Source organism: Myxococcus sp. CA040A (assembly GCF_013336725.1).
Classification (GTDB): domain Bacteria; phylum Myxococcota; class Myxococcia; order Myxococcales; family Myxococcaceae; genus Myxococcus; species Myxococcus llanfairpwllgwyngyllgogerychwyrndrobwllllantysiliogogogochensis.
In genome coordinates this window covers 352747-583432 of sequence record NZ_JABUMR010000004.1, presented here as the reverse complement: position 1 = coordinate 583432, position 230686 = coordinate 352747, and the positions used below count along the sequence as shown (strand labels likewise).

The window sequence follows — 230686 nt, the reverse complement described above, 5'->3', positions numbered from 1 at the left end:
CGGCCCACCGCGCATGCCGAAGCGCAAGCGGATCTCCGAGTGCTCCGAGCCATCCGGACCCGGCAGCGGCCAGATGGCGTTGTGCTCGGCGTCGAACGTGGCGGAATCCAGGATGCGGAAGCAGTTCCACGACGAGCGCGACAACTCCGTGGAGCGATACCGCTTGCCCTCGCGCCCCGGCACCCGCAGCTCGACACCCACCGACGCCGACCGGGGCTCCCACCACGCCAGCGCGAAGTCCTGCCACGCGGGCGTCTGGTTGAAGCCGAAGGCCGCCGCCGCGCCGCACTTCAGGAAGGACATGGTGACGAAGCCGTTCTCGCCCGACGGCGGCAGCGGCAGCGGACGCACCTGGAGCATCAGCGGCTGGGGCTTGCCCTCGTCATTCCAGAGCAGCTTCGCCAGCTTCGAAAGCCGCCCGAGCATCGCCAGCATTCGCGGCGGGACGGACAGCTGCTGACGCAGCGCCCGGCGCAGCATCCACTCCGTGCCGCGCTCCTCCACCACCGGCGACAGCACCTGGTTGACGAACTGCCAGAAGGCGCCGTCCTTGCGCTTGAGCACCTCCAGCTCCGTGGGGTCCAACTCCTGGCTCGCCTCCACGGCGAACGGATAGCGGCGCAAGAGGGGCGTGAGCAGGGTCCGGAAGCGCCACTCCCACTGCTCCTCCAGCACGCGCTCCAGCTCGGCCCGGCCCAGCTCTCGCGTCATCAGGAAGGGCTCGCGGAACGGCCGGCGCAGCTCCCCGAGGATGCCCTGCTTGTCCAGCCACGCATCCACGCGGCGCAGGTAGGAGCCTTCATCGTCCAGCAGCATTGACAGGCCCACGCGGCCCAGCGGCGAGAGCAGGTCCGTGAGCTGCCGGCCGCCTTCCTCCGTCGACGCGGGCACTTCCTCGCCCCCGGCGCGCAGCGACGCGGGAACGACCACGCGCTCCCCCAGCACCGGCGCCGCGTTGAAGCCCGACACCTCCGTGTGCAGCTGCGACACCAGCAAGAGATAGGCGGCGAGCTGCGCCGTCTGGCCGTCCTTGTCCGGCGTCATGAGCTGCACGATGGGCCGGAACGCGGACAGCTCCTGCCGGAGCGGCTCGTAGTACGGGCCCTCCATGGGGCCGATGCCCGCCCCCGTGGCGACCTCGCGCAGCATCGACACCAGCTCCGACGTCGGCTGCGTCACCGCCGACAGCTCCGAGGCCAGCGACGTCGTCAACGCGGTGAAGCGGTAGTCGCGGTACTTCACCAGGAGGTCCTGGCGGTAGCGCTGTCCGAAGTTGGAGACCTTCTTCAGCACATAGCCCTGGCGCTGCGCGGCCTCCGCGCGAGACAGCTTCGAGTCCGTCATGCGGATGGTGAACTCGTCCACCAGCGGCCGGATGTCCGTCTCGAAGGTCAGCCACTCCGAGCCATGGCGCGAGGGCAGGGTGTCCACCCGGCCCATGTCCATCGCGTCCTCCATGGACATGCCCATCCCCATCTCCGACGCGGACGCCACCGCGCCCGCCGGCAGGCGCACCGTCTGCCTTTGGAACGGCCGCTGGCCCTGCTCCATCTGCCGCAGCAGCTTGTCCAGCAGCACGCGGGACAGCTCCTTCGGGCGGAACTCGAACGACTGCTGCAGCACCCGCACCTCCAGGCGCGCATCCCCGTTGGTGGGCACGAAGAGGCCCCCGGTGCGCGTCAGCAGCTCCGCGGTGGACATCTCCGCGGCCGCCTTCAGGCCCGCGTCGATCTCCTCCTCCATGCGCAGCACCGCGGCCAGCATCGGCTCGTGCTCGCGGTGCCAGTCAATCGAGTCGAGCGTGCTCTCCACGCCCTTGAGCGTCGCCTGGCTCTCCGGCGCACCCGAGGCGTCCAGCAGCGCGAGCATCTTGCGCGCGGACGTGTACGCGACGCTCTGGGCCAGGGTTATCTGGAGTCGCTTGCGCTCACTGGTCAGCACCCGCCACTGCTCCAGGTCCAGCTCGCTGGCGCCCATCACCAGTTGGAGCCGCTGCAGGTGGTCTCGCCACGGGCCCAGGTAGCTCTCCTCCGTCAGCCACTCGTAGGGCCAGCGCATCCACGGCAACTGCCCCTGCGCCTGCATCCCCGCTCGCCACGCCTGGTCGCTGGAGATGATGTAGTCGCCCACCACCTCCTCGCGCAGCTTGGTGGCCTGCATCCAGTTGGATTCCTTCGCGGCGGCGTGCGTCCCGATGAAGCCCAGGGAGTCCGCGGCCCAGTTCCAGCGCTTGCGGTACTGCACGTCCAGTCCGGACAGGATGAAGCGGCCCATGTCGTCGCCGCGAGAGGCGCGCGTCACCGCCATGACGTGCAGCATCTGCTCCGGGCGGCACAGCGTCTCGCGCTCGCAGCGCTCGTCCGAGTGCGTCGGCGCCCAGCGCGAGCGGTTGCCCACCAGCTCCGCCGGCGCGCAGCCGGGGATGAGCGTGCCGCAGCGCTGGCACTGCTCCTGGCAGCTCTCCAACAGCGGCTTGAGGTACGACAGCCGGACGGTGTTGGCGAGCTGATCTCTCAGCACCTCCTGCTCGTCGAGGAAGCTGTGGCTCAAGAGCGGGAAGTAGCGCGCCGCGGCCAGCAGCGTGTCCATGGACTGCATCGCGCCCTGACCCTTGTCCACCACGACTTCGCCCGAGGCCGTCAGGTGCTGCTGCCCCAGCCGCTGCACCGTCGCCTCGAAGTCCTCCATGTGCCGCTGGGCTTCCTCCAGCTTCTTGTAGAAGTTCCCGTAGGCCCCGAGCACCGGCAGACAGCCCACCGCGAGCAGCAGCGCGCAGCGGCTCAGGTGCTTGCCCCGGTAGCGCGCGCGCAGCTCGATGTTTCGCTTCTCCGGGGCGATGGCGAACACGCCCGTGGAGCGCGCCTCCGGCATGGGCGACGACAGGTACACCCGCGACAGCTCCGGGCGATACGACAGCGTGCCGCCTTCCCACAGCCCGGTGACGAAGCGCGAGAGCGCCGCGAAGGACTCGCCACCGCGCGCGTAGAACTCCTCCAGCCGGCTGAAGGCCTCCACCGACAGCGATACGAGCCCGAGCGCGAAGTACTGCTCCATCGGCTGGAGCCCCGCGGCCAGCTTCGCCTCCTCACCCGGCGGCGGCACGTCCCAGTGCAGGGGAATGCCATGGCTGCGCAAGAGCTGGGCGAAGTCTGGGAAGCCCACCATCGCATCCATGTGCGTCAGGCACAGCCGTGTCTCCACGGCGCCTTTGCACACCTCGGAGAGCAGGTTGATCTTCCCGCGCACCAACTGGATGACCCGGCGCACTTCATCCGGCGGAGTCTCCGCCAGCCAGCGTGCGTCCAGCGCGATGGCGACCCGGCCCTTCTGCCGTCGGAAGCTCGCCTCCCACAGGCGGCGCAGCGCGCGGCGCGCCTCCTGGGTGTCATCCTCCAGCAGGGACGCGGAGACCTCCTGCACGATTTTGTCGGGCCCGAGGAAGATTTGGAGCAGCGGGTCCGAGGTGAAGCTGGGCATGAACTGGCGCTCCTGCCGCCGCCAGTCCACCTCCAGGTCGATGAGCGTCGTCTTGCCGGCGCCCGCGGGGCCGAACACCACCACCGTGGGGAAGTCCATCACCGCCACGCGGTAGCGCCACGGCAGCGCGCTCAGGAACTGCTTGCGGATGCGCACCAGCGCGTTCGCGTCCAGCTTCCTGCGCGGCTCCACCTGCGGCGCGGCGCGGCGCCGCTTGCGCCACCACCACACCAGCCCCACGACGAGGGCCACGGCGAGCAGCACCGCCAGACCTATCAACACCCAGGTCAGATAGGGCTTCGCTGCTTCCACCGTCGCAGGACTCGCGTTCGCCGCAGCGCTCGCGGCCGCGGCGATAGGGGTCTTCTCGCCCGCCATGACTCAATCCCTCTTCCCGCCCGCTTTCGCGCGGGCCGCGAGCTGGAGTCCTTCAAGGACGTCCTCCAGTCGCTCCAATGTCGCCTCCAGTTGCACGCCCCATGCCTCCCGCTCCTTCGGGGAGAGCCGGGCGCCGCCAGGGCCGGGTTCCAGGGCACGGGCCCCCTCACGAAGCACGTCCAGCAGGGGGCGGGTGCCCTCCGCGAGGCTTCCCAGGGACGAAGTGACGACCTGCTCCAGCCGCTCCACCAGCTCGGCCATGGCCTTCCGGGACGCGCTCGCGTCCATTCGTGACGCGGGGGGCGGCGGATTCATGGGGTGGCTCTCAGTTGGACAGGTGCCAGAGCAGCACGGGGACCGCGACGATGATGGACATCGTCACGGCGTAGTAGCGCCAGGGGAAGTCGTAGAGGGTGGGCGGGGGGCCCATGTCCTCGGTGGTGACCTCCGGCGCGACGGCGTGCGGCTGGGGGATGCGGGCCACCAGCTGCTCGCGGTAGTCGCGAAGCCGGGCGGGGTGGCCCACGTGCCGGCCCACGAAGCCCGCGGTGAGGCAGAAGTGCAGCATCTCGAAGAGCAAGGGCGGCGTGTCCTGCTTGCGCAGGCCCGCGTCGGCCAGGTCGAAGAAGAGGTCGCCGCCGGAGTCCACGCCGAAGGCCTTGAGCTGTAAGAGCGGCCAGTGCTGCGCGTCGTCATTCGCCAGCCGGCCGAGCACCTTCTCGTCCACGAGGAACGCGAAGGGCTGGAGCACCTGCTCCACGTCGTCGGAGCGCAGCCCTTCGCCCAGGTGGATGCGCAACTGCTCCAGCTCGAAGACCAGGCCGCGCGACATGGCCTCCATGGCGCCCGGGGAGAGCCGCTCGCGCAGCTCGGAGTCCAGGCTCGGTGAGCCCAGCTCCCGCTCGAGCAGCTCTTCCACGCGTCGATAGGCCAGGAGGATGGCTTTCCAGTGAGACATCTTCATGTCAGGAGGCTCCCGGAAGGACGAGGGGACCCGCGCCGGCGATGGTCGCTCGCAGCTCCACCGTCGCTTCGTTGTTCCACACGTCCAGCAATTCCCGTACCCGCGTCAGGAAGCACACCACGAGGGGTTCGAAACCTTCCTCGAAGGGCTCCAGCACCACCTCGTACACGTGGCGCAGGCCCGAGCCGCGCCGGGCGCTGTCCGGCACGCGCTGCACGCTCAACTCCCGCAGGAGCGGAAGGACGCGGCGGAAGGGGCCCTCGCCGGGGGTGCCCAGGTGCTCCAGCACGGCGCGCAGCTCCTCCAGTCCCAGCGTGGGCTGTGCCTTCCAGGCCAGCAACTGGGTGAGGGCCGTCAGGTCATCGCGCAGGGGGCTCTCGCGGTCCGGCTGGAGCTGGCCCACCAGCCGCCAGTCCAGGCCCTCGATGTGGCGCCCCGGCACGCCCACGGTGAGCCGGCCCAGGGCCTCCGAGGCGAAGCGCGGCTGGTGCCACAGCGCCTCCACCAGCAGCTTCCGGGGCGCGGAGAAGGCCTCCGGCATGCGCAGCACCAGGTGGGGGGAAGGGCCGTGCTGGGTGGGGACCTCCTCCACCTCGTAGCCGGGGCCCTTGCCGGGCAGGTGGGCGGGCCGCAGCGGGGACAGGCCCGCCTTCGTCATCTCGTACACGCCCGTCACCGAGTGCAGCGCCAACTCGCGCCCCGCGCTCATGTTGCGGATGGGGTGTTCGGAGCGCGTGCCGTCCGTGGTGATGACCTGGGCGGGCTCCGCGCGCAGGTTCTCCACCGGGACGGCGAAGGGGACCAGGAAGTCCGGCCGCAGGGAGCGGCCCACGGTCCACTCCTGCGCCAGGTCGAAGCAGAGGCTGAAGCGCCGCCACTCGCCGCGCGTGGGCGGCACCGCGACGTGGAGGAACAGCTCCGTCTCCGGGAAGAGGAAGAACGAACGCAGCCGCTGCAGGGGGTGCGCGAAGCTCGCCGAGTCATCCGGCGCGGGCGGCTCCCGGTCGAACGACACCTCGCACTTCGCGCCCGTGGAGTGCTCGTCCGCCAGCTCGCCGTACACCACGCTGACGTCGCGCAGGTGCTGGCGCAGCGAGTGGAACACGGCCAGCGACGGCAGGTACTCGTCCAGGTGGCGCACGTGCAGGCTCATCGTCTCCACCGCGTCCGCGCGCTCGTGGCGCGACTCGAAGTGGAGGATGAGCCGGTGGCCGCCGCGCACCAGGGGGCGCACCTGCGTGGACTCCAGGGTGACGGGCAGCACGCGCAAGTCGCGCTGGAGCCGGAAGATGCCGGGCTCGCCCTCCGTGGGCGTCAGCCGCAGCTCCGTGCCGCGCGGCAGCAGCACCGGCTCGCCCATCTTCCCCGCGGGCATCGCCTGGACGACGGCGCGCGTGGGCAGCGGCTCCAGCAGGAAGTCGAAGAAGCCCGCGAACAGGCGCCGCCAGGTGGAGCGCAGGTTGTGCAGCGTCGCCTGCCGAGTCTGCACGGAGAAGAACGCCATCGCCTCGATGAGGCGGCGCACGTCCGGGTCCTCGCGCTCCAGGGGGGCGGCGGGGTAGCGCTCGTGGAAGCGCTGACGGAAGCGCTCCAACGAGGCCATCTCCTCGAGGAAGTCCTGGTGCAGCTTGTCCTTGGTGCCGCTCATCGGGTGTGCTCCCTCAACCCAGCTTCACCAGCGCGCCGGACACGCTGGTGACTCCGGAGGCCTTGAGGTTGGCCATGCCCTGCGCTTCCAGGTCAAGCGCGGCCTGGCCCGACACCTTGACGTTCAGCCCGCTCATGGAGGCCTCCGTCGTCCCCGACAGCTTCAGCGTGAGGCCGTCTACCTTGGCCTCGCCGCCGGTGGCCTGCATCGACGCCGTCATGCCCTTCATCGCCAGCGCCTGGGTGGCCTCCACGTTGATTTTCGCCGAAGAGGAGAGGCTGGCGTCCTGCATGGCGCTCTGCGTGAGCTTCGCCTGCGAGGTGAAGGTCATGTCCTTGGTGCTCTCCACCGTCAGCGTGTCCTGGCTCTTCCAGTCGGACGTCTTGGAGGAGAGGAGGGTGATGGTCTCCGCGTCCACCTTGAAGTCCTTGACGGTGACGACGATGCTGTCCGCCTTCTGCACCACGGTGCTGGTGTCCGTCTGGCCCGCCACCTTGAGGGTGATGCTGGTGCCGTCCATCGTCACCGTCTGGAGAATCTGCCCGTCGGCGTTGTCCACCGTGACGGTGATGCCCTTCTGCTTGTCCAGCTCGATGGTGCAGACCAGCGTTCCCATGGTTCCTTCACGCCTCCAAAGCGCGCCTACGCGGGCTCTTCCTTCACCCGGATGGTCAGCGTCCCCTCCTTGATTTCGATGCGGGCCGTGTCCTTGGCGTTGGTCCTTTGCAAGAGGAAGACCGGCTTGCCCTCCGCATAGGAGTGCCGCATGGAGGTGCCGTTTTCGGGCGTCTTGCCCACCAGCAGATGGGTGCCCTGGCCGTCCGCGGGCATGCGCGCCGTGTCACGCCAGTCCAGGAAGCGCTTGAGCCAGGCCTTCTGGAAGTCCAGCCCCACCAGCACCCGCTCCCCCTTGTAGGCCGGGAAGTAGAAGTGCCCGGGCAGGAGGTTCGGGTTGAACGGGAGGGTGACAATCTGGTTCTGCCAGAGGGGAACCTTCACCTTGTAGCCGTCCTGCGACGTGGCCGAGTCGGTGTAGGCCTGCCACGTCTCGTGCGGCTGCTCGCCCATCTCGCTGACGATGAGTCCCTCCACGTAGCGGGGCCAGGTGGGCGGGGTGTAGGCGGGCAGCTCCACCCAGGTCTCCGCCTGGGGCTCCAGCACGGTGTGCATGGCGAAGTCGAAGCCGGTGCTCTTGGCCAGGTGGTCCGCGTCCGGTGAGGACGCGAGCGCGTCCCCCCGCAACGCGATGGAGCGCACCCGGAACGTCTGCCCGGCGCCCAGCCCCGCCGCGGCCCAGGCCTGCGTCGTGGGCAGCTTCACCAGCATGCCCGGCGTCAGCGCGGTGGCGGGGAAGCGCCTCCACGTCAGGTCGACCTCCATGCCGCGAAGCTTGAGCCGCCCGGTCTCCAGCGTCACCCGCGCGTCCACCTCCGTGGTGATGGGGGTGCGCACGAGCACGTCCTGGCGGATGCCGGTGACGGCGCGCGCTTGGGTGATGGGCCGGGTGGCGGGGCCCTCGGCCACCGCGTTGAGCACATTCACGTCGTGGCGCGCCACCTCGGGGAAGCGCAGCGCCACCTGGTCCATCTCCGGACCCACCAGTTGCACGGGCGTGCCCGTCGCGGCCTTGGCCGTGGACAGCGCGTACTTGCCCGCCGCGTAGTCGTACGCCAGCACGCCGTTGCGCGTGTCCACGTACCAGAGGAGGAAGTCGTAGAAGCTGGCGCCTTCCTCCGGCGTGAGGCCCAGGAACAACTGCGGGCAGGTGCTGTCCAGGCCCGCGCTCCAGTCGTAGTTGAAGGCGATGTGCGAGCCCTTGTGGGCGTCCAGCACGTCCTTCATCGACTTCTGCGTGTAGAGGATGCAGGGGAAGTGCTGGCTCCACAGCAGCTGGGCCGCGTCCTGGAACGTCACCCCGTAGCGGCGGTGCAGCAGGGGCGCGCCAGGGGCGGTCGTCGCGGGCATCTCCACCAGGGTGCGCTCGGAGACCAGGCCCTTGATCTTGAGGGACGTGAGCGCCGGCTGCTTCGCGGTGTCGGTGAACGTGCTCTTGAGCTCGAGCTGGACCTCCATCAAGTCCTGCTGGAGGAAGGCGGCCTTGAGCGCGTCCGTCTCCATGCCTCCCGCGGACGTGTTGTCCGCGAGGTCGAACTCCACGCGGCCCTCGAAGCCCCAGGGGCGCAGCTCCAGCGCGAAGGACTTCACGTCGCCCGCGGGGATGGCGTGCGCGGTGCCGCCCGCCGTCAGGGTGACGGACACCACCAACTTGTCGTCGAAGCCGCCGGTCGTCATGGCTCCTCCTCCACGCGCACGTGGGCACTGAGGGTGTCGAAGCGCAGGCGCAGCTTGTGGCGCTCGCCGCCCACGGTGCCCGTGAGGCCGAAGTGCAGCCACAGCCCCGCGTCGCGCCCGCGCAGCGTCAACTCCACGTCCGACAGGCGCGGCTCGTGGTGGGCAATCTCGTCGCGCAGCTCGCGGGTGAGCGTCTCCACCAGCTCGCGCGTGCCGTACTTCTCGGTGTACTCGCCCAGGCCGAAGTCGCGGCGGAAGAAGCCGTACCCCGCCTTGGTGTTCAGCACGGCCTCCAGGTTGCGCAGCACGTGCTCCAGCTCATTCGAGCCCTTGCGGCCGGTGCCCCGGCTGTCGCCACGGACCGCGAACTTGTCCAGGAAGGAGGCGCGGGCCATGTCAGGACCTGCGCCAGAAGAGGGACACCTGGGCGCCCTGGAGCGCCGGGGTGGCATAGAAGGCCAGGCCGTCCTCGCGCAGCGCGAACTGCCACTCCTCGCCCTGGGACAGCTTGAACCAATCAATCTCCGGGCCCAGCGCGTGCGGGAAGGACGGGTGCGGCACGTGTTCGAAGGCGATGCCCTTGAGGGCCATGCGGCGCACCGTGGCCAGGCGCGAGGGCCCCGCCAGCTTCACGCCGTCCACCGGCAGCGGCTCTCCGGCCAGCCGGCGCTGGACCAGGAGGTACAATTCGCCGCTCTCCCGGACCTCGGGCGGCAGCGGGGAGAAGATGAACTGGCCGTCGCGCGCCGTGAAGGCCCGGTGCGTGGCGCGGGTGGCCTCCGGCTGGAGCGCGCGCGTGAGCAATTCCACCCAGCGGCTCAGCCCCTTGCCCGGGGCCTCGTGCTGGTAGGTGGGCAGCGACTTGTCGGGCATCAGCTCCAGGTAGCAGCACGCCTCGAAGTACAGGCGGCGCAGGGAATCGAAGAAGACATACGGGTGCGGGGAGACATGGCGGTGCATGTCCTCCAGCAGGGCTTGCAGCCGCTGCACCTCGCACAGCGCGCGGCGGGCATTGCTGAGCCGGTCCGTGCGCAGGTAGCTGTCGGAGAGCCGGGCGATGAGCTGCAGCCGCGACTGCTCCAGGAGCGCCTCCAGCCGCTCCAGCAGGGCCCCGAGGAACGGGTGGGGGCCCACGAGCAGCAGCGGAGGAACCAGGTCCTCCGCCAGCCGCCACACGCCCTCGGTATCCCTTCGGAAGACGGCCAGGGGGAGCGTGTCCTTCGCTCCGTCCAGGACCGGCTCCGCGGACAGGCGCAGCCGCCGCATCACCCGCTCGACCACTGGCGGGTCTTCGGCGTACAGCCGCACGCTCTGCGCGTTCGTCGTGTCCCCCATCACATGCAGGTAGATGGTGGCCTCCGCGCGGCCCGTGCCCTCCAACGAGAAGGGCGGCAGCACCGCGTTGCCGGGCACATCCACCACGAAGCCAGCCGGGGTGACCGCCGTCAACGTCGAGACGGACAGGCTTCCACCGGCCAGCAACGGCTCGCTCCAGGCCATCGCCGCCACGCCGTAACCCGGCGTGCCAGACAGCGAGGCGTGGAGGCGGACCTGGGCCTCCAGCGACTCTTCCTGGGCCTCGAAATGCTCCGGAAGCAGCGTCTGGCCGACGTGCCACCGGACCCGTGCGAGCTTGAAGGGGGGCATGTTGTTTTCGTGGCGGAGGGGCTTACGCCGTCTCCGTGACGCCCCACTTCTTGACGATGTTCTTCGAGGACGCCGCCGCGACGTTGATGGACTGCTCCAGCGTCTTGGGCTTCACGCCAATCTGGAACGTGAAGTTCTTGGGCGACTGCACCTCGCGCGACTCGTTGTCCGCCACGTTGATGTTCAGCCGGTCGCCGTTCTTCTCCAGCAGGCCGTTGAGGTCCGCGTCCACGAAGTTGGACTTGAAGTACTTCTTCGCGAGCGGGTCGTACTCGTAGATGACGTACTTCATCACCACTTCGATGTTGGAGAACGTGCCCAGCAGCATCTCGGCGATCTTCTGCTTGTTCGCCGTGGAGATCTGCGCGGAGAGGTACAGCGCGTCGGTGACGCCCGTCTCCCACAGGTAGCTGTTGAGGACGCCGACACACTTGGTGGCCAGCGCCTTGTCCGGCTGCTCCGGGTCGGCGATCGTCTCCTGGTCCGCCACGAGGACGATGCCGCCCACGGTGATGGAGGTGATGAAGCCCACGGGGGTCTGCTTGTCCTTCTTGAAGTTGAAGCCCTGATAGACGTCCAAGTCACGTGCGAATTGAGGCATGACTCACTCCTGGATGGTTGGGGGTTGGGTGAAGAGAAGCGGGGCCTACCCGAGCCGGGACTCGAGCATCAGCTCCACGTTGAGGCCTTCGAACTGGATGTGCGGCAGGACGGCGACCTTGCAGTCGTACCAGCCGATTTCACCCGTGCGCTGCTCCACCACCACGCTGGTGGCCTTGAACGGGAAGCGGCGGACCGTGAGGTCATCGGGGCTTGCCACCGTCGTGACGTAGCCCGCCAGCCACGCGTCGAGCTGACGCTGGATGTAGGGCGCATCGGCGGTGCTGCCGATGTTGTCGCGCATGATGCACTTCACGTAGTGCGCCAGGCGGGTGATGGAGAACGTGTACGCCAGGTTCGTGACGAGCTGCGAGTTCTCCGAGTCCTTCGGGTCCTTGAAGCGCTTGGCGACCTTGGCGGACTGGGTGCTGAAGAACGTCGCCTCGCTGGAGCCCTTCTTGTACACGAGCGGCATGAAGCCGCACCGGGCGAACTCGAACTCGCGGTAGTCCGGGATGGCGATCTCCACCGGGGCCTTGAGCTCCTCCTGGCCGCGCATGAAGAACGTGTCCACCGGAAGGCCGGTGAGCAGACCGCCGCCCTTGGGGCCGCGGATGGACTGGCACCAGCCGGAGTTCTCGAACGCCTTCACCATGTTGCGGGCGAAGAGGATGGACGAGTTGCCCCAGAGGTACTTGTTGGAGTCACCCTGCGAATCCTCCGTGAAGTGGAGGTCGTCGCACGGGTTCTTGTCCGGATGCCAGGGCAGGCGCAGCACGTAGCGGGGGAACGTCAGCCCCAGGTACGCGGCCTCCTCGCTGTTGCGCAGCTCGTTCCACTTGCCGTAGCGCGGGTGGGCGAGCGCGCCCTCCAGGTCCTTGATGGCCTCCATCTCCTCGACCTTGTCGCAGCCGAAGAACTTGGGGCTGACGGCGGCGATGAACGGGCAGTGCGCCGCGTTGGCCACCTTGCCCATCTGCGTCAGCCACTTGATGTCGCCCGGCGTGGAGGAGAACTCGTACAGGCCCACCAGGGCGCCGAAGGGCTGGCCGCCGTACTGGTCGTACTCCTGGATGTAGACCTTGTTGAACAACGAGCCGGCGAACACGTCCGCGGAGTTGTTCTCGAAGTCCTGACCCAGCTCGTCCTGCGCGGCGTCCAGCAGGTCGATGGCGATGTTCGCCTTGAAGTTGGTGTGGGAGACCAGGTCCTCCAGGCCCCGCCACGCCGACTCCATCTTCTGGAAGCGCTCGTGGTGGAGGATTTCGTTCATCTGGTCGTTGATCATCGCGTCGATGCGGTCGACGACGTCGAGCACCTGGCCCTTGTCGAAGCGCACCGCGTCGCCCGCATCCGTCGTCGCCGGGGACACGTTCTGGACGAGCGCGGCGAGCGAGGACATGAAGCGCGCCTCGATGGTGACTTCCTTCTCATCGAGTGCGGGGACGAACTTCTCGGAGATCATCGGCTTGGCGTCCACGGGACGCTCCAGCCGCACGCTCTTGAACAACCCAGGCAGATATGAGGTTTCAGCCATGACGGTTACCTTCGTGGAAATAGAGTGGACGTGAGCGGCGGCTTACGAGTTCACGGTGGCGGGGACGGTGGCCGGCGCGGTCGCGGGGGCCGTGGCGGCGGGCGTGGTGGCCCCAGCGCCGTTGGCGGCGGGCGTGGCGTTCGCGGGAATCGCCTTGGGCAGCTTCAGCGACTCGTAGTCCTTCAGCTCGGCGAGGACGGCCTTGAGCGCCTCCTTGTTGGAGAACAGCTCGTAGACCATGTTCCGCAGCGCCTTCTGGTTGTCGATGCTGGACTGCATCTCCAACAGCAGCTTCTTGAGCAGCCGCAGCGCCTTGAGCTTGGGGACGTGGTTGACGATTTCGTCCGGGTGGAAGGACTTCATCTTGGTGATGGGCAGCTCGACGTTCAGGTCGGCTTCCACGTCCGGGTTGATGCGGTTGGGCACCTGGAAGTTCACGGACATCTTCATGTCCGCCATCAGCTCGTTCAGGTTGCGCCCGTTGACCGAGCGCAGCTTGCGCGCATCGAGGTCCACCTTCCGGTCCTCGGAGGAGCCGAGCGAGAAGTCTCCCAGCATCAGCATGCGCAGCGGCAGGTCGACCGCCTCCTGCTCGCCATTGATGGTGGTCCGGTACGTGAGCGTGATGCGCGACTTGGGCAGTTGTTCCTGGATTGACATGGCTACGTTACTCCCCTCGGGTGGAAGGCCTTTCTGCGACCCGGCGGGACGCGCCGGGGTCCTGCGTCACTGCGGAGGCGGTGAAGTCGGCGTGGTGTCACCGGAGAACAGGACCACCTGCCGCGACTGCTCGGGTCCGCCGATGATGGGCTCGTAGCCCAGGTGACTGGAGTCCTCGACGCGGGCGTGTCCGTGCTGGTCCCTGATGACCAGCACCACGGTGAGGAACACCGGTGTATCGATGAGGTGAGGCAACACGCGCGAGCGCAGCCGGCGTCGCGCTTCAATGGCCCATGCAGTGCCGGTGCCACAGAAGGCCTCGTTCATGTGCAGCCAGGCTTCGAGGCCGCCGGTGGGCACGGTGGCGAAGCCGCCCATGGAGGTGCCGTCGCCCAGCGCCGCGCCGCCCAGTTGGATGCCGCGCGTGTCGATGCGCTGGCGGCGGGTTGCGCGCCGCACGCGGACCTCCGCCTCCGGGTACGCGTGGGAGAACAGCCAGTGCAGCGTGGAGGGACATGCGGGGCGCAAGAGGCGCAGGCGGTGCGCGGCGGAGCCCTCCCAGCCCGGCAAGAGCGAGCCGTCGCGCTCCGGGAAGAGGCCGGCGAAGCGCGCGCGCAGGAGCAGGTGGTCGAAGTAGCCCAGGAAGCTCTCCATCGCGTCGTGCTGCAGCGACTCCATCGCCTTGAGGAAGAAGGAGGGCAGGGGCGACTGGACGCTGAGCAGTCCCAGGTTGACGGTGATGATGGCGCGGCGCGGGTTGCGCGCGAACTCGATGGAGTGGACGAGCTGGGGGGCGTGCACGGTGCCCCGGTGGCTGCGCAGCTCCAGGTCATCCGGGCCGTAGCCCTCCTTGAAGAGCAGCTCCACCAGCGCGGGGATGTCGAACTCGTGGGCGCGCTCGATGATGCGCGCTTCGATGGAGGGCTCACCGGCGGCCGGGGTGGAGGAGGTGGGCGTGGCGTCGAGCATGGCGTCAGTCCTCCTCTCTGGAGGTCAGCGAGGGCTGGGCGAGGAAGGCTTCCAGGTCCACCCGGTAGAGCTGCTCCAGCGCGCGCATGGGCAGCGAGTCGGCCTCTTGCAGGAATGGCTCCAGGTCGCGCGCGTGGCCGCTCAGGCCGGAGTAGAAGCGGGTGAAGAGCGAGGGCAGGTACACGCGCGGGTCGAACCGCTCCACGGTGGCCAGCACGTCCGCGGCAATCACGCCCGCCTTCGTCATCTCTCCGCGATCGACCAGCGTGTTGAACGCGTCCAGCTTGCGAAGCAGCAGCGCGAGCGGCGCGGAGATGGGCACGCCACCCACGGTGGGCGCGGCCGGCTCGGCGCGGGGCGCGGGCGCGGACTTCTCCGGGGGGGCGTTGTCGCGAGAGGGCGCGGTCTCCGGGAGCGGCTGGGGTGCGAGCGCGAGCGCAGGCGGCGGCGCGGGTGGGGGCAGGGCCTCCAGGTGACGCCTCAGCCAGTGGCTGAGGTTGCGCATGGGCTCCTCGCAGCCATTCTTGGGAAGGGCGGAGGGCATCGCGGCGAGGATGGGCTCGGAGAGCTTGAGGGCTTCTTCGATGGGCGCGCGGTTGTCGGCCTCGCACCAGCGCCGCCACGAGGCGTCCTGCTTCTTCTCGTTGTGCGCCAGGTGCTTGTTCACCGAGCGCAACAGCCAGCGCAGTCCGCTCTCCAGGAAGATGTCGCGCTTGGCCTCCGGGCCGAACGCGGCGCGGCTGGTGGTAAGCACCAGGAGGAGCGAGCGGAAGAGGCCCGGCATCGCGAGCAGGCCCTGCTCCTGGAAGGCACCGAAGAGGTAGGCGCCGACGAGCCGCGTGTCGCGCTGACCCTCGCGCAGCAGGGCCTCCGCGCTGCGGGCCGCGTTGGCGTAGTCGCCGCTGGCGACGGCCTCCGTGACGGCCTCCACGCGGGGGTCGGGCTCTTCGCCCGGTGCCAGGCGGGGAGGCTCGCCCTCCAGGGGCTGCTCCAGGAAGGTGCCGTCGAAGGGCGGCAGGCTTTGGGCCAGGTCAGCCATCGATGACCTTCACCTGTCCGGGGGAGACGACCTGGATGACGCCGCCGTACGAGCACATCAGCTTGGAGTTGCTTTCCAGCGCGGGCGCGTTGCCGAGCATCAGCTTGGGACAGCCGGGCACCCAGGGCGCCGCGGTGGCGGGGATGCAGGGCATGGGCGTGAGGACGCCGAGCGCGGCCGCCGTCGCCGCCGCCACCGTGGGGTTGGCCAGCGACTGGCACATCCCGAAGGGAGGGATGTTCACCAGGGGCTTGTTGTCGAGGACGTTCGCCGCGGGCGTCGGGCTGACCACCTTGTTGGTGGGCAGCACCACCAGCGACGAGGGGGCGAGGCCGAAACTGCACTGCAGCATCGCTCCCATGACGACCTGGGCTCCCATGCGAGCACCTCGTGGGCGTCGTGAGTTCCGGGATGGAACGTCAGACGCTGAGCCACGCCATTGCGTGGCGCGTGCCAGCGTTCAGATCCGGCCGTTTCCCTCTGGGGCCTCGAAGGGGGAGGGGGCCGGGTCGGCCAGGACGCGTCGCCAGGGAACGCGGGCGCGTCCGCCGCGTACGCGCGCTAGCGGGAGCGCTCGTCGTCGCCGGGGCCCCGGACGCTCTCGCGAGCGCGGCCCCTCAGCGCGGTGAGGGCCTGGAACACGGGGTCCGACGACTTCTGGTGGAGCGCGCCCGTGAGGTACTGGGAGCGGCACCACTCCGCGTTGACCTGTCCGTCCTTCGTCCTGTGCGGGAGGAGGGGGAACAGCTCGATGCGGTCCGGGAGGTGCTCGGCGCCCAGCCGCAGCTCCAGCCGGCGGCGAATCTCCAGGCGTCGGTTGCCCGCCTCCTGCGTGAAGCGCTCCGCGTCCTCGGTTCCAGTGAAGACGAGCAGGACGTGAGGTGTGTGCTGCGCGGTGCCTCCCGACGCGGCGATGCTGACGCAGGCCCCCTGGCAGAACGGCAGGTCGGCGAGCGCCTCCACGACTTCCGTTGATGGGTAGATGCGGCCGTCGCGGCGGACGTCGCGCGTTCCGGCGTAGAGGAATTGCTCGCGTTGGCGGGTGAGGATGACGTGGCCGGGGGGGCGGTCCTTGTCCGGCAGCGGCGTGAAGACGCCCACGTCGCCCGCGGCCTCCTGGCCACTCAGGTTGAGGTCCTTCAACGTCCAGGGGCGCCCGGGTGCGGGGGCGATGGCCGCGTTCAGCTCGCCGATGCGGCGGGGCGACGCGAGCACCACGCCGCCCTCCGACGCGTCGATGAGCACCAGCGCGTGGGGCACCCTGGTCAGCTCCGACTGTCGCACCCACTCCCGCCAGGCCTCCCAGTCATGGAGGGCATCGACGGAGCGGAACCAGTGCCCCACGCCCTTGAGGGGCCCGGAGCGGGCGCGCGTCAGCGTGTCTCGGAGGGCCGGAGAGACGCCGAGCGCTCGCGGCGGGTGCTCGAGCAGCAGGCCGGGGGTGCGCTCCAGGTCCGCGGGCTCCAGGTGGAGGAAGGTCGCGCCCCTCAGCAGCGAGGCGAAGAGCAGGGCGGGCTGGTGCTGGAGGAAGTGGAGGCCGGGCGCTGCGAGCACGTCGCCCGCGCCCAGGCCGAAGGTGAGCAGCCCGTCGCACAGCGCGCCGGTCCACGCGCGCTCGGCGCTGAGGGGCACGGGGGTGTCCGGCGGGTCGACGCGCGGCGAGAACAGCAGGGCCACCGTGTCGGCGGGGCGGTACGTGTGGGAGGCGAACGAGGGCGCCGCGTCCCCTCGGGAGCGCAGCAGGAGGTTCTCGAAGCCCTTGATGAGCGGCGCCTGGTGGGCCTCCGCGGAGATGTGCTGGGGCTCCAGGAGCGCGAGCCTCCGCGACAGGAACAGGGGCCCGGTGGGCGGCAGGACGCTGATGCACGCGCCCAGCTTCAGCGCGGCCATGAGCGAGACGAGCAGCTCCTGTCCCAGCGGATGGACGAGCGCGACCTTCACGCCCGGCTTGACGCCCTGGGCGGCCCACTCCGTGGCGCGGCGGGACGCACGCTCGCCCAGCTCCCGGTAGCCCAGGGCCTGCCAGCCTCGCGCGGAGTCCCAGGCGCGAAAGGCCGCGGCGCCGGAGTCCGCGTGGCGGACGACCAGGTCATGGAAGAAGTCGTGGTGCTGGCCCGGGCGGCTCTTCGGCGCGGGGCCACCCCGGCCCGCGTGGTGGGTGGCGAGCGCGGCGATGAAGCCCTCCGAGTCACTCCAGCTCTCCTTCAGCCAGGTGGGGAGCCCTCCATCGGAGGAGGCGGCTTCGGACTGGCGAAGGATTTCCCGGAGGTCGAAGGGCATGGTGGCTTTCTCCCGGCGAGTCTATCCGACGGGGGGACGGGTGCGTCGGCCCCCGACAGCAAGAGTCGGGCCGGTGTGGGCCTCGGATTCGGGTGGAACCGTCCGGGTGGGGGGATGTCGGGGCTCGGGGGAACCCCTTACGCTCGCGACAACGCCTTGCACGGTGAACACTCGTGACGCGGCCGTGCTTGACACGGATTGCAATGGCTTTCGTTGGCTGGGATTGAATTGGGCGGAGGGGATGGGCCTATGCTCGCCCGCATGATCATCGCCATCCCCCGTGAAACGGTGCCGGGTGAAAGGCGGATCGCGCTCGTGGCGGAGAGCGTGAAACGCCTCGTCGGCAAGAAGCATGAAGTGGTGGTCGAAAGCGGTGCGGGCCTGGGCGCGGAGTGTTCCGACGACGAGCTGCGGGCCGCGGGTGCCCGGGTCGAGTCGAGCGTCGACGCCCTCTACGCCGCCGCCGACCTGCTGCTCAAGATTCAGCCGCCGGACGAGACGGAGCTGGGCCGGCTCAAGGCGGACTCGGTGCTGGTGAGCCTGGCGTACCCACTGGCGAATCCGGCGCTGGCGCGAGAGGTGGCGAAGCGGCGGGTGACGTTGCTGGCCGTGGACATGATTCCGCGCACGACGTTGGCGCAGATGATGGATGTGCTCAGCTCGCAGGCGACCATCGCGGGCTACCGCGCGGTGTTGCTGGCGGCGGAGGCGCTGCCCCGGCTGTTCCCCATGTTGATGACGGCGGCGGGCACCATTCCTCCCGCGAAGGTGCTGGTGCTGGGCGCGGGCGTGGCGGGACTGCAGGCCATCGCCACGGCGCGGCGGCTGGGCGCGGTGGTGGAGGCGTACGACGTGCGCAAGGTGGTGAAGGAGCAGGTGGAGAGCCTGGGGGCGCGCTTCGTCAACATCGACATCGCGGACGCGGCGGGCTCCGGCGGGTACGCGAAGGAGCTGGGCGAGGAGGCGAAGCGCAAGCAGGCGGAGGTGTTGGCGACGCACGTGGCGAAGTCGGACGTCGTCATCACCACGGCGCTGGTGCCGGGGCGGCGCGCGCCGGTGCTCCTGCCCGCGGAGATGGTGCGGCGGATGAAGAGTGGCTCGGTGGTGGTGGACATCGCGGCGGAGCAGGGTGGCAACTGCGAGCTGACGCGCGCCGGGGAGCGCTACCGCACCGAGACAGGCGTCACCGTCATCGGCGAGCGCAACCTGCCCAGCCAGATTTCGGTGCATGCCAGTGCGATGTACTCGCGCAACATGGAGAAGCTGCTCGCGCACGTCACCGACAAGGATGGCGTGCTCAAGCTGGATGTCGCGGATGAAATCGTGAAGGGAATGCTCATCACCCGGGGCGGGGACGTGGTCCACCCGGCCGTCGCGGACATGGCCATGGCGGACCTGGCCAGGAGAGAGGGCTGACATGTCGCTGACGCTGATCTTCGGCCTCTACGTCTTCTTCCTGGCGGCCTTCACGGGCTACCAGGTCATCTCCAAGGTGCCGCACCTCCTGCACACGCCGCTGATGGCCTTCACCAACGCCATCTCCGGAATCTCACTGGTGGGCTCGCTGCTCGCGGCGGGTGGGCACTACGGGACGGTGTCCACGATGCTCGGCGCGGTGGCGGTGCTGGCCGCCACCATCAACGTCGTGGGTGGCTTCCTCATCACCGACCGCATGCTGCGGATGTTCAAGAAGAAGGGCGGCGCGCGATGACCCTCTCCCTGACGGAGACGTTCGTCCAACTGCTGTACCTGGGCGCCTCCATCCTCTTCGTGCTGGGCCTGAAGGATTTGGGCGACGCGCAGACGGCCCGGCGGGGCGTGCTGCTCGCGGAGATTGGCATGGTGGCCGCCGTCGCGGGCACGCTGCTGTACGGCGTGGGCGTGACGCAGGTCATCGTGCGCTGGGAGTGGATTGTCGTGGCGCTGCTCATCGGCTCCGCGGTGGGCACGGGCATGGGCCTATGGATTCCCATGACGAAGATGCCCGAGCGCATCGCGCTCTCGCATGCCTTCGGTGGCCTGGCGGTGGGGCTCGTGGGCGTCGTCGAGTACCTCCAGCACGGAGGTCCCCACATGAGCACGCTGCAGATCACCGCCACGGGCCTGGAGGTGGCGCTCGGCGCGCTGACGTTCACCGGAAGCATCATGGCCTTCGGGAAGCTGCAGGGCTTCATCACCGGCCGGCCCGTCACCTACCCGGGACAGAACATCTCCAACATGCTGATGATTGTCGGCACGTTGGGGCTGATTGGCTTTCTCGTCTATTCGCCCGACGCGTCGTGGGCCTTCTATTCCGTCGCGACGCTGGGCGTGCTGCTGGGCGTGTTGCTGGTGCTGCCCATTGGTGGCGCGGACATGCCAGTGGTCATCTGTCTGCTCAACTCGTATGCGGGCCTGGCGGCGGCGGCGACGGGCTTCGCGCTGGGCAACAACGTCCTCATCATCTGCGGCGCGCTGGACGGCTTCTCCGGCTTCCTGCTGGGCATGATGATGTCCAAGGCGATGAACCGCTCGTTCGCGAACGTGCTCTTCGGCGCGTTCGGCGCGGCACCGGAGGCAAAGGCCGTCACGGAGGGCGCATCTGCCTCGGGTCCGGCGCCCAACGTGGGCAGCGTGGAGGAGGCCGCGGAGGTGCTGCGCGCGGCCCGCTCCGTCATCGTCGTGCCGGGCTACGGCATGGCCGTGTCGCAGGCTCAGCACGCGGTGAGGGATTTGGCCAACGTCCTTCAGGCCAATGGCTGCGACGTGCGCTACGCCATCCATCCGGTGGCCGGACGGATGCCGGGGCACATGAACGTGCTGCTGGCCGAGGCCAACGTTCCGTATGACCACCTGTTCGACCTGGACGTCATCAACGACGACTTCACGGCGACGGACGTGGCGCTGGTGGTGGGAGCGAATGACGTGGTCAATCCGGCGGCGCGCTCCAACCAGAGCAGCCCCATCTACGGCATGCCCATCCTCTCCGCCGACATGGCGAAGACGTGTGTCGTGCTCAAGCGCTCGCTCAACCCGGGCTTCGCCGGAATCGAGAACGAGCTCTTCGTGCGCCCCAACACGATGATGGTGCTGGGGGACGCGAAGAAGACGCTGATGCAGTTCACTTCCGCACTGAAGGAGTAGCTCCAAGCGGAGGCGTGGGGCGACTGCGGGCAAGCCCCGGCGCCCCCTCTTTCTGATCCGAGAGAAGCGTCTCTGACCCAGGAGTGATTGAAGGCATGGCACCGCATCCGTATGTGAATGTGAGGAGGTGTGCCGAGTTATCCGGAATGACGGTGGAGAATTCCATTCCGCATCCTCATTGAGTGTGGACCCTGGCTACCTTCGCGCAGAGACTCTCCGTTGACGAAATCGCGCATCGGCATTCCATTGAGGGATTCGGATGGAGCTGGGGCGGGGCGGAATCAAGGAGTTGGCGAATGGTCGGCGACTCACGGGAAGGAAAGGCCTTGCCGGAGGAGGTTTCGGCGGGCACGACGGAGCCTGAAGGCGGAGGCACCCCCGTGTTCGGTGGCGTCTCCGAGGCGGAGCTCGACGTCTTCGTCAGCAAGCTGCGCACGGACAAGAACCCGCGCGTGCCGGCGGCGACGTCGCGCGCTCGCGGTGACGTGCATGGTGAGCGGCTGCACAAGGGTGTGCGTCGTTCGCTCGTGTCGTCCGTGGTGGAGGAGGAGCCCGCGCCGACGCCGGTTCCCACCGAGAAGCACGCGTGGTTCATCGCGCTGGGCGCCAGGCCCGCGGGGCCCTTCGAAGCGGAGGCCCTGAAGGGGGCGTGGGAGCGCGGCGAGCTGGGGCCTGACTCGCTGTGCTGGCGCGCGGGCTTCGCGGCATGGCTGCCCTTGGGGCAGGTTCCGGAGCTGCTCCAAACGCTGGCCCCTCTCCCCCTGGAGCTGGAGCTCAGCGCCGCCGTGGACGCGGCCCTGTCGGCCGCTTTCTCCGAGGGGCCGGAGCTGCCCGCGGCCACCGTGGCGGAGGCCTCGGGCATTCCCGCATGGGCCGTCGAGGCGTCCCCTCGGGCGACGTCCAGCTCACCGGTTGAAACCGTGGGAACGCACGCGGTGCTCGCCGAAGTCACCGAGGTCTCCGAGCAGGTGGAGGCCCGCTCGCGAGTGGGCGGCTGGTGGTTCACCCTGGCCGGTGGCGTCGCGGGGGGGGTGACGGTCGCGCTCGTCATGGGCCTGTTCGGTCGCTGGGATGGCGCCTCGGCGCTGCTCGCCCGCATGAATGTCGCGGAGCTCTTCAATCCCGCGCCCTCCCAGGTGGTGGCTCCGCCCGTCGTGGCCGTGGCCCCGCCCGTGGTCGCGAGCGTGCCTGTCTCCGAGGCCGTGGCAACGCCTCCCATGTCCGTGACGGGTGAGCCCCTGGCGGGGGCCGCGCAGGGTGTCTCCGCGCCGACCGGTGGGGGTATCGCGATGGATGTCGTGGCCGCCCCCATCGCTCCCACGTTGCCGCCAGTCGCGGCGGTCCGTCCTTCCCTCGCGGGTGTCGCGGCCGTGGAGCGGGGTGGCGCGGTGCCGGTGCTGGCCGTGTCCGGTGGGGGACTCGCGAAGTCCGTGGGAGCCGCCGCGCCTTCGTCCAGCATGGACCGGGACGTGGAGGCCGCGCCGGCGGTTGCGGCGGTGTCGCCGAGGATTTCCGAGGTCAAGCTGGGTTCTGGAGAGCGGCCCGTGTCGCCGCCGCCCACGCCCGTCGAGGCACCCGTGCGCGCGAGCCCGCCGCAGCCCGGCTCGGATGACGACCTGGGGCCGGATGAGGACTTCGCGCGGGAGCTGGCGGGGCCTTCTCCCGGCTCGGGTGGGCCGGAAGATGCCCCTTCCGTCTACATCCCGCCGGTGGCGCCCATCCAGAATCCGCGCGTGTCGCTGGCGCAGTCGGATGTCTTCGAGGTGGTGCTCGCCAACAAGAGCGAAGTCACCGCGTGCGCGGACGTCAAGCCGCGTCCGGTGGACGAGGGCGCGCGCGTGGTGGTGCGCTGGTCCATCCTTCCGAGTGGAGAAGTGTCCGAGGTCGTCACCGAGACGGCCTCGCTGCGCGGCACGCCGTTCGCGCGTTGCATCGAGGCCAAGGTTGGCGCCTGGGTCTTCCCCAAGCACCATGAGCAGGGGGGGCCGGTGCGGTTCCCATTCGTGTTCTGATCCCACATCAGGAGCGCCCATGCCTGCCTACGTCGTCGTCGAAATCTCGGTGCATGACGTGCAGACCTACGAGCGCTACAAGCAGCTCGCGCCTCCCTCCATCGCCCACTATGGCGGCCGTTATCTCGTCAGGGGTGGGGCGACGGAGGCGCTCGAGGGGACGTGGCAGCCGCCTCGCTTCGCCCTGCTGGAGTTCCCCACCATCGAGCAGGCCCGCGCCTGGTGGTCCTCTCCCGAGTACGCCGCCGCGAAGGCGCTGCGCCATGCGAGCGCCCACACGATGATGCTGTTGATGGACGGGTTGCCGCAGGATGACCGGCACGCGGTGGCTCTGGCGGGCGCCAGTGCCGAGTCCTCGGCTCCCTGAGCGGGTTTCGCCCGCGGTGCCAGCGAAGCGAGGGGGCGCGCGAATCGGAGTAGCCTCCGCGTTACGCGCCGGACTCCCGTGCTCGCATCTCGCAGGCGGTGGTGCCCGGCCGGAACTGGAGCGCCATGTCTTTCGCCGAGCCCCTCTTGCGTCGCGGGCGTTTCGCATCCGTCCTGCTGCTGTGTCTGCTGTCGGCCTGTGACAACGGGGGAGAGCCGCCGACGGAAGAGGACGTCCTCGTGCAACTGGCCCGCATCCCTGGCCTCACGGTGCGCGAGGAGCCCGCGGGCCCGCAGCTGCCGAACCACCGCTTCTTCGTCATGGAGTTCGAGCAGCCGGTGGACCATGCCCATCCGGACGGCCAGCGCTTCCGTCAGCGTTTGACGCTGCTGCACATCTCGCGCTCCAGTCCCATGGTGCTCTACTCGGGGGGCTACTTCGTCTCCACCGAGCCGTCGCGACGCGAGCCCACGCAACTGCTCGACGCCAATCAGCTCTCCGTGGAGCATCGCTACTTCGGGCCGAGCCGCCCCACGCCAACGGACTGGAGCCAGCTCACCATCCGGCAGTCCGCGGACGACTTCCATCGCATCGTCGAGGCGTTCAAGCCGGTGTATCCGCTGCGGTGGGTTTCGACGGGCGCGAGCAAGGGGGGCGAGACGATGGTGTTCTTCCGCCGCTTCCACCCCCAGGACGTGGACGCGACGGTGGCCTACGTGGCGCCCATCGCCCGCTTCGACGATGACCGCTTCATCACCTTCCAGGAGTCCGTGGGCGAGGCGGCGTGTCGGGAGCGGCTGAAGTCCTTCCAGCGCGCGGCCCTGGACCGGCGCACGGCCCTGCTACCGCTGATGGACGCGAGGGCCCAGCAGCGCGGCCTCACCTTCCAGCACCTGGGCCGGGAGCGCGCCTTCGAGCACGCCATCATCGAGCACTACTTCTACTTCTGGCAGTACGACAGCCTCGCGCGCTGCAACACCGTGCCGAACGACTCCGCGAGCGACTCCGCGCTCATGGACGAGCTGGACGGGCGCGTGGGGCTCGACTTCTTCTCGGACGCGGACGTGGAGGCCTATGGCCCGTATTTCTACCAGGCCGCCGTGGAGCTGGGGCACCCGAGGCCCTTCGAGGTCCACCTGGCCAGCCAGCTCCAGCATCCGGGCACCGACGTGCCCGCGGTGTACGTCCCGCCCGGCCTGAGCCCCGTGTTCCGTCCGGAGGCGATGCCGGACATCCAGGACTGGGTCTCCACCCAGGGCGAGCGGCTGATGTTCATCTACGGCGGCCATGACCCGTGGAGCGCGGCGGCGTACGAGCTGGGGGGGGCTCGCGAGGCCGTGCTCTACACGGTGGCGGGAGGCAATCACGGCGCGCGCATCTCGCAGCTGCCGGAGGCCGAACGCAACGAGGCCCGGGAACTCTTGCGCCAGTGGGCTGGCGTGAGTCCCCAGGCCTCGGGGCTGCAATCACTGTCGTGGCGGCTGGAGCCAGAGGGCGAGGAGTTCGGTCCCCGCCCTCCGCGCTCACGTCAGCGTTAGTTCACGCCGACGGCGGTCCAGCTCTCCTTGACCTTCGCCACCTCGGCCGAGTCCGCGCCGTACAGGTCCGTGGCCGCGGTGATGGTCGCGGCGCGGGCCTGGGCGAACGTGGTGTTCGGCGTCATGTAGTGGGCCAGGGCGCGGTAGTAGATCTTCAGGCCCTTGTCCATGCCGATGCCGTCCTTGACCTCGAGCTTGGACGTGCTGTTCGTGCCGCCGTTCGCCAGGAGGTAGAAGGCGTTGTTCGCGATACCGCTCGACCCGTGGACTTCCGTCTGCTTCGGGTAGTCCTTGTAGTTGTCGATGGAGTACCCGTCCTTCTTCGGGTCGTTCATGTAGCGCAGGCCGTCCTCGTTGGAGCCGTTCGTCGGCGTCCAGGCGGTCTCGCCCACCGTCCAGTTGAACTTCACCTCGGGGTTCTTCGTGGACGCGTACCACTCCACGCCCGCGCCCATGATGTCGCTGAACGCCTCGTTCAGACCACCGGACTCGTTGCGGTAGATGAGGCCGGCGGTGCGCTCCGTCAGGCCGTGGGTGATCTCGTGGCCGGCGATGTCCAGCGCGGTGAGCGGGCCGGACGTCTTGCCGTCTCCGTCGCCGTAGCTCATCTTCGTGCCGTCCCAGAACGCGTTGACGTAGTTGGTGCGCACGTGGACGAAGGAGTTGAGCGCCTCGCCCGCGCCGTCGATGGAGTCACGGCCCAGGATTTCCTTGTAGAAATCGTAGGTCATCTCCGCGCCGTAGTGCGCGTCCACGGCCGCCTTGGTGCGCGGACCGTCGGAGGCCTCGCCCCAGACGTTGTTGTCGTCGGTGATCTGCGTCTTGCCCGACGCGGTCGTCTTGTTCATCGCGTCGTAGGTGTTCACGCCCTTGCCGCGCGTGCCGTCCTCGAGCGTGTACTTGCCGTCCGCGCCCTTCGTGGTCTCCAGCGCGACCTTGCCGCTGTACAGCGAGGTGTCGTCCACCGTCTTGTTGGTGGGCTCCTCGACAGGGGGCGTGGTCTCCGTCGGGGTGATGCTCACGCCCCAGCCGTTCAGCGTGCCCTTGTCCAGCCGGGCCTTGTCCTCGACGGTCAGCGTCCACTCGCCCTTGGCGCTCTCACCGGCGAACGCGCTCAGGTCGAACGAGCCCTTCACGTCGTCCGTGCTGCCGCCCTTGCGGTCGTGCACCACGGCGCTCGTGCCGGAGGGGCTGGTCAGCGTGACCTTCAGGTCGCCCTTGAACGTGTGGGCGATGTCCAGGTCCAGCTTCAGCTTGTCGATGGTCACGTCCTTGTCGAACGCGAGCTTCGACGTGACGGTGCCCTGGTCGACGATCTCCGCCTTCGTGGTGGACGTCGCGGTGATGGGCTCGGGAGCCGCCGCGCCCTTGGGGGCCGCGCGGTTCGAACCGTAGAACCCGCCAATCTCGTTGAAGGACTCGAAGACCTTCCCGGTGTTCGCATCCACCAGGTAGTTCATCTTCTGGGGGCGGTCCTGGCCCTCGATCGCCTGCATCTGGACGCGGTACGCGGAGTGATACTCGCCGGCCTTGTCCTGGTAGATGACCCGCTCGGCGTTCGGCTGCTTGTCCGGCTTCAGGCCGAACTCCTTGCGCGCGATGTCGATGGCGGACTGCGTGTTCAGCTTGGGCAGCTCGCGGCCCAGGCCCGCCGGCACCGTGGACTGCTCGCCGGTGACGCCGGTGACCTTCCCGTCCTTGTCCAGGTGGGAGATGATCTGCTCACCGAAGACCTTCACGCCCTCGTGAACGCGGTCCAGGCGGACGTGCGTCATGCCGAGCGCGTCGCGCTCGACGTTGGCGGGAACGAACGTGGTGGGCTGGGGCAGCAGCGTCTGCGCGCCCTTCAACGGGTTGATGTGGTTCAGCGAGGCCTGCACGGCCTGCTGCGCCTCGGGGCTGGTCAGCGCGATCCGGCCAGGACCAGCGGGGGCCTGGGTCAGCGTCTTCTCCGCACGCGCCAGCTCCGTGGGACGCGCCGAGGGGCCGAAGCCGTCCTTGGTGGTCAGCGGGGTGGCGGCCTTCGCCGTGTTCTTCGGCTGGGCCTCGGTGGTTGCGGGACGGACGCTGACGGGCTTGGTGTCGACTCGACGGATGGTCATTCGAAGCTCATTGACAGCGGGGGATGCCAGGATTGTCGCGCTGACGTCACACGGAGTTTCGGATCTCAGTGCTGCGACGCGCCATCCCCGCTTTCTCCGCTTATTTTTGCCAGTGTTTCAGTGATTTCAGCCCTCTTGTGAGACTGGAGGTGTGTCTCGTTCTTCCGGGGGTGGAATCGGAGGGGGCTGTGGGTGGAGTCCGAGCCGACTCGTGGGCGGGGCTCCCGGGAATTAACGGTGAATTATCCCGGCATTTTTCCACCCCCAAAGGGGGAGAAATGAGGGTTTCCGGGGAGCTGGGGTGGATCAGCCCCGGTAGGACGGGGTTCCGGCGCGCTCGTGCTCGGGGACCTGGATGACCTGGGTGTCCGCCAGGTAGTCGTGGATGCAGCGCCGGTCCTCCCGGAAGATGCAGATCGCGTCGGCAAGGCCAAACACGCACAGCACCTGATTCAGGATGCCGGGGAGCAGGTTGCGCAAGAGGAGGATTCGCGCGATTGAAACATGGCTCCCGTCCATCCTCACCACGCGGATGTGGCGCCAGCGCTTGCCCAGGCTCTGTCCGTTCGTCGCGGCGTAGTAGATCTGCAAGCCGCACAGCAGGAGGGAGCCAAGGATTCCGCCCAGCAGGAGGGGAAGCGAGAGGACCTCCTGCCCCGTCAGCTCGTCGGTGATCGCCATCGCGACGAGTCCCACGATGAACGGGACGAAGACGACGAAGGAGTCCACCAGGTTGGCGAGGAAGCGGTCTTCTCGGGAGGCTTGAGGTGGAAGGGCCCTCGCCGCGCAGGCGCCGCAGTAGCGCCGCCCGTCACGTGCCCACTGCAGGCAGTGGTGGCACACGAAGGTGCCACAGCGCTGGCAGGCGGCGGTGGCTGTGGTCTCCGGGTGGAAGGCACAGCAGGCGTCGAGCGACGGGCTCGCGATGGGGTCCATATGTGACATGACGGCTCCAGGCGGGGCTCAGGGCCCGCCGAAGAACGAGACCTCGAGCACTCGCACGAAGAGGTTGCAGGCCGCGTGAAACAGCGCGGCGCCCACGACGGTGCCGGTGCGCTCGCGCATCCATCCGAACAGCAGCGCGGGGAAGAAGACGGACAGGCGCCACGCCTGGAAGATGGCCAGGTGCCCCAGGGCGAACAGCACCGCGGTCACCCAGAACGCGGGCCCCAGCCGCACGCCCAGGAACTTGCGCCCCTGGGGCCATGCGTCGCGCAGGCGCGTCTGCAGATAGCCACGGTAGAAGAACTCCTCGGGCAGCGCCACGACGAAGAGTTGATCCACCACCCACTCCCCGAAGCGTGGAGGCAGCCGGAGGCGGAAGTGGGCCTCTCCGCCCAGCGGCGTGAGGTGGCGCGCGAGTGTCTCGGGCAGGTGCGGCAACAGCTCCGCGAAGCCGGCGAACGCCAGGAAGAAGAGCGGGCCCACCACCGCGGAGAACAACAGGAACAGGCGCACGTCCTCGCGCCACGCGCGCAGGGACAGGCCGTAGTCGCGGTAGTCCTCGTCCCGCCAGCGCATGGGGATGAGGGGCAGGTAGAGGAAGCCCACCGTCGCCACCAGCTTGGGGATGCTGGTGCCGCCGAAGATGAGGAACGCGGCGATGATGCCCGCGAAGCCCAGGGCCCACAGGCCCACGGCTTCCTGCACGGCGTTGGGACGCCAGGGGGTCGCCACCGTTTGACTCATGGCTCGTTCGCGGAGGCGAGGGTGAGCTTCACCTCGCCCAAGGGGAGCACCCTGCAGCCGCTCCGGGTGCGTTGCACCACCACCGCCACCAGTCGCCCGTCCGCGTCGAACAGGGGACTGCCGGGGGGCAGGGCCAGGGGGACATCATAGAAGGGCGCCGGTGCGCGCGCGGCCTGGGCCGCTTCGGGCTTCGCGGGGCGATTCCGGGCGCCAGGGATGACGCCCACCACCCAGCGACCCGCCAGGCTGTCGCCCTCCTTGAGGAGGCGCACGGGCACGGCGGGGTAGGCGCCATCTGGCGCGGCGACGACGGCGACCTTCAGCGCCACGTTGGCGAGCAACACCCGCGCGGGCAGGGCCTGCCCCCCATGCTCCACCGTGGCGACGTTCAGGCCCACGTATTCCAGACCCACGGGGTCCATGGAGGTGAGCACCTGTCCCGCGGTGCCCACGAAGATGCCCGGGCCGGCGCGTCGGGGACCGCTCACCTTCACCACGGAGCGGCTGTGCTGCTCCATCACCCGCTGGAGGTCGGCGCGCGAGGGCCGTCCCGGGTCCGCCGAGGCGGCGGGCAGGGTGACGAGACACAGTGCGAGGGCGAGCGGAGACAGGCGGGACATCGGCGCGCGCCGCAGCCTATCACCGCCCGGCGCGCAGCGCGGTGAGGAAGCGTTCCGCCGGCAGCGTGTTCAACACGTCCTGCTTTCGGGCCCAGCCGCGCCGCGCGGTGGCCACGGCATAGCCCAGGTTGCCGAGGTCCTCCCTGCGGTGGGCGTCGCAGCTGACCACCAGCTTCACGCCGAGCTGGGTGGCCTTCCGGACATACTCGGCCTTGATGTCCAGCCGTGCGGGCTTGCCGTTGATCTCCACCGACACCCCGCGCTTCGCGGCGTGCTCCAGGATGTCCTCCATCCGGAGCGGGTAGGGCTCGCGGCTCTGGATGAGGCGGCCGGTGGGGTGTCCGAGGATGTGCAGGTGCGGGTTGTCCATCGCGGTGAGCACCCTGCGCGTCATCTGTTCTTCGTCCATGCCGTGGCGCACGTGGATGGAGGCGATGACGACCTCGAGCTGCTCCAGCACCTTGTCGTCATAGTCGAGCGCGCCGGACTCCAGGATATCCACCTCGATGCCCTTGAGCAGCCGCATGCCGGGCACCGCTTCGTTGACGCGGTCGATCTCCTCCCACTGGCGCTTGAGCGCCTCCACCTTGAGGCCGCCCGCGTAGATGGCCGCCTCGCTGTGCTCGGTGATGGTGAGGTACTTCAGGCCCAGCGCCTTCGCGGCGAGCGCCATCTCCTCCAGCGAGTTGCGTCCGTCCGACCAGGTGCTGTGCGCGTGGACCGCGCCCTGGACGTCGTCCATCGTGACCAGGTCGGTGGGGAGCTTCCCCGCGCGCGCGGCCTCCACCTCGCCATTGTCCTCGCGCAGCTCCGGGGGGACGAATTGCATGTCGAGCAGCGCGTAGAGCGCCGCTTCGTCGTTCACCTGAAGCTTGGTGCCGTCGTCGCGGTGAACGCCCCACTCGGAGATCTTCATGCCCCGCTCGTGGCCCAGGTTGCGCAAGCGGATGTGGTGGGCCTTGGAGCCGGTGAAGTGATGCAAGGCGGTGGCGAAGTCCTCGTCCGGCAGGACGCGCAGGTCCACCTGGAGGTCTCCCGCCTCCATGCGCACGGAGCACTTGCTGTCGCCCTTGCCGAGCACGGTGGCGACACCGGGCGAGGTGGCCAGGGCGTCCAGCACGGGCCCGGCGACCGCGGCCGAGGCGATGATGTCCACGTCCGACACCGTCTCCGCGCGGCGGCGCACGCTGCCACCCAGGCTCGCGCGCACCACGCCGGGCGAGGCGCGCACGCGCTCCAGCAGGGCCTCGGCGATGGGGAGCACGTCTCCCAGGAGCTTGCGCTCGCCGCGAGCGCGCCGGAACAGGGCGATGCCCTCCAGAATCTTCGCCTCGCTCTTCGCTCCGAAGCCCTTGAGCTCGCGCACGCGGCCCTCGCGGCAGGCCGCTTCGAGCTCCTCGACGGAGCCGATGCCCAGCTCCTTCCAGAGCGCGGCGACCTTGCGCGGGCCGATGTCCGGCAGCTTCATCAGCTCCAGCAGGCCTGGGGGGAACTTCGCCCGCAGGTCCTCGAAGTAGGTCATCCGTCCGGTGGTCACCAGCTCGGAGATCTTCTCGGCGAGCGCGGGGCCGATGCCCGGGAGGCTCTCCAGGCGTCCTTCCGAGACGATGGCGCCCAGGTCCTGGGTAAGGCCGAGGATGCGGTCGGCCCCCATGTCGTAGGCGCGAGAGCGGAAGCCATTCTCGCCCTGGAGCTGGAGCAGCAGGGAGATGTCCCGGAGGACCTGGGCAACGGTGGCTTTGTCGACGATGGGAGCGGTCACGGCTGGAGTCACGCGGAGGAAGGTAATGCCCGGGGAACGAGGATGCAGGCCGCTCCTCGTTATGGGAAAAGGACGGCGATGACGAAGATCAAGCTCGGACCGGCGGACTTCGCCGAGAAGGAAATGCGCGGCTACGAAGTGGGCAAGCGCAACGTCTGCATCGCGAAGATTCACGGCCGATACAAGGGCCTTGATGATTGGTGCAACCACGCGGGCTGCCTGCTGTCCGGAGGTCGCCTCGAGGACAACCTCGTTGTCTGCCCGTGTCATGAGGTCGGCTTCGACATGGATACGGGCCGGAACGAGACCTCCCCGGGGGTCTGTGACGACCAGCCGACAGTGACGGTCGAGGTCCAGGACGGCGCCCTCGTCGTCGACCTCCCCGACAATTCCTGAAGCACCAGACGCAACGGAGTCCTCTTCATGGCACACGACGGACACGACCATGACCCCCGTCATGGCGACGGACACGGGCATGACCACGGCCACGCGCACGGGAATGACCCTGTGCACACTCATGCACACAAGCATGAGCACGGGCACAGCCACCCCCATGAGCACGGCGACGGGCAGTCCCACGCGCACGAGCACACCCACGCGCATGAGCACCCGCACGAGCACGGGGGCCATGACCACGGCCACGAGGGCGATGCCCACGACCATGCTCACGGGGGCCACGAGCACGGGCATGACCACGGCCACGGGCACGAGGGCCATGCCCACAAGCACGAGGCCCACGGGCATGACCACTCCCATGCCCACGGGCACAGGGGCCACGAGCACGGCCACTCGCACGAGCATGGGGGCCATGACCGCGGTCATGACCACTCGCACGACCACGGGCACGCGGGTCATGACCACGGCCACGAGGGGCATGGCCACTCACATTCACACGACCACGGCCACACCCATGATGCCGCGGAAGGGAACGTGCCGCGGGAGCACAAGTCGCGTGCGCCGGTCCACGTCAGCGCCTTCATCGTGACGTGCTCGGACAGCCGTGACGCCGCGCGTGACGCGAGCGGCAAGGTCCTGCGTGAAGGGCTGGAGGCCGCGGGCCACGGCATCGCGGGATACGTCGTCGTGAAGGACGAGCCGGAGGCCATCCGGGCCGCGGTGGCGGAGGCCCAGGCCTCGGGCGCTCGGGCCATCCTCTTCACGGGTGGCACCGGGATTGGCCGGCGCGACACCACCGTGGAGACGCTGCGGGCTTTGTTTGAGAAGGAGCTGCCCGGCTTCGGCGAGCTGTTCCGCATGCTGTCGTACCGACAGATTGGCAGCCCCGCGATGATGTCCCGCGCGACCGCAGGCACGTATCAAGGAATGATAATTTTCGCGCTTCCGGGCTCGCCCCAGGCCGCGCGACTGGCCCTGGACGCGCTCATCCTCCCGGAACTGGGCCACGCGGTGCGGGAACTCACTCGATAATCAACATCCGGGAATTCTGGCGTTTGGCCGTTGATACGGTTTTTCTGTATTGGGGCTGGTTTGAGGATTGACCCGCAGGCAACGTTTACGCAGAGTAGTCAACATTCGCTGCTCTGTCGCGAATAGGTTTGCAGGTCGTCCCCCACAAAGCAGACCTCCCGAAAGAGGAGGAGCCCCATGCACATGAAGCGATTGGCTTCGTTGGTGTTGATGCTCGGTTGTGTCTCGGCGTTCGCGAAGGCGTCGGAGCGAGAGGTGTGGATCACTCTCGGCTCGGACGCGCTGTCGGAGGTGAACGCCGCGTTCATCGTCGCGGGGGCGAAGGTTCCCTCACTTGCAGGGCAGAAGGGCGACGTCGTCGCGCTGAAGCTGCCCGAGTCGGAAATCAACCGGGTCTCCCGGGTGATGCACGACAAGCTCAACCGCTGTGGTGGTTTCGTCTACCACGACACGGAGGCGGAGGCCCTCGCGGCCATCGCGAGTGTCGGCCAGACGCAGCTCAGCCCTCTGGCGGTCACGTACACGCTGGACAACGGCCCGGTCGTCAACACGCTGCTCGGGAGCATGACCGAGGCGAACATCCTGGCGAACATCACCCACCTCTCCAGCTACGCCACGCGCTACTACACGTCCGCGACGGGCGTGCAGGCGGCGAACTGGCTCAAGGGCCTGTGGGAAGGTTACGCGGGAGCGCGTGCGCAGACGGGTGGTGACGTCACCGTCCAGTTGTTCACCCACGCGGCGTGGGCGCAGCCGTCCGTCATCCTCACCATCACCGGCACGGAGACGCCGTCGGAGATCGTCGTCGTGGGCGGTCACCTGGACTCCACCAGCTCCTCCGGCAATGCCCCCGGCGCGGATGATGACGCGTCCGGCATCGCCACCCTCACCGAGGTCATCCGCGTGGCCATGGCCAACGGCTACCACCCGGCCAAGACGGTGAAGTTCATGGCCTACGCCGCCGAGGAAGTGGGCCTGCGTGGCTCCAAGGAAATCGCCGACCAGCACAAGAACCAGGGAGCCAACGTCATTGGCGCGCTGCAGCTCGACATGACGAACTTCAAGGGCTCCACCATCGACGTCGCGCTGATGACGGACTTCACGAACGCGGCGCAGAACACCTTCATCACCAGCCTCATCTCCGCCTATGTCCCGGGCGTGCAGGCGGCGAACTCCACGTGCGGTTACGCGTGCTCGGACCACGCCTCGTGGACGAACGCGGGCTTCGCCGCGTCGATTCCGTTCGAGGCGCTGATGGGCCAGCACAACAGCCTCATCCACACCTCCGGCGACACGCTGGCGAAGAGCAACAACACCGCGACGCACGCGCTCAAGTTCGCGAAGGTCGCGGGCGCGTACGTGGCGGAGCTCGCCAAGGGCACCGCGAACCTCGCCGACAGCGAGCCGCCCACCGTGAGCCTCACGGCCCCCTCCGATGGCGCCACCGTGTCCGGCAGCGTCACGCTCTCCGCCACCGCCGCGGACAACACCGGCATCGGCCGCGTGGAGTTCCTGGTGGACGGCAACGTCGTGGGCACCGCCACCGCGTCTCCGTACTCGGCCTCGTGGAACTCCGCCGCCGTCGCGAACGGCAGCCACACCGTGGTGGCGAAGGCCTACGACCTCATCGGCAACACCGCCAACAGCACCTCCATCTCCGTCACCAGCAGCAACGCCTCCAGCAACGCCATCTACGACACGGTGCTGCGCGTGCCGCGCTGCTCCAACGTGGGCAACGTGTGTGACTCCACCACGCTGCTCAACGGCCGCGCCGGCCTGGGGCCCGAGCTTCACGCTCCCAACACCATCAACAACTCCTGCGCGGACGGCCTCTCCGGCGCGTACCACGCCGACGAGTCGAACGACCGCATCCGGGTGTCCACCGTCAGCGGCGCGCCCTTCGCGGCGGGCCAGACGGTGCGCGTGGAGGCCACCGTGTGGGTCTTCGCCGTCCGGCCGGACAAGCTGGACCTGTACTACACGGCGAACGCCAACAGCCCGGTGTGGACGAAGATCGCCACCGTCGCCCCGGTGGCGACCGGCCAGCAGACGCTGACCGCCACGTACACGCTGCCCGCCGGCACGCTGCAGGCCGTGCGCGCCCGCTTCCGCTACAACGGCAGCGCGGCGCCCTGCGGGACCACCTCGTACGACGACCACGACGACATCGTGTTCGCCGTGAGCCCGTAGCCACATAGGATGCCCCCCGCGCCCCCTTCCCGGTTCGGAAGGGGGCGTGGACTCCCGGGACGCCAGGTCTCGGGAAGCGTGGGCGGCGGGCCGCCGTTCCAGGAGCATTTGGGAGCCCCGACGTGACACGCCGCTCGAAGTTGAATCCCGGCCTGAGCCCCCGGGCGGCCGAGCACCTGCGCCCCCGGCTCGACGCCTTCCTGGCCTCCACGGATGCCCGGGCCCGCATCGGGTTCGACCCGGTGGAGTTCCCCCACCGCTACAAGGACGCTCGCGACATCGAGGTGAGCGCGTTGCTCGCCTGCGCGCTGGCCTATGGCCGCGCGGACCTGTTCCGTCCCAAGGTGGACTCGCTGCTCCAGCGCATGGGGCCATCCCCCGCGGCGTTCGTGCGTGCGCTCGACATTCCGGGAGCGAAGGCGCTGCTGGACGGCTTCGTCTATCGCTTCAACGTGGGCACCGACGTCGCGGTGTTGCTGTTGGGCATGGGACGCGCGCTGCGGGAGCATGGAGATTTGGAGTCCCTCTTCGTCCAGGGGCTCGTCGCCGAAGGGAGTCTGCATGGCGCGCTGGGCGCCTTCACCACCGCGCTGCGGCGCGTGCCGCTCGAACCCTTGCGCGCGGCGATGGGACCCGAGCGAGGGCTCCACCACCTGCTGCCTTCCCCGCTGGGGCCGGGCGCCGCCAAGCGGCTGAACCTGTTCCTGCGGTGGATGGTCCGGGGCCCGGACGCGGTCGACTTCGGCATCTGGAAGCGGGTCGCACCCTCGGTCCTGATGATTCCGTTGGACACGCACATCGGCCGTATCGCCGGGCACCTGGGCCTGACACGTCGCAAGGATTTGACCTGGCGCACGGCGGAGGAGGTGACGGCGTCGCTGCGGGCCCTGGATGCGGAAGACCCCGTCCGGTACGACTTCGCGCTCTGCCACTATGGGATGAGTGGGGCGTGCCCGGCGCAGCCGGTGCCGGAGAACTGCGAGCGCTGTCCGCTCCTGGGCGCCTGCCTCGTGGGGCCGCGCGTGGTGGCGGCGGCGACCCGTCGGGTCCCTGGTGCCTCGCGACCGCGGGGTTCCTCGGTGTCGCGCAGGGAACGTCGTTGACCGTGGGGCGCTGGAGCGCTGCAATCCGGTCGGGTGTCTCCGTGTCTTCTTGATGGGGACATCGAGGCCTCCCCGGGCCGAGGAGCGTGAAGCGGTGCTCGCAACACTGGTGGCGGTGCCTCCGGCGGTGGCGGAAGCAGTGGAGCGCGGCGTTCGCGCATCGGGAGCGGGACAGCACTGCCACGTGTTGTGCGTGACGGGCACCGATGTGATTGCCTCTCCGGTGGAGGAGGGGCTCCTGGTGACGTGGGATTCAGGGGGCCCGCTGGAGGACGTGCTCGCGGACGTGAATCGACTCCACGCGCTCCGGGTTTCGGCTCGTACGCACCTGGTGGTCCTCACGACGCGCGCGGACGCGGAGACGCAGGCGATGGCGGAGGCCGGAGCCGACGAGTGCGTGGCCTCCCCGGCGACGGGCTGGGGCGCGCGACTGGCGGCCTTGCGTCGGCGCATGGAGACGGAGACGGGCGAGCGGGATTTGCAGGCCCTTCGCCGCACCTGTGAGTTCCTCCGCAGCGCGCTGGATGCGGTCCCTGAGCCGCTCTTCGTGAAGGACCGGCAGCACCGCTGGGTGGCGCTCAACAGCGCCTTCTGCCGCTTCATGGGGCACCCCGCGGAGGCCTTGCTGGGCCGCTCCGACCACGAGTTCGTGCCCGCGCACGAGGCGGACAGCTTCTGGCGCAATGACGAGCAGGTGTTCCGCTCGGGTATCCCCGACGAGACGGAGGAGACCCTCACGGACCGGACGGGACTGGCCCGGGTGCTGGTGACGAAGAAGGCCACGTTCAGCGGCGCTGGAGAGACGTTCCTCGTGGCCATCATCCGCGACATCACCGACCGAAAGCGCCTGGAGTCGCAGCTCCTGCTCGCCGAGCGGATGGCGTCGGTGGGCACGCTGGCGGCCGGAGTCGCGCACGAAATCAACAACCCGCTGGCCTATGTCACCTCCAACCTCGCGTTCGTGAGGGACCTGCTGGCGCAGCAGGAGCTGTCCTCGGAGCAAATGCCCGAGCTGCGAGAGGTCGTGTCGGACGCCCTCGACGGAGCCGGACGGGTCTGCGCCATCGTCCGGGACCTGCGCACCTTCGCTCGCGGGGACGAGGAGCATCACGGTCCGGTGGACGTGCTGCGCGCGGTGGAGGGCGCGCTGCGGTTGGTGCGCAACGAGCTGACGCACCGGGCGCGCGTGGTGTGCACGCTGGAGCGCGTGCCGCCCATTCACGGCAACGAGGTGCGGCTGGGGCAGGTGGTGCTGAACCTGTTGGTGAACGCCCTCCAGGCGCTTCCTCCGCGTCCCGTCGAGGAGAACCGGGTCCGTGTCAGCCTGCGCACCGGACGCGTGGGGCAGGTGGAGCTGGAGGTCACCGACAACGGGATGGGCATGGCGCCGGAAGTCCAGCGGCGCATCTTCGACCCCTTCTTCACCACGCGCTCGGTGGGGGAGGGGACGGGGCTGGGCCTGTCCATTTGTCTCACGCTGGTACAGGCCATGGGGGGCCGCATCGAGGTGAGCAGCGCGCAGGATTGGGGAAGCACCTTCCGCGTGGTGTTGCCGGCGCTCTCGGTCGGAACGGTCGCCGCGCCCGAATCGCCGGTGCTCGGCGCGGTGGTGCCGTCGTTGGTCCGCCGCAGGCTCCTGCTCATCGATGACGAGCCGTCCGTGGGCAACTCGGTGAGCCGGCTGGTGCGCGACGTGTATGAGGTCCACGCGGTGCAGGACGCACGCGAGGCGTTGCGACGGCTGTCCACGGGCGAGCGATTCGATGCCATCCTGTGTGACTTGATGATGCCGGGCATGAGCGGAATGGACTTCGTGGTGGAGCTGGAGCGACTGGCGCCCGAGCTGGTGCTGCGCACGGGATTGATGACGGGTGGGGCCTTCACCGCGCAGGCGCGCGAGTTCGTGGGCCGCCATTCGAGAGGGCTGTTGGAGAAGCCCTTCGAGCGCGAGCGCCTGTGCACCTTCGTGGAGCACCTCTTTCCATGAAGAGGGCGACGCGGCGGAACCTGGGCCTTGGCCTGGTCGTGGTGCTGGTGGGCGTGGTGCTGGTGGGCATGGACTGGCTGCGCGGCCTGTCGTTCGTCGTTCGCGCCGCGGGGATGGAGGGCTCGGTTCCAGAGGTCGTGGCCCGATGGCGCACCGGGCCCTTCGAGGTCAGCGAGCTGACTGTCCCCACGCGCCACGGGGACGTGCGTGCGCGGCTGTATCGGCCACGGGAGGTCCGAGGGCGCACGGTGGTGTTGACCTCGGGCGTCCATGCCGACGGCATCGACGAGCCCCGGCTGGTGAAGCTGGCCAAAGACCTGGCCACGGGCGGGCAGACGGTCCTCACCCCCGAGCCGCCGGACCTCCTGCGCTACGAAATCACCGCGCGCCTTCCCGACATCATCGAGGACGCGGCCCTGTGGACCGCCGCCCGCGAGGACCTGGCGCCTGGCGGGAAGGTGGACCTGTTCGGCATCAGCTTCGCGGGAGGGCTCTCCGTGGTGGCGGCGGGGCGGCCCGCGTTGCGAGACAAGGTCGCCTCCACGCTCTCTTTCGGAGGACATGGAGACCTGCCCCGTGTGCTGGCCTTCCTGTGCAGCGGGGTGTTGCCGGACGGTTCCCATCTGGCGCCGCATGACTATGGCGTGGTCATCATCCTGCTCAACGTCGCGGACCGACTGGTGCCACCGGAGCAGGTGGAGCCCCTGCGCGAGGGCATCCGGACCTTCCTGCGCGCTTCACACCAGACGCAGAAGGACCAGAAGCTGGCGGAAGTGACCTTCGCCCACGCGCGGGTGCTGGAGACCCGCATGCCCGAGCCGGCGTCGAAGCTGATGGGGTACGTGAATACGCGGAACGTGGCGGCGCTGGGGCCCCTGCTGCTGCCGCTCGTCCGGGACTTCGCCGCGGACCCGTCGATGTCGCCGGGCAGGTCTCCCGCGCCTGCCTCGCCCGTGTATCTGCTCCATGGCGCGGGGGACACGGTGATTCCAGCCATGGAGTCCGTGCTGCTGGCGGACTCATTGCGCCCCTACACGGAGGTGCACCAGCTCTCCACGCCGCTCATCAGCCATGCGGAGGTGGACCGGAAGGCGGGGGCGGCGGACGTGGTCCGGATGGTGGGCTTCTGGTCGAGCCTGCTGGACGAGTGAGGCAGTCCCCGCTCCCGACCGACCGCCGGGCGAGCACCCAGGCGTCATCCAGCGGACAGCGCGGTGCGGGCATGGCTTCCGGAATGAAACGCCGGATACATTGTCTCGCGCCATGAGCGTCAGTCTCCGTGACGTCCTCACAGGTGAGGACGTGTTCGGCTACATCCATCGGGTTCAAGGTTCATTCGACTCGCGTCTCTTCCAGCGGATTCTCGGCGCAGCCAATGCGTTCAAGGAGGGTGACGAGGCCCTCGGCATCGCCGCCGCCGACGAGGACTCCCGGGCGAATGCCCGTGCGCTGCTGGCTCGTACGCGGCTGGGCGACCTGCATTCGCACCCTCCCTTCGAGGACCGGCTCCACGCCTTCATGATGGAGGCCCTGGATGTCGAGGAGCTCCAGCGGTTGGAGGACTGGACGCTGGGGCAGCTCAAGGCGTACCTGCTCTCGGCCGACGAGGCGGATGTCCAAGGCATCCTGGGCGGCCTGGGCAGCGACGTCATCGCGTGTGTCGTGAAGCTGATGAGCGACGCGGAGCTCAAGGCGGTGGGCTCGCGCATCTTCCATCCGTTGCCGGGCAGCAACCTGGGCGCGAAGGGATATCTGGGTGCGCGGCTCCAGCCGAACTCGCCCACGGACCACCCGGACGACATCCGCTGGCAGGTGTTCAACGGCTGGTCCTTCGCGGTGGGCGATGTGGTGCTCGGGACGAATCCCGTGTCTTCCGCGCCGGAGTCCGTGGCGGCGGTGGAGGCGGCGCTGCACGACCTCCTCGTCACCTTCGGACTGACGGAGGTGATGCCTCACTGCGTGCTCTCGCACATCGACGTGCAGGCGAAGGTGGAGGCGCTGCGGCCTGGCACCACGGGCATCTGGTTCCAGAGCCTTGCGGGCAACGAGGCGGCGAATCGGACCTTCGACGTCACGCTGGAGAAGATGGCGGAGCATGCGGCGAGCCGGACGGGGCGATACGGGCTCTACTTCGAGACGGGGCAGGGCGCGGACGCGACGAACGGGCACCACTTCGGTTGCGACATGCTGGTGCATGAGTCACGCAAGTACGGCTTTGCCCGGGCGCTGAAGGCGCGGGTGTCGCTGGCGCAGCTCGGAGCGGGACGGACGCCCGCGCCGTGGGTTCACGTGAATGACGTGGCGGGGTTCATCGGTCCGGAGGTGTTCCGCACCCGGGAGCAGCTCGTGCGCTGCTGCCTGGAGGACATCGTCATGGGCAAGCTGCACGGGCTGATGATTGGCCTGGATGTGTGCTCGACGTTGCACATGGACGTGTCGCTGGACGACCTGACCTGGTGTCTGGACCAGGTGGTGGAGGCCGCGCCCGGCTATCTGATGGCGTTGCCCACGCGCAATGACCCGATGCTCAGCTACCTGACGACGAGCTTCCAGGACCACGTGCGGCTGCGCGAGAAGCGGGGCCTCAAGGTCGACGACCGGATGTGGGCCTTCTTCCAGTCGCTCGGGGTCATCGATGCAGCGGGGCGGCCCACCGAGCACTTCGGAGACCCGGCCTGGGTCTATCTCCAGTATCGCCGCCGCAAGGGGGATGAGCGCTCGGACGCGAGCATCCTGGAGGAGGCGCGCTCCGGGATGGCGGCGGTGCGTGAGCGGGGCGTTCCGCTGGCAGTGGGACATGGCGAGACGCCGTGGGAGCTGGAGCCGTCGCTGGAGCGAGAGCTGCGTGCCCTGTACGAGGACGCGAAGGTGGGGCTCTGGTCGGAGCTGACGGACTCGGTGGTGGCGGGGATTCCCGAGGCGGTGATGTTGCGCACGTGCGCGGAGGGCCGTCGCGACTACATCCTGCATCCGCCCTCGGGAGAGCGGCTGGACTCGGCCTCCGAGCTGGCGGTCCGGATGCTGCGGCTGAGGCACGAGGGCCGCTGGGATGCGCAGATACTCATCTCGGACGGACTGGATGCACGCTCGCTGATGGACGAGGGGCACCTGCACCCGTTCCTGACGGAGCTGAGGCGTGAGCTGGACGCGGCGGGGTGGAAGGTGGCACCGGAGCACCTGGTGCTGAAGCATGGGCGCGTGCGAGCCGGGTATCAGGTGGGCGAGTTGTTGTTCGGTGACGCGGAAGAACGCGCGCCGCGAGCACTCATCCACGTCATCGGCGAGCGGCCGGGCTCAGGGCACCATGCCTTCTCCGCGTACCTGACGGCGCCCTCCGCGACCACCTGGGGGCGACAGGGCAGGGCGGACCACGACATCACCCGGCTCATCGCGGGCATCTCCGATACCAGCGTGCGCCCGGAGGCCGCGGCACGCGAGGCGGTGAGCCTCCTCGCGGAGCTGACCGCCACGACGCGGATGAAGCCCCTCGCCGAGGGCGGAGTGACGGAGCTGCGAGCGGTGCCTCACCTGAGAGCGGAGCCTGAGCTGGCTCATCGCTGAGTCAGGCGAGTCCCCGATACGCGCGTGCTTTGGGGCCCGGGAGCCCTGTGTCAGCGATACATGAGCGCCATCGAGTCCATGCGCGCCGACTGGCCCGGGGTGAACTCGGACATGCACGCGTCATCGACGTAGCCCATGTAGTTTCGGACCGGGTCGAGCCCCATGTCGGTCGGACACGAGTCGCCACCCACCACGCACGTGTACGTCGGCTTGGATCGAGACGTGTCGCTCACGCCGTCGTCCGTCGTGCAGCCCGCCATGGTGTGCAGCAGGCCCAGCCAGTGACCCACCTCGTGCACGGCCGTATCTCCGAGGGCGTACGGCGACGCGGTGCCCCCGGGCAGCACCGCATTCAACAACACGACGCCGTCACTGAGCGGCGTACCGGCGACACCCCACGGAAACGTGGCCCACGCGAGGAGGCCGCCCCCTGGATTCGCCAGGTACAGGTTCAGGGACTCCTTACCACCCTGGTGCAGCGCGTTCTTCGCAGCCGCTTCCGCCGCGCTGCCGGGTGCCATCACGTACCAGGTGGCGTTCGTCGTCCGCGTCACCGACATCAGGTCGAACCAGAAGGGCGTGGCGCCATAGGCCGCACGCAGGACTTCGAGCTGCGCGAGAATCGTCGCCAGCGGGACGTCCCCATTGGCGACGCCCGTGCCCCGGCGAATGACGTGTACATAGGTCGGCACCCGCACCGAGCCCGGCAGCCGCATCGCGCTCACGCCGCCTCGGTTCGACTCCTGGGCCACCCGTGTCAGCGTCTCCTCCGAGGGCTCCTCCGTCCCGCATCGCGAAGCGGTGACGTCGGCCTCCAGCGGCTCGGGTCCACCGCCGCATCCCCAGGCCACCAGGCTCACCAGGACGATTGCCTTCGCGATGCTTCGCTCCATGACCTGCCTCCCCGCTTCGTGAATGCAACGGATGCGTCACCGCCGTGGCTCGAAATCAGGCGCTCTCCGACATCATTGTAAAGCGAGTTGGCCTGCGCCAGGGGCGGCGGCACCCCAGGGGAGAAGGCGCTCAATCGTTCACGAGTGGGCAAGCGGGGCACGAGGGCGGCATAGACTGGGGGCGACCGCTCACCGAAAGGGCCTCCCGTGCGCCGCCCCCTCGTCGTCCTCTGCTTCGTGCTCGTGGCCGGCTGCGCTTCGACGCAAAAACCCGCGCTCACCTCGGGGACGGACGCGGAGGTGAAGGCGCCGGACAAGCCTCCATTCCTCAATCCCGCGGAGATCGTGAAGCGGATGGAGGCGTCCCCGGTGTCGTACAACATCGAGGGAAAGGACTCGCCTCCCGGGGGCTGGGCGGATCAGCTCTGGCCGCAGCGGGTGCCCTCGCGCGAGGCCCCTCGCGTGGTGACGGAGCAGGGCGAGTTCGTCATCCTCGACTGGCCCGAGCACCCGGAGGCGCGGGCGTTGCTCGACGAGGCGGAGCCTCACTTCCAGGCGAAGCGCTACGCGGAGGCGGCGAAGCTGTACGAGCAGGCCACGCGCGTGTGCCCGGACTGCTATCTCGCGTGGAACTTCCGGGGAGACGCGGCGTACTTCGCGGGCGACGCGGCCACCGCGCTGGAGCACTACCAGAAGGCGACCCGCATCAACCCGAATGACCACCGCTCGTGGTTCTTCCTGGGCAACGCGTTCGCGCGGCTGGGGCGCTTCGATGAGGCCCTGGACTCCTGGGCGTGGTGCCTGGTCCTCAACCCGCGCTACCCCATCATCCGGCAGTTCTTCCGCGCCAACGCCGGACTGGGGCTCGTCGTCCGCGAGGATGCCATCGTCCCCCGAGGCTACGCCGAGCGGGCCGGCCAGGGCGTCACCGTCCAGTTCGATCCGGACCACGACCCGTCCTGGCTCGCCTTCGCCAACTGCAAGGCGCTGTGGCTGGGCGAGCCCGCGCACCGTCAGGAGATGACCGGCACCGAGAAGGAGCACTACACGACGGTGGAGGAGATGGAATGCCTGGGCTCGGCGCTCATCGTCCACGCGGGTCAGAAGCAGAAGGGCGAGACGGAGCGCTCCGACCCCACGCTGGACCGCCTGGCCTCCATCACCGATGACGGCATGTTGATGCAGGCGGTGCTCTTCGAGGTGGGGGCTCGAATCCACCCCCAGGTCGTCCTCACCTTGGACGAGGACGTCCGGCAGCGCCTCAAGGCGTATGTGCTCAAACACGTCCTGGTGCCGGCGTCCGCCGTGGGAGGCTACGACTTGTGACGGACGCGCGGCGAGCCCAGGTCAGCGAGGCAGCTTGAAGCGGAGGGTGAAGACGTAGGAGACACTCTGCGGGCGCCCCTGGAAGGTCACCGGGCTGTAGCGCCGGTGGTGCAGTGCATCCAGCACCTCCTCGTCCATGTGCGCCAGGCCCTTGATGATGCGGCAGTCGCGCACGTCTCCCTCGCGGGTCACGACGCACTTGGCGATGACGGTCCCCTCCACGCGGGCCATGCGGGCCTGCTCGGTGTACTCGAGCGGAGGGCCTCCCATGAGCACGGGCTGCGTCATGCCCTGTCCGAACGGGAGCACCTCTTCGCCCGTGCCGTCGCCGACGCCATTCGGCAGGCCAGGGATGAATGCCACGCCGGTGATGTTGCTGGTCGGATCTCCGTCCGGGTGGCCCCCCGGCACGCCATCACCCGGAGGCACCACCTCGTCGGTATCCGAGGGGTTCGCCGCCGGCTCCGGCTCGACCGGCTGAGGGTCCGCCGGAAGCGGGTTGATCTGCGTGGGCATCGTGGTGCGCTTGGGCCTGCGCGGCTTCGGCGGGGTGGCCTGCTTCGGCTGGGCCGGGGCCGTGTACCCCTTGGCCACCTGCTGCTGACCCCGCTGCAGGGTGAGGACGATGTCCGGCTCGGGCTCCGGGGGAAGCTCCGCGGGACGGGCGGAGATGACGAGTACCGCGCCGAACAACCCCGCGTGGACGGCCACGGACCACCACAACCCCAGGCCCAACCGCCCTGCTCGCTGCCGCTCGATGACCGACTTGAACACGGAAGCCTCCTCCCACCGACGGGCGCTCCCGGAGTCCACCGCACCACACGGTGGTTCTCCGGCGTGGGCAGTTGGCTTGGAGCGCCCCGTCCACGCAGGACTCAACCTACGGAGTCCACGACGTGGGATGGCCGGAGGCAGGCCATCTCTTCGTCACGGTTCGGTCATGAGGCGGAGACCTCCATCCGGTAGCCCACCCCGCGAAGGGTGTGGATGGTGAAGCCCGACGCGCTCGTCCAGCCGAGCTTCTTCTTCAGGCTGGAGACGAAGTTGTCCACCGTGCGCGGGTCCACCACCACGTCGCGGCCCCACACCGCGTCCAGGATTTCTCCTCGGGGCAACGCGCGCTCGCGGTGGCGCAGCAGATAGGCGAGCAGGTCGAACTCCGTGCGCGTCAGCTCCACGCCCACGCCGTCCGGCTTCGTCACGGTGCGGCGGCCCAGGTCCAGCGTGTAGCCGCCGAACGTCGACACCTGGGTCGGCGCGACGCCCGCACGGCGCACCAGCGCGCCCACGCGCGCGAGCAGCTCCCTCAACCGGTAGGGCTTGGTGAGGTAGTCCTGCGCCCCCGCGTCGAAGCCCCGGACGATGTCGTCCTCGAGCGAACGCGCGGTGAGCATCATCACCAGGCTCTTGACGCCTTGCGCGCGCAGGCGGCGACAGAAGCTGTAACCGTCCTCGCCCGGGAGCATCACGTCCAGGATGAGCAGGTCGAACTCGCGCTGACGCAAGAGCGGCTCCGCGTCGCGGGTACTCGGGGCCTCGGAGACGTCGTAGCCCTCGTCCAGCAGGTTGTCCCGGAGCCCTACGCGCAGGTGCGCATCATCCTCGACGATGAGGATGGTGGGACGGGTGGAGGAGGGTGGGGTGGAGGTGGTCATCGACGCGGCTCGTGGAAGGTCAGCGCGAACGTGGTCCCCTCGGGCGTGGAGGAGGCCACCTGGATATCGCCATGGTGCAGCTTCATGATTTTCCGGCACAGCGCCAAGCCTAGCCCGCTGCCGTGGACCTCCTGCCCGGGAGGCATCAAACGATAGAAGTCCTGGAAGACGTTCTCCCATTCGGACTCGGGGATGCCCACGCCGTTGTCGCGGAAGAGCATCGTGCAGCCGTGGCCTTCGAACACGCGGGCACTGACGGAGATGCGCACGGGGCTGCGCTGGTTGTAGGCGCACGCGTTGCGGCCCAGGTTGGAGAACAGCAGGCGCAAGAGCGACGGGTCCGCCTCCAGCTCCGCGTCGTCCATGTCGGTGGTCAGCTCCACCGGCACGGAGGTGGCCGACGCCAGGTCGTCCCGCAGCGGGTTGACCAGCTCCTCCAGGCGCACGCGTGAGGCGCGCAGCGTCCAGCGGCCCTTGTCGATGCGGTTGAACGACAGGATGTTCTCCACCAGGAAGTGGAGGCCGTCGGCGGCCTGGACGATGCGGGCCGGGTAGTCGCGCATCTCGGGCGCATGGGTCAGCTTGCGCTCCAGCGTCTCGCCGAGCAGTCGGATGGAGGCCAGCGGCGTGCGCAGCTCGTGCGAGACGGTGGCCACGAAGTCGCTCTTGAGCTCCAGGAAGCGGTACTTGCGCTGCTGCGCCACCAGCGCCAGCGCGACGATGGCCGCCGCCAGCGCGCCGCACACGGCCACCAGCAACGTCTTCAGGCCATAACGCGCCTCGATGTTGGCCTCCACGCGCGCCCACTCGGGCAGCTCCACGAGCAGCATGAGCTCCCGTGCCGGCATCGCCGAGCGTCCCCCCACCAGCCGCATCTGTCCGTCCGACTCGAAGAGCCCGCGCGTGCGCATGTCCTGGGCGATGGGGACCAGCAGCGCCGCGATGTCCACGGAGATGCCGTACAGCACCTCTCCGCGAGGCTCCACGTACCACTGCTCTCCCAGCAGGGTCGGCTCCACCAGCTCCGGGGGCATCACCAGCATGCCGGCGCCTGCCTCGCGCGAGCGCTCCAGGAAGTCGCGCGTGGGCTCTCCCAGCGCGCGGCTCAGCCGGAGGATGCGGGACTGGAGGAAGTCGAAGTCGGCCTGCGAGAAGTGGGAGCGCTCGCGCAGCAAGTCGCGTTGCAGCCCCGCCCCCCGGCTGATGCCGCCGAACTCCTCCGGAAGTCCCTCGCGCAGCAGGGCCCGGATGAGCGGCGTGGTGGCGGGGCCGCGCTGCAGGTGCTCCACCGCGAGCAACAGGAAGGGCAGCTCCTGCTCGACGGGCAGCGTCTGGCGGGTGTGGTGCCGCAGGAACTCCTCCACCAGCGCCGTGGCGCGCGACGTCTGGCCCGCGAGGAGGGCGGCCTCGGCCGCGCGCAGTCGCGTGAGCCGGGGCTCCCAGGTGCCTCCCAGGGCGGCGCCACCCCGGACGTGGTCCGAGAGCATCTCGTAGAGGGCGCGCGCGGGCATGTCCTGGCCCGGCAGGGGGTGGATGAGGCGCGGCAGGAACTGGTGGCCGCGGAACTGGAGGTAGAAGCCCTCGCCCGGAGCCAGCGGGTTGTCCACGGCGGCGTGGATGGCGGCGATCTGCTCCTCGAGCTGGCGGGCCAGGATTTGTCGCAGGGTCTCCGTGGCGGCGTGCGCCAGGGCGTCGCGGCGGGAGCGGACCTGCTCGTGCGCGTCCTCGCGCTCGCGCGTGAAGATGCGTTGAAGGCTCACCAGCCCCCAACCGAGGGCGAGGAGCCCACAACCCAGGGCCACGAGCGTGGGAAGGAGCCTGCGCAACATGCGATTCGCTGATTGTGACTATCGCACAGGAGGGTGCCCCAGGAGACCTTTCGCATCGCCCCCGGGGGCTGACGAGTGTCCCAGGTCAGCGGACGGGCAGCCTCGCGGTCCACGGGAAGACAGCGGGAGAAGGGGGGGACTGGCCGCCAGGGCAAGAGGGTGCCGAGGTTCAGCCGTGGGCCCGGGTGTCCACGCGGGCCTCAACTGAGGGAGGTCCGCCCATGCACTTTCCCCTGTCACGGCTGTCCCCCGCTGGGCCGGTGGTGCTGTGGGGAGGAGAGCTTCCCTCCGGGGGGCTCAAGTACCTGACGTTTTCGCGCTACCTGGAGTCGATGCCCGAGGGAGCCTGCGGGCTGGTGGAGTTGTCGGGTTCCTCGTCCTCGCTCGCGCTGGACGCGCTGGGCAAGGAGCGCGGGCTGCCGGTGCTCGCGCTCACGGATACGGCGGGCGCCGCCTACCTGCGAGGGCAGGGGTTCGGTGGCGAGGTGCGCACCGTGCGGCGGCTCTCCGAGGCCTGGGAGGTGGCCCTGGGCTACGAGCGACAGGGCTGGTGCTGGCCGCGCCAGCTCTCCAATGGCGCGCTCGTGGGCTGCGTGGAGGGCTGGGCCTCGGAGCTGCGCGACTTCGTGCGCGAGGCGTATCCCTCCGTGCGGCTGGTGGTGAGCGGCTTCGGCACGGGCGCCACGGTGGTGGGGCTGCACCGGGCCTTCACGCCGGAGGGCTACGACGTGGTGGGGCTGCAGCCCTCACTGGGCGCCCCGCTGCCGGGCTGGCGGCGGTGGATGGAGCAGAACCTGGGCGAGGCCGACCTCTTCCACCCCCACCGGGAGGAAGTGGTGCTGGAGACGGCCGGGCCCAAGCACTCGGATGGCCTCGCCGCGCTCCTCACGTACGCGCGCGCCGAGGCCCGGCCGGACGAGGTCCTCGTCATCTCCCACAACGCCCGCCCTCCGTTCGGCTGAGGCACGCCTTTCCCCCTCGCGCAACTGCCTCCCGCAAGCACGCCTTCTCCGTATTTTCAGCAAGCAAAGAAGTTTATTCTTGATTTGCTGGCGGGAACGGCGGGTGAGTTAAGGGGGGGCTATTGTGTTGATAACAAAATAATCCTTAACCTCTGGACGCCCTGGCCGAGCAGGCGTCCGACGGCGTGGGGCCCTCAACACCACCCGAAAGAGGTCGTCGTTCATGAAGCGTCTTTGGATGGGCACGGTGAGCGCCGTGCTCGCCGTGCTGATGTGGTCCCCGCAGGCTCATGCGAGGCAGGCCGCGGTTGATGCCTTCCTCCTCACGCCGGCGGATCGCTCCCTGCCTCAGTCCGCCGCGTCGGCGTCCCAGCGCGGACTGCGCATCAACAGCGTGGAAGGTCGTCTCGGCGTACCGACCTTCGTTTTCAGTGAGCGCTCCCTGAGCGCGGGTCCCCAGGCGAAGGCCTCGCGTCCGCTGACGCAGGCCAGCGCGAACACCGCGGCGCGTGAGCACCTGCGGAGCGTGGCGGACCTGTACCGCCTGAACGCCTCCGAGGTGAACAGCGCGGAGCTGCGCCAGGTGCACATGCCCAAGGGGGGCGAGGGCGCGGTGGTCGCGACCTACGGCCGCCGGGTCAATGGCATCGAGGTGTTCCGCAACGAGGTCAAGGTCGTCATGGACGCCAGCCAGCAGCTGGTGGCCATCTCCGGCTACCTGCAGCCGCGTCAGCAGGACGACGAGAGAAACGCCCAGGCGTCGGCCTTCCGCGTCTCGGCGCCGCAGGCCATCTCCCGCGCGTTCCAGGATTTGACGGGCGCGCCACTCGACGCCCGGGCGCTGGTGCCCGCGGGCGCGAAGGGTGACTACAGCCACTACACGGTGGACTCCCGTCAGTTGTCGACGCACGGCTTTGGTGAGGCGCCGCGCTCGAAGAAGGTCCTCTTCCCGATGCCCGACGGCCTGGTGCCGGCGTACTACGTGGAAGTCAACGCGGGCCCGGAGAGCAACCCGGACGCCTCCTACACCGCCTACGTCATCGACGCGCGCGACGGTTCGCTGCTGCTCAAGCACAACCTGACCGTGTCGGAGCAGTTCTCGTACCGCGTGTGGGCGGACCCGGCGAGCAAGCTGCCCTACGACGGTCCCCAGGGCACCGAGGCCACGCCGCACCCCACGGGCACCCCGGATGGTTATCAGGCGCCCCTGAACATCCCGGCCAACCTGGTGACGCTGCAGAACTTCCCGTTCAGCCGCAATGACCCGTGGCTGCCGGCGAACGCGACGGTGACGACGGGTAACAACGTCGATGCGTACGCGGACCTCGGTGGTGGCGACGGCTTCCAGCCGGGCTTCGACCTGCGTGCGCCGCTGAGCGACGTGGCAGGGCGCGGGTTCGACTACACGTTCGATCTGACGAAGTCGCCCGCCGCGAACCAGACGCAGCGTCTGGCCGCCGTGGTGAACCTGTTCTACATCACCAACTTCCTGCACGACTGGTTCTACGACGCGGGCTTCGACGAGGCCTCCGGCAACGCCCAGTTGAGCAACTTCGGGCGGGGTGGCCTGGAGAACGACAGCCTTCGCGTGGAGGCGCAGGACTCCGGCGGCCGTAACAACGCCAACATGGCGACTCCGGCCGACGGCGCCCGTCCTCGCATGCAGCAGTACGTCTTCGACGGCGTGGCGGAACTCACGGTGAGCGAGCCGGCGCCCCTGGCGCGCGGCTACCTCTCGTACACCGCGTCCTTCGGGCCGACGGTCTTCAACCTCGAGGGCTCGTTCGCGCTGCCTCCCACCGGCCCGGACGCGGAAACGACCCTGGACTACCGGCTGGGGTGCGCGGATGGTAACGGCGCCGACCCGTACGGCGGCGAGAAGCCTTTCGCCGGGAAGATCGCGCTCATCGAGCGAGGAGAGTGCTCGTTCGCCTACAAGGTCTTCAACGCGCAGAACGCGGGGGCCGTTGGCGTCATCATCACCAACAGCGCCGCGGGCGCTCTGGGGGCGATGGGCGTGAGTGGCAATACGGCTGTCGACCGCGCCATCACCATCCCGTCGCTGATGGTGGCCAAGGCGGATGGTGACGCATGGCGCACGGCGCTCGCCACGGCTCCCATCCTGAGCCGGATGCGCAGGAATGCCGACCTCGACCGCGATGGCACGCTCGACAACGAGATCGTCGCGCACGAGTGGGGGCACTACATCTCCAACCGCCTCGTCGGTAACGGCTCGGGTCTGACGAACAACCAGGGCGGCTCCATGGGCGAGGGCTGGGGTGACTTCCACGCCATGCTGTTGTCGGTGCGCGCCGAGGACGTGAACCGGACCGGCAACAACCAGTGGCAGGGCACCTACGGCATGGCCGGCTACACCCAGAGCGGTGGTCGCAACCAGGGCTACTACTTCGGCATCCGCCGCGTTCCGTACAGCACGAACATGGCCAAGAACGGCCTGACGCTCCGCCACATGGCGGACGGCACGGCCATTCCGACCACCCACCCGACCAACGGGGGCGGGAACAACGCGGAGGTCCACAACTCGGGCGAGGTCTGGGCCTCGATGCTGTGGGAGTGCTACGCGAGCCTGCTGAACGCCCATCCGTTCCAGGAGGCGCAGGACCGGATGAAGCGTTATCTGGTCGCCGCCTACAAGGCCACGCCGGTCAGCCCCACCTTCCTGGAGGGGCGTGACGCGCTGTTGTCTGTCGCCGCCGCCAGCGATCCCGCCGACTACCAGCGCTTCGTCAGCGCCTTCGCCAAGCGGGGTGCCGGCTTCGGTGCGCGCGTCGCGGACCGCAACAGCGCGGACCACATCGGTGTCGTGGAGAGCTACCAGACGGGCGATGCCCTCGAGGTGGTGAGCATCACCCTGGATGACTCGAGCGTCGGCTGCGACAAGGACGGCGTGCTGGACGCCGGCGAGACGGGCCTGCTCAAGGTGACGGTGCGCAACGCGGGCGCTGGGAACCTGAGCGCGGTGACGGCCACCGCGGCGTTCAACGGCTCGAGCCCGGGCGTCGTGGGCGCCTTCTCGAGCGGCAGCTCGCTCTCGTTTGGCAACATCGCTCGCGGTGCGACGGCGACGGCGAGCGTGGCTGTCGCCCTGACGGCGGCTCCCGCGCAGGCTTCGGGTGCGCTTGCGCTCCTGGGCGTGGACGTGACGTTCCCGCACAACCTGCTGAACGGCACGACCCTTCGTGCGTTCCGCAGCCAGGTCAACTACGACGAGAAGCCCAATACGTCGGACACGGATTACGTCGAGGCGCAGAACACCCCGTGGGTGGCCTCGACGTTCAACTACCGTCCGATGTGGGACAACGGTTACGCCACGACCGGGTTCTGGCACGCCTCCAATGAGGCGACCGCACTGGACAAGCGGCTGACGTCGCCGCTGTTCAATGTCGCGGCGAATGCGAACTTCACCTTGTCCTTCTTCCACCGCTTCAGCTTCGAGTCGGCGTTCGTCAGCGGGGCGTGGGTCCACTTCGATGGTGGCGCCATCGAGCTGTCAGTCGACGAGGGGCCCTGGCAGAACTGGTACCCCTTCATTCCTCCCATCTCCCCCACGAACCCGATGCCCAATGTGGCGGTGATCGATGAGGGGAATGCGTACCTGGGCGGCTTGCGTGGATTCACGCAGTTGAGCGTGGGCTATCCCTCGTTCACCGCGTACACGGCCAACTTCGGGACGCGTTTCGCGGGCCGTCAGGTGCGCGTGCGATTCCGTCATGCGTCCGACGGTGGCGTGGGCGCGTATGGCTGGGATATCGCCAACATCCGCCTCGGGGGCATCACGAACACGACGCCGTTCTACTCGCTCGTCGCGGAGACCTTCACCGGCACGGGCACGGCTCCGACCTGCAACGTGGCGCCGGTGGCCGAGGCGGGCCTGTCCCAGACGGTGACGGAGGTCGTCGTGGGCGCTGGTGGTGTGGTGACCCCCCGGGTCATCACCCTCAATGGCACGGGGAGCGTCGATCCTGATGCCTCCGCGCAGAGCACGCTGACGTACGCGTGGACCCAGATTGGCGGTCCGCCCGTGACGCTCAACGGCGCGAACACGGCCACGCCGACCTTCAGCACGCTGGTTCCGGCGAACACCATCTTCACGTTCCAGCTCGTGGTGAGCGATGGCACGGACTCCAGCCAGCCCAAGGTGGTCCAGGTCCTCGTGGCCAACGTGAACAACCCCCCTGTCGCCGTGGCTCGCGTGAAGGATGGCGGCCCCACGACGGTGGATGAGCGTTCTGGCAGCGTCACGCTCGATGCGTCCGGTTCGACGGATGCGGACGGCGAGGAGCTGAGCTTCTCGTGGACCCAGACCGCGGGTCCGGCGGTGGCGTTGGATGACGAGACCAGCGCCACTCCGACGTTCGCTGTACCGGAGGTGACGGCGGACACCGCCTTCACGTTCAGCCTGATCGCAACGGACGGCATCGCCGATAGCGAGGCGGAGATCACCATCACCGTTCGCCAGCTGGACCGTGCTCCGGTGGCGGACGCCGGTGGGGACCGGCAGGTTGGCTCGGGTTCCACGGTGACGCTGTTGGGCGGCGCAGTGGATGAGGACGGCGAGGACATCACCTTCGCCTGGACCCAGACCGAGGGTCCGACGGTGGAACTCACGGGGGCGGACACCGGCTCCCCGCGCTTCACCGCTCCGGAAGTGACGGGGGCGTCCATCGTCCTGCGCTTCAGCCTCGTGGCGACGGCCAATGGACAGGCCAGCGCGGCGAGCATCGTGACCATCACCGTCACGCGCGACAACCACGCGCCGGTGGTTACCACGATGAGCAGCTACACGGTGCACGAAGGCTCGGGCGTGAAGATGCGCGCCACGGCCGAGGACGCCGATGGCAATGACATCACGTGGCAGTGGACGCAGGTCGCGGGTCCGTCCGTGCAGCTCGAGAAGTCGGATACCGCGGAGGCGTTCTTCGTCGCCCCCGAGGTGTCGGAGACCACGGTGCTGCTCTTCCGCGTCCGGGCGAAGGATGACCTGAGCTCGAGCGAGCCCGCCGAAGTGGCGGTGACGGTGCGGAACCTGGCGGACGAGGGTGGTTGCAGCGCGGCGGGTGGCAGTGCCACCAGTGCGCTGATGCCGGCCCTGGCCATGCTGGCGCTCGCGCTGCGCCGTCGTCGCAGGAGCTAGTGCTTCGTCCGGCCTCGGCATGAGGTCGGAATGGAAAATGTGAGGGGCGGTCCCGGGAGGTTTCCGGGGCCGCCCCTTGTTTTTAAGGGGGCCACCGCGTCATGGCGGAGAGGCCGAAGACACACGGAGGACGTCAATGTTCGTGAAGTCGAATCAGTGGTCGCGGTGGATGGTGGCCGGGGTGTTGCTGGTCGGGCTGGGATGCAGGGGGCCCGGGGACGAGCTGAAGCGCGATGCGTCCGCCCCGCCAACTCCAGACGCGTCGAGTGAGGCGAACGTCTCCTCCGAGCCGCCACGGGTGGAGGAGGATGCTGGGACCCCCGTGTGCCCGCCGCGTCAGTACCAGTGCTGCGATGGGAGCTGCTCGGAGAACAAGCGGTGCCCGGGCATTGCCTGCGACCCGAGGCCAGTGCCGCCCACGTTCAAGGAGTAACGGATGTTTGGCGCGTGCCACTGGGAGTAGCCCAGTTCCGTGGCTCTCCCGCACTTCGTGTGGTTCCCCTCTGGGGAGTAGGCAGACGCGGCAAGCCGCCAGCGGGGCGAATACACCCTGGGAATGGAAACGCTGTACCCACTTCCTGGGTGTCGGGTAGACCGGGTGGCTCACGGTAGCGCGGCGGGTGTTGTCCTCGGGGCTCGCATGGAGGGCACGGGAGCAAGATGTCCCTCCTGCCAGACCCCCAGTACCGCGGTGCATGGCAGCTACGTCCGACGCCCGGCGGACCTGCCCGCCGCAGGACGCGCCGTGCAACTCGATCTGCGTGTGCGGCGCTTCTGCTGCCGAAACCCGGACTGCGCCCGCCGCACGTTCGCGGAGCGGCCGGTGCGCCTCTTGGCCGCTCAGGCTCGGCGGACACGGCGGCTGGCCACCGTGCAGTGCGCCGTTTCAATCACAGCCGGGGCAGAGGCTGGGGCCAGGCTGCTCAAACCCCTGGCCATGCCCACCAGTCCCGATACCCTCCTGCGGCTGATTCGCCGCGCCCCGCTGCCTCCGCCCAGCCCTGCTCGCGTCCTGGGCCTCGACGACTGGGCGCTGCGCAAGGGGCGCACCTACGGCTCCATCATTGTCGACCTGGAAGCGCACTGCGTGCGGGACGTGTTGCCAGACCGCTCGACTCCCACGGTGAGCGCTTGGCTGCACCAGCACCCCGGCGTGGAAGTCATCGCCAGAGACCGGTCGACTGAGTACGCACGAGCAGCGGCACTGGGCGCTCCAGAGGCCCAGCAGGTAGCGGACCGCTGGCACTTGCTGCTGAATGGACGGCAAATGATGGAACGCTGGATGACCAGCGCTCACCCCCGCCTTCGAGCGCTACCAGATGTGTCGAGCGGAGATACTCCTCCTGCACGCCGTCACACCAGCTTCTCGCGAACTCATGCCGAAGCCCAAGCCCGAGAGGAGAGCCGCTCCCGGCGTGTTGCCGCATACGAGGCCGTACGGCGGCGTCGCCTGGCCGGGGAACCCCTGCTGAGAATCAGTCACGCACTGGGACTTGCGCGAGGGACGGTGCGCAAATACGCCGCCGCCGAAGTCTTCCCCGAGCGCGCGGCGCGCGTGCCCAGACCGAGCATCCTCGACCCTTATCTGGAGTACCTGACGTGGCGACAAGTCGCGGGGTGTGAGAACGGCCGCGAACTCTGGCGGGAGATTCGCGCTCAAGGCTTTCGTGGCACCTCGCGGCAGGTCCACCGTTGGCTCCAGGTGCGACGGACCGTTCGGCCTCGCTCAGGAGCGCGCAGCTACCCCGGTGGCAACTGGTGGTTGAAGGGAACGCGCCCTGACGCGCTCTGCTCGCCGAAGCAACTGGCATGGCTGTGCGTGAAGCGGCCCTCGGAGTTGACCTCCGCGGAGACCGCGACGTTGGCGCGCATCGAGCAGGACGAGGAAGCGTCGCGTGTCGTCGCATTGACCCGTCGGTTCTGCGAACTCGTGCGCTCGCGGGGCGTTTCACAAACAGCAAGGCCAACGAGGTCCTGCAGGCCCTTCGAAGCGTGGTTGGGCGAGGCTCGTGCGTGCGGGGTACGCGCGGTGGAAACCTTTGCGGAGGGCCTTGAACAGGACGGCGATGCCGTCCGGGCCGCCCTGACCTCTCCCTGGAGCAACGCCCAGGCCGAGGGCCAAATCACAAAGCTCAAGCTCCTCAAGCGCCAGATGTATGGCCGCGCCAACTTCGACCTACTGCGTCGTCGAGTGCTGCTCACCATCTGAACCTACGGTCCACACGAAGTGCGGGAGAGCCAGTTCCGTAGACATTCGAGATGTGATGGAAGGAGAACGGGATGTCCGCGAACGAGGAGAAGCAGAAGATGAGCGTCACCCGCTTCGGTGGACAGGTTGACTACGCTTCCTGCCTCTGCGCTTCAGCCGTTCGCTCGTACTCGGCGGGACTGACGTAGCCGGGTGAGGAGTGACGGCGCTTCCGGTTGTAGAACACCTCGATGTATTCGAACAGCGCGAGCGTTGCCTCGTCGTGCGTCCGGAATCTGCGCGTGTGGACCAGCTCCATCTTCAAGCTGCTGAAGAAGCTCTCCACCACTGCGTTGTCCCAGCAGTTGCCTTTGCGGCTCATCGAGCAGGTGATGCCGTGCTCAGCCAGTCGCTCTCGGTAGTCCTCGCTGGCGTACTGGCTGCCCCTGTCGGAGTGGTACAGGTCTGGGGCCGCCCGTCCCGCGAGCGCCATGTCGAGTGCGGCGAGGACCAGTTGCCGGTCGATGCGCTCACTCATGCTCCAGCCCACGACGCGGCGGCTGAAGAGGTCAAGCACGACGGCCAGGTAGAGCCAGCCCTCGGAGGTCCACACGTAGGTGATGTCGCCTGCCCAGGTGCGGTTGGGCTCTGGAGGCAGAAAGTCACGGGCCACCACGTTGGGAGCGACCGGATGGGAATGCTGGCTGTCGGTCGTCCGCACGAAGGGGCGTCTTGTGCGTGCCGCCAGGCCCTCTTGCCGCATGATGCGGGCGACGCGCTTTTCAGAAACGCTTCGGCCCCGTGCGCGCAGCTCCGCATGGACGCGAGGGCTGCCGTAGGTGCCGCGGCTCTCCTGATGGATGGCCGCAACCTCCACGCAGAGCTCGCGGTCGCTCCTCTGTCGCTGAGACTCAGGCCGCTTCGCCCAGGCGTAGTAGCCAGAGCGGGAGACGCCCAGTTGGCGACACATGAATGCCACCGACGTGGAGGCCTTCTCCGCGTGGATGAAGCGGAACTTCACTTCATCTCCTTCGCGAAGAAGGCCGCTGCATTTATTAATAGCTCTCGCTCCATCTCGAGCTGGCGCACTCGCTTGCGGAGCTGAGAGAGTTCCGCACGCTCCTCGCTGGTGAGAGCGCCCGGCTTGCCCTGGCCTCTGTCAGTCTTCGCTTGCTCCACCCACTTGCGGAAGGCCGTCTCGGTCAGGTCCAGGTCCTTCGCCACCTCCGCGACGGACTTGCCCTCCACCAGCACCAGCTTCACGGCCCCGGCCTTGAACTCCGGGCTGAAGCTACGTCGCTGCCGCCTCTGCTTCTTCTCGCTCTCCGACATCGAACACCCTTCCATCACATCAGGGGTGTCCACGGAAGCGGGTGACGCTCAGGGGCACGCCCACCCAGCACGTGCCCCGGCGGACGTTCCCGGACCTGGGCGCTGGAGCACAACCCTAACCCCATTCAGGCAGCCTGAGCCCCGAGGGAGAAGGTGGGTGGGGCCAACGTTGAGGTTGTGCTCATCGGCTGGGGCCTGACGGTACAGCCGTCACGACCGCGAGCATCCGCTTCAGGTTCTCCTGAGTGAGGGCATCAGTGGTGTTCATCGCCTCACGTGCCAGCGCGATCATCCGCTTCGCCTCAGGAAGATCCTTTGAGGAAACAGCGGCAGCCCACTTCCAGTACTCGGCCGCTACGAACGTGTAGCGGTTCACGCCCAGCGGATGCTTCAACAAGCTCCGGAGAGCGTTCTGGACGATCCTCCGGTTCCTCTTCCAGTGGGTCGCGCAGAAGAACGCATCTTCCGCGAGCGAGCGCCGGAGAGAGGCATTCGGCACGCGCCCGTTGTACTCCCGCTCCAGGTGCCGGAGACCTTGCCGGTAGCGCACCCAGTTCTTCCCTGCCAATGCGCTGTTCGCCTCTTGGGAAAGGTTGAAGGACCGCCAGTTCGAATCATGGAGGGTTGGATCCTGCGGACCCTCAACTATCCGGGGCATGGCATTCTTCTCCCGTTCCAAGAGTAGACCGCCGCCGGCCAGAAGCCGTTCGATGTGCAGTAATTGAGGCAAGATCCGCATCGAGATTCGCCATCCACGCGGCCACCCATAACCCCGCCGCCTTTTGCTTGGCACCTTGTGTAGTGTTCAGCGCAGCGGTTCTTGTCCTCGCAATCCTTCGCTGCTGCGGCAGCAGCAGCAGCAGCAGTAGCGGCAGCGGCCGCCTCAGCTGCCCCACCTGCTGCTCCCGCACCTCCAGAAGGAAGGACCTCCGGTCCAGCACACCGACCTCCACTACACGTTCCTTGAAGGCCAGTCGGGTCGATGAACGCCATCGGATTGTTGAACGCGTAGGCATAGGCAGGCATCGTGCGTCCTTCCTTGGCCTCGACGATGCTGAAGTTCGGATCCTGAAGGAGCGGCTCCGGCTGGAGGTACCTTCCGAGATTCGGGTCGTAGAATCGGTTCCAGTTTTCGAACAGGTCGGACTCGACGTCGAAGTACTGGCCAGGGTAGCGAAGCGGCGTCCAGGCCGGAGTCGCCCCAGTCTGGAACCGACGGTACTCGTAGGCGGAGATGGTCGCGCCGATGCGCCTTTTCTGCGTGGCGGTGGTGTTGCAGCCACAGACAGGGATGCACTGGATGCCGCTGCAGTCGAAGCCCTCCTCGCAATAGGCAATGCCTGAGTTGTTGAGGTGAACTTTGACTCCATTGGCGCCCGGAGCAAACCAAGGGGTCCACTGGTGGCCATGGTTCTTGCCTCCACCTGAGTCCACGGAGGTCACGGTGACAAGCGGGGTGTTGGTGGTTGCGTCCTGGATATCGATGCTGTCGTCGGTCGTTGACAGCAGTGCATTCGAGTTGCGGCCCTGCACTCCGCCGGAAGGACAGTCATGCTGCTGGTTGAAGAGGCCGAGGTTGTCGAAGAGGACGCGCTGTTGGAGTGAAGTGCCCGAGACGGCGGGCTGCTTCATGACCGAGCCGAAGGCAGCGGTGGTGGTGGTGTAGGGGTGAGGCGTTTCGATGTCGACACTGACGCGGTTGACGTGGCCGGAGGGGGCGTACTCACCTGTGCCGGTGACTCGTCCCTGGGAGTCAATCATGAGGACGGGCTTGCCGAGGTAGTCCGTCACGAGGTGGTAGACGCCGCAGGGAGAGAAATCGCCCAGGCGGGTGCAGTCAGCGGTTCCCTCGTGGAACCAGGAGGCATCGAGCTTGCTGCGGATGAGTGCGATGGGGCGCTCATCGAGCCAGACGTATTCGTCGACAGGGTGACTGGAGGAGGGAAGAGCGGAGGGGTTGCCCTGGTCGAGGAGCATCCTCTTGTCGCGGTCGTAGAAGTACTCGTCGTGGATGCCCGTCGGATAGACCTTGATGCGACGCTTGCTCTCCGCGTCGTAGAAGTACTCGAAGACGAGACTGCGGAGGGTGAGGGACTTGAAGACGGAGTCGGTGGCACCACTGGCGGAGGGGCCGGAGCCGAAGTCCATCCAGAAAGGAGGGTCCCCGGGGATGACAAAGCCGCCGTACTCCTGGCGCCAGTCCTTGCGAAAGACGCGTCCGTCGGCGTCGTACTGGTAGGAGTGGCCGAGGGAGGAGCCGCTCTGAGTGGAGTTGCGGGAGAGGACGCGGTCCGGGAGGGTGGAGCTGTACTGGAAGGCCCAGCCGTTCGCCTCGCTGGACTCGGCGGTGCGGTTGTCGCGGGCATCCAGGCCGAAGGTGCGCGTCGAGAAGGCGCCTCCGGTGGTGGAGAGGGTTCCAGTCGCTCCTGTCAGACGCAGTTGGGCGTCATATCCATAGGTTTCGATGCGCGGCGAGGAGGCGCCGAGGAGGCAGGAGTCGGCGCGCACGAGCTGGTCGGCCTGCCAGGTATAGAGTTGCTTGAAGACAGCGCCATTGCCGGAGCCTGGAGAGAAGTTGGCGCCGGAGGCGAGGGAGGAGACCCAGAGGGCGCGAATACGTCCCGTCGAGTCTCCCGGGAGGGAAGGAAGGGAGGAGGGGCAGGCGGAGGGCGCGGCGGAGGCGTTGTCGCCCAGGGCGTACTCGACGCTGCCCAGGGTGCCTGCGTAGTGGGTGCGGTACCCGCGCAGGCCACCGTAGGGCTCCCATGCCACCTGGGAGACGACAGGAGTGACGGTGGAGGCACCGCCTGGGGCGTAGGTGAGGATGTTGACGCCGGAGACTCTGTCCGCGAGCGCGTCTGCGCCGTAGGCGTAGGTGATGATGCGCCCATAGGGATAGGTAATCTGGGTGAGATTGCCGTTGGCGTTGTAGGCGTAGAGTGTATGGGGATTGGAGTAGGGCGTGGAGGGTGAGCAGGTTGAAGTGCCCACGCGCAGGCGCACCTCTTGGGTGACGCGTCCCCAGGCGTCATAGCTGTACCAAGTGCGTCCGAAGGAGTCGTCCTGGTAGAGGAGCCGGCCGAGGGTGTGAGTCAAAAGGCCGCAGGAGGAGGGCGGTGTCGCGGAGTTGTCGTAGCCCTTGGTATGGAGACCCTCCGCGCCACCCGGGACGAGCGGGGAGAAGTGCGTGGCGGAGAGCATGCGCCCCAGGGTGTCATGAGAATAGCCGAGGTAGTCACGCGCGTGCGCCGCGGCCATGGCGGGCGTCTGCCGCACCAGCAGGTTGCCCATGGCGTCATGGGCGTAACGAGTGGGGCTGCTGACGATGGCGCCTATCGTGGACTCGACGAGGTTGCCGAAGTCATCGAACTGGTAGCGCAAGGCCTTGGAGGAATGAGTGGCGGTGGCGCAGTCGGTGGTGGCGGGCACGCCGACGTCAACGCTGGTGAGGTTGCCGTGGGCGTCGTGCCTGAAGCACGTCCGGTTGGTGGAGGAGGAGGTGGGGTGCTCGTCCAGGCGGAGCAGCCGGTTTGCGCCATCGTATTGTTGGGTGGTGCAGGCCGCGGACGTGGGCAGGCCATTGGCGTCCACGGCGCACCAGGCCGGAGGTGAGTTGAAAGCTCGCCCTTCTCCAGAGGCGTTGTTGGTTGCGTCGTAACCCTTCGTCGCGACGAAGCTACCGGTGCCGGTGCCGGTTTTCGCCCAGGAGGGGCGCCTGTGAGCGTCGGCGGCGTAGGAGAGGATGCGGCGCGTGGCCCCCGAGGCATCGAGGTAGCGCTCCTCGTTGCGGGTGCCGTCGAGCCAGTAGGTGTACGTCACCTTCTCGGACCAGGTGGCGGCCGTCGAAGTGGAGGACTTGGCCTTCCACTGCAGTTTGTTGGTGAGGGTGCCGCCGACGCAGCCGGCCGTCGTGCCCTGGCGATAGCAATACACCTCGTAGTTGCCTTGGGGGTGGAGGACGTACGTCAGTTGGCCTGCGGCATCATGGCCATAGGCGGTGACGACGTCGGGCTGGCCGCTGACGCGGACGGTTTGAGACACCAGGAGGTCACCCAGGTAGGAGGAGAGCGTCGTGACGCCATTGGCGTCGACAGACTCGGTGACCTTACCGCTGGCGTCGTAGGCGTTGTAGGACGTCTCGAGAGGGGAACTGGAAGGGCCGGCGGGGTAGACGGCGAGCTTGCGCAGTTGGTTGCGACGGGGAGAGGTTTCGGTGTCGGGCCAGTAGTAGGTGCGTGTCAGCGGGAAGGGAGTGCCGGAGGGGCAGGCGGTGGCGGCTTCGCTGGAGACGAAGCATGGGCCCTGCTGCTCGAGGGTGCGGCCGAGGCTGTCGGGCGTGGACTCGCCGCTGCGGGTGGTGAGAAAGAAGGTGCCAACCCAGCGCTGCTGGTTGCTCCAGGTGCCGGTGGAGGTGTCGAAGGCGCGCGTCCAGCCGGACTGAATGGTGGCTTCCAGCCTTCCGGTGGAGTCATAGCGGTGGAAGGTGCGAGCCTTCTGGCCGGAAGCGCCCAGGAGGCTGGGCTTCTCGGAGAAGGCGAGAAGCTGCTCTCCGTGAGGGCCATAGGAGTAGCCGAAGGACTCCTCCTCGAGGGAGCCGGTGCCTGTCATGTCCGTGGCGCCACGCTTGAGACCCGTCTTCTCTAGGAGGGACGCTGGCATTCCAGTGCTGCTCGAGGGAGAGGCGTAGGTGTAGACCTCCCAGAAGTTGCGCTTGTTCTTGCGGGCCTTCTCGTAGGCGGGTAGGCCGCTGGCCGCGCAAGCCCACTCGTAACGGTCGGTGCCCGGGCTGCAGGCGCCGGCAACGCTGCAGGCGTCGGAGGTCTGGTAGAGGCGCGGAGACGTCGTCTGGTCTGCGTTGGAAAGCGTTTCGTGGGTGCGCACGAAGCCGGAGGCGCCCGTCAACCCATCACCCCGTCCCGCGTAGGCGTCCGTGGCGGTGCGAGCCTGGGGCTGCACGCCGCAGCAGTTGCTCCCGGGCTGGCAGGTGGACGACGTCAAGGCTCCCAATGTCAGGGACTCGCCGGGGGAAGTGGCCGTGGCGACGGAAGTGGTGCCGGAGGTGTAGTCATGGCGGGTGAGGGCGACGCCGCCCACGCCCACCGAGACGGTGAGGGCGGAGCTGGAGTATCCGTACATCAACGACTTGGTAGCGAAGGCGGCCCGGGCCAGCAGTCCTGGCATCTCGTTGCTGGTGGAGTTCTCCAGATAGTAATAGATGACAGCGGGCGTGGACTCCCCCCGTCGCTTCAGGCTACGGATGACGCACTCGCTTCCGGGAGCCGAGCTGAGTTGGGTGTACTGGAAGTCCAATCCACCAGAGGGCGTTTGGACGGAGGCGAGGTAGGGCACGCCGGCGGCGCTGCCAGTGCCTCCTGCCGGACAGGAGAGGTCTGGGGGGGCTGCATAGGTGAGGACGGCTTCTTGCGCGCCGTTCTGGGCGATGAGCTTGCTCAGGAAGTAGCGCTCGCGGGTGCTGCCCGCTTCGACGTGCTTTGCCTCGAAGTAGCGCTTGCGCCCCTCGGAGTCCGTGAGGATGAAGCCCGAGGAAGTCCGCTGGAGGCGCTCCTTCTTGCTGAGGGAGCCGCCTGAAGGCGTCGCGGTGCAAGGAATGCCGGTGCAGGGCGTGAAGCGCGTCACCGCGCCCGTCTCCTTGACGACGGCCCAGCGCGAGGAGGAGACGTAGACGAAGCTGTAGTAGTCGTGCCACCAGTTGAGGGTGGAGGCGTTGGAAGGACTGCTGCCGAAGGGCTTGGGGAGGGAGTGGACCAGTCCCTCGTTGAGCCACGTCAGCGGCGAGGACGTGTAGCGGCGGGTGAATGTGGTGGGTGCCAGGCTTCCGCCGAGGGTCAGGTCCGTCTCGACGAGAATGCTTTCACCCGTGACGGCGTGCACCGGGTCTCCAATGACGGGAAGCGTCTCGCCGTTGGGGCCGCAGCTGCAGTTCTTGCCGTCCTCGCAGTCCGGGGGCGGGTTGAAGCAGGCGTCGTCGCAGCCGGACTCCGAGGGGGGGAGATCGCTGCACTCGAATGGCGGGAAGAGGCCACGGCTCCAGCATACGGCTGACCACGACTGGGTCTCAGGGTGGTACACGCCATCAATGGGATTGATGAGGTCCGCGTTTCCGGATCCTGGTTTGCCATCGCAATGGCAGCGGGCATATGCCGTGCTGCCCAGACAGAATCTCGCGCCGAATCCACTGCCATTGCACGTGGCCGCTGCACGGCTGGGACTGGGCAGCAAGAGAGCGGCAAGGAAGAGCAGAAGAAGGCCGATGCGGAATGGCAGGGGCATGGTGCGAAGTCCAATGGGCAGAGCGGGAAGCGGCTCTTTCGAGAAGCGGAGATTCAAGGGTCTGGCGCGACGTTGGAAGAGGCGGCCAGAAGTGGAGAAACGGCAAGGCGGTGCGCCCGAGGGCGTGGATTACTCGCGCTCAGGGACGCAGACCCGCTCGTGTCCTGAAGGGATGATGGACTGACATCGCCATTGGGCCGGACAGTCCGAAGACTGCTGGCAGGTGCTGCTGCAGACGTAGCCGTGTTGCGGTGGCGCACTGTTCTGGATGGCCACCTTCAGACACAGTCCGGAAGTGCAGTCCGAGTGAGAGCCACTGGCGCAGTCCTCCCCCACGGCCTTGCTGCCATTGCCTGGCTTTGCGGTGCGATGTTCCGTCAGGACTCGCGGCGCGGCTGGCGACTGGGGTTCACTGACAGGCATGTCGTCCGTGCAGGCTGTGAAGCCAATCAGAGCAGACAATCCCACCATTCGACACAAATTGCCGCCCACGCGCATGCCCTCTCCCGGATTGTTGGAACAGTAGGGCGCTTAGACTCGAAACGTACGATTTCTGTCAACTGTTTCCAGGGGGCGTAGCGTCAGAGTTAGTTGTGAGCTTCGTGGACGCATATCTTGCGCGGGCGGGGAGCGACTGCCAGTGGAATGCTGCCGCACCGTCACCTCGATATAGATTTTGTTCTGGCTACCGTTGTGTATCCGTCCGACGGACGACGTGCTGCGGGGCGTTGCCGGGATGAGCGTGGCAGGTCATCCCTCGATGGATGCGGAAGAGAGCTGAGAAGCCGGAGTGGGTGCGCGTCGCAGAGGAGTTCGAAGCAAGCGGGCTGACGCAGCGGGAGTTTGCCGGACGCCGGGGGTTGCGGCTGAGCACCGGGGCAATCGTGGGTCTACCGCCGGCGGCGTCAGGTGCGCCCCAAGGCCGAGCCGGCCGTTCGCATGCTCCCGGTGCAGGTGAGCAGCGAGCCAGCGTTCGAGGCGGCGATGCTGGAAGTCATTGGCGCCGCTGGAGCGCGCGTGCGTTTCGCCCCCGGCACGGACGTGGACTATGTGGACCGACTTCCGGTGTCACGCCGGCCGCTGCCCCAGCCTCCTCACTCGAAATGCCTCGGGCGATGGCCGCCCAGAAGCGCTGTCGATGCTTACGCCGGCCCACCGATAGACGGCCGGACGACGACATCCGTGCGCGCCCGGCCCGCTCCGCACGTCGACGTCCTCTTGCACCCATCGCGACATCTCCTTCTTGGAGTGTTGCGACGACCGATTGAATTCGCCACATACGCCAGTGAGGACTACCAGCACGCTCTGGCGAGGCACGGCATCGTCTGTAGCATGAGCCGCCGCGGCAACTGCTACGACAACGCGGCCATGGAGAGCTGGTTCAGCACGCTGAAGAACGAGCTGGGAGAAGTCTTCGAGAGCGCCAACGACGCGAAGATGAAGCTGTTCGACTACATCGAGGTCTTCTAAAATCAGCAGCGCTTGTACTCGGCAATCGGCTACGCCGCGCCGGCCGAGTTCGAAAGAGCAGCGGCGTAGTCAACCTGTCCATCGAACCGGATCGCGCCCATTCCCGATGCATCACCTTGGGAAGGGACCTCTGGCGTATCGAAGATGCCTATCAGTAGGTTCCACAGCGTGCGGGCTGCGCGGACAGGAGGTCATCGATGAGCCCCTGGGTCTCCCTGATCTTCTTCAGGTCGGGGTCGTTCTTGAGCTCCTGGGGGTCTTGCAGCCCCGCATGCCAGGCCTGACGCACCAGGGGCAGCGGCTTCAGCGAGTTCGCCTTGCTGCACGCGAATGACCGCCAGATTGTAGAGCGCGCCCGAGAGCAGTGGCGAGCGCTTGAGGACCGCTCGGAGCATCTTCTCCGCGTCCGAGAACCGCTTCGCCTGGATGCGCAGCCCCGCTCGCGCGCTCTCGACGAGGTCACGGTCCGCGCCTGCCTTCGCCGCGCGGTCGAGTGACTGTTCCGCCGCTCCAAGCTTCTCGGCGGCGCTCTGCGCCAGGGCGAGCGCCAGGTACCGGTCTGCTTCCTCCTCGCGGCTGCTCGAGGTCTCCAGGGCTTGGAGAATCCCAATCGCCTCCTCGCCCTTCCGGAGCTGAATGAGCAGTCGTGCCTTGAGCATCTTCCCCTGGCGAGACTCCTGCTCGGCGGTCGGCGACTTCGCGAGGATGTCCAGCGCCACCTGATACATGCAGTGGTCCGCGGCTGTCTCCGCCAGGGGAAGCGACGCCCGAGGGACGTCGTTGGCGGAGAGCAACGTTGCGACGACAAGGAAGAGCGCCATGGGCATGGGCGCATATTGCCGGCACATGCCCTGCCAGGACAGCTCCTCTCAATCCCAGACTACGGGTCCTGAGACCGACCCTCACGATTGCCACGGGGCCGGGAGTTCATCTGCTCCTCGCGCCGCATCACGTCGTACTTGGCTCGCTGGCCCTCATCGAGCAGGGCCGTCATCGCCTGGTCCGTCTCTTCCCGCTGCGTCCGCAGCGCCTGGCGAATCTCACGCGGATTCTTCGTGCCGGTGCGCACCTCCTCGAACAGGGTGTTGCGCGTGGTCTCCTCGGCCTCCAACCGGCGCGTCAGCTCCTGCTCCTGGGAGTAGTTCAGCTTCGCCTCGGACACGAGCCGCTTGATTCGCTCCGTGCGCTGAGCCGTCGAGCGGACCTGCGCCTGCATCCACTCCTCCTGCCGCGAGCGGAACTGCTCGGTGCGCATCTCCTCCTGCACCGAACGCATCGCGTCCTTCAGCGCCTCGCGGCCACCCTCCGTGCTCAGGGTCTCCCCAGTCATCAGCCCCCGCACCTCCGCGCGGAGCTGATCCAGCTCGGCCGTCAGCGCGGGCGCCGCGACGCCACCTCCGTCCGTCCCGGCCACCGCCGGCCGCCGCTCCAGCTCCATCAGGCGCCGGGACAGGCTCAGCGTGGTGTCCTCCAGCGCCTGGATGCGCCGCTCCAGGCCTTCCTGGCTGGCGGGCAGGGCGGCGACAGGCTCGGGCCGCTCGGAGGCGGAGGGAGCCTCGGTACGCCCCGGGGCCCAGAGGGCCACCGCGAGCGCGGCCGAGGCGAGGACGAAGGACACAGGGCCAAGGAGCTTGTTCATGACTTCTCCGACGGGGGCGGGGACGCCGTATTCCATACCCCGCCTGCTGCCCGTGCTCCACCCCGTCGTGGGCTCCTGGCCACCCTCCGATACGGGCCCTCGCGCGGCTCCTCGCCCCGCGCGAGGGCGCGTCTCAGCCCTGCTGTGCGGCCCCGGCGGGCTCGTCCATGTCGATGGGGCCCTGGTCGGGTCCCATCGTCAGGGCGCATGCGTCACACATCCAGAAGCGGACGATCATCCCGTTCTCGCCCGTGGAAATGTAGTTGGAGCCAATCACCTCGCCCCCTTCGGTCTTCTTGCAGGAGAGACAGGTGTGCGTCGGTTTGCTCTGCGTCATCGCGGGACCTCGGGGTGTGGAAACGCAACGGACCGACACCCAGGGAGTGCCGGTCCGCGCAAGCCTACTTCACTCCATCCGCATCAGCCGATGGCCATCTGGTAGCCGCCGTTGGGGTTGGAGCTCAGGAAGTGCTTCATCTGCTCCGGCGTAATCGTCTTCACGTTCGCATCGGCCGGGTCCCGGACGATGAAGTTGCCCTTGGAATCCATGCCCGCCACCGTGACGTAGTGGCCGGACGTGCGGCCCTCGTTCTGGTGCGGCGGCATGGCGTGGTAGTCGCCGTTGGCCACCACCAGCTTGCCGGCCTTGAGCTGCTCGGTGATCCACTCCACATTGGCGCCGGGGCCCTTCATCACCGACTCCTTGCCCATCGCCTTCGCCATCGCGGAGATGCCGTTGACGCCTGTGCCGTTGGACGAAGTGCCGCCAATCTTGCCCAGGTGGTTGATGAGCTGCGCGTCCGTCATGTCCTTGCCGTAGCCGTTGGCGCGGGCGATCTGCGCCATCGACGTGGGGCCGCAGTTCGCCGGGCCGTTCGTGTACGAGCCGTTCTTGCCCGCCGGGTTGTACTGGCTGATCTGCGGAACCTTGCTCGGGTCCACGCGGCCGTCACCCGTGACAGGGGCGGCGCCGTCCGTGGCCTGCGGGCCCGTGGGCTTCGGGTTGAGGTCCACCGGCCCCGGCTTGTTCGTGCCCGGCGTGAAGGTGCTCTGGTCCTTGCCCGCGACCCCGGGCAGCTTGAGCGAGTCACCCGCGAGGATGAGGTTCGGGTCGGTGATCTTCGGGTTCATCTCGCGAATCTGGTTGATGACATCCCAGTGCGAGCCCTCCATGCCCTGGCCCTTGAGCTTCGAGGCGATGCCCCAGAGCGTGTCACCCTTCTTGATTTGATAGTCCGACTCACCCACCGGCTTGCGCGGGTCCGCCTGGTTCGCCGCCACACCCGGCTTGGCGCCCGGCGTGTTGTTGTTGGTGTTGCCACCCGTCACCGTGCTGTCGGGCACGTTGGCCGTCGTTCCGCTCGGCGTCTTGCCGCCGGGGAACAGGGTGTTCATGTGGTTCTGGATCTTGTTCTGGTAGTCCTGGCCCCGGGCGTCGTTCATGTTGCCAGCGCCCCGGTGCCACTCGCGCGCGGCGGCCAGGCTGCTGCCGTGCTTCTTGGTCAGATCGCCAATCGTCTTCGCGAGGAACTCCATCTGCTTCTCGGGCGGAATCGTCTGCGCGTTCGCCCCGCGGCCCACCTGCATGCCGGACCACTTCTCGAACGAGGGCAGCAGGCCGTTGTCGTCCAGGCCGATGAGCCCGTGGCCCGTGCCGTCCTGGTGCACGCCGTGGTTCTTGAACGACGACTCCTGCGCGACGATGCCCGCGAGGACTTTCGGGTCCGCGCCGTACTTCTGCGCGTACTTCTCGATGTACGGCCAGAGCTGCTGCAGGTTCAACTGCGCGTCACGGCCCTGCGGCAGGCCCGAGGCCTGCGTCGAAGTGGGCGAGTACGTCTGCTGACGACCTTCAATGCGGGGGGACATGGGCGCTCCGCGATTGGAAACGATGGGGGTGTGGGAACAACAGATGTCAGGATTGTCGAGCGCTGAGAATTAGAGTTGCCTCGACCCCCCACGGAATTGACTGACTTCCTGGGTGCGCCAGAGCTAGGACAGGCGCCATTCCCCGCGGAACTCGAACAAGGAGTCGCGAATGAATGCACTGCGTTATGGGCTCGTGGCAGGCGCGTCATTGTGTCTGTGGGCCACTCTTGCCGCCGCGCAGCAACAGTCCCTCACCGGCGTCTATGCCAGAGAGGGCGGCACCCTCGCGGTGCTCGAGGGCGACAACCAGACGCTCGTCCAATACACATCAACTTTTCCACAAGGGCAGGGCATGGGTGAATGTGACTGCACCCTGTCCGTGCGGAAGAAGTCCGCGAAGGATTGGACACTGTCTACTTTTCAACCTGGAGGCACTTGGACGCTGAGTCTGGAATCCGAGCGACTGGTGTTGAAGGGGCCGGGGACGGGGTGCTGCGGGGCGGGGTGGTCCGGCCAGGACGGCTTCGCGCGCTCATCCTCGACGGCCCTGGCGACGTGCAAGGTGAAGGCGGCGCAGGCGGCGCTGAAGACGGTGGATGGGGCGAATCGCGGCGTGGCGCTGGCCTCGGGTGACTCGGTGCAGGTGTTCGCGGAGTCACCGCCGCCGGACGTGGTGCCCGTGCGCGTCGTCCAGGGGAAGCAGGTGCGGGTGGGGCAGCTGGCGTACTCGGAGCTGGACTGTCCCGTGCGCGCGGGTGGCGAGGCCTCCGCGGCGTCGGGCGCCATGGATGTGAAGGCGCTCGTGGGCCGGTGGGTGCAGGTGCATCGCAAGGGGAAGGGCTATGTCATCGACCAGCCCTGTGGCTCGGCCATCCCCGCGGTGACGGTGAAGTCGGACGGCGCTTTGGAGGTCGACTTCGGGCAGGACAGCCTCGCAGGCAAGCTGACGGCCGTGAAGGCGGGAACCGCTGGTGCGTCCACGCTGGAGGTGGCGTACGCGGGAGGTTCGCGCGAGACGCTGCAGTGGTCGGTGGCGGACGCGAAGCGCAACGTGGTGCGTCTGCAGGGCGGCCAGGACTTCTTCCGCAAGGGCGAGCTGTACGTCCGCGACGACGCGCGAAAGGGCATTCCTGTCCGCGCCGAGGCTTGCGACGAGTTCGAGTGAGCCGCGCGCCGGGCGGGAGGCGGTGGAGTGCCTCCCGCCACTCGGGCGGGCTCAGGGCTCAGCCGAGCTTGTACGGCTCCAGCTCCGGCACCTTCTCCAGCAGCAGCGGCGGCGAGTGGAGGTAGGCCGTGCTGCGGCGCTTCTGGTCGATGTCGTCGTAGACGCGCTGCACCTGCGTGGGCGTCAGGCCCATCACCTGCGCGGCTTCTTCCGTGGACACCGCGTGGTTCTTGGCCCACATCAGCAAGTCCAGCTGCGAGTAGTGCACGGAGAAGTAGAAGTCCTCCTGCGACTGGGGAAGGCTGAACGTGTCCGTGGTCGGCTCGCCGCTGGTGATTTCGTCGATGACGCCCAGGTGTTTGGCCAGCTTGTATGTCTGGGTTTTGTAGAGGCCGGCGATAGGCTTTACATCCGCTGCGCCGTCGCCCAGCTTCACGAAGAAGCCCTGGTCATACTCCAGCCGGTTGGGCGTGCCCGCCACCGCGAAGTTCAGCCGGTCCGCGTGGAAGTAATCCATCATCTTCCGCGTGCGCTGCTTGAAGTTCGTCGCGGCGACAATCTGCGTATACGCCTGGGGCGGCAGCCGGAAGCGGCGCTCCTCGCCATTCACTTGCACCACGACGTAGAAGAAGTTCACCGCGTCCGTGTTCAGCCGGTCGCCGTGCATGACAATCTTCCACTTCATGTCGGGCGTGAACTCCGGGAAGACGGACTGCACCGCCTCGTCGCGCTGCCGGTAGCAGCCGGCGGCCTCGAGGATGGGGGCGATGTCGTGGAGCTGGTACTTGATTCCCAGCTTCTCGCAGAGCTTGCGGCCCAGCTGAGAGCTCCATCCGCTGGAGTCCTTCTCTGGCAGGAGGATGCCGAAGACGCGCTCGGGCCCCAGCGCGCGCACGGCCAGCGCCGCGACACATGCGGAGTCGATGCCGCCGGAGATGGCCACCACGAGGCCGCGCTTGCGCAGCTTCTTCAGCACCGTCTCGCGCAGCCCTTCGGACAGCTCGGTGGCTTTCGCCTCCCAATCCAGTTCCAGCACCTGCTTGGAGAAACTCATTGTGTGGACCCCTCTCAATCCCTTCACGAAGAACCGACCGACGAATATTGGGTGCGCAGCTCCGCCTTGAGCACCTTCCCGCTGGGCCCGCGCGGCAGCGCCTCCACGAACACCACGTGCCGGGGCACCTTGTGCGCCGGCAGCGACTCCCTGCAGAACCGCCGCAGGTCGTCCTCCTTCACCTCGACGCCCTCCTGGAGCACCACCACGGCGCAGGCCGCCTCACCCCCCAGCGCGTCGGGCACGCCGACGACGGCGACCTCGCGCACCGAGGGATGCCGCGCGAGCTGATGCTCCATCTCCGCGGGGCTCACCCGGTGGCCGCCCACCTTGAGGATCTCCTTGGCGCGGCCGACGAGGAAGATGAAGCCGTCCGCGTCCCGCCACGCCAGGTCGCCCGTCCAGAGCCAGCCATCCTTGAGGATGGCCGCCGTCTCCTCGGGAGCGCCCAGGTAGCCCGGCGTCACATTGGCGCCGCGCGCCACCAGGTGGCCCGTCTCGCCCGTGGGCAGTGCCTTGCCGTCCTCGCCTACCACGCGCAGCTCGACGCCGGGAATCGCCACGCCGATGGAGCCGGCCTTCTCCGTGGCGCGGGTCGGTGGCAGGTAGCTCAGTCGCGCGGTGGCCTCGGTCTGCCCATACATGACGTACAGCTCGGCGGGGTAGAGCGCGTCACGCGTCCACTGAATCGTCTCGGGCGACATGCCGCCGCCGGCTTGTGTCGCGTAGCGCAGCCTCAGCTTCGACAGGGCCTCCGCGCCGGCTTGCCTGCGCAGGAGTTCGAAGGTGATCGGCACGCCGGCGAAGCCCGTGCACTTCTCCGCCGCCATCGCCTCCAGCACGACCTGCGGGTACATGAAGCGCGGGTCCAGGAACACCGAGCCGCCCACGAGCAGGTGAGTCTGGAGGACGCTCTTGCCGTAGCAGTAGTGCAGGGGGAGGACCAGGTGCGCCCTGTCACGGGAGGACAGGCCCAGGTACTCGACGATGGAGCGCGTGTTCGCGGCGATGTTGCCGAAGGTCTGGATGACGCCTCGGGGCGTGCCCGTGCTGCCAGACGTGTAGACGATGGACGCGTGGGCGTGGGCCGGCGTCGCGGGCAGCGCGTCCAGCGGCGTCACCTGGGTGTCTGCATCCAGTGCCCCGTCTTCCTGCACCCAGGTGCACGTCGCGGGTGACAGCGCCTGGAGCATCCGCTCGGGTGGGCGCGCGGAGTGCACCACGTACAGGTGTCCCAGTCCTGGCTTGCCCGCCCACTTGCGTGTGTCCTGCCCGAAGATGAAGGCGTGGCGTGCGCCGGTCTGCGTGAGGATGGCGTCGACGGACGTCGCTCCCGTCTCCCGGTCCAGCTCCACCGCGCATGCGCCCAGGGACTGCACCGCGAGCGCGGCCACCGCGCCCGCCGAGCCCAGGGGCAGGGCGATGAGCACCTTGTCTCCCGGCACCACGCCCGCTGCTTGCAGGTGTCCCGCGAGGGCCCGCATCCGTTCCGCGAGCTGTCGATACGTGAGCCGCGTCCACGGTGAGTCCACCGCCGACGCGTCCGGCGTTCGCTCCGCATGGCCAAGCACCCACGCGGGTGCGGAGTCCGTCGCGCTCATGAGCCCTCTCGTCCCCAGGCAGGGGCGGCTGTCTGGCGCTCAGGATGGCCAGTCACCCACGCGGGTGCGGAGTCCGTCGCGCTCATGCGGCCTCCAGCACCACGGCGTCCACGTCGGCCTGTGGCAACGGACGCGGGGTGAGGAAGTGCTGCGCGAGCAGCTGCGTGGACGCGATGGCGAACAGGGCCATGGTGTCGGCCTCGCTCTCCGCCGCGTTGGGCGCGCGCAGCTTGGCCACCAGTCGCTCCGCCTTGCGTGCGTCGAAGACGCCCACCTTCGCGATGGCCTCTGGCGCCAGCAGCTCCCTGGCCCAAGCGGGCGCCTCCGGCCCCACCAGTGCTCCGGCGATGGGGGCGCGGTACGGGAACTTGCTGCGCTCCAGGATGGACGCGGGGACACGGCCCTGGGCGAACCGCTTGAGGACATGCTTCTCGTCCAGCCCCTTCAGTCGCACGCGCTCGGGGATTCGCGCGGCCAGCTCCATCACCGACGTGTCCAGGAAGGGGAAGCGTCCCTCCACCGCGTTGCCCAACAGCATGCGGTCGCCCTGAGCGGACAGCAGATATCCGGACAGCAGCGTCTTCGCCTCCAGGTACTGCGCGCGCGCCAGGGGCCGCCACGAGGCCACGTGTTTCGGCACCGTCGCCAGCACCGAGGCCATCGGGTCCTCGTCCACCACGCTCGCCGCGAAATCCGGCGCGAGGAACCGAAGGATTCGACCGCTGTTGGACCAGCGCACCAGATGCGAGAAGCCCAGGCTCCCCGGGTCCTCCAATCCCATGCCGAAGAACTCGCGCAGCAGCTCCACGTTCTGCTGGCTCACCGACAGGGTGGGGTAGAGCTTTCGCAACAGCAGGGGCCGCCACTTCGACGTCGGCTGCCGTGCCCAGAACTGCCGGACCTTGGTCTCCTTGAAGAGGTCATAGCCGAGGAACATCTCGTCCGAGCCCTCTCCCGTGAGCACCACCCGGATGCCGTTCTCCCGCACCCACTCGCTCAGCCTCAGGAAGGGCGCGGGCGCCGAGCGCATCATCGCCTGCTCCGCGTGGAAGATGACGCCGGGCACCAGCGTGCCGATGTCTCCGTCCCTCATCTCCACCACGCGGTGCTGCGTGCGCAGTTGCTCCGCCACCGTGGCCTGATGCTGACGCTCGTCGAAGCGCGCGTGAGCGAAGCCCACGGAGAACGTCCGCAGCGTCCCGCCCAACTGCTCCTGCGCCAGCGAGCACAGGAGGCTGGAGTCCAGTCCACCCGACAGGTACGCCGCCACCGGCACGTCCGCGCGCAGTCGCAGCCGCACGGCGCGCTCCAGCGCCTCGCCCAGTTCCTCCTGGATGCGCTCCGCGCTCGCCGTGCTCGGCTCCACGCCGAAGTCCAGGTCCCAGTAGCGGAACGTCTCCAACGTCCCCGCGCGGAACCGCGCCGAGTGCGCGGGCGGCAACAACCGGACGCCCTCGAACGAGGTGCGCGGCGCCACGGGCGACCACAGCTGGAAGGTCTGCTTGAGCCCGCGCGCGTCCAGGGACGGCGTCACCAGCCCGCTGGCGAACAGGGCCTTGGCCTCCGAGCCGAACGCCAGGTGTCCCCCGGGCAGCTCCGCGTAGAACAGCGGGCAGATGCCCACCCTGTCTCGCGACATCCACAGCGTGGCGTCACGCGGGTCCCACAGCGCGAAGGCCCACTGGCCCTCGAAGCGGCGCACGCAGTCGATGCCCCACGCCAGGAACGCCGCGAGGATGACCTCCGTGTCCGAGCGCGTGCGGAAGGCGTACTGCCCCGCCAGCTGCTCGCGCAGCTCCACGTGGTTGAAGATCTCCCCGTTGAAGACGACGGTGAGCCCCGTCGCCGCGTCCCGCATGGGCTGGTGTCCGCCCTCCAGGTCGACGATGGACAGCCGCGTGTGGCCCAGGGCCACGCCGTCCAGCAACAGGGCCCGCTGCGCGTCCGGGCCCCGGTGGCGGATGCTGGCCGTCATCCGGCGCAGCCGCTCGGCGGATTCCGTCCGCGCGGCCCCGGCGCCCCCTCCCGCCGGGTAGGTGAAGCCCGCGATGCCACACATGGCGCCCTCGCTCTCAGCCGACCTGCGGCAGGCGCTGCTGCTTGCGCTCGACGAAGGCGACGACGCGCGTGAGCGAGTCCAGGTTCTCCGGCACCAGCTCCTTGTCCTCCAGCTTGATGCCGAAGTCCTGCTCCAGGAACGCCACCAGCTCCATCATCCCCGTGGAGTCGATGAGGCCCTTGCGCAGGAAGGAGTCGTCATCGCCGAACTCGTCCACGAAGAACGTGTCGACGATGAAGGTACGAATGCGTTCACGAATGCTCACGGTAGGAAGTCCTGTCTGGAAATACGGTGGAAGGGTGCGGAAGCAATCCGGGCGTGAAGAAGACGCACCCGGGAAAAAGGCTTGAGGCGCTCAGCTGCCTGTGTCGCGAGCAACCAGCTCCAGGCTCATGTTGCGTGCGGGATTGCCCATGGCCAGCGTGTCGGGCGGCACGTCCTGGGTGACGATGCTGCCGGCGGCGACCACCGAGCGAGCCCCCACGCGCACCCCGGGCATGATGATGGCGCCATGGGCCACCCAGACGTCGTCCTCGATGACGATGGGCGCGGTGTGGTGTCCATCCCGGTCTCCCACCCGGATGAACGACGCGAACATGCACCGGGCTCCCACGCTCACCGACTTCCACGCCTCCAGAGAGACACCGTAGTTGAACTGGGTCTCCTCGCCGATGCTGAGGCGCGCGCCCGGATGGCACACGAGCGAGCTGGGCAGCATTCCGCCCACGAAGGTGAGCCGGTCTCCCAGCACCATCTCCCCCGCGTTGTGCACGGAGATGGGCCCGTAGGCGGCCACGTTGTGCCCCACCGACTGGACGGCGCGGAACAGCCAGCGGGCGCGCACCATCGCCACCGCGCGCTGGGCCCGAGGCTCCACGGACTTGCGCAGCGCTTCCAACTGGGCCACCACGGCAGGCACCCGGACGAATGGCATTCGCGACGTCATCCCGTCACCTCCCTGCGCAACACCCGGGCGGGCGCACCGCCCACCGTCACGCCCGCGGGAATCTTGCGGGAGATGACGGTGCCGGGCGCCACGGTGCAGCCCTTCTGGAGCTGCGCTCCTGGCAGGAGGATGGCGCGGCTGCCCACCGTCACCCCCTCCGCGATGACCATCGGCACCGACGGAGGCCGCTCGTGGCGGTTGCCCCTCAGCGGGTGGTGCTGGTTGTCCATCGCCTTGATGAATGCCCCCAGCCTCGCGCCCGGGCCCACGGTGATGGAGCTCAGGGCCTCCAAGGAGGCGCCGCCTTCGATGGCGACGTCGTCCCCCAGGATGATGAGGCTGTCGCTGGACATGGCGTGAAGCTCGATGGGAGCCAGCCGTCCATCCAGCACCACGCGGGAGCCCACGTGCACGCGGCCCGCGCCGTGAATCCACACGCGGCCCAGCACCGTGGGCGAGTCCCCCACCTCCTGACATCGCCTCAACTTCAGGCGGGACAGGAGGCCCCCGAGCTCGCGCGACAGTGATTGATGGAACGGCATCATGTCACGGCGTGGCTTGGACAGCGGGGATGGGAGGCTGCACGACGGGCGCGGGCAGGCCCGCCAGGAAGTTGAGCAGCTCCTTCGCCAGCCGCGCCTGCGCCGTCGCATTGAGGTGGCCGCCGTCGTCCGAGTAGCCCGGCACCATCGCCGGCCACGTCTGCCCGTTCAGCTCGTAGGTCTCCCGTGTCCCGTCGGGCGCCGTGGACTCCAGGCGCGCCAGGTCGAAGAGGGGTTCCTTGCCGCCATACGCCTTGCGCATCAGCTCGTTGAACGTCTCGCGCTGCACGTTCTCGGCGATGCCCCACACCGGTCGGCCGAGCAGCTCCTTCAGCCACGCCTTGGCGCCTCGCTGCACCGTGGTGAGCGGCGCGGTGACGTGGACGAACGTGGTGCCCGGGTGACGCGCCTTCAGGCCCTCCATCGCGACGCGGTACTTCTCGAACAGCGCGCGCGTGTCCGTGGCCCCGTTGAAGTCGATGTAGCAGAACTTGAAGAACGCCACGTCCGTCGACTTCGCGAGCCCCGCGTCCATCATCCGCTCGAAGTCGGCGATCTTCGACTCGGGCTTCTCGTTCTGTCCCACCATCGCGTGGGCCAGGGTGCCGGGCGCCAGCGACTCGGTGGGGCTCTGGACCTCCACCACGCGCGGCACCAGCCCCTGCGGGGAGGCGGGAAGCTGCTTCACTCCGTCGAGGATGTTGCCGCCCACCGACTGGTGTCCGAAGAAGATGCGGCGGCTCGCCAGCTTCTCCATCGGGGCGCTCGTCTCCGCGGCGTTCGCCGCCGCGCCATGCAGAACCATGAGCAGCATGGCGGGCAACACCAGCGCGCTCACGCGAACCAGAAAGGTCCAGTCGAAGTGCATGCGGACTCTTAAACCCTTCCATCGCCAAGCGTCAAAGGGCCCACTGTCCGGGACGTCCGCTGGTGCGCTCCTCGTCACCCAAGCAAGGGGATGGGGTGAACTCAACCCACGTGTTCGTCAGCCCAAGGAGCGACGGAGGCCGGGGGCTTGACGCTGATGGGGAAGGGCGTTCCGCACCGCCCCTCCCCACACGGCGAGTCGTGGCGGTGCTACTCCGCCCGCAGCGAGATGGACGGCGACACGCGGCTGGCGCGCAGCGCGGGGAACCACGTGGCCATGAGCGACACGCTCGCGAGCACCGCGGCGACACCGACGTAGACGCCAGGTTCGTTGGCCTGCACGCCGTACAACAGCGTCGTCAGGAGCCGCATGCAGCCGAACGCGGCCAGCAGCCCCACGCCCACGCCCACCAGCGTGAGCTGGAGGCCCTGGCGCATCACCAGCCCGAGCACCTGTCTGGGATGCGCGCCCAACGCCAGGCGGATGCCCAGCTCCCGCGTGCGCTGACCCACCGCGTAGGCCATGACGCCGTAGACACCCACGCCGGCCAGGATGACGGCGAGCAGCGCGAAGGCCGCGAGCAGTCTCGCCGTGGCCAGGGGCCGCGAGAGCTGGCGGTCCATCCGGTCCGCGAACGGCGCCAGGTCATAGATGGGCTGCTCGGCGTCCACGGCCTTGAGCTCCTGGCGCACCGACGACACCACCATCGACGGCTCGCGCCGCGTCCGCATCAGCACCGACATGGTCTTCACCGGATACTGCTCATAAGGCAGGTACGCCTCCGGCGTGGCGGGCTCCGTCAGACGGAAGTGGCGCACGTCCTCCACCACGCCGACGATTTCGCGGAAGGAGCCGGAGTCGCTCCAGTCCAGTCGCACCCTGCGCCCCAGGGCGTTGCCGCCCTCCAGGAACGTGCGTACGAAAGCCTCGTTGACGATGATGGTGGGAGCGCCCTTCGCGGAGTCCTGGGCGCCGAACTCCCGCCCCTGGCGCACGGCGATGCGCATCGCTCGGAAGTAGTCAGGGGAAGCCACGCGGAACTCGGTGAGGTAGCGGTCGGTGTTCTGGTCCATCGCGCCCTCGAGGGTGAAGTTTCCGTTGGCGTTGGTTCCTCCCAGGGGCGCGTCGTTGACCAGACCCACCGCTTCCGTGTCGGGCAGCGCGCGCAGGCGCTCCAGCAACTCGCCGTAGAAGCCGCGCAGCCGGTCGGGTGTGCCGTACTTCACCTCGGGCAGTGACAGCCGCGCTGTCAGCACGCCTTCCGCGTCGAACCCCGGGTCCACCGCCTGCACATTGCGCAGCGTCTGCACCATCAGCACCGTGCCCACCAGCAGCACCAGCGCCAGCGCCAGTTGCACCGCCACCAGAGCGTTGCGCAGGGGGTGGTTGGCGCGGGCGCCCACCGCGCTCCCGGACTGCTTCAAGAGCGGCAGCACATCCATGCCGGCGGTGTGCAGCGCGGGCGCGAGGCCGAAGAGGAGCCCGGCGCCCACGGAGAGGGCGAGGCTGAACAGCAGCGCCGGGACACTCAGCTCCACGGGCGCCATGCGCAACATCGACTGGGGCAACAGCGCGCGCACCAGCTCCATGCCCCACAGCACCAACAGCAGACCCAGGGCGCCACCGAAGAGGCCCAGGAGCACGCTCTCCGCCAGCGCCTGCTGCATCCGGCGGCCCCGACTGGCGCCGAGCGCGGCGCGGATGGCCCCGTCCCGCTGCCGCGCCAGGGCGCGTACCAGGAGCAGGTTGGCCACGTTCGCGCAGGCGATGAGGAGCACGAAGCCCACCGCTGCCCAAAGCGTCCACAGCACCGGGCGGCTGCTGGACGTGAGGTATTGCTGCCACAGCGCCGACGTCACCTTGTGTGGCTTCTCACCCGGTTCGGTCCGGGCGATGGCCAGGGCCACCCGCAACAGGTCCTCCGTCGCCGCTTCCAGCGTGACGCCCGGCGCCATCCGCCCCACCACCTGCATGTAGTGGTTGCCGTGGGCTTCCGGGTCCAGCCAGTGGGGCTGCCAGAGGTCCGCGTCCTCGTTGAACTCCGGGAAGGTGAAGCCCTCCGGCAGGATACCCACCACCGTGTGGGTGCGCCCGTCCAACTGCAACGACGAGCCCACCGCGTCCGCCGCGCCACCGAGCGACTTTCGCCAGAAGCGATGGCTCACCACCACCACGCTCGAGCTGTTGCCAGGTTGCGCGTCCTCGTCCAGGAAGTCTCGCCCCTGGGCGGGGGCGACCCCCAGCAGCTTGAAGAAGTTGGTGGTGACGCGGCCCGCGCGGACCCGCTCGGGAGTGTCGCCCCCCGTGCGGCTCAAGTCCTGCCGGGTGAAGCCCGCGAGCCCCGTGAAGCCGCGGCCGTGCTCCCGCCAACCGAGCAGCTCCGGGGGCGAGAGGGAGGCGGTGCTGATGACCTCCTGCTTGCACCACAGGCGAACCAGTTGCTCCGGCATCTGGAACGGAAGCGGCCGCAGCAGCATGGCGTGGATGGCGCTGAAGAGGACGGTGTTCGCGCCGATGGCCAGCGCGAGCGTCAATACGGCGGCCAGCGTGAAACCCGGGGAGTGTCTCAGCGTGCGCAGCGCGTAGCGGAAATCCTGGCGGAGCGAGTCCATGGCGGCCTCTCAAAGCGAAGGCCGTGCCAGTCTCTCACGCCAGGAAATCCCCTGGCTTCCCAGGGAGGTCCCCCGCGTATCCGCGAAGCGCCTTCGCGGATACGGGAAGTCGCGTCCCGGAAATGAACACCGGCCCCGTGTCGGCCTGGGTCGGACGGGGCCGGCGAGCCTTCAGTTCCGGTTCCAGCAGCCGGCGATTTCCTCGCACGCGAGGAGGACGTCGTTCAGCCGGCGCTGCTGGGACTTGGGCGCCACGAAGAGCCGGCCGGCGAACACGTCGAACACGCCGACCAACCGAGGGTCCACGGGGCCCCGCTGCTCCAGCCGCTCCTCGGCGAAGCGGTGGAGCACGGTGGCGATGTACTGGCCGGCGCGCTCATCCAGCGGCGCGTGCTTGGAGAAGTAGAGCTTCAGCACGCCCGAGCGCATCTGCCCGCGCGCATCCACGCCGCGCAGCAGCACTTCCGGCCGGACCTTGACGGAGACACCGGCGACTTCCAGGGGCGCCGGGTCCAGGTCCGCCGGACTGGCGACGGCGCAGGAGACGAGGTCGTCCGCGGCGGCGAGGCAGCGCTGGAGGGCCTCGGCGCACAAGGCCAGCCGGTGCGCGTCGAAGTCGGAGTCGGGCTGGGCATTGAGCAGCCGGCGCTGGTGGTAGCGGAGGATGACCTCGTCACGGCCTTCGCAGAGGTACTCGGTGATGGCCTGGGCGGCCGCGGGGTAGCGCAGGTACTGGGGGTCCACGGGGTTGCGCTGCCCGTGGATGATGCGCTTGCGGAGGGACGGCGTTCCGGTGAGGTACTGGCCCAGCTGGTTGACGGAAACGCACGGGGTCTCACGAAGGGTGGTCATGTCGACTTCCTTTCCGGTAGCGAGAATGAGGACATACTACCGGAGGGGTCTGACATTCCCTCTGACGGGGACGGCGCCGGAGACACGGCCCGATGGACTCCCTGGCGGGTAGGGCGAGCAGGCCCAACCGGGGCGCGAAGGGCCCCCGGGGACGAGGGTCTCCAGGGCCTACTCGTGCGACGCGTGCAGCCCGAAAATCTGGCGCAGCCGGCCCAGAATCCGGCCCACTTCAGCGGGGATGGGGTCCGTGCCGGCGCCGCTGGCCTGGGCCACGGCACGCAGCTGGGTGCGCCGCTGGGCCAGGATGGCGGAGAGCTGCCGGGCCAGTCCGGGGTGTTCGGCGAACAGCCGCGCGAAGGTGGGGCGGTCCACCTCGAGCAGCAGCGAGTCCTCCAGGGCCACCACGGTGGCCGCGCGCTTCTCTCCGGTGAGCAGCGACATCTCCCCGAAGTAGCCTCCCTGGCCCAGGCGAGTGACTTCCGCCTGGGACTTGCCCGCGCGCACGCTGACCTCTCCGGAGGCGAGCACGTAGAAGGTGCGGCCGTCGTCGCCCTCCTGGATGACGTGCTCGTCGCGGCCGAAGCGGCGCACGTGGACCTCCTGCCCCAGCCGCTCCAGGTCCGCGTCCGCCAGGGGTTCGAACAGGTCCACCGCGCGCAGCAGCCGCAGCACGGTGTGCGCGGGCAGCTCCGGCCTGAGGGCATCCTCGCGCATGCGCACCACGCGATGGGGCACGGGCGGCTCCACGCCGTCGCGCCGCAGCCGGTACCACAGCCGCGTGTAGACCTCCGCCGTGACGGCGTCCGCGAGCGAGAAGTCATTCACGAAGAAGCGGACCATGTAGCGCACGCACTGCTCGTCGAACGCGAGCGTGCGAGCAATCGGCGCGGGGTCCACCAGGACTTGGGGAATCTCCCGCACCACGTCCAGCAGCGCCGCCTTCATCACGTTGGGAGGGGTGTCGTAGGTGGCCCGCACCTGCGCGTCCACGCCCACCGGCTCCCGGTCCTGGGAGAAGGTCTTGAGCTGCTCCTTGGCCACCATCGAGTTGGGCAACGTCACCAGCTCGCGGCGGAACGTCATGATGCGGATGGAGCGCCAGTTGACCTGGGCCACGCGTCCGGTGTGCTCGCCGATGCGGATGAAGTCGCCCACCTCGAAGGGCTTGTCGAGCTGCAGCGACAGGCCCGCGAAGAGGTTGCCCAGCGTCTCCTGGAGCGCCAGACCGATGACCACCGACAGCACCGCCGACGTGGCCACCAGTCCCGTGAGGTCCAGGTTGAGCTGCGTCTGGAGGATGGGGACCGCGGCCAGCGTGTAGAGCAGGAAGTCGATGACGTTGCGAAGAATCTTCGGCGTCGCCACGCCCGAGGAGCGCAGCCGCATCAGCTTCAGCCCGAAGCCCACGCTTGCCCGGATGACGCCGAAGGCGAACGTCAGCATCCAGGCGACCTGCAGCGCCTTCATGGGCCCGGGGGGCGTCGTGTGCGGCAGGGCCCAGGCGGCCACTCGCACCACGAGGAACATCACCAGCAGTCGGAGGGCCCCGGTGAGGTCCCGCTTCAGGTCCGCGTCGCCGCTGGAGGCTCGCGCGCCCAGCAGGAGGAGGACCAGGACCGCTCCCACGGCCAGCGACAGATTGCTCTGGAGGAAAGGCAGCAAAGCCCCCCGACTCTGGCCCGCGCTCGCATGAGGGTCAAGGCAGCGGTTGACGCGTGGCGCGCAAGCAGGGATACACGCGCCATGACGCTCGCATCGGTGCTGGGACAGCCCCGCGCGATTGATTCACTTCAGGCGGCACTTCGCGGTGGTGCGGTGCACCATGCGTATCTCTTCGCTGGGCCGGAGGGGGTGGGCAAGGAGCTCGCGGCCGTGGGGCTCGCCCAGGCACTGACCTGCCCCGAGCAGCCGAACGTGGGCTGTGGCGCCTGCGCGAGCTGCGTGCGGGTGGCGCGCGGACTCCATCCCGACGTCACGTGGGTGATGCCGGACGATGAGCGCGTGTCGCGCGGGCTGGCGGGGCGCTCGGACTTCACGGGCACGCCGAGTCGTGAACTTCGCGTGGAGCAGATTCGTGGGCTCCAGGAGCGGCTGGCCCTGCGCGGCCTGGAGTCTCGTCGCAAGGTGGCCATCGTCATCTCCGCGCAGGCGATGAACGTGCAGGCGCAGAACGCGTTCCTCAAGACGCTGGAGGAGCCTCCGTCGGAGACCACGCTGGTGCTGGTGGCCAACGCCATGGACAAGCTCCTGCCCACCATCCGCAGCCGGTGCAGCAAGGTGCACTTCGGTCCGCTCTCCGTGGAGCTCGTCGCCGAGCGCGTGCGCACCGAGCGCAAGCTGGACGCTGACACCGCGCAGCTCGCGGCCATCATGGCCGGTGGCAGCCTGGGCCGCGCGCTGGCGCTGGACGTGGAAGCGCTGGCGCGACGCAAGGACGTCGTCACCGCCTTCGAGTCCCTGCGCGGCGAGAACGCGGTGGGCCTCTTGCGCTTCGCGGACGAGCACGGCGGCTCGCGCGAGGACGCGGAGGCGACCTTGGAGTTGCTGGTGTTGTGGACGCGCGACGTGGCGCTGGTGAGGGCCGGTCGCGAGGACTCGCTGGCGAACCGGGACCTGCGCTCGCTGGCGGTGGAGGTGGCCTCGCGTATTTCCGATGCGGGGCTGCACCGTCGTCACGCGCTGCTGGAGGCGGCGCGCGCGGCGGTGGCTCGCAACGGCGCGCCCCGGCTGCAGTTGGAGCGGATGCTCATCGACCTGTTCACGGAGACCGCACGATGAGCTCGGACCTGGACGACGTGCTCGCGGGCGTGAAGGCCGGCAAGGTCTCTCCGCTGTACCTGCTGTGGGGCGAGGAGTACCTGGTCCGCAAGGGCGCGGACGAGCTGGTGAAGGTGCTCGTCCCCGACGCGGCGGTGGGGCTCAACCTGGTGACGCTGGACGCGGGCAGCCCGCGCGAGGTGGCGCAGGAGCTGGCCACCATGCCGCTGTTCCCTGGCCGCAAGGTCGTCGTCGTGAGGGACCCGGAGTTCCTCGCGCCGAAGAAGGGGCGGGGAGATCCGCTGGCCAAGGCTCGCGAGGCGTGGAAGGCGGGCAAGCGCAAGGAAGGCGCGCGGAGACTGCTGGCGCTGGCCGCGCGCGCGGGGTGGGGCGTGGACCGGTTGGACCCGTCCGCGTCTGGCGCTCCGTCGGTGGAGCAGTGGAAGGAAGAGCTGAACGTCGACCTCGCCGAAGCGGACGTGGCCTTCCTCAAGGAGGCCGCCGCCTTCTGCAAGGAGGAGCGCATCACCGCGCCGGAGGGCGACGCCACGGTGCTGATGGACCTCATCCAGAAGGGCGTCCCCGCGGGGCACTCGTTGGTGATGGCGGCCACGGAGGTGGACGCGAAGAATCCGCTGGTGAAGCTGGTGCAGGACAAGGGCCACGTCGTCGAGCGCAAGGTGGCCGCTCGCCACAAGGACCTGGACCTCTCCGACATCGCCAAGGAGTTCCTGGCGCCCTTCAAGAAGAAGCTGGGGCCCGGCGCGCTGGAGGAACTCAAGGAGCGCGTCGGCGGCAACATCCGCCTGCTCCAGTCGGAGCTGGAGAAGCTGGCCACCTACTCGGACGGGCCGGCCATCGAGCGCTCCGATGTCGTCTCGCTGGTACACCACGCTCGCGAGGAGGAGTTCTTCGAGCTGTCCGAGGCGCTCCAGAAGCGGGACTTCCGCGGCGCGCTGTCGTACGCCGAGGACGCGATGGGGCAGGGGACCCATGCGCTCCAGTTGCTGGGCGCGGTGGCCTCCATCGTTCGCGGCCTGCTGGAAGCCCACGAGTGGATGTTCCGCTACGCCGGGGGCACCCCCCCACGCACCGCGAAGGACGTGGAGGCCCGGGTGTTTCCCAAGCTGGAGGCGGAGTTGAAGGGCACGCGGCGCAAGATGCCCAACGCCTGGGCGCTCACGTTCAGCATGAAGGCCGCCGCCGGCTACGAGCGCAAGGAGCTGCTGGGCTCGCTGGTGGCGTGCGCGGAGGCGGACCTGTCGCTCAAGTCTTCCGGCAATGGGCGGCTCGTCATCGAGCGACTCCTGGCCACGGTGTGCCTCGGCGCCTGAGGAGCGGGCGGGCGGCGGGGGACGTGCACTTGGCGTCCGGCTCGGGTAGAGGAGGCCGGGTATGGCGGACAAGCGTCGCTTCGACCTCTTCGCGGACTTCATCGTGTCGCGCTTCGTGGCCCCTCGCGTCTTCGACGTGGCGGGAGGCCAGGGGCGTCTCAACGAGGCGCTGACCCGGCGCGGCCGGGCCGTCACCACCTTCGACCTGCGGCACAAGCACCTGCCGGTGACGTACGCCCAGCGCCCCTTCACGCTGGAGGAGCCGTGCGACGCGGAGCTGGTGGTGGGCATGCACCCCGATGGCGCCACTCGCATCATCATCGAGTACGCGGCCCGGCACGGCCTTCCCTTCGCCGTGGTGCCCTGCTGCTCCGACAACGGCATGCCCTACAACCCGTGGATGCGGCACCTGGCCGAGCTGGCTCGCACGGCGGGCTTCGCCACGGTGGAAGAGGTGCAGCTCTCCATGGACGGCCGTGCACGCGTCCTGGTGGGCGAGCCCGCGCCTGTCGCGCCGGGCTGAAGGGGACTGCCCGGCAGCGGACAGCAACCCGGGGCCTCGCGGCCAGCTGTGAGGGCATGTCGTCGCGTCTAGCTTTCCTGACACCCGTGCATGACGGGGCGGGAGCAGGCCATGGCGACGGAATGGGACGGCTATGCGACGGCGCAGGTCTGGCGCCCGGTGTCGTATCCAGGGCTGGTGCTGTATCGGGTGAGTGGCCGAGCGAACTCCCAGGCGCTGCATGTCCACGACGAACTCCAGCTCACGCTGGATGCCGGACATGTCCAGCAGGTGTCATGTGGAGGCGCTCGTCTGACAGCCCTGCCTGGGAGTCTGGTCGTCATTCCCCCGGGAGAGGTCCACGCGCTGCGCGGTGAAGGCGGGCGGCCGGGAGTGTTGTGCGGAATGCTCGTGCCGGCCGCGTTCCTGGGCGGTTCTTCTCCCTCGGGGCCGGAATCGGAGGATGAGCCTCCCGGAGAAGAGCTGCTGCTCGGAGGCTGCGCGGTGCTCGACGACCCGGAGGTGGCGCGGGACTTCGTCGCGTTGCACCGGGCGCTGAGGGCACCGGGACTCGAGAGGGAGCCCCGGCTGTGGGTCCTGCTGGCGGGCCTGCTGTCGCGACTGGGGCCGGGACGGGCGGGGCTCACGCTGGGGGGAGGGGCGCATCAAGCATCGCCGTGACGTCCTGCCAGGGCCCCTCGCAGGGGCGCGCCTCTGTCGTCAGGTAGTGCCCGACGCGTCCGGGAGCGAGGGCGACGATGGCCGAGGAGCGCGTGCCATAGGCCGGCGTGTGGATGCACAGCGCCTGGAGCTGCTGGCGGAAGTCCTGGGGAAACGACTCGCCGGAGAGCTGCGCGGGCAGGGCCTCCAGGGGAGGCAGCAGGTCGTCCGCCAGCAGGGCCTTCAGGCCTCCCTCGAACCGGGACCAGGGCTCGTGCACCAGCCCCTCGGCGAGCTTCCTGGCCCGCTGGACCTTGGGCAGCTCCGTCGAGTCGAGCACGTCGTTGGGCAGGACATGGATGCCCGGCGGGACATCCTCGCGTCGGAGTCGGGACTGTCCGGGCCGGGCATAGGCCACCCGGAGTGTCCGGGCGTCGCCATAGAGGAGGTTGAAGGGGAGGAAGTCCTCGCCGGAGAGCGTGTCCAGGTAGCGCTCGATGCCCTCGACCGTGCCCGCACCGAGGGCCTGGAGGACGACTTCGCCCCTCGAACGGGGGGCCGGGCCCCTCGCCTGCCCGCCGCGCTGGTTCGTCAGGCCCACGAAGAGGCCCTCGTTAGTAACGCCCATCCACGTCCCGCCGCGCTCCACGTCCCGTCCCCCCACGGCGCGGGGAGACTCCAGCAGGACTTGTGGGCCTGTCGCGGGACGCGCGAGGAGTTCGTCCCGGTTGGCCGCGAGCACCAGCGGCCACTCAGGATGGACCTGGCGAAGGATGATGATGGTGCACATGCGTTTCCGGTCGATAACATCCCCGGCCCCGCGGTGCATTCGTGCTCGCGGGCTCCACGCCGTCGATGACCTCGGCCCACCGAGCGGCTAATGTCCGCCGCCCCCAGGAGAGTCCATGGCGGAGAGAATCCTCGTCACCAGTGCGCTTCCGTACGCGAACGGCCCGCTCCACATCGGCCATGCCGTCGAGTACATCCAGACCGATATCTACGTCCGTTTCCTCCGCTCCAGCGGCAAGGACGTCGTCTACTTCTGTGCTGACGACACGCACGGCACACCCATCGAACTCAACGCGGCGAAGCAGGGCCTCAAGCCCGAGGACTTCATCGCCCGTTTCCAGGACGAGCATCAGAAGGACTTCCAGGACCTGGATGTCCGGTTCGACTACTTCCACTCCACCAACTCGCCGGAGAACCGCCAGTACGCGGAGCTCATCTACGGGCGGTTGAAGGAGAAGGGCGACATCGAGCGCAAGGACGTCGAACAGGCGTACTGCGAGAAGGACCGTCGCTTCCTGCCCGACCGCTTCATCAAGGGCACCTGTCCCAACTGCAAGGCCGTGGACCAGTACGGCGACGCCTGTGAGAAGTGCGGCAAGGCGTACAGCCCCACGGACCTCATCGACCCTCGCTGTTCCCTGTGTTCGACGCCGCCGGTGCGCAAAACGTCCGAGCACCTGTTCTTCAAGCTGTCTCGCCACGCCGACTTCCTGCAGGAGCTGCTGCGCAAGCCTGGCTTCATTCATCCCGGGCTCGCCGCGCAGCTCCAGGGCTTCTTCGAGAAGGGGTTGGCGGACTGGGACATCAGCCGCGACGGCCCCTACTTCGGCTTCGCGATTCCGGGCGAGACGGACAAGTACTTCTACGTCTGGCTGGACGCGCCCATCGGCTACATCGCCACGACGGAGAAGTGGGCGAAGGAGACGGGCAAGGCGAAGAGCGCGCTGGACTACTGGGCCAAGGACAGCGGCGCGCGCATCGTCCACTTCATCGGCAAGGACATCGTCTACTTCCACGCGCTCTTCTGGCCCGCGGTGCTGGACGTGGCGGGCCTGCACATCCCGAGTGAGATCAAGGTCCACGGCCACCTCACGGTGAACGGGGAGAAGATGTCGAAGAGCCGCGGCACCATGGTTCCGGTGCGCGACTACCTCAACCAGCTGGACCCCAGCTACCTGCGCTACTTCTACGCGGCCAACCTGGGCGCGGGCGTGGAGGACCTGGACCTCAACCTCAAGGACTTCCGTCTGCGGGTGAACGGGGAGCTGGTGAACAACGTGGGCAACCTGGCCAACCGCGCGCTGTCGCTGTTGGCCGGGCCGCTGGGCGGGACGCTCGCGCCAGGTCGGTCCGAGGGACCGGGCCGGGCGCTGGTGGAGTCCGTGCTCGCTCGCGTTCCCGAGGTTCGCGAGGCCTTCGAGAAGCTGGAGTACCGCAACGCCATCCGCGTCATCACGGACATCGCCTCCGCGGCGAATGCCTTCGTGCAGACGGCGGCGCCGTGGGCACTGCTGAAGAAGGACGCGGAGGCCGCGCGCGCGGACCTGTCCGACGCCGCCGACGTGGTGTACCTGCTGGGTGCGCTGCTGGCGCCGGTGACGCCTCGGTTGTCGGAGAAGCTGTTCGCACAACTGGGCGCCACGCCGCTCACGTTCCAGGCGCTGGAGGGGGCGAAGTATCCGTTGCTGGATCGCAGCCGTCCCATCGGCACTCCGGAGCCGCTGTTGCCGCGACTGGAAGAGGACCGCGTCAACGCCATCATCGTGACGCCGCCGGGGGAGCCCGCCGCAACGCCGGCGCCCGAGGCGAAGAAGGCCGAAGGCGGCGGCAAGGAGAAGAAGGCCGAGAAGAAGCCGGCCGAGCCCGCGCCTGTCACTCAGGCGTCCTCGGGGGCAGGGGCCGCGGAGGCCGCTGGCTCGGGGGAGATTGAGTACGGGGACTTCGTCAAGGTGGTGCTCAAGTCGGGCAAGGTGCTGGCGGCGGAGAAGGTCGCCAAGGCGGACAAGCTGCTCAAGCTCACCGTCGACGTGGGTGAACCGAGCGGTCCGCGCACCATCGTCTCCGGCATCGCGGAGGCGTTTGCTCCCGAGACGCTCGTCGGGCGCAACGTGGTGGTGGTCGCGAACCTGAAGCCGCGCAGCCTGAAGGGCATCGAGTCGAAGGGGATGCTCCTGACCGCGGGCCCTGGCGGCAAGGACCTGTCCTTGTTGGATCCGGGCAACGTCCCGCCGGGCAGCGACGTGAAGTGACGTGGCGGTGGGCGGAGCGAACCTGCTCCGCTCGCCGGCCCGGTGCGGGCGCGTGGAGGGTGTCTCTCGCACGAGCCCGGGCCGACACGTCGTGAATGCGCGGAGCGGGCGAGTGCCGCTTCGCGTGGCTCCTGGGCTTTGGCTGCCGGGCGATACGTTGTTGATGAGCGGGGCGGTCGAATGCCGCCTCGCGTGGCTCCGGGGCTTTGTCTTTCCGGGCCGAAACGTTGTGGATTGGCGGGGCGGTCGAATGCCGCTTCGCGTGGCTCCGGGGCTGTGTCTTTTCCGGAGCGAGTCGCAGGTGAAGCGCTGGTAGAGCGGTTGTCAGCCGCTCGTCGCTCCGGGGCCGTGGCTGTCCAGGGCGAGTCGTGACGGATGGGCGTGAGGTTGGGGCCATTCCCCACTCATGGGGCTCGGGGCCGCGAGGCAGTCGGGCAGCGAGGTGACTGGACGTGACGGATTGGCGTGCGGAGCGGGACCGGGCCTTGTTGACCCTCGAGAGCGAGAAGCGTCCGGCGTTCCGAGCGGAGGCGGCGCAACAGCTCCATCACCTCGCGTTGGAAGCTCCGTCGCCCGCGGCGGACTTCGCGGAAGTGGTGCCCCGGCTGCTGGCGGATGCCCAGCCGGAAGTGAAGCGCTCGGGTATCGCGCTGGCGACGGTGGCCCTTCCTCCCGAGGAGCTGCCCGCGCTGCTTATCTCCTACCTGCGGGACGCGGAGTCGCTGGTGCGCCTGGAGGCCACCGGTCGACTGGCGGACCTGTACCGGCCGGAGCTGCGCGGGGCACTGGCGGGCATGCTGGAGGACTCCGTCCCCGAGGTTCGCTTCGAGGCCGCCCGGGGTATCGCCGCCCTCAAGCATCCGGCGGGACTCGATGTGCTCATCGACGCGCTCGACGCGGACCTGCTGCGCTTTCGCGCCCTCGGTGCCCTGGCCGAGCTGGAGGACGCGCGCGCCTTGCCCGCCGTGAAGCGCTTGTTCGGACGCTGGCTCCTTCCCGCCTTCGACAGGACCCAGGCCGCGGGTGTGCTCGCGAAGCTGGGTGACGCCGCGGGCTCGGCGCACCTGCTCCAGCGCTCGCGCAAGAAGTGGAGTCAGGACCGCGCCCTCGCCGTGGAGCTGCTGGGCGAGGTGAAGGCCCCCGGCGCGCTGGAGCGGTTGAAGGTCATCCTCGACGACGTGAAGGACTCCTGCCGTGGCGCCGCCGCGCGAGGCCTGGGGCGGCTGGGTGACCCTCGGGCGCTGCCCTGGCTGCTCGCGCTGCTCCAGGACGTGACCGCGGACGAAGAGGACCGGTTGGATGCGGCCGATGGGGTGTGGCGTCTGGGGGACGAGGCGGGCCGCGAGCGTGTGCGCGCCTCGGTGAGCACCTTCACCTCACCCGAGGCCCGGCAGGAACTGGACGACTTGTTTCAGGAGGAGCCATGAGACTGGTGGATGCGCACTGCCACCTGGAAGTGAAGGACTTCGCGGACGTGGCTCCCGTGCTGGAGCGAGCGCGCGCCGCGGGCATCGTCCACGCCATCGTCGTCGGGCAGTTCCATGGCCCCGGCGAGTGGGGCAATGCGCTGGAGCTGGCCGCCGCGCATCCTGAGTTCCTGTCGCCCACGCTTGGCATCCATCCGCACGAAGCCGCGCGGGCCACGGAAGACGACCTGGCCACGTTGGAGCGCATCTGCGCCCGCCCGGAGGTGCGCGCCGTGGGCGAGGCCGGGCTCGACTACTACTACGACCACTCACCCCGTGAGGTGCAGGCCCGCGTCTTCCGGCACCAGTGCGCCCTCGCGGTGAAGCTGGCAAAGCCGCTGGTGGTCCACGTGCGTGACGCGCACGAGGACTGCGACGCGATTCTCGGTGAGGTGGGCGTCTCCCGAGGCGTCATCCACTGCTTCACCGGAGACACGGACGCCGCGCGGCGCTACCTGGACCGGGGCTTCTTCCTCTCGCTGTCCGGCGTCATCACCTACAAGAAGACGGAGGCGCTCCAGGACGCCGTGCGCTTCGCGCCGCTGGACAGGCTGATGGTGGAGACGGACAGCCCGTTCCTCGCGCCCGTGCCGCACCGGGGGCGGAAGAACGAGCCCTCGCACGTGGTGGAGACGGCGCGGAAGCTGGCGGAGCTGAAGGGCGTGGCGCTGGAGACGGTGACAGAGGTCACCACCGCCAACGCCGCCGCCCTCTTCAACCTCACCCTGAGGTGACGCCGCCGGCCAGGGCCTGGAGGTCCTGGTCCATCTGCGGCACGTCGAGCAGCAGCGCGTCCGGGTCGTACTGGAAGTCGGCCTGCTTGAGCTTCAGCAGGGCCTGCAGCGCGGGCTCTCCGGTGTGGCCGCCGAAGGAGGCGAAGACGACGCGGCCTCCCTCCAGGTGGAGTGAGCCCTCCAGCGTGTGCTGACGCAGCTGGAGCTTGCCGCTCTTCTTTCCGCCACCCAGCGTGCGCAGCAGCTCCCGAGGAGGCAGCTCGTCGAAGCTGCCTCGCACCACGCGGCCCGGGCCGTTGTGCAGCACCCGGTCCTCGAGCATCGCGCGCACCGCCTTGGCCACCAGGGACTTGTCACCGGGAGGCAGCAGCTCCGTGGCGCCGCCCATCATCAGCCGCTCGCGCGTGGACGCGTCCGGCTCGCCCACCACGGCGATGGGCAGGCCCGCCGTCTCCGGCGTGGAGCGCGCCTGCTGGAGCAGGTCGAGCACCTCTTGCTGCCCCAGTCGCAGGCTCACCACCAGCACGTCGCAGTCCTGCCGCGCCAGCCCGTCCTGCGCGCCTTCCTGCGTGGACAGCGCGTGGGCCACCAGACCCTGCTTGAGCACCGCCTCCAGCAGCTCGCCCCGGGCCGTCTCGTCCGGCTCCACGACGAGCACCTGTCGGCCCTCGCTCTCCAGCCGGTGGCGCAAGAGTTCGCCGCTCTGGAGCTGGATGACGATGTCCGCCACCACGGGGTCATAGAGCACGCCCGAGTTCGTCTTCAGGTGCTCCAGCGCCTGCTCCTTCGTCAGCGCCTTGCCCAGCGCGTTGCCGGGGTTCTTCGTCAGCTCCAGGAAGCTGTCCACCGCGGCGAGGATGCGCGCGCCCAGGGTGATTTCCTCGCCCTTGGCGCCCTGCGGGGTGCCTGAGCCGTCCCAGGCTTCGTAGAGCTGCGCGAGGATGGTGTTGACCTGCGTGGGCAGGTGCACCGTCTCGAACAGCTTGGTGGGCGCGCGACAGGCCGCGCGGGCCTGGGCCTTCCACTCCGAGTTGACGGCATTGCTCGCGAGCGAGAAGTGCCGCTCGGAGGGTTTGCCCAGGTCATGCAGGTACGCGGAGATGGACAGCGCGGCCAGCTCCTTGTGGGGCATGCCCATGCGCTGGCCGACGATGCCCGCCTGGCGCGCGAGCTGCGCGGAGTGTCCCCGGTGGCGCTGGCGGTCCTGCTCCAGCAGCCCCACGAGGATGCCCAGCGTCTCCACGTAGTCGATGTCGCTGACCAGCCCGCGAGGTCCGCCCGGCTCACGCCGCTGCGTGGACGAGGGGCGCCCCGCCACCTGCGTGCCGCTGGCGCGCTGCAGCCGCATGCGCGCGTCCGTCTCCATCCGGAAGGACAGGCTGGTGCGGTTGCTGGTGGAGGTGCGGTTGTGCTCCGCGGCCCCCGTGCGCGACGTCGACTCGGTCGGGTTCGAGTGCGCGCTCGCCGACTCCAGCAGCGCGGCGAACGCGGTGGGGTCGCCGTAGTAGTGCTTGCGGATGGCCGCGGCGATGGCGCCGCGCAGGCCCACGTACGCGTAGACCTCCGACATGCCCGTGACGAGGGCAATCTCGTCCATCAGCGCCTTGTTCTGCGGCTCCGCGGCGACCACGGACAACAGCTTCCTGTCCGGGTCCACCGCGAGCGGCAGCACGTTCTGCGCCTCGGCCAGACGCACCGGGAGCCTGTCGAGCACCTCGGTGGGAATCTTCGCCTTGGCCAGCTTGTCCGCGCTCACGAAGCGCGTCTGGAACTCCGCGGCCAGGAAGCGCAGCAACGCCGCTTCCTGGAGGAGCCCCAACTCCACCAGACAGTCCCCCAGCTTGTGGCCGGTGATCTTCTGGTGCTCCAGGGCCTGCTCCACGGCCCCGGCGTTGACGAGTCCTGCCTCGATGAGGCGCTCACCCAGCTTCTTCGCCATGACGACTCAGCTTTCCGAGGAGCCCTCTCCATTCTTGGATGTGGACTCGGAGGCGGGGGGCAGGGACGTGAGCGCGCTGAAGGGCTTGAAGGTCAGCTCCTTGGGCAGGCCGCTCGGGTCGCGAGCCGGACGGTCCTCACGGGGAGGGCGGGGCGCACGCTCCTCGCGAGGCGGACGATCCTCACGAGGCGGGCGGTCCTCACGAGGCGGACGCTGCTCGTCCCGGGCACGCTCCTCGCGGGGCGGGCGCTCCTTGCGCGGCGGACGATCCTCACGAGGGGGACGCGGAGACTCCTCGCGCGCGACGGGGGCGGTGCCCTCGGCGGGCGGCGTGCCCTGGCTCGGGGACTTCTCGCCCCGGGCCTTGCGCTTCTCCTCGCGAGACTTGCGACGGCCTCCGCCAGCGCCGCCACCCTCCACCGGAGCGCGGCCCCGGCTGGTGGGCGCGGGGCCCTTCCAGAGCTGACGGTCGTAGTGGCGCAGCACGTCCGTCCACTTGTCGTTGGGGTCGCGCTGCATGGCCTCCAGCCACGAGGCAATGCGCGAGTCCAGCGAGTCCAGCGCGTGGACGATGTGCGCCTCCAGCGTCATCGGCACCTTGGGGCTGCCGTACTCGAGCTGGCCGTGGTGGGAGATGACCAGGTGCGTGAGGTGCTGCTCCAGCAGCGGCGGGAAGCCGGGGATGGCCAGCGTCTTCTCGCGAATCTTCTGGGCCGTCATCACCAGGTGACCCACGAGCTTGCCTTCGTCCGTGTAGTCGAAGCCCTTGTCCGGCGAGATCTCCGCCACCTTCATCACGTCGTGCAGCAGCGCGCCCGCCAGCAGCAGGTCACGGTCCGCCATGGGGTAGTGGTCCGCCACCCGCAGCGTCAGCCGCATCACCGACAGCAGGTGCTCGGCCAGACCGCCGCGCCACGCGTGGTGCATGCCCTTGGCCGCCGGCGCCACCGGCAGCCCCGAGGCCACCTGCGGATCCTCCAGGAAGGCAATCAGGAGCTGCTTCACGTGCGGATCACTGACCCGCTCGTTGACGATTTCGCGGATGAGGCCCACTGCGCGAGCGCCACCGCCACCCTCGTGACGGCCCTCGCCCTTGTCCGTCTTCTCTACCTTCTCGACCTTGTCCGCCTTCTCGGCGCGCGGCTCGGGAGCGGGCTTCGCCTCGGCGGCGGGCTTCGCCTCCGGGGGCGGGGCGGGGGGCGGCTCGAACTCCTTGGGGTCCAGGGGCTCGGGGTCCAGACGCTCCACGGCCTCCACGACAATCTGGGTGCGGCCGTGGAACTGGATGACGTTGCCCTGGACGAGCACGAAGTCGCCCGACTGGAAGGCGGGCTCGAGCGCGTCCACCTTGTCGAAGACGCGCGCGTCGACCTCGCCGCTCTTGTCGACGAGCGTCATGGCCAGGAACACCTTGCCACTTCGGGCCGTCACCTTCTCCTTCTTGGTGACGCGGAAGACAGTGTTGACGCGGTCCTTCTCACGCAGGTCGACCGCGTACACCTTGCGGACGGTCTCGACGGAACCTGCCGGGGTGGGGGTCGCGGTATCGGGGACGTTTTCGTTGGTCATCGCGGGCGCGGACACTAGCACCCCGGAAGGCGGCGCGGGGGACTCGCGTCAGGTGACCTCGAGCGCCACCGCGTCGAGGTACTCCGCGCCAGGGGAGCCCACCAGTGTGGGGTGGTCCGGGGGCAGTCCAGGACGAGACAGCCGGGTGGCGATGCGCGCCTCCGCCTCGCAGGCGGTGGCCACCAGCTCGTCGAAGCCGCCCAGGGCCAGTGGTGGGTGGTAGCCGACCACGAGCAAGCGGCCCCCATGGCGGGTGCGCCGCAGGGCGTACCGGATCTGCTCCACGAACTCCTCCTCGGAGCCCACCCGGGGCGTGTCCAGCAACACCAGGTCGAAGGTCTCTCGCACCGCGCGCAGGGCCTGGAGGGCGGTGCCCTTCTCCACCATCACCCGGCCGAACAGCCCGTTGGCCTCCGCGTTCTCCCGGGCCAGGTCTCCGGCGTCCGCGTCCGCGTCGAAGGCGAGGATGTGTCGGGCCCCATGCAGTCCCGCGTGGACGAAGAGGCCGCCCACGTTGCAGCTGGCGTCCAGCACGCGGCCGTCCCAGGCCATGCGCCCGACGACGCGCCGCAGCTCGCGCTGGTCATACGCGTAGCCCGTGCCCTGGCCGTAGGTGAGGTCCACGGTGAACCGGGCGCCCAGCTCCAAGAGCCGGCACCAGCGGGGCGGGGTGCCGTAGAGGACGTGGGGCCGCTGCGTGGGCAGGCCCAGGACCTGACGGCGCCCGGAGTCATTGCGCAGGAGCACCGAGCTCGCGCCCGTCACCTCCACCAGCGCGCGGGTGATTTCCTGGTGCCGCGCGTCCATGGAGCGGGTGAGGGTCTGCACGACGAAGTGCGTGTCGTACCGGTCCACGATGAGGCCGGGCAGGCCGTCCCCGTCATCGTTGACCACCCGGCAGAAGCGCGGGTCATCCACCAGCCGGCCCCGGCGCTCGAAGGCGTGGCGGAGGTGGCGGGGAATCAGGCCCTCCACGGCCTCGTCCGGCATGCCCAGTCGGCGCACGGCGCGCGAGGCCTCCAGGTCCACGTCACCCAGGCCCAGCACCGCGCCGTCCTCGTCCCGGAGCTGCACGGGCTCCCCGGGTTGGGGCGTTCCCTCCATGGAGACGATGTCCTCCCGGCGCAGCCAGGGGGCGCCGTGTTTCAGGCGGCGGGCGGCATCCCGGGACAGATAGGTGCTGAGCAAGGTGCGTCCTCCCTCTCGCGTGGTGCCACGGGACCGGACGCCCGTGGACTGCTTCCAGCGGACAACATGGGCCGTGCGCTTGCCGATGTCGGCGGACGCCTGGCCCCCGCGCTGGAGGGCAGGGGAGGAGGCGAGCCGCGAAGCCGGGGGGATGCCGTCTGGAGCGCCTCGGCCGAGGGGGCCGGGCTTCTGATGCTCACGGCTGGGGTGGAGGTCGCTTGAACGCCTTGAACGTCACCCGGGTGAGCATGGAGCTGACGACGAGCGCCAGGATGATGCCCAGGATTCGCAGGTGCCAGGAGTCGCGCAGCACCAGCGCCAGGGCCAGCGCGCCCACGAGCACCGCGCCCGCCACGGGCAGCCACTGTCCCCGAGCAGCCAGCCCCGAAGACGGCCGGCGTGCCTGGGCGAGCACGGGCAGACTGCCCGCCTTGCGCCACAGGCTGGAGCTCTCCTCCCGCACCTCGTCGTCCGGGTCCACCAGGCCCTGGGTGTAGGCGCGCTCCACGTCACCCAGGCTGGGATAGGTCAGCTCTCCGTCCGGAGTGCGCACGATGTAACGCATGGCAGCTCTCCTTCCGTGAGGCACGACCTCGCCTCACGCCAGCTCGGTGGCAATCTGCTCCGCGATGCGCAGACCATCAATGGCCGACGAGACGATGCCGCCCGCGTAACCGCAGCCCTCGCCCGCCGGATACAGGCCCTTCATGGACACCGACTGAAGAAGTTCGTTCCGGGTGACTCGCACCGGCGACGAGGTGCGGCTCTCGATTCCAATCAGCTTGCCCTCCTCGCTGATGAAGCCGCGCATCTTCCGGTCGAACGTCTTCAGCGCCTGCTTGAGCGAGGTGGTGAGCCGCTCCGGGAACAGGCGGTTGAGGTCCACGTGGGCCAGCCCCGGACGGTAGCTGGTGCCTCCCGGGTCCTTCTTCACGCGGCCGGCCAGGTAGTCCGGAATCGTCTGCGCCGGCGCGAAGAAGCGTCCGCCACCCAACTCATAGGCCTTCTCTTCCCAGTGCCGTTGGAACTCCAGGCCCGCCAGCGGGCCACGGAAGCCCTCGCGCTCGAAGTCCGCCACGGAGACGGAGACGACGATGCCGGCGTTGGCGTAGCGCGCGTTGCGGCGCGAGTTGCTCATGCCATTGGTGCACTGGAGCCCGTCCTGGGTGGGCGTGGGCACCACGATTCCACCCGGGCACATGCAGAACGAATAGACGCCCCGCACCTCGCCATCCACGTCCAGGTTCTCCGCCAGCTTGTAGTCGGCGGGGGGCAGCTTCGGATTCTTCGCGGCGCTGCCGTACTGGATGCCGTTGATGAGCGCCTGCGGATGCTCGGCGCGGAAGCCCAGCGCGAAGGGCTTGGCCTCCACGAGGACGCGGCCGTCGGCGGCGAAGCGCTCGTACAATTCCCGCGCGGAGTTGCCGGGCGCGAGGATGACGCGATTGCTTTCCAGCGTGCGCCCGTCGGCCAGCTTCACGCCGGCCACGTGCCCGTCGCGGTAGAGGAGGTCGTCCACGCGCTGCTCGAAGTGCACCTGGCAGCCGCCGGCGATGAGCTCCTCGCGCAGCTTCGCCACCGCGCCGGGCAGGAGGTCCGAGCCGATGTGCGGCTTGCCCTCGATGAGGATGTGGTCCGGCGCGCCGTAGCGGGCGAAGGCCTCGATGACCTTGCGCACCATGGGGTGGTTGATGCGCGTGGACAGCTTGCCGTCCGTGTACGCGCCCGCGCCGCCTTCCCCGAAGTTCATGTTGCTCTCGGGGTCCAACGTGCCGTCGCGCATCAGCTTCGCCACGTCCTTGCGGCGCGCGACGACTTCACGGCCGCGCTCCAGCAGGATGCTGCGCACGCCGCGCTCCAAGAGACCCAGGGCGCAGAACAGCCCGGCGGGGCCGGTGCCGATGATGATGGGCCACTGCTCGGGCGCCTTCACCGGGGGAAGGACTTCTGGCGGCGGAGGCGCTTCGCCCACGTCCGGCGGAATGTGCGCCGGCTTGCGGCCGGGGGCCATCTCCACTTCCAGGGTGTAGATGTAGCGGGGGCTGCCCTTCTTGCGAGCGTCCAGCACTGAACGCACCACCCGCACGGAGGCCAGATCGGAGCGGGTGACGCCCAGCTTCTCCGCGGCCCGCTGACCGAGCAGCTCCTCCGGCTCGTCCAGCCACAGCCCGATGTTGTTCACCCGATACGCCATTGCCGTTCGCTCCTGGTGGGGGCGCGTATCTGCTTCACCCCGGTGAAAGATTGCAAGCACTTGAAACCACGGGGGGCCCGAGCCCTTATCCGGGTGCGTATCCCGTGATGCACCCCGCCATCCACTTCCCTCGGGGGTTCCCCAGGGTGCGTAGGCTCCTTCGCACCCCTGGCGGGGCCATGCCGGGCCATATTTTCATCCAAGCCATTGGAATTATTATGGAATCGTTCCGGAAGAGAACGACTGGCACGGGGGTTGAAGAACAGGGCTCGCGTGATTACACGGCGGCCCCCCTCATTTCGCCGCCCCATTTGGAGGCATTCACTGTGAGCACCGATCAAAAGGGCACCCGGATCCTGGCGCGCACCTTCTTCAACCAGCTGCGCGCGAGCGGGTACACCCCGCACCAGGTCATCGGCATCGCCACGGAGCTGCTTGATCTGGTGACGTCGGACCTGAAGGAAGGCGACAAGGAAGTCGCGGTGCCGGCCCAGGAGCAGGGCTCCGAGTGGCGCCAGCGCGCCTGATGGTGCGAGACTTCACCGAATAGACCCTCGGCGGGTGAGCGGGCTCCGGACTGGTTTTCGGGGCTCCCGCCCACGAGGTGGCAGGTGGACCGGCGTCAGCCGGTTTTTTTATGTCCGCGGATGGGCGAATCGCCCGGTGGCTGCCCCGTGGAGCGCGCTTCGCGTCGGCGGGTGTAGGCCGCTGAGCCGGCGACGAAGAGCAGCCCCGCCGTCATCGCGCTGAAGACCATGCTGGCCGAGCGTGTCGCCAGGATGCCCAGCAGCACACCGCCGCCGAGGAAGGCGAGCAGATCCACCCAGAGCGGGCGGCGCTGGGGGAGCACGAGCACGAGGACACAGGCCGTCAGGGGGATGCCGAACGCCACCTGTCGGATGATGGCGTCCGTGCTGGTGCGCACCGTCTCCCAGTTGTGCACGAGGATGGCGGCGAAGATGACCACCGTGCCCAGCGCGAGCACGAGCACGCCCGCGGCGGCGGCGTCCTTGGTGAGCCGGGCCTTCTCGTCGAACTGCTGCACGGCCAGGTCGACCAGGTGCTCCAGCGCGCTGTTGAGGATCTCCGCGAAGAAGATGAGCAGCACGCAGAAGATGAGCGTCACCTTCTCCGCGAGCCCCAGGGCGATGCCGCTGCCCACCAGTCCCACCAGCATGGCGGAGGTGAGGTGCACGCGCATGTTGCGCTGGTGGACGACGGTGTGGATGAGGCCCGCCCATGCGTGGCCGAATGAGGCGAAGAGCCCCGAGCCGCGACGAGGAGGGAAGTGGGGAGGTGGCCGGGCAGGTACGGTCATCGGAACCTGAAGGGGCGGGCAGGCTAGCACTCACGGGTTCGATTGCCGTGGAGATGTGAATAGGTAAGGTCACTCGCCATGAGCACCAACTTCTTCCGGGCGCGTCCAGGTGGCGTGCTGCTGGCCTTCCTGTTGACGTCGTCACTCGCGGGGGCCCAGGCCCCTGCCCCTGTTCAAGAGGAAGAAGCGAACGCCTGTGGGCTGGAGCCTCCCGGTGTGGTGTACCTCCCGGCGCCCTCGCCCCGCGCGCATGAGACGCGCAAGCTGAGCGCCACCGAGGCGCCCGTCGTGCGGCGGGAGGCTCGCGACGGGACGGTGCGTGCGTCGCTCGCGGGGGTACCGCAGACCCGGACGCGGGCCGGAGCGCTGTCCGGGAAGGTCATCTATCTGAGCCCGGGCCATGGCTTCTACCGGGCCGCGCCCCTGGGTCGATGGGCCACGCAGCGCCCGAATACGTGGGCGGTGGTGGAGGACTTCATCTCCGCCGAGGTCGTGAACCAGTACCTGCTGCCCATGTTGATGGGGGTGGGCGCCACGGTGGTGCCGGTGCGCGAGTCGGACCTCAACCCGCGCATGGTCATCGTCGACGAGGGGGGCGCGGGCTACTCGCAGGAAGGGGACGAGGGCCTGTTCCAGACCACCGCGCAAAAGGGCTGGGGTACGCCCCCGACGCCCATGGGCAACGCGGTGGAGCCGTTCACGCTGGGGGCCACGCGCGTGCTCACCACCGCGACCACTCCCACTGCCTCTGCCACCTGGGCGCCGGTGGTGCCGGCGGATGGCCACTACAACGTCTATGTCTCCTATGGGGCGGACCCCGCTCGGACGACGAACGCGCACTATGTGGTGCGCCACTCGGGAGGGGAGAGCCACTTCCGCGTCAACCAGCGCCGCCATGGCGGGACGTGGGTGCTGCTGGGCCGCTTCTTCTTCAAGTCGGGCGCGGGGCCGGAGGCGGCCTCGGTGGTGCTGATGAACGACGCGGAGGAGGGGAGCACGGTGTCGCTGGACGCCGTGCGCTTCGGCGGCGGCAGTGGCGTCATCGGCGATGCGCAGATGGCCGCGCTGCCGCGCCCCCGCTACGAGGAGGCCGCGCGCTACCACGTGCAGTTCAGTGGTGCCCCGGCATCCGTGTACGCGCCCACCGGGGCCAACGCCCTGGCCAACGAGCGCAACGCGGACGTGACGGCGCGCGCGCGCTTCGCGGCGTGGCTGCACGAGGAGGGTGAGGATGCGGTCTACGTGGCCTGGCACACCAACGCTTCGACGACGGGAAACGTCGTCGGTACCGAGGCCTACGTGTACGGGCCGAACCCGGTGGACGGCACGCTGAACTTCACGGGCGTGCCTGGCAGCGACGTGCTGGCGCGGGCGCTGCTGGACGAACTGGGCCGGGACGTCCGTCGAGAGGTGGATGCCAACTGGCGCGTGCGCAACCTGCGCTCCGCGAACCTGGGCGAGGTGAACCCCACGCACAATTCGGAGATGCCGTCCGTGCTGCTGGAGATCGCCTACCACGACGCCGTCGCCGACTCGAACCGCCTCAAGGAGCCGGCCTTCCGACGTGTCGCCGCGCGCGCCATCCTCCAGGGGCTCATCAAGTACTTCGCCACCCGCGACGGCGTGGCCATCCAGCTTCCTCCGGAGGCGCCGGGTGCGGTGGTGGCGCGCAACGCCTCGGCGGGCACGGTGGAGGTCCGCTGGGCCATACCCGCGGCGAACCCGGACGAGGAGGGCCATGACGCGCCCACCGCGTACCGCATCTATCAGAGCGCGGATGGTCAGGGCTGGGACGAGGGGACCGAGGTGACGCAGACGACCTTCAGCCTGCCCCTCGCGGCGGGCACCGTGCGTTATTTCCGAGTCGCGGCGGTGAGCGCGGGCGGCGAGGGCTTCCCCTCCGCCATCGTCGGGGTTCGCGCGGGCGAGGCGCCGCCAGCGCTGGTCGTCAACGCGTTCGAGCGGCTGGACTCGGCGCTGGCCTGTGGCGAGGCGCTGGATGTCTATGACCTCCAGGCTCCGCTGCGGGTGCTGCTGGAGGCGATGAACGACGGCACGTACGTGCGTCGCCATGGCGATGCGATGAGCCAGTCCGGGCTCGCCTTCGACAGCGCGACGAGCGGAGCGGTGGCGGCGGGGCTGGTGTCCGTGGGAGCGGGGTACCGCGTGGTGGATTGGTTCACCGGCCGGGGTGGCGAGGCGGGGGCCCGTCCGACGCGCGCCGAGCAGGACGCGCTGCGCGCCTTCGTGACGGGGGGCGGTCACCTGTTGTTGTCCGGTGGTCAGTTGACCTCCGCGCTGTCGGTGGGAGACGCGGACGACAAGGCGTTCCTCGCGGACATCCTCCGGGCCTCGCCTGGCACGGGCACTCCGCCCTTGAGCGTGGAGGGCGTGCCGGGGGACTTCCTCTCCGAGCTGACCGGGCTGACGCTGGACGACGGCACCCGGGGGGCCTACCCGGTGGGAGTGACGGACGTGCTCACCCCGGCGTCGGGGGGCTCGGCGGTGTTGCGGTACGCGGGGACGAACCTGTCGGCTGGCGTGTTCTCCATGCCGGGGGGACAGGTGCTCCTGCTGGGTGTTCCCTTCGAGTCGGTGGTGGACCGGGCGGCCCGGGCGCGGCTCTTGTCCGCGTTCCTGGTGCGCGCGGGCTTCCCCGCGCCGGCCACTCCGCCCGTCGGGGACTCTGGCGATTCGGGCCCAGGCCTCCTGAGCGGATGCGTGGCGCCGCGCGGGGTGGACCCGCATCCTCCGGAGCCGCCCGAGCCTCCGGCCCCCATCGTCCTGGACGCGCTGCCGCAGTTCTATCCGCTCGGTGACTCCGGCTGCGGCTGTGGGGCGGGCGCGGGAACGGGCACCGGACTCTGGCTGTTGCTCGGGGTGATTGTTCAGCTTCGGCGCGCGCGTCGTCGCGCGAGCGACGTGAAGCGTTGACTCGGCGGGGCCGCGTGCCTACGGTCGGCGGCCCTTATTTTCTGACGTGATGACCCGTGGGCGCCCCATCCGCGCCCACCTCTCCCAAGGAGACACGAACATGGCCACCCGCATCGCCATCAACGGCTTCGGTCGCATCGGTCGCTGCATCCTGCGCGCCGCCCTCAGCCGCAAGGAAGACCTCGAGATCGTCGCCATCAATGACCTCGACAAGCCCGCCGCGCTCGCGCACCTGTTCAAGTACGACTCCGTGCACCGCACCTGGCCGGGCGAGGTGAAGTCGACGGACAAGGGCATCGTGGTGGACGGCAAGGAGATCACCGTCACCGCGGAGAAGGACCCCACGGTGCTGCCGTGGAAGAGCATGAACGTGGACGTGGTGCTGGAGTGCACCGGCCGCTTCACCAGCCGCGAGGGCGCCGAGAAGCACCTGAAGGCGGGCGCCAAGAAGGTCCTCATCTCCGCGCCGGCCAAGGGCCCGGACCTGACCATCGCCTACGGCATCAACCACGGCGAGTACGACGCGGCCAAGCACCACATCGTCTCGAACGCGTCGTGCACCACCAACTGCCTGGCGCCCGTCGCCAAGGTGCTGTTGGACGGCTTTGGCATCGAGAAGGGCTTGATGACGACCATCCACAGCTACACCAACGACCAGCGCATCCTGGACCTCACCCACGATGACATGCGTCGCGCCCGCGCCGCCGCGCTGTCCATGATTCCCTCGAGCACCGGCGCCGCGAAGGCCATTGGCGAGGTGCTGCCGCAGCTCAAGGGCAAGATGCACGGCATGTCGGTGCGCGTGCCCACCCCGAACGTGTCGCTGGTGGACCTGACGGTGAACACCACCAAGAACGTGACGGCCGAGGCCATCATCGAGGCGTTCCGCAAGGCCGCCGCTGGCCCCCTCAAGGGCATCCTGGAGTTCAGCGACGCGCTGACGGTGTCGGTGGACTACAACGGCAACCCGCACTCGGCCATCTTCGACTCCACGAACTGCTTCGTGATGGGCGACAACATGGTCAAGGTCATGGCCTGGTACGACAACGAGTGGGGTTTCTCCAACCGCATGGTGGACACGGCGAAGTTCCTCGTGTCCAAGGGCGTCTAGTCCCCGTCAGGGGCCCAGGGGAGACCAGATGATCCGCTACATCGACGAGCTGCAGCTCACCGGCAAGCGCACCTTCATTCGCGTGGACTTCAACGTCCCGCTGGAGGGGCGGCGCGTGACGGACGACACCCGCATCCGAGAGGCGCTGCCCACCATCCGGCGAGCGCTGGAGCTCGGCGGGAAGGTCATGCTGGCCTCCCACCTGGGCCGTCCCAAGGGCCCGGACCCCAAGCTGTCGCTCGAGCCGGTCGCCGCGCGACTGGCCGAGCTGCTCGGCCCCAAGCACGAGGTCATCCTCACGGATGACTGCATCGGGGACGGCGTGAAGAAGCAGGTGAAGGACCTGAAGGAAGGCCAGGTCGTCGTCCTGGAGAACCTCCGCTTCCACAAGGAAGAGGAGGCCAACGATGAGACCTTCGCCCGCGAGCTGGCGGCGCTGGCCGACGTCTACATCAACGACGCCTTCGGCACCGCGCACCGCGCCCATGCCTCCACGGCGGGCATGGTGCCCTTCGTGAAGGAGAAGGCCGCGGGCCTCCTGATGAAGAAGGAGATCGAGTACCTGGGCCGCGTGCTGAAGAACCCGGAGAAGCCCTTCGTGGCCATCCTCGGGGGCTCCAAGGTCAGCGATAAGATCAAGGTCATCGAGAACCTGCTGCCCAAGGTGGACGCGCTGCTCATCGGCGGCGCAATGGCCTATACCTTCCTCAAGGCGCAGGGCGTGGAGGTCGGCAAGTCCCGCGTCGAGGGGGACAAGCTGTCGCTGGCCACGCGCCTCCTGGAAGCGGCGCACCGGCTCAAGACGCCCATCGTCCTGCCGGTGGACCACATCGTCGGCACGGAGCTGACGGACAAGAGCATCGCGCTCGAGACGCCGGACAACGTGGTGCCCCAGGACATGATGGGCCTGGATATCGGCCCCAAGACGCGCGCCATCTTCACCCAGCACATCCGCGACGCGCGCACCGTCATCTGGAACGGCCCCATGGGCCTGTTCGAGGTGGCGAAGTTCGCCGAGGGCACCCGCTCGGTCGCCACGGCCATGGCGAACAACAAGCAGGCCGTCACCGTCATTGGCGGCGGCGACAGCGCGGCGGCCGTGGAGCAGATGGGCGTGGCGAAGGAGCTCAGCCATGTGTCCACTGGCGGAGGCGCATCACTGGAGTTCCTGGAAGGTCAGGAGCTGCCGGGCATCAAGGCGCTGGAAACGCGTTAATCTTCCGCGCCGCCAAGCAACACCACCACACCTCTGGGGGAGCGATTCATGGCCGTCTCGGCTCGTCGTCGGAAGATCGTCGCCGGCAACTGGAAGATGAACAAGACGGTGCCGGAGGCGCTGGCACTGGTGCGCGAGCTGCGGGGGACCGTGGCCGCCGTCGGAGATGTGGTGGAGGTGGTGGTGGCGCCGACGTTCCTGGCGCTGCAGCCGCTGCACGTCGCGCTGGAAGGGGCGCCGCTGCAACTGGCCGCGCAGAACTGTCACTGGGAGTCGTCCGGTGCCTTCACCGGCGAGGTGTCCGCGCCGATGCTGGCGGAGCTGGGGTGCGCCTACGTCATCGTGGGGCACTCGGAGCGCCGGCAGCTGTTCGGCGAGACGGACGAGTCGGTGAACAAGAAGGCCCGTGCTGTCGTGGCCGCTGGCATGAAGCCCATCCTCTGCGTGGGCGAGACGCTGGCCGAGCGCGAGGCGAACCAGACGCTGGACGTCGTGGAGCGTCAGGTCCGGGGCGGGCTGGCGGGCATCGAGGCGAAGGACGTGGCGACCTTCGTGCTGGCGTACGAGCCAGTGTGGGCCATCGGGACCGGGCGCAACGCGACGTCGGCGCAGGCGCAGGAGGTCCACGCGGCGATCCGAGGGCTCCTTGGTCGGCTGTACGACGGGGAGACGGCCGGGCGGGTGCGGATCCAGTACGGCGGCAGTGTGAAGCCCGACAACGCCGCGGAATTGCTGGGGCAGCCGGACATCGACGGGGCGCTCGTCGGCGGGGCGAGCCTCAAGGCGGGCGATTTCGCGGCCATCATCAAGGCGGCCACCTAGAGTAGGTTCACTGGCGGGCGGAAGAAGTTGTCACCCATTCGGCAGTTTGTGTAGGGTGCGCCTCCTTTTCACGGAACGTTCGAAAGATCTCTCATGCTGACCTTCGTCACGATCGTGCACGTCCTCGTTTGCGTGTTCATGATCTTCGTCATCCTGCTGCAGCCGGGTAAGGACGCTGGCATGGGCTCGGCCCTCGGCGGCGGCGCGGCCACGAGCGCCTTTGGTGGTCGTGGTGCCGTGACGTTCCTGAGCAAGCTCACGGGCGTCTGTGCCGCGATGTTCTTCTTCACTTCGCTCGGCCTCTCCTTCGTGGGGCTTCGCTCCTCGGTGGCGGCGGGTGGTTCGGTGGCTTCGCCTCCTCCGGCGGCTTCGGCTCCGGCGACCCCGGGCGCGGCGGCTCCGGCGGGCGAGCAGTCGGCGCCTGGCGCGGTCGAGCAGCCTCGTGGTGAGGCTCCGGCGGCTCCGGCGGAGGGCCAGTCGGCTCCTGCTCAGCCGGCGGCGCCGACTCCGGCTCCGTAAGAGCCGTCGAATAAATCTGGAGCACGCAGCGGTTAGAAACTCGTTGCGTGATCCGGTGCGGTCCTGTAGATGGTCCGCGCAGAAACGCCCAGGTGGTGGAACTGGTAGACACACCATCTTGAGGGGGTGGCGCCGAAAGGTGTGCGGGTTCGAATCCCGCCCTGGGCACTCCGATAGAAGCCTCCGAGTCGAAAGACTCGGGGGCTTTTGTCGTTTCTGGGAAGAGCGGCCTTCCTGTCACTCTGCCGTTGGTGTGCGCATGTTAAGGGCTCAAACCGCATCCGCATCACCACGTCCGAGTGGCGCATCGCCATCTCGATGGTGGTGTGCCTGATCAACTCTTGGATGGCCTTGAATGGCACTCCGCGCACTGCGAGGTGGCTCGCGAAAGATGTCGCGCAGCGTGCGCCACTAGGTCGGTCGGATGCCTGCCGGCTCTGCGTTGCGGAGGATGGCCTCCACGCAGGCGTGCTGGGGATTGCGGATGAAGCTGCCGTCCCGCTGCGAGAACACCCATGGCGAGTTGAGTCGTCGCGGGTACTCGCGCAGGGCCTTCAGCGCCCGGTCATTGAGAGGTATCTCTCGCTCTCGGCCACCTTTGGGAGTGCCCAGATGCCCTCGGTAGACGTTCCGCTTCACCACGAGGCGTCCGTTGGCCATGTCCACGCAGTCCCAGGACAGCGCGGCCAGCTCACCGATGCGCAGCCCCGAGTTGAGGGCGAGGATGATCATCGCCTTCCACCGGCCGGGTTCCGCGTGGCTCTCCATCTGCTCGGCTTCCTCGAAAGAGAGGAAGTCGATCTCGGGCTTGGGGGCCTTGAGCCACACCACCTTGGGCGCGGTGCTGAGTTCCCCGAACTCCTGGGCGAGGGCCAGGAGCTTGCGCAGCACGGTCAGCAGGTTGTTGACGCTCTTCTTGGCGAGCCCTTCCTTCGACTGAGCGTCACCTGTTTCGGTGGCTCTCCCGCACTTCGTGTGGACTGTAGGTTCAGACCGTGAGCAGCACGCGACGACGCAGCCGGTCGAAGCTGGCGCGGCCATAGCTCTGACGCTTGAGAAGCTTGAGCTTCGTGATTTGGCCCTCGGCCTGAGCGTTACTCCAGGGAGAGGTCAGTGCAGCCCGGACGGCATCGACGTCCTGTTCGAGGCCCTCCGCAAAGGTCTCCACCGCGCGCACACCGCACGCGCGAGCCTCGCCCAGCCACACTTCGAAGGGCTTACAGGACCTTGTTGGCCTTGCTCCTTGGGAAACGCCGAGCGAGCACACGACCTCGCAGACGCGCCGAGTCAATGCAACGACACGCGCGGCTTCCTCATCCTGCTCGATGCGCGCCAACGTCGCAGCCTCCGTGGAGGTCAGCTCGGAGGGCCTCTTCACGCACAGCCAGGCCAGTTGCTTCGGCGAGGCGAGCGCGTCGGGGCACGTGCCCTTCGACCACCAGTCGCCGCCGGGGTAGCTGCGCACCCCTGCGCGAGGTGGAACGGTCCGCCACACCTGGAGCCAACGGTGGACCTGGCCTTTGGTGCCACGAAAGCCCTGGGCGCGAATCCCCCGCCAGAGGGCAGAAGCGTTCTCACACCCCGCAGCCTGTCGCTGCGTCAGGTACTCCAGATAAGGGTCGAGGATGCTCGGTCCGGGCACACGCGTCGCGCGCTCGGGAAAGGCTCCGGCGGCGGCATATTTGCGCACGGTTCCTCGCGCCAGCCCCCAGCGTGCGACTGATTCTCACTAGGGGCTCCCCGGCCAAGCGACGAGGCCGTACGGCTTCGTATGCAGCGACTCACTGAGAGCGGCTCTCCTCTCGGGAGCGAGCTTCGGCGTGAGTTCGAGAGAAGCTGGTGTGTTGGTGGGCTGGCGGAGCGCCCCCACTCGACACGGCTGGCAGTGCTCGAAGTCGGGGGTGAGCGCCGGTCATCCAACGTTCTATCAGCTGCCGTCCATTCAGCAGCAAGTGCCAGCAGTCCGCCACCTGCTGGGCCTGCGGAGCACCCAGCACCGCCGCTCGTGCGTACTCTGTCGACCGGCCTCTGGCGATGACTTCCACGCCGAGTGATGACGCAGCCAGGCGCTCACCGTGGGAGTCGAGCGGTCTGGCAACACGTCGCGGACGCAGTGCGCTTCCAGGTCGACGAGGATGGAGCCGTAGGTACGCCTCTTGCGCAGTGCCCAGTCGTCGAGGCCCAGGACGTGGGCGGGGCTGGGAGGAGGCCGCGGAGCGCGGCGAATCAGCCGTAGGAGGGTGTCGGGACTGGTGGGCATCGCCAAGGGCTTGAGCAGCCTGGTCCCAGCCTCAGCTCCTGCTGTGACGGCGACGGCGCACTGCGCGGTGGCGAGCCGTCGTGTTCGCCGAGCCCGAGAAGGCAGTCGTCGCACCGGCCGCTCCGCGAATGTGCGGCGGGAGCATTCCGGGTTTCGGCAGCAGAAGCGCCGCACGCGGAGTTCGAGTTGCACGGCGTGCCCAGCGGCGGGCAGGTCCGCCGGGCGACGAACATAGCTGCCATGCACCAAGGTACTGGGCGTCTGGCAGGAGGGACGCCGGGCACCAATGCCCTCCCTGCGCACCCCGAGGACGACACCCGCCGCGCTACTGTGGGCCACCCGGTCCACCCGACACCCAGGAAGTAGGTACAGCGTTTCCATTCCCAGGGTGTATTCGCCCCGCTGGCAGCTTGCCGCGTCTGCCTACTCCCCAGAGGGGAACCACACGAAGTGCGGGAGAGCCACGGAAGCGGGGGACTCTCAATCGAGGCCTCGTCGCCGACCGGGCGGCCGTGGCGAGCAAGCTGGGGCTCACACACGCCCGGGTGACCCAGCCGCTCGATCTGCTCCTCCTCGCCCCGACCTGCAGGCACGAGTGCTCAAGCTCAAGGCCGTCGACGGTGCCGAGCCGATGGCCGAGCAGACCCTCTAGGCCGTGGTCCACGCGGGGACGTGGACTGAGCAGCGGGAGGCGTGGGCGGAGACCTTTCGCGTACGTGCGGACTCACATTTGTTTTGACAGGGGCTGGCGTAGGTGGAATTATGCTGGTTGTGAGGCCACACGTATCAGCTAGTTTCGTTGCGCCGACCCTTCTGGGAGCCGCTCCCGGCTGGCTGCCGTCGTACTTCGCCGGCGCGACCGCAATCGCGCTGCGAGCGGGAGTCGCCGGCCAGACAATCGATGAGTTGGGGGGACAAGTCCTCGAGGGCTGGCGGGTGAGCGAGACGCCGACGGCGCTCGACTACGCTCCCCGCGCGGCCTCCACCCCGGTTTATCGACAGGCCAACATCAAGCCGCTGCGGCTGCAGCTCGGCGCCCAGCACTGGGCCCCGCCCCAGATCGAGGGGCGCTGGTGCGTGCGGCCCGGCGATGTGGTGCTGAACAAACTCGCGCCGGTGCGCGCAGCCTTTGTCTCGCCGGCAGCCAAGCGCCACCCGGTCGACGGCAACACGCTCATCGTCCGCGACCTGTCGCGCGCGGAGGCGGCGTGGGTCGCGCTGTGCCTCAACTATGAGGGCTACGAACGGCTTCTGTTCCTCGACTCGGGGGGGCTCGATCGCGTGGGGCTCAAGGCTCTCGCCGCGCTGCGCGTGCCGCCGGTCCCGCCGGAGATGGACGGCCTCTCGGCCCGCCTGCGCGACGCGCTTGACGAGCAGACGCTGACGAGCGAGGCGATGCACCATGTCCGCACCGAGGCCAACGAGCTGACGAGCGCTGCCCCGACGACGACGCGCCCGCTGCGCAGCGGCGCGTTCTTCGCGCGCGACGCCGTGACCCACGAGAGCTGGTTGCCCTCGGCCACCGCGCTGCGCGCCGAGCAGACCAGCCTCGCCGAAGAGCTGGGGTGGGTCGCGATCGCTGAGCTGGCATCCTGGGCCGACCGCGCCCGCCTCACGCACGCTCCCGAGGGCGCGCGGGCGCTGCGTCTCCGCGATGTCGGCGAGGACCTCTTCGTCGCCCCGACCGACGACGCGAGGGAGAATTTCGTCCCCAGCCGCACGCTGGCGAGGCCCCTCGTCCCAGGCGAGGTGCTGCTCTCGACGCTCGGTACCAGCTTCCGCACCGCATACGTCGACGACGACGTCCTGCGGAACACCTTACCGACCGACGGCTGGGTGCGCGTGCGCTTCCGCGAGACGCCGGCCGCGTGGGCGCTCTTGCTCTCGACCGACGCGCTCCGCTCGCAGGCCGCGCGGCTCGTGGTGGGATCGGTGCAGCAGTTCGTGCCGCCCGAGGCGCTGCGCTCGTTGCGGGTGCCGGTGCCGCCGCGCGAGGTGCGTGACCGCTGGCAGCGCGCCCTCGAGCGTCATCACGCACAGCGCCGCACGCAGGACCGCCAGTGGGCCGCGCTCGTGAGCGAGATGATCGCCCTGTTCGAGGCCGCTCACCGGCCTTTCGCCCAGACGCACCCGCGTGCGAAGGAGTAGGTCCAATGACGCTGCGGCAGGCCGAAGATCTGCTCTCTCACCTGAAACTTAAGGCGCTCGGCCTCGACGAGCTGCACGAGCGCGTGCGCCTTTCGGGCAGCGCGTGGACTCGCGACCAGCTCGAGCTCTTCCTGCTCTGCGCGCGCGGCGTCACGCGCGACGGCACGGGAGGGTTCCACGCCATCGCGGCCAGCGCCGAGGACGACCTTGGAGCCGCCATCGTCGAGGCCGTGCGCTCGTTCGCGGGTAGACCCGTACCGGCCGCGCAGGTGCGCGCGCGCCTGCCTCAACACTTCGTAACGACCGACGAGCAGGTGCTCGCCGTCGCCCGACGCACCGCTGGGCTTGAGGTGTTCGGCCCGAAGCTCATCCGCATCGCCCGGTAAGCGCTCAGGAGAAACGCATGGCCGCCAAGAAGAAGCGAGAGAACGCAGAGCACGCGACGACGGTCGCCTCCGAGGAGAGCAACCTCCTCAAGTCGATGGTCCACCGGCTCTCGGGCGCGGGCTTCGATCAGTCGCTCGACCTCAAGGCCAGCGAGCCCGGCATGTCGGCCGCTGTCGTCTGGGGCCGGCATGAGGGCGTCGAGACGCCGCGCATCTTGGCGCTCGTGCTGCCCGCTGGCGCGTGGGGCCGCGCCAACGCCGACGAGGTGCAGGTGCTCTCGTACTCCCTGCCGCCGCCCGAGACGCAGGCCGACCAGTACCCGCAGTTCGCCGTCGTGAAGGATGCCGAGGGCAAGCTCGAAGCCTTCTTCGACCTCGCGTACCCGCCGCACCAGATCGACAAGCTGCCGAGCCTCTCGGAGATCAACGACTACAAGCGGATCAAGGCCGACCCGACCTACCGGTGGTCGATGCGCATGTACGACCGGCTGATGAAGGGCTTCAACGCCCTGCACGAGCGCATCTACCAGACACACAAGGACCGGGTGAACGGCAAGAACGACATTATCGAGGAGGTGGCGAAGCTCCTCTTCCTCGAGTCGTTTCGCCTGCACCACGATCACGGAGGGGGCGCGCTCATCTTCGAGCACGAGGGCAAGAAGCTGAGCCTGAAGGACGTCTTCACCGCCGCCCCCGTGAAGGCGAACGGCGCCAAGGCGGTCGCCGAGATCCAGTCGGCGTTCGAGCACTTCAAGATGCACCCTGACTACGTCGTCACCGACGACGCCGGCGAGAAGCACGCCATCTTCGACAGGAACGCCCACCTGCGTCTGGCGCAGCCGGGCAACTACGAGGCGGTGCTCTCGCTCATCCAGGACCTCGGCCCGGTCACCGACAACCAGGGCAACGTGGTGAAGAAGCAGGGCACGCTCGCCGACATCGCCGCCGACGTGCTTGGCCGCGCCTTCGACGTCTTCCTGCGCGCGAACTTCGAGTCGAAGGGCGGCCTCGGCATCTACCTCACGCCAGCCCCCGTGAAGCAGGCGATGCTGGCGCTCGCCTTCCACGACATCAAGGAGAGCACCGAGGACGCCGCGCGCCTCGTGGCTCGCGACGGAAAGGGGCGCCCCGCCTTCCGCTTCTGCGACCCAGCGTGTGGTAGCGGCGGCTTCCTCTCGGTGGCGCTGAGCCACCTCCGGCGGACGCTCGACGAGCTCGGTGGCAAGGCCACGGCGACCGACGAGGCGAAGAAGAAGCTCTTCGCCGAGATGTGTGAGCACAGCTTCGTGGGCGCGGATTCCTCGCCCCAGATGGTGATGCTCGCCCGCGTGAACATGGCGCTGCTCGGCGCGCCGAAGGCCCGTATCTTCTACACTCAGAACTCGCTCATCAGCCCGCAGCTCGAGCCTGGCACCTTCGACCTCATCTGCACCAACCCGCCCTTCGGAACGCCGAAATTCAACAAGGGGCAGGAAGAGGCGAAGAAGGCGCACGAGGAGGCGATGCAAAAAATTCTCGCGACCTTCCGCTCGGACCTCACGGAGCGGAACGGGCGCGGCGGCGGCTTCGACTACTCGCCGACGGTCACAGGCCTGGCGATGGGCGGGTCGCCGAACAGCAAGGGCGTCTGGAAGGAGGCGTCGACCAACACCGATCCGGCGGTGCTCTTCATTGACCGCTGCCTGCAACTGCTCAAACCGGGCGGGCGCCTGCTGATCGTGTTGCCCGACGGCGTACTCTGCAACTCCGGCGACCGCTACGTGCGCGAATACATCATGGGCACGAAGGACGAGGCCACCGGCGAGTTCCACGGCGGCAAGGCGATCGTGAAGGGCGTCATCAGCCTGCCCGCCGACGCCTTCAAGCTCTCGGGCACGGGCGCCAAGACCAGCGTGCTCTACGTGCAGAAACGTCACGCGCGCAAGGACGGCCCCGAGAAGTTCCAGGACGAGCCGCAGACCGACGTGTTCATGGCTGTGGCCGAGACCCTTGGGTACGTGGTGAAGAACAACGTCGAGGACTACAGCGCGGGTGTCGCCAACGACCTGGCCGCCATCGTCGGCGCGTACGTGCGGGGGGAGTGATGGCGCAGCCTGAGCGACATGTCCGCGTTCGTGCGGCCGAGTTCAGCCCCGAGCGACTCGATACGGGCTTCTACGCCCGTGCCTACTTCGACACTCGCGAGGCCATTCGCGGAAGTGGACTCAAGACCGAGTCGATCGGCAGCGTGTGTGAGCCGTGGCAATTTGGTGCCTACGCGTTGTGCAACCACATCGAATGGAGCGACGCCGCGAGCGGTGTTCCGTACATCAAGGCTGAGGCGCTCGGCAGCCCGCTCCTGAACGAGTCTGGTCTTGCGTATGTGACGCCAGCCACTCATCGACTGCTCGAGAAATCTCAGCTCAAGCCGGGGGACATCGTTGTCTCGACGTCTGGAACGATTGGCTTGTGCGCCGTGCTCCACGAGCGCCTCGGCGAGGCGAATTCGAACCAGGACACGATCAAGTTCAACCCTTCGTCTGCGGGATACGATTGCTATTTCGTCGCCGCGTGGATCGCGAGCGCGCCCGGTCAGGTCTTCCTTCATCGCGAAGCTGGTGGCGCAGTCCAGCAGCACGTCTACCTCTACAACTTCAAGCGCTTGCCCCTGTTGAAGATCGCGGCAGAGGCCCAGCGTTACATCGGCGACAAGGTTCGGCAGGCCGAGCGGCTGCGCGAGCGCGCGCGACGGCTTGAAGCCGAGTCGAGGGCGTTCTTCCAGTTGCAGGAGTGGACCGAACCACGGGCTGGGACTCGACGCGCCTACACTGCCCGTCGCGGGGCCCTGCGCTCCGAGCGGCTGGACGCGCCGTTCTACGATCCGGGACATGAGGACCTCGATGCGCTGCTTCGGCGTCGTGGCGATACCGAGCTGAGCGAGGTTGCATCCCTCGTCGAAGCGCGATGGACGCGTGGGGGCGACAGATTCAGCTACTTCGAGATCGGTGAACTCGATATCGGGTCGGGAATTCTCACGCCGACAACCACCGAGGTCGCCGCCGCCCCTTCACGCGCGCAGATCCTTGTCGAGCCGTGGGACGTGCTCGTGTCCACGGTGCGTCCGAACAGGAAGAACGTCGGCTTGGTGTTGCCGTCCGATGACAGCCTCGCGTTGGTGGCATCGACCGGCTTCGCTGTGCTTCGCTTCGAGAACGCCGCGAGCGCGGCTTTCTACCATTCGTTTCTTCGCTCTGACGCAGCGACGCAGCAGCTCATGCGCTGGAACTCGGGCGCGACCTATCCCGCCATCGAGAGCGACGTGCCCCTGCGTGTTCGTGCTCCACTCTTCGACGGCGAGGTCGTGCAGCGCGAGGGGCGTCGCTGGCTGGAGAAGTTCATCGCGCTCAGCGCATCGCGTGGACTGATCCTCGTCGCGACGACCTTGGTCGAGCGTCTCATAGACGGCCGCATCACCGAGGCTGACCTTGTCGCCACCCAGAAGGCGCTCGAGTCCGGCGACTGCAGCGCGGACCGCGAGATCCTGAAGGCGCTTCGGCAGAGCGACGTGCCTGACGCCAAGTCGCTCATCGCCGACGTCGACGCGCTCTACGCGCTCCTCGATGCGTCGGAGGGGCAGAACGCATGACGCTCTCGGCGCTCCAGGGGCGGACGCTCGCGCGTCTCGTCGAAGACGTGCGCACGCTGCTTGCGCAGGGCGAGGCGCCGTCTTCGTCCTTGCGCGCCCTGGAGGCAGTGCGAGCGACAGGCTTGTGGAGCGAGCGTGGTGAGGTCGCCGTCGCGAGCCCCACCATCGTCGGCCTCATCGACCGGCTGCCGAACGCAGGCGAGGCGCTGCCCGCCGTGCTGTCGCTCGTAGCCGAGGTGCGCGAGGCGTGGCTGCGCGTCGTGCGCGCGCGCCTCGCCGAGATGGGCGGGCGCGGCGACGTCGCGGCGCTAACCGAGGCTATCACCAATGCTGGCGCGCTGGCGAGCGAGCTTGTGAGCGTGCAGGGGCGGTCGCTGGCGGCGACCGCGTTCGGCGAACTGGAACGCGTGGTGCTGGCGACGCCCGCGCACGAGGCCGCCGCGTTCCCGGTGCTGCTCCGCGCGCTGGCCGCGACCGCCGCTCTCCCGACCATCCCCACCACGGCGGCGCTGCCGACTGGGCTGCCCGAGGTGGCGTTCGACGATCCACAGGCAACGTGGCGACCCGGTCGCCTCTTGCGTCTGCCCGCGCCGACCGAGGCCGCGACGACGATGGTGGTCTTGAGCGGCGCGCTCGACGGCAAGAGCGGCGACGCCGACGCCATGCACTGGGCGCTGCACCACCCGTGGGCGTTCTTGCTGGCCCAGATGACCTTCACGAAGGAGGCGTGGGAGGCGGAGCGCGTGTCGGGCGGTATCGCCTTCGAGCTGGAGCCCGCGCACGCCTCGCTGTTTCAGAGCCCGCCGCGCGTCGAGGTGGTGGTGACCTTGCCGAGCGGCGAGGAGATCCGTTGCGGCTCGCTCGGCGAACTCTGCCAGCGCACCCTCGCCCAGCTCAGCGTGACGGTGCTCGGCCACCGCGTCACCGTGAGCACCCTCGATGACAAGCTCGCCCTCGTCATCGAGGCCGTGCAGCGCCGTGATGTGTGGCGCTTCGAGCATGGCTCGGGCGCGCGACGTCCGGCCTACAGCATTCACCCGTCGTTCTCCGACGCCTGCTATCGGGCGCTCGGCAGCCGCGCGTTCTACCGGCTCGGCTCGCCGGTGACGGCCGCCATTCGCCGTGCCTCCGAGGGCTGGGCCAGGGAGCGCATCGCGCGCGCGGGAGGCAACGCATGACGCGCACACTCCACCTCGAGCGCCCGGCGTTCTGGACCGAGACCAGCGATCCGGAGGCGTGGTTCCGCGCGCTCGACGTGCTCGCATCGAAACCGCCCCAGGTGGGGTCGCCCCGCGCCGTGGCCGACCGCGCGCTCGTGGGCGTCATCTCGCGGCGGGCCGCCATGGGCCTCTTCGGCCTCCTCGAAGAGCTTCTGCCCGGCGTCGGGCTCGTCACGCGCGACACCGAGGGGCGGTGGACCGTGAGCGACGACGCGCAGGTGCTGCTACGCCGCTGGAAGCAAGCCCCGGCGCGCGGGACCGAGCTGCTCGCCGCGTACCTCGTGCGCGAGAGCGTGTGGCTGCGCCTCTTGCTCCTGCGGCTTGAGCGTCGCGACTGGGAGCTTCACGGCTGGTCCGAGGTGCGCAGCAGCCGCGCGGGCCTCAAGGCGGGCACGTCGCTCCTGCTCCACCAGCACGCCGAGCCCGCGCGGTGGTTCGAGCGGCTCGAACGGCAGGCGGCGGCGCGTTGGCTCGCGCGCGGGCACTGCGACGCGCTCGCCTATGCGCCCGACGTGCTTTCGCGCAAGCCCAGCAAGGACAACCTCTCGCTCACGCCGCTAACGGCGCCACTGTTGTTGCTCGAGTCGGCGGGCTGGCTGTCGCGCACCGGCGCGCTGACGCTACCCAACGAGCTCCTGGCCGACCTCACCGGCACCGCGACTCCAGCGCAGGCGCTCACCGACCTCACCAGCGGCCACGCCGACGTCCGCGGCTTCGTCGCCGCCGAGCCGGTGCTGCGTGAGCTGCTCGCTACGTTTGGCGTGAGCCCCAGCGACGAGGCTTTCTCGCGCTGGATGGACGCGCTCGTCGACGAGGCCTCCAGGCGCGGAGCGCTCGAGTTGCTCGCCGTCGAGCCTGGGCAGGCCCGACACGGGCGCGGCCTCTTCGCCGACCCGACAAAGAAGCTCGTTCGGTGGGTGGTGCACAGCGAGTTCAACGAAACCTTCCAGAACGCCTGGCGCGCGCTCGAGACACGACGGGAGCTGACACGATGACGACGACCAACAAAGCGAAGCACCAGTGGGCGGCGACCGGCGTCTCTTCGTACCCGCTCACGCACCCCATCGTGGGCCAGGGCCGCTTCTTCGAGACGTTCAAGCACTTCATCCACCTCGTCGACGACGAGGCCGAGAAGTTCGCGCACGTGTTCGCGGTGATCGCGCAGTGGGGCGTCGGTAAGTCGCGCCTCGGCTACGAGCTGGTGGCGCAGATCAACGACACCTCGCGCGGCTGGTGGGTGCGCGGCGACGACGGCAGCCTCGGCAAGGCGAGGCTCTTTCACGACGACAAGGACCGCGACCAGTATCTTGGTCTCTATATCCGCTACAGCCAGGTCGCGAACGACTACAACAACGTCGACAACTGGTTCGCCTACGGCCTCTACAAGGCGCTCCTGCCGCTGGCGCGCGGCACCTTCGACGGCTCGATCCAGGGGCAGATCGCCAAGGAGGCGAGCGACCGGCTGACGGTCGCGGGCTTCGACCCGAAGAAGCTCGCCGAGGCGCTGGAGGCGTCGAAGAACCACTCCGACGAAACGCTCTACGAAGACCCCGAGCTGGCGACGCGCCTGTGCCAGGCGGCCTACGCGTACTTCCATTCGTTCGGCATCAAGTACGTGCTGGTGGTGCTCGACGAACTCGAGACCGCCGCCGAGGCGGCGACCTACGGCCTCGACGCGACGGACATCAAGCACCTCGACGGTCGCGCCATCAAGCTGATGGGCAAGGCCATCAAGGAGGAAGACCCGCGCCGCAAGCTCCCGTGGCTGCGTTACGTCGCGCTCTGCTCGCCGGCCATCGGCGACGAGCTACGCGAGATCCAGTCGACCGCGCGCCGTTTCGAGCTGGCCGAGCTCTCGTCGAACGCGTTCTCAGACGTGAGCGACTTCGTGCAGACGCTGTCGACCGACGGGCGGCTCGCGGAGTCCTACCCCCAGGGTCTGGTCGAGGCGGCGTACGCCATGAGCGCGGGCAACTTCGGCTGGTTCAACGTTGTCATGGCCAGCATCGACGAGCGGCTGCGCGACAAGCGCGCACGCGGCGAGAAGGACGCGCCGACAGTGGGCGCGCTCTTCGACGAGCTGGTGCGCGTGTCGGGCCGCGTGCAGCAGCACGTGCTCGACCATCACGCGCTCGAGATGTTGAAGATCGACAAGGCGCAGCTCCCGGCGGCGCGGGACTTGCTGTACGGCCAGCTCCCGGTCGCGCTCGACATCTACGCGCCCGAGACCCGCGCCGCGGTACTCTCGGCGAAGAACGAGTACGACGAGCCCATCGCAGCGCTGTTCCGCCGCGTCGAGTGGGACGAGCTGGAGGCGGCCGAGGCGCTGCGCGCGTCGAAGTTCACGCGCGACAAAGGCGTGTGGCGGCTGGGCGGCGTCGATCAACCGCTCGATCTGCGCCAGCTCCTGTCGAACCTCGGCACCTACGCCATCCACGAGATCAAGGGCCAGCGCCGCACCGACGGCAAGCGCACGCTCGTGGTGCCGCTGCGCCAGAGCGATTTCGTCCACCTCGTGTCGCTCCTCTATCCGCACGCCGCCGCCGAGGATGCCGCCCGCGCGCTGTGGCGTCGCTTCCTGGGCGCCGATGACCTGACGGCCGACACCGCGACCCATGTGGGCCCCAGCGTCGAGATGATCGCGCGCCTCGACCTGCGCCACAGAAAGCAAGGCCAGACCTCGCTCATCTTCCGCGACCCGGACCAGAACAGCGCGCACGAGAAGGCGCTCTCGGCCCTGCGCACGCAGGCCGAGCGGCAGCGTGCCGAGCAGGTGCTGGTCGGCGCGATGCGCGTCATCGACCAACACTGGGCCTACGACGCGGCCCCCTCGGGCATCCGCGACGACTCGCTGACCGTCATCGCCACATCGCCGGTCGCCAAGGGCAAGCAGCCAGGGGGGCTCGTGACCTTCGACGGCCTCAAGCTGCACCCCAAGGGTCGCGTGCTCTTCGCGTGGGTGAAGAACGACGAGGAGCTGGAGCGCCTGTGCAAGGCGGCGAGCGCGCAGTTCGGCGAGGAGGGCCGCACGCCCGTCATCGCGTTCACGTCGTCGCGCGCGCTCGTCGACCGCATGGCGAACCCGTCGAGCGACACGCTCAAGGGCGCCAAGAGCTACCTCTTGCTCTACCAGCTCACCTCGACCGAGGAGCACATCCTCCATCAGATCGGGGTGCCGACGCAGGCGAGCGTGGGCTTCCGGCTCGACGGCCACGGCTTCACCACGGCCTTCAACAACCGGCTGCAAAGCCTCGTTCGCCCGTTCTCCGAGGAGATCGGGCGCTTCCGGCAGCAGCTCAACGAGCTGGGTCGCATCGCTTGGCCGCTCCGGTCGTCGGGAAAGCTGAAGGAGACCGAGCAGGAGCTGCTCATTCGGGCATGGCGCATCCTCGCCATCGACAAGCCCGCGCCGGCGACGCTCGCGAACCTCGACGACAAGTCGGGCGTCGACGTGGAGGCGCTCAAGACGCTGCTCGCCAAGCTCGGAGTCACGCCGAAGGCTCGCGCGGCGGGATACGTCGACAGCGAGCGCGCAGGTCTGTTCTCGCGGCTCGATGACGGGGCCGAGGCGCAGTTCCCGCCCTTCCTCGTGGAGGCCATCTCGCGCTTGCTGAGTGGCGACTGGACGTTCGCCCGCGCCGAGCGCGAGTGGTTCTGGGGCTACATGTGGGAGGGCATCAAGCCGAAGGACACCTACTTCGAGTGGATGTCGATCTTGCGCGAGCTGGGCGTCGCCAAGCCGCAGCCGGGCGCCAAGAGCGCCGACGTGTACACCGTGATCACGCGCGCCGAGCTGCGCGGGGCCGTTCAGGAGGCCGACAACTGGCTCAAGAAGGACTACGCGGCGCTGGTGGCGGAGATGGAGGCGGTGTTCGGCGTCGGCCGTGTCAAGGAACTGTTCGCGCCCGAAGCGGGCGCGCCGGGAACCAAGACGCTCACGGCACGCAAGAATCTCACCGACTGCACCACCGACCTCGATGCGCTCGACAAGTCCGAGACGCAGGCGGCGAACGCCGCGAGCTTCCGTGCAGCCGCGCAGCGCCGACGACGCGTCATCGCGAATATCGACTGGGTCTACCGCCGCGAAGAATTCAACTCGATCCAGCAGGACCAGAACGTCAAGACGCTCGACTTCGAGTCCGACGCCGTGCCGCTCTGGCAACGCATCCGCCGCGCGTCGCTGTTTGTGGACTTCGTGCGCAAGGCAGAGCGCCGCATCCGCGCTCGCTCCGTCTCGCTCGCGGAGGAGATGCGCCTTGATGTGGTCTCGCTGCACGGTTTCCCGATCGCGCTCTTCACCCTCTCGCTCGAGAAGATCGCCCACATCCTCGATGGCGCGCTCGCGCCCACCGCGACACCAGGCCAGACCGAGGTGGTCCAAGCGAACGAACCGGGCACGCTGCGGCAAAACCTGCGCGACCTGAAGGTCGCCGACGCCACCGTGCAGCTCGAGAACCTTGCACGCGAGGTCGGCATCGACCTGGCGACGTGGATCGAGCAGTCGCTCGCACCGTGCGAGGGCCAGATCGTCAGCGCGTTCCGCGAGCTCAAGTCGGTGTACGAGAAGCTGCGGAGCGACCTGCTTGGTGCGGCCGGGCGCATCGCGACGCTTCAGACGGTGCTGAAGGCAGCGCCCGCCGACTTCCACTACCCCAAGAACGCCCTCGTGCTCGACAAGCTCCCGGGGCGGCCCGCGCTCATTGAGAGCACGTTGGAGGACGCTCGCGGCGAGGAAGTTGACCGGCTCCGCTCGGAGTTCGATGGCCCGGCCCGGCTCGGCAATTTCCAACCCTTGATGTTGCGCGCGCGAGGCCTGATCGACGAGCCGCGCGGTGCGCTCACGCATCTGCTCGGCCACGTCATCTCCGTGGAGAACGCGATTGCCGAATACCGAAAGAAGCTCATTGAGAACGCGGAGTTGCAGAAGGCGCATCGTGGTCTCGATGCGTTGGCCCGAGCGACGGGAGCATCGGCCCCACCGGCCCTCGCGCCCAAGGAGGTCGAAGACGTCGGGGCGCTCTCTGATGCGCAGAAGCTGGTCAGTGCTCGTGTGCAGGAGCACACCATGGCGGGCCGCAAGTTGCTCGCCGAAACCGGCATCACCTTCGACCGGTGGTGCGTCATCGTGGCCGCGCTCGACGCAGGGCGCGACCCGGCGCTCGAGCCTCAGGAGGCCGATGCGCTCGTGAAGCGGAACCTCGTGCAGCGCACGTACCGCCTCGGGGTGAAGTCGTGACCGTCCCGGTGTTTCTTCACGGCGCGCTCGCCGCGCACCGGCGCGGGAGGATCCTGTGCGAGGCGCTTTCCGCCGAGGCGACGACGACACTGCCCGCGAGCGGCGCCCTGATTATGTCCTCCGCCGATGCGTTTCAAGGAGCCGACGAAGGCGAGCAGGCGCGTCTCGTCGAGTGGACGCGCGCAGCCGGGCACGTGCTCTTGCTCGTGCCGCCGTTCGCGGCGGGGGCTTGTGCGCGCCCGGTGTCGTGGCGAGCCGAGCGCATGGAGGGCGGAGCGCGAGGTGGCGAGGGGCTCGCCAAGATGCTCGCCGGTGAGGTCACGCACCGCCTCGCGGGCAAGCTGCAGACCCCTCCGCTGCCGGGCGCGACATGGAGCGACCTCAGCGTGTGCGTGGGAACGTACCGCCTGCACCCCGCCGCCGGGCTATTCGCCGTCACGTGCCTGCCGCTCTGGTCGCTGGCGGTGCTTGATGCTCCCGAGGAGACGCAGCGCTGGCTCGTGAGCCTCGTTGCGCTCGCCGGTGAAGCCAAGCCAGTCGCCGCGCCCGCGCAGACGCCGCTCTCGCCCGACCACTATGGGCTCCTGGTGTTTCTGCTCAGCAGGAGCTTCGAAGATGACGAGCAGGCAATCGCGGCGCTGCGCGCATCGTCGATCTTCCGCATCGCCCCCGAGCGTGCGCGAGCGCTCTTGAACGAGCTGCGCGCTCGAAGCCTGGTCATGGGAGGCGTGCCAACGACCGAAGCCACCGAGCTCGTGATGCAGAGCCCCTACGCGCCGTACGTGAGCGCGCTCCGCGAGGTGACCACACCATGACCACCAATCGAACCCTGGCCCAGACGCTCGCGGTGCAGTCACAGGTCCACCTACCGGGCACCGTCGGTCGGCTACTCAAGCAGATCCGAGACCTCGAGCGCGTCGCGCCGCTCTTCGTGAAGGCGGGACTCGTGCGCGCGGTCGAGCGCCCAAACCCGATCGACACGCGGGCCTCGGGCATCGCCACGCACTCCTCGACGACGAAGACCATCGGCGGCTTCCTCTACGGCGCGGCGGCGGCGCGCTGCGACCTGCTCGTCGAGCACAACGCCGTCTCGACGGCAGGCCAGGACAGCGCCTGCGAGATAGACGACATCAACTACGAGAACCAGTCGATGCGCCTTGCGCTCGCCGCGATCAGGCAGGCGTACGAGCTGGCCGATCGTGCCGTCGTCGAAGAGCGCTCGCGGCTCATCTTCCTCGACACGGCGCTGGTGATGGACCGGAGCATGGTGCCACCTGCCAGCCGCCCTGGAGAACCGGGCTATCCAGCCGCCTACGCCGCCACGCGCGAGACCATCGAGTCGTTCTGGACGCGCCACCGAGAGCGGCTCTTCCCGTGGAACCCGAGCGGGCCGGTCATCGTCGGCCTCGCTTCGCAGCGCTTCGGCGCGATCATCCAGTCGGCGCAGCAAGACCTGCGCCTTCAGGGCGGGCGCAGCCAGATTTTGCCGACGGAGACAGTCAACCGCGAGGCGCTCGCAGCCCTCGACGGCGTGCGCGAGGCAATCCTCGGCGTCGGCGAGCGGCGCTTCGTGCATGGCATTCTCGGCAGCTTCACGAGGACCGCCGCCTTCCGCATGAACGTCCACGCGCCCCGCATGGAGCCAGGCAACGTCGTCGAGCTCGGCGTCATCGGCCTGCACTTCCGCGCCGGCCAGACAACAGAGCCTCGCCTGATGCAGCTCGTGGGCGACGCGCCGGCGTGGACCACCGAGGCCATCGACGAGATCGTCGGGCTGACGATGGCCCTGACGGCCGTGGGGGGGGCCGCGGCGACTCCGCTGCCAGTGCAGCTCGCCGAGCGCGAGCTGACCGCGCTCGGACCGTTTCTCGAAAACTACAGCCGAAGCGTCGCCGGTGAGCTGAAGCGGCGCGAGATCGAGAGCATCTGGCTCTCGGACTTTGACCTCGCGACGTAAAGGAGAAAGATCGATGCCGCATCATGTCCTTGGCCGACTCGTCGGAAACACCGGCGACCCGACGAACCTCTCGATGGTTCTCAACTCATCGTTCGCTGGCAGGCGCGGCGAGTTCGTGCGCGTACGGCACCGCGAGCAAGAGGGCGCAGCGCAGACCGACGTGCTTGCGCGCATCGTCAGCATCAGCCGCAGCAACGTCCTCTACAACTCTGGCCTGGGGCAGGCGGTGACGGAGCTTGAGCTGCTGCCCGGTGCGCACGTTACCGGCGAGCAGATCCTTGGCAAGCTCGAGGCCATTGGATATCGCGACCCCGAAGGTGGCGGCATCAAGATGCCGCGCCGGGCGCTCGATCCGGGCTCGCCGGTTGAGCCGGTCGACTTCCAGTTCCTGAGCGCGTTCTATGAATTTCAGGAGCACTCGAGCCTGCACATAGGCAACCTCGTTGGCTACGAGCGTGGCGCGTCGGCCGTTCCGGTGTACGTGGACGTGAACCGCCTCGTGACCGAGCACCTCGCGGTCCTCGCGATGACTGGCTCAGGCAAGTCGTATACGGTCGGCCGCATCATCGAGCGGCTCGTCGCCATTAACAACGGCACCGTCGTCGTTTTCGACCCGCATGGCGAGTACGGGCGCGCGCTGTCGGGTGGGCAGATGCGCTTCAACGATCGGCCCGACGACCTGGACGACCAGCGCGATCGCGCGGCCCTCCCGGCCATCCGAGACGCTTTCACGAGGCTCCGCGAGGCGGGCGCTGGCATCGCCGTGTACTGCCCGCAGAACCCGTCGTTCCGGCAGAAGTACGCCGGCGCGAACCAGGAGCTGGCGTTGCAGTTTGACCACTTCGAGATGGACGACCTGAGCGAGATCCTCCCTGGCCTCACCGAGCCGCAACAGCGAGTGCTCGACGTCGCCATTCGCTACTGGATCGCCCACGAGCACACGACGCCGCGAGACATCAACCGGCTGCGCCACTACCTTGGCGACGGCATCGACGACGTGCGGCAGTGGGACGAGCTGAGCCAGGCCGAGGCGACGGCACTGAACGGTAGAAGCGCGGCGGTCGCGTCGATGAAACTCTCTCGCGTGCTTCAGGAGGCGCAGAGCTTCTATCACTCGGGCCTGCCTGCAGCGACCGACGTCTACGAGATGATCGGTAGGCCGACCGATCGCCGTGGCCGTCTCGTCATTGTCGACCTGCAGGGCCTCAGCGACACCGCGAAGCAAGTCATCACCGCGCTCATCTCGAGCGAGATCCTCCGCGCGGCATCGAGCAAGACCGACCGTATCCGCCCGTGCTTCCTCGTCTACGAGGAGGCGCACAACTTCGCCCCCGCGGGCGAGCCCGCCGTGAGCCACCGCATCATCAAGAAGATCGCAGGTGAGGGCCGCAAGTTCGGCGTGGGCTTCGCGGTCGTGAGCCAGCGTCCGTCGAAGCTCGACCCCGACGTGACCTCGCAGTGCAACACGCTGATCGCGATGCGCCTCAAGAACCCGGACGACCAGCGCTTCATCGCGAAGACCTCCGACATGGTGAGCGCGGCCGACCTCGACCAGCTGCCCGGGCTCTCGACCGGCGAGGCGCTCATCTGCGGGCGGTCGATCCCTGCGCCTCTCTTGGTGCGCGTCGGCACGAAGGCGCTGGTCCACGGCGGCGAGTCGCCCGAGGTGCTCAACGTCTGGGGGAGGTTCGGTGGCTGAGCGTATGGACATCGGGAGCCGACTCACGCTCGAAGTCGCGTCGTCCCATCTGCCGATGTGGACCGAGTGGGGCGTGCGCGACGTCGGCCACCTGGTCCACAGTCTCGGCTGCACGCTCTTGACGGCTACCGGGCGTGACCTCGGTTTCGCGACCGTGTCCGAGGTGCCCGCGCCACGCCAAGGCGTCCTGGGGAACGTCGACCAGGATGTACGGTCTGACTCGGTGTGGTTCGATCGCTCGGCGCGCCACGTGGCCCTCCTCGCCGAGTTCGAGCGTTACTCGGGCAAGCAGAAGGACCTCAGCCCGAAGGTCGAGACGCTGCTCCTCGCGCAGCAGCGCTGGGAGTGCCCGAGCGCGACGCTGCTCTTGGCCTACTGGAGCGTGGGGCTGGTCACGCTGCCGGATCACGACGGGCTACGCAGCATCGTGCGAGGGGGCTTTCAGGCGACGGGCGGCGTGCGCGTCCCCGGCAATCCGAGCGCGCGGCTCCTCTTCTACCAATTCGTTGTGCGTGCTGGGCAGGATGGCCTGCTCCGGCTCGAGAACATCCTTCGGCGAGGGGAATCATGACGACCAAGTTTTTCGTGCCACGAGCAGACCGGCGTCTCGGCGAGCGCTACGAACTGGTCGAGTGCCTCGGCGACGGCTCGTACGGTTGGGTGTGGCGCGCGCAACGCCTCTCCGACGGCGCCATCGTCGCTGTGAAGATTCCTAAGGCCCAGAGCAAGCGCAACGAGGAACTCGCCGAGGGCTCGCCGCTGGTTGGGCAGACGCCGCACCCATGCGTGATCGACGTCTACTGGATGGGCCGCGTCCCGCCGGAACGCGAATGGTACGCGATCGAGATGGAGTACTTCCCCTCCATCACGTTAGCCCAGCTGCTCGACAAGGGTGAAGAGGGCTTCGTCGCCAGCTACGACAAGCTGCTCGGCGTCTTCGAGCAGGTGCTCGAAGGCTGCGCGCACCTGCACCGGGTGGGCATGTCGCACGGTGACATCAAGCCGCAGAACATCCTCGTCTCCGCCGACCTCGTGAAGTTGACCGACTTCGGCTCGAGCGTGCTGCCTGAGGACATGTACGCGCGAACCCGGGAGAACGGCGGCACCATCCTCTACTCCGCACCCGAGATCGTCGGGGCGACGATGTCGACGCGCGACAACAATGACCGCTTCCTGAGCGACATCTACAGCCTCGGCGTGCTGCTCTACCACCTCGTGACGGCGCGGCTTCCGCACGACACCTTGAGCCAGGTCGCCCGGCATGTGCCGTTCCCCCGCGCCCGCGAGGCCAACTCGTCGGTCTCGCAGCCGCTCGACGAATTCATCGACCGCTGCCTGAAGCTCGCGCCGGAAGAGCGATGGCCGAGCGTCGAGGCCATGCTCGACGCGTTTCGCGCCGTGCGACGCGCCCAGCTCCAGTTCACGCCCACCCGCACGTTTGCGGTGCCGCGCACGCCACACGAGGACTGGTCGTCGCAGGCGGTGCGCCTCGTCGAGGCGGGCGACTACCGCGACGCGGAGCTGGTCGCACGCGCCGAGTTCGAGTCGACCCGCGACGCGCAGGCGTTCCTCCTCATGGTGCAAGCGTCGTATCGAGAAGGGCGCTACTTTGACTGCATCCGCGACCTCGAGGCCCGGCCGGATGTCGTTGACGCACCGACGCCTACCGGCGCCGAGCTTCGACGCCTCGCACTCTCGGCCTACCTCGACGTACGCCAGGTGGATCGCGCCCGCACGTTCGTGGAGCGGTGCTTGGCCGAGACACCCGACGCGCCCGATCTCCTCCTGAAGCACGCGTCGATCCTCGCGCTCGACGCCAAGTACGAGGCCGCTGCTGAGCAGTTGATGGCGCTCAACCGAAGACTGCCTGGAAAGCCGGCGATCCTCCGACGTCTCGTCGCCGTGTTCGAGCAGATGCGCGACGCCGGCAAGGCGGCGGCCTTCTTGCGCGCGTACCAGAAAGCGATGCCCGACGACCCGTGGGCGTCCTCGAAGGCCGAGCAGTTTCGGGCGCTTGGACTGGCGTGAGCCAGCCGCCAGTTAGATGTCAGTGGCTCCGTCCCGCCCGAGAGCCCTCCGGTTTCAGCGCTCTCGGTTTGCACGAGAGCTCTCCACGCGCGCGTACGCTCGGACTTGGCGCGACCAGCGCGCCACGCGTCAATGTCGGCGCCCGTTCCGCGCTCGCGCGGGACAGCGCCCTGAGAGTCGCCCGGTTCCGTGGCTCTCCCGCACTTCGTGTGGTTCCCCTCTGGGGAGTAGGCAGACGGGGCAAGCTGCCAGCGGGGCGAATACACCCTGGGAATGGAAACGCTGTACCCACTTCCTGGGGGACCGGGTGGCCCACGGTAACGCGGCGGGTGTCGTCCTCGGGGTGCGCATGGAGGGCACGGGAGCACGATGTCCCCCCTGCCAGACGCCCAGTACCGCAGTGCATGGTAGCTACGTCCGACGCCCGGCGGACCTGCCCGCTGCGGGGCGCGTCGTGCAACTCGAGCTGCGCGTGCGGCGCTTCTGCTGCCGAAACCCGGAATGCTCCCGCCGCACGTTCGCGGAGCGGCCGGTGCGTCTGCTGGCCGACCATTCTCGGCGGACACGGCGGCTGGCCACCGCGCAGTGCGCCGTTGCAATCACAGCCGAGCAGAGGATGGGGCCAGGCTGCTCAAGCCCCTGGCCATGCCCACCAGTACCGATACCCTCCTGCGGCAGATTCGCCGCGCTCCGCTGCCTGCTCCCAGCCCCGCTCGCGGCCTCGGCCTCGACGACTGGGCGCTGCGCAAGGGACGCACCTACGGTTCCATCCTTGTCGACCTGGAAGCGCACTGCGTGCGGGACGTGTTGCCAGACCGCGCGACTCCCACGGTGAGCGCATGGCTGCGCCAGCACCCCGGCGTGGAAGTCATCGCCAGAGACCGGTCGACTGAGTCCGCACGAGCGGCGGTAGTGGGAGCTCCAGAGGCCCAGCAGGTGGCGGACCGCTGGCACTTGCTGCTGAATGGACGGCAAAAGATGGAACGCTGGATGACCAGCGCTCACCCCCGCCTTCGAGCGCTACCAGCCGTTTCGAGCGGAGACACGCCTCCCGCGCGTCGTCACACCAGCTTCTCGCGAGCTCACGCCCGAGCGGAGAGCCGCTCCCGGCATGTCGCTGCATACGAAGCCGTACGGCGGCGTCACCTGGACGGGGAGCCTCTGCTGAGAATCAGTCACACACTGCCTCAATGGTCACGTGAAAACCGGCCAATAAAGGTCCCCTGAAAACCGGCCAATGGAAGAGGACTGAGACAGGAGGACTCCTACCCTGCGGACTCGGAGATCCGCAACTCTATGGCGCCCTTGGTGCGCCAGCTGCGGGGGCCGAACTGGACGACGTGGGCATGGCGCAGCAGGCGGTCCAGCATTGCTGCCACGGCCGCGTTGTCACCCAGGAGCCTCCCCCAGTCCTCCACCGGCCGGTTGGAGGTGATGAGGGTCGAGGCCCTCTCGTAGTGACGCATGATGAGTTCGAGCAGGTCCTCGGCGGCGGTGGCCGGCAGCTTGCGCATGCCGAGGTCGTCGATGATGAGCAGCGGGGCGCTGGTGAGCGCATCGAGTTGCTGGCGTCGGGTGCCCTCAAGGCTGGACTCGGCCAATTCCTCGAGCAGATGGTGGGCCTCGCGGTAGAGGGCGCGGTGCCCCTGAGACTGGATGACGGCGCGACCCAGGGCCTGGGCGATGTGACTCTTGCCGGTGCCTGGAGGGCCGAGGAAGAGCGCGTCCTCGCGCCGCTCCACGAAGCCTCCGGTGGCCAGCTCGAAGACGAGGCGGCGGTTCATCTTCTTGTTGAAGTCGAAGTCGAATCCATCGAGCGTTTTGCCCGCGTCGCGGAAGGCACCTTGCTTGAGCCTGCGTTGGATGAAGCCGTCGCTGCGGCGTGTCAGCTCGTCGTTGACGAGGGCGGAGAGGAAGTCGAGAGGAGCGAGCTTCTCTGCTTGGGCTTGGAGGATGCGGGCCTCCACGGCCTGGGCCATGCCGGACAGCCGCAAGGTGGTGAGGGCGCGGGTGATTTCGACGAGATTCATGTCTCGGTATCTCCTGGGTGAGGGGTGGGTTGGGTGAGACGGGCGATGACGTCGCGGTAGTGGGTGAGCTCGCGGATGAGCGGGTCTACCTGGCGAAGGGTGACGGGGGTGGGAGTGCGCCTGTCGAGGTAGCGGCGCACGAAGCGGTAGGTGGGGACGCCCACCTCGAGGGCCACCTCGCAGGCGTCGTCCAGGGCGGCGGTGCAGTACCTCTTCGCGAGAGACAGCACGCCGAGGATGCGGCGGGTGCCCGTCTCGCCTTCCCGGCGGTGCACCTCGGCGCAGAGGGCCGCGATGGCACGTCCAGCCCGGGTGGCACGCTCGAGCAGTTGCACTGTGGTGCGCGGTGCATGCGAGGGCCTGTCCTCCTCACGCGTGCGGTGATGGCCCCGAGGCGCCCGAGTGTGCTCTCGCAGCAGCTGCCCGGTGGCGGGCCGCAGCAGACGGACATGGAGACTGTCCCACTGCACGTGCAGCTTGCGGCCGATGTGGCCTGGAGGCACTGAGTAGTACGCACCGTCCACCTCGACGTGTCCGTCCAGGTGCACCACGCGCTCGCCATAGGCGTAGTAGCGGAAGGGCTCGACGGGCAGGGGCTGCAGGTGTGGACGCTCCTCGCCGAACATGGCCGCCACCTGTCGTTTGGTGGTGCCGTGGATTCGGGTGTCCGCCCACCGTGACTCCCACGCGTCGAGGTAGGCCTGCGCGGCCTCCAGCGATTCGAAGCGAAGGCCCTTCAGCGGCGTACGCTGCGCGTGGCCTACCGCCGACTCCACCTTGCCCTTGCGGTCCGGGTGGCGGACTCGGGACGGCAGGGCCGTGGCCCCGTAGTGGGCCAGCACGTCCCGGAAGAGAGGGTTGAGGGCCGGCTCGCACACGTCGGCCGCCAGTACGCCCTCACGCAGGTTGTCCAGCACCACCGTGCGTGTCACGCCGCCGAGCCGGCGGAAGGAATCCTCGTGCAACTGCGCCCACGTGCGACTGGAGGACTTCCAGCACAGCAGCCGCACCGACTTGCGGCTGTAGCCCAACGTCATGACGAACATGCGCGTGCGCCGGTACTTCCCCGTCTCCGGGTGACGCACCATGGGCCCCTCCCCATAGTCCACCTGCGCTTCCTCGCCCGGCGCCGTATGGATGACGGCCTTGGCCTCCGGGCCTTGGCTGTCACGCAGCGCTCGCACGAAGCGGCGCACGCTGATGTAGCTGCCCGCGTAGCCCTGCGTGTCGACGAGCTCCTCGTAGATGGCTCGTGCGTTGCGGCCCACCTTCAACTGCTGCTGCACCAGGTCCACGTAGGGCGCGACGATGCTCGCCGACAGCGTCCTGACTCCCGCTCGGCTGCGCTGTGACGAGTCGGTGGTCCCCTCATTGGCCGGTTTTGCTCCGGGGGCCTCCGGCTCGCTCGCGGGACTCGCCTCGGTGGTCCCTCCATTGGCCGGTTTTGCCTTCCCCCAGGATGCCCACGCCCGCGGCCTTCAGATAGCCGCTGGCCGTCTCGCGGCGTATCCCCGTCACTTCTTCGATACGCCTCAGACTCCAACCCAACCGCCCCAGGGCGATGACCTGCTGCTGCTTCTCGTCGCTCAAGACGTTGCCCATTGCCCGGGCGGACTCCACGTCCTACCCGCGCGTCAACGTCTCAGCCCTCCCCATTGGCCGGTTTTCAGGGGACCTTTATTGGCCGGTTTTGGGTGACCACTGAGGCCTCGCTGGTGGGCAGCGTGCCGCCGAAAGCGCTGAGCACCTCGGGCGTGTCCCGCCCCGTTACCGGTTTGCCCATGGCCTCTGCAATGAGGTCGAGTAGGCGATTGGCTCGCTCGCGGATGAATCCAGGGAAGTCGTCGCCGCGAAGCAGCGCAGGGCGAATGAGATGGCTCTCCAAGATGGTGTCGAGACGTGCTGACGCCACTGCGTGGTTTCGCTCCAGGCTGGAGAGATAGGTGCTAGGGGCATGGCCTCCGATGATGCGATTCGTCCGGGCAGTCAGTGGGGCCTTGTTGACGACACTGTTCCAGAGGTTTCGATCGAGCCCCTGCTTCTCGCAGTAAGACTTGGGGAAGATGTGGTGGATGTCCACCGCCTCCTCGAAAAAATTCGTCAGCTCGACGGCATCGCCGCTTTTGAAGTCGCGGCTGCCTACCTGCATCAGTTTTGCCATCACCCCCTTGTATGCGGCGCTCAGGCGAGTCTGCATGCTCAGCAGGCGCGTAGGGACGAACGACGCCTCCCTCACGGTCCGCGGCGCCTCACCGCCATCGATCCACGCGAGCACTTCCGCGATGTCGTAGGCGAAGCGTGTCTCGCTCGCGGTGCTGTACAGCTCCCCGAAGACTCCACACCAGTACCAGCGAGCGAGCTGCTCTTTCACTCCGTCCGTCTCGAATCGGTCACCCAGCACCGCGCAAATGGCGGCGAGCGGGATGAGCTGCGCCTGGTAGGGCAGATCGCGGGCGCTGAAGACATTCTCACGCACCAGAAGCTTGCTGGCTGCCTTGAAACCCGCCTCCGCCATATCGGCATTGGTGCGGTATGTTGCTGCTGCGAGTTGGAGGATGTCCCGACGCTTGCAGCCCACCACCACGCGTCGCTCCTTGCTCGCCCGATAGGTTGCGAGCAAGGTCACGGCGGCGAGGAAGTCAGAGTTGCTCACGTCGGACAAGGCGCTGTGCGCGTGTAGCCGCTCAGCGCGCATCTCCCAGTCGTCCCGAAGTGAGAAGTCCTCGGCGGCGAAGGATGCTGTCACCAGTTCGAAGACGGTGAGGGATACTCCTCCCATGTTCACCTTCTCGAAGACTTGGCAGACAGCATCTTTGGGGGTCTCGCGAAGAAGCTCGATGATGGGGACGCGGTAGTGCTGGAATCGGCTCACCACCTGCGTTTCGAATGCGTCGAAGAGGTCGAGCTTGGCGTCGTCGTTGCGGTCACGATGTAGCTTGGTGTAGCCGCGCCGCCATGCCGGGTACTTGGAAAGATCGAAGAGCGCGTCGAGGGGGAACAGTCCGGAGGCCCACTCCTTCTCCGGGGTGCTCACGTCCAGGTCGACGGTGCGGGCAAAGTTCGAGGTGAGGACGCGCCCCGGGGGGAGAGACACCACTGCATCCATCCGGTCAGCCATCGGGTCGAGCGCCTTGGTCATGTCGAGGTAGTAGACGCGCGAGATGTCCTTTCCCTTTTCGGTTGTAGTTGGGACCGGCTGTCCGCTGCGCAGCGCTAGGTAGAGCGAGGTCATGCGCTGCTGCCCGTCCAGCAGGAGACGCTGGGGAGGCGGTGGGGTGGGGAGCTTCACCCCCTCCACGACGCGCGGTTTGAAGCGCACCCCCTCTCCGCCCGTTTCCAGGAGGAGCACCGCTCCAATGGGGTATGAGAGCGAGATGCTGGCGATGAGCGAGCGGATGTGCTCGTCGTCCCACACCCAGCCGCGCTGGAAGTCAGGCAATTGGACGTGGCCCTTGGCGATTTCCTCCAAGAGGTCTCGTAGGGCGGGCTCGCCGGAGCGGAAGGTGCTGGAGACGGCGGACATGGTGTCCCTCGTTCGCTGATGAGCGGGGAGCCTATTTCAGACTGGGAGAGGTTTGCGGATCAACTCGCGCCAGTGGGAGGTTTTGCGATCAAGCTCGCGGCGGAGCTTGACTGCTTCGTCGCTATCACTGAGTCCTGCTCCCTCGAGTGCTGCTGCCAGTCCTGCGGCGGCATCGACACGCTTGGGGTCCAGCTCAAGCGCCTGACGGAAGCACGGAATGGCTTCGTGGAACCGTTTGGCGAACAAGTGGTTCACTCCACGAGTGACGTGGAAGTGGTCCCACTTGCTTGCGACCTGGTCCGCCCTGGCGAACGCTTGCTCGGCCTCGTCGTATCTCCCCGCGTTTGAAAGGATGATGCCGAACTCGGTCGGGGGCCGGTCCCAATCGGGGGCCAGACGCGCAGCTTCCGCGCAGTGATGGAGCGCTTCTGCCAGGAGTTGGTGCTGTTGAGGCGATACCGTGTGGCCGAGGTACGCCCCCAATGTGTAGTGGTTGTTCGCATCCGAGGGGAACCACTGCACTGCGATTCGCATGTGCTCGATAGCCGAGCGGAGGTCCCCTCGGGAAAACGCATCATTCGCCTGGCTGGTGCGGTTCCGTGCTTTGAACTCTGGAGGTCCGGAGATCTTGAAGACGTGCGCTCCTTGGGGAGGTTGCGAGTCGTAGCCGCTCATCCGCAAGAGCATTTCGCGGACCATGGGCATCATCTGATGTGCCTCCTTGGCAGGAATCCTGAGGTCCTTCGCGATGGGGTCACCTGCGAACGGGAGCGGACCGAGTCGCTGGGCCCACGCGTTCAGGCGGCTGTGCCAAGGTCCTGGCAGGGCGAGCAGATCGTTCATGACCTCTTCATGGAACCACGCCTTCTCGGCCAAGCGGTCGCACAGCATCCGGCCCAGCCGCGAGTGGGCGCCGCGGTAGATGATGTCGAGCAGCTTGCCCCGGCGCTCCATCTGGCCGAGATCCAGGGTCAACAGCAGGTTGCTTGTCAGGCGCGCCGTGGTCTCGAACGCCCTGATGAAGTCCGTTAGCCGCTCCTCGCTGATGAGGTCGGAGAGCCGGGAGCGGCATGCGGCGGCTCCAGCCGCGAGACGAAGCCGGGCGTTTATTTCTTCCGCAGGCCCTCCCGTCTTTGCTGCCAGGGCATCGGAAAGGAAGGCGAGATTCTCGTTGCTCGGTTCGCTCTTCCCGGTGCGCCACGAGTCCATTGTGTTCCGGGAGACTCGCGCCAGCTTCGCCAATTCGGCCACCGTGGCGCTCTTCCCTCCAATCTTGTTCATCACGCGGCGGAAGACGTCGTGTTCGAGCCAAACGGGGCGGAATGCCGGCGAGTGGCCGTGCTCGATTCGCAGGACTTGGTACGCTCCCCAGCGAATGCCCGCATCCAAAGTGTAGAGGCGAAGAAACGGGATGGGTGCATCGCGCTTCTCGGTGATAGGGAAGCTCCGGCTGTTCATCAACGCTGCGAGTTCGTCCCACCGCTCGGCTGCTTCGCGCGTCACGGAAAGAGCCCAGGTAGTCGGATCGAAGTCAGCAGCAGGGAGGATGTCTGCGGGGACGAGCGCCGCAGGGAACATGGCCTCCACTAGCGTTTTCAGCACCGCGTCGAGCTTCTCCCTGGCTACTGCCACGTCATCATCGAAGACACGCTGTGCGGTCTTGTAGCTAAAGCTTTGTGCGTCCCGGAGAAGGCCCTTCAGCCGGAGGAACTCCGCCGCCTCGCCCAGGAGTCGGCCACTTCGCGGGTACTCGATGCCCGAGCCGCTCGGAAGATTGAAGTAGCTCATGTCGTTTCGCCCACGGATGGGGCCAGCGGCGATGCCACTAGCCCCATCCGTGTTCGCTCCTACTTCTTGTTACCGTTCGAAGTCTTGCTTCCACCGGTAGCCGGCTGACCACTCTGGTAGTTGGGATGCTGTGGGTTCATCTGGCCACCCCGGTTCCCGTTGTTGCTATGGTATGCGGGGTTGTTCGGATTCTGGACGATCGAACGGTGGTCGTTCGGCGTGTAGTCACTGTTCTTACCCATTTTCTCTCCGTGCCGCTTTGGCAGTGATGTCCGCGCTTCATGTGCGAACGCTGCCATGGCACCAGAGTGGGCGCCGCCAAACGACCCAAGTTCAGTGGACATCGAGAAAAGCCCAGTAACTTCAGCGGCTTTGGCCCTTGTTGGGACTCGACCCCACTGAGGACGATGAGCCCTTGCTCCCCCGACATACATCTCGCCCCGTATGCGCGCTGCGGATGGCGGGCTTGTGGTGTGTCGTGTCGGAGGTTTCCAGCCGCCTGTGTTGGCTTCGAGTTCCGCCTGGGCACCCCGAACTGCGGCTCACCTTGCTCCGGAATCGCTGCTCGACTTGGCCTGGGAGCGGTGCTCGGCTTGTCCCTGTGCACGCACCTGGCTGAGCTGAATGGATGACGTGGCGTCGATCGCGTCGCTCTGAGTGCGGTCGCTCGTTTCACGGCCTGTCGGTGCAGACACGCGTGAATCGTGCATGACCGACACCGTGGGCAGGCGAGCATCATTCCTGGACTCTATGAAAACGGGGCGTGTGCTGCGTGCTCGCGTGGCGCTGGCTTTCGCGAGACACGGCGGAATTGGAAACCCAGAACGCGTGAAGTCTCCACTGGGGCGCTCTTATTGCCTGAGAGGCCGGGAGTGTTTCACGTGTTGTCTTCGCCAGGTTTTCTTCCCCCTGACAGGGAATACGCGACTTGGCGTCTCTCCGTGCTCGCCCGCTTCTTTGGTGGTCGAAAAAGCAACTGTCTTTGTCTATAAAGGGGTGAACGAACATTCATTCACCGGGACTTGTGGCCCTCGGTGAACCCATCCGGCCCGTTGGGAGCTGTCCCCTGAAGCGCGTACACACCTTGGTCTTCCCCACGCCGGCCGTTTACTGGCTCGTGGTGGGCCTCATCCTCATCTACGTGGTGATGGCGGCGGTGCTCGCACCCATGTCCATCCACCTGCTCCCGCTGTCGATGGTTCATGACCTGCTGCGGAGCTACTTCGGGTTCTTCATCCTCATCCTGGGCATCCCCTGCGGTATCTACGTGATCGGGTGGCGCGCCAGCGACCTGTTCGTCTGGCTGCGCGCCCCTGAATCACTGACGGTGGACTCGCTGCGGCTCACGTCCGGTGACACGACGCTGGCCTGGGGGAACGTGGGCAGCATCGTCCGCCAGCACAACCATGACCGCCTCGTGCTTCTCCATCGCGGCGGCAAGTACCGGCTGCGGCTGAACTTGTGGAGCGACTCGGACGAACTCGAGGCCGAGGTGACGGACCGTGTCGTCGCCGCGCTCCTGGACAAGGTGCGCCGCCAGGTCGCGTCGGGTCATTCCGTGGCCTTCGGCCCGCTGACGCTCAGCTCCGAGGGACTGACGCACAAGAGGCAGCTCATCCGCTGGGATGACATCGAGAGCATCCGCTTCCAGGACGGGCACGACCAGGGCGTGTCGACTCGGGAGCTGATCATCACGGCGCACGGGAGGTTCCGGAAGATCGACGAGGAGAAGATCGTCAACGCCCCGGTGCTCCTGGCCTACCTGACCGACCGTCTCGAGCCGTGACTTTTTCCCCCAACCCCGAACAGGCATCACCTCATGGAAATCTATAGCTCTGCCAAGACGAAGGCGAAGTCGGACCAGCCGCACGCGTTCTATTACTCGCGCACGAAGCTCATCGTGGGCGCTGTCATCTGGACGCTGTCCACGGCCTTCTTCGGCGCGCTCACCTATCGCTCCATTGGCGAGACGGGCGTCATGGCCTTCTGCGGCTTCATCACGGCGACGTCCATCTGGATGATCTTCAACTGCGTCAAGCCGCTGGGCAGCCTGGACACGCCCGTGCTGACCATCGGCCGGGACGGCATCCTCTTCCCGGATGGCGTGCTGATTGCCTGGGACGACATGAAGGAGAACACCTACGTCGACCAGTCGTACATGGGCATTCCCATCGGGAAGTCGGTGGTCGTGAAGACCACGCTGAAGAAGCCCAAGGCCAAGCAGCTGCGCGTCGCCGCCGTCCAGATGTCGAGCGACGAGTATCTGGCCATCTGCGACCGCTACAGCCAGGCCGCGTGATCCACTGCTGAGTCGCTCCTGCGTCAGGCCCTGCCAGGCCCGGCGCGGGAGGTCTCCTCCCAGTGTCTCGAAGGCACCGTGACACCGGGCGGAGACCGAAGAACGAGTCCCGCGCGGACGCGGGCCCATGTGGCCCCTGCGATAGACTCCCGAAGCCGTGAAGTTTGCGAGGCCCGGTCGAGATCAACCAGGAGAGGCATGTGACGCCGCGACTGAGCGCCTGCCGCATGTGGCTGCCTCATGAAGGACGAGCGGTCGGCGTGGACTGGAGCGGTGCGGCTCAGGCACACCGGAAGGTCTGGGCCGCGACCCTGAGCTTCGAGGGAGGGCAGGGGCGGCTCCAGTGCCTCCAGCGGCCCTTCACGTCGAAAGGGGCGAACACGGTGTCGGAGGGCCTGGGCCCATGGCTGTCGGCCCAGGACGCCGATGTGGTCGGACTCGACTTTTGCTTCAGCCTCGAAGCCAGCCAACTGGCCTCGCTGGGGCTCCCCACCATGGGCCCTCAGGAACTGGGCCGGGCCATCAGCGCGACATTCGACTCGGCGGAGTCGTTCAGGGCCGCCGTCGGGCCAGAGAAGAAGCGCGTCACGGAGGTGGATTGCTCCGCGCCGTTCGCCCCCACCAACCTGCGCATGTACAAGCAGACCTATTGGGGCCTGCGGGCACTCGGTTCCTGTCGCGGCGCCTTTCCTCCCTGGGGCACGAGCCCCGGGCCGGCCCTGGTGGAGGTACTCCCCGCCGAGGTCGTCCGGTGGCTCGGCCTGCCCAAGACCTACAAGGGCCGTGGCTTCGAGGAACGCCGACGAGAAATCCTCCGGCGCATCCGCGAGTCCACGGACCTGCGCATCCCCGACAGCGACCTGCTCACGATGGTCTCTGACGCGGACGGAGATGCGCTCGATGCACTGCTGGCCGCACTGTCAGCCGCGTCGGCGTGGTCCTCGGGTTTCACCGGCGCCCCTCCCACGTCGGCAAGCACGGGGGAGGGGTGGATCTTCTCCGTGAGGCAGCGACCCGAGCAGTAGCGAGACTCGACTGCTCAGTACGTCCCGATGTCGTAGACAGTCGACAGCCAGTTGCCGCAATTCCAGCCAGTGCCCGTGGACAGGCACACCGGGTAGCGCGCCCAGGAGCGGTGGACCTGGACGACGTCGGTGCGGCCATCGCCGTTGACGTCCGCCGCCATGAACCGCTGCTCGGAGGACCCCGAGTTGTAAATGGTTGCCGACGAATTGCTGCAACTCCAGCCCGAGCCCGTGGAGTAGCACGTGGGGATGCTCCCCCAGCCACGGTAGGTCTGGATGACGTCCGTGCGCCCGTCCCCGTTGAAGTCGCCCGTCAGCATCTGCTGCTCATGCGAGCCCGAGTTGTAGAACGTGCCCGACGGGATGTTGCAGGACCAGGTCGCCGAGGCCAGGCCGTAGCACAGCGGCATGGCATTCCATCCGCGATAGGACTGGAGGATGTCGTCCCGCCCGTCGCCGTTGAAGTCGCCGGTGAGGAAGTCCTGCTCGGCATTGCCCGCGTCGTACATGGCTACGCTGGGGTTGCTGCAGGACCAGGCCGTGCCCGTCGACAGACACACGGGCTGCGTCAACCAGCGGCGATACGCCTGCGCGATGTCATCCCGTCCATCGCCATTGAAGTCTCCCGACAGGTAGCGCACCTCGGGAGAGTCCGTCGTGCGGAGCGTGGCCGCCGGGTTGTTGCAGGACCAGCCCGTGCCGGTGGAGCGACACACGGGCAGCATCGACGAGTCGTGGTACGCCTGGGCGATATCCGTCTTCCCATCACCGCTGAAGTCGCCGGTGATGAAGCGCTGGCTCCCGGTTCCCCAGTTGTAGATGTCCGCATAGGGATTGGAGCAGGACCAGGCCCCCAGTCCCGTGGAGTAACAGACCGGGTAGCTGGCCCAGAAGCGATAGGTCTGCACCAGGTCCGTGCGTCCGTCGCCGTTGAAGTCACCCGTGACGTACCGCTGCTCCGGAGAACCCCAGTTGTAGACAGTCGCGGAAGGGTTGGTGCACGTCCACCCGCTGCCCGTCGAGCGGCACATGGGAATCGAACCCCAGCCCCGGTACGTCTGGAGGATGTCCGCGCGGAAGTCGGAGTCCACCTTGGCCACGTGGAACTGCTGGTCGGCCCCGCGAGGCTGCCCGTAGAACTGCCGCACGCCCTGGATGTCCGTGGTGCTGAGCTGCCCGCCGTTGTTCCAGGTCGGGCTGCAGTAGTTCATCACCGACATCAAGTCCCACGCGCCCACGTAGGTGTCCCCGTCGCTGCCCTGGGACGGAGTGGTGCAGGTGGACGGTGTGTCTCCGCGGTTGTGCTCGTGCGCGAAGCCCAGGGCGTGGCCGAACTCGTGAACGCCGATGGAGCGGATGCAGTGCTCACGCTGCGCGGCGCTGGAGGCACAGGAGGGGCTCCAGTTGGCGAAGGTGAAGTTGAGCACCATGCCCTCGTCCTCGTCCTCGATTTCAGTGCCCAGTCCCTCGGTGTGAGGCCCCTCGTCGCTGATGGTGATGCGGATGTCCGCGGAGCTGGGGCAGGCGCCCCAACCGGAGAACACCAGATTGCTCTCCTTCTCCCAGGTGTCGCGGATGGAGGTGCGCACCCATTCCTTCTCGGTGGCGAAGCCCGGCGTGTCCCAGCACACCGTCAGGTTGGGGCGCCCCCAGACTTCGTCCGAGTCGACATACAGCGACTGCTCAGACGTGCCGATGGTCACGAGGGATGCGTCGGCGGTCGACGTGGAGTCCATGGGGGCGCCACACGCGACGAGCAGTCCTGCGCTCATGGTGAGGAGGAGCCCTCGGGCTCCAGAGAGCCCGGTGTTTCGGTGCCTTGATGTCTCGATGAACATGACTTTCCCTTGGCGGACGCGAGGCGCCATCCAGAGGGACAGGGGGCCGCGCGCAGGAATCGAACGCGAGACACCAGGATTCTTCGCCCGGGTCCGTTCGACTCGGACGCTTCGAGCCGCTGATATGTCTTTGTTGGCGGAATGCTGAGTGCCGCCCCTCATGCTGGCACGGCTTCCGAGTTCTTCTGCCGCCGGCGCCTCTCGTGCCTCAGCCCGGTCCCCCGAGGCGCCGGGTTGCCTCCTCCTCGGGCGGCTTCTCCTTCGGCGAGATGAGCTGGGTGGGCTCCAACTCGGCAGGCGCGGAAGGTGGCGCACGGGAGAGCAGGGCCTGCATTTCTTCGGGTGTGGGGTCGCTCAGCTCGGACAGTTCGCGCTCATGAGACCAGCGTTCTGGGTAGTTCTCTCGCAGCCAGCTCGCGAGGTCGACCACGGGAAGTGCCTGCCTCAGGGGGAGCAGCGCCTGCTCCAACTCGCTCGCGTCCGAGAAGCGCTTCGCGGGCGTCAGGTGCAGCGCCTTCTCCACCATTCCACGAAGCAGCCGATTCACGGCGGGAGCCTCCGGGCCTTCCCACCGCGCGCGCTGTTGCAGGCTCAGGCTGATGCCCGGAAGGTCTCCCCAGAGCAGCTCATGGAGGACGCAGCCGAGCGCGTAGATGTCACCCGACGTCGTCGCCTCCGCGCCCGCCCGACGCTCCGGCGGCATGTACGCGAGCTTGCCAATGACATCGCCAGCCTGGGTGAGCCGACTCACAGGGGGCAGTGACGCCGTCGACCGCGAAGCCAGATGCTCCTGCGGACTGCCCACCCCATGCGCGATGCCGAAGTCGACGACCTTCACCACTCCGTCGAACGTCACCACCAGGTTGTCCGCGCTGATGTCGCGGTGGATGACGCCTCGCTCGTGCGCGTACGCGAGCCCCTTCAGGGACTGCAGGCAGATCTCCACCACGATCTCGAGCGGTACCTCGCCTCCGCGTCGCACCAGCCGCGCGAGCTTCAGCGCGTTCACCCCGCTCAGGTACTCCATGACGATGAACCACGCGCCGTCCACCTGTCCCAGGTCATGCACGGACACGATGTTCGGATGGTGCAGGCGCGCGGCGGTGCGAGCCTCTCCAATGAAACGGTGGAGCCGGACGGCCGGGTCTTCACTGTCCTCGTCGACCATCCGCTTGAGGACCACCAGCCGATGAAACCCCGCGCGGCCCGTGCGCACCGCCAACCAGACCTCGCCCATGCCGCCACGTCCGAGGCGCGAGAGCCGTCGGTAGCGATGAATCCCCGTGCCCAGGTCCGCGCCCCTCAAGGACCGCGCGGTGAGGATGGCGAGCGAGGTGGTGGCCAGGAGCAGGAACGGAAGTCCCACGAGCGCGAACAGGGGCGGACCTGAAATCCACCCGACGTCCACCGCCAGCTCTCGCCCCAGGATGCCCAGCGCGAGCAGGGCGGCCCCAAGCACCGCCGCGGCCATGGCGCCCCGACGCTTCAGTGTCAGCAAGGCCTCCAGGGCCCACGTGCCTCCCACCGTCACGGCCAGCAGCCAGAACATCGGCAGCCCCAACCCCACCGTCGCGCGGGACAGGTCCTCGGACGTCATCCGGGGCCCCGACGTCGCCAGCACGGACCCGAGCACGTCCGCGACCCGCATCGCGCCGAACGCCACCGCCACACCCAGCAGCACCCGCCGCGAGCGCGTCAACGGCACGTCCAGCAAGGCCCAGAGGACTCGCAGCAACGTGTAGGGCAGGGGAATGGAACACAGCGCGCCGAGCAACAACCACGGACGGGTGTCCACGAACATCCACCCGACTTCGTGCCGAGTGGCCCCCGCGGAGAGGCTCAGCGCCGCGAAGCCCAGGAAGCTCGTCGCGAGCCACAACTGGACACGTTGGGAGCGCACCGCCGCCCAGGTCGCGAAATGCACCAGCGCGAGCACGAAGAATGCCCCCGCGAGCGCCAGGTGCAGCATCGTGTAGGGCGTCACGGGTGGGAGCCTAACCCAGACACCTCGGTACTCGCGAATTGCAGCCTATCCAGGAGGATGGGGCCGCCGTGAGTGCCCCGGGGATGACGCGAGGCGTGCTCGCGTCATCGACCCGGCGAACAGCTACTTCTTGCCCGCGACCTTCGCGTAGGTGCCCTTGAGCGTCACGCCGACGGCGAAGGTGCCGGCATGGCACTCGATTTCAGAGGCGTTCTGCAGCTCGTTCCTCTTGTAATAGCTGACGATGTTGACGACGGCGTTGGCGCCGCGCTTCTGGGCGCCTTCCTGGAGCGAAATCAGCGCCGACAGGATGGCCCACTTGCAGCCCTCCTCGTCGGACTTGCCCACGCCGCTGGTCTTCTTGTTGGAGACGTCCTCGCCCAGTTCCTTGGTGACTTCGGGCGTCTTCGCGCCGGCCAGGTAGAACTTCACCGTGCCATCCAGCTTCCCCTGGGCCTGCGGCATCGACAGGACGGAGGCGAGCGGAATCATCGTCACGGTGTCTCGCGCCAGCGCGGGGCTGGAGACGGTGAGCGCGAGCAGCGACAGCAGCATTGCCTTCTTCATGGGGTTCTCCGTCACTGCCACCGGCGGAAGATCAACGACGTGTTGATGCCGCCGAAGGCGAAGTTATTGGTCATGACGACCTCGGTCTGGATTCTTCGGCCATCTCCCACCAGATAGTCCAGCGGAGCGCAGCGCGTATCCACCGAGGCCGCGTCCAGATGCAGCGTCGGAGCGAACCAGCCCGAGCGCATCATCTCGATGGTCATCCACGCCTCCAGCGCCCCGCAGGCCCCCAGGGTGTGCCCCATGTAGCTCTTGAGGGAGGAGATGGGCATCCGCTCACCGAAGACCTGCTGCGTCGCCGTGGTCTCCGCCACGTCGCCCGTGTCGGTGGCCGTGCCGTGGGCATTCACATACTCCACGACGCCCGGCTCCAGGCCCGCGTCCTCCAGCGACAGGCGCATGGCCTGGGCCATGGTCTCCGCGTGGGGCTGGGTGATGTGTCGCCCGTCGCTGTTCGTACCGTAGCCGACCAGCTCCGCGTAGATGCGCGCGCCTCGGGCCCGGGCGTGCTCCAGCTCCTCCAGCACCAGCGTGCAGGCACCTTCACCCAGGACCAGGCCGTCGCGCTGCGCGTGGAAGGGCCGGGGCGTCAACTCGGGCGTGCCGTTGTTCTTCGTGCTGGTGGCGAACAGGGTGTCGAACACCGCGGCCCCCGTGGCATCCAGCTCCTCGGCGCCGCCCGCGAGCATCGCCACCTGCCGGCCCATCTTGATGGCCTCGTACGCGTAGCCGATGCCCTGACTCCCCGACGTACACGCGCTCGAGGTGGTGATGATGCGGCCCGTGAGGCCAAAGAAGACGCCGATATTGACCGCGGCCGTATGGGACATGGACCGCACGTAGGACGTGGCGGTGATGCCCTCGGTGCTCTTGGCCACCAGCATCCGGCCGAAGTCACCGATGCTCGGCGGCGAGCCCGTGGACGAGCCGTAGGACACGCCCATCTTCCCGCTCGACAGCAGCGGGTCTCCCAACAGCCCGGCATCGACGAGCGCCAGCTCACTGGCGCGCGTGGCCAGCAGCGCCACCCGGCCCATGCCCCGCATCGTCTTGCGCGAGTACGTCTGCGGCGGCAGCACGAAGGGCGCGGCGGGGGCACCCACCTGCGTGTTCAGCCCCTCGTACTGCTTCCAGTCCTCGATGACCTGCACCGCGTTGCGCAGCGACTTCAGCCGCGCCTCCACCTGCGGCCAGTCGTGACCCAGGGGGCTGAGGGCTCCAAAGCCCGTGACGACGACGCGCCTCATCCGAACAGCCCTCCATTCACGGAGATGACCTGCCGCGTGACATAGCCCGCGTCCTCGCTCATCAGGAAGCTCACCGCGGCGGCGACCTCCTCGGGCCGCCCCAGGCGCTTCGCCGGAATCAACTTCAGCGCTTCCTCCACGATGTGCGGCTCCACCATCTCCGTGTCAATCAAACCGGGCGCCACGCAGTTGACGGTGATGCCCCGGCTCGCCAGCTCCACCGCCAGCGCCTTCGTGGCGCCGATGATGCCGGCCTTCGCCGCGCTGTAGTTCACCTGGCCCCGGTTGCCGGTGAGCCCGGAGACGGAGGACAGCGTGACGATGCGGCCCGGCTTGCGTCGGCGGACCATCGGCATGGAGAGGGGGTTGAGCACGTTGTAGAAGGCGTCGAGGTTGGTGTGAATCACCGCGTCCCAGTCCTCGGGCGGCATGGCGGGGAAGGCGTTGTCCCGGGCGATGCCCGCGTTGCACACCACGCCGTAGTAGCAGCCGTGCGCCTCGACGTCGGCGAGCAGCGCCTTCTCCGTCTCGGCGCGGTTCGCCACATCGAAGCGCAGCACGCGGGAGGCCCGGCCCAGCTCGCGGACCTGGGCGGCCACCGCCTCCGCTTCTTCGACCTTCGCGCGGCAGTGCACCACGACGTCGAAGCCGTCGCGCGCCAGCCGCAGCGCCACCGCGCGGCCAATGCCCCGGCTGGAGCCCGTCACCAGTACCGTCTTCTCACTCATCCGTGCCCGCCTTCATCACGTCCATCGAGGCCGGGGGCTGGAACACCGTCAGCGCGGCCGTGGCCACCGTCTCGCCTCCAATCCCGAGCGTACAATCGAACTGGCTCATCCCGTTGTCCGTCCAGAACTGACGGCGGACCTCGATGCGCAACTGCTCGCCCACCTTGAACGCGGGGCGGCTGCACTCATACCGACGGGTGCCGAGCAGGAAGCCCATCCGCTGCGTCTCCCCCTGCAGCCGCTGACGCCAGCCCGCGTAGGCCGCGATGGCCTGGGCCATGAACTCGATGCCCACCCAGCCGCCCACGGCGCCGGACTCCTGGAACAGGCAGTCCTCGCGCAGCGTCACCTCGGCCACGAGGCTCTCCTCGTCGCCCTCCACCGCGCGGTCGATCAGCCGCATGCGGTCGGCGTGGGGCACAATCTCGGAGATGTCGAAGGCAATGGGCGTGCGCATCAGGCCCTTCCCAGGATGAGGGCGGCATTGCTGCCACCGAAGGCGAACGAGTTGCTCAGGACATAGCGCGGCGGGCGCCCGAGCGCCTCACCGGGCTTCACCAGCGCGAGGGCGGGCAGTGACGGGTCGGCCACTCCATCCCACCAGTGCGGAGGCAGCCGCCCCTGGGCGTCGTCCGTGAGGGTGAGCCAGCACAGCGCCGCCTCCAGCGCCCCCGCGGCCCCCAGCGTGTGGCCCGTGAGCGGCTTCGTGGAGCTGCACGGCACGTTGCCCCCCAGAAGCGCGCTCACCGCCCGGCTCTCCATGGCGTCGTTCTGCGGCGTCGCGGTGCCGTGCAGGTTGACGTAGCCCACGTCGGCCGGGGTGATGCCCGCGCGCTCCAGCGCCGTCCTCATGGCGATGAGCGCGCCCCGGCCCCCGGGCTCGGGCGCGGAGAGGTGGTGCGCGTCCGAGGACTCGCCCCAACCCGCGAGCCGCACGGGCCCAGGCTCGCGTGTCATCAGGAACAGGGCCGCGCCCTCGCCGATGTTGATGCCCCGGCGGTGGACGCTCATCGGGTTGCAGCGCGCGTCGCTCACCGAGTCGAGCGACGTGAAACCCGCGATGGTGAAGCGGCACAGCGCGTCCGCGCCGCCCGTGATGACGGCGTCCGCCGCGCCGGAGCGCAAGAGCCGCGCCGCCGTGGCCAGGGCCTTGGCGCTGGACGAGCACGCGGTGGAGATGACGAACGAGGGGCCCTTCACGCCCAGCACATGGTTCAGCGCCATGGCGGGGGAGCCCAACTCTTGTTGACGGACATCGAAGTTGGAGGGGAGCTGGCCCGTGGCCGCGCGCGAAACGATGGCGGCCTCGCTCTCCCCGATGCCGGAGGTGCTGGTACCCAGGACCACGGCCACGCGCTCCGGGCCATAGCGCCGCATGGCCTCGTCCACGGCGGGACGCACCTGGGAGAGCGCGGAGAGGAGGAGCGCGTTGTTCCGGCTGCGCAGCGGCACCGGCAGCTCGTCCGTGGGGGGGAGCGGCTTGGTGACGTACCCCACGTGGAGTGGACGGTCCGCGAAGTCGAAGCGCTCGGAGACGCCCGTGGGCCTGTCACCGAAGAGGGCCGTGGCCACCTCGAGCAGGCCCTGTCCCAGGGCGCAGACGAGGCCGAGCTGATTCAGGAAGACGGGCGGAATCATGAGCTCATTCCTCCGAGGGGCGTGACTCGATGGTCAGCCGGTAATGCTCCGCCAGGTTGACCAGCTCCGCGCGGCCCACCCAACGCGGCTCTCCATCATAACGCACCGTGAGCCAGTCCTTGTCCGCGTGGCGCAGCACGCGCACGCCCGGCGAATCCTCCAGCGTCCAGTCCGGCGGCAGGGCCGCGCGCACCGCCGGGGCCGGCCAGTAGACCAACTGGAGGTCCCGCAGCACCGTGCGCGACTGGAGCTGCTCGGGCACGCGAGCGTCCCGCTGCTCGTCCAGCTTCGCGCCGTCCCACTGCAGGGTGAAGACGCGCTGGCCCAGCGCGAACCCCGCCAACTGGAGCGACGACGCGTCGATTTCGACGAGCGCCTCCAGCGAGCGAGGTCCGCCCGGGTCCGCGTCATGCGCGAAGCTCAAGCGCTGCGACAGACTCACGCTGCCTCCGAACGTCGCCGGAGCCAGCGTGAGCGTGGGCAGGGCCACCTCCGGCGCCACCCGCCGAGGGGGCGGGGTGACGCAGGAGACGAGCCCGAACAGGACGACGATGGGAATCAGGCGGCGCACAGCTGCTCGAGTACGCCGAGCCGACGCCGGCTGTCAGCCACGAAGGGGTTCTCCTTGTCCCAGGCGTAGCCGGCCAGGATGGCGGAGATCATCCGACGCACCTCGGGGGACGCGTTGGGGTGGAAGATGACGTTCTGGAAGCCGCCCGCGTACCAGGACTCGACGAAGGTGCGGAACGTGTCCACGCCCGCCTTGAGCGGCACCGCGTAGTCGCGCTCCCAGTCCACTGTCTCGCCCGCGAACACACGGCCGATGCACTTGGATGCGAGGCTCGCGGACTTGACCGCGATGGTGACGCCCGAGGAGAACACCGGGTCCAGGAACTCGCCCGCGTTGCCCAGGAGCGCGAAGCCGTTGCCCCACAGCGACTTCACGTTCGCCGCGTAGCCGGTGATGCTGCGCGCGGGCGTGTCCCAGACGGCGTCCTTCAAGAGCTTCGACAGCGTCGGGTCATCCGCGACGATGGCCTTGAGCCGCTCGGTCTCGGTGCCCTGGAACTGCTCCAGGTACTCGCGCTTGGCCACCACGCCCAGCGAGCAGCGCCCGTTGGAGAAGGGGATGGTCCAGTACCAGACGTCCACGTGCTTGGGATGCACGGTGACGCGAATCTTGCTGCGGTCGAAGTTGCCGCCGGCCGGCACGCGGTCCTCCACGTGCGTGAAGAGCGCGCCGCGCACCGGGAAGTTCGACGGCGTCTCCAACTGGAGCAGGCGGGGCAGCACACGGCCGAAGCCGCTGGCGTCGAGCAGGAAGCGCGCCTGCACGCGGTACGTCTCGCCCTCGGGCGAGCGCACCGTGATTTCGGGCTCCGCGCCGGTGACATCCACGGACTCGACGGTGTGGCGGAAGCGCAGGGTGGCGCCCATGCGCTCGGCGGCGAGCGCCAGCACGTGGTCGAAGGTTCCACGCTGCACCTGGTACGTGGTGCCCCAGCCCTTGGAGAACTTGTCGCGGAAATCGAAGTCCGTGTACGTCTCGCCGCGCGCGAAGGCCGCTCCATTCTTGAACTGGAAGCCCGCCTCCACCACGTCGCGAATCATCCCCGCTTCCTCGATGTACTCCATGCTCTGAGGCAGCAGGCTCTCTCCGATGGAGAAGCGAGGGAACTGCTCGCGCTCCAGGATCAACACCTGACGACCCTGCTTGCGCAGAATCCCCGCGGCCACCGAGCCAGAGGGGCCCGCCCCAATGATGACGACTTCTGTCTTTTCTACCTTCACGACACGTCCTTGCCAGGAGGCAGTCTGCAACAGGGCGTGAGCAACCAGATGGTGACTTCGCCCAGTAGCATGGTGAGACCAAAGGAGCGCAGGGCCGGAGTGGCCGAGAGCCCCAGGAGACCGAATGAGAGGAGGGTGCTCACGCCCGCGAGTGCCACCGCGAGCCAGGCGGAGCCCTCACCCGGGTGCTCCAACATGAAGATTCCGTAGTCCACGCCCATGCCCAGCAGCAGCATGAGGCCCAGCACGCTGAAGAGCTGGAGCGGCTCGCCCACCCAGCCGAACACCGCCAGCGTGACGAGCGTGCCCACCACCGTGGGCAGCCAGGCCCGCCACGCCTCGCGTCGGAAGCGCACGACGAGCAGCAACAGCACCGCGACATAGCCCAGCAGGATGAGCCCGCCCATGAGCCGGCGGTAGCGCTCCAGGAGCCGGGAGATCTCCTGCGTCTTGTCCACCCACCGCACGCCCTCCAGCCCCTGGGCGGCGTCGGCGATGCGCGGGAGCACCGAAGGGTCATTCAGACCGCGCAGCATGACGATGCTGAAGTGCTTCTCGCCCAGGCGCCCCAGCCACTGCTGCCGGATGGCCGCCGAGGCGGGACTGGCGAGCAGCCGCTCCGGGGTGAGCACGTCGTCCGCGAAGCGCGCGCGGGTGGGCTCCTCGCCCGTGGCCTGGGCCACGGCGGCCACCGCCTGCGCTTCCGCGCGGGCGCTCAGCTTCGCGTCCGAGCGCTGCTGCTCCGCGCTGGGCAACCAGTCCGACACCGCGCGATAGCCCGCGAGGACCTTGTCCGTCACCAGCGGGTCCAGGCGCGCCTTCAGCGAAGCCTCGCGCGCGAGAACCTGCTCCTCGTCCTGGCCTCCCACGAGGAAGAACTGGGCGGGGCTGGGCAGCCCCAGGAGCCGCCCTAGCTCTCGCTGGTCGGCGATGAGATGCGCCGGCGCGCCCTGCAGCTGTCGCACGTCATCGCGCGTCCGCACGCGCCACAGCCCTCCGATGATGAACAGGACGAGCGCCGCGGTCCCCACCCACCACGCGCGGGTGGAGGTGAAGCGGGGCCATCGCGCCAGGGATGTGGCGAAGCGCGTGGAGAAGGACGTCACGGGCAGGGCGCCGGTGTCCAGCGTCGGGAACCAGCAGGCCACCGTCAGGAACGCGCCCACGAGGCCCGTGGCGGAGAACAGCGCCATCTGCCGCAGCCCGGGGAAGGGTGCCACGCCCAGGGCCAGATACGCCACCACGCTGGTGAGCAGCGCCATCACCATGCCCGGCAGCAGGCTGCGCATCAGCGGCCCGCGCTCGGAGGGCGGCTTGCCCTGGCGCGCGGCGAAGTAGTGGAAGCCGTAGTCCTCCGCCACGCCGACCAGGCTGGAGCCGAAGACGAGCGTGAGCAGATGGACCCGCTCGAACACGAGCGCCGTGACGCTCATCGCCACCGCGCAGCCGATGCCCAGCGACACACCCACCAGGACGATGGGCCGCACCGAGCGGAACGTCAGCCACACCAGCACGAGCACCGCCACCAGCGAGCCGATGCCAATGGTGGACATCTCGTCGCTGGCCTGGGACGCGGCGGCCTCCGCGTACAGCGGCACGCCCGCGGCCACCAGCCGGCTGCCGGGCACCTGCGTCGTCACGGCGGCCCGCGCGCGGTCCACCACGGTGGTGATGTTTCCGTCAGCGCCCAGCGCGAAGGCGGAGACCTGGCTGTGCCACGCCAGGAGCACCCACTCGCGGCCTTCGCCAGACAGCCAGAGGCGACCGTCGCGCGGGCGCGCGGTGCTTTCGGAGGCGCGCGCTGCCCACCAGTCCGGCCACAGGCCCAGCGGGTCCGCCTCCCAGTCCGTCAGGTGGGGCCCTGCGGGCTGGTACAACTTCATCAGCGCCGTGCCACCCAGTTCCTCCGGTGTCGCCCGCGAAAGCCACGTGCGCTGCGCGGGCGTCAGCAGCCTGTCTCGATAGGGACGGTACAGCTCCAGCGCCGCATCCAGCGAGGACGCGTCCAGGGCGGAGGGGCTCAGGAGCGAGGTGTCCTTCGACAGCTCCGCCGTGACGAGGTCCGCCGCGCGCTGGGCGGATGCCCAATCCGGCGCGCCCACCAGCAACACCAGCTCCCGGCCCGCCTGGTCCGCGAGCTTGCGCGTGGCGGCATCGACCTCCGGGGCCTGCTCGTCCTCGGGCAGGAGCGCCAGGACGTCGGTGTCCAGGCGCGCCGAGCGCCAGAACTGGACCTGGTGCACTCCCACGGCCAGCACCACCAACAGCCAGAGGATGGCGGCCCTATTTCGCAAGACGCCCGGCTTCCGCGTCATTGGGGGCGGGTGTCTGGCTCAGCTTGTCGAACTGGATGACGCTGGTGTCGCCACGCGCCTCGTCCAGCTTGACCTGCCGCACATACGAGTCTCCCTCCAGATGGATGCTCTTGAAGACGCGCGCGAGGCCCGCGTCCGTGGGCGTCAGGGTCAGCTTCCAGCCCGCCGTGCCCACCAGCTCGCCCTCGACGCGAAAGCGCTTGGACAGCGCGGCCACGTCACCGGACAGGAGCGCGAACATCACCTCGTTCACCGCCGCGAGCCCGGGCTCCTTGCTCGCGTCCAGGTGATAGGCCGCCGCGCCCGTGCCCTGCTCGGCGCTCAGCGACTTGCGCGTCAGCGTGAGCGTGGACGCGAAGGGCACCCGCGTGTCCCACAGCACGCCGTGCTCCCGCGACAGCAGGAACGCCCCGCGCGAGACGAGCGGCTTCTTGAATCCAGCCACCGTCTTCTTCTGCTCGAAGTCCCCCCGCAACAGCGGCACGTCCGCCAGCCGGGCTCGGACCCCCGCGACGATGTCGTCACCGGCGCTGGCCGTCGAGCCCACCAGCAGCATCCCCAGCAAGAGCGCGCGCTTCATTCGGGCTTCACCCCCAGCCGCTGCCAGAGCACCGGCGGACAGATGTACTGGAGCTCCTTGGTGGCCATCGACACGGCGACCTGGACGGTGTGGGCCTGGTTCACCTTGCGGCCCGTGGAGGCGTCTCGAATCACATAGTCGATACGGAGTCGGTTCTCCCATTCGGTGATTTCGGCGCGAATCTTCAGCGTCTTTCCGTAGAGCGCGGGCTGCACGTACTTCAGCCGCATGTCCACGACGGGCCACGCGAAGCCGGACGCCAGCATCTGCGGGTAGTCGTAGTCGAACTTCGCCAGGAGCGCGCACCGCGCCAGCTCCAGGTACTTCACGTAGTGGCCATGCCAGACGACCTCCATCAGGTCGATGTCATGGAAGGGCGGCGACAGCTCGATTTCATGGCTGAGGTCAGGCCTCATAGAGCCCCCACTCGCGGGCGCGGATGGCGCCCAGCAGCCCTTGCAGCTCCTTGTCCAACGCTCGGTCCTCCACCACCAGCGGGATTCGCTGCTCCAGATCGGCCTGCATCGACGCAAGAGACGGCGCCAGATTCATTTCTTGAGCAATTCGGCCGCGCAGGGTGATTCCCTGACGCGCCGCGATGAGCATCGCCGCCACCACCTGCTCGGACAGCTCCAATACCCGGAGGCAGTCGCGCGCGGCGATGGTGCCCATGCTCACCTTGTCCTGGTTGTGGCACTCGGTGGAGCGGGAGAACACGGACGCGGGCATCGTCTGCTTGAGGGCCTCCGCCGTCCACGCGGAGACGCTGATCTGCACCGCCTTGAGGCCGTGGTTGATGGCCGCGCGGGGCCCCGTGGAGCCGGAGAGGTTGGAGGGCAGCCCGTGGTTGTAGCGGGTGTCCACCAGCAGCGCGAGCTGCCGGTCCATCAGGTCCGCCACGTTGGCCACGGCCGTCTTGAGCCCGTCCATGGCGAAGGCGATGTGGCCCCCATAGAAGTGGCCGCCGTGCAGCACCCGCTCGCTGTCGGGGTCGATGAGCGGGTTGTCGTTGGCGCTGTTCAGCTCGTTCTCGATTTGCGCCCGGAAGAAGGGCAGGGCGTCCTCGAGCACGCCAATCACATGAGGCGCGCAGCGCAGGGAGTAGCGGTCTTGCAAGCGCTGCTCATTGCGGCTCGGCCGGTCCGTGGCCAGGTCCACGCGAAGTCGCGCGGCCACGCGCTGCTGGCCCACGTGGGGCTTGAGCGCGAACAGCGCCTCGTCGAAGTGGTGCGCGTTGCCGGCGCTCGCCACCACGTTGAAGGCGGTGAGCCGGGTGGCCAGTCGTCCCAGGTACTCGGCGCGCTCCCACGCGAGGCAGGCCAGGGCGGTCATCACCGCCGTGCCATTCATGATGGCCAGGCCTTCCTTGGGGCGCAGCTTCAGGGGCTTCAGGTCGTGCCGCGCGAGCACCTCCGCGGCGGGACGTCGCTCGCCCCGGTACCAGACCTCGCGCTCTCCGCAGAGCACCGCCGCCACGTAGGACAGCGGCGTGAGGTCGCCACTGGCGCCCACCGAACCCTCGGCGGGAATCAGCGGCAGGATGTCGTGGCGCAGGAGCAGCTCCAACTGGGTGAGCAACCCCAGCCCCACGCCGGACACCCCCTGGGCCAGCGAGGCCAGTCGCGCCGCTAGCACCGCGCGCGTCTCCTCGGGCGTCAGGAAGCGGCCCGCGCCAATGCCGTGGTACGCGTAGAGGTGGTGCGGCAGCTCGGCGATCAGCTCGGGCGGAATGGAGACGGTGCACGAGTCTCCGTACCCCGTCGTCACGCCGTAGATGTTCCCGTCCTCCGCCAGCAGCCGGTCCAGGAACTCCGCGCCCCGGGTGATTCTGCGGCGGAAGTCAGTGGAAGTGCTCAGCTCGGCGTCACGCTCCCGGCGCGACAGCGCGGACACGTCTTCAATGGCGAGCCGGCTCCCATCGAACCGGACCGCACGCTCATTCTTGATTCCTGGCGGAGGCATTCGCCTGATCCCAAAAGGGAAAGAAGTTGAACCAATCGAACGGAGAGCGCTTCAGCAGCGCCGTCACCCGCTCGGCATAGTGTTGGGCGTGGCCCGTCAACGCGGCCGCGCGCTTGCCCCGGGGGAGCTCGACTCGCTCGGCCAGGGTCTCGAAATGGATGGTGTATCCGTTGTTCTCGTGGATGCACCCCAGCAGGTACAGCGGGCACTTGAACAGCGAGGCCAGCACGTAGGGCCCCACGGGGAAGGCGGCCTTGTGCCCCAGGAAGTCCACGTCCACCGTCTGACTGGCGATCACCGGCACCCGGTCTCCGGCAATCACCACGAACCCGCCCTCCGTCACGTACTTCTCCAGCGCGACGGCTGTCCCAGGCCCCATGTCCGTGACTTCCACCAACTGGAAGCCGCTGTCCGGATTGAGCCGCTTGAGCAGGCGGTTGAACTGCTCGGCATGGCGGGTGTGCACCAGGATGTGGAGCTTCACTTCGCCACGCTTCTCCGCCATGGCGCGACACAGCTCCAGGCAGCCCATGTGCGCGGTGACGATGATGCCGCCCTTGCCCGCCTTCACCACCTCGTAGAACTGCTCGCGCCCCTCGGTGTGGACCTGCTCGAAGCGGTATCTCCCGCTGACGGCCAGGAGCTTGTCGAGCATCGTCTCCGCGAAGGTGACCATGTGGCGCAGGCTGTCGCCTCGCCCGGGTTTGCGCCCGAGCGCGCCGGTGGCCTGCTCCACCCGCGAGAGGTACTGGAGCGATGCCTTGCGCACCACGGGGCGGGCCAGCCAGTGCACCAGGACCACGGGGTACAGACAGAGGCGGAACGGCCAGCGCCCCAGCAGCCGGTGGACCCAGTACAACAGCCAGATGCCGAGCACGAAGGTGCTCTCGCCCATCTCCGCCCAATGCCGCGGCTTCATGCGGAGACCTTCCGCCACAAGAGCAGCGGCAGCCGCAGCAACATCCCGAAGAAGAGCCGGGCGTGCATGCGGGAGATGCGCACGTTGTCCCAGAGCACGTCGAAGTGGGAGATGCCGTCGGTGGGGTAGCGCACCTGGGTGGGTTGGTTGAGGATGCCCACCCCTCGCCAGTACAGCCGCACGATGACTTCCACGTCGAAGTCCATGCGCCTGCCAATGCTCACCGAGTCGATGAGCGCGAGCGTGGGCGTCAGCGGATACACGCGGAAGCCGCACATCGAATCGCGGATGGCCAGTGACAGCGTGTTGATCCACACCCAGATGTGCGTGGCGTAGCGGCCGTACAGCCGGCCCTTGGGCACCGACTCGTCGTAGATGGGCGTGCCACAGATGATTTTTTCCGGGGCCGAGGCCGCCAGCTCGACGAAGCGGGGGATGTCCCGGGTGTCGTGCTGGCCGTCGGCGTCAATCTGCAGCGCGTGGCTGAAGCCGGAGGCCTTCGCCGCCCGGAAGCCCGCCATCATCGCCCCGCCCTTGCCCTCGTTCTTGGGCAGGCGCACCAGCTCGATGCCGGACCTGTCCGCCTCCGCCAGCGTGTCCAGGACCTTCGCGCAGCCCGGCTCGCTGCCGTCATCCACCAGCAGGCACGGCAGCCCGTGCGCGCGCACGGAGTTCACCACCGCGCCCACCGCCTCGCCGTGGTTGTAGACGGGAATCACCACGCAGAGCTTCATCCGCGGACCTCACCGAGCAGGATGCGGCCGCTCCCGTGGGTGCCGGCCTCGGAGGTGAACTTGAACTGGAGGCTGCCCTTGGCCTGTGTCCAGGTGAGCTCCAGGGTGAGGAGCGTTTCGGGGACGATGAGCTGCTGGAACTTCACCGCCTCCATGCGGAGGAACTCTGGCGGGAGCGTGAACAACTCCCGGCCCAGATGGAGCGCCCACTCGATTTGCGCCACGCCGGGCAGGATGGCCTTCTCCGGGAAGTGGCCCTTGAAGTACGGCAGGCTCGCCGGCGTCTCGATGCTCAGCACGGCGCGGTCCGCGGTGTGCTCGAGCACCCGCAGGGGCGGGCGGCGGGAGTCGAAGAGGGCGACGAGCGCGGCCTCGGTGGATTTGCCCTGGGAGTTGACTGGCATCGACTCCAGATACCGGAATCGACGCGGAAGGACACTGGGCTCGAACTGGGAAGACAGGTGCTTTCGCAGGGCCCGGTTCAGGAAGGGCTTTCCACTGTCGGCGTGAAGGTGCCGGCCGGTGGGCCCCAGCACGGCCACCACCCCCAGAACCGAGCGGTTTCCCTCGGACAGGGGCACCACCCGCGCCTCGCGGACGAGGTCACTCTCCAGCAGGGCCCGCTCCATGGCGCTCAAGGAGACCCGCTTCTCCTCCAGTTTGAGCAACCGGTCCATGCGCCCCAGCAGCTCGAAGCCCTCCGGCAGCACCCGGGCCCGGTCCTCCGTCTGGAACCAGTTCCCGTCCGGCAGGTGGGGGGAGCGGACCGCCAGGGCGTCCTCCGTCAGGCGGACCTCCACGCCGGGCATCGTCCTCCAGCTCAGCGCCTCGTCCTGGGTGCGCTGGCGCCAGGCGATGCCCCCGGTCTCCGAGCTGCCGTAGACCTCCACGGGCGCCTGCCCGAGCAGCCCGCGACAGGCGTGCAGAGCGTCGGTGGACAGGGGGCCCCCCGAGGAGAACACCGAGCGCAGGTTCCCCCGCACGCCCGCCCAGTCCAACGTGTCCGGCAGCCGCTTGAGGTGGGCGGGGCTGGCGATGAGCGCCGCCGGCCCGTGCGAAAGCTCGGCGACGATGTCCTCGGGGTACGGCAGGCTCCGGGCCAGGAACGGCCGGCCCGACGTCAGCGGCCAGAGGACCCGGAACAGCAGGCCGTAGATGTGCTGGTGCGACACCGTGGCGAGCACGCGGCAGGGACTGGGACCGAGCCTGTCATCGAAGAGGTCCGCCAGCGTGGCGACCTCCCGGGTGAGCTGCCCCAGGTGTTTGGGGATGGCGGCGGGCTCTCCGCTGGAGCCGGAGGTGTAGACGACCAGCGCCTGGGCCTCCGGGGAGAGCGGCGTCCACTCCGCGCGCGCGCCCTCCTGGAACTTCAGGAGCGGGGTGGACGAGGGAATCTGGCCGGCGAAGCCGTCCACCTCGCCGCGAAGCTTCTCGCGCGTGGTGGGCTGGATCTCCGAGGGAAGATAGACGCACCGGCCCGCGTGCCAGGCGCCGAGCAGGGCCGCTGCGAACTCGAAGGTGTCCTCGAAGGAGAGGGCGAAGCGGTGGCCCCCGTGCCGCTCGTACGCGGCGCGCCAGCCGGCGGCCCGGGCCTCGAAGTCCGCGAAGGTGAGCACCTGCCCCTCGCGAAACGCCACCGGGAAGTCGGCGGGGCGTCCACGGCTGAGGAGGTGTTCGATGGCGATGCGCTCAGCCATGGGCGTGGCTTGCCTTCACGCGTCGGCGCACCAGCCACTCCCCGGCGAAGAGCACGCCCATCAGCCCATAGGCGATGAGCCCGTTGTACAGCGCCCACGTGGCGTCACTGGCCCACAGCGCGGTGCCCAGCGCGATGCTCCCGTTGACGACGAAGAACCCGCACCACACCTGCGTCACCCGCCGCGTGTAGGCCACGCCGGACGGGGGGAGCTCCGGCTCGCGCAGCCGCGCCAGCCGTTCGATGACGCTGGGCGGGGACACGAGGCTGGTGGCGAAGACGGTGAGCAGCATCGTGTTCACGAGCACCGGATAGAGCTTCAGCGGCAGGGCGTGGTTGCCCAGCAGGCTGGTGCTCGCGAGGACCAGGGCCCCCGCGGCCGTGACGAGCCAGACACGCTCGCGCGTGGCCACGGCCCGCACGACGGCCATGCCCGCCAGGGGCACCGCCATCCAGCGAGGCTCGAACCGGCCCAGGCCCCAGTACACCAGCAGCGGATACGCGAGGCTCAGCACGCCGAGCAGCGCTGGACGCAGAAGCTTCACGCCGCCACGGACTCGTCGAGCAGGCTGTGCAGGGCGTCGACGACGTCCTGAATCGTCCGGACCGACTTGAAGACCTCCGGCGGAAGCCGCTTGCCCGTCACGGGCTTGAGCTTCACGAGCAGGTCCACGGCATCGATGCTGTCGATGTCCAGGTCGTCGCGGAGGCGGGCCTCGGGGGTAATCCGGGCCGGGTCGATGTCGAAGGTGTCCTGCAGGAGCGTGCGCAGGTTCTCGAAGAGCTGGGTCTTGGTCATGTGCATATCCCCCTCGAATGGGTGGTGCGGGTCCTCAGGACTTGCGGTGGGCGCTCACGAAATCCGCGAGGGCGCGCACGCTGGCGAAGTGACGGCGGTTCTCCTTGGAGTCGCTCGCCAGCGCTACCCCATAGGCCTTCTGGAGCGCCAGGCCGAGTTCCAGGGCATCGATGGAATCGAGCCCCAGCCCCTCGACGAACAGCGGCGCCGCCGGGTCTATATCCTCCGGCTTGAGGTCCTCGAGGTTCAGCGTCTCGATGACCAGCTTCTTGATTTCCTGCTCAAGCGCCTGCATGGCGTTGTGTCTCCGTGGAGAAGTAGTCGTGCAATCTCTCGGTGAGATGGCGGGCCGCGAGGGCCTCTCCGTGCGCCTCTTCGACCAGCGACGACACGCGAATGTCGTCTTGAACCACGATGTTGAACTTCATCCGGGTGGGGGCCACGCGCCACCACGGCATCCCCTTGGTGAGCGCCATGGGCGCCACCTGGATGGTGACCGGGGTGATGTCGCACGGGCCTCGCACCGCGATGTTGGCCGCCCCGCGCTGCAGCTTCATGGGGCCGGACAAGGGCGTGCGGGTGCCCTCCGGGAAGATGATGAGGTTGTTGCCCGCCTTCACGGACGCGATGCAGGCCTCTACGAGCTCCGGGCCGGAGTCATTGCAGAGGTAGCCAGTGGCCTCGATGGGGCCGCGCATGAAGGGGTTGTTCGCCAGGCTCGCCTTGACCACGCAGTCCGCGTTGGGCACCAGCGAGATGAGGAACACGACGTCGATGAGCGTCGGGTGGTTGGCGAGGATGAGCAGCCCGGGGCGCGCCAGCTTCTCCACGCCCTCGACGCGGTAGTCCAGGCACCCCAAAAAGTGCATCAGCCCGACGAAGAAGCGGAACGAGTGGTGCACCGCCAGCCGCGCCAGCCGGGTGCGGCGCGGCCTGTCGCGGACCAGGAGCGACAGCAGGGGGAAGAACAGCAGGCGCAGCGCCAGCCCCCCCACGCCGAAGGTGGCGAAGGAGATGCCCGTGGCGATCACCCGCCAGCCGCGCTCCAATCGCTCAAGCATCGCGGTGCCACCGCCAGAGTCGGGAGCCCGTGTGGTGCTCGAAGCGCGCCTCGCCGGAGACGAGGAAGCGCAGCACGGAGAGCTCCTCCGGCAGCGGGTCCACGGACGTCCGCTCCGGTGCGCCCTCCGAGGCGCCGCAGGTGAGCTGGTAGGTGGGGCCTTCTCCGGCCGCCCGGAGGCTGCAGGCCCAGGCATGCGGGAGCGCCACCTGCTCGGGGAAGTGCGCGAAGGGGGCGGGGCGGGGCTCGTCATAGACGACGACGAGGACCTCGGGGGAGCCCTCGGACAAGAGGCCGCACGCCTCCACGAAGGCCGCCTCCACCGTCTCCGCGCCCGCGGCCACCGCGCTCTGCGCCGTCAGGTCCCCCCGGGCGATGGAGTACAGCGCGCCAATGGCGTTGTGCACCGACAGGCTGAAGGACGTGGGCGACAGCGGGGTGGCCTGGGCCAACTGCTCCAGCAGCTCCACGGAGCGGCCCATGTCCCCGTAGCGCGACGCGAACACCATGGGACACGGAGGCGCGTCCGCCTGGCACGAATAGGCCGCCTGCAGCGCGATGCGACCCAGCCGGTCCACCCGACGGCGCATCATCGCCGGCATCTCGGTCAAGGGCGGGGTGCCCTCGGCCGGAAGCGGATGCGGCTGTGAGAGCCAGGACCGCCAGGCGTCTTGCCCGACAAGCCCGGGAGCCCACGCGGCCCAGTGGTGGACGGAAAAAACCATGATGGCAGGGAAAAAGGCGGATGCTGCGTGCGGCGGTCCTCTACCAAAGCATCATATACGAGACAATTGGCTCCAATGAGGATTGCCTCGGAGGACGAGCCAAGGGGCCTCCGTATTCACTCGGCCATGCTACGCCGCGCCCGCACCGGGCCGAGAGGGGTGGGGCGGCGGCCGCGCTCGCATGGCCGGAGGGGAAGAAGCCGCGCGGCGCTGGGATTCGGAGCCGTGACGCCCGCGATTCCACCCGGAACGCAGCGCTCATTCGCACGTGGCGTATGCGGAGTGCCAGGGTTCCGCGACGCTGGGTGGTAGGGGGTGGGATTGGCCTCTCGCGGATTCCCCCCGGTTCGGTTCCTACCCGGGTGCTGATGGTGGATCTCCGGACAGGTGCTTCGTGGGGGCTCATCGCTTCCGCCAGGATGGAATCGCGATGGCGGTTGTGGCCCGTGAGGCAACGGACTGGGCCAACGGGTTGTCCTCGGGGCCACGCGTGGGTGCTCGCGCGGGAGTGATTCGCGAGGCCGCTCGTGGGGGAGAACGCCGCGTCGCGTCCCTGGTACGCCGCTTGAAGATTGTGGGCGGGAGCCGTTCGTCCCAGGGAGCGCAGGTGATTCGCCGGAACGCCGGACCGGAGGTAGCCGCGAGGAGGCCCGACTCAATCCCGGGCGTTGAGAATGTGTTGGAGGAGCTGGCGGGAAATCTGGAGCAGCTTCGCGGCGCCGCGCACGCTGCCTCCGGATTTGGCCAGGGCCTCGTCCACGAGGGTGTCGCGGACCAGGCTCTCGAAGTGATGCAGCGGCACCTTGCCGGCGCTCGCCCTCAACGCGGGGCCCAGCTCCGGAGGGCCTGACAGCGTCTGGGTCCACACGGCTTCCAGCCGCGCGAGGTCCAGCGGCTTGGGGACGAAGGCGCGCACGCCACTGGCGGCCAGTCGGAAGGCCTGCTCGGCCGTCGCGCTGCCGCTGATGGCAATGACATACGGCAGGGGCTCCACCGCGAGCAGGTCATCCAGCAGGGAGTCGCTGGTGCCGTCCGGAAGGCTGACGTCCAGGAGCACCGCGTCGGGAGGTTGGGTTCGCAGCACCTCGCGCGCGGCGGCGAGGGTGGTGACGTGCGTGATTCGTTCAGCGCGGGATTGCAGGACGTCTTCGAGCACGCGCGCCAGGCTGACCGAGTCCTCTATCAGCAGGAGGTGTTGGACCATGGCCATACAGGAAAGCATAACACGCAAGGTCCTCACCGATGCGTCCAACGATGGCGAGGTGCTGGTGAGCGCGGTGCGCATCGTCTTCTGCGCGCTGGTCATGGCGCGCTTCCTGGCGTTGGGAGGCGTGGCCGCGGATGGGGGCTGGCCGGCCGCGGTGCTGGAGCTGGCCTTGTTGATTTCGGGCATGACGCTGTCGGTCGTCGCGTTCTGGGCGGGACGGCGGCGACTGTTCGGTCCGAGGCTGCTGGTGGCCTCCGCGCTCCTGGATGCCGTCGTCGCCCAGGGCACGCTCCTGTCCACGTTGTTGTGGCATGGCGATAGCTACACCGGCCTGTTGCGGATGCCGGACCCCTCCGCCGTCATCGCGGTGGTCTTCATCACCGCGTTGCGATTGTCACCTCGTGTCGCCTGGGTGGGGACCGGCGCGAACCTGCTGCTCCTGGGGGGACTCGTCGCCCTCGACTTCCGGTTCAATGCCAGTCAACTGACGTATGGCGTTTCGGAGGTCGCGCTGCTCGTCATCTTCGTCGGCAGCGCGGGGAGCGTGGCCGCGGTCGCGTGTGGCGTGGCGCGCCGGATGGTCCTCAAGTCCGGTGCGGAAGGGGTGAGGATTCGCCGGGCGCGCACGAACCTGAGCGTCATCCTGCGCGAGCACCACGATGCGCGGACGCTCCTGTCGGCGGCGCGGCTTCGCGCGGACCTGCTCCTGAGAGACCCGGGAGGCGCCTCGTGCTCGCGGCATGTGCAGGGGCTGGCGTCGGACCTGCGCGAGCTGTGGGAGTTCGTGGAGAGCGTGAAGTCACGCGCCCTGGGCGAGCTGGCGATGATTGACGAGGCGACCCCCGTCGAGGTCTCCGCCACCCTGCGCAACGCGGCCGCCGTGGTCCAGACGCGCTACTCGCATGTGCGAATCCTGCTCGGGCCCGGGGCACCGGAGGGACAGGGGCCGCGCGTCTGGGTGGTGGGCGGCGAGCGGGGGCTGGCGCACGTGGTGACGAACCTGCTCGTGAATGCGTGTGAAGGGGATGGGCAACGTGGCGCCGGCACCGTCCAGGTGAGCGTCGAGCCGGAGGGCGGCACGCGGAACATCCTCCTGCGGGTGAGTGATGACGGGCCGGGCTTCCGGGCGGGGTTGCTGGACGGGGCGCGTCTCACGGGAGGCACGACGAAGTCGGAGGGCTCGGGCCTGGGGATGCGGCTGGTGGGCGGGCTCATCGAGGCGAGTGGAGGGTCGCTGCGCGCGTCGAATCTCCCGGAGGGTGGGGCCCGGGTCGAAGTGATGCTCCTCGCCGGTGGGTGAGCGTCTGGGGGGCCCGCCACCGCTTCACGTGGACGAGCGCCAGTCCGATGTTCGCGGCGAGCAGGACGGTCATCGGCTCGAGCGTGTCCTGATGTGACGTGGGCGATACCTTGAGCAGCACCGCCAGCAGGGAGCCGAGGGCGAGCACGCCGACGCAGTGACGTGCCCGGCGCTCGGCGCGCTCGTTCCCCCAGGCGATGCCCAGGCCGAGCGGGAGCAGCGCGAGTGAGAGGGGATGGGCCAGCCACTGGTTCTCGTTGAGGCCGAAGTAGGGGTGCTCGGAGCCGAGCATCAGGACGAAGCCGATGGCGCCCGCCGTGCCGAGCGTCGCGCCGATGAACGCGTGGTACAGGCCGAAGGTGATTTGGAAGGCGCGCCGGTGCGTATGCGCGCGGGGCACCGCGAGCAGGACCATCGCGCCCGCCACGAGAAGGGCGAGGAGCCCCCGCGTCAGAGAGGTGGGGCCCGGGGCCAGCGGGGGAGGAATGGTGTTGGTCAGGTGCTCATCGTGGCTTCGCCTCACGAGCGGAGTCGAAGTGCCCTGTTCGCTCATGAAGGAGAACTCCGCGAGTGCCCGGGCCAGCTCCAGGGGAAAGGCGGCCTCCTCCCACCGGGTCATCGGCGCGTCCACGTCGTCGTTCAGCCACAGCATCAGCGCCCACTGGAACAGCGGGGTGTCGCGGGTGTAGCGGCGGAGGTGCTCGCGGTGGGTCAGCGTGGCGGGGCTCGCGAGTCGGGCGTGCAGCGCTCCGCCCAGGGCGTCGTCCAATGCATCGCGCAGGCGCGTCGCGCAGTTTCCCCGCAGCGGGTCATACGCGTACTCGCGCGTCTCGGGATTCACATCGCGTTCGAGGCGCGCGAGGAGTCGGCGTCGCTGCTCCACGGACAGGTCCAGCTCCTGGAGGAAGATGGAGCGCCCCCGCGCGCGATAGAGGAAGAACGAATGCTCCACCGAGAGCCGGGCGGCCCAATAGGTGGGTCGCTCCAGGAGGTAGCGCACCTCGGCGGCGGGGCCATGGGAGGTCACGCCATAGCTGTAGAGCGCGACCTCACCCAGCCTCGTATCCTCGACCCAGAGGGCGCTGTGTCCGAAGCGCTCCTGGACGTATGTGCCGGGACCGAAGGTCACCACCTGGATGCGCAGCGCCTCCGGCTGTGCGCCGAAGTCCTTGGCTGTCGCGGCGAGCAGCGGTGTGCTCCAGAGCAGCCCCAGGAGCAGGGGGAGTGTCGCGAGTCTTCCCATGCTCGCGAGGGTTCCACTTCGCCGTCATCCGAGGCAGGGCAAGAAATCTGGCAGTGGGCAGGTTCCTGGCTTCGCGGCACCTTGGCTTCGCTTCGTGAGCGACGTGGCCCCTGGGGCCGCGCCATGCCCACGAGTGTGACCCACCCCTAGAGGAGACGACGATGACCGCTGCCCTTTTCCCCACTGCGATGACGCCTCGCTTTGGTTCGAGCCTGATGGCGATGCTTGCCGCCGCCGTGCTGTTCCTGCTGCCCGGAATGGCGCACGCCGACGATGGACTCCGTTCCGTCACCCGGCTCCGCATCACCGTCGCCACGGGCGGAGACGACCTGCGCAATGCCAGCCACGCGGTGGCCGCGATCAAGTACGTGGGGCTGTCCGGCAACCAGCTCACGGCCAGCATCAACCTGAACAACGGCGCGCGCTGGCCTGACTGGACCTCGCACACCGTGACGATGGTGACGCCCACGGGCATGCTGCTCGCCAACCTCGTCGAGTTCAGCATCCAGTTCACCTCCGGCCAGCCGGACATCTTCGCGACGGGTGACAACTGGAACATGAACGCCATCACCGTGACGGCCGTCCTCGATGACGGGACGGAGGCCGTCATCATCCAGCAGGCCGACAATTACCTGCACCGCTTCTGGAGCGACCACGACACGCGTTGGGCCACCGCGCTCTAGCGCGACCCGGACCAGGAAAACATCCTGTCCGCGCGCGACGCCGGACCTCCCCAGGACTTTCGGGGGGCCGGCGTTTTTCCGTCGTCGCGCCCTGGCGCGGCGTCCGCGTCGAGGTGCGGGGCCGCGTGCGGGTCGCGGGCCCGCGGTGACGTGTCTCGCATCAGGTAGCGAGGGTCCCTCCGGGGTGCATTGCAGCTCCGAGGCCTCGACGGCAGCTTGGCCGCTCTCATCAGCCGGCATCGGCTGCACGGCCCCATGCGGGCAGGAGCGTCACGCCATGTTTCAGGTCCTCGCAGGCATTCTGGCCGCGGCGGGTGTGGCCGGGTCGAACCCGGTCCCCGATGCCGCCCCGGACGCGTCCGCCGATGCCGAACTCGCCAGGGCTTGCACCACGTTGACGGCGCCGGGCGGCAGGAAGGCGAGCGTGTGCAAGACGTGGACGGCCACGGGCGGCGGCTACTACAAGGGCACGTGGTCCACCAGCAGCCACGGCAGTGGCGTCAAGCTCCAGTTCTACGCCGATGGGTGGGTCGTCAACGCCGCGTGGAATGGGAGCTACTCGGGCGTCGCGCGCTTCCACCTGCGGCTTTGCAACACCAGCTCCGGGCAGTGCTCGGCCTGGTTCTAGCCACGCCCCCTTCCTCATGAGTAGGAGGCCCGCGCTGGCCACCGCGAGCACGTCTGGTCGCCAGCCATGGTGCCCAGGCCCTGTCTCTCCGCTCGCCCCTGCGAAGCCCCCGCGGCCGTTGTGAAGCGCCCTGTCGCTCCCCACCTGTACGCGAAACCAACGCATGGAGGTTGTCGCATGGCTCAGGTGGAATCCCAGAAGTTCCAGATGCAGCCGTTCCTCGTCGGCGCGAACAGTCAACTCACGGATGACATGCGCGCCTGCATCAGCAACTGCATGTCCTGCGCGGCCGTGTGCCTGCAGACGATGACGTACTGCCTCCAGAAGGGCGGGAAGATGGCCTCGGCGGACACCATCCGCCTGCTGGAGGACTGTGTGCAGATGTGCAAGACGAGCGCGGACTTCATGCTGCGCACCTCGCCGCTGCATCCGCAGACGTGCGCTGTCTGCGCGGAGGTCTGCGAGCGGTGTGCCGTCGCGTGCGAGCGCATGGCGGACGACGCGGTGATGAAGGCCTGCGCGGAGTCCTGTCGCCGCTGCGTCGAGTCCTGCCGACGCATGGCGAAGATGTCCTGACGTCGCGTGCATCACGGGCCGGCCGCGCCGCTGTCGGGCGCCGGCCGGAGCCCGGAGCGGCGGACTACGCGGAGGGCTCGCTCCAGTCCCAGGCGACGATGGCCCACTCGTCCGTCGCGTCGCGGTAGGTGTGCAGCGGCTTGAACCCCACGCGCTCGTGGGCGCGCAGGGAGCGGGTGTTCCGGGTCGCGACCTCCGTCACCAGCACGTCGAAGCGCTCGCGGTACAGCTCGCGATGCCCGGCATAGAGCTGGTCGAACAGCCCCACGCCCCGGTGGGCCTTGTCGATGCAGATCTGCCCCATGACATAGAAGCGCTGCTCACCCAGCGGACGGCCCTGGTAGTCCAGCGTGTCCAGCAGGTCGAACATGGGGACGAGCACGGGCATCAGCGAGCGGCACTCCCGGGGCATCGTCAGCGCGTAGGCCACGAGCTCTCCCGCGTGGCTCGCGATGACGCTGGGGGCCAGGGCGTGCATCCGCTCCAGGGCCGCCACGTCATGCTCCACGGTGACGAATCCCTGTGCGCGCATCTCGTCCGCGCTGATGGCTTTGGGCAGGTTCTTGCGCTGGAGGTCCAGGATTCGCGCGAGCTCCGAGGGGCTGCGCACCGGTGTCACGTCATAGGGGCTGGCCATGCGCCGGAGGATAATGGGGACCGGGTTCGCGTGTCTCGGCTTCGCTCGGAGCCTGGCGGGGGCCCGGCGCGCGATGGGCCGCCAGCCACTGCTCGACTTCCTTGACCTGCCGCGCTCGGGGCTTGGGGAAGCGGTGGTTGTATTCCTGCGCGGCGGTGGCGAGCTGGCGGGCCCGCTCCAGTCCGTTGGACGTGCTCATGAGCGCACGCGCGAGCGAGAACCGGCCATCCGCGAGGAAGTCGTCGTTCTTCGTCGACGTCTGTTTCTCGTAGACCGTCACCGACCGCTCGAGGAAGGGAATCGCTTTCTTCGGGGCTCCGAGCCCCTGGTAGTCATCGCCGATGCCGAGCAGGTCGAGCGCCACCATGGAGTGTTGGGGGCCCAGGCTCTTCTCGTTGATGAGCAAGGCGCGCTGGTGATGTTTCAGGGCCTCCTCGAAGTGCCCCAGGGAGGCCAGCGCGGTCCCGAGCCTCGACAGGGAGGAGGCGACCTCGGGATGCTCGGGGCCCATCACCTTCTCGCGGATGCGAATCGCCCGCTGATAGTGCTGGATGCTCTCCTCCGTGCGCCCCAGCTCCAGCAGGAAGCCGCCGATGTTGTGAAGCACGCTGGCGGCGGGCTCGCTCTCCTCGCCATAGGCGCCCTGGTGGATGGCCAGGGACTCCCTGGCGTATTTCAGCGCGCTCTCGGAGTCGCCGACCCGGATGCTGAACACGGAGAGGTTGCCCAGGACGGTCGCCAGATAGGGATGGTTGGGGCCGTAGGTCTTCCGGTAGATGGCCTCCGCCTCGAGCAGGTAGCGCAGGCCCTCCGCGTGGCGATTGAACTCATGGAGTGCGTGGCTCATCGTGAGCAGCGCCGTCCCGAGCTCGGGTTCGTTCGCGGTGTAGACCTTCCGGGCGAGCTCCACCGCCTTCTCGCTCGCGGCCAGCGCCTCCGCGGGGCGGCCTCGGGTGCGGTGCAGGCTGGCGAGGTTGCGGAAGTACATCGCCTCGATGCGTGCGTCTTCGCCCAGCCGCTTGAGGGCGGCTTCCGCATGGGCCGGGGCCACGCCATCGGGGTCCACTTCGGGCCCCACCAGGCTGATGAGCCGGATCATCCCCGCCCAGGACTCGGCGGCCTGGCGGTCATGGCGGCTCGCGGTGGCGACCTGGATGGCGTGGTGCAGGGTCTTGATGGCGTCGCGGTAGGCGAGGTTCTTTCCCTGGGACTCGGCGACGAGGTCCAGGACCTCGGCCTCCAGGGGCCCGTAGCCAATCTCGTGCGCCTCGCGTGCCACCTCGGTCGCGAGCGCCAGGGCGGGGGCCAGCTGGCCCGCGGTGAGCTTCGCGCGGACCTGCGCGCGCTGGGCGCGCACGGCCTCCATGTGTTTCTGGCTCGACTCGTCGGTGGGCGGAGGCTCCGGTGCGGCGAGCGCGGAGAGGTTCGCGCAGACCGAGAGGTTCTCCAGGCCGTGCGCCATGCGCGGCGAGTTCTGGATGACCTGCGTGTCCGCGGTCGCGAGCGTGTCCACCACGGCGCCCAGGTCCTTGAGTCGCTGGTCCAGACAGATGACGCGCCGTTCGAGCAGGCGTTCGGTCTGCTGGCCCTTCACTCGCGTGGCGACGCAGGCCTCGTGACTCGCCGCCACCCAGTTGCGCGCGAAGCCGTCCAGGGTGCGCTCCACCTCGGTCCAGGCTCCGGCGGCGTAGGGGAGGGGGCTGCTCTTGAAGACGGTCTGGACGGTGGCCTTGCGGGAGGCGTCCCAGATGCCGATGAGGGACTGCTCACTGCCCGCGCAGGGGTCTCCGGAGGTGGAGCGGTGAAGGGCCGCGCCCCCGGCGAGGAGCAACAGGCCCGCGCTCGCCGCGAGCACCGCGCGCCGCCATTTTTCTCCCGGGGCATGGCCGAGCCTGCGCAGCAGCGCCTCCATGGAGTCGTGGCGCGCGTCGGGTGACGCGGAGAGTCCCTGGAGAATCACCTGATGCACCCAGGCGGGAACATCCGAACCCTGCGGCGGGCGCGGCACTGGCTCGGGAAGGGGGGCCTCCGGCGTGGCGTTCACCACCGCGGCGGGCGTGGCGAAAGGCCGCTTGCCGTAGAGCGCTTCATGGAGCGCGACGCAGAAGCTGTATTGGTCGCTGCGCGCATCGGAGGGCTCGCCGCGCTTCTGCTCGGGAGCCATGTACGCGGGAGTTCCCAGCACCATGTCCGAGCGGGTGTGCCACTCGGAGCGCAGGGGAACGGGAGACGAGGAGCCCGGGGGCGTGGGCGTGTCGTCGATGCCCTCGACGATGCGCGCCAGTCCGAAGTCGGTGATGCGTACGCGGCCGTCCTTGCCGACGAGCACGTTGTCTGGCTTGAAGTCGCGGTGGACCAGCCCCTGGGCATGCGCGGCGGCGAGACCGCGTCCCGCCTGGATGAAGAGGCTCAGTGTCTCGCGCCAGTCATTGCGTCCCTTGTGAGCGCGGATGTGCGAGCGCAGGGTGGTGCCGTCCACCAGCTCCATGGCGAGGAAGACGTGCTCTCCGAAGCGGCCCACGTCGTGGATGGTGATGACGTTGGGGTGGATGACGCGTGCGGTGGCCTGGGCCTCGCGCAGCAGTCGGGCCTGCGCGCGCTCCAGGTGGGCGGGGGTCGTCGAGTCGATGCGGATCAGCTTGAGCGCGACGCGACGGTCCAGCTCCGGGTCATATGCGGCGTGGACGACGCCCATGCCGCCCGCTCCGATGCGCTCGAGCACCACGTAGCGGCCCAGCAGCGCGCCGCGCTCGAGCCAGGAGAGCGGGGGGACCGACGAGGAAGGGGACGGCGTGGACGAGCCTGCTTCCCCGTCCTCCGTGCGGGCCGCCTCCCCTACGAGTGCTCGACAGGAGGCGCAGGAATCAAGATGCTGCTCCACCTGGTGCGCGGCTTCTGCGTCCAGTTCACCCTGTGCGAAGGCGAAGAGTCGTCGCGTCTCGAGGCATTCCATGACGCGAGGACGATAACCGACGTGGGCGGTCATGACGATGAATGGCACCGACCATGAAGTAGACGTGTCTTTCGCGCGAGCCTGCGCTCGCGGTGATGCGCAGGCCCTTGCGGAGTTCGAGGCCCGCTACGTCCCGCAGCTCCGAAAAGCGTTGCTGCACCGAGGAATGGAAGTCTCGGTGGTGGACGAGGCGCTCCAGGTGCTGCGCGTGAAGCTTTTTCTTCCCAGCGGGGATCGCGCTCCGCGAATCGCGGATTACGAGGGAGAGGGCACTCTCTTGGCGTGGCTCCGTGTCGCGGCGCTGCGCACCGCGCTCAACCTGATGCGGGAGCGGCGGATTTCGTTCGACCTGGACGACTCCAAGCTCGCGGAAACGAGCGAGCCGGAGGTGGACGCGGACCGGCGGTTCATCCAGGAGCACTATCGCGAGGACTTCGCGGCGGCGTTCCAGGAGGCGCTCAAGGCGCTGGAGCCGCGCTCACGGACGCTCCTGCGCCTGCATCTGGTGGAGGGGTTGGGGACGGCGCAGATTGCCCGCGCGTATCAGGTGGACCGGTCCACGGTGAAGCGGTGGCTGGCGCAGTCGCGGGAGCGGCTGCGTGATGATGTGCGCCAGCGCCTCGCCGCCCGACTGGGTGAGGACACCCAGGGGCTCAGCAGCCTGCTTCGCGTGCTCCAGAGCCAATTGGACCTGAGCATCCGCAGCGTCATGCGAGACGCGACGCCCACCTGAATCCCTTCAGGGGACTCGCGGGCGAAAGCGCTGGGAAACCAGGGGGTTGTGGCGCGGGTGGAGATTCTCTCGCGAGAAATGCGCCACCTGTTCGCGGGGCGTGTCTTCCAGGAGATGCACCCCGGAGCGTGCCTTGCTTCCTCACACCCCACGCGGTGCGGGTCCGGGGCGGGATGACCGTTGCGGTTGGGATTCGACGGGAGCGTGGAGCCGACCCGCGGGGGGCGGCTCCACGCTCCATGTTCGAACGCGGCGGACGGTTCGTCAGGGCGCGGGTGTCGCGCCGAGTGCCCGGCGAATCGCCCGCGTGACGGGAAACTCGTCACCGTCGTTGCTTTCGAGCGTCCTGGGCCCCGAGGGGAACAGCGGAGGCTGGGCCATGAAGCGTGGCCGGGTACCCCGGTGGGGCTGCGCCGCGTGCACGATGAAGGGGTGGCACAGGTAGACGGTTCCCGCGTCACCGGTGGCCAGCGCTTCAGGACAGTGGGTGGTGGTGTCGAGCCTGCTCGCGATCTCCATGAAGCTCAGTCCCGCGGCGCCTTCCGGGGCGAGGAGTCTCGCGATGTCCCGGTGAGAGCCGACGCGGATGCGCGTGGGGGCGTCGTGCTCTCCGACGTCGGAGAACAGGAACAGCATCAGCAACGCGCGCCCCTGGGAGGCGACATTGGCGCGCCACTCGAAGAAGGAGCCCGTTCCTCCATCCGGAGGCGGGAAGCTGGTGTCGACGTGCCAACCGTCGTCGCCGGGATTCTCGGCGCTGGGGAAGCGGACGGGAAAGCTGCCCAGGCTCATCCGGGGAGCCCATCGCCCCGGACCGACGAGCTGGTCGTACGCGGCCCTCAAGCGTGGAGTGTTGGCTGCTTGTCGGAAGGGCTCCTGGATGTATTCACCGAGCCGGATGACGGGACGTGTCCAGGTGGATGGGTCCTCCGGGGAGCAGCCCGTATCGCGCCAGAGGATGTCGCGCGCGGCGTCCGCGACCTGTCTGGGAAATGCGTCATCGAGCCGGACGAAGCCTTCCTCGATGAACTGTTGGACCTGGGCATCGCTCAGAACAGACATGGGGGCAGGGTGGGGAGGGGTCATGGAATCGTCCTCGGCTCAATGCCTATCGATGGATGAAGGACAGACCGCCCAGGGTGAGCGGTCCTACGCGGAGGGCGCCACGGCCGGCGACACCTGCTCGCGAGGCGGAAAGATGGCCTGTGCGGCACCGGAGACCAGCGGCGACGCGTCCTGCTGGAGCCGCTTCAACCGGCCCAGGCGCTCCGGCGTCCATCCACGCCCCGGCGCCGAGTCGCGCACCAGGCACCACACCGCCACGCGCCGTGCCTCCGCGCTCCCGCTCATGGTGAGTCGGGCCTCCACGGCTTCCAGGTCGCCCACGGGCAACGTGTTCACCGAGGTACGGCACGCCTCCAGCGCATCCGCATGCAGGTGGCCCGCCTCGCCCATGTGGACCAGTCGCTCCGCCAGCTCCCGAGGCGCCAGCGCCGCCGTGGCGCACCGCACACGCAGCGGCGCCAGGCGGCTGTCCTGGGAGAGAACCTGCTGGGCCGCGCGCGCCGCCAGCACGTAGCTGGCGCGGGACTTCACGTCGAGGCGCAGGAGCTGTTCCAGCGCCACGGTCAACGCGCGCCGGTCCGGGGCCACTGCTTCCAACATGCCCTCCAATCGCTCCAGGTCATGCTCATTGGAGCGATGGAGTACGGCCCGCATGGCCGCGCCCCCCTCGTCATCGTAGGGCGACGCCAGCCGAGCCCCACAGGCGGAGAGGAAGGTCCGCTCGACATCCTTCACGCCGAGCCACGCCGCGCGCTGGAGCAGTTCAATGCGCGCCTCCGGCTCGGGCCGTGCCAGCACCCGTCCGAGCAGCGCGGACAGCTTGCGGTCGGAGTCCTCGGTGAGCCGGTCCGCGGGAACGTCGCCCAGGCGCGCGGCCATGACCCAGTCGGCGTCCTCCACCGCACGGGCGAAGACAGTCCAGGTGGGCTCGCGCTCCAGGTGGTCCCAGAGTGCGCGCAGCATGGCGATGCGCACATCCCGATGCAGGCGCATTCCATCCAACTCAAGGAGTCGCTCGTAGGCGGCGTCCGCGCGCAGCTCCCCCAGCAGGCGCACCACCTCCTTGGCGACGGTGACCTTGGTGAGCGGGACGCTGGCCAACAGCGACAGCACAGGCCCGGGAGGCATGCCGTTGAAAGCACGTCGCAGTCCGTAGATGGCGACGCGCGCGCGGGCATCCTCCAGGCAGCGCAGCAGCGTCGGCACCCCCTGGCCCTGGTCGCACCGCGACAGGACCTGGATGGCCTTGTCGCGCACCGCGAGCCGCGCGTCATCCACCAGCGCGCACAGCCCCTCCATCGGCGCCCAATCCACCGCCGCGAGCGTCGCGACGCCCCAGAGCAACGTCGGCGTGTCGCGCTCCGGGTCCTCGACCAGCCGCCCCACCGCGTTCGAGTACAGGGCGCTCTGCTCCGACGTCCACCGATGGAAGCCGTTGGCGTTGAACGCCAGCAGCCAGCCGGTCTTCGCCGTCGCGAAGCGGCCCGTGATGACGGGCGCGCTCAGGTAGGGCGTCAGCAGCTCCTGCCTGCGGCGGTGCAGGTACGTGTGAACGACGGGGAAGCAGATGACGCTGGCATCAGACCGCAGCAGCCGAGGCAGCAACCCGTCAAAGGCCTTCCACGCCCTGGAGCGGAGCACCGTCAAGGCGGAGTGCGCCTCCTTCCCCATGTGGAGCGCCACACGCTCCAGTGCGGAGACGAGCTCGGGGTGCAGCGGCCGCGCCTCCTCCTCCGCGTGGGCCAGCGCGATGATTTCGGAGAACCAACCCCGGTCGTGGAAGCGCCGGACCACGGCGCCCACGGTGGACTCGAAGCCCGCCCGGTCGTACTTGGACTGCCACTGGGCCAGCCCCAGCGCCAACAAGGACCAGGGCGTCTCGTCGCGAATGGACGCGGCGAGCTCAGACAGGCCCGGCACCAGGCTCACACGCTCGCCCAGGCTGCTCACCAGTGCCAGCAGCGGCCCCCCACGCTCTCGCTGAGCCCAGCCCCGGGCGATGCCCAGGAGGTGGGGCGCGGCGGTGCGCACCTCGTCATCCGTGAGGAACTCGCCCAGGCGCGTGTTGAAGAGCTGGCCGCGCTCCTTGAGCAGGGTGGCCAACCACGTCGCGCCCCAAGCGGGAGCCCGGGCGAAGGTGCGCAGCAGCAGCGTCTCCGCGAGCACCGCGGTCCGATGGGACAGGTCCGCCGCATCCAGCGCGTCGCGCAGTATCCGTCCCACGGCCTCGGTGTGCTCCGCGCGCCACACACGGCGGGGCCACAGCACGAGCGCACCCAGCATCGCCATGCGCACGGGGTCCTGCTCGTTCTTGCGTGCCAGGACCAGGGGCAGGGCGCGGTCCACCAGGGCCGGCTCGTCGGCGCGCAACCCGGGGATGGCCAGCAGCGAAGCCAGCGCCTCGCCGCGGATGTTGCCCTCCGGGTGGCCCAGATGGGACTTGAGGACCGCTTCTGCCTCGTCCCACGAGAGCAGCCGCGCGTACTCCATGCGCGGCAGGGGGCGGGTGCCCAGGGCGACGACCTCGTGGAGGTGTCGGCGCGCCTCGCGCTCACGCAAATCGTTGGGCAGCGCGGTCAGCGTGGCAGGAGGGATGATGCCCTCCGGATTCCTCGCGGCCACGCTCCAGCGCGCGTGGACGCGGTCTCGCTCGTGCGTGTCGGGGATGGAGCGGAGCAACTGCGCGCCCCAGTCCGGAGCCACATCCACGGCCGCGCACCACGCCTCGACCACGGCGCGACGGGCGGATTCGGAGAGCCGGGGCAGCAAGGTCCTGGCGTCCCCCAGCGTGATGGGCGCGCGGCGAACGAGCCACACGAGCGCCTCCTCGCTCAATCGCGGCGCGGCGCGGGCGAACTGCTTCTCGAAGACAGGGGCGTGCTCATGCCGCTGGAGCAGCGCCACGGCGGCCTCGGGCCGATGAAGCACCAGGCAATGCCAGTCATAGGTGTCGGGGTGGATGTGGCGGGAGAGCAGCAGCTCGAACACTTCCAGGGCTGCGTCGGGGGCCTGATCGGCGATGCGAGGCAGGTACGCCCGGAGGTACATCCGCGTCACGGGGTCGGGCTCGCCCGTCACCGCCTTCAGTCGCGCGGAGAGCACCTCCGCGAGGATGCCGGGGGCGTCGTGCGCCAACCGGTTCCAGAAGCGCATGCTGGGGCGCGTGAGGGCTCGGGGAAGGTGGCGGCGGATTCCCTCCGGGGTGGCCCAGGGGACGGCGTCAGCGAAGTCAGGCACGTCCGCACAGGAGGCCAGCCCGTCGAGATACGCATCGATGACGCCCCTCCGCTCGGTCCGCACGAGCCCTCGGAGGAGTCCATCCTGCCGGCGAACGATGCGCGCCATCTTCAGCGCCTCCAGCGCCTGCGTGTCGTCACAGGCCAGGGGCACCAGATGGTAGGCCAGGGACCGGACGCGAGCGGACACGTCGGTGGTGGCGGAGAGCACCTGCCGCCCATCGCGCCAGCTGTACTGGGCGAACAGCGCGAGCTGCCGGTCATGGGCATCGCCCTGGGACAAGTGCCCAAGGACCTCTCGGACCTCGGGGTTCGTCGGCGCGAGGCGGCCCAACTCCACCATCCTGGTGACGCGAGCATCGTGGTGGGTCGCGGACAACTCGGCGCGCAGCTCGGTGAGGCGAGTCTCGTGCATGGACGCGGGAGACTGGCCGACGTTCCCGGGCCTGACAACCCCTCCCGGCGGGGAGTGGAATGAGCGACGGCCCCTGTCCGCGCAGCCTGGCTGCCCAGGACGCGGAGGCAGGACTCGGCGCTTGCTCTCGGCGTGGAGCCGCTGGGGCGAAGCGGGCCCTGTGCTGGCGTGCATCTGTGAATCCACTTGTATGAGAATCGTGCAGTGCGCTGCACTGCCTTCTCGGGAATGCACAGCCAGCGACGACCAGGATTTGCCAGGGCTCCGTATCTCTCTCGGCTACCTCAGTCGATGTCCCTTCCAGGAGAGAGAAGCATGTTTGGAGCCGTGCGAATTTCCAAGCTCGTGACAGCCCTTGCATCCACCATCGTCGCACTGGTCTCGGCCCCGGCTTTCGCCGGACCTGTATGGTTCGACACGACGGCCGCGATGCGGAGCGCGGCAGGCTTTCCCATCACGAACCGCAACGACGTGGGCTGGGCCTACGCGAACCGGAGCGCGGAGGCGGTGTGTGCCTATTATGGTTACGCGCGAGGGATGTACACCGGCGACCAGGACGGTGAGTTGATGGGCATCCATTGTTTCACCTCGGACATGGTGACCTGGCAGGATATCCCTGGCGGCGATGCGCGGGCGTGGGCCCTGTGGCAGGGCAGCTCCATCTCGCTTGATTCGCAGGCGGCCTACAACGCGGGCGCCATCGCGGATAACGAGTGTGGCTCCTTCTACAACACGGGGTTCTTCACGGGCTTCGCGGACACGTCGGCGGATCTCTTCGGACTGGTCTGCATCCCGAGCACCCACGTCGCGGTTCGCGGGGTCGACACCAATGACTCTCGCTTCCCGTTCCTCAGTGGCATGAACCCGCCGTTTGCTTCGTGGTGGCACCTGCGCGGGTCCATCAACCGGGTCTGCCAGTACTTCGGTTACACCACGGGCACGATGGATGGCTACGCCAACACCGGTGTCCCGTTCGTGCTGAACCTCGGCCTCAAGTGCATCTACTGAGCTGGGAACACATCCTCGACCTTCGCATCGGGGACGGTGGTTGAAGGGGAGAGGTGGGCCCTCGGCGTGAGCAGGGGCCTCCTCTCCACGAAGCTCAGGCTCAGGTTGCCTTTACTTCAGGCAGGCCCCGAGGTCGGTGGAGATGCTCCAGTAGCTCGTCTCGCCAAACTGGGCGAAGTAGCCGCAGTTGCATCGGGCCCTCCCCACGGGTGTCCTGTAGAAGTAGTCGGAATAGTAGTAGGTCTCCCAGTTTCCAAAGCAGTAGTCCGGGGTCGGGCCGCTGGGGCCTGGCTCACCTGCGTCGGGTTCCCCGGCATCAGGCGAGCCCCCGTCCTTGTCGCCCGCGTCTGGGTCTCCCGCATCCTCCTCCCCAGCGTCGGGTTCTCCGGCGTCCTCAGCGGTTCCCGAGTCATCGAGAACCAGCGCTCGCTCGCTGTCGCCGAGAAGAGTCTCCTCGTGCTCGAACGAGAGTTCGTCAGGGGCGCAGCCCGTCAGCATGAGGGTGGCCATCCCCAGTGCGCCGCAAAGACTCCGTTCTGCTCGCATGTCTTCCTCCCGGGTTGAGAGGGAGCGTGACGGAGTCAGACGAGGCGAGGCAATCCCAGATATGTGGGGTGATTCGTCGCGATGCCGCCACGGCCCGACCTGCCGGGGGCGCGGTGTGCACGCCCCCGGAGCCCTGAATCAGAGCTGGTTGATCATGATGAGGTTTCCACAGGTGTCATCGAAGATGGCCCCCATGACGGGCCCCATCTGCGTGGGCTTCTGCCGGAACTCCACGCCCAGGGCGCTCAGCCGCTCATAGTCCTTCTGGATGTCCGAGGACATGAGCGCCGTGGCGGGAATGCCATCCGCGAAGAGGGCCTTCTGGTACGTCGTCGCCGCCGGGTGCCCATTGGGCTCCAGGACGAGCTGGGTGCCATTGGGGTCCTCGGCGGAGACCACGGTGATCCACCGCGCACCTCCCGCGGGAACGTTCACCTTCTCCACGAAGCCCATCTTCTCCGTGTAGAACTTGAGCGCCTTTTCCTGGTCATCGACGAACAGACTGCAGAAGGGGATTCGCATCGTTCCCTCGGGAGGTGATGGAGTCGCCACGGGGCATCCGGACGACGTTCAACCACTTTGTTGAGCATAGCGGCGACGAAGTGACAGTCAACCACCTGGTTGTGAGTATGCGGGACGCGCTTCACTCAGTCGCCCGTCTCCTTCGCGCGAGCGCGGACCTCGGAGGCGAACAGCTCGGCGGCGGGAGCACGGGGCGCGCCCTTGCGCCAGAGGAGGGCGGCCAGCTCGGAGCGTGGCGCGGGCGCAAGCCGCTTCACCACCAGTCGCTCCACGTCCGCGAGCCGGGGCTCGGGCAGCACCGTGACGGCCAGCCCCGCGCGGACGATGGCGAGCACCGTGGCGACCGCGTTCGATTCGAGCGCGATGCGCGGGGACAGGCGCAGCGTGGCGAAGTACGCATCCACGCGAGAGCGCACGCGCAGCCCGGGGGAGAGCAGGGCGAAGGGCTCGCTCGCGAGCTGCCGGGCCCCGACCGACTCCGCTGACGCGAGCACATGCCCGCGCGACACGACGAGCGCGAGCCGGCTGTCGAACACGGCCTCCGTGTCCAGGTCCGGCGAGCGCGCCGGCGCATAGCCCAACCCCACGTCCAGCTTTCCATCCGCCAGTCGTCGCTCCAGCCGCCGCACCACCGCCTCCTCCGCGCTCAACACCAGCCCTGGATGGCGGCGCAATACGGCGGCGAGCGCGGGCACGACGAGGCCTCGCATGCTGGGCGGATAGCCCACGCGCAGCGAGCCCGTTGCCAGGCCCCGCAGCGCGCCCACCGCCATCCGACCCGCGTCCACATCCTCCAGTGCCCGCGAGGCATAGGTGCGAAACAGCTCCCCCGCCTGCGTCAGCCGCACCCCGGTCCTGGCCCGCTCGAAGAGGGGTGTACCAAGTTCCTCCTCGAGCTGGCGAATCTGCTGGGACAGCGTGGGCTGGGAGACGTGGACCCGCCGCGCGGCCCGGCCGAAGTGCAGCGTGTCGGCGACGGCGGTGAAGTAGCGCAGGTGCCTGAGCTCCATGATGCCATCATAGATGGTGCCTATCGACTCCATGCGAACAAACGAATGTACGAATCGAGCCCGGACCGTAGAACTTCCCTTGTCACGGAAGGAAGGACTGCGATGAAGGCCTCGGACCTGTTCGTCAAAGCACTCGAAGCGGAGGGCGTGCGCTGCGTCTTCGGACTCCCCGGAGAGGAGAACCTGGACCTGCTGGAGTCGATGCGTGCCTCCGGCCTGCGGCTGGTCGTCACCCGGCATGAGCAGGCGGCCGGCTTCATGGCGGCGACATGGGGGCGGTTGACGGGGCGAGCGGGCGTGTGCCTGGCGACGCTGGGGCCGGGCGCCACCAACCTCGTCACGCCCGCCGCGTACGCGCAGCTCGGCGCCATGCCCATGGTGATGCTCACCGGGCAGAAGCCCATCAAGGCGAGCAAGCAGGGCCACTTCCAGATTGTCGATGTGGTGGGGATGATGCGCCCGCTCACCAAGCAGACGCGCACGCTCGTCTCCGCGGAGCACATCCCGTCGGCGGTGCGCGAGGCCTTCCGACGCGCGGAAGAGGAGCGGCCCGGCGCGACGCACCTGGAGTTGCCCGAGGACGTGGCGCGTGACTCCACCGAGGCCGCGCTCCTGGCCCCCAGCGCCTGGAAGCGGCCCGTGGCGGATGAAGGCTCCATCGCGCAGGCCGTGGAGACCATCGCCTCCGCGAAGCGGCCCCTGCTGATGATTGGCGCGGGCGCCAACCGGAAGCTCACGTCGGAGATGCTCCGCGTCCTCGTGGACCGGGTGGGCATTCCCTTCTCCAGCACGCAGATGGGCAAGGGCGTCGTCGATGAGTCCCACCCGCTGTGGATGGGAACCGCCGCGCTGTCCGACGGCGACTTCGTCCACCGCGCCATCGAAGCCTCCGACTGCATCATCAACGTGGGCCACGACGTCATCGAGAAGCCGCCCTTCGTCATGCGCGACAGCCGCCGCGCCGTGGTCCACCTCAACTTCTCCTCGGCGGAGGTGGACCCCGTCTACTTCCCGAAGCTGGAGGTGACGGGCGACATCGCCAACGCCGTGTGGCGCATCGCGGAGGGACTGGGCTCGCGCACGAACTGGGACTTCACGCCGTTCGAGAAGGCTCGGGCGGGATTGGAGGCGCAGCTCGCGAAAGGCTTCGCGGATGACCGCTTCCCCATCTACCCCGCGCGACTGGTGGCCGAGGTGCGCCGCGCGCTGCCGGACGACGGAATCGTCTGCCTGGACAACGGCATGTACAAGCTGTGGTTCGCCCGCTACTACCGTACGCGGCGGCCCAACACGCTGTTGCTCGACAACGCGCTGGCGACGATGGGCGCGGGGCTCCCGTCGGCGATCGCCGCCAGGATGGTGCACCCCCGACGCAAGGTCGTCGCGGTCTGCGGAGACGGTGGGTTCATGATGAACTCGCAGGAACTGGAGACGGCGGTGCGCCTGGGCCTGGACCTGGTGGTCATCGTCGTACGCGACGATGGTTACGGAATGATTCGCTGGAAGCAGGGGGAGATGGGGCTGCCGGACTTCGGCATGGCCCTGGGCAACCCCGACTTCGTCCGCTACGCCGAGGCCTACGGCGCCAGGGGCCACCGGCCCACGAGCGCGTCGGAGTTCGGCGCCACGCTGGCGCGCAGCCTCGAAGCGGGCGGCGTCCACGTCATCGACCTGCCCATCGACTACTCGGACAACACCCGCGCGCTCGGCGTCGGGGACAAGGAACTCGAGGTGCTCCATGCTGGCTGAACGCTACCCGTACTATCTGGCCAACCGTCCTCGCCGGCCCAACGCGGACCTGCCCGTCGTCGACAAGTACTCCGGAGAGGTGGTGACGCGAGTCGCGCTCGCGGACGCCGCCGCCGTGGAGGAGGCCATCGCCTCCGCTGTTCGCGCCGCCGAGCCCATGCGCAAGCTGCCGGCCCACGCGCGACAGTCCGTCCTGGAACACTGCGTGCGCCGCTTCCAGGAGCGCGCGGAGGAGCTGGCCCAGGTGCTCTGCATCGAGGCGGGCAAGCCCCTGCGCGACGCACGCGGTGAAGTCACGCGCCTCATCGAGACCTTCAAGGCCGCCGCCGAGGAGGCCGTGCGGGGCGGGGGAGAAGTGATGGACCTGGAGGTGTCGCCGCGAGCGGAGGGCTACCGAGGCTTCACCCGTCGCGTGCCGGTGGGCCCCGTGTCGCTCATCACCCCCTTCAACTTCCCGCTCAACCTCGTCGCCCACAAGGTCGCCCCCGCCATCGCCGCGGGCTGCCCCTTCATCCTCAAGCCGTCGGACCGCACACCCGTGAGCGCGATGCTGCTCGCGGAGGTGCTCGCGGAGACGGCCCTGCCCGAAGGCGCCTTCTCCGTCATCACCCCCTCGCTCGCGGACATCGGTCCGCTCATCGAGGACGAGCGACTCAAGCTGCTGTCGTTCACCGGCTCGGAGAAGGTGGGCTGGGACCTCAAGGCCCGCGCCGGACGCAAGAAGGTGGTGCTGGAGCTGGGTGGCAACGCGGCCTGCGTGGTGGACCGCGAGCCCGGCGCCTCGCTGGACGTCATCGCGGACCGGGTGGCGCACGGCGCCTTCTTCCAGTCGGGGCAGAGCTGCATCTCCGTGCAACGCGTGCTCGTGCATGCCTCGCACTACGAGGCGCTCAAGGAGCGACTCGTCACCCGGGCTCAGGCCTTGCTCGCGGGCAACCCCCGGGACGAGGCGACGACGCTCGGCCCCATGATTGATGAGCCCGCGGCGCGGCGACTCGAAGGCTGGATTCAGAGCGCGGTCGCGAAAGGCGCTCGCGTGCTGACGGGCGGTGGTCGCAAGGGCGCGCTCTTGGAGGCCACCGTGGTGGAGGGCGTGCCCGCGGACGAGCCGCTCTGCGCGGAGGAGGCCTTCGGGCCGGTGGTGTTGCTCCAGTCCTTCACGTCCTTCACCGAGGCCCTGCGCACGGTGAACGAGGGCCGTTACGGCTTGCAGGCCGGCCTCTTCACCAATGACCTGTCGCGCGCGATGCGGGCGTGGGACGAGCTGGAGGTCGGCGGAGTCGTGGTGGGTGACGTGCCGAGCTTCCGCGTCGACACGATGCCCTATGGCGGTGTGAAGGGCTCGGGGCTGGGACGGGAGGGCGTGAAGTACGCCATCGAGGACATGACCGAGCCGAGGCTGCTCGTGCTGCGGCAGCGGGCGTCGAGCGAAGACTGAGCTTCAAGAAGCAACGACGGTTCGACAGCCGGTGGCATCCCCTGTACGTCGAGGGCCTTTCCTGGAAGGCCCTCCATGCTCAAGTCGATGCTCACCCTGTTGGTCCTCGCGCTGTCGTCTCCTTCGGTCGCCGCGTCTCCGAGCGCGGATGAGAAGGCCGTGCTCGACGGGCTCCACGCCGCGTGCGAGGCCTTCCAGAAGGGCGATGTCGCCTTCCTGGAGGGCTTTCTCGCCGACGGCTTCACCCAGATGGACTCGGCGGGAAACGTGACGGACCGCGCGGCCACCCTGGCCGAGGTCCGTGCGAAGGAGCCTCGCTACGAGGTCTTCCGCAACCACGACATGAAGGTCCGCCTCTATGGCGACACGGCGGTGGTGATTGGCATCACCTCCGTGAAGGGCGTCTCCGGTGGCTCGCCCTTCGACGTGGACTTCCGCTTCACCGACACGCTCATCAAGCGCGACGGGCGCTGGCGGATTGCCGCGAGCCACATCTCGCGACTTCCCAAGGCCGCGCCTCCCGCGACGACTGGCAAGAAGTAGCCCGCCAGCCGTCACGCGGGGCCGTGCTCAGCGGATGACGGTGTAGCCGGCGTGGGCGTGGTCGCTGACGCCCTCCGTCTTCACCTGGGCGCTGGTGTCGGTGTCCAACCCGCCCGACACCCAGACCTGGTCGAAGTTGTCGCCGTTGGCCTTCTTGCCGCCCACCACGCGGCGCAGGCCCGCGCCCTCCAGCGCGTCGCCCACGTTCTTCGTGGAGTCGTTGAAGTCGCCCATCACCACCAGCTCGCGCGCCGGAGGGCCCTTCGCCTCCGCCCGGGCGATGTCGGCCAGGTACGCGAGCTGTTTCGCGCGCAGCCCGCTGGACTCGCTGCCCGCCGCGAGGTGCACGTTGATGATGCTCTTCTCCCTGCCGTCCGGCCCCACCACGCGCGTCACCAGCGCGGTGCGCGGCTCGGAGGGGCTGTTCTTGCGCAGCGCCTCGTTGCGCTGACCCAGCTCGTTGCGCTCCGCGTCGGTGACCTTGCCGTCGCCCAGCGCGGCGAGCTGCTCCGGCGAGGACACCGTGGGGCCGCCCGACTCGGCGGCGGGCAGGGTGATGGTGTACGCGTCGACGACCTTGTCCGGCGCGCCCACGTACACCGCGTTGCCGTACGTCGCGTCCGCGCCGCTGTCGCCCTTGATGTTCCGGTCATCACCGGAGAAGGACTCGCCCGTCACCAGCGTGCCCTCGGGCGTCTGGTAGAGCGTGGTGCCGTCGTTGCCCTTGCGGATGGCCGTCGCCGGCGCGTCCTCGCCGATGGGCACCGTGGGCACCGTTCCGGACTTGAAGGCCTCGAACGCCGGATTGAGGTGGGTGACGACACTCAGCGCGGTGTTGGCGTTGCCGCTGCGGTCGACGTTGATGTCCACCTCCTGGAATCCCGCGATGTTCGCGCCCGTCTCGCGGATGAGCCGGGCCTGGTCCTCGCGGTTGTCCTCCGTGCGGTACTTGGAGCCCGCGCCGTTGGCCAGGTTCAGTGTCAGCACGCCAGAGCCGTTGCCCACGTCCGGCAGCTCGTTCGCCTTCACCGGCTTCGAGTACCCCTCCGGTGGCGCGGGGTTCAGCTCCGGCCGGGTGGGACTGGGGCCCGGCGACGGCGACGGCGTGAAGGAATCCTTCGGCGTCTCCGCGGCGCTTCCATTCTTCGCCCGGGCCTCGTTGCCGACAGGGGCGGCGGCCGGCTGCTGAAGGACGTTCCGGGCCCAGCGACCCGCCACATTCCAGATGCTCATCGTCGACTCCTCGCGTTCCGTGAGGGAGCGCACGGCCAGGCGCCGCGCGCCCCGAGGGCTCTCTGCACGAACCCCGAGTGTCGCTCAGCCCCGACATCCCAGGATAGCACGCCGGGTCGTTTGGACCCCGGGAGTCGCTGTCCCCGAGCTGACGCCTCGTGGGCCGCAGGGCGTCCGGGCTCGGAGAAGTTCATGGACGCGGCCCACTCATACCGCTAGTAGGTTTGACCTCAAACATTCACCCGAGGGTGGAGGCACCCGCCAGGGCACACCGTCCGGTGCGCGCTGGCTCGCACGCGTCCCGCCACGAGAGGCCCGAGACATGGTTCGTACAAGCTCCCTGCAGTCGCTGCTGTTTGCCCTGCCCACCGAGGCCTCCGGTGTGGAAGGGGCCGCGCCGCCCTTGCCCGTGCCGGTGCCGGAGGGCGCCTGGGGTGGACTGGAGCTGTGGCAGTGGGCGGGGCTGGGCGTGTTGGTGGCGGGAGCGTGGCTGTTGGGGCGGGGCGTGGAGTGGCTGGTGATGCGGCTGGTGGACCGGGCCACGTCGATGACGAAGTCCGGCTGGGATGACCAGCTGGCGGCGTCGGCGCGAGGGCCGGTGCGCTACCTGCTCTTCGTCGTGCTGGTGGCCTCGGGGCTGTGGGCGTTGAAGCTGCCACCCGTGGCGAAGCACGGCGTGGAGCTGGTGGCCCGCTCGGTGGGGCTGGCCGCGGTGGGGTGGTTCCTCCTGCGCTTCGTGAAGCTGGCGGCGGGCTTCGTCGAGCAGACGGTGGCGCGCGAGGAGCAGGGCGGCAACGTGGCCCGCGCGCGCGGATTGCGCACGCAGCTGTCGGTGCTGCGCCGGGTGATTGAAGTGGCGGTGGTGCTCATCTGCGCGTCGCTGCTGCTGCTCCAGTTCGAGGCGGTGCGCAACGTGGGCGTGTCGCTCCTGGCCTCCGCGGGCATCGCCGGCCTCTTCATCGGCCTGGCCGCGCAGAAGTCCATCTCCACGCTGCTCGCGGGCATCCAGCTGTCCATCACCCAGCCCATCCGCATCGGCGACACCGTCATCGTCGAGAACGAGTGGGGGTGGGTGGAGGAGATAACGCTCACCTACGTCGTCGTGAAGGTGTGGGACTTGCGCCGGCTGGTGATTCCCATGGGCCACTTCCTGGAGAAGCCCTTCCAGAACTGGAGCAAGGTGTCGCCGGAAATCATGGGCACCGCGGAGCTGTACGTGGACTTCCGCACGGACGTGCCCTCGGTGCGCGCGGAGCTCAAGCGCGTGCTGGAGCAGGAGTCCAACGGCCTGTGGGACGGCAAGGTGCAGGCGCTCCAGGTGACGGACCTCTCCGAGCGCACCATGAAGCTGCGCGCGCTGGTGAGCGCGTCGGACTCCGGCAAGGCCTTCGAGCTGCGGTGCATCGTCCGCGAGAAGCTCATGGCCTTCCTTCGCGGGCAGCCCCACGGCCTGCCCATGGTGCGCACCGAGGCGAGCCTCGCCGAGTCCGATTCGCCCCTGGCCGCGGTCCGCCCGGGCCTCGGCGCCCTGGCCGCGCGGTCTGGCGACTGAAGGACTTCTCCACGAAGGGGGCCGGTGTCGGTCCAGGAGGGTGACGCAGCCGGGCGAGGGGCTTCTGTTGACCGGTGAACACTTCCTTCCCGTGCTCAGGGGAGGGGTGTGTTGCCGGTATTCACCGGAAAAACGGAAAGTGCGGGTCCGTCTCCGTCGACGCGCGCGGGTTGGCGTTGCGCACGTCCTGGGGACCACACGCGGAGGCCGTGCGATGCGGCCGCCCGCGGTGATCCGCGTCGCACCACCCACCCACCGAGGAGCGCTGCCCATGAAGCGGTTGATTCCGTTTGCCCTGTTATTGCTGAGCCCCACCGCGGCCTTCGCTGAAGCCGAGGACAAAGAGCTGTGGATTTCGCTGGGCTCCGACGCCCTGGCCCCTGTTTCGGAGGCCTTCGCTCGTGAAGGCTGGAGCGTCCCCGCGCCCTCGCTGTCGAAGGAGGACGTGGTGGTGATTCCCGTGCGCGAGTCGCAGCTGTCGCGCATCGCCGAGGTGATGCACGACCGGTTCAACCGCTGTGCGGGGTTCGTGACGTTCGAGAGCCGTGACGAGGCGGAGCAGTCGCTGGTGCCCGCGTCCGACGCGTCCACGCGCGACCTCATCACCTACACCATCGACAACGCCACCACGGCCAACTGCCTCATCGGCCAGATGACGGAGGCGAACGTCCGCAGCACCATCAACTCGATGGCCGCGTACACCACGCGCTACTACACGTCGAGCACGGGCGTGAGCGCGGCGAACTGGCTGCGCAGCCGCTGGGCGACCCTGGCCGCCGGCCGCACGGACATCACGTCCGAGCTGTTCACGCACACCGCCTGGGCGCAGCCCTCCGTCATCCTCACCATCCGGGGCACCACGCTGCCCAACGAAGTCGTCGTGGTGGGTGGCCACCTGGACTCCATCTCCTCTGGCAGCACGGCGCCGGGCGCGGATGACAACGCCTCCGGCATCGCCTCCTTCACGGAGGTCATCCGGGCGGCGGTGGCGTGCAACTACCGGCCGCAGCGCACGGTGAAATTCATGGGCTACGCGGCCGAGGAAGTGGGCCTGCGCGGCTCCAAGGAGATCGCCGCGTATCACAAGAACAACGGCATCAACGTGGTGGGCGTGCTCCAGCTCGACATGACCAACTACCGGGGCACGTCGGCCGACGTGGGCATCGTCACCGACTACACCAACTCCGCGCAGAACACGTTCCTGCGCAACGTCATCAACACCTACGGCGCTGGCATCACCCACGTGAACACCACGTGCGGCTATGCCTGCTCGGACCACGCGTCGTGGACGAACGCGGGCTTCGCGGCCTCCATCCCGCATGAGGCTGTCGTGAGCCAGGGCAATCCCTACATCCACACGACGGGCGACACCATCGCGAAGTCCGGCAGCACGGCCAACCACGCGCTCAAGTTCTCCAAGATCGCCGCGGCCTTCGTGGCGGAGCTGGCGAAGGGCCCGACGGGCCCCTAGTTTCGAAAGCGCTGGGCTCCCCGTTCCGTCGCGCCGCCCGTCTCGAGGGCGCGGCGGGACGCGGGGGCCGCTGTCGTCTGTCGTCGCGCACGGAAGGTTGAACCGGTACGCTCGTCCGCCATGGCCTACTCGGCGGAAATCAGCCGCACCGCGCCCGCGTGCATCCTCCTCTTGATTGACCAGTCCGGGTCCATGGATGACCCCTTCGGTGGACCGGGTGGCTCGCGGAAGAAGGCCGAGGGCGTCGCGGACGTCACCAACCGGCTGCTCCAGAACCTGGTGGTGCGCTGTGCCCGCGAGGAGGGCATCCGCGACTACTTCCACCTGGGCGTGCTGGGTTATGGCGAGCGCGTGGGCTCCGCGTTCTCGGGCCCGCTCGCGGGTCGGGGGCTGGTTCCCATCAGCGAGATTGGCCACGCCCCGGCGCGGCTGGAGGAGCGCACTCGGGAGCGAGAGGACGGCATGGGGGGACTGGTGCGGGAGAAGGTCCGCTTCCCCGTCTGGTTCGAGCCGGTGGCGCACGGCCCCACGCCGATGTGCGAGGTGCTCTCCCGCGCGTCTTCCCTGGTGGGGGACTGGCTGCGCGAGCACCCCGAGGGCTTTCCTCCCATCGTCGTGAACGTCTCCGATGGGCAGCCCACGGATGGAGACCCGACCGCCGTCGCGTCGTCCCTGCGCGCGCTGCGAAGCTCCGACGGCGCGGTGCTGCTGCTCAACGTGCATCTGTCATCGAACCCGGCGACGCCCATCCAGTTCCCCGACGCGGAGGTGGGGCTTCCGGACGCTCATGCGCGGCTGCTCTTCGACCTGTCCAGCCCGCTGACCCCGGGGATGCTCGCCGCCGCGCGAGAGGAGGGGCACGCGGTGCGGGAGGGGGCCCGGGGCTTCGCCTTCAACGCGGACATCGTGTCGCTCATCAAGTTCCTGAACATCGGAACGCGCCCCAGCAACCTGCGGTAGCCCCGGCCAGGACGTCGTCACGTGAGAATCCAGATCGAGGCGATGTGGGTGCAGAAGGCGGGCAATACGCCCACCGAGAACGAGGATGCATGCGCGCCGGAGCAGTCGTCCACGTTCGAGGGCGAGGTGCTGCACGTCGCCGTCGCCGATGGCGCCACGGAGAGCCTTTTCTCGGGCCTGTGGGCCCGGCTGCTCGCGGGGGAGTTCGCCGAGGGGCGGATGGGTGAGCCCTCCGCGCTGCTCCAGGCCCTGCCCGGGCTGCAGCGGCGATGGCACGCCGACGTCGGGAGTCGGGACCTTCCCTGGTACGCGCGGGAGAAGCTCCTGGAGGGCGCGTTCGCCACGCTGATGGGGGTTCGACTGGAGGCCGCGCGCGGTGGCGACGCGGTGGGCACCTGGACGGCGCTGGCGGTGGGGGATTCGTGTCTCTTCCAGGTCCGAGGAGACCGGTTGGTGCGGTCCTTTCCCCTGGAGACGGCCGCGTCGTTCGGCTCGCGTCCGTTCCTGGTGTCCACGCAGTCCGGTCAGAACGCGCGCGTGGGCGAAGCGGTGCGGACCGAAGTAGGGGACGTGCGTCCTGGAGACATCCTGCTGCTGATGACCGATGCGCTGGCCCACTGGTTCCTGTCCGAGCACGAGCGGGGTGGGGCGCCCTGGCTCGCGCTACCCACGGGGACGTCGGAGGACCTCCCGGTGTCCTTCGCTCGCTTCGTGGATGGACTGCGGACAAACAAGGTCATCCGCAACGATGACGTCACGTTGCTTCGCGTGACGGTGGGGGCGTGAGGTCGTGATTCTCCCGTCGGACAGCGACTACCAGACGGCGCTCCAGCATCCTCGGCAGGCGTTCGCCGACCCCGAGTTGAGAGAGGGTGTCGTCGAGCTGGGAACGGGCGCGATGGCGGGCCTGCCGCGGCCGCGCGCGGGCAACTTCGCGACCATCTACAAGGTGACGTGTGGCGAGAAGGTCTACGCCGTGCGTTGTTTCACCCGCCCATTTCCCTACGACTTGCAGTCCCGCTACCTGGAGATCCAACGTCATCTGGAGCAGCACTGGCTGCCGTACATGGTTGGCTTCACGTTCCTTCCCCGAGGCATCCACGTCCGAGGGCGGTGGGTGCCCATCGTCAAGATGGAGTGGGTCCAGGGAGAGTCCCTGGAGCGCTATGTCGGGCGCCACCTGCATGAGCCCGCGAAGCTGTTCCAGCTCGCCGCCGAGTGGTTCGACCTGGTGAAGGCGCTGAGCCGCGCCGCTGTCGCGCATGGTGATCTCCAGCATGGCAATGTCATTGTCACCGACTCAGGACTGCGGCTCATCGACTACGATGGAATGTGTGTGTTCTCGCTGCGTGGGCGCGAGAGCCATGAGCGGGGGCACGCCAACTACCAGCATCCAGCGCGCGACTCGGGCTCGCTCAACCTCCAGTTGGACCTCTTCCCGGCGTGGGGGGTCTGGTTCTCGCTGGTCGCGCTCGCGCACGACCCGTCGCTCTGGGAGCGGTTCCAGGGGGGCGACGACTGCCTCCTGTTCCGGCGGAAGGACTTTGTCGAGCCGACCCGTTCTCCATTGCTCCAGGCGCTACTGACTTCGCCTCATGCTCGAATCCGCGAGTACGTGCCGAGAACCCTGTTGTCCCTGCTGGCACTCGCGCCCTCGCGCTTGCCGGAGCTGACCCTGGACGAAGGACTGGACAAGCGACTTGTTCCGGAGCCCGGACCGCAGCCGACGCGCGCGCAAGCCCACGCGCGGGCGCTGGCGCGCTTCATCGCTCCAGCGTCGCTGGCCCCCCGCGAGTTTTCTCGTGAGGACTCTCTGGAGCGCGGCATGACCGGGGGCGTGCTGGTCACCGCGATGCTGGGGCTCATTCCGGGCGTGGTGTTTTCTCCGTGGTGGTTGGTGGGAGCGGGGCTCGTGGGCGGACTGGGGCTTTCGCGCGCGCTCTTGCTGTATCGGAAGGAGCCCGTGGCCCAGGAACACCTGCGGTTGGAAAGGCAATGGGCCGAGTCCCGTGCGTCCCGAGGCGATGTGGAGGCGCGACTTCAACAGCTTCGAGTGGACCGACCGGCCGTGGCGCAGCGCGCCCAGGCGGCCCACGCGCGACTCCTGGGTGAGCAGGAGTCGCTCCATGGCTGGATGGAGGAGGTTCGTGAGCGCAACCACGACGTGGATCGCTCGGCGCTCGACCGCGTCGACGGACGGCGTGTCCAGGTGGACCGAGAGGAACTCAACGCTCGAAAGGACCTGGAGGCCGAGCACAAGTGCTGGGAGGAAGACGCGGCGCTCCAGGCCCGGCTCCCCGACGAAGAGAAGAGACAGATGCGACTGCGGTTCAAGCGCGAGGCCGAAGAGCTCGCGGCCCGCTTCGACGCACGGCGTGAATCCCTGGAGTTGGAAGAAGACTCCGCGGCGGTCCAGATGCGAGCGGATGGCATCCTGTCGAGGGAGTTCCGCAAGGCCCTGACGCATGCCGAGCAAATCATCGACCAATTGAGGGAGCACCATGTGGAGCTGGTCGAGGTGGACCAGGAGATCGCCCGCCTCCGGCGCGAGTGCATCACCCTCTGTTGGAGAGAGCTGGAAGCGGAACGGGCCGTCTCCTCGGGCGATTCCCTCAGCTTCACGCGCTTTCTCGCGCGGCTCTTCCACGAGACTCCCGAGAAATCTTGAAGCAGGGCTGTCGTTGTCACCCGGGAGTCAACGGGGACTGGACACGTGCTCGGACGGGCGCGTTACGTCCCCGGCTTTGGTCGTGGTGGCGCCGGTGTGTCCCTGGCGGGCGTGGTGGACTTCGACTACGAGAGAGCGTCCCGGCTGGGCGTCGCGGATGCCCTGGGGGCCTTCGTGGCGGGCTCGGCGGCTCCCGCGGGGGACAGCACTTCCTGGAGGACGATGATGACAACGTGGTTCGTGCCGCGTGGTTGGTTTGGGGCCTTGGCGCTGTCCTGGCTCACGATGGGAAGCGCCCTGGCGGCGGCTCCGGCAGCAGGGGCTCCGAAGCGCGAGACACTTCGGTCCGTCGTGGATTCGCTGGCGGCGGAGGCCGCGCGCCTGGCTCCGGGAGCGGACGTGGCCATCGCGGTGAAGGACCTGCGCACCGGGGAGTACGCGGGGTCTTCCGACACGGTGCCGCACATCTCCGCCAGTTCGGCGAAGGTGTTCTGGGTGGCGGCGGCCTTGAAGAAGGCAGAAGAGTCGAAGGTGGCGCCGCTGGCGGAGAAGGTCTTCCGCACCTCGGACAACGAGGCCTCGGGCGCGGTCATCGACCTGGTGGGCGGGCCGGACGCCATCAATGACTATCTGCGCTCGCTGGACGTGAAGAACACCGCACTGACGAAGTGGAACTACGGCAAGCCGCGCCGCGCGACGAACTCGCCCCAGGTGATGGGGAATGACAACTACCTCTGTGCGGCGGACGCCGTGTCTTTCCTGCATCGCTTGAGCGCGGGCCAGTTGCTGAAGCCAAAGCCGACCTCGCGCATGCTCGCGTGGATGGAGCTGACGCCTCGCGAGGGGTGTGGTGGTTGGCTGGGGACGCTCCTGCCCGCGAAGGTCCGGGCCTCGATGCGCCACAAGGCGGGCTGGCTGCCTCCAGGGTGCTGCTCGGATGACTCGCGCTACAACGTGCTCAACGAGGTGGGGCTGGTGCGGCTGCCGGATGGTGGTCACTACGCGGTGGCCATCCTCGCGGCGCGCGGACCGGACTGGCCGCGACAGGCGTTCTTCGTCGAGCGGGCCTCGTGTGTGCTCTATCGCACGCTCTCGGGAGAGGCCTCGCTGGACTGTGGGGAGTCGCTCGCGAAGCAGGGCGGACCCGCGCCGGTGCCCGTCGAGGACGGCGGCACGCCTCCGAACTACGACTGCTGAGCACGGCTCGATGGAGTTCCTCGCCACGCGAGTGGAGGGGCTCGGCGGACGGAGGCACACCTCCGAACCACGACTGCTGAGCACGGCTTGGTGGAGTCCTCAGGGGTTGAATGCGGGACCCCGAGCCACGAGCGCGGAGGGGTTCGATGGCCCTCCCGCGCTCCGCGATGGGCTGTGACGTCCGTACCTTTTTCCCGCCGCGAGCCCCTGGCGCTGGCGGATGTCGCCCGTTCTTCCTCCCACCCACGCTAGATTGCGGCTGCAACCGGCGTGGGAGGACTGTCATGGGCTTTGGTTGTTGCCACTACCAGTCGGTGGGCGAGGGGTGTGACTCCGCCTTCACGATGGATGCGTCGCGCGTCACCTTCGGTCGAGGCTGTCTGTCGGAGGTGGGCGAGCGGGCCCGGGCGCTCGGCATGAGGCGCGTGGCGCTGTTCTCGGATGCGGGCGTGGCCCGACTGCCGCACTTCGAGAAGGTGCGCGCCTCGCTGCTCGCGGCCGGACTCGAGGTCGGCGTCTTCACGGACGTTCGCGTCGAGCCCACGGACCGCTCCTTCCTGGAGGCGGTGCGGTTCGCCGCGGACCTGCGCCCGGATGGCTACGTGTCACTCGGTGGCGGCTCCGTCATCGACACGTGCAAGGCGGCGAACCTCTATGCGACGTGGCCCTCCGACTTCCTGACCTACGTGAATGCCCCCGTGGGCGAGGGCAGGCCGGTGCCCGGTCCCCTCAAGCCCCACATCGCCTGCCCCACGACGTCGGGAACCGGCAGCGAGGTGACGGGCATCACCATCTTCGATCTGCTCTCGTTGGGCGCGAAGACGGGCATCGCCTCGCACGCGCTGCGTCCCACCGAGGCCCTGGTGGACCCGGACTGCACCGCGACGCTGCCGGGCGAAGTGGTGGCCGCCAGCGGCCTGGACGTGCTCTCCCACGCGCTGGAGTCCTATACGGCGCGACCCTACGTCCGCCGCCCCGCGCCTCCGCGCCCCAGCCTGCGGCCTATGAGCCAGGGCGCCAACCCGTGGAGCGACCTGGGATGTCGAGAGGCCCTGCGGTTGATGGGGCTGTATCTGGAGCGCGGCGTGAAGGATGCGGGAGACCACGAGGCACGCGAGCAGTTGATGTGGGCGGCGACGCTGGCGGGCATCGCGTTCGGCAACGCGGGCGTGCATGCGCCCCACGGCATGGCGTACGCGGTGGCAGGGCTCGTGCGCGAGTTCAGGCCCACGGGTTATCCCCAGGACGAACCGCTCGTACCCCATGGAATGGCGGTCATCCTCAACGCGCCCTCGGTGTTCCGGTACACGGCGGAAGAGAGTCCGGAGCGGCACCTGGAGGCCGCGACGTGGCTGGGGGCGGATGCTCGGGGCGCGGGGCCGAAGGACGCGGGCGAGGTGCTGGCGGACAAGCTCATCCGCATCATGCGCGCGGTGGGGATGCCGAACGGACTGGGCGGAGTCGGGTACACCGAGGCGGACGTGGCGGCGCTGACGGAGGGGGCCTTCCCCCAGCAGCGACTGTTGCAGAATGCTCCCCGCGAGATGTCGCGGCCCGTGTTGAGTGGGCTGTTCCAGCAGGCGCTGGGGTACTGGTAGCCATGGGGAGACTGAAGCCGTGAGTGACGTCGAGACCGCCGAGCGCTATCGCTACTTCCTGCCCATCACCACACGGTGGATGGACAACGACGTCTACGGTCACATCAACAACGTCACGTACTACAGCTACTTCGACACGGTGGCGAACCACTTCCTCATCCAGGAGGGCGGGTTGGACATCCACGGCAGCTCCGTCATCGGGCTCGTCGTGGAGTCGAAGTGCCACTACCGCGCGCCGCTCGCCTATCCAGACGCGCTGCGGGCGGGGCTTCGGGTGGACAAGCTGGGCACGCGCTCGGTGACGTATGGGATTGGCATCTTCAAGGAAGGGGCGTCGGAAGCGGCGGCCCACGGGCACTTCGTTCACGTCTTCGTGGACCGCCAGACGCGCAAGTCCACGGCGATTCCCGAGCGACTGCGCGAGGCGCTTTCGCGACTGACCCTGGCGACTTAGGACAGCGGCCATGCCCTCGTCCTTCCTCCAACTCCTGGTCAAGACGCATCCCTGGGGAGCCACGCTCCTGCTCGTCGTGGGGTTCGCGTTGGCCCTGCGCGTGGCGTCGTGGATGAGTGGCTGGCATGGACTCGCCAGGCAGTTCCGCGCGGACGGGCCCGCCCCGAGTGACATGCGGAACTTCACCACGGGGAAGATCGGCTGGATCGACTACAAGAGCTGTCTTGCCGTGGGCGGCGATGCGCAGGGGCTCTACCTGGTGCCGAATCTCATCTTCCGACTCTTTCATCCCCCGCTGCGGATCCCCTGGTCGGAGATTCATGACAGGGAGGTCACGTCGTTCTTCTTCGTGAAGCGCGACACGTTTCGGGCGGGGGAGCACTCCACCCGGATTCGGCTCCGGGCCGCCGTGACGGAATCCCTCGACTTCTACCTGCCCCCGGCGAACTGATGGAAACGCTGAGCATCACCTTCGACGCCCGGCATGAGCTCACAGGCGAGGTGGGTTCAGTGAAGTGTGGCCTCTGTGGAGAGGCCGCGCGGGGCCGAATGCTGGACCAGGGTGGATTGGCTCGGGGCTTTGGCTGGGATTGTCCGTGTGGCGCGTTGGGGATTCATGCTCCGCTGTATGACCTGGATGAACTGTACCGCGACATCCTCGAGGCCTGGGGCTTGAAGCCTCGTGACCCGGACGTCTCGCCGCCGGCTCCGGTGGGCGAGTCCGGGCTTTTGTCCGCGGTGTATGTGGATGGGCCCGCGCTGCTCCGAGGCTTGTTCGCGGAGGCTCGGAGTCAGGGCGCCCAGGTGGCCTCCACGGAAGTGCTGGTCCGGCTCGTGGTGCCTGGGTTTTCGTCCCCTGCGTCCATCTGGGATGTGGTCTGGGCACGCGCGCCTCGGCAGGGAGAGTGACGATGATGGAGACACCCTCCGTGTTTCTGCTGGCCGCGACCTCCATTCCGCTCTGGTTGGGCATTCCGCTGTTTGTGGTGGGCCTGCTGGCGTTGGCGCTCTTCTCGTCGCTGAAGGGGGGCTGGTTCTGGCTCGCGCGGAGGTTTCGCACGGACGAACCCATGCCGAGGGGCGCCATCAGTGGTGTCACGGGGCGGATGGGTTGGGTCCATTACAGGAACTCGCTCACCGTGGGGGCGGACGAGGATGGCCTCTACATCTCGATGATTCCCGTCTTCATGCCCTTCCATCCTCCCCTGTTCATTCCCTGGTCGGAGATTCGAGAGCGAAAGCGGGAGACGCCGTTCCTCTCCGTCCTCACGAAGTTCGACAGGCTGGAGGTTGGCCCGAAGCGCACGGTGGTGCGCATCGAGAGCCTGGTCATGGACGGGCTCGGTCGATACCTGCCGCTCCCGCGCTGAGCCTCTCTTCCTCGAGAGGCCCAGCCCGCTCACTCAAGGGCGTGTCAGGCGTCCCGCGCCGCATGCACGGGAGGCCGGCGCACGGACCACGGACGTGCCTCCTCCAACTGTCCCGCGAGGCGGAACAACGTGGCCTCATCCGCGAAGCGGCTCACGAACTGCACGCCGATGGGCAACTCCTGCGCGTTCCAGTGCAGCGGCACGGACATCGCGGGCTGTCCTGTCACGTTGTAGAGCGCGGTGAAGGGAATCATCGAGAACACGTGGCGGTACCACTCGCCAGCGCTCATCGGCTTGTTGGAATCCATCGCGCCCAGCGGGTAGGGCGGCACCGCCGCCGTGGGCGTCAGCAGCAGGTCATGGTCCACGTAGAACGCGCCCACGGCGCGGCTGACCTGATTGAACACTCCCAGCGCCGCCTGGAGATCCGTCGCCTTCAGCGAACGGCCATGCTGCACCGCCGCCCAGGTGGTGGCCTCCAGCGTGTCCGGGCCCACGGGACGTCCCAGGGCCCCGCCCAGCATCCCCGCCAGGGCCGCGTTGGTCGAGGACCAGACCGTCACCATCGCCTCCACCAGCGCGGCGTCGTCATAGACGGGCGCGGCCTCGACGATGTCGTGCCCCAGGGAGGCGCATAGCTTCGCGGCGTCCTCGACCGCCGCGACGTTGTCGGGGCTCACGGGCCCTCCGGACGCCGGCCTCCTCGAAATCGCGATGCGCAGCCGCCCCGGCTCCCGCCGGACCTCATTGAGATAGGGCCGCTCCGGCGGCGGCGCGTAGTGCGGGTCGCCCACCGCGGGACCGTGGGTGGCATCCAGCATCGCCGCGCTGTCGCGGACCGAGCGCGTCACCACATGCTCCACGCCCAGGCCGTTGATGGCCTCGCCCGAATTGGGCCCCACGGAGTTGCGCCCGCGCGTGGGCTTCAGGCCGAACACTCCACAGAGGGCGGCGGGAATGCGCAGGGAGCCGCCGCCATCATTGCCATGGGCCACCGGGACGATGCCCGCCGCCACCGCCGCCGCCGAGCCTCCACTGGAGCCACCGGAGCTGCGTCCCAAATCCCATGGGTTGCGCGTGGGGCCATGCAGCACCGGCTCCGTCGTCGCGTTGTTGCCGAACTCCGGCGTGTTCGTCCGGCCCAGCAACACCACGCCCGTGCGGCGAAAGCGCTCCATCAACACGGAGTCGAACGGCAGCATCAGTCCGCGCGTCAGCCGACTCCCCAGGTCCGTCGGGACGCCCGCCGCATGCAGCGCCAGGTCCTTGATGAGGAAGGGCACCCCGGTGAAAGGACCCTGGGGAAGCCCCTTCTGCACGGCGGCCCGCGCGTCCGCTTCCCGGACGTCGATGACCGCGTTCAGCTTCGGATTGACGCGGGCGATGGCAGCGAGCGCCGCTTGCGTCAGCTCCGTCGGAGTCACTTCCTTGCGACGTACCAGCTCCGCCAGCCCCATCGCGTCGTATCGCGTGTAGTCGTCCAGGTGCATAAGCCCTTGTGGCGCACCGGACCGCGGAACGCGTTCCAGGTGCGGCGCACGAGGATACCGCCTTGCCTCGGGCCGCCGCGAGGACGGCCCAAGGCGCACCTCGACTTCAGTACCGACAGGCGCGGGCTTCGCAGTAACCCTGTTGCCCCTTGCACACGCAGTCGGCGTCGTCGCTGCACCGCGTCAGCTCGCACCACGGGCCTCCACCGCCGCCACCACCACCACCAGGAAGGGTGTATCGACACCCATTGCTGACGCAGCTCACGCTGCTCGCGCCAGGGCACGCGGCCCAGCACTCGCTCACCGTCGAGCACCGGACCGCGACACAGACCAGACTCGCCGCGTCCTGGGGTTCGCTGGACTCGGGCGCGAGAACCTCGGTGGTGGCCGGCTCGGCGAAGGCGGCCGTGGTGAAGGACAACAGGAGGGCGAGACTCCACGGGAGGACACGGCGCAGGGACATGACTGCTCCTTCGAGACCCCGGCCGACCTCGCGCCAGTGCGGGACGCCATGGGCGAGGACAATCGTATCAGCATGGCTCTGGTAGCGCGGATGTGCGCCCGCCCTACCGCACTGTGTCTGTTGTTCCGCTCCACGCCGTCAACCGGGTCCAGACGCGCCTGTCATTGGACCGACACCCCGGCGCCCGCCGCTTCCAGGCCGGCGACTCCTCGTGACGCACGGAGACGTCCCCTGAAACCACGGTCTCGAGGTGGGCGTGGATTGCTCGATATGCCCGTCGTGCGGGGAGTATCCTCCCGGGCGCGAAGGCGGAGCCGTCCGCCCCCGCATCCCAGAAGGAATCCCCCTCCATGTTCATGTCTCAGCACCGTCGGCGCCAGGGAGCCCTGGCCCTCCTTCCTCTCACCCTCTGTCTCGGGCTCGCGTGTGGCCCCGTGCAGGAGGGTGAGGCTCCCGTCGAGGTCGCCACCGAGGCCCAGACGCAGCCCCTGGCCGCGCCGGGCTTCGCGGAGCTGCACCACCACATGTTCGCGGAGGAGGCGTTCGGCGGCGGGTGGTTCCACGGCAGCCACGCCGGCTCGCTGGTGAGCTGTGACGGTGGCCTGCCGGAGAGTGACCATGCCCGGGTGCGCATGGACCTGAGCAACCTGCTCAACCTCTGCCCCGGGGTGGACCTGAGCGGCAACCCGTTGCTCGCGGCGTTCTTTGGCCTGGGCGGCGCGGTGGGCTCGGAGTTCATCGGGAAGATCGAGGGCACCGAGGGCGACACGGGCATCCACCTGGGGCGCATGTCGGTGAACACGCAGTGGCCGCGCTGGGACACCATCGCGCATCAGCAGTCGTGGGAGGGGTGGCTGCGGCAGGCGCACCAGGGCGGCATGTCCCTGGTCATGGTGTCGCTGGTCAGCAACGAGTTCCTCTGCAAGGCATTGCCGTACCAGAACATCTCCCGGCCGTGTGACGAGATGGTGGACGTGGAGCTGCAGCTCCAGATGGCGCGGGCCTTCGACGCGCGCACCGACTGGGTGGAGATCGCCCTGACGCCGTCGCACGCGCGCAGCATCATCGCCTCGGGCAAGCTGGCCATGGTGCTCTCCATCGAGACGAGCAAGCTGTTCGGCACCAAGGACTGGCGCCTGGAGCTGGACCGCTTCCACGCCCTGGGCGTCCGCTCGCTCCAGCCGGTGCACCAGCTGGACAACCGCTTCGGCGGCGCGGCGCTGCACAACGCCATCTTCCAGGCCGCGCAGTTCACGGAGAACTGCCACATCGACACCGACTGCGGCGTGACGACGGACACGATGACGCTGGGCTTCGATGTGTACCGCGACGCGGCCGGCAACTGCCGCAACACCAAGGGCCTCACCACGGACGGCAAGGCGCTGCTCCAGACGATGATGGGCAAGGGCATGCTCATCGACGTGGCCCACCTGTCGGAGAAGGGCCTCCAGGACGCCTTCGCCGTCGCCCAGGCGAACACCTACTACCCGCTGGTCATCTCCCACGGCCACTTCCGCGAGGTGATGAACCCGAAGCTCGCCGACGACGAGAAGACGACGCCCGCGTGGGTGGTGCGCTACCTGCGCCAGACGGGTGGCATCTTCGGCCTGCGCACCGCGCATGACGAGACGCGCGCGTACACGCGCTCCGGCGTCGCCAACAACTGCCATGGCTCCACGCGCTCGCTGGCCCAGGCCGTCGAGTTCGGTCGCCAGGGCCTCAAGGTCCCCATGGCCTTCGGCGCGGACCTCAACGGCTTCATCCAGCAGACGCGTCCGCGCTTCGGCAACAACGGCGCGTGTTCCGCGACGTTCCAGGCGGAGGCGGATGCGCACCTGCGTCAGCAGAACGTCTCCGGTCCCGCGCGCCTGGGCACGGGCTTCGACGAGTTCGGCCTCGCGCACGTGGGCTACCTGCCTGACTTGCTGAAGGACCTGGGCCGCGTGGGCGCCAACACCACGGGGTTGTCCGGCTCGGCGGAGGCCTTCCTCAAGGTGTGGGAGCGCGCGTCCAATCCGCGCACGGGCATGGCGGACGCGGCGGCGGACATCGACACCGCGGGCGTGGCCACCTACGTGGACAAGGGCACGCGCGAGGCCGCGTACCCGGTGCTGTGCGGCGAGCACTACGCGCCGGACTCCAAGGCGGTGGGCGAGTCCTGCCGCTTCAAGGAGGAGTGCGTCAGCGACGCATGCACCGCGTCCGGCTGCAACAGCGCGGGCACCTGCATCTGCGACCAGGAGACCGACTGCGCGAGCACCCAGTACTGCGGTTGGGGGCTCAACAGCGGCAAGTGTCAGCCGAAGAAGGCCAAGGGGGCAACGTGCCTGTATGGCAAGGAATGCCTGTCTAATACCTGCCGTTGGACGCTGACCTGCGGCTGAGCGAGGGAGCCGGGGTGCGCATCGCCGTTGCGCGGCGCACCCCGGGGGCGTAGGGAGTCGACACTCCCATGTCCGCATTCGCCAAGCTGCTCGAAGCCGTTCGGAAGGAAGCCCGCCCCGGTCTCTGGTCCAAAGGCGTGGGTCTCGCCCGTGACGGGGCCGTGGTCCTCCAGTCGAAGACGGACAGCGAGCTGGAGCTGAGGGTCCGCTCGGCGGGGCGCCCGGTCCCCTTCACGGTGGCCCTCTATCCCGCCGACGACGCCTGGGAGTGTGACTGCCCCAGCCTCGTGGACCCGTGTGAGCATGTCGTCGCGGCGGCCATCTCGCTCCAACAGGCGGAGCGGGAGGACGCGCCCATGCAGACGGCGGCGACCCGCTGGTCTCGCATCGCCTATCACTTCACGCGCACGGGGGACGGCCTCCAGCTCAAGCGCACGCTGGCCCACGCGGACGGCAAGGAAGAGGCGCTGGAGGGCAGCCTCACCTCGTACATCGCGAAGCCCGCGCAGGCCGCGAAGCTCCAGGTGGAGCAGGCGGACCTGCTCGCCGACCGCATCCTGGAGCAGCGCCGCACGCGCGGCACGCTCAACCCGGAGACGCTCGACGCGTTGCTCAAGGTGCTGGTGCAGGCGCGCAACGTCCTGTTGGACGGTCGCCCCGTCGCCATCCCCGACGAGGTGGTGGTGCCCCGGGCGCTGGTCGAGGAGCGCGGCGGGCAGCTCGTGGTGACGGTGGCGCGCGACTCGCGCGTGTCCGAAGTCGTGAGCCCCGGCGTGGCCCGCGTGGGAGACGCACTGGCCCGCATGGGTGAGACGGGCATGACGGGGCCGTGGCTCCAGAACCTCCCCATCGTCCGCACGTACAGCGCGGAGAACCTCGGCGAGCTGACGTCGAAGGTGCTGCCGGAGCTGGGCCGCCGGATGCCGGTGGAGGTGCGCACGAAGCGTGTGCCGTCCATCGACCGCGAACTCAAGCCGCGCATCCTGCTGGAGCTGAACCAGCTTGAGTCGGGCCTGTCCGTGCTGCCCACGCTCGTCTACGGCGCGCCGCCGACGGTGCGCATCGACAACGGGAAGATGGTGTACCTGCGCGGCGCGGTGCCGCTGCGCGACGAGGCGGTGGAGCAGCGGCTCATCCACGACCTCCGCGAGGAGCTGAACCTGGTGCCCGGCCGTCGGGTGACGGTGCAGGGCCCGGAGATGGTGCGCTGGGCGGACCGGCTGCGACGGTGGGGCGGAGACCTGGCTGGTGACGGCGCGTCCGTGGTGAGTCCGGATGTGCGGCTGCGTCCATCGCTCTCGGTGGAGTCCGCGGGGGATGGCGCGGGAATCCCGCAGGTGCGCTTCACGCTCGAGTTCCAGGTGGAGGGTGGCAAGGGCGGCGAGGCCCGCTCGGTGGACGCGGCGGCCGTCGTCCGGGCGTGGCAGGAAGGACTGGGGCTGGTGCCGCTGGTGGGAGGGGGCTGGGCGCCCTTGCCGCGCGCGTGGCTGGACAAGCATGGTCAGCGCGTGGCGGACCTGCTCGCCGCGCGTCAGCCGGACGGCCGCGTCTCCAACCACGCGTTGCCGCAGCTCTCCTCGCTGTGCGAGACGCTGGAGCAGCCGCCTCCTCCGGGCCTGGACAAGCTGGCGCCGCTCGTCGAGGGCTTCGAGAAGCTGCCGCCGCCCGTGTTGCCGGACGACCTCAACGCGTCCTTGCGTCACTACCAGCAGACGGGTGTGAGCTGGCTGGGCTTCCTCAAGAGCGCGGGCCTGGGCGGCATCCTCGCGGACGACATGGGCCTGGGAAAGACGCTGCAGACCATCTGCGTGTTGGGGCCGCGATCGCTCGTCGTCTGTCCCACCAGCGTGCTGCCCAACTGGGTGGCGGAGCTCAAGCGCTTCCGACCGTCGTTGAGCGTCTGCGTCTACCACGGCCCCGGCCGCGAACTGGACCCGGCGGCCGACGTGACGCTCACCACATACTCGATTCTGCGACTGGACGCGGCGGCGCTGGGCGCCAGGGAGTGGGCCGCCCTGGTGCTGGACGAGGCGCAGGCCATCAAGAATCCGGAGAGCCAGGTCGCGCGCTCCGCGTTCGGCCTCAAGTCCAACTTCCGGTTGGCGCTCAGCGGTACGCCGCTGGAGAACCGGCTGGACGAGCTGTGGAGCTTGATGCACTTCACCAACCCGGGCCTGCTCGGGGGACGGCGGCAGTTCGAGGAGAAGGTGTCGCGCCCCATCTCCGAGGGCAACGCGGCGGTCTCCGCGGACCTGCGCCGTCGCATCCGCCCCTTCGTGCTGCGCAGGCTCAAGCGGGACGTCGCGCCGGAGCTGCCCCCGCGCATCGAGTCGGTGATGCACGTGTCGCTGGATGAGCGCGAGCGCTCCATCTACGACTCGGTGATGGCGGCGACGCGCAAGGAAGTGGTCGCCCTGCTCAACGAGGGCGGCAGCGTGCTCAAGGCGCTGGAGGCGCTCCTGCGACTGCGACAGGCGGCGTGCCACCCGGCGCTCGTCCCCGGTCAGAAGGCGACCTCGTCGTCGAAGGTGGAGACGCTGGTGGACGCGCTCGACACCGCGGTGTCGGAGGGCCACAAGGCGCTCGTGTTCTCCCAGTGGACCTCGCTCCTGGACCTCATCGAGCCGGCGCTGAAGCAGGCGGGCATCGGGTTCGACCGGCTGGACGGCACCACGGTGAATCGCGGCGACGTCACCTCCCGCTTCCAGTCGGAGGACGGCCCGCCGGTGTTGCTCATGTCGTTGAAGGCGGGCGGCACGGGCTTGAACCTCACGGCGGCGGACCACGTCTTCCTGGTGGACCCGTGGTGGAACCCTGCCGTGGAGGCGCAGGCGGCGGACCGCGCGCACCGCATCGGTCAGGAGCGGCCCGTCAACGTGTACCGCCTGGTGTCCCAGGGCACCGTCGAGGAGCGCATCCTCGGACTCCAGGACAAGAAGCGCGCGCTGATGGAAGCGGCCTTGAGCGAGGCCGCCGGCGCCGCGGCCATCACCCGTGAAGACCTGCTGGAGCTGTTCTCGTGAAGTGGCTCCAACTCACCACCCTGGGAGTTCTCCTGATGACGTCCGTGGATGCCGAGGCGAAGAAGCCGGACGCGGCCAGCACGCTGCGTGCCCTCATCGAGCAGGATTGGCAGTACCAGCTCGAGCACAGTCCGACGTACGCGTCCGTCCAGGGCGACCGTCGCTGGAACGAGCGCTGGGATGACCTGAGCCTCGCGGCCATCCAGGCGGACCACCAGCACTCGCGACAGGTGCTGGAGAAGCTCAAGAAGGTGGAGCGCGCGCGCCTGTCCGCCGAGGACCAGCTCAACCTGGACCTGTTCCGCAGGGACCACGAGACGTGGGTGGAGGAGCACCGCTTCGGCTGGTACCTGCTGCCCACGAATCAGATGGGAGGCATCCCCGAGGGCATCAAGCAGCCCCCCGGCGTGCAGACGGCCTACCAGCTCGCGGACACGCTGCGCTTCGAGACGGTGAAGGACTACGAGGACTGGCTCGTCCGGCTCCAGGGCTTCGGCACCTATGTGGACCAGGTGGTGGCGCTGATGCGCGAGGGTCTGCGCCAGAAGAAGGTGCATCCGCGCGTCATCCTCCAGCGCATCCCGCCTCAAATAGAGCGGCAGCTCGTGGAGGACCCGACGAAGAGCGGCTTCTACAGCCCCTTCCTGCGCTTCCCCGAGAAGCTCCCCGCGACGGAGCAGCAGCGTCTGGCGGAGGCGGGCCGGAAGGCCGTGCGCGAGGGCGTGGTGCCCGCGCTGCGGCGCTTCCACCAGTTCCTCACCGCCGAGTACCTCCCGGGCGCGCCCGAGGCCGTGGGCGTCGGGCAGTGGCAGGACGGCGTGGAGATGTATGGCTTCTTCGCGCGCAAGTACACGACCACCGCGCTGACGCCGGAGCAGATCCACACCCAGGGGTTGGCGGAGGTGAAGCGCATCCGAGGGGAGATGGAGGCCATCATGAAGCGGACGGGCTTTCAGGGCTCGCTCGCGGAGTTCTTCCAATTCCTGCGCACGGACCCGCGCTTCTACGCCCGCACCGGCGACGAGCTGCTGATGCGCTACCGGGCCCTGTCCAAGCGGATTGACCCGCTGCTGGTGCGCCTGTTCAAGACGCTGCCGCGCCAGCCCTACGCGGTGGAGGCGACACCGGAGGCCATGGCCCCCGACGTGACGACGGGCTTCTATTACCCGGCGGCGTCGGACGGCTCGCGTCCCGGCACGTACCTGGTGAACCTCTACCGCCCGGAGACGCGCCCGCTCTGGGAGATGGTGCCCCTCACGCTGCACGAGGCGGTGCCCGGACATCACCTCCAGACGGCACTGGCCACCGAGCAACTGGGGCTGCCTGAGTTCCGTCGCTACGGCTACTACGTGGCCTATGGCGAGGGCTGGGCGCTGTACTGCGAGACGCTGGGGGACGAGCTGGGCCTCTACGCGGACCCCTACGACAAGTTCGGCCAGCTCTCCTATGACATGTGGCGCGCCGTCCGCCTCGTCGTGGACACCGGCATGCATGTGAAGCAGTGGACGCGCCAGCAGGCCCTCGACTACTTCATGGAGAACGCGCCCCGCCAGGCGTTGGACATCACCAACGAGGTGGACCGCTACATCGCCTGGCCCGGGCAGGCGCTCGCGTACAAGGTGGGGCAGCTCAAGATTCAGGAGCTGCGCACGCGCGCCGAGCAGGCGCTGGGCTCGCGCTTCGACGTGCGCGAGTTCCACGACGTGGTGCTGCTCGGGGGCTCGCTGCCGCTGGACGTGCTCGAGCGCAAGGTCGACGCGTGGGTGGCGGGACAGCAGCCCCCCGCCGGAAAGAAGGGGGCTTCGTCCCACGCACCAGCGCCGTAGCTACTTGCCGCGCTTCACCGTGGCCCGCACCAGCTGTTTGATGGCGCGGTGGGCGCGCGGGCCACCGGCCTTGATGAGGCGGTCATTCAGGTCGTCCACCAGCCGGTGGCGCAGCGGGGGCTCGGTGGTGAGCAGGGCCTCGTAGCTGGCCCGCAGCTCCTCCTCCCGCTCGGCGAAGGCGCGCAGCTCCTGCTCGCGCGCGGCGAGCTGCTCACGCAGGGAGAACAGCTCCTCCCGCTCCTCCTCGCGCGCGGCGAGCCGTGCCCGCAGGGTGTGCAGCTCCAACTGCTCCGCCTCCCACCGCGTGCGCTGCTGCTCCAGCTCCCGCAGCCGGGCCTCCGTGGCCTCGCCGCGCTCGAGCAGTGCCTGGTGGCGCATCTCCGCTTCCCTCGCGGCGGCCTGGGCCGCCTGGGCATCCTCGGCCCGCTGGAGCCGCGCCTGCTGGAGTTCCTGGCGGAAGTCCTCCATCCACAGGGACGCGCGCGACACCCAGCTCACGTCCGGCGTCGGCAGCTCCAGGCTGACCGCCAGTCGCTCCAGCCACTCGCGGCGCAGCGCCCGCTGGCTTTCGATGTACTCCGTGCCTCGGGCCAGGGACTGGCTCCAGTCGCTCGCGAGGAACTCCGCGAGCGAACCCTCCGTCTCCGCGAGCCCCGCCTTCTTCTGGCGGTAGTAGTCGTTGAAGGCGAACAGGTGGGTGGGCACTCCGGCGACCTTGCCCAGCAACGTGACGTGGTAGGACGAGGCGAAGAGCACCTCGCCCTGCTGGATTTGCTCGACGGCCTGATGCAGTCGTCCCTGGAAGAGCAGGCCCACCAGGTCGATGACGTCCGCGCGAGGGAAGTACTCCGGGAAGGACGTCTTGCGCATGGCCGCGACGCTGTCCTCCACCACGGGCCGCTCATCGATGTACGCGTTGAGGACGACGGGCGAGGCGTCCTCTCCGAAGCGCGCCCGCAGCGCCTGGAGCTGCCCGTTCATCAACGTGGTGGGCGTGGGCATCAGCGCCGGGTCCTCTCCCACGTTCGTGTAGACATACGTGGAGAGGTTCATGTGCAGCGCGAAGCGTCCGGCGCCAGGCGTGCGGGGTTCGCCGCGTGAGGCCTGCGCGCCCGCGCGATCCAACTCCTCCAGCGCGTCGTCTCCAGACAGGCGCGCTTCCAGGCCGCAAGCGACGAGGGCCTCGGTGGACTCCGGATCCCTGCAACCGATGAGCGCGGGCTGCCACTGCCGCGCATGCGCCGCGAGGCGGCCGGCGAACTCCGGCCCCACCTGGAGTCCCGACAGGACGTAGTGGCCCGGCAGCCACGCGCGGAGCACCGTCTCGATGAGCTCCAGCATGGAGTCCCCCCAGCGCCCGTTGAAGTACCCGCCGCCATAGACGTGCAGGCGGCAGGGCCCCCGAAGCAGGAGTGGGGACACGGGCTCCAACCCCAGGCTCCTCGCCGAGCGGTCCGCCTCCTCCCAGGGCGCGCCCGAGAAAAAGACGAAGTCCTCCGTGCCGAGCACCGAGGGAAGTTGTTTCAGGGACTGCGGGTCCGTCACCCTGCCCAGCTCATGCAGGGAGGCGACGACCGCTGACTCCTGGCGCGCGCGGTGCCAGCGGACAACCCCCTGCAGCATGAGGATGTCCCCGAAGTTCCAGTAACCGTTGAATCCTCCGGCGAGGAGGACTTTTGGCAGCTCGGGGGAGTTGAGCTTCTTCAGGGTGGTGGGCGTCGCGAAGAAGGAGAAGCGCATTCTCGTTTCTTAATCACGGACGTCACGACGTCGTCACGCCCAACCGACATGTCGACAGATGACAGTGTTCCGTTTCACAGAGGCCGAGGCTCGGCCGTCCGCCTGTCTTGAATGTTTCGCGCGCACCTCCGAGCACACTCCTGTCCTGGGCCTGGACTCATCGGCCGGATTTGCCTGCCGGGGGCTGCTTGGATTTGGGCGCGGGCGTGAGCCGTCCGTATTTCTTCAGGGCCTTCACCAGTCCGTCCGGGGGCAGGCCGTAGACGCGGATGTTGTCCGCGCCCGTCATGGTGTCGGAGGCGAGCATCGCGTTGAGGATGGCTTCCTGTGTGGCCTGGACCGTGGCCTCGAAGAGGGGATTGAGTCTGTCGTTGCTGAGCACCGCGACGTTGGCGGGACGATCCTGGGCCGCGGGCTTGAGGCTCTGCGTGGAGAACGCGAGGAAGATGTCTCCCGAGTAGTTCTCACCCAGTCCGCCCATCTTCGCGATGCCCAGCGGCACGCGCCGCGCGAGCCGTCCGAGCTGGTGGGGCAGTAGGGGGGCATCCGTCGCGACGATGATGATGATGGAGCCCGCGCCCTCGAAGGGAGTGGGCACCGCGGGCGGACCGCCGGTGGCGCCGCAGGACGTCAGGGAGCCCATCATCGGGCTGCCGGGCTTCTGCGTGCCGAGATAACAGGGCTTGTGGTCCGCCAGCTCCTCGCCGACGGGAACCCCTTCGACGGAGAAGAGGCGTCGCGAGCCGTAGTTGCACTGCACCAGCACGCCCAGGGTGTAGCCGCCCGCGGACTCCGGCAGCTTGCGCGAGGCGGTGCCGATACCGCCCTTGAAGCCGTGGCACACCATGCCGGTGCCGCCTCCGACGGAGCCCTCCAGCATGGGGCCCGGGCGTGCGGACTCGAGTGCCTGGATGGCGTGCGACGGCTTGACGTGGAAGCCATAGAGGTCGTTCAGCATCCCGTCCCAAGTCTCCGCCACCACGGGCAGCCCCAGGTCCCACGCGAGGTCCTTGCCCATCGCCCAGGAGATGACGCCCTCGCGCACCGCGCCGATGTCGTTGGTGTTGGTAATCATCACCGGGCCATTGAGTTCACCGGACTCCTGAATCCAATGGGTGCCTGTCATCTCACCGTTGCCATTGAGGGCGTAGATGGCGGCGAACACCGGCTCCGCGACGCCGTCCCTGCCACGGGGCAGCACCGCCGTGACACCGGTGCGCATGGGGCCCTTTCCGGGCTCGATGCGCCCCTCGCCGGAGATGAGCGTCGTATGGCCCACCTCCACGCCGGGCACATCGGTGATGGCGCCGAGCGGACCTGACTGGCCACCGAAGGTGATGCCCAGGTTCCTGGCGCGGGGGCGGGTGCGCTCGGTCTGGGCGGAGCCGAGCGAGGGAGTCACCAACAGGCAGAGCAGCACGGAGGAGAGCAGGGTGCGCATGCCCCGCTTCCTACTCCTCCCCGCACCGTTCGTGTAGCCAGGATGCGAGAGCGCCCGGGGATTCCCGAGCGCCTTCGCGGTGCGTCAGAACGCGGTGCCGTCCGCGCGCAACCCTGGGGACGAGCTGAGGCCGGAGGGCAGCGACGTGTGCCGCACGAAGGCCCCGTTCGGGTCCGCATCCGGGGAGCGGTTGTCGGACACATTGTCAGCGGGAGAGACGTAGCTGTACGTGTCCACGTCGGTGTTGTCCGCCTTGCGCAAGCGCACGGTGTCGCCATCGTTGCTCAGTCCGAGCGCTCCACTGGAGGCCCTCACCGCGTTCGTCCTGCCCGGAGGGATGCCCGCGGCCCCTCCGAAGACGACCACGGCCTTGCCCGCGCCCAGCGTGGTTCCGGCCGGGAAGACATGGCGCGAGAGGGCGGAGTCCCACACGCTCCATCCCGAGATATCCACGGCGACGGCGCCGACGTTGACCAGCTCCACGAACTCATAGGCGGGGTTGTTGTTGCCGTTGACGGCGGGCTCGTTGGCGAGCACCTCGTTGATGATGACGCGGCTGGCGCCCTGGACGATGGTCACCGGCGAGTCGCTCTCGTCGAAGAGGGTGGCGTTCGACGTGTCCACCACCCGCACGAGCGTGTTCGTGGAGGAGAGGGCGGGCAGCGTCCACGCATGACTGCCCTGGACGGCGGGCACCGAGGCGGCCAGCACGCTCCACGTCGTGCCACCATCGGTGGTGGCTTCCACGCGCACGTCACCGACACCCCAGGCATGCCACCGGATGTGGAGCACGGAGCCGGCGAGGAAGGTGCCTCCGTGGGGCTCCTTGAGCCGCACGAAGGGCTCCGACGCGGAGCTGAACGCATACGTGCTGACGACGGGGCGGTGGTCGCTCAGGGTGTTCAAGTAGTCGGGGACCCACTCGTCCGCGTAGATGACCTCGGCGGAGCTCGGGACATAGCGGCCGGCCACCTCGTTGCTGGCCAGCGTGTGGTCCACCATGTTCTCGAAGCCGATGGACGTGTCGTCGCCCGCCAGCGACAGCTCACGGGTGATGAAGGTGTAGCCGTTCGGGTCCGACACGAAGTTCTGGTACGGCGTGGGCATGGGCTGCTGGGTGCCGGGGTCCAGGGTGATGGACTCGTCCACGTCGTCGTTCCAGTCGCCCAGGACGAGCACGTGCTCGTTCGGCAGGTTCTGGTCCAGGTACTCCTTCAGCGCGGCGCTCGCGCGCTCACGGGCGGCGCGGGGGCTGGTGTCGACGCCGTTCTCCGCGCGCATGTGGACCACGATGACGACGAGCGGCGTCTGCGTGCCCTGGATTTCGGTGGTGAAGTTCACGCGCAGGGGCGGGCGGTTTCCGAAGTCGCTCTCGCTGCCCACACGGAGCAGCTCCGCGCTCTGGAAGGTGAGCGCGCTGTCGTAGAGGATGCCCAGCTTCTGCGTGGTGCCGCCGTACGGAGAGGTGCTGCCGGTGACGTAGTTGGCGTTGTTGGAGAGAAAGCCGCTGAAGCCCGGGAGCTGGGCCTTGAGGGTGTCGAAGTCGACGACGTCGACCATCTCCACCATGCCCCACAGGTTGGCGCCCGCCTGGAGCATGACGTCGCGCGCGGAGGCGATCTGCAGGTCATCCAGCGCGCCGCCCTGCGACGTCGAGTTCACGGGGCCCTGCGTGTCGGAGCCGAAATAGGTGAGGTTGTAGTGGCCCACCTTGAAGACCGGTGGGCTGAAGCTGGAGATGGTCAGCACCAGGCTCCGCGAAGCCGTGCGGTCCGTGGAGTCCGTCGCCGTGACGATGAGGTCGAACGTTCCCTGCACGGTGGGCGTCCCGGAGAGGACACCCTCCGAAGACAGCGTGAGGCCATCTGGCAGCGCGCCCATCGTGACGGCCCAGCTCAGGGGCTCGACGCCTCCGGTGGCCGCGAGGGTGGACTGGTAGGCCGCATCCCGGGTGGCTCCGGGCAGTGAAGCGGTGGTGACGCTGAAGGCGGTGAGGACGGTGAGCTGGGTGGCATACTGCGCCTGCCTTCCATTGGCGTCCGTCGCCGAGACGACGAAGCTGAACTGGCCCGCCTCGGTGAAGGTTCCCTGGAGGAGTCCCTGCGCCGACAGCGTCAGGCCGGGAGGCAGGTCTCCCACGCGCGCGAAGGTGATGGGGGCCTTGCCGCCGACGACGGTCAGCGTGAGCGAGACGCTCTCGCCGACTTCATGGGATGAGAGCTGGAACTGCACGATGCGAGGACGCGCGTAGACGGAGAGGGCGAGGTCGGCGGTGTCGCTCGCGCCCGAGGCGTCCCGCACGCGCACGGTGAAGGTCGCATCACCGGCCGCCGAGGGTGTGCCGGCGAGGGAGCCGTTGGTGCCGAGCGTGAGGCCCGCGGGCAGTGCTCCGGCGGTGACGTCCCAGGTCAGGGGCGCGAGTCCACCGCTCGCCGACAGGGCGAGCGAGTAGGGATCGCCCGTGTATGTGTCCGCCAGGGTCTCCGTGAGGACGACGGGAGGCGTGGTGGAGCCACCGTCCGTGTCGGGGCCCGCGTCCGGAACGAACCCACCATCCAGGTCGGGGCCGCTGTCTGGAGTGAAGCCGCCATCCGTGTCGGGGCCGCCGTCGAGCGTGGGGCCCGCATCCGTGTCGGGGCCACCATCCAGGGGTGGGCCACCGTCAGGGTCTCCGTCGTGACCAGGGCCGGCATCCGTCTTGGTTCCGCTGTCCACGGGCCCGGGTGTGGGGTCGGAATCCGAGCAGGCGGTGAACAGGAAGAGGACGAGCAGCGGCGCGACTGCGCGATGCGACAACATGAAGGACTCCGAAGCAGGGAACGAAGCGCGCGGGGGGGCCTGGAATCCTAGCGCAGGAGCCCGTCGCGCATGCGGGTGGGTTGATGGGGGAGGGCGTCAGGTCGTCTCCGCGCCCGGCGTCCGACGCCTCGAAACCGGCCCCCCGGCACACGGTTCCTGGAGCTGGCCCCTCGGCTCCCTGCGCGAAAGAAAACCCATGACCGAGCGTGAGTTGACGCATCTCGAGGTGCCGTGTTTCGTCGACTTTTCCGAGGCCCTCTCGGGTCGGGAGTTGATGGCCCAAGGCGTCGGACCCGACTTCGACCTGTGGCTCCTGGCCCTGGAGGGAGAACGGGATGACCGGGAGAAGGTCGCACCGGGCCTCCCATCCTTCGCGAAGTCGCTGGCGGATGTGCCGCAGACCTACGAGGTCCTGCGCTTCTCCTCGCCGGATGCTCCGCCCGAGTGCGTCCGCTTGCCGCCCAACCGACGCAACTTCCATTTCGTGCAGCCCCTGCCGGAGGGCGAGCTGCTGCTGGTGGGCGGGCGTTGCGGCTATCTCGACAAGGACGCGCACGAACGCAACGCGGTGGTCTATTCCCGCGATGGGCGTGTGACGCGTGAACTCACCCTCGGCGACGGCATCCAGGACGTGCAGGCCACCGCCGACGGGCGCCTGTGGGTGAGCTACTTCGACGAAGGCGTGCTCGGCAATCGAGGGTGGGGGCGCGGGGATATCGACAGCGAGCCGATTGGACGAAGCGGGTTGGTCCTCTTCGATGCGCGGGGCCAGCGCCTCAGTGAGTACGACGCGAGGGCCGTGGGCACCGATGTCATCGTCGACTGCTACGCGCTCAACGTCGCCTCCAATGACGAGATGTGGCTGTACTTCTACACGGACTTTCCCCTGGTCCGCCTGCGCACGGGAGGGCGTCCCGCGGTCTGGAAGACACCTGTCACAGGGGCGAGCGCGCTCGCCGTGGGGGCGACGCACGTGTTGTTCGGAGGCTCCTATTCGGCGCGCTCCACCTTCGAGCTGTTCGTCCTGCACGGTGGCCGCGAGGAGGCGCTGACTCCGGCGGGCACCTTCGTCTTCGTGGACCCGGACGGTACCCGGTGGCAGCCGACCTGGATGTGCGGGCGCGGTCCCTGGCTCTACGGTGGAGAAGGCACTCGCGCCTTTCGCATCGACCTCGACACACTCATCGCCTCGACCCGGATCTGGCACTGAATGCTCCTGACACTCTCGACGACCCACTCCCCCGCGACAGACCTGGGCTACCTGCTGCACAAGAGCCCGCACAAACCCCAGTCCTTCGACGTGTCGTTCGGGTTGGCGCACGTCTTCTACCCGGAGGCCACCGAGCAACGCTGCACGGCCGCGCTCCTGTTGGAAGTGGACCCGGTGGCGCTGGTCCGGGACCGACAGAAGTCTTCTGGCGAGGGCCGCTCCCTGGAGCAGTACGTCAATGACCGCCCCTATGTGGCCTCGTCGTTCCTGAGCGTGGCCCTGTCGCGCGTCTTCGGCGCTGCACTCTCCGGGCGCAGCCGCGAGCGCCCCGAGCTGGCCGCGCGACCGTTGCCGCTCACCGCGCGCCTGTCCGTGCTGCCCTGTCGCGGAGGCGAGGTGTTCCTGCGGCGTCTCTTCGAGCCGCTCGGCTACACCGTCACCGCGACCCGGCACGCGCTGGACGCGACAGTGCCGGAGTGGGGTGACAGCCGCTACTTCACGGTGACGCTCGATGCGACGCTGCCGCTGGGGGAGCTGCTCAGCCACCTGTACGTGCTCGTGCCCGTGCTGGACGACGACAAGCACTACTGGGTGACGGAGGACGAAATCGACAAGCTCCTGCGCCACGGCGAGGGCTGGCTTGCGTCACATCCGGAGCGGGAGGTCATCACCCGGCGATACCTGCGTCACCAGCGAAGTCTCGCGCGCGAGGCCATGGCGCGGCTGTCGGAAGGCGACGAGGCCCCGGAGCCCGAAGACGCTCCGTCCGCGCCTGATGACGGCGAGGTGATGCTGGAGCGGAAGGTGAGCCTGGACGAGCAGCGGCGCGAGGCCGTCCTCTCGGCGCTCGTCGAGCACGGTGCCACGTCGGTGGTGGACGTGGGGTGCGGTGAGGGCAAGCTGCTCCGGGCGCTCCTCCAGGAGCGGCGCTTCACGCGCATCACCGGCATGGATGTCTCCGTCCGAGCCCTGGAGATCGCCAGCGAGCGCTTGAAGCTGGAGCGGCTCCCGGACTTGCAACGACAGCGCATCCAGTTGCTGCATGGCTCGCTGCTGTACCGCGACGCGCGGCTGACGGGGTACGACGCGGCGACGGTGGTGGAGGTCGTCGAGCACCTGGACCCGCCCCGGCTGGCAGCGTTCGAGCGGGTGCTGTTCGAGTGGGCCCGTCCGGGTGTCGTCGTCCTGACGACCCCGAACGCCGAGTACAACGTCCGCTTCGAGGGACTGGCCTCGGGTGGCTTCCGGCACAAGGACCACCGCTTCGAGTGGACGCGCGCGCAGTTCGAGTCCTGGGCCCGAGGGCGGGCCGAGCGCTTCGGCTACGGCGTGCGCTTCGTCCCCGTGGGCGCGGTGGATGCGGAGGTCGGTTCTCCGACCCAGATGGCGGTGTTCTCACGATGAAGCTCTCCATTCCTGAGTTGTCCCTGGTCCTGCTCGTCGGTCCCTCGGGCTCCGGCAAGTCCACCTTCGCGCGCACGCACTTCCGACCGACGGAGGTCCTCTCGTCGGACACCTGCCGCGGCCATGTCGGCGATGACGAGAACGACCAGGATGCGACGCGCGACGCGTTCGACGTGCTGCGGTTCATCGCCGCGAAGCGCCTGGCCCGAGGCCGGTTGACGGTCATCGATGCGACGAACACGCAGCCGGAGTCACGCAAGCCGTTGGTGGCGCTGGCGCGTGAGTTTCACGTCCTGCCCGTCGCCATCGTCCTGGATGTGCCGGAGGCGGTGTGCCACGCCCGAAACCAGCTCCGCCCGGAGAGGCAGTTCGGCGTGCGCGTGGTGCGCAACCAGCTCCAGCAGATGCGCGGCTCGCTGAGGAGCCTGGAGCGCGAGGGCTTCCGCCATGTCCACATCCTGAAGCCCGAGCAGCTCGAGTCCCTGGAGCTGGAGCGGCAGCCGCTGTGGAACAACCGCAAGCATGAGGCGGGGCCGTTCGACATCATCGGCGATGTCCATGGCTGCCTGGATGAGCTGCTGCTCCTGCTGACGCGACTGGGGTACGCGGTGTCGCGCCGTGAGGAGGGGTCTCCCGGCTTCGACGTGCGTCCGCCCGAGGGACGCAAGGCCTTGTTCCTCGGGGACCTGGTGGACCGGGGGCCGGGCGTCGTGGGGGTGCTGCGGCTGGTGATGGGGATGGTGGAGGCGGGCACCGGGCTGTGCGTGCCGGGCAACCACGAGGTCAAGCTGATGCGCAAGCTGCGCGGCAGCGACGTCAAGGTGACGCATGGGCTGGCGCAGTCGCTGGATCAGTTGGAGCGCGAGCCGCCCGAGTTCAGCGCCCAGGTGGTGAAGTTCATTGACGGGCTGGTGTCCCACTATGTGCTGGATGGCGGGAAGCTCGTCGTCGCGCACGCGGGGCTGAAGGAGTCGATGCAGGGACGTGGCTCGGGGAAGGTCCGCGACTTCGCGCTCTACGGTGAGACGACGGGAGAGACGGACGAGTACGGGCTTCCGGTGCGCCACGATTGGGCATCGGAGTACCGGGGGAAGGCCATGGTGGTGTACGGCCACACGCCGGTGCCCGAGGCCGAGTGGCTCAACAACACCCTCTGCGTGGACACGGGATGTGTCTACGGCGGGAAGCTGACGGCGCTGCGCTATCCGGAGCGGGAGGTGGTGTCCGTGCAGGCGGCGCGGATGTATTGCGAGCCGAAGAAGCCGCTCGGCGCGCGCGAGATGCCCGTCGCGGCCCTGACGGCGCAGCAGCAACACGACGACGTGCTCGACCTCGCGGACGTGCTGGGCAAGCGCATCGTCTCCACGCGGCTGATTCAGAACATCACGCTGAAGGAGGAGAACGCCACGGCGGCGCTGGAGGTGATGAGCCGCTTCGCGCTGCACCCCAAGTGGCTCATCTACCTGCCGCCCACCATGTCGCCGTCGGAGACGAGCCAGCGCCCCGGCTTGTTGGAGCACCCGGCCGAGGCCTTCGCGTACTACCAGCGGGAGGGCGTGGAGCAGGTGGTGTGCGAGGAGAAGCACATGGGCTCGCGGGCGGTCGTCGTGCTGTGCCGGGACGCGGACGTGGCCCGGCGGCGCTTCGGGCTCGACGGCGACGAGCGAGGAGCCTGCTACACGCGCACCGGGCGACGCTTCTTCCAGGATGCGGCGATGGAGGCCGCGTTCCTGGCGCGTCTGGGCTCGGCGTTCGAGTCCTCGGGATTCTGGGAGGAGCACCGGACGGACTGGGCCTGTCTGGACTGCGAGCTGATGCCGTGGTCGCTGAAGGCCCGGGAGCTGGTGCGCGAGCAGTACGCGGCGGTGGGCGCGGCGGCCCTGGCGTCAGTGGCGGAGGCGCGAACGGCGGTGGCACAGGCCGCGGCGCGAGGCCTGGAGGTGGCGGGGCTTGGGGCCAGGCTCCAGGCGAGGGCGGACGGCGTGGAGCGGTATGTCGCGGCCTACCGACGCTATTGCTGGCCGGTGCAGTCGCTGGAGGACGTGCGGCTCGCGCCCTTCCACCTGCTGGCGACGGAAGGGGCGGTGCACGTGGACAAGGACCATGTGTGGCACCTGGAGACGCTGGCGAAGGTGTGTCGCGCGGACCCGGATTGGCTCATGGCGACGTCCCATCGTGTGGTGTCACTGAGCGACGCGCGGGCCGTCGAGGACGCGACGCGCTGGTGGGAGTCGCTGACCTCGCGAGGCGGGGAGGGCATGGTGGTGAAGCCCCTCGCGTACGTGGCCCGAGGCAAGAAGGGAGTCCTCCAGCCGGCCATCAAGTGTCGGGGCCCGGACTACCTGCGCATCATCTACGGTCCGGAGTACACCGCGCCGGAGCACCTGGAGCGTCTGCGCAAACGTGGGGTGTCCACGAAGCGCTCGCTGGCGTTGCGGGAGCTGGCGCTGGGGGTGGAGGCACTGGAGCGCTTCGTCCGGAAGGAGCCGCTGCGGCGCGTCCACGAGTGTGTCTTCGGCGTGCTCGCGCTGGAGAGCGAGCCGGTGGACCCCCGGCTGTAGCCGGACCGGGGCCGCTTCCTTCGCGCGGAGGGCCCAGGCACCAGGTGCCGTGCGTGCGCCCTCCGAGTCCCTTCACTCAGTGCAGGCCAGGCGCCGATTCGGGCGTCATGCCGGACCGGGTCGACTTCGTGGCCTCTCGCTGCGCGTACTCCGCCATGCCCTCGAAGTCGACGCAGAGGCAGGGCTCGTTGCCGATGACCCACGCGTCGTGCCCCGGTGGGATGATGGCCACGTCCCCAGGCCCCATCTCGTTCTCGTCGCCGTCGTCCATCTTCACCACCATCCTTCCGCTGACGACGTAGATGGAGTGGGCCACCTGGCAGCTCTCCGTGCCAGCGATGGGCTTGACGTCCTGGGACCACTTCCAACCGGGCTCGAAGACGCCCATCCCCACCGTGCGCCCTCCGTCGAACTGGAGAACGTCCGCATGCCCGTGCGCCTCGAACGGCCGGCGCTCATCGGGTGTCGAGAATCGCTTGATGATGAACTCGCTCATGATGTTTCCCTCCGCGAGCCAGAGGAGGGAGGAGCGCCGCGCGCCCCACACGCCCCGGGCCCGCCCATGTTTCCCAAGGGAAACCTAGGGACGTTCCCGGCGGACGTCAGTGCTCAGGTCATCAACTCCAGCGGCATGGACAACCCCGCCTCGAACCCCGGCTCCTTGCGAAGTTGCTCCAGCACGCCGCGCGTGCAGTGCAGCGTCACCAGGGGAAACAACCCCGGCTCGCTTACCCAGCGCACGGCGCTCATCAACTCCCGCGCCCGCAGGAAGCCCAGCACCGTGTCGCGGAACTGCTGGCTCTCCTCGCCCGCTTGCCGATGCACCGCCGCTCGACTCCTGGCGGGCGCGGACGCGGCTGGTCGCTTGCCACCCTGGCGAGAGGACGGCCGGGACGCAGTGGGCTGCTCCCGGGGCATGACGATGGCTTCAATCCACATCGTGTCGCCCTCCTCGTGGCGTGGCGATTCCAGACCTGCTTGAAGATTATCGGACAAGGGCGTGGTCCAGTTGTGTCCCCACCTCGTCGAACAAAAGGGTGGGGTGCCTGCACCCCCATCGCACGGGTTCGATTCGGAGCGCCGCTGCCCGCCCCGTGGAGTCAGCTGGCGCGGAGGGGCCTGGTCGCTCGGCTGCCCCACGGGGGGACGGCCATTCGCCGCGCGCCCGACAGGCCGCTCTCAGGTGCGGAGCTTGTCAGGCTCGCACGCGAGGGGGCCTGACTGGCGGCGCATCACTTCCTACCTTGTCGCTCATGAAGGACTCCAGTCGCCAGCTGCCGGTCTACGTCCCCGCCCGCACGGTGTGGGCCGTGGGGCTGCAGGTGCTGCTCCTGGCGGTCTGCTGGCTGGTGCTCCGGCGGCTGTATCCGCTGTTCACGCTCCTGGCCGTCGTGCTGCTGCTCTCCCTCGCGTTGGACCCGCTGGTGCGCCGGCTGGAGCGGTGGGGCCTGAAGCGCGGGTTGGGCGTGGCCGTGGTGGCGCTGGTGCTCCTGGGGTTGGTGGGCGTGCTGGTGGGCACGCTGGTGCCCGCGCTCGTCCAGCAGATTGAGGGCCTGGTCCAGGCGATGCCGGGGCTGCTGCAGCGGCTCTCCGAATCCCAATGGGTGCGGGAGCTGGGAGCTCGCTACGGCTTCGAGATGCATCCCGAGGAACTGCTGCGCTTCGAGCCGATGGACCTGGCGGGTCGTGCCGTCGGGGTCCTCTCCTCCACCCTGGGACTGCTGGCGGCGGGCATCACCGTGGTGGCCCTCTCCGTCTTCAGCCTGCTGTTCGGCAAGGAACTCTACGAGAGCATCCTCCAGTGGGTGGTGCCACGCCGGAGGCACCACGTGCGCGGGCTGGTGGAGCGCATGCGCGCCGCGGTGAGCAACTACGTCGCCGGCACGCTGCTGGTGATGACCATCGGCGGCACCGTGGCCGCCACCGTCGCGCTCGTCCAGGGCGTGCCCTTCTTCCTGGCCCTGGGGCTGGCGGTGATGGTGCTGGGGGTCATCCCCTACATCGGCAGTGTCATCAGCGCCGTGCTGGTGAGCCTCACGACGCTGGCCACCGTGGGGCTGCGCGCGGCCGTCATCGCGCTGGTCGTCTTCATGGTCTACCAGCAGATTGAGTCCAACGTGCTGGGCCCCATGGTGCAGCGCCGGGCCATCCGGATGAACCCGCTGCTCATCTCCATCGTCGTGCTCTGTGGCGGCGCGCTCGCGGGCCTCCTGGGCGCGGTCGTCGCCGTGCCCCTGGCCGCCGCCGCGCAGGTGCTCGTCCAGGAACTGCTCCGGGCGCGGCAACTGAACTGGAGGCGCGTCCACCGCCGCGAGAATGCCCGGCGACAGGCGGGGCGGGGCGCGGTGGAAGAGGGGCTGCTGTTCGCGGGCCCCATGGACGACACGCCCGAGCGCGAGGGGCCGCCTTCGGAGAGCGACCGCCACTGAGCGGCGTGGCGCCCGGACGTGAAGAAGGGCTCCCGGAGTGTGTCCCGGAAGCCCTCCTCGTTCAGCTCAGGTTGACGTCAGCGCCGCACCTCCGACCCGGGAAGCGTCGGAGGCGTGGCGCCAGGCTTCAGCGGCCCGCGGGGGCCGAGCGGCCCTGCGACGTGACGGACTTGCCGCTGTCCGCCGCGGCCACGGACGTGCCGACCGAGAACACCAGGTCGTCGCGGTCGTTGTAGGAGCCGCTGGTGCACGCGCTCGCCGTCCCGTTGAAGCGGAACTGCGGACGGATGGCGTGCGTGCCCGCCGTGGCACCCAGGTTGAACGTGTGGGTGAAGGTCCTCGCGACACCCCCCGCGGTGCAGGCCACGTTGGTGGTCAGCGCCGTCCAGGACGGAGCCGACGCGTTCGTCGTGTAGTAGAGGTCGAAGAAGTCCGTCGTCCCCCAGCACCACACGGTGACTTCCACCGTCACCTGCTTGCCCGTGGCGAACGCGCCCTGGTCCGTCGTCTTGATGACCACCCGGTCGATGCTCTCGTCGGTGTGGTAGACGCCGGAGACGCCGTCCGCGCACGAGTCGTTGATGGTGTTCGGCTGGTTCTGCTCAATGCCGCCAGACAGCGTGCCGCGGCCGTTGACCAGCGTGGTGCCGGTGTCGCAACCGCACACGTTGCCGCAGGTCGGAGCCTGGAGCGTGGTGTTGAACGTGGCCAGCGCGGGCGTGCAGACCGTGCTGGTGGTGAAGCTCCGCACGGTGCTGTTGGGGCTGGCACCGCAGACATCCGCCGCGCGGGCCCGCCAGTAGTACGTGGTGGCGCTCGTCAGAGCCGGAGTCACCGTCCAGTTGCTGGCCGACAGGGCGGTGCCCGTCCGGACGATGTTGGTGAACGCCGAATCAGAGGCCACTTCGACCACGTAGTTGGCCGCGCTCGGCACGTCGGACCAGTCCAGCGCCGCCGACGTCGCGACGCCCGTGGCGCCGTCCGCCGGAGACGCGAGCGTCGGAGCCGACAGCGTCGTGCAGCCGCGCGTGGTGTAGCTGAACGCGGTGGACCAGGCCCCCACGCCGCCGCACGAGTTGTTCGCCCGCACGCGCCAGTAGTAGGTGGTGTTGACGTTCAGCGCCGGGGACACCGTCCACGTGCTGGAGACCAGCGAGTTGGCCGAGGCCGTCACCGTCGCGAACGTCGGGTCGGTGGACACCTGGACCTCGTAGGTGGAGGCACCCGACACGTCCGCCCAGTCGAGCACCGCGGCCAGCTCCGCGCCGGTGGCACCGTTGCTGGGGGTGGACAGGGTGGCGAGGCCCGGCGCGGTGCAGGCCGGCGTGGCGCACGAGCACGCGCTCGCCGCGCCGTAGCACGCGTTCGAGGACGCGGGGACGATGGAGTAGCAGTACTCGCGGCCGTTGGCGACCTCGGAGTCCGTGTACGTGGTGCCCGTGACGGTGGCGACCTTCGCCTTGCCGAAGTTGCAGCCCATGCCCTCGGTCTTCATCACCCAGTACTCGCTGGCGCCAGCGGAGGCCGTCCAGTTCAGGGCAATCTGACCGTCACCCGGGGTGGCGGTGTGCGTGGGCGCCGCGGTGGGGCCGGCCGAACAACCCGAGTTCACCGGGGGGGTGGTGTTACAGGCGATGTTGTGACGGTTGAACGCGGCGTGGATGGCCGTCATGTGCGGCGTGCCGTCCGCCAGGTTGCCGTTGTCGTCGTCCGCCGCCAGCCACTGCATGTAGCCGTTGGTGGAGCCGCAGCCGTCGGACGTGCCGCCGGTGCAGTTACAGGAGTGCCACGCGCCGACGTTGCCGCTGCCCTGGTAGAACAGCTTGTTGCCGACGATGAACGCCGTGTTGGAGTCGTAGTTGAACGGCGCGCCAGCCAGGTCGATCTTGACCAGGTCCCAGGCGGCCTGACGGGCAGGCGAGGCGGCGCAGTGAACCTGACGGCTGCACGGGCCCGTGCCGGAGCTGCAGTTGGGGCACACGAAGTTCTGCGGGGTGGCCGGGGGCGCGGCCACGCCGCCGTAGGTGGCCGCCTGCCAGTCCGCGTCACGCACGCCGGAGCACCGGGTGTTGCACCACGGCGTGCCGACCTGCGACTCGTTCTGGTTCTGCCCCGTGCCGTCCGGCGTCACACCGCAGCCACGGCTGCCGGTCTGGAAGAAGCCGTAGCCCACGCAGGACGTCTGCAGACGATAGATGGCCGCGATGTCCGCGTAGCCTTCGCTGGAGTTCGACAGCACGCCGTTCGAGTCGAAGTCATCCATGCCATGGCCCCACTCGTGGTCGAACACGGCGCCAATCTCACCGGTGTTCCGGCAGCCACCGCCGCTGCGGTAGAAGTTGACCGACGTGCCGTTCCAGAAGGCGTTGCAGGTGCTGTTGATGTTGACGTTCGCGAGCAGCTGCGTGGACAGCCAGGTGTTGCCCGGCAGGTAGCCGCGGGCCTGCTCGGCCAGCTTGTTCAGCTCGTAGAAGCTGGAGCGCGACGCGGGGGAGTTGCCCGCCTGGCCGGTGATGCAGTCGTGGTCGTTGTTCGCGCCGCCCATGGCGATGTTGCCCGTGGTGGAGCTGACGTTGATCGCGCCGCAGGTGTCCGCCACGCGGACGTAGCGGCCGGACAGCGTGGTGGCGGCGGTGCCAGTGCTATAGGCGAAGATGCCCGCGCCATCCGTGAAGTTGTTGGGCGAGGCCAGGCCCGTGTTCGCCCAGGGCATGGGCGAGTTGGGCTTCATCGTGCCGCACACCGTGTTGTCCACGCAGGTGCCGATGTTCGTGGACGGGTAGATGCCGCCCTGGATCTGCGCGTCGAAGTAGTGGTTGTCGTCCTCGATGGCGAGCGTCTCGCCGGAGTGCGCATCCACCGTCACCTTCCAGCGCTGGTGGGCGTCCGGGTCCTGGAAGCCGTAGGCGTAGACCAGGCGATGCTCGTAGCCGGTCCCCACGGCGCCGGCAAAGGACTCACCCTGGGGCGCCATGGGGGCGACCTCCAGCGTGGGCTGCTGCCAGAGCTGCTGCGGGCTGGCGTTCAGGCCGACGAAGCCGTTGCCCGCGACCAGCGCGTCGTTCGGCGCGAGCGCCGGGCGCGTGTCGATGCCCACGTTGGCCCACGCCTCGGTGCCGATGAGGATGAGGTTGCCGTGGCTGATGGTGGCGGCGATGCGCGCGTGGCGCACCGGAAGGCCGTTGACCACCTGCTGGATGTGGACCTGCCACAGGTTCTCGTTGACCGCCGTGATGCGGGGCGAGCCCAGCTGCATCAGGTCGATGTTGAACGCGGCCTGGTTGTCCGCGATGAACTTGAAGACCAGGTCGCCGATGACGGACTCGTCCACGGCCGCCACGGAGCGGCCAATGGACTCACGCACGCCGTCCAGCGTCACGTTGTTGCGGAAGCCCTTGCCGGGGATGAGGGGAATGGAGCCCTCGATGCCCGACGGGGTGCCGGTGCGAGGGTCGATGTGGACGCGGAAGTCCTTCCCGTTGCGGGCGAAGAAGTCATCCCAGCCCGTGGCCGTGTCCTTGGCCATGGTCCGCATCGCCTGCTCCAGCGGTGTGTTCTGGATGGGCAGGTAGAACTCGGGCTTGTAGAACGCCTTGCTGGCGATGGCGCTCTGCCCCTGTTCGGGGGGTTGCACCGCCCAGCTCGTCGCTGACATGAGCAAGGCAAGACATGCTGCTGACACCTTGGTGTGGCGCATGCGGTTCTCCTCTAAGGGGGTCCCGAGGGGCGGACCCGAGGTGGCTCCAAGACGGAGCCCGCAGACGCCTTACTGATGCCTCACCAAAAAATGAATATGCCTTATTCCCCGGCTACCAATCGAAACTGGATCCCCAGGAAAAACAAGGCCGCGAAGTGTTCACTGGCCGACGCCATAACGCACTGTAAGTAAATCCCGCTATGGCTCTGAGCGCGGAAGTGTGCCACTGCCACCAAAATTTTATTGACAGGGTGTTGCGGGCTAGCGGGGCCAGATGCGCACCCAGTCATCCTGGATGAGCTTGCCGCTGGTCCTGTCCGTGCTTCCGCTGGCCATGAAGCCTCGAGGCGCGCCGAGCGCCAGCGCGCCGGCCTCCACCCACAACAGCAGCAGCAGGGCCACCACGAGTGCGGGCACGCGCGTGGCCAGTGCGGGGCGGCGCGCGGTGAGGACGACGAGGGGAAGCAGCAGCAGCGGAACCAGTGCGGGGAAGATGGTGAGCAGGCCGCGCGTGTAGCCGAAGAAGGCGACGGTGATGAGCGCGCGGTGCAGGACGACCAGCGTGAGCAGGCTGAGTTCGCGCCAGGGGCGGGTGAGGGACAGCGCGGCGCCCGCGACGAGCAGCACGAGCAGCGGCCACTTCAGCCACGTGCCCTCGGGGACGAAGAGGTCCACCGGGGCGCGCGCGCCGCTCAGGCCGGAGGGGAGGTTGGAGGCGCCCAGCCCCAGGCTCAGGCCGTCCAGCCAGCGCGACAGCTTGGTGCTCCAGAGGCGCGCGGCGTCCGCGGGGTGCTCGCGCATCCACTCCAGGCCCACCGCATAGCCATGCAGCAAGAGCTTTCGCTGCGCGGGATTGGCCACGTCCAGGTGGCCTTCCTGGCCGAGCTGATTGACGGAGTCCGGAGTGAAGCCGCCGGTGGCGCGCGCGTGGTTCGCCATGGCGAAGTTGATGGGGCCATAGGCGGTGACGGGCGCGAGCACCGGCAGCGGCTCCAGCGTCGGCGTGTTCGCGTTCAGCTCTCCGAGCACCTTCGCGTTGCGCACGGCCCACGGCGCGAGCACCAGTCCACAGACGAGCACCGCGGCGCCCCAGCGGCTGGCGAGCGCGGGCAGCGGCGTCGAGCCCCGGTAGAGCCAGGCCCACGCGAGCAGGAAGGGCCACAGGTAGAGGTGCTCGGCGCGGGTGAGCGAGCCCAGGCCCATGACGAGGCCCAGGAGCGCGGCGCCGCCCCAGGTCGGCCCTGCCTTGTGCCGCAGGACGAGCGCGAGCGTGGCGGACAGGAAGAAGGCGTAGAGGACCTCGTTGCTGTACGTCGTGGAGAGCACCAGCCAGCCGAAGCTGGAGGCGAAGAGGGCCGCGCCCACCAGACTCCACGCGGTGCCCAGCAGCTTGCGCCACCAGGCCCAGGACAGCGCCACCGTGGCCGCGCTCAGCGCGGCGAGGCACAGCTTGTATGGATAGGCATTGCCCTGGGGCTCCCCCAGCACGCGGTACAGCACTCCGAGGAGCCAGGGGAACAGGGGCGGATGGTAGGGCAGGGTGGCGGGGCCTTCCGTGCCGCGCACGTGCTCCAGCGCGTACGTGTGGAAGAAGCGCGCGTCCCCGTAGAAGAAGATGGAGAAGGGCCACGCGCGGTCCGGCGCGGACTGCAGATACAGCCAGCGCAGCAGCAGGCTGAGCGTGAAGGTCACCGAGAGACCGAGCGCCACCGGGTGCCGTTGCCACAGCTCCCGCGCGCTGACGAAGAACCGGCGCATGCCACCCCCAGGAATCGGCGCAGGCTAGCACCTCGGGCGCGCGCGGGGCCCGGGCGTTCAGAAAAGCGCCCTTGCCGTGAGTTGTGGATGGCGGGATGCGCGACGCGCTTTCTAGAGTCCCGGCGCCGCGGCGTTGGCGGCATCACGCAGTCCGGCTCGGAGGGCCGAGTGTCCCAAGCAGGCGAGAAGTCCATCCTGGCCATCGACCTGGGCACCTCGGCCGTGAAGCTGGCCGTCGTCACCCTTCGCGGAAGGATTCTCGGCGGCGAGGTGGAGCCGCTGGCGCTCGACCTCCTGCCCGACGGAGGCGCGGAGCAGGACCCGGAGGCGTGGTGGAGCGCCGTCGTCCGGGGCACGCGTCGCCTGCTGGCCTCGGGGCGGGTGGCCGCGCGCGACATCGTCAGCGTCAACTGCAGCTCCCAGTGGTCCGGCACGGTGGCCGTGGATGCGCAAGGCAAGCCCCTGCGACCGGCGCTCATCTGGATGGACTCGCGCGGCGCCCCCCACGTCCGGCGCGTGGCCGGGGGGCTCATTCCCATCGAAGGCTACGGCGCGGCGCGGCTGTTGACGTGGATTCGCCTGACGGGCGGGGTGCCCAGCCTCTCCGGCAAGGACCCGGTGGGCCACATCCTCTACCTCCAGGCCGAGCACCCCGACATCTACCGCGACGCCTACAAGTTCCTGGAGCCCAAGGACTGGCTCAACCTGCGGCTGAGCGGACGCTTCGCGGCGTCGTTCGACTCCATCACCCTGCACTGGGTGACGGACAACCGCGCGCTGAACCGCATCGTCTACGACGAGCGGCTCTTGAAGATGGTGGGCCTGCACCGCGACAAGCTGCCGGACCTGGTGCCCGCGGCGAGCGTGCTGGGGCCGCTGAGCGCCCGGGCCGCGAACGAGCTGGGGCTGAGCGAAGACGTGCGCGTGGTGACGGGCGCGCCGGACATCCTCGCGGCGGCGGTGGGCTCCGGCGCGGTGAGAGACCACGAGGCGCACCTGTGCGTGGGCACGTCGTCCTGGCTGTGCTGCCACGTGCCCTACAAGAAGTCGGACCTGTTCCATCAGATGGCCTCCGTCCCCTCCGCGCTGCCGGGGCGCTATCTGCTGGCCAACGAGCAGGAGTCCGCCGGCATCTGCCTCACCTTCCTCAAGGACAACATCCTGTATGGCCAGGGGGGCGGGCCCGGAGCGGAAGAGGACTCCGCGGAGGTGTACCGGTTGATGGAGCGCGAGGCGGGGAAGGTGCCCGCGGGCAGCGACAAGCTCATCTTCATGCCCTGGCTCAACGGGGAGCGGAGCCCCGTGGATGACAAGTCGCTGCGCGGGGGCTTCTTCAACCAATCCCTCAAGACGACCCGTGCGCACCTGGTGCGGGCGGTGATGGAGGGTGTGGCCTACAACTCGCGCTGGCTGTTCACCTACGTGGAGCAGTTCGTCGGCCGGAGGCTGGACTCGCTGCGCATCATCGGTGGCGGCGCCAGGTCCGCGCTGTGGTGTCAGATTCACGCGGACGTGTTGGACCGGGTGATTCAGCAGGTGGACGAGCCGGTGCTCGCCAACGCGCGCGGGGCCGCGTTCCAGGCGGCGGTGGCGCTGGGCGAGCTGACGGTGGAGGAGATTCCGTCGCTCGTTCCCATCGCTCGCACCTTCGAGCCCGACCCGGCGAACCGGGCGATGTACGACGAGTTGTTCCGCGAGTTCGTCAATCTCTACAAGAGCAACAAGGCCATCTTCGCGCGCCTCAATCGCGCCCGGAGCGCCTGACGCCAAGGAGTGAAGATGGCCCTGCCAGACCCGAAGTCGCTCAAGCTGCTGAACCACGTCCCGCCCCGGTTGTTGTCGGCGGCCGAGCGCTACCTCAAGGCCGTGCCGCTGGTGCGGGACTTGTTGTCGAAGGAGACCGACACGCTGCTGTCCGAGCTGGAGGGGAGCCTCAAGCCCTACCGGGGGAAGATGACGGCCTTCGGGCGCCTGCCGGTGACGGGCCGCTCTCGCGAGGAGGTGCTGCGCGAGCTCCAGGCGCTGGAGGCTCAGGAGGAGGAGCGCTGGCGGGAGGGCAAGGTGTCCGGTGCCGTCTACAACGGTGACCAGGAGCACATCGACTTCCTCAACCGCGTCTACGCCCTGCACTCGCAGAGCAACCCGCTGCACGCGGACCTGTGGCCCAGCGCCACCAAGTTCGAGGCGGAGGTCGTGGCCATGGCGGCGAGCATGCTGGGCTCCGATGCCGCCAACGCGGGCCGCGTGCCCGACGAGCACGTCTGCGGCTCCATGTCCTCGGGTGGCACCGAGAGCATCATGCTCGCGGTGAAGACGTACCGGGACTGGGCCCGGGAGACGAAGGGAATCACGAAGCCGGAGATGGTGGCGCCCTCCAGCGCGCACCCGGCCTTCGACAAGGCGGCGCACTACTTCGGCGTGAAGATGGTGCGCGTGCCGGTGGGGCCGGACTACCGCGCGGACGTGGCGGCGACGCGCAAGGCCCTCAACCGCAACACCATCCTCCTCATCGGCTCCGCGCCGGGCTTTCCCCACGGCGTCATCGACCCCATCTCCGAGCTGTCGGAGCTGGCGCGCAAGAAGCGCCTGGGCTTCCACACGGACGCGTGCCTGGGCGGCTTCGTGCTGCCCTTCGCGCGCGCGCTGGGGCGTCAGGTGCCGCCCTTCGACTTCCGGCTGCCGGGCGTGACGTCCATGTCCGTGGACACGCACAAGTTCGGGTACGCGGCGAAGGGCTCGTCGGTGGTGCTGTACCGGGGCACGGCGCTGCGCTCGCACCAGTACTTCACGGCCACCGAGTGGCCCGGGGGCATCTACTTCTCGCCCACCTTCTCCGGCAGCCGCCCCGGCGCCCTCATCGCCGTGGCCTGGGCGTCGCTGGTGAGCATGGGCGAGCAGGGCTACATGGAGGCCACGCGCCGCATCCTGGAGACGGCGGACACCCTGAAGCAGGGCATCCGCTCCGTCCCCGAGCTGCACGTGCTGGGAGACCCGCTGTTCGTCATCGCCTTCGGCTCGCAGACGCTGGACATCTTCAAGGTGATGGAGCGGATGGGCGAGCGCGGGTGGAGCCTCAACGGACTGCACAAGCCCGCGGCCGTGCACCTCTGCGTCACCCTGCGGCACGCGCAGCCGGGCGTGGCCGAGCGCTTCCTCGCGGACCTGCGCGAGGCGGTGGAGCACGTGAAGGCCCACCCGGGCGAGAAGGGGACGATGGCGCCCGTCTACGGCATGGCGGCCGCCGTCCCCTTCAGGGGCCTGGTGAGCGACTTGCTCAAGAAGTACATGGACCTGCTCTACAAGGTCTGAGCGTCCGGCCCTCCGCCGCGCGGCCTTCAGTGCGGTCGCGCGGCCCACTCCCATGTCGTGCCCTGGTGCAGCGCCGCGTAGATGTCATCGCGCAGGACGTTGCACTCGTCATGCGTCAGCGTGCGCTCCAACGCGCGCAGCACCACCCGCAGCAGCACGTTCTTCTGGTCCGGACGGAGGGCCAGGCGCTTCACTGCGCCGGGAGGGAGCGCGGAGTACGGAGTCTCCGTCACCACCTCCACGCTCTCCACCAGCTCCGCCCGCTCGCCGAGCGCGGCGCGCACCGCGTCCCCCAGCTCCTCGGACGTCCGGCCTTCGTCGATGACGAGCGACATGTCCCTGCGCACCGCCGGCATCAGCGACACCGGACGGTAGGGTTCCAGGTCCAACAACTGGGCGGAGATGCGCGCGTCCGTGGAGCGCAAGAGCCGGATGTCATCCAGGCCCTTGCGCAACATCAGGATGCGGTCCAACCCCAGGCCCATGGCGAGCCCGGTGACGGGGCCCGCCTCCAGGCCGCTCTCCGCGAGCAGCGCTGGCAGCGCCAGGCCGCACTCGCCAATCTCCACCCACTCCTCGCCCTCGCGAACATCCACCTGGAGCCCGTCCGTCGTGTACGGATGCACGGCGTCGGTGAGCCGCACCTCGCGCCCGGGCAGCAGCGCGCCCACCACGGTGTGAATCATCTGTCGCAGGTCCGCGGAGGTGAGGGGCGGTCCTCGTCGCACGCGCCAGAGGTCCATCTGGTGCGGCTCGCCGGTGTGCAACCGGTCGATGCAGTCGCGGCGGTAGACGAGGCCCGGACAGGCCAACAGCACGTCCTCGGGTGGGGACGCCGCCAGCTTGCGCAGCACGGCCGGAATCATGGCGGACGTCTGTGAGCGCAAGAGGGCCGTGTCACAGACATACCGCGTGTAGCGCGCGTCCCGGGCCACTCCTCCCGGTGGATAGTGGAGCCGGTCGTAGTTGTCGGCGATGGAGACGACGGGGCTTTGTCGGTGGATGAGGACGTCGCAGCCCCAGGCGGAGCGCAGGGCGTCCAGCGCGGAGGCCACCAGCCGTTGCAGGGCATGCGGGCCGGAAGCAGGGTCGGTCAGGTCACGAACGGAGAGCGCGCGCCGAAGCTCCTCGGCGCTGAGGATGGAGACGGAAGGGGACGACATGGAAACCTCTCGGAAGCGGTGGAAACGCAGGGTCTCCGGCACGCCGAGCGAGAAGTCCGCCAGGCGCCGCCGGCCTCGGATGCCCCCCCGGCGGCTTCGGGTGGGCGTCGCGCCTGACGGCGTTTCACCAACGAGAGGTTCGTGCGCTCAGTGCGGCACGCCCTCCCGACACCCAAAGGGAGCCGGGGGGCTGCTAAATCGACGAGCACTGACGACCAGAACCATGTCGCTACGAATAACGCCGGCCGCTTTCAAATGCAAGCCAGGGCCCTGACACGTCCTCAGGTCGAGAGGGTGCGGCCGAATACGTCGAACAGCTCGCGCCAGTGTTGCTCGGCGGCGTCCTTGTCGTAGGTGGCGGAGCCGTCCACCGCATAGCCGTGTCGGGCGCCGACGCGGAGTCGGGACTGGTGTCGGACGCCCGCGTTCTTCAGTGCCGTCTCCAGCCGAAGGATTGCGTCGGCCGGCATGGAGCTGTCCTGGTCCGCGTGGCCGAACACGAGCTCGCCGCGAACGTCACCCACGCGCAGGTGGGCGCTGTCCGGGGACTCCGTCGCCAGCCGGCCTCCATGGTTGGACACCGCCGCGGCGATGGTGTCCGGAAAGTCCGCGGCCAGGCGCACGGCGATGGAGCCACTCATGCAGTAGCCGGCCACGCCGACCTTGGGGCCCCGCACCTGGGGCAGTCGCGAGAGGAAGTCGAGCTGTGCCGCGCCGTCGTCGCGCAGCCGCTCCGGCGTCAGGGTCGCGATGAGCGCGTAGATGCGCTTGCGGAACGCCTCGTCCGCGAAAGTGCCGTTCAGGTCGAGGCTCGCGGCGCGGCCCTCGCGGTAGAAGACGTTCGGCAGCAGGACGACGTAGCCGCCGTCCGCAAGTCGTTGGGCCATGTGCTCGAAGGCGGGGCGGATGCCCATCGCGTCCGTCAGCAGGATGACGGCGGGCCACGGGCCGCGTCCCTCCGGCTGGAACAGCTTCGCGTCCATCGCTCCATCACGGGTCTGAAGCTCGATGTCTTCCATGGGCATACCTCGAAGGTGTGGGGCGGCTCGCTACAGGGACCGGGTGGCGATCTCCGTCAGCTCCGCCTCGGTGAGCGTCAACGGATTGGCCTTCATGCTGCTGGCGGCGCGCGCTTTCGTCACCAACTCTGGCAGTCGCGCGGGCGTCAGTCCGTAGGTGGCGAGGCCGGGAATCTGGAACTCGGCGCGCAGCGTCTCCACCCACGCGAGGGCGTCCTCCTCGCGAGCATCGGGCCGGCCGGTGAGCATCGCGGCCAGCTCACGGAAGCGGAGCAGGGAGGGGTGCTCCGGTGCGCGAGCGCGAAGGGCGCGCAGGTTGACGTCGAGCACGGCGGGAAGCAGGGCCGCGCAGACGGCGCCATGGGGTGCGTCGAACATGCCGCCCACTGGCGCCGCGAAGCCGTGCACCGCGCCCAGCCCGGAGTTCGCCAGGCACAGGCCGCCGAAGAGGCTGGCCAGCGCCAGGTCCTCGCGCGCCTCCGCGTCCGGCTCCGTCAGGACGGCTCGACGCAGCGAGCGCGCGGAGCGGCGCAGGCCCTCGCGTGCCAGGGCGTCGGTGAGGGGGTTGGCGCGCGCGGAGAGGAAGGGCTCGATGAGCTGGGACAGCGCATCCATGCCGCTGGAGGCCAGGACGGCGGGCGGCGCGCCGATGAGCAGGTCCGGGTCCACGAGCGCCACGCGCGGCAGCAGCTGTGGCCCGCGCAGGCTCGCCTTCACCTGGGCCTGCTTCGAGCCCAGCACCGCGTTGCGCGTCACCTCCGAACCGGTGCCCGCCGTGGTGGGAATGGCCACGAAGGGCAGCGACGCCTGGGTGAGCGGCTGGCCCCGCCCGATGACCTCCAGATAGTCGAGAGGATCTCCCCCCTGTGTCGCCAGCGCGGCGAGCGCCTTGCCCGCGTCGAGCGCGCTGCCTCCGCCCATCGCCACGACGACGTCACAGCGCGCCTCCCCGAGGACGCCCAGGCCCTGGCGCACGAGCTCCACCGTGGGCTCGCCCTCCACGGCGAACGACTCCACGGCGAGGCCGAGCGCCTCCAGCGACGCCTTCAGGCCGCGCGCTCGCGCGGGGGCCTTCCCGGTGACGAGCAACACCCGCTGACCGCCGAGCGAGCGCACCATTTCGGGGGCCTCGGACAGCCGGCCCGGGCCGAAGACGATGCGTGTCGCGGTGGCGAACTCGAAGGCCGTGGGACTCACGTCACCACCCGGCGTCTTCGGGGAACAGGTTGACGAACTTCCGGCTGGCGCGCGGCTCCGCCATCATCGGCGCCACGGTGTCGCGCCAGGTGAGGTAGTGGGCCGTCTCCTTGTGTTCGGCGGGAGCCTGGGCCGTCCGGTAGACCTCCACGAGCACGAAGCGCGTCGCGTCGTCGGCGTCCTGGATGACGTCGAAGCGGGCGATGCCGGGCTCCTGGGCGCTCGCTCGCGCGTTGGCGAGGGTGGCTTCGCGGAAGGCGTCCACGTGCTCCGGCTTGACGTGGACCTGGACATGGACGACGCGCAGGCTGTTGGGCATGTCCGGAAACTACTCCGGGCCGAGGCCGCGTGGGGACGCGACCCCGGCCCGGATGAGGGCACGGTGTGGGGTGCCGTACAGCCGTGGCGTGCCTACGGGGCCTTGATGACCGCCGTGGGGTTGAGCACGTCCTCGAGCTTCCGGGCCATCAGCCAGCCGTCGTGGTAGACGATGCCCGTCTGGGTGATGGTGTCATTCCGGTACAGGCCAATCTTCAGGTAGTTGACCTGGCCCGAGTACTGGGTCGCGATGTAGCGCTTGGGCATCACCAGCTTGCCGTCGAGGTACAGCTCCACGAAGCCCACCTTCGAGTCCGCGGACCAGCGCACGTGGAAGATGAAGTCCATCCACTTGCCGCGCGTCAGCGGGGCGCGCCAGACGATGGTGCCCGGGTTGCCGCCGATGTTGAGGCGGACCTCGTTGCCGTAGACGTAGAACTCCACCGGAGGTGAGCCGCCCACGGTGTCGCTCTCCTGGTGCCACTGGGTGAAGAGCTGCCACGTGTTCACGTTGGGGAACGTGGAGTCGAACATCGTGCTCCAGCGGTAGTAGTACTCCGAGCCCGACGGCTCGCGCGTCATCCGCACCAGCTCGTTGCGGTTGCCGCTGGAGTTGATGGGGTCGTCGCCCCGCTTCACCGTGGCCTTGAGCGCGTAGCCACCCTGGCGCTTCGGCGAGGACACCATCGCCAGCCGGTCCGCGCTCACCATCTGCGCTCGCGTCCACTGGCTGATGTTGTTCGTCTCGAAGTCACCCACCCACACCACGCTGCTGCCCGTGGGGGGAGGCGTCGTCGGGGGCGGCGTCGTGGTCGTGGCGGAGCAGGCCCGCGCCTCGGCGATGGACGCCCAGTCGTTCATGGTGTTGCCCATGAAGGTGATGCGCACGCGGCGCGCGGAGACCTTGCTGAACGAGTACGTCTCCGCGGAGGACGACTTTCTGCTCGTGCCGCTGTACACCTGCGTATACGTGTAGCCATCCGGCGAGACGGACACCGTGAAGGTGTTGGCCCGCGTGGTGCCTTCGTGCCAGGCGATGGTGACGCCGGAGATGGACTTGCTGGCGCCCAGGTCGTAGTCGATCCAGCCACCCTTGCCGAGATAGCTCCAGCGGGTGCCCAGCTTGTCGTCCATCGTGTTGGCCGGCACGTTGCCGTCATGACCCTTGGCGATGACGGACGCGGCCGTGAGCTGCGTACAGCCCGTGGCCGTCAGCGCGGCGGCGGAGACGGACGTGGCGTACTCCGTGGCATCCAGCCCGGCGGGGGCCTCGCCCAGCTCGGTGACGTCGTCCTGGGGACCACAAGCGGTGGCGCTCAGGCCGAGCAGTGCTCCAGCCAGCAGAAGAGACTTCTTCATGTAGGGACCTCTGGGGATTCAAAAACAGACAGACGGGGAGTGTGTCCTGCGGCCATCTCACGACGGGCCGGTTCCTGGTTTCAGCTGGGGGGGTTCTCCAAGGTCACGGCGGGGGTTCGCCGCGTTGCGACGGAGACAACCATCGACCAAATTTATTTCGTATTCAACAGTTCTCGACACGCCTGCCTGCCCCCCAAGAAACGGGGCGGGGCATACTGCGGGTGAGAGCTGGGGCGGTGGGGTTGGAAACGTCTGTCATTGTTGGTGGATCGGTGCGGATTGTGAGGGTTTGAGCGCACCGCCAGAAGCGCCGAGGAGGCGTGCGGTGGCTTGGAGGGCAGGCCCACAGGCGAATTCAATACACACGCACAACCCCTGGGCGCGAGGGGCGCGGGGGGCCGGGAGCGTTAGAGGTTCGGGCTCTGGAGGTGCTCATGACCTCGTCTTCGGGCGTGTGCCTGGCCTGCGGGACACGACTTTCCCCTGGCCTGTCCACCTGCCCGCGCGTGTCGTCACGGGTGCCCCTGGCTGAAGGGGTTCGCCGGTGGGGGACGGGGGCCTGTCAGCCGCCGCTCGTGGGGCGGACCGCGCTGCTGGAGCGGCTGAAGTGGTGCGCCGAGGAGGCCCGCAGGGGGCTGGGGCGCGCCGTCTGGCTGGTGGGCGCGGAGGGCATGGGCAAGTCGCGCCTGAAGGACGCGCTGGTGGAGTCGCTCACGGCCAATCGCTTCGAGGTCTGGGAGGGCAGTGGCCTGGCGCTGCCGGGGACTCCCGCGGGGCCCTTGCTGGAGCTGCTCGAGGCGACGCGGGGCCTGCGGCCCGTGGCGGGCGTGGGGAGGATGTCGAGCGCGGAGGCGGAGCGCGTCGCGCACTTCCTGGAGGGCCGCGAGTGGCAGGGCATCCCCGCGAGCCTCTCTTCGGAGAGCATCGCGCTGTTCGATGCGCTCTGCCACGCGCTGCTGCCGCACCGGGGACCGCGCATCCTCATCCTGGAGGACTGGCAGCACGCGGACCCGCTCAGTCGGGCGCTCGTCGAGGTGCTGGTGTCGCGCTTGGCACATGCGCCGGTGCTCGTGCTCGTGCTGAAGCGCACGGGCGGCCCGGGGCTCGTGCCGCCGACCGCGGAGATGCTGGAGGTGGGCCTGCTCAATCCGGAGGATGCCCAGGCGCTGGTCGCGACGCGACTGCGTCCGGGCTGGCCCAGGGACGCGTTGCTCCACGTCGGCGCGGGCCATCCGCTGCACCTGCTGCATGCGCTCGCGTTCCACGAGGAGCACCCGCTGGTGCCCCTTCCTTCGTCGGGCCCGGCGGTGCTGGCCGCGCGCCACGAGGCGTTGTCACCCACCCGGCGCGAAGCGCTGCACGTGAGCGCCGTGTTGGGGCCCTGTTTTCCCCGGTCGGTACTGGGGGCGCTCGTCGGTGGCTTCGGAGCGCTCGCGGGGTTGGAGGCGGGGGGCTGGCTGAGGCCCGTCTCGGGGGGGCGGTACGCGGTGGGGGCTCGGCCACCAGGGCCGCCTGAGGTGACTTCGTCGGACGCGGAGGGGCTGGCGCTGCATCGGCGCGCGGCGGAGGCGTACGAGGCCCTGCCCGCGGAGTCGCGGCGGCGGGCCTGCGCGGAGGTGGTGCGCCACTGGCTCGCGGCGAAGGTGCCCCAGCGCGCGCTGCCTCACCTGCTGGAGGTCGCCGCATGGAACCTCGCGGCGTTGGAGCCGGCGGCGGCGCTGGGGGTGTACCGCGTCGCGCTGGACGTCGCCGCGTCGCTGTCGCTGGACGCCGCACGCCAGTGGTCCCGTGTGCTGTGGGAGCGAATCGGGGACGCGCATCGGCTGGCGGGAGAGCGAGCGGAGGCCGAGTCCGCCTGGCGCATCGCCATCTCGCTCGAGGATCCTCGCGCGGTGCTGGCGACGCCCGAGCACCTCCATTGTCTTCGCAAGCTGGCCGCGGTGGTGCTGTCGCTGGAGCGCTACGAGGAAGTGGTGTCGCTGGGGCAGGCCGTGGGGGAGCTCGCGGCGGGCCCGGACGCGCTGGTCTGTACGGCCTCGTTGGACGCGCTGTGTGCGCTCGCGCTGTGTGGGCTGGGGCGCTTCGAGGAGGCGGAGGCGCGCCTGGCGAGTGCTCGGGCGAGGTTGCTCCAGGCGCCGTACCAGGAGGGGCCGGGGCGGGCGAGTGTGGAGGCGGCGCTGCACCGGGCCATGGGGACGCTGCTGATGGGGCAGGGGCGTCCCGGACAGGCGACGGCGGAGTACGCGGCGGTGCTGCGCTGGACGGAGCGCGCGGGGGACACGTGGGAGCACTCCACTGCCCTGTTCAACCTGGGGGATGCCTATGCGCGCGCGGGAGACAGGGAGCGGGCGGTGCACTACTTCCAGCTCGCGCTCGACTTGAAGGCGCGCATGGGGGACCGGGGAGGGATGGCGTACACCCACCATGGGCTCGCGCTCCTGCACAGCCAGGCGGATGCTCCCGAGCTGGCGAAGGAGGACGCGGTGCGAGGCCTCCAACTCGCGGGGATGCTCGGGGACCGGAAGCTGAAGTCACTGCTGCGCTGTGCGCTGGGGCGGGCCCACCTGCGACTGGGAGAGCGCGAGGAGGCTGCGAGGCAGCTCCAACTCGCCGCCCAGGACGCCGCCGCCGCCAATGCCCGACCGGAGCTGCTCCAGGCCCAGGCCGCGCTTCGCGCACTGGAGGCGCGGCGCTGAGCCCGTGAGCTGGCGAGGAGGCTCGCGGGGAGGAACGTGGGCGGCAACAACGGAAGGCCCTCCACGCGCCGAGAGTCCATCGCGAGCGACGTCCACGGCGCCGCGCCGCGAGAAACGCGCGAGTGGATGGCGCGGTCTCCAAGGGTCGAGAGTCCCCCGCGAGTGACGTCCACCTCGCCGCCCTGGAAGAAACGCAGGAGTTGACGGAACGGTCCGCGAGCGCCGAGTGTCCACCGCGAGTGACTTCCGCCGCGCCGCGCTCCTGGTTCCCGTTGCTGTGCCTCGCCTGGGTGGGCCTTGCCCAGGTCGCGACCGCCTCCACCCCGGATGTCTTCGAGTCGTATCTTCGGCCCGAGCACGCGGCGGCGGAGGGCTTCGCGCCGTGGCCAGACGTCGCGCGCGCCAGGCCGGGCAGCGACGTGCGAGCACTGGCCCGGGGTCGCGTGGTGTCCGTCGGCTCACGAGGTGACAGTGTCACGCTGGAACATCTGTATCACGAGAACCATGAGCTGCTTCGTGCCCGCTCGGAGTACGCGGGGCTGAAGTCCGTGGCGCTTCGTCCCGGCGCGCTCGTCACGAAGGGGCAGGTGCTCGGCCAGGTGGGCGCGTCCGAGCGGCTCACCGTGTCGCTGCACACCGGCCGCCTCCTGTCCGCCGACGAGTCCCGGCGCTTCACCGCCGAGCATTCCCGCCTGCCACAACCCGCGAGCGAGCCGGTGCTGGTGCTCATCTCCCACGCGCGGAATCAGCTCCGGCTCTACGAGCGCGGTGTCGAGCGGGCCCGCGTGGAGGTGGGGTTTGGCCAGGAAACGGGGCCCAAGCAGCAGCGAGGAGACAACCGCACGCCCGTCGGCATGTACTTCATCGTCCAGACGCTGCGCGGGGACATCCCCGGGCCCTACGCCGCGTTCTACGGCGGCCACTGGCTGCGGGTGAACTACCCGAACCCGTGGGACGCGAGCCGGGGTGTGAAGCAGGGCTGGCTCACCGCGAAGACGCGCGAGCGAATCGTC

The 230686-nt window shown here is 68.8% G+C and carries 177 protein-coding genes, 1 tRNA gene and 3 pseudogenes (2 of these 181 running past the window's edge); 82 read left to right on the top strand and 99 right to left on the bottom strand.

Annotated features, from left to right (window positions below):
• From HUA75_RS19410 to HUA75_RS19340, 15 genes are all read right to left on the bottom strand, one after another.
• Window positions 1-3855, bottom strand: the 5' portion of a protein-coding gene (locus HUA75_RS19410) for a type VI secretion IcmF C-terminal domain-containing protein (protein ID WP_141642931.1). 30 nt of this gene lie to the left of the window's left edge; 3855 of the gene's 3885 nt are visible here — the first part of the coding sequence; the start codon lies at window positions 3853-3855; the stop codon falls past the left edge of the window.
• Window positions 3856-3858: 3 nt separating this feature from the next.
• Window positions 3859-4170: a hypothetical protein gene (locus HUA75_RS19405; protein ID WP_246137192.1), complete on the bottom strand. Its 312-nt coding sequence runs from the start codon at window positions 4168-4170 to the stop codon at window positions 3859-3861.
• Window positions 4171-4180: 10 nt separating this feature from the next.
• Window positions 4181-4819: a DotU family type IV/VI secretion system protein gene (locus tag HUA75_RS19400; RefSeq protein ID WP_141642932.1), complete on the bottom strand. Its 639-nt coding sequence runs from the start codon at window positions 4817-4819 to the stop codon at window positions 4181-4183.
• Between the two features lies 1 nt (window position 4820).
• Window positions 4821-6467 (bottom strand): type VI secretion system baseplate subunit TssF, encoded by a 1647-nt coding sequence (locus HUA75_RS19395; RefSeq protein ID WP_141642933.1) that lies wholly within the window; start codon window positions 6465-6467, stop codon window positions 4821-4823.
• A gap of 13 nt (window positions 6468-6480) precedes the next feature.
• A complete protein-coding gene (locus tag HUA75_RS19390) occupies window positions 6481-7083 on the bottom strand; it encodes a hypothetical protein (RefSeq protein ID WP_141642934.1) in 603 nt (200 codons plus the stop codon).
• Window positions 7084-7109: 26 nt separating this feature from the next.
• Complete coding sequence (locus HUA75_RS19385) at window positions 7110-8759, bottom strand: hypothetical protein (protein ID WP_174487246.1); 1650 nt, start codon at window positions 8757-8759, stop codon at window positions 7110-7112.
• Window positions 8756-9154: a GPW/gp25 family protein gene (locus tag HUA75_RS19380; protein WP_141642936.1), complete on the bottom strand. Its 399-nt coding sequence runs from the start codon at window positions 9152-9154 to the stop codon at window positions 8756-8758. Before HUA75_RS19380 ends, HUA75_RS19385 begins: the two co-directional genes overlap by 4 nt.
• A gap of 1 nt (window position 9155) precedes the next feature.
• A complete protein-coding gene (gene tssK / locus HUA75_RS19375; RefSeq protein ID WP_174487245.1) occupies window positions 9156-10406 on the bottom strand; it encodes a type VI secretion system baseplate subunit TssK in 1251 nt (416 codons plus the stop codon).
• 22 nt (window positions 10407-10428) lie between these two features.
• A complete protein-coding gene (locus tag HUA75_RS19370; protein ID WP_141642938.1) occupies window positions 10429-11007 on the bottom strand; it encodes a hypothetical protein in 579 nt (192 codons plus the stop codon).
• Between the two features lie 45 nt (window positions 11008-11052).
• Window positions 11053-12543 carry a type VI secretion system contractile sheath large subunit gene (tssC, locus tag HUA75_RS19365; RefSeq protein WP_141642939.1) on the bottom strand — a complete coding sequence of 497 codons (1491 nt, stop codon included), beginning with the start codon at window positions 12541-12543 and terminating at the stop codon, window positions 11053-11055.
• Window positions 12544-12585: 42 nt separating this feature from the next.
• Complete coding sequence (tssB, locus tag HUA75_RS19360; protein ID WP_141642940.1) at window positions 12586-13203, bottom strand: type VI secretion system contractile sheath small subunit; 618 nt, start codon at window positions 13201-13203, stop codon at window positions 12586-12588.
• 66 nt (window positions 13204-13269) lie between these two features.
• Window positions 13270-14172 (bottom strand): type VI secretion system baseplate subunit TssG, encoded by a 903-nt coding sequence (locus HUA75_RS19355; protein WP_141642941.1) that lies wholly within the window; start codon window positions 14170-14172, stop codon window positions 13270-13272.
• A 4-nt stretch (window positions 14173-14176) separates the two neighbouring features.
• A complete protein-coding gene (locus tag HUA75_RS19350; protein ID WP_174476519.1) occupies window positions 14177-15211 on the bottom strand; it encodes a type VI secretion system protein IglI family protein in 1035 nt (344 codons plus the stop codon).
• Window positions 15204-15590 (bottom strand): DUF4280 domain-containing protein, encoded by a 387-nt coding sequence (locus HUA75_RS19345; RefSeq protein ID WP_141646313.1) that lies wholly within the window; start codon window positions 15588-15590, stop codon window positions 15204-15206. The genes HUA75_RS19350 and HUA75_RS19345 overlap by 8 nt, the downstream gene beginning before the upstream one ends.
• 182 nt (window positions 15591-15772) lie before the next feature.
• A complete protein-coding gene (locus HUA75_RS19340) occupies window positions 15773-17491 on the bottom strand; it encodes an AMP-binding protein (protein WP_141646314.1) in 1719 nt (572 codons plus the stop codon).
• Between the two features lie 249 nt (window positions 17492-17740).
• Here HUA75_RS19340 and HUA75_RS19335 point away from each other — a divergent pair, with 249 nt between their 5' ends.
• From HUA75_RS19335 to HUA75_RS19310, 6 genes are all read left to right on the top strand, one after another.
• Window positions 17741-18907 (top strand): Re/Si-specific NAD(P)(+) transhydrogenase subunit alpha, encoded by a 1167-nt coding sequence (locus HUA75_RS19335; RefSeq protein ID WP_254627643.1) that lies wholly within the window; start codon window positions 17741-17743, stop codon window positions 18905-18907.
• A 1-nt stretch (window position 18908) separates the two neighbouring features.
• Window positions 18909-19202 carry an NAD(P) transhydrogenase subunit alpha gene (locus HUA75_RS19330; RefSeq protein WP_141646315.1) on the top strand — a complete coding sequence of 98 codons (294 nt, stop codon included), beginning with the start codon at window positions 18909-18911 and terminating at the stop codon, window positions 19200-19202.
• Window positions 19199-20614 (top strand): NAD(P)(+) transhydrogenase (Re/Si-specific) subunit beta, encoded by a 1416-nt coding sequence (locus HUA75_RS19325; protein ID WP_141646316.1) that lies wholly within the window; start codon window positions 19199-19201, stop codon window positions 20612-20614. The genes HUA75_RS19330 and HUA75_RS19325 overlap by 4 nt, the downstream gene beginning before the upstream one ends.
• A gap of 326 nt (window positions 20615-20940) precedes the next feature.
• Window positions 20941-22626 carry a GYF domain-containing protein gene (locus HUA75_RS19320; protein WP_174487244.1) on the top strand — a complete coding sequence of 562 codons (1686 nt, stop codon included), beginning with the start codon at window positions 20941-20943 and terminating at the stop codon, window positions 22624-22626.
• 19 nt (window positions 22627-22645) lie between these two features.
• Window positions 22646-22993, top strand: a complete 348-nt coding sequence (locus HUA75_RS19315; protein WP_141646318.1) for a DUF1330 domain-containing protein — start codon at window positions 22646-22648, stop codon at window positions 22991-22993.
• Window positions 22994-23118: 125 nt separating this feature from the next.
• Window positions 23119-24531: a S28 family serine protease gene (locus tag HUA75_RS19310; protein ID WP_174487243.1), complete on the top strand. Its 1413-nt coding sequence runs from the start codon at window positions 23119-23121 to the stop codon at window positions 24529-24531.
• Here the strand turns inward: HUA75_RS19310 and HUA75_RS19305 are convergent.
• From HUA75_RS19305 to polX, 5 genes are all read right to left on the bottom strand, one after another.
• Window positions 24528-26633, bottom strand: a complete 2106-nt coding sequence (locus HUA75_RS19305) for a M4 family metallopeptidase (RefSeq protein ID WP_174487242.1) — start codon at window positions 26631-26633, stop codon at window positions 24528-24530. The two genes, HUA75_RS19310 and HUA75_RS19305, sit on opposite strands and share 4 nt — an antisense overlap.
• Window positions 26634-26939: 306 nt before the next feature.
• On the bottom strand, window positions 26940-27578 hold the full coding sequence (locus tag HUA75_RS19300; protein ID WP_254627642.1) for an RDD family protein: 639 nt from the start codon (window positions 27576-27578) through the stop codon (window positions 26940-26942).
• A gap of 18 nt (window positions 27579-27596) precedes the next feature.
• Window positions 27597-28322, bottom strand: a complete 726-nt coding sequence (mrtX, locus tag HUA75_RS19295) for a myxosortase MrtX (protein WP_174455035.1) — start codon at window positions 28320-28322, stop codon at window positions 27597-27599.
• Window positions 28319-28942 (bottom strand): serine protease, encoded by a 624-nt coding sequence (locus HUA75_RS19290; protein WP_141646323.1) that lies wholly within the window; start codon window positions 28940-28942, stop codon window positions 28319-28321. The genes mrtX and HUA75_RS19290 overlap by 4 nt, the downstream gene beginning before the upstream one ends.
• Before the next feature lie 19 nt (window positions 28943-28961).
• A complete protein-coding gene (gene polX, locus HUA75_RS19285; protein ID WP_174487241.1) occupies window positions 28962-30704 on the bottom strand; it encodes a DNA polymerase/3'-5' exonuclease PolX in 1743 nt (580 codons plus the stop codon).
• Window positions 30705-30782: 78 nt separating this feature from the next.
• Between polX and HUA75_RS19280 the strand changes: the two genes are divergently transcribed.
• The 7 genes from HUA75_RS19280 to eutB all read left to right on the top strand — a co-directional run bounded on the left by HUA75_RS19280 (window position 30783) and on the right by eutB (window position 40973).
• Window positions 30783-31100: a Rieske 2Fe-2S domain-containing protein gene (locus tag HUA75_RS19280; protein WP_141646325.1), complete on the top strand. Its 318-nt coding sequence runs from the start codon at window positions 30783-30785 to the stop codon at window positions 31098-31100.
• Between the two features lie 534 nt (window positions 31101-31634).
• The gene (locus tag HUA75_RS19275) at window positions 31635-32132 is read left to right on the top strand and encodes a molybdenum cofactor biosynthesis protein B (protein ID WP_141646326.1); all 498 of its coding nucleotides are present in this window, start codon (window positions 31635-31637) and stop codon (window positions 32130-32132) included.
• Window positions 32133-32315: 183 nt separating this feature from the next.
• A complete protein-coding gene (locus HUA75_RS19270) occupies window positions 32316-34322 on the top strand; it encodes a M20/M25/M40 family metallo-hydrolase (RefSeq protein ID WP_371746145.1) in 2007 nt (668 codons plus the stop codon).
• Between the two features lie 122 nt (window positions 34323-34444).
• Window positions 34445-35425 (top strand): TIGR02757 family protein, encoded by a 981-nt coding sequence (locus HUA75_RS19265; protein ID WP_174487239.1) that lies wholly within the window; start codon window positions 34445-34447, stop codon window positions 35423-35425.
• A 94-nt stretch (window positions 35426-35519) separates the two neighbouring features.
• Window positions 35520-37412 (top strand): hybrid sensor histidine kinase/response regulator, encoded by a 1893-nt coding sequence (locus tag HUA75_RS19260; RefSeq protein ID WP_174487238.1) that lies wholly within the window; start codon window positions 35520-35522, stop codon window positions 37410-37412.
• Window positions 37409-38563, top strand: coding sequence for a hypothetical protein (locus tag HUA75_RS19255; RefSeq protein ID WP_174465972.1), 1155 nt, complete (start codon window positions 37409-37411; stop codon window positions 38561-38563). The genes HUA75_RS19260 and HUA75_RS19255 overlap by 4 nt, the downstream gene beginning before the upstream one ends.
• Window positions 38564-38675: 112 nt before the next feature.
• Window positions 38676-40973 carry an ethanolamine ammonia-lyase subunit EutB gene (eutB, locus tag HUA75_RS19250; RefSeq protein ID WP_174487237.1) on the top strand — a complete coding sequence of 766 codons (2298 nt, stop codon included), beginning with the start codon at window positions 38676-38678 and terminating at the stop codon, window positions 40971-40973.
• A gap of 50 nt (window positions 40974-41023) precedes the next feature.
• On the opposite strand, the gene HUA75_RS19245 is transcribed toward eutB, so the two are convergent.
• Entirely contained in the window at window positions 41024-41866 is an 843-nt protein-coding gene (locus HUA75_RS19245; protein WP_174455044.1) for a zinc metalloprotease, read from the bottom strand.
• A 207-nt stretch (window positions 41867-42073) separates the two neighbouring features.
• Between HUA75_RS19245 and HUA75_RS19240 the strand changes: the two genes are divergently transcribed.
• On the top strand, window positions 42074-43192 hold the full coding sequence (locus HUA75_RS19240; RefSeq protein ID WP_174455045.1) for a tetratricopeptide repeat protein: 1119 nt from the start codon (window positions 42074-42076) through the stop codon (window positions 43190-43192).
• 21 nt (window positions 43193-43213) lie between these two features.
• Here the strand turns inward: HUA75_RS19240 and HUA75_RS19235 are convergent, their stop codons facing one another.
• From HUA75_RS19235 to HUA75_RS19225, 3 genes are all read right to left on the bottom strand, one after another.
• Window positions 43214-43966 (bottom strand): energy transducer TonB, encoded by a 753-nt coding sequence (locus HUA75_RS19235; RefSeq protein WP_174476509.1) that lies wholly within the window; start codon window positions 43964-43966, stop codon window positions 43214-43216.
• 164 nt (window positions 43967-44130) lie between these two features.
• Complete coding sequence (locus HUA75_RS19230; RefSeq protein WP_141647747.1) at window positions 44131-44847, bottom strand: response regulator transcription factor; 717 nt, start codon at window positions 44845-44847, stop codon at window positions 44131-44133.
• The gene (locus tag HUA75_RS19225; RefSeq protein WP_141647746.1) at window positions 44844-46676 is read right to left on the bottom strand and encodes a HAMP domain-containing sensor histidine kinase; all 1833 of its coding nucleotides are present in this window, start codon (window positions 46674-46676) and stop codon (window positions 44844-44846) included. Before HUA75_RS19225 ends, HUA75_RS19230 begins: the two co-directional genes overlap by 4 nt.
• A 221-nt stretch (window positions 46677-46897) precedes the next feature.
• Here HUA75_RS19225 and HUA75_RS19220 point away from each other — a divergent pair, with 221 nt between their 5' ends.
• The 4 genes from HUA75_RS19220 (at window position 46898) to HUA75_RS19205 (ending at window position 55002) form a co-directional block, all read left to right on the top strand.
• A complete protein-coding gene (locus tag HUA75_RS19220; protein ID WP_141647745.1) occupies window positions 46898-47638 on the top strand; it encodes a hypothetical protein in 741 nt (246 codons plus the stop codon).
• A 223-nt stretch (window positions 47639-47861) separates the two neighbouring features.
• Window positions 47862-52793 carry a myxosortase-dependent M36 family metallopeptidase gene (locus HUA75_RS19215; RefSeq protein ID WP_174487236.1) on the top strand — a complete coding sequence of 1644 codons (4932 nt, stop codon included), beginning with the start codon at window positions 47862-47864 and terminating at the stop codon, window positions 52791-52793.
• 136 nt (window positions 52794-52929) lie between these two features.
• Entirely contained in the window at window positions 52930-53226 is a 297-nt protein-coding gene (locus tag HUA75_RS19210; RefSeq protein WP_174487235.1) for a hypothetical protein, read from the top strand.
• A gap of 123 nt (window positions 53227-53349) precedes the next feature.
• On the top strand, window positions 53350-55002 hold the full coding sequence (locus HUA75_RS19205; protein WP_174487234.1) for an ISL3 family transposase: 1653 nt from the start codon (window positions 53350-53352) through the stop codon (window positions 55000-55002).
• Window positions 55003-55132: 130 nt separating this feature from the next.
• On the opposite strand, the gene HUA75_RS19200 is transcribed toward HUA75_RS19205, so the two are convergent.
• The 3 genes from HUA75_RS19200 to HUA75_RS19190 all read right to left on the bottom strand — a co-directional run bounded on the left by HUA75_RS19200 (window position 55133) and on the right by HUA75_RS19190 (window position 62205).
• Window positions 55133-56313, bottom strand: a protein-coding gene (locus HUA75_RS19200; protein ID WP_371746144.1) for an IS3 family transposase whose coding sequence is annotated in 2 segments (ribosomal slippage) — window positions 55133-56022 and window positions 56022-56313 — 1182 coding nt in all. Because the reading frame shifts where the segments join, the coding sequence is not laid out codon by codon here.
• Between the two features lie 181 nt (window positions 56314-56494).
• Window positions 56495-56971, bottom strand: a complete 477-nt coding sequence (locus tag HUA75_RS19195; RefSeq protein ID WP_174487232.1) for a hypothetical protein — start codon at window positions 56969-56971, stop codon at window positions 56495-56497.
• A complete protein-coding gene (locus tag HUA75_RS19190; protein WP_174487231.1) occupies window positions 56959-62205 on the bottom strand; it encodes an RHS repeat-associated core domain-containing protein in 5247 nt (1748 codons plus the stop codon). Before HUA75_RS19190 ends, HUA75_RS19195 begins: the two co-directional genes overlap by 13 nt.
• A gap of 1731 nt (window positions 62206-63936) precedes the next feature.
• Here HUA75_RS19190 and HUA75_RS19185 point away from each other — a divergent pair.
• The gene (locus HUA75_RS19185) at window positions 63937-64074 is read left to right on the top strand and encodes a hypothetical protein (protein ID WP_174487230.1); all 138 of its coding nucleotides are present in this window, start codon (window positions 63937-63939) and stop codon (window positions 64072-64074) included.
• A gap of 191 nt (window positions 64075-64265) precedes the next feature.
• Here HUA75_RS19185 and HUA75_RS19180 read toward each other — a convergent pair whose 3' ends face one another.
• The 4 genes from HUA75_RS19180 to HUA75_RS19165 all read right to left on the bottom strand — a co-directional run bounded on the left by HUA75_RS19180 (window position 64266) and on the right by HUA75_RS19165 (window position 67582).
• Window positions 64266-64922 (bottom strand): tetratricopeptide repeat protein, encoded by a 657-nt coding sequence (locus tag HUA75_RS19180; protein ID WP_217446150.1) that lies wholly within the window; start codon window positions 64920-64922, stop codon window positions 64266-64268.
• A 32-nt stretch (window positions 64923-64954) separates the two neighbouring features.
• Entirely contained in the window at window positions 64955-65713 is a 759-nt protein-coding gene (locus HUA75_RS19175; protein ID WP_174455049.1) for a hypothetical protein, read from the bottom strand.
• A 133-nt stretch (window positions 65714-65846) separates the two neighbouring features.
• Window positions 65847-66050: a hypothetical protein gene (locus HUA75_RS19170; RefSeq protein ID WP_141647742.1), complete on the bottom strand. Its 204-nt coding sequence runs from the start codon at window positions 66048-66050 to the stop codon at window positions 65847-65849.
• 83 nt (window positions 66051-66133) lie between these two features.
• Window positions 66134-67582, bottom strand: coding sequence for a C39 family peptidase (locus tag HUA75_RS19165; protein WP_174487228.1), 1449 nt, complete (start codon window positions 67580-67582; stop codon window positions 66134-66136).
• 169 nt (window positions 67583-67751) lie between these two features.
• Here HUA75_RS19165 and HUA75_RS19160 point away from each other — a divergent pair, with 169 nt between their 5' ends.
• Window positions 67752-68747 carry a hypothetical protein gene (locus HUA75_RS19160; protein ID WP_174487227.1) on the top strand — a complete coding sequence of 332 codons (996 nt, stop codon included), beginning with the start codon at window positions 67752-67754 and terminating at the stop codon, window positions 68745-68747.
• 58 nt (window positions 68748-68805) lie between these two features.
• Here the strand turns inward: HUA75_RS19160 and nadE are convergent, their stop codons facing one another.
• The 10 genes from nadE to HUA75_RS19110 all read right to left on the bottom strand — a co-directional run bounded on the left by nadE (window position 68806) and on the right by HUA75_RS19110 (window position 80943).
• Complete coding sequence (gene nadE / locus HUA75_RS19155; protein WP_174455051.1) at window positions 68806-69801, bottom strand: NAD(+) synthase; 996 nt, start codon at window positions 69799-69801, stop codon at window positions 68806-68808.
• Between the two features lie 23 nt (window positions 69802-69824).
• The gene (locus tag HUA75_RS19150; protein WP_174487226.1) at window positions 69825-71402 is read right to left on the bottom strand and encodes a class I adenylate-forming enzyme family protein; all 1578 of its coding nucleotides are present in this window, start codon (window positions 71400-71402) and stop codon (window positions 69825-69827) included.
• Window positions 71403-71484: 82 nt separating this feature from the next.
• Window positions 71485-73461 (bottom strand): asparagine synthase (glutamine-hydrolyzing), encoded by a 1977-nt coding sequence (gene asnB / locus HUA75_RS19145; protein ID WP_174487225.1) that lies wholly within the window; start codon window positions 73459-73461, stop codon window positions 71485-71487.
• Window positions 73462-73474: 13 nt separating this feature from the next.
• Window positions 73475-73726: an acyl carrier protein gene (locus tag HUA75_RS19140; protein ID WP_141647593.1), complete on the bottom strand. Its 252-nt coding sequence runs from the start codon at window positions 73724-73726 to the stop codon at window positions 73475-73477.
• Between the two features lie 90 nt (window positions 73727-73816).
• Entirely contained in the window at window positions 73817-74407 is a 591-nt protein-coding gene (locus HUA75_RS19135) for a DapH/DapD/GlmU-related protein (RefSeq protein ID WP_141647594.1), read from the bottom strand.
• On the bottom strand, window positions 74404-74952 hold the full coding sequence (locus tag HUA75_RS19130; RefSeq protein WP_141647595.1) for an acetyltransferase: 549 nt from the start codon (window positions 74950-74952) through the stop codon (window positions 74404-74406). The genes HUA75_RS19135 and HUA75_RS19130 overlap by 4 nt, the downstream gene beginning before the upstream one ends.
• Before the next feature lies 1 nt (window position 74953).
• Window positions 74954-75817, bottom strand: coding sequence for a hypothetical protein (locus tag HUA75_RS19125; RefSeq protein ID WP_141647596.1), 864 nt, complete (start codon window positions 75815-75817; stop codon window positions 74954-74956).
• A 209-nt stretch (window positions 75818-76026) separates the two neighbouring features.
• Entirely contained in the window at window positions 76027-78429 is a 2403-nt protein-coding gene (locus HUA75_RS19120) for an ABC transporter permease (RefSeq protein WP_174487224.1), read from the bottom strand.
• Window positions 78430-78600: 171 nt separating this feature from the next.
• Window positions 78601-79281, bottom strand: coding sequence for a hypothetical protein (locus HUA75_RS19115; protein WP_174455056.1), 681 nt, complete (start codon window positions 79279-79281; stop codon window positions 78601-78603).
• A gap of 168 nt (window positions 79282-79449) precedes the next feature.
• Window positions 79450-80943: a mechanosensitive ion channel family protein gene (locus tag HUA75_RS19110; RefSeq protein WP_174455057.1), complete on the bottom strand. Its 1494-nt coding sequence runs from the start codon at window positions 80941-80943 to the stop codon at window positions 79450-79452.
• 81 nt (window positions 80944-81024) lie between these two features.
• Here HUA75_RS19110 and holB point away from each other — a divergent pair, with 81 nt between their 5' ends.
• The 4 genes from holB to HUA75_RS19090 all read left to right on the top strand — a co-directional run bounded on the left by holB (window position 81025) and on the right by HUA75_RS19090 (window position 84555).
• Complete coding sequence (gene holB / locus HUA75_RS19105) at window positions 81025-82059, top strand: DNA polymerase III subunit delta' (protein WP_174455058.1); 1035 nt, start codon at window positions 81025-81027, stop codon at window positions 82057-82059.
• Window positions 82056-83372, top strand: coding sequence for a DNA polymerase III subunit delta (gene holA / locus HUA75_RS19100; RefSeq protein WP_141647601.1), 1317 nt, complete (start codon window positions 82056-82058; stop codon window positions 83370-83372). Before holB ends, holA begins: the two co-directional genes overlap by 4 nt.
• A 61-nt stretch (window positions 83373-83433) precedes the next feature.
• On the top strand, window positions 83434-83895 hold the full coding sequence (locus HUA75_RS19095) for a hypothetical protein (protein WP_174487223.1): 462 nt from the start codon (window positions 83434-83436) through the stop codon (window positions 83893-83895).
• A 111-nt stretch (window positions 83896-84006) separates the two neighbouring features.
• Window positions 84007-84555, top strand: a complete 549-nt coding sequence (locus tag HUA75_RS19090; RefSeq protein WP_174476496.1) for an AraC family ligand binding domain-containing protein — start codon at window positions 84007-84009, stop codon at window positions 84553-84555.
• Here HUA75_RS19090 and HUA75_RS19085 read toward each other — a convergent pair.
• On the bottom strand, window positions 84518-85324 hold the full coding sequence (locus tag HUA75_RS19085) for an NRDE family protein (protein ID WP_174468449.1): 807 nt from the start codon (window positions 85322-85324) through the stop codon (window positions 84518-84520). The two genes, HUA75_RS19090 and HUA75_RS19085, sit on opposite strands and share 38 nt — an antisense overlap.
• Window positions 85325-85439: 115 nt before the next feature.
• On the opposite strand from HUA75_RS19085, the gene metG reads away from it, so the two are divergent.
• From metG to HUA75_RS19070, 3 genes are all read left to right on the top strand, one after another.
• A complete protein-coding gene (gene metG, locus HUA75_RS19080) occupies window positions 85440-87572 on the top strand; it encodes a methionine--tRNA ligase (protein WP_141648337.1) in 2133 nt (710 codons plus the stop codon).
• Window positions 87573-88024: 452 nt separating this feature from the next.
• A complete protein-coding gene (locus tag HUA75_RS19075) occupies window positions 88025-88999 on the top strand; it encodes a HEAT repeat domain-containing protein (RefSeq protein ID WP_141648336.1) in 975 nt (324 codons plus the stop codon).
• Window positions 88996-89772 carry a TatD family hydrolase gene (locus tag HUA75_RS19070; protein ID WP_141648335.1) on the top strand — a complete coding sequence of 259 codons (777 nt, stop codon included), beginning with the start codon at window positions 88996-88998 and terminating at the stop codon, window positions 89770-89772. Before HUA75_RS19075 ends, HUA75_RS19070 begins: the two co-directional genes overlap by 4 nt.
• On the opposite strand, the gene HUA75_RS19065 is transcribed toward HUA75_RS19070, so the two are convergent.
• From HUA75_RS19065 to HUA75_RS19045, 5 genes are all read right to left on the bottom strand, one after another.
• Window positions 89759-91711: an HD domain-containing phosphohydrolase gene (locus tag HUA75_RS19065; RefSeq protein WP_141648334.1), complete on the bottom strand. Its 1953-nt coding sequence runs from the start codon at window positions 91709-91711 to the stop codon at window positions 89759-89761. The two genes, HUA75_RS19070 and HUA75_RS19065, sit on opposite strands and share 14 nt — an antisense overlap.
• A 6-nt stretch (window positions 91712-91717) precedes the next feature.
• Entirely contained in the window at window positions 91718-93280 is a 1563-nt protein-coding gene (locus HUA75_RS19060) for a 3'-5' exoribonuclease YhaM family protein (protein WP_174487222.1), read from the bottom strand.
• Window positions 93281-93328: 48 nt separating this feature from the next.
• Entirely contained in the window at window positions 93329-94468 is a 1140-nt protein-coding gene (locus tag HUA75_RS19055) for a class I SAM-dependent rRNA methyltransferase (RefSeq protein ID WP_174455067.1), read from the bottom strand.
• A 196-nt stretch (window positions 94469-94664) separates the two neighbouring features.
• Entirely contained in the window at window positions 94665-95033 is a 369-nt protein-coding gene (locus tag HUA75_RS19050) for a hypothetical protein (protein WP_141648331.1), read from the bottom strand.
• 33 nt (window positions 95034-95066) lie between these two features.
• Window positions 95067-96662 (bottom strand): NAD(P)/FAD-dependent oxidoreductase, encoded by a 1596-nt coding sequence (locus tag HUA75_RS19045; RefSeq protein ID WP_141648330.1) that lies wholly within the window; start codon window positions 96660-96662, stop codon window positions 95067-95069.
• A gap of 326 nt (window positions 96663-96988) precedes the next feature.
• Between HUA75_RS19045 and HUA75_RS19040 the strand changes: the two genes are divergently transcribed.
• Window positions 96989-97189 carry a hypothetical protein gene (locus tag HUA75_RS19040; protein ID WP_246137768.1) on the top strand — a complete coding sequence of 67 codons (201 nt, stop codon included), beginning with the start codon at window positions 96989-96991 and terminating at the stop codon, window positions 97187-97189.
• 95 nt (window positions 97190-97284) lie between these two features.
• Here the strand turns inward: HUA75_RS19040 and HUA75_RS19035 are convergent, their stop codons facing one another.
• Window positions 97285-97980, bottom strand: coding sequence for a diacylglycerol kinase family protein (locus HUA75_RS19035; RefSeq protein WP_174487221.1), 696 nt, complete (start codon window positions 97978-97980; stop codon window positions 97285-97287).
• A 78-nt stretch (window positions 97981-98058) separates the two neighbouring features.
• Between HUA75_RS19035 and HUA75_RS19030 the strand changes: the two genes are divergently transcribed.
• The 6 genes from HUA75_RS19030 (at window position 98059) to HUA75_RS19005 (ending at window position 104750) form a co-directional block, all read left to right on the top strand.
• Entirely contained in the window at window positions 98059-100914 is a 2856-nt protein-coding gene (locus tag HUA75_RS19030; protein WP_174487220.1) for an N-acetylmuramoyl-L-alanine amidase, read from the top strand.
• Between the two features lie 100 nt (window positions 100915-101014).
• A complete protein-coding gene (gene gap, locus HUA75_RS19025; RefSeq protein ID WP_174455071.1) occupies window positions 101015-102025 on the top strand; it encodes a type I glyceraldehyde-3-phosphate dehydrogenase in 1011 nt (336 codons plus the stop codon).
• 28 nt (window positions 102026-102053) lie between these two features.
• Window positions 102054-103241, top strand: a complete 1188-nt coding sequence (pgk, locus tag HUA75_RS19020; protein WP_174465071.1) for a phosphoglycerate kinase — start codon at window positions 102054-102056, stop codon at window positions 103239-103241.
• A gap of 48 nt (window positions 103242-103289) precedes the next feature.
• A complete protein-coding gene (gene tpiA / locus HUA75_RS19015) occupies window positions 103290-104063 on the top strand; it encodes a triose-phosphate isomerase (protein ID WP_174487219.1) in 774 nt (257 codons plus the stop codon).
• A 93-nt stretch (window positions 104064-104156) separates the two neighbouring features.
• The gene (gene secG, locus HUA75_RS19010; RefSeq protein WP_141640856.1) at window positions 104157-104582 is read left to right on the top strand and encodes a preprotein translocase subunit SecG; all 426 of its coding nucleotides are present in this window, start codon (window positions 104157-104159) and stop codon (window positions 104580-104582) included.
• A gap of 86 nt (window positions 104583-104668) precedes the next feature.
• Window positions 104669-104750, top strand: a tRNA-Leu gene (locus tag HUA75_RS19005).
• Between the two features lie 243 nt (window positions 104751-104993).
• On the opposite strand, the gene HUA75_RS19000 is transcribed toward HUA75_RS19005, so the two are convergent.
• Both HUA75_RS19000 and HUA75_RS18995 read right to left on the bottom strand, forming a co-directional pair.
• Window positions 104994-105473 (bottom strand): tyrosine-type recombinase/integrase, encoded by a 480-nt coding sequence (locus HUA75_RS19000; protein ID WP_174487218.1) that lies wholly within the window; start codon window positions 105471-105473, stop codon window positions 104994-104996.
• A 97-nt stretch (window positions 105474-105570) separates the two neighbouring features.
• Window positions 105571-107223: pseudogene (locus HUA75_RS18995) on the bottom strand (ISL3 family transposase).
• A 555-nt stretch (window positions 107224-107778) separates the two neighbouring features.
• Here HUA75_RS18995 and HUA75_RS18990 point away from each other — a divergent pair.
• From HUA75_RS18990 to HUA75_RS18930, 14 genes and pseudogenes are all read left to right on the top strand, one after another.
• Complete coding sequence (locus HUA75_RS18990) at window positions 107779-108990, top strand: restriction endonuclease subunit S (RefSeq protein ID WP_174487217.1); 1212 nt, start codon at window positions 107779-107781, stop codon at window positions 108988-108990.
• A 5-nt stretch (window positions 108991-108995) separates the two neighbouring features.
• Window positions 108996-109376, top strand: a complete 381-nt coding sequence (locus HUA75_RS18985) for a hypothetical protein (RefSeq protein WP_174487216.1) — start codon at window positions 108996-108998, stop codon at window positions 109374-109376.
• Window positions 109377-109393: 17 nt separating this feature from the next.
• On the top strand, window positions 109394-111460 hold the full coding sequence (locus HUA75_RS18980) for a class I SAM-dependent DNA methyltransferase (protein ID WP_217446149.1): 2067 nt from the start codon (window positions 109394-109396) through the stop codon (window positions 111458-111460).
• Window positions 111460-113001: a hypothetical protein gene (locus HUA75_RS18975; protein ID WP_174487215.1), complete on the top strand. Its 1542-nt coding sequence runs from the start codon at window positions 111460-111462 to the stop codon at window positions 112999-113001. The genes HUA75_RS18980 and HUA75_RS18975 overlap by 1 nt, the downstream gene beginning before the upstream one ends.
• Window positions 112998-114179 (top strand): hypothetical protein, encoded by a 1182-nt coding sequence (locus HUA75_RS18970; protein WP_174487214.1) that lies wholly within the window; start codon window positions 112998-113000, stop codon window positions 114177-114179. The genes HUA75_RS18975 and HUA75_RS18970 overlap by 4 nt, the downstream gene beginning before the upstream one ends.
• Window positions 114176-115216 (top strand): hypothetical protein, encoded by a 1041-nt coding sequence (locus HUA75_RS18965; RefSeq protein WP_174487213.1) that lies wholly within the window; start codon window positions 114176-114178, stop codon window positions 115214-115216. The genes HUA75_RS18970 and HUA75_RS18965 overlap by 4 nt, the downstream gene beginning before the upstream one ends.
• Window positions 115213-119457 carry a hypothetical protein gene (locus HUA75_RS18960; RefSeq protein ID WP_174487212.1) on the top strand — a complete coding sequence of 1415 codons (4245 nt, stop codon included), beginning with the start codon at window positions 115213-115215 and terminating at the stop codon, window positions 119455-119457. Before HUA75_RS18965 ends, HUA75_RS18960 begins: the two co-directional genes overlap by 4 nt.
• A complete protein-coding gene (locus HUA75_RS18955; protein WP_174487211.1) occupies window positions 119454-120272 on the top strand; it encodes a hypothetical protein in 819 nt (272 codons plus the stop codon). The genes HUA75_RS18960 and HUA75_RS18955 overlap by 4 nt, the downstream gene beginning before the upstream one ends.
• Complete coding sequence (locus tag HUA75_RS18950) at window positions 120269-121414, top strand: hypothetical protein (RefSeq protein WP_174487210.1); 1146 nt, start codon at window positions 120269-120271, stop codon at window positions 121412-121414. The genes HUA75_RS18955 and HUA75_RS18950 overlap by 4 nt, the downstream gene beginning before the upstream one ends.
• A 13-nt stretch (window positions 121415-121427) precedes the next feature.
• The gene (locus tag HUA75_RS18945) at window positions 121428-123113 is read left to right on the top strand and encodes an ATP-binding protein (RefSeq protein WP_174487209.1); all 1686 of its coding nucleotides are present in this window, start codon (window positions 121428-121430) and stop codon (window positions 123111-123113) included.
• On the top strand, window positions 123106-123684 hold the full coding sequence (locus tag HUA75_RS18940; protein ID WP_217446148.1) for a hypothetical protein: 579 nt from the start codon (window positions 123106-123108) through the stop codon (window positions 123682-123684). The genes HUA75_RS18945 and HUA75_RS18940 overlap by 8 nt, the downstream gene beginning before the upstream one ends.
• Window positions 123681-125141: a protein kinase gene (locus HUA75_RS18935; RefSeq protein WP_174487208.1), complete on the top strand. Its 1461-nt coding sequence runs from the start codon at window positions 123681-123683 to the stop codon at window positions 125139-125141. Before HUA75_RS18940 ends, HUA75_RS18935 begins: the two co-directional genes overlap by 4 nt.
• Window positions 125142-125157: 16 nt before the next feature.
• Window positions 125158-125577: pseudogene (locus HUA75_RS47945) on the top strand (hypothetical protein); the annotation flags it as partial.
• A 65-nt stretch (window positions 125578-125642) separates the two neighbouring features.
• On the top strand, window positions 125643-126368 hold the full coding sequence (locus HUA75_RS18930) for a transposase (RefSeq protein ID WP_371746141.1): 726 nt from the start codon (window positions 125643-125645) through the stop codon (window positions 126366-126368).
• A gap of 38 nt (window positions 126369-126406) precedes the next feature.
• On the opposite strand, the gene istB is transcribed toward HUA75_RS18930, so the two are convergent.
• The 4 genes and pseudogenes from istB to HUA75_RS18910 all read right to left on the bottom strand — a co-directional run bounded on the left by istB (window position 126407) and on the right by HUA75_RS18910 (window position 132482).
• Complete coding sequence (gene istB / locus HUA75_RS18925; protein WP_174487206.1) at window positions 126407-127171, bottom strand: IS21-like element helper ATPase IstB; 765 nt, start codon at window positions 127169-127171, stop codon at window positions 126407-126409.
• Window positions 127168-128773, bottom strand: a pseudogene (istA, locus tag HUA75_RS18920) (IS21 family transposase). Before istA ends, istB begins: the two are co-directional and overlap by 4 nt.
• Before the next feature lie 64 nt (window positions 128774-128837).
• Window positions 128838-130694 (bottom strand): DUF262 domain-containing protein, encoded by a 1857-nt coding sequence (locus HUA75_RS18915; protein WP_174487205.1) that lies wholly within the window; start codon window positions 130692-130694, stop codon window positions 128838-128840.
• Between the two features lie 36 nt (window positions 130695-130730).
• A complete protein-coding gene (locus HUA75_RS18910; protein WP_174487204.1) occupies window positions 130731-132482 on the bottom strand; it encodes a tetratricopeptide repeat protein in 1752 nt (583 codons plus the stop codon).
• Window positions 132483-133566: 1084 nt separating this feature from the next.
• Here HUA75_RS18910 and HUA75_RS18905 point away from each other — a divergent pair.
• The 3 genes from HUA75_RS18905 to HUA75_RS18895 all read left to right on the top strand — a co-directional run bounded on the left by HUA75_RS18905 (window position 133567) and on the right by HUA75_RS18895 (window position 135806).
• Window positions 133567-134268: a DUF6585 family protein gene (locus tag HUA75_RS18905; RefSeq protein ID WP_254627640.1), complete on the top strand. Its 702-nt coding sequence runs from the start codon at window positions 133567-133569 to the stop codon at window positions 134266-134268.
• A 33-nt stretch (window positions 134269-134301) separates the two neighbouring features.
• Complete coding sequence (locus tag HUA75_RS18900; protein ID WP_174455073.1) at window positions 134302-134781, top strand: hypothetical protein; 480 nt, start codon at window positions 134302-134304, stop codon at window positions 134779-134781.
• 200 nt (window positions 134782-134981) lie between these two features.
• On the top strand, window positions 134982-135806 hold the full coding sequence (locus HUA75_RS18895) for a DUF429 domain-containing protein (protein WP_174487203.1): 825 nt from the start codon (window positions 134982-134984) through the stop codon (window positions 135804-135806).
• 14 nt (window positions 135807-135820) lie between these two features.
• Here HUA75_RS18895 and HUA75_RS18890 read toward each other — a convergent pair whose 3' ends face one another.
• The 22 genes from HUA75_RS18890 to HUA75_RS18785 form a co-directional block, all read right to left on the bottom strand.
• Window positions 135821-137578, bottom strand: a complete 1758-nt coding sequence (locus HUA75_RS18890; RefSeq protein WP_174487202.1) for an FG-GAP-like repeat-containing protein — start codon at window positions 137576-137578, stop codon at window positions 135821-135823.
• A gap of 274 nt (window positions 137579-137852) precedes the next feature.
• Complete coding sequence (locus tag HUA75_RS18885) at window positions 137853-139628, bottom strand: serine/threonine-protein kinase (RefSeq protein WP_174487201.1); 1776 nt, start codon at window positions 139626-139628, stop codon at window positions 137853-137855.
• 123 nt (window positions 139629-139751) lie between these two features.
• Window positions 139752-140195: an excinuclease ATPase subunit gene (locus tag HUA75_RS18880; protein WP_141640861.1), complete on the bottom strand. Its 444-nt coding sequence runs from the start codon at window positions 140193-140195 to the stop codon at window positions 139752-139754.
• Window positions 140196-140206: 11 nt separating this feature from the next.
• Complete coding sequence (locus HUA75_RS18875) at window positions 140207-141445, bottom strand: beta-ketoacyl-ACP synthase (protein ID WP_141640862.1); 1239 nt, start codon at window positions 141443-141445, stop codon at window positions 140207-140209.
• On the bottom strand, window positions 141442-142173 hold the full coding sequence (gene fabG / locus HUA75_RS18870) for a 3-oxoacyl-ACP reductase FabG (RefSeq protein WP_141640863.1): 732 nt from the start codon (window positions 142171-142173) through the stop codon (window positions 141442-141444). Before fabG ends, HUA75_RS18875 begins: the two co-directional genes overlap by 4 nt.
• Window positions 142166-142630: a hotdog family protein gene (locus tag HUA75_RS18865; RefSeq protein ID WP_141640864.1), complete on the bottom strand. Its 465-nt coding sequence runs from the start codon at window positions 142628-142630 to the stop codon at window positions 142166-142168. Before HUA75_RS18865 ends, fabG begins: the two co-directional genes overlap by 8 nt.
• Window positions 142630-143811 carry a beta-ketoacyl-[acyl-carrier-protein] synthase family protein gene (locus tag HUA75_RS18860; protein WP_174487200.1) on the bottom strand — a complete coding sequence of 394 codons (1182 nt, stop codon included), beginning with the start codon at window positions 143809-143811 and terminating at the stop codon, window positions 142630-142632. Before HUA75_RS18860 ends, HUA75_RS18865 begins: the two co-directional genes overlap by 1 nt.
• Window positions 143812-143815: 4 nt before the next feature.
• On the bottom strand, window positions 143816-144382 hold the full coding sequence (locus tag HUA75_RS18855; protein ID WP_174487199.1) for a DUF3261 domain-containing protein: 567 nt from the start codon (window positions 144380-144382) through the stop codon (window positions 143816-143818).
• Window positions 144370-145602 (bottom strand): tryptophan 7-halogenase, encoded by a 1233-nt coding sequence (locus tag HUA75_RS18850; protein ID WP_174487198.1) that lies wholly within the window; start codon window positions 145600-145602, stop codon window positions 144370-144372. Before HUA75_RS18850 ends, HUA75_RS18855 begins: the two co-directional genes overlap by 13 nt.
• Window positions 145599-147896: an MMPL family transporter gene (locus HUA75_RS18845; protein WP_174487479.1), complete on the bottom strand. Its 2298-nt coding sequence runs from the start codon at window positions 147894-147896 to the stop codon at window positions 145599-145601. The genes HUA75_RS18850 and HUA75_RS18845 overlap by 4 nt, the downstream gene beginning before the upstream one ends.
• Window positions 147886-148497, bottom strand: coding sequence for an outer membrane lipoprotein carrier protein LolA (locus HUA75_RS18840; RefSeq protein ID WP_174487197.1), 612 nt, complete (start codon window positions 148495-148497; stop codon window positions 147886-147888). The genes HUA75_RS18845 and HUA75_RS18840 overlap by 11 nt, the downstream gene beginning before the upstream one ends.
• The gene (locus HUA75_RS18835) at window positions 148494-148913 is read right to left on the bottom strand and encodes a thioesterase family protein (protein ID WP_141640870.1); all 420 of its coding nucleotides are present in this window, start codon (window positions 148911-148913) and stop codon (window positions 148494-148496) included. Before HUA75_RS18835 ends, HUA75_RS18840 begins: the two co-directional genes overlap by 4 nt.
• The gene (gene hutH, locus HUA75_RS18830) at window positions 148903-150459 is read right to left on the bottom strand and encodes a histidine ammonia-lyase (protein WP_174455085.1); all 1557 of its coding nucleotides are present in this window, start codon (window positions 150457-150459) and stop codon (window positions 148903-148905) included. The genes HUA75_RS18835 and hutH overlap by 11 nt, the downstream gene beginning before the upstream one ends.
• Window positions 150434-151378: an acyltransferase gene (locus HUA75_RS18825; protein WP_174487196.1), complete on the bottom strand. Its 945-nt coding sequence runs from the start codon at window positions 151376-151378 to the stop codon at window positions 150434-150436. Before HUA75_RS18825 ends, hutH begins: the two co-directional genes overlap by 26 nt.
• Complete coding sequence (locus tag HUA75_RS18820; protein ID WP_141640873.1) at window positions 151375-152112, bottom strand: glycosyltransferase family 2 protein; 738 nt, start codon at window positions 152110-152112, stop codon at window positions 151375-151377. The genes HUA75_RS18825 and HUA75_RS18820 overlap by 4 nt, the downstream gene beginning before the upstream one ends.
• Entirely contained in the window at window positions 152109-153809 is a 1701-nt protein-coding gene (locus HUA75_RS18815) for an AMP-binding protein (RefSeq protein ID WP_174487195.1), read from the bottom strand. The genes HUA75_RS18820 and HUA75_RS18815 overlap by 4 nt, the downstream gene beginning before the upstream one ends.
• Window positions 153802-154353: a hypothetical protein gene (locus HUA75_RS18810; protein ID WP_141640875.1), complete on the bottom strand. Its 552-nt coding sequence runs from the start codon at window positions 154351-154353 to the stop codon at window positions 153802-153804. Before HUA75_RS18810 ends, HUA75_RS18815 begins: the two co-directional genes overlap by 8 nt.
• A complete protein-coding gene (locus HUA75_RS18805) occupies window positions 154350-154607 on the bottom strand; it encodes an acyl carrier protein (protein ID WP_141640876.1) in 258 nt (85 codons plus the stop codon). Before HUA75_RS18805 ends, HUA75_RS18810 begins: the two co-directional genes overlap by 4 nt.
• A gap of 34 nt (window positions 154608-154641) precedes the next feature.
• Window positions 154642-154902, bottom strand: coding sequence for a phosphopantetheine-binding protein (locus HUA75_RS18800; RefSeq protein ID WP_141640877.1), 261 nt, complete (start codon window positions 154900-154902; stop codon window positions 154642-154644).
• Window positions 154889-155668 (bottom strand): 1-acyl-sn-glycerol-3-phosphate acyltransferase, encoded by a 780-nt coding sequence (locus tag HUA75_RS18795; protein WP_141640878.1) that lies wholly within the window; start codon window positions 155666-155668, stop codon window positions 154889-154891. Before HUA75_RS18795 ends, HUA75_RS18800 begins: the two co-directional genes overlap by 14 nt.
• The gene (locus HUA75_RS18790; RefSeq protein WP_217446146.1) at window positions 155661-156392 is read right to left on the bottom strand and encodes a beta-ketoacyl synthase chain length factor; all 732 of its coding nucleotides are present in this window, start codon (window positions 156390-156392) and stop codon (window positions 155661-155663) included. The genes HUA75_RS18795 and HUA75_RS18790 overlap by 8 nt, the downstream gene beginning before the upstream one ends.
• A gap of 655 nt (window positions 156393-157047) precedes the next feature.
• Entirely contained in the window at window positions 157048-157596 is a 549-nt protein-coding gene (locus HUA75_RS18785) for a response regulator (protein ID WP_246136963.1), read from the bottom strand.
• Here HUA75_RS18785 and HUA75_RS18780 point away from each other — a divergent pair.
• The gene (locus HUA75_RS18780; RefSeq protein ID WP_174487194.1) at window positions 157595-158899 is read left to right on the top strand and encodes a sensor histidine kinase KdpD; all 1305 of its coding nucleotides are present in this window, start codon (window positions 157595-157597) and stop codon (window positions 158897-158899) included. The genes HUA75_RS18785 and HUA75_RS18780 overlap by 2 nt on opposite strands.
• On the opposite strand, the gene HUA75_RS18775 is transcribed toward HUA75_RS18780, so the two are convergent.
• The gene (locus HUA75_RS18775; RefSeq protein WP_174487193.1) at window positions 158811-160142 is read right to left on the bottom strand and encodes a DUF4105 domain-containing protein; all 1332 of its coding nucleotides are present in this window, start codon (window positions 160140-160142) and stop codon (window positions 158811-158813) included. The two genes, HUA75_RS18780 and HUA75_RS18775, sit on opposite strands and share 89 nt — an antisense overlap.
• A gap of 161 nt (window positions 160143-160303) precedes the next feature.
• On the opposite strand from HUA75_RS18775, the gene HUA75_RS18770 reads away from it, so the two are divergent.
• The 3 genes from HUA75_RS18770 to HUA75_RS18760 all read left to right on the top strand — a co-directional run bounded on the left by HUA75_RS18770 (window position 160304) and on the right by HUA75_RS18760 (window position 162029).
• Window positions 160304-160825, top strand: coding sequence for a hypothetical protein (locus HUA75_RS18770; protein ID WP_174455091.1), 522 nt, complete (start codon window positions 160304-160306; stop codon window positions 160823-160825).
• A 277-nt stretch (window positions 160826-161102) separates the two neighbouring features.
• On the top strand, window positions 161103-161453 hold the full coding sequence (locus tag HUA75_RS18765; protein ID WP_174455092.1) for a hypothetical protein: 351 nt from the start codon (window positions 161103-161105) through the stop codon (window positions 161451-161453).
• A 177-nt stretch (window positions 161454-161630) separates the two neighbouring features.
• Window positions 161631-162029, top strand: coding sequence for a four-helix bundle copper-binding protein (locus HUA75_RS18760; protein WP_217440161.1), 399 nt, complete (start codon window positions 161631-161633; stop codon window positions 162027-162029).
• Window positions 162030-162093: 64 nt separating this feature from the next.
• Here HUA75_RS18760 and HUA75_RS18755 read toward each other — a convergent pair whose 3' ends face one another.
• Both HUA75_RS18755 and HUA75_RS18750 read right to left on the bottom strand, forming a co-directional pair.
• Window positions 162094-162666, bottom strand: a complete 573-nt coding sequence (locus HUA75_RS18755) for a GNAT family N-acetyltransferase (RefSeq protein ID WP_174462264.1) — start codon at window positions 162664-162666, stop codon at window positions 162094-162096.
• Window positions 162650-165619 carry a tetratricopeptide repeat protein gene (locus tag HUA75_RS18750; RefSeq protein WP_174487192.1) on the bottom strand — a complete coding sequence of 990 codons (2970 nt, stop codon included), beginning with the start codon at window positions 165617-165619 and terminating at the stop codon, window positions 162650-162652. The genes HUA75_RS18755 and HUA75_RS18750 overlap by 17 nt, the downstream gene beginning before the upstream one ends.
• 31 nt (window positions 165620-165650) lie before the next feature.
• On the opposite strand from HUA75_RS18750, the gene HUA75_RS18745 reads away from it, so the two are divergent.
• A complete protein-coding gene (locus tag HUA75_RS18745) occupies window positions 165651-166352 on the top strand; it encodes a sigma-70 family RNA polymerase sigma factor (RefSeq protein ID WP_141640887.1) in 702 nt (233 codons plus the stop codon).
• Window positions 166353-166616: 264 nt separating this feature from the next.
• Here HUA75_RS18745 and HUA75_RS18740 read toward each other — a convergent pair whose 3' ends face one another.
• Window positions 166617-167438: a phytanoyl-CoA dioxygenase family protein gene (locus HUA75_RS18740; protein ID WP_254627638.1), complete on the bottom strand. Its 822-nt coding sequence runs from the start codon at window positions 167436-167438 to the stop codon at window positions 166617-166619.
• A 63-nt stretch (window positions 167439-167501) separates the two neighbouring features.
• The gene (locus HUA75_RS18735) at window positions 167502-171068 is read right to left on the bottom strand and encodes a hypothetical protein (RefSeq protein WP_254627637.1); all 3567 of its coding nucleotides are present in this window, start codon (window positions 171066-171068) and stop codon (window positions 167502-167504) included.
• Window positions 171069-171497: 429 nt separating this feature from the next.
• Between HUA75_RS18735 and HUA75_RS18730 the strand changes: the two genes are divergently transcribed.
• Window positions 171498-172076 (top strand): hypothetical protein, encoded by a 579-nt coding sequence (locus HUA75_RS18730; protein WP_217446145.1) that lies wholly within the window; start codon window positions 171498-171500, stop codon window positions 172074-172076.
• Between the two features lie 111 nt (window positions 172077-172187).
• Here the strand turns inward: HUA75_RS18730 and HUA75_RS18725 are convergent, their stop codons facing one another.
• From HUA75_RS18725 to HUA75_RS18715, 3 genes are all read right to left on the bottom strand, one after another.
• On the bottom strand, window positions 172188-172586 hold the full coding sequence (locus tag HUA75_RS18725; protein ID WP_174487052.1) for a hypothetical protein: 399 nt from the start codon (window positions 172584-172586) through the stop codon (window positions 172188-172190).
• Between the two features lie 174 nt (window positions 172587-172760).
• Window positions 172761-173144, bottom strand: coding sequence for a VOC family protein (locus HUA75_RS18720; protein WP_174455099.1), 384 nt, complete (start codon window positions 173142-173144; stop codon window positions 172761-172763).
• Between the two features lie 125 nt (window positions 173145-173269).
• A complete protein-coding gene (locus HUA75_RS18715; protein WP_141640891.1) occupies window positions 173270-174154 on the bottom strand; it encodes a LysR substrate-binding domain-containing protein in 885 nt (294 codons plus the stop codon).
• 102 nt (window positions 174155-174256) lie between these two features.
• Between HUA75_RS18715 and HUA75_RS18710 the strand changes: the two genes are divergently transcribed.
• The 3 genes from HUA75_RS18710 (at window position 174257) to HUA75_RS18700 (ending at window position 177884) form a co-directional block, all read left to right on the top strand.
• Window positions 174257-175903, top strand: coding sequence for an acetolactate synthase large subunit (locus HUA75_RS18710; protein ID WP_174487188.1), 1647 nt, complete (start codon window positions 174257-174259; stop codon window positions 175901-175903).
• The gene (locus HUA75_RS18705; protein ID WP_174487187.1) at window positions 175893-177341 is read left to right on the top strand and encodes an aldehyde dehydrogenase family protein; all 1449 of its coding nucleotides are present in this window, start codon (window positions 175893-175895) and stop codon (window positions 177339-177341) included. The genes HUA75_RS18710 and HUA75_RS18705 overlap by 11 nt, the downstream gene beginning before the upstream one ends.
• Window positions 177342-177416: 75 nt before the next feature.
• Window positions 177417-177884 carry a nuclear transport factor 2 family protein gene (locus HUA75_RS18700; protein WP_174455103.1) on the top strand — a complete coding sequence of 156 codons (468 nt, stop codon included), beginning with the start codon at window positions 177417-177419 and terminating at the stop codon, window positions 177882-177884.
• 27 nt (window positions 177885-177911) lie between these two features.
• Here HUA75_RS18700 and HUA75_RS18695 read toward each other — a convergent pair whose 3' ends face one another.
• Window positions 177912-179117: an endonuclease/exonuclease/phosphatase family protein gene (locus tag HUA75_RS18695; protein ID WP_174487186.1), complete on the bottom strand. Its 1206-nt coding sequence runs from the start codon at window positions 179115-179117 to the stop codon at window positions 177912-177914.
• 322 nt (window positions 179118-179439) lie between these two features.
• Here HUA75_RS18695 and HUA75_RS18690 point away from each other — a divergent pair, with 322 nt between their 5' ends.
• The 11 genes from HUA75_RS18690 to HUA75_RS18640 all read left to right on the top strand — a co-directional run bounded on the left by HUA75_RS18690 (window position 179440) and on the right by HUA75_RS18640 (window position 190387).
• Window positions 179440-180669, top strand: coding sequence for a mechanosensitive ion channel family protein (locus HUA75_RS18690; RefSeq protein ID WP_174462274.1), 1230 nt, complete (start codon window positions 179440-179442; stop codon window positions 180667-180669).
• 271 nt (window positions 180670-180940) lie between these two features.
• Window positions 180941-182140, top strand: coding sequence for a M20/M25/M40 family metallo-hydrolase (locus HUA75_RS18685; protein ID WP_174487185.1), 1200 nt, complete (start codon window positions 180941-180943; stop codon window positions 182138-182140).
• A 120-nt stretch (window positions 182141-182260) separates the two neighbouring features.
• Window positions 182261-183100 carry a VWA domain-containing protein gene (locus tag HUA75_RS18680; protein WP_174476474.1) on the top strand — a complete coding sequence of 280 codons (840 nt, stop codon included), beginning with the start codon at window positions 182261-182263 and terminating at the stop codon, window positions 183098-183100.
• A 21-nt stretch (window positions 183101-183121) separates the two neighbouring features.
• Complete coding sequence (locus HUA75_RS18675) at window positions 183122-183886, top strand: protein phosphatase 2C domain-containing protein (protein ID WP_174476473.1); 765 nt, start codon at window positions 183122-183124, stop codon at window positions 183884-183886.
• Window positions 183887-183890: 4 nt separating this feature from the next.
• On the top strand, window positions 183891-185768 hold the full coding sequence (locus tag HUA75_RS18670) for a hypothetical protein (protein WP_174487184.1): 1878 nt from the start codon (window positions 183891-183893) through the stop codon (window positions 185766-185768).
• 45 nt (window positions 185769-185813) lie between these two features.
• Entirely contained in the window at window positions 185814-186965 is a 1152-nt protein-coding gene (locus HUA75_RS18665; RefSeq protein WP_371746139.1) for a serine hydrolase, read from the top strand.
• Between the two features lie 284 nt (window positions 186966-187249).
• Window positions 187250-188563, top strand: a complete 1314-nt coding sequence (locus HUA75_RS18660; RefSeq protein WP_141640901.1) for a hydroxyacid-oxoacid transhydrogenase — start codon at window positions 187250-187252, stop codon at window positions 188561-188563.
• Between the two features lie 19 nt (window positions 188564-188582).
• Window positions 188583-189017, top strand: a complete 435-nt coding sequence (locus tag HUA75_RS18655; protein WP_141640902.1) for a thioesterase family protein — start codon at window positions 188583-188585, stop codon at window positions 189015-189017.
• Window positions 189018-189027: 10 nt separating this feature from the next.
• Window positions 189028-189468 carry a hypothetical protein gene (locus HUA75_RS18650; protein ID WP_141640903.1) on the top strand — a complete coding sequence of 147 codons (441 nt, stop codon included), beginning with the start codon at window positions 189028-189030 and terminating at the stop codon, window positions 189466-189468.
• Window positions 189468-189926 carry a hypothetical protein gene (locus tag HUA75_RS18645; protein WP_141640904.1) on the top strand — a complete coding sequence of 153 codons (459 nt, stop codon included), beginning with the start codon at window positions 189468-189470 and terminating at the stop codon, window positions 189924-189926. Before HUA75_RS18650 ends, HUA75_RS18645 begins: the two co-directional genes overlap by 1 nt.
• Before the next feature lie 2 nt (window positions 189927-189928).
• Window positions 189929-190387, top strand: a complete 459-nt coding sequence (locus HUA75_RS18640) for a hypothetical protein (protein ID WP_141640905.1) — start codon at window positions 189929-189931, stop codon at window positions 190385-190387.
• 44 nt (window positions 190388-190431) lie between these two features.
• Here HUA75_RS18640 and HUA75_RS18635 read toward each other — a convergent pair whose 3' ends face one another.
• Window positions 190432-191877, bottom strand: a complete 1446-nt coding sequence (locus tag HUA75_RS18635; RefSeq protein WP_174487183.1) for an amidase — start codon at window positions 191875-191877, stop codon at window positions 190432-190434.
• Between the two features lie 106 nt (window positions 191878-191983).
• Window positions 191984-192340 carry a hypothetical protein gene (locus HUA75_RS18630; RefSeq protein ID WP_174487182.1) on the bottom strand — a complete coding sequence of 119 codons (357 nt, stop codon included), beginning with the start codon at window positions 192338-192340 and terminating at the stop codon, window positions 191984-191986.
• Between the two features lie 356 nt (window positions 192341-192696).
• Between HUA75_RS18630 and HUA75_RS18625 the strand changes: the two genes are divergently transcribed.
• The 3 genes from HUA75_RS18625 to HUA75_RS18615 all read left to right on the top strand — a co-directional run bounded on the left by HUA75_RS18625 (window position 192697) and on the right by HUA75_RS18615 (window position 199573).
• On the top strand, window positions 192697-194724 hold the full coding sequence (locus HUA75_RS18625) for a membrane dipeptidase (protein ID WP_254627666.1): 2028 nt from the start codon (window positions 192697-192699) through the stop codon (window positions 194722-194724).
• Window positions 194725-194792: 68 nt separating this feature from the next.
• The gene (locus HUA75_RS18620) at window positions 194793-197747 is read left to right on the top strand and encodes a DEAD/DEAH box helicase (protein WP_174487180.1); all 2955 of its coding nucleotides are present in this window, start codon (window positions 194793-194795) and stop codon (window positions 197745-197747) included.
• 35 nt (window positions 197748-197782) lie between these two features.
• Window positions 197783-199573, top strand: a complete 1791-nt coding sequence (locus tag HUA75_RS18615) for a DUF885 family protein (RefSeq protein ID WP_141640932.1) — start codon at window positions 197783-197785, stop codon at window positions 199571-199573.
• Here HUA75_RS18615 and HUA75_RS18610 read toward each other — a convergent pair whose 3' ends face one another.
• From HUA75_RS18610 to HUA75_RS18600, 3 genes are all read right to left on the bottom strand, one after another.
• Window positions 199574-201313: a hypothetical protein gene (locus tag HUA75_RS18610; protein WP_174487179.1), complete on the bottom strand. Its 1740-nt coding sequence runs from the start codon at window positions 201311-201313 to the stop codon at window positions 199574-199576.
• A 157-nt stretch (window positions 201314-201470) separates the two neighbouring features.
• The gene (locus HUA75_RS18605; RefSeq protein ID WP_174487178.1) at window positions 201471-202754 is read right to left on the bottom strand and encodes a P1 family peptidase; all 1284 of its coding nucleotides are present in this window, start codon (window positions 202752-202754) and stop codon (window positions 201471-201473) included.
• Window positions 202755-202838: 84 nt separating this feature from the next.
• Window positions 202839-205553 carry a putative Ig domain-containing protein gene (locus tag HUA75_RS18600; RefSeq protein ID WP_174487177.1) on the bottom strand — a complete coding sequence of 905 codons (2715 nt, stop codon included), beginning with the start codon at window positions 205551-205553 and terminating at the stop codon, window positions 202839-202841.
• Window positions 205554-205749: 196 nt separating this feature from the next.
• On the opposite strand from HUA75_RS18600, the gene HUA75_RS18595 reads away from it, so the two are divergent.
• Genes HUA75_RS18595 through HUA75_RS18585 form a run of 3 tightly spaced genes read left to right on the top strand, consistent with a single transcriptional unit; the run spans window position 205750 to window position 210728 of the window.
• Window positions 205750-206763, top strand: a complete 1014-nt coding sequence (locus tag HUA75_RS18595) for a hypothetical protein (protein WP_174487176.1) — start codon at window positions 205750-205752, stop codon at window positions 206761-206763.
• A complete protein-coding gene (locus tag HUA75_RS18590; RefSeq protein WP_174487175.1) occupies window positions 206764-208167 on the top strand; it encodes a 3' terminal RNA ribose 2'-O-methyltransferase Hen1 in 1404 nt (467 codons plus the stop codon).
• The gene (locus tag HUA75_RS18585) at window positions 208164-210728 is read left to right on the top strand and encodes a polynucleotide kinase-phosphatase (RefSeq protein WP_174487174.1); all 2565 of its coding nucleotides are present in this window, start codon (window positions 208164-208166) and stop codon (window positions 210726-210728) included. Before HUA75_RS18590 ends, HUA75_RS18585 begins: the two co-directional genes overlap by 4 nt.
• A 76-nt stretch (window positions 210729-210804) precedes the next feature.
• On the opposite strand, the gene HUA75_RS18580 is transcribed toward HUA75_RS18585, so the two are convergent.
• Window positions 210805-211224 (bottom strand): cupin domain-containing protein, encoded by a 420-nt coding sequence (locus HUA75_RS18580; RefSeq protein WP_141640916.1) that lies wholly within the window; start codon window positions 211222-211224, stop codon window positions 210805-210807.
• A gap of 113 nt (window positions 211225-211337) precedes the next feature.
• Window positions 211338-211553 carry a hypothetical protein gene (locus tag HUA75_RS18575; RefSeq protein ID WP_254614498.1) on the bottom strand — a complete coding sequence of 72 codons (216 nt, stop codon included), beginning with the start codon at window positions 211551-211553 and terminating at the stop codon, window positions 211338-211340.
• A gap of 428 nt (window positions 211554-211981) precedes the next feature.
• Here HUA75_RS18575 and HUA75_RS18570 point away from each other — a divergent pair, with 428 nt between their 5' ends.
• Window positions 211982-213157 (top strand): AI-2E family transporter, encoded by a 1176-nt coding sequence (locus tag HUA75_RS18570; RefSeq protein WP_174487173.1) that lies wholly within the window; start codon window positions 211982-211984, stop codon window positions 213155-213157.
• Between the two features lie 127 nt (window positions 213158-213284).
• Here the strand turns inward: HUA75_RS18570 and HUA75_RS18565 are convergent, their stop codons facing one another.
• Entirely contained in the window at window positions 213285-216854 is a 3570-nt protein-coding gene (locus tag HUA75_RS18565; RefSeq protein ID WP_174487172.1) for an endopeptidase, read from the bottom strand.
• Between the two features lie 261 nt (window positions 216855-217115).
• Window positions 217116-218612 (bottom strand): glycosyltransferase family 39 protein, encoded by a 1497-nt coding sequence (locus tag HUA75_RS18560; protein WP_174487171.1) that lies wholly within the window; start codon window positions 218610-218612, stop codon window positions 217116-217118.
• 168 nt (window positions 218613-218780) lie between these two features.
• Here HUA75_RS18560 and HUA75_RS18555 point away from each other — a divergent pair, with 168 nt between their 5' ends.
• The gene (locus HUA75_RS18555; RefSeq protein WP_246136966.1) at window positions 218781-220376 is read left to right on the top strand and encodes an FGGY-family carbohydrate kinase; all 1596 of its coding nucleotides are present in this window, start codon (window positions 218781-218783) and stop codon (window positions 220374-220376) included.
• A 15-nt stretch (window positions 220377-220391) separates the two neighbouring features.
• On the top strand, window positions 220392-221921 hold the full coding sequence (locus tag HUA75_RS18550; protein WP_174487170.1) for an aminotransferase class V-fold PLP-dependent enzyme: 1530 nt from the start codon (window positions 220392-220394) through the stop codon (window positions 221919-221921).
• Window positions 221922-221947: 26 nt separating this feature from the next.
• Here HUA75_RS18550 and HUA75_RS18545 read toward each other — a convergent pair whose 3' ends face one another.
• The 5 genes from HUA75_RS18545 to HUA75_RS18525 form a co-directional block, all read right to left on the bottom strand.
• Window positions 221948-223084, bottom strand: coding sequence for a hypothetical protein (locus HUA75_RS18545; RefSeq protein WP_174487169.1), 1137 nt, complete (start codon window positions 223082-223084; stop codon window positions 221948-221950).
• A 281-nt stretch (window positions 223085-223365) separates the two neighbouring features.
• Window positions 223366-224103 carry a dienelactone hydrolase family protein gene (locus HUA75_RS18540; RefSeq protein ID WP_254627636.1) on the bottom strand — a complete coding sequence of 246 codons (738 nt, stop codon included), beginning with the start codon at window positions 224101-224103 and terminating at the stop codon, window positions 223366-223368.
• A gap of 30 nt (window positions 224104-224133) precedes the next feature.
• Window positions 224134-225300: an iron-containing alcohol dehydrogenase gene (locus HUA75_RS18535; protein WP_174487167.1), complete on the bottom strand. Its 1167-nt coding sequence runs from the start codon at window positions 225298-225300 to the stop codon at window positions 224134-224136.
• 1 nt (window position 225301) lies between these two features.
• Entirely contained in the window at window positions 225302-225619 is a 318-nt protein-coding gene (locus HUA75_RS18530) for an antibiotic biosynthesis monooxygenase (RefSeq protein ID WP_141640926.1), read from the bottom strand.
• Window positions 225620-225711: 92 nt separating this feature from the next.
• Window positions 225712-226977: a heparin lyase I family protein gene (locus tag HUA75_RS18525; RefSeq protein ID WP_141640927.1), complete on the bottom strand. Its 1266-nt coding sequence runs from the start codon at window positions 226975-226977 to the stop codon at window positions 225712-225714.
• 434 nt (window positions 226978-227411) lie between these two features.
• Here HUA75_RS18525 and HUA75_RS47740 point away from each other — a divergent pair, with 434 nt between their 5' ends.
• Both HUA75_RS47740 and HUA75_RS18515 read left to right on the top strand, forming a co-directional pair.
• The gene (locus tag HUA75_RS47740) at window positions 227412-229673 is read left to right on the top strand and encodes an AAA family ATPase (RefSeq protein ID WP_174487166.1); all 2262 of its coding nucleotides are present in this window, start codon (window positions 227412-227414) and stop codon (window positions 229671-229673) included.
• Between the two features lie 239 nt (window positions 229674-229912).
• Window positions 229913-230686, top strand: the 5' portion of a protein-coding gene (locus HUA75_RS18515; protein WP_174487165.1) for a L,D-transpeptidase family protein. The gene runs 198 nt beyond the window's last position; only the first 774 of its 972 coding nucleotides appear in the window; its start codon is at window positions 229913-229915; its stop codon lies beyond the right edge, outside the window.

Excerpts from the sequence above, each read along its gene's own strand:
- HUA75_RS18545 (WP_174487169.1), bottom strand. The coding sequence starts at position 223,084 with ATGTCGTCCCCTTCCGTCTCCATCCTCAGCGCCGAGGAGCTTCGGCGC.
- HUA75_RS18875 (WP_141640862.1), bottom strand. The coding sequence starts at position 141,445 with ATGAGGCGCGTCGTCGTCACGGGCTTTGGAGCCCTCAGCCCCCTGGGT.
- holA (WP_141647601.1), top strand. The coding sequence starts at position 82,056 with ATGAGCTCGGACCTGGACGACGTGCTCGCGGGCGTGAAGGCCGGCAAG.
- HUA75_RS19085 (WP_174468449.1), bottom strand. The coding sequence starts at position 85,324 with ATGTGCACCATCATCATCCTTCGCCAGGTCCATCCTGAGTGGCCGCTG.
- metG (WP_141648337.1), top strand. The coding sequence starts at position 85,440 with ATGGCGGAGAGAATCCTCGTCACCAGTGCGCTTCCGTACGCGAACGGC.
- HUA75_RS19310 (WP_174487243.1), top strand. The coding sequence starts at position 23,119 with ATGTCTTTCGCCGAGCCCCTCTTGCGTCGCGGGCGTTTCGCATCCGTC.
- HUA75_RS18570 (WP_174487173.1), top strand. The coding sequence starts at position 211,982 with ATGAAGGACTCCAGTCGCCAGCTGCCGGTCTACGTCCCCGCCCGCACG.
- HUA75_RS18950 (WP_174487210.1), top strand. The coding sequence starts at position 120,269 with ATGACCACCAATCGAACCCTGGCCCAGACGCTCGCGGTGCAGTCACAG.
- HUA75_RS18970 (WP_174487214.1), top strand. The coding sequence starts at position 112,998 with ATGACGCTCTCGGCGCTCCAGGGGCGGACGCTCGCGCGTCTCGTCGAA.
- HUA75_RS18775 (WP_174487193.1), bottom strand. The coding sequence starts at position 160,142 with ATGGGAAGACTCGCGACACTCCCCCTGCTCCTGGGGCTGCTCTGGAGC.
- HUA75_RS19315 (WP_141646318.1), top strand. The coding sequence starts at position 22,646 with ATGCCTGCCTACGTCGTCGTCGAAATCTCGGTGCATGACGTGCAGACC.
- HUA75_RS18945 (WP_174487209.1), top strand. The coding sequence starts at position 121,428 with ATGCCGCATCATGTCCTTGGCCGACTCGTCGGAAACACCGGCGACCCG.
- HUA75_RS19345 (WP_141646313.1), bottom strand. The coding sequence starts at position 15,590 with ATGGGAGCCCAGGTCGTCATGGGAGCGATGCTGCAGTGCAGTTTCGGC.
- HUA75_RS18640 (WP_141640905.1), top strand. The coding sequence starts at position 189,929 with ATGATGGAGACACCCTCCGTGTTTCTGCTGGCCGCGACCTCCATTCCG.
- HUA75_RS19150 (WP_174487226.1), bottom strand. The coding sequence starts at position 71,402 with ATGAGCGCGACGGACTCCGCACCCGCGTGGGTGCTTGGCCATGCGGAG.
- HUA75_RS19045 (WP_141648330.1), bottom strand. The coding sequence starts at position 96,662 with ATGGCGTATCGGGTGAACAACATCGGGCTGTGGCTGGACGAGCCGGAG.
- HUA75_RS19060 (WP_174487222.1), bottom strand. The coding sequence starts at position 93,280 with ATGACCAACGAAAACGTCCCCGATACCGCGACCCCCACCCCGGCAGGT.
- HUA75_RS18785 (WP_246136963.1), bottom strand. The coding sequence starts at position 157,596 with ATGGTCCAACACCTCCTGCTGATAGAGGACTCGGTCAGCCTGGCGCGC.
- HUA75_RS19065 (WP_141648334.1), bottom strand. The coding sequence starts at position 91,711 with ATGGCGAAGAAGCTGGGTGAGCGCCTCATCGAGGCAGGACTCGTCAAC.
- HUA75_RS19380 (WP_141642936.1), bottom strand. The coding sequence starts at position 9,154 with ATGGCCCGCGCCTCCTTCCTGGACAAGTTCGCGGTCCGTGGCGACAGC.
- nadE (WP_174455051.1), bottom strand. The coding sequence starts at position 69,801 with ATGAGTTTCTCCAAGCAGGTGCTGGAACTGGATTGGGAGGCGAAAGCC.
- HUA75_RS18690 (WP_174462274.1), top strand. The coding sequence starts at position 179,440 with ATGGTTCGTACAAGCTCCCTGCAGTCGCTGCTGTTTGCCCTGCCCACC.
- HUA75_RS18965 (WP_174487213.1), top strand. The coding sequence starts at position 114,176 with ATGACGCGCACACTCCACCTCGAGCGCCCGGCGTTCTGGACCGAGACC.
- HUA75_RS19120 (WP_174487224.1), bottom strand. The coding sequence starts at position 78,429 with ATGGACTCGCTCCGCCAGGATTTCCGCTACGCGCTGCGCACGCTGAGA.
- HUA75_RS18890 (WP_174487202.1), bottom strand. The coding sequence starts at position 137,578 with ATGAGCGCAGGACTGCTCGTCGCGTGTGGCGCCCCCATGGACTCCACG.
- HUA75_RS18530 (WP_141640926.1), bottom strand. The coding sequence starts at position 225,619 with ATGCCCAACAGCCTGCGCGTCGTCCATGTCCAGGTCCACGTCAAGCCG.
- HUA75_RS18750 (WP_174487192.1), bottom strand. The coding sequence starts at position 165,619 with ATGGAATGCCTCGAGACGCGACGACTCTTCGCCTTCGCACAGGGTGAA.
- HUA75_RS18835 (WP_141640870.1), bottom strand. The coding sequence starts at position 148,913 with ATGAGGCCTGACCTCAGCCATGAAATCGAGCTGTCGCCGCCCTTCCAT.
- HUA75_RS18550 (WP_174487170.1), top strand. The coding sequence starts at position 220,392 with ATGGCCCTGCCAGACCCGAAGTCGCTCAAGCTGCTGAACCACGTCCCG.
- HUA75_RS18700 (WP_174455103.1), top strand. The coding sequence starts at position 177,417 with ATGCTCAAGTCGATGCTCACCCTGTTGGTCCTCGCGCTGTCGTCTCCT.
- HUA75_RS19245 (WP_174455044.1), bottom strand. The coding sequence starts at position 41,866 with ATGGAGCGAAGCATCGCGAAGGCAATCGTCCTGGTGAGCCTGGTGGCC.
- HUA75_RS19395 (WP_141642933.1), bottom strand. The coding sequence starts at position 6,467 with ATGAGCGGCACCAAGGACAAGCTGCACCAGGACTTCCTCGAGGAGATG.
- pgk (WP_174465071.1), top strand. The coding sequence starts at position 102,054 with ATGATCCGCTACATCGACGAGCTGCAGCTCACCGGCAAGCGCACCTTC.
- HUA75_RS19050 (WP_141648331.1), bottom strand. The coding sequence starts at position 95,033 with ATGCGTTACATCGTGCGCACTCCGGACGGAGAGCTGACCTATCCCAGC.
- mrtX (WP_174455035.1), bottom strand. The coding sequence starts at position 28,322 with ATGAGTCAAACGGTGGCGACCCCCTGGCGTCCCAACGCCGTGCAGGAA.
- HUA75_RS18815 (WP_174487195.1), bottom strand. The coding sequence starts at position 153,809 with ATGGCTGAGCGCATCGCCATCGAACACCTCCTCAGCCGTGGACGCCCC.
- tssC (WP_141642939.1), bottom strand. The coding sequence starts at position 12,543 with ATGGCTGAAACCTCATATCTGCCTGGGTTGTTCAAGAGCGTGCGGCTG.
- HUA75_RS18730 (WP_217446145.1), top strand. The coding sequence starts at position 171,498 with ATGCGGAGCGCGGCAGGCTTTCCCATCACGAACCGCAACGACGTGGGC.
- HUA75_RS19095 (WP_174487223.1), top strand. The coding sequence starts at position 83,434 with ATGGCGGACAAGCGTCGCTTCGACCTCTTCGCGGACTTCATCGTGTCG.
- HUA75_RS18630 (WP_174487182.1), bottom strand. The coding sequence starts at position 192,340 with ATGTCCCTGCGCCGTGTCCTCCCGTGGAGTCTCGCCCTCCTGTTGTCC.
- HUA75_RS19170 (WP_141647742.1), bottom strand. The coding sequence starts at position 66,050 with ATGACGCAGAGCAAACCGACGCACACCTGTCTCTCCTGCAAGAAGACC.
- HUA75_RS19370 (WP_141642938.1), bottom strand. The coding sequence starts at position 11,007 with ATGCCTCAATTCGCACGTGACTTGGACGTCTATCAGGGCTTCAACTTC.
- HUA75_RS18600 (WP_174487177.1), bottom strand. The coding sequence starts at position 205,553 with ATGTTGTCGCATCGCGCAGTCGCGCCGCTGCTCGTCCTCTTCCTGTTC.
- HUA75_RS19270 (WP_371746145.1), top strand. The coding sequence starts at position 32,316 with ATGAAGCGATTGGCTTCGTTGGTGTTGATGCTCGGTTGTGTCTCGGCG.
- HUA75_RS19255 (WP_174465972.1), top strand. The coding sequence starts at position 37,409 with ATGAAGAGGGCGACGCGGCGGAACCTGGGCCTTGGCCTGGTCGTGGTG.
- HUA75_RS18740 (WP_254627638.1), bottom strand. The coding sequence starts at position 167,438 with ATGACCCCTCCCCACCCTGCCCCCATGTCTGTTCTGAGCGATGCCCAG.
- HUA75_RS18900 (WP_174455073.1), top strand. The coding sequence starts at position 134,302 with ATGGAAATCTATAGCTCTGCCAAGACGAAGGCGAAGTCGGACCAGCCG.
- HUA75_RS19335 (WP_254627643.1), top strand. The coding sequence starts at position 17,741 with ATGCTCGCCCGCATGATCATCGCCATCCCCCGTGAAACGGTGCCGGGT.
- eutB (WP_174487237.1), top strand. The coding sequence starts at position 38,676 with ATGAGCGTCAGTCTCCGTGACGTCCTCACAGGTGAGGACGTGTTCGGC.
- HUA75_RS18685 (WP_174487185.1), top strand. The coding sequence starts at position 180,941 with ATGAAGCGGTTGATTCCGTTTGCCCTGTTATTGCTGAGCCCCACCGCG.
- HUA75_RS19330 (WP_141646315.1), top strand. The coding sequence starts at position 18,909 with ATGTCGCTGACGCTGATCTTCGGCCTCTACGTCTTCTTCCTGGCGGCC.
- HUA75_RS18790 (WP_217446146.1), bottom strand. The coding sequence starts at position 156,392 with ATGGTTTTTTCCGTCCACCACTGGGCCGCGTGGGCTCCCGGGCTTGTC.
- HUA75_RS19225 (WP_141647746.1), bottom strand. The coding sequence starts at position 46,676 with ATGTTGCGCAGGCTCCTTCCCACGCTCGTGGCCCTGGGTTGTGGGCTC.
- HUA75_RS19230 (WP_141647747.1), bottom strand. The coding sequence starts at position 44,847 with ATGACCACCTCCACCCCACCCTCCTCCACCCGTCCCACCATCCTCATC.
- HUA75_RS19115 (WP_174455056.1), bottom strand. The coding sequence starts at position 79,281 with ATGACCACCCTTCGTGAGACCCCGTGCGTTTCCGTCAACCAGCTGGGC.
- HUA75_RS18935 (WP_174487208.1), top strand. The coding sequence starts at position 123,681 with ATGACGACCAAGTTTTTCGTGCCACGAGCAGACCGGCGTCTCGGCGAG.
- HUA75_RS18605 (WP_174487178.1), bottom strand. The coding sequence starts at position 202,754 with ATGCGCACCCTGCTCTCCTCCGTGCTGCTCTGCCTGTTGGTGACTCCC.
- HUA75_RS18660 (WP_141640901.1), top strand. The coding sequence starts at position 187,250 with ATGGGCTTTGGTTGTTGCCACTACCAGTCGGTGGGCGAGGGGTGTGAC.
- fabG (WP_141640863.1), bottom strand. The coding sequence starts at position 142,173 with ATGAGTGAGAAGACGGTACTGGTGACGGGCTCCAGCCGGGGCATTGGC.
- istB (WP_174487206.1), bottom strand. The coding sequence starts at position 127,171 with ATGAATCTCGTCGAAATCACCCGCGCCCTCACCACCTTGCGGCTGTCC.
- HUA75_RS19070 (WP_141648335.1), top strand. The coding sequence starts at position 88,996 with ATGAGACTGGTGGATGCGCACTGCCACCTGGAAGTGAAGGACTTCGCG.
- HUA75_RS19220 (WP_141647745.1), top strand. The coding sequence starts at position 46,898 with ATGCACTTTCCCCTGTCACGGCTGTCCCCCGCTGGGCCGGTGGTGCTG.
- HUA75_RS18580 (WP_141640916.1), bottom strand. The coding sequence starts at position 211,224 with ATGAGCGAGTTCATCATCAAGCGATTCTCGACACCCGATGAGCGCCGG.
- HUA75_RS19390 (WP_141642934.1), bottom strand. The coding sequence starts at position 7,083 with ATGGGAACGCTGGTCTGCACCATCGAGCTGGACAAGCAGAAGGGCATC.
- HUA75_RS19090 (WP_174476496.1), top strand. The coding sequence starts at position 84,007 with ATGGCGACGGAATGGGACGGCTATGCGACGGCGCAGGTCTGGCGCCCG.
- HUA75_RS18825 (WP_174487196.1), bottom strand. The coding sequence starts at position 151,378 with ATGAAGCCGCGGCATTGGGCGGAGATGGGCGAGAGCACCTTCGTGCTC.
- HUA75_RS18560 (WP_174487171.1), bottom strand. The coding sequence starts at position 218,612 with ATGCGCCGGTTCTTCGTCAGCGCGCGGGAGCTGTGGCAACGGCACCCG.
- HUA75_RS19325 (WP_141646316.1), top strand. The coding sequence starts at position 19,199 with ATGACCCTCTCCCTGACGGAGACGTTCGTCCAACTGCTGTACCTGGGC.
- HUA75_RS19035 (WP_174487221.1), bottom strand. The coding sequence starts at position 97,980 with ATGACCGTACCTGCCCGGCCACCTCCCCACTTCCCTCCTCGTCGCGGC.
- HUA75_RS18960 (WP_174487212.1), top strand. The coding sequence starts at position 115,213 with ATGACGACGACCAACAAAGCGAAGCACCAGTGGGCGGCGACCGGCGTC.
- HUA75_RS19195 (WP_174487232.1), bottom strand. The coding sequence starts at position 56,971 with ATGCCCCGGATAGTTGAGGGTCCGCAGGATCCAACCCTCCATGATTCG.
- HUA75_RS18615 (WP_141640932.1), top strand. The coding sequence starts at position 197,783 with ATGACGTCCGTGGATGCCGAGGCGAAGAAGCCGGACGCGGCCAGCACG.
- HUA75_RS19405 (WP_246137192.1), bottom strand. The coding sequence starts at position 4,170 with ATGAATCCGCCGCCCCCCGCGTCACGAATGGACGCGAGCGCGTCCCGG.
- HUA75_RS18840 (WP_174487197.1), bottom strand. The coding sequence starts at position 148,497 with ATGAAGCGCGCGCTCTTGCTGGGGATGCTGCTGGTGGGCTCGACGGCC.
- HUA75_RS18525 (WP_141640927.1), bottom strand. The coding sequence starts at position 226,977 with ATGAAGAAGTCTCTTCTGCTGGCTGGAGCACTGCTCGGCCTGAGCGCC.
- HUA75_RS18585 (WP_174487174.1), top strand. The coding sequence starts at position 208,164 with ATGAAGCTCTCCATTCCTGAGTTGTCCCTGGTCCTGCTCGTCGGTCCC.
- HUA75_RS18795 (WP_141640878.1), bottom strand. The coding sequence starts at position 155,668 with ATGCTTGAGCGATTGGAGCGCGGCTGGCGGGTGATCGCCACGGGCATC.
- HUA75_RS18635 (WP_174487183.1), bottom strand. The coding sequence starts at position 191,877 with ATGCACCTGGACGACTACACGCGATACGACGCGATGGGGCTGGCGGAG.
- HUA75_RS19205 (WP_174487234.1), top strand. The coding sequence starts at position 53,350 with ATGGAAACGCTGTACCCACTTCCTGGGTGTCGGGTAGACCGGGTGGCT.
- HUA75_RS18910 (WP_174487204.1), bottom strand. The coding sequence starts at position 132,482 with ATGAGCTACTTCAATCTTCCGAGCGGCTCGGGCATCGAGTACCCGCGA.
- HUA75_RS18710 (WP_174487188.1), top strand. The coding sequence starts at position 174,257 with ATGAAGGCCTCGGACCTGTTCGTCAAAGCACTCGAAGCGGAGGGCGTG.
- HUA75_RS18565 (WP_174487172.1), bottom strand. The coding sequence starts at position 216,854 with ATGCGCCACACCAAGGTGTCAGCAGCATGTCTTGCCTTGCTCATGTCA.
- HUA75_RS18805 (WP_141640876.1), bottom strand. The coding sequence starts at position 154,607 with ATGACCAAGACCCAGCTCTTCGAGAACCTGCGCACGCTCCTGCAGGAC.
- HUA75_RS18860 (WP_174487200.1), bottom strand. The coding sequence starts at position 143,811 with ATGATTCCGCCCGTCTTCCTGAATCAGCTCGGCCTCGTCTGCGCCCTG.
- asnB (WP_174487225.1), bottom strand. The coding sequence starts at position 73,461 with ATGTGTGGCATCGCGGGCTTCACCTACCCGGCGGGAGGGGGCGCCGGG.
- HUA75_RS19355 (WP_141642941.1), bottom strand. The coding sequence starts at position 14,172 with ATGCTCGACGCCACGCCCACCTCCTCCACCCCGGCCGCCGGTGAGCCC.
- HUA75_RS19280 (WP_141646325.1), top strand. The coding sequence starts at position 30,783 with ATGACGAAGATCAAGCTCGGACCGGCGGACTTCGCCGAGAAGGAAATG.
- HUA75_RS19305 (WP_174487242.1), bottom strand. The coding sequence starts at position 26,633 with ATGACCATCCGTCGAGTCGACACCAAGCCCGTCAGCGTCCGTCCCGCA.
- tssK (WP_174487245.1), bottom strand. The coding sequence starts at position 10,406 with ATGCCCCCCTTCAAGCTCGCACGGGTCCGGTGGCACGTCGGCCAGACG.
- secG (WP_141640856.1), top strand. The coding sequence starts at position 104,157 with ATGCTGACCTTCGTCACGATCGTGCACGTCCTCGTTTGCGTGTTCATG.
- HUA75_RS18975 (WP_174487215.1), top strand. The coding sequence starts at position 111,460 with ATGGCGCAGCCTGAGCGACATGTCCGCGTTCGTGCGGCCGAGTTCAGC.
- HUA75_RS19300 (WP_254627642.1), bottom strand. The coding sequence starts at position 27,578 with ATGTCACATATGGACCCCATCGCGAGCCCGTCGCTCGACGCCTGCTGT.
- HUA75_RS18985 (WP_174487216.1), top strand. The coding sequence starts at position 108,996 with ATGACGCTGCGGCAGGCCGAAGATCTGCTCTCTCACCTGAAACTTAAG.
- HUA75_RS47740 (WP_174487166.1), top strand. The coding sequence starts at position 227,412 with ATGACCTCGTCTTCGGGCGTGTGCCTGGCCTGCGGGACACGACTTTCC.
- HUA75_RS19030 (WP_174487220.1), top strand. The coding sequence starts at position 98,059 with ATGAGCACCAACTTCTTCCGGGCGCGTCCAGGTGGCGTGCTGCTGGCC.
- HUA75_RS18625 (WP_254627666.1), top strand. The coding sequence starts at position 192,697 with ATGTCTCAGCACCGTCGGCGCCAGGGAGCCCTGGCCCTCCTTCCTCTC.
- HUA75_RS18590 (WP_174487175.1), top strand. The coding sequence starts at position 206,764 with ATGCTCCTGACACTCTCGACGACCCACTCCCCCGCGACAGACCTGGGC.
- tpiA (WP_174487219.1), top strand. The coding sequence starts at position 103,290 with ATGGCCGTCTCGGCTCGTCGTCGGAAGATCGTCGCCGGCAACTGGAAG.
- HUA75_RS18695 (WP_174487186.1), bottom strand. The coding sequence starts at position 179,117 with ATGAGCATCTGGAATGTGGCGGGTCGCTGGGCCCGGAACGTCCTTCAG.
- HUA75_RS18610 (WP_174487179.1), bottom strand. The coding sequence starts at position 201,313 with ATGCGCTTCTCCTTCTTCGCGACGCCCACCACCCTGAAGAAGCTCAAC.
- HUA75_RS19135 (WP_141647594.1), bottom strand. The coding sequence starts at position 74,407 with ATGACGTCGCGAATGCCATTCGTCCGGGTGCCTGCCGTGGTGGCCCAG.
- HUA75_RS18765 (WP_174455092.1), top strand. The coding sequence starts at position 161,103 with ATGTTTCAGGTCCTCGCAGGCATTCTGGCCGCGGCGGGTGTGGCCGGG.
- HUA75_RS18620 (WP_174487180.1), top strand. The coding sequence starts at position 194,793 with ATGTCCGCATTCGCCAAGCTGCTCGAAGCCGTTCGGAAGGAAGCCCGC.
- HUA75_RS18980 (WP_217446149.1), top strand. The coding sequence starts at position 109,394 with ATGGCCGCCAAGAAGAAGCGAGAGAACGCAGAGCACGCGACGACGGTC.
- gap (WP_174455071.1), top strand. The coding sequence starts at position 101,015 with ATGGCCACCCGCATCGCCATCAACGGCTTCGGTCGCATCGGTCGCTGC.
- HUA75_RS19185 (WP_174487230.1), top strand. The coding sequence starts at position 63,937 with ATGAGCCGCCGCGGCAACTGCTACGACAACGCGGCCATGGAGAGCTGG.
- HUA75_RS18760 (WP_217440161.1), top strand. The coding sequence starts at position 161,631 with ATGGCTCAGGTGGAATCCCAGAAGTTCCAGATGCAGCCGTTCCTCGTC.
- HUA75_RS19290 (WP_141646323.1), bottom strand. The coding sequence starts at position 28,942 with ATGTCCCGCCTGTCTCCGCTCGCCCTCGCACTGTGTCTCGTCACCCTG.
- HUA75_RS19385 (WP_174487246.1), bottom strand. The coding sequence starts at position 8,759 with ATGACGACCGGCGGCTTCGACGACAAGTTGGTGGTGTCCGTCACCCTG.
- HUA75_RS18780 (WP_174487194.1), top strand. The coding sequence starts at position 157,595 with ATGGCCATACAGGAAAGCATAACACGCAAGGTCCTCACCGATGCGTCC.
- HUA75_RS18930 (WP_371746141.1), top strand. The coding sequence starts at position 125,643 with ATGCTCCCGCCGCACGTTCGCGGAGCGGCCGGTGCGTCTGCTGGCCGA.
- HUA75_RS19130 (WP_141647595.1), bottom strand. The coding sequence starts at position 74,952 with ATGATGCCGTTCCATCAATCACTGTCGCGCGAGCTCGGGGGCCTCCTG.
- HUA75_RS18745 (WP_141640887.1), top strand. The coding sequence starts at position 165,651 with ATGACGATGAATGGCACCGACCATGAAGTAGACGTGTCTTTCGCGCGA.
- holB (WP_174455058.1), top strand. The coding sequence starts at position 81,025 with ATGACGCTCGCATCGGTGCTGGGACAGCCCCGCGCGATTGATTCACTT.
- HUA75_RS18915 (WP_174487205.1), bottom strand. The coding sequence starts at position 130,694 with ATGTCCGCCGTCTCCAGCACCTTCCGCTCCGGCGAGCCCGCCCTACGA.
- HUA75_RS19125 (WP_141647596.1), bottom strand. The coding sequence starts at position 75,817 with ATGCACTTCGACTGGACCTTTCTGGTTCGCGTGAGCGCGCTGGTGTTG.
- HUA75_RS19175 (WP_174455049.1), bottom strand. The coding sequence starts at position 65,713 with ATGAACAAGCTCCTTGGCCCTGTGTCCTTCGTCCTCGCCTCGGCCGCG.
- HUA75_RS19165 (WP_174487228.1), bottom strand. The coding sequence starts at position 67,582 with ATGTCCCCCCGCATTGAAGGTCGTCAGCAGACGTACTCGCCCACTTCG.
- HUA75_RS18735 (WP_254627637.1), bottom strand. The coding sequence starts at position 171,068 with ATGCACGAGACTCGCCTCACCGAGCTGCGCGCCGAGTTGTCCGCGACC.
- HUA75_RS18595 (WP_174487176.1), top strand. The coding sequence starts at position 205,750 with ATGACCGAGCGTGAGTTGACGCATCTCGAGGTGCCGTGTTTCGTCGAC.
- HUA75_RS19210 (WP_174487235.1), top strand. The coding sequence starts at position 52,930 with ATGTTCGTGAAGTCGAATCAGTGGTCGCGGTGGATGGTGGCCGGGGTG.
- HUA75_RS19340 (WP_141646314.1), bottom strand. The coding sequence starts at position 17,491 with ATGCCCTTCGACCTCCGGGAAATCCTTCGCCAGTCCGAAGCCGCCTCC.
- HUA75_RS18705 (WP_174487187.1), top strand. The coding sequence starts at position 175,893 with ATGCTGGCTGAACGCTACCCGTACTATCTGGCCAACCGTCCTCGCCGG.
- HUA75_RS18645 (WP_141640904.1), top strand. The coding sequence starts at position 189,468 with ATGGAAACGCTGAGCATCACCTTCGACGCCCGGCATGAGCTCACAGGC.
- hutH (WP_174455085.1), bottom strand. The coding sequence starts at position 150,459 with ATGCCTCCGCCAGGAATCAAGAATGAGCGTGCGGTCCGGTTCGATGGG.
- HUA75_RS18755 (WP_174462264.1), bottom strand. The coding sequence starts at position 162,666 with ATGGCCAGCCCCTATGACGTGACACCGGTGCGCAGCCCCTCGGAGCTC.
- HUA75_RS19215 (WP_174487236.1), top strand. The coding sequence starts at position 47,862 with ATGAAGCGTCTTTGGATGGGCACGGTGAGCGCCGTGCTCGCCGTGCTG.
- HUA75_RS18650 (WP_141640903.1), top strand. The coding sequence starts at position 189,028 with ATGCCCTCGTCCTTCCTCCAACTCCTGGTCAAGACGCATCCCTGGGGA.
- HUA75_RS18800 (WP_141640877.1), bottom strand. The coding sequence starts at position 154,902 with ATGCAGGCGCTTGAGCAGGAAATCAAGAAGCTGGTCATCGAGACGCTG.
- HUA75_RS19350 (WP_174476519.1), bottom strand. The coding sequence starts at position 15,211 with ATGGCTGACCTGGCCCAAAGCCTGCCGCCCTTCGACGGCACCTTCCTG.
- HUA75_RS18770 (WP_174455091.1), top strand. The coding sequence starts at position 160,304 with ATGACCGCTGCCCTTTTCCCCACTGCGATGACGCCTCGCTTTGGTTCG.
- HUA75_RS18540 (WP_254627636.1), bottom strand. The coding sequence starts at position 224,103 with ATGGAAGACATCGAGCTTCAGACCCGTGATGGAGCGATGGACGCGAAG.
- HUA75_RS19160 (WP_174487227.1), top strand. The coding sequence starts at position 67,752 with ATGAATGCACTGCGTTATGGGCTCGTGGCAGGCGCGTCATTGTGTCTG.
- HUA75_RS18680 (WP_174476474.1), top strand. The coding sequence starts at position 182,261 with ATGGCCTACTCGGCGGAAATCAGCCGCACCGCGCCCGCGTGCATCCTC.
- HUA75_RS18820 (WP_141640873.1), bottom strand. The coding sequence starts at position 152,112 with ATGAAGCTCTGCGTGGTGATTCCCGTCTACAACCACGGCGAGGCGGTG.
- HUA75_RS18715 (WP_141640891.1), bottom strand. The coding sequence starts at position 174,154 with ATGGAGCTCAGGCACCTGCGCTACTTCACCGCCGTCGCCGACACGCTG.
- HUA75_RS19180 (WP_217446150.1), bottom strand. The coding sequence starts at position 64,922 with ATGTGCCGGCAATATGCGCCCATGCCCATGGCGCTCTTCCTTGTCGTC.
- HUA75_RS19400 (WP_141642932.1), bottom strand. The coding sequence starts at position 4,819 with ATGAAGATGTCTCACTGGAAAGCCATCCTCCTGGCCTATCGACGCGTG.
- tssB (WP_141642940.1), bottom strand. The coding sequence starts at position 13,203 with ATGTCAATCCAGGAACAACTGCCCAAGTCGCGCATCACGCTCACGTAC.
- HUA75_RS18725 (WP_174487052.1), bottom strand. The coding sequence starts at position 172,586 with ATGGCCACCCTCATGCTGACGGGCTGCGCCCCTGACGAACTCTCGTTC.
- HUA75_RS18720 (WP_174455099.1), bottom strand. The coding sequence starts at position 173,144 with ATGCGAATCCCCTTCTGCAGTCTGTTCGTCGATGACCAGGAAAAGGCG.
- HUA75_RS18880 (WP_141640861.1), bottom strand. The coding sequence starts at position 140,195 with ATGAAGAAGGCAATGCTGCTGTCGCTGCTCGCGCTCACCGTCTCCAGC.
- HUA75_RS18865 (WP_141640864.1), bottom strand. The coding sequence starts at position 142,630 with ATGCGCACGCCCATTGCCTTCGACATCTCCGAGATTGTGCCCCACGCC.